At 59.1% G+C, this 230,686-nt stretch carries 192 protein-coding genes, 8 tRNA genes, 3 rRNA genes and 7 pseudogenes (2 of these 210 cut by a window edge); 89 read left to right on the top strand and 121 right to left on the bottom strand.

The genetic code is table 11. The annotated features are described in order from the left end of the window. The 7 genes from JOE39_RS23365 to JOE39_RS23335 form a co-directional block, all read left to right on the top strand. Window positions 1-552, top strand: the 3' end of a protein-coding gene (locus JOE39_RS23365; protein ID WP_024960598.1) for an ABC transporter substrate-binding protein. 723 nt of this gene lie to the left of the window's left edge; 552 of the gene's 1,275 nt are visible here — the last part of the coding sequence; its start codon lies beyond the left edge, outside the window; its stop codon occupies window positions 550-552. A 21-nt stretch (window positions 553-573) separates the two neighbouring features. Continuing rightward, on the top strand, window positions 574-1,536 hold the full coding sequence (locus JOE39_RS23360) for a sugar ABC transporter permease (RefSeq protein WP_010415690.1): 963 nt from the start codon (window positions 574-576) through the stop codon (window positions 1,534-1,536). Next, a complete protein-coding gene (locus JOE39_RS23355; RefSeq protein WP_010415692.1) occupies window positions 1,533-2,375 on the top strand; it encodes a carbohydrate ABC transporter permease in 843 nt (280 codons plus the stop codon). Before JOE39_RS23360 ends, JOE39_RS23355 begins: the two co-directional genes overlap by 4 nt. Window positions 2,376-2,402: 27 nt before the next feature. Beyond that, window positions 2,403-3,548: a sn-glycerol-3-phosphate ABC transporter ATP-binding protein UgpC gene (ugpC, locus tag JOE39_RS23350; RefSeq protein ID WP_024638566.1), complete on the top strand. Its 1,146-nt coding sequence runs from the start codon at window positions 2,403-2,405 to the stop codon at window positions 3,546-3,548. Then, on the top strand, window positions 3,545-5,059 hold the full coding sequence (locus JOE39_RS23345; RefSeq protein WP_032661030.1) for a glycoside hydrolase family 32 protein: 1,515 nt from the start codon (window positions 3,545-3,547) through the stop codon (window positions 5,057-5,059). Before ugpC ends, JOE39_RS23345 begins: the two co-directional genes overlap by 4 nt. Before the next feature lie 67 nt (window positions 5,060-5,126). Next, window positions 5,127-6,119 carry a LacI family DNA-binding transcriptional regulator gene (locus JOE39_RS23340; protein WP_032661028.1) on the top strand — a complete coding sequence of 331 codons (993 nt, stop codon included), beginning with the start codon at window positions 5,127-5,129 and terminating at the stop codon, window positions 6,117-6,119. Between the two features lie 264 nt (window positions 6,120-6,383). Further along, window positions 6,384-8,015 carry a methyl-accepting chemotaxis protein gene (locus JOE39_RS23335; RefSeq protein ID WP_024662201.1) on the top strand — a complete coding sequence of 544 codons (1,632 nt, stop codon included), beginning with the start codon at window positions 6,384-6,386 and terminating at the stop codon, window positions 8,013-8,015. Window positions 8,016-8,144: 129 nt separating this feature from the next. On the opposite strand, the gene trpC is transcribed toward JOE39_RS23335, so the two are convergent. After that, window positions 8,145-8,945 (bottom strand): indole-3-glycerol phosphate synthase TrpC, encoded by an 801-nt coding sequence (gene trpC, locus JOE39_RS23330; RefSeq protein WP_003317813.1) that lies wholly within the window; start codon window positions 8,943-8,945, stop codon window positions 8,145-8,147. Window positions 8,946-9,430: 485 nt separating this feature from the next. Here trpC and JOE39_RS23325 point away from each other — a divergent pair, with 485 nt between their 5' ends. The 4 genes from JOE39_RS23325 (at window position 9,431) to JOE39_RS23310 (ending at window position 13,275) form a co-directional block, all read left to right on the top strand. After that, window positions 9,431-9,871 (top strand): MEKHLA domain-containing protein, encoded by a 441-nt coding sequence (locus tag JOE39_RS23325; RefSeq protein ID WP_003347002.1) that lies wholly within the window; start codon window positions 9,431-9,433, stop codon window positions 9,869-9,871. A 510-nt stretch (window positions 9,872-10,381) separates the two neighbouring features. Further along, window positions 10,382-10,567, top strand: coding sequence for a Com family DNA-binding transcriptional regulator (locus JOE39_RS23320; RefSeq protein ID WP_003317600.1), 186 nt, complete (start codon window positions 10,382-10,384; stop codon window positions 10,565-10,567). Between the two features lie 11 nt (window positions 10,568-10,578). Beyond that, window positions 10,579-11,874 (top strand): glycoside hydrolase family 68 protein, encoded by a 1,296-nt coding sequence (locus JOE39_RS23315; RefSeq protein WP_032661026.1) that lies wholly within the window; start codon window positions 10,579-10,581, stop codon window positions 11,872-11,874. Window positions 11,875-12,093: 219 nt separating this feature from the next. Continuing rightward, window positions 12,094-13,275 carry a glycoside hydrolase family 10 protein gene (locus JOE39_RS23310; protein WP_161421645.1) on the top strand — a complete coding sequence of 394 codons (1,182 nt, stop codon included), beginning with the start codon at window positions 12,094-12,096 and terminating at the stop codon, window positions 13,273-13,275. A 212-nt stretch (window positions 13,276-13,487) separates the two neighbouring features. Here JOE39_RS23310 and JOE39_RS23305 read toward each other — a convergent pair whose 3' ends face one another. Then, on the bottom strand, window positions 13,488-13,940 hold the full coding sequence (locus tag JOE39_RS23305; protein WP_003348905.1) for a hypothetical protein: 453 nt from the start codon (window positions 13,938-13,940) through the stop codon (window positions 13,488-13,490). 729 nt (window positions 13,941-14,669) lie between these two features. Here JOE39_RS23305 and JOE39_RS23300 point away from each other — a divergent pair. After that, a pseudogene (locus JOE39_RS23300) lies at window positions 14,670-15,128 on the top strand (DNA topoisomerase III); the annotation flags it as partial. Window positions 15,129-15,351: 223 nt separating this feature from the next. Here JOE39_RS23300 and JOE39_RS23295 read toward each other — a convergent pair. From JOE39_RS23295 to JOE39_RS23260, 8 genes are all read right to left on the bottom strand, one after another. Beyond that, window positions 15,352-16,212: an EamA family transporter gene (locus tag JOE39_RS23295; RefSeq protein WP_210078220.1), complete on the bottom strand. Its 861-nt coding sequence runs from the start codon at window positions 16,210-16,212 to the stop codon at window positions 15,352-15,354. 289 nt (window positions 16,213-16,501) lie between these two features. Beyond that, complete coding sequence (locus JOE39_RS23290) at window positions 16,502-17,590, bottom strand: LysR family transcriptional regulator (RefSeq protein WP_161421643.1); 1,089 nt, start codon at window positions 17,588-17,590, stop codon at window positions 16,502-16,504. A 215-nt stretch (window positions 17,591-17,805) separates the two neighbouring features. Beyond that, window positions 17,806-19,047: a cation:proton antiporter gene (locus JOE39_RS23285; protein WP_010405930.1), complete on the bottom strand. Its 1,242-nt coding sequence runs from the start codon at window positions 19,045-19,047 to the stop codon at window positions 17,806-17,808. Between the two features lie 38 nt (window positions 19,048-19,085). After that, window positions 19,086-20,318: an ATP-grasp domain-containing protein gene (locus JOE39_RS23280; protein ID WP_024665703.1), complete on the bottom strand. Its 1,233-nt coding sequence runs from the start codon at window positions 20,316-20,318 to the stop codon at window positions 19,086-19,088. Beyond that, window positions 20,315-21,193 (bottom strand): iron-containing redox enzyme family protein, encoded by an 879-nt coding sequence (locus tag JOE39_RS23275; protein WP_122220603.1) that lies wholly within the window; start codon window positions 21,191-21,193, stop codon window positions 20,315-20,317. The genes JOE39_RS23280 and JOE39_RS23275 overlap by 4 nt, the downstream gene beginning before the upstream one ends. Next, window positions 21,193-21,576 carry a DUF3291 domain-containing protein gene (locus tag JOE39_RS23270; protein ID WP_229636564.1) on the bottom strand — a complete coding sequence of 128 codons (384 nt, stop codon included), beginning with the start codon at window positions 21,574-21,576 and terminating at the stop codon, window positions 21,193-21,195. Before JOE39_RS23270 ends, JOE39_RS23275 begins: the two co-directional genes overlap by 1 nt. A 47-nt stretch (window positions 21,577-21,623) precedes the next feature. Then, window positions 21,624-22,112, bottom strand: a complete 489-nt coding sequence (locus tag JOE39_RS23265) for a VOC family protein (RefSeq protein WP_003392788.1) — start codon at window positions 22,110-22,112, stop codon at window positions 21,624-21,626. A gap of 6 nt (window positions 22,113-22,118) precedes the next feature. After that, complete coding sequence (locus JOE39_RS23260; RefSeq protein WP_003392791.1) at window positions 22,119-22,868, bottom strand: hypothetical protein; 750 nt, start codon at window positions 22,866-22,868, stop codon at window positions 22,119-22,121. 462 nt (window positions 22,869-23,330) lie between these two features. Here JOE39_RS23260 and JOE39_RS23255 point away from each other — a divergent pair. The 6 genes and pseudogenes from JOE39_RS23255 to JOE39_RS26440 all read left to right on the top strand — a co-directional run. Further along, window positions 23,331-23,768, top strand: a pseudogene (locus JOE39_RS23255) (hypothetical protein); the annotation flags it as partial. 14 nt (window positions 23,769-23,782) lie between these two features. Then, window positions 23,783-24,274: pseudogene (locus JOE39_RS23250) on the top strand (TraM recognition domain-containing protein); the annotation flags it as partial. Then, window positions 24,270-24,362: pseudogene (locus JOE39_RS23245) on the top strand (TIGR03758 family integrating conjugative element protein); the annotation flags it as partial. The pseudogenes JOE39_RS23250 and JOE39_RS23245, both read left to right, overlap by 5 nt. Before the next feature lie 19 nt (window positions 24,363-24,381). Then, entirely contained in the window at window positions 24,382-24,750 is a 369-nt protein-coding gene (locus JOE39_RS23240) for a TIGR03745 family integrating conjugative element membrane protein (RefSeq protein ID WP_003392802.1), read from the top strand. A gap of 15 nt (window positions 24,751-24,765) precedes the next feature. Continuing rightward, window positions 24,766-26,166: pseudogene (locus JOE39_RS23235) on the top strand (conjugative transfer ATPase); the annotation flags it as partial. Further along, the gene (locus JOE39_RS26440) at window positions 26,155-26,919 is read left to right on the top strand and encodes a tyrosine-type recombinase/integrase (protein ID WP_264692893.1); all 765 of its coding nucleotides are present in this window, start codon (window positions 26,155-26,157) and stop codon (window positions 26,917-26,919) included. The pseudogene JOE39_RS23235 and the gene JOE39_RS26440, both read left to right, overlap by 12 nt. A gap of 327 nt (window positions 26,920-27,246) precedes the next feature. Here JOE39_RS26440 and JOE39_RS23230 read toward each other — a convergent pair. The 7 genes from JOE39_RS23230 to rluD all read right to left on the bottom strand — a co-directional run bounded on the left by JOE39_RS23230 (window position 27,247) and on the right by rluD (window position 32,399). Beyond that, window positions 27,247-27,323 (bottom strand) — tRNA-Pro (locus JOE39_RS23230). A 95-nt stretch (window positions 27,324-27,418) separates the two neighbouring features. Further along, window positions 27,419-27,494 (bottom strand) — tRNA-Lys (locus JOE39_RS23225). A gap of 5 nt (window positions 27,495-27,499) precedes the next feature. Next, window positions 27,500-27,576, bottom strand: a tRNA-Pro gene (locus tag JOE39_RS23220). A 29-nt stretch (window positions 27,577-27,605) separates the two neighbouring features. Continuing rightward, window positions 27,606-27,681: transfer RNA gene (locus tag JOE39_RS23215), tRNA-Asn, on the bottom strand. Window positions 27,682-27,975: 294 nt separating this feature from the next. Further along, complete coding sequence (clpB, locus tag JOE39_RS23210) at window positions 27,976-30,540, bottom strand: ATP-dependent chaperone ClpB (protein ID WP_024664665.1); 2,565 nt, start codon at window positions 30,538-30,540, stop codon at window positions 27,976-27,978. A 171-nt stretch (window positions 30,541-30,711) separates the two neighbouring features. After that, entirely contained in the window at window positions 30,712-31,440 is a 729-nt protein-coding gene (pgeF, locus tag JOE39_RS23205) for a peptidoglycan editing factor PgeF (RefSeq protein ID WP_032661019.1), read from the bottom strand. Further along, window positions 31,437-32,399 (bottom strand): 23S rRNA pseudouridine(1911/1915/1917) synthase RluD, encoded by a 963-nt coding sequence (rluD, locus tag JOE39_RS23200; protein WP_002551999.1) that lies wholly within the window; start codon window positions 32,397-32,399, stop codon window positions 31,437-31,439. Before rluD ends, pgeF begins: the two co-directional genes overlap by 4 nt. Before the next feature lie 149 nt (window positions 32,400-32,548). On the opposite strand from rluD, the gene JOE39_RS23195 reads away from it, so the two are divergent. The 4 genes from JOE39_RS23195 (at window position 32,549) to JOE39_RS23180 (ending at window position 36,852) form a co-directional block, all read left to right on the top strand. Then, the gene (locus JOE39_RS23195; RefSeq protein ID WP_003344571.1) at window positions 32,549-33,571 is read left to right on the top strand and encodes an outer membrane protein assembly factor BamD; all 1,023 of its coding nucleotides are present in this window, start codon (window positions 32,549-32,551) and stop codon (window positions 33,569-33,571) included. Window positions 33,572-33,690: 119 nt separating this feature from the next. Next, the gene (locus JOE39_RS23190; RefSeq protein ID WP_032607804.1) at window positions 33,691-33,930 is read left to right on the top strand and encodes a PP0621 family protein; all 240 of its coding nucleotides are present in this window, start codon (window positions 33,691-33,693) and stop codon (window positions 33,928-33,930) included. Further along, entirely contained in the window at window positions 33,920-35,512 is a 1,593-nt protein-coding gene (locus tag JOE39_RS23185) for an ATP-binding protein (protein WP_024664667.1), read from the top strand. The genes JOE39_RS23190 and JOE39_RS23185 overlap by 11 nt, the downstream gene beginning before the upstream one ends. Window positions 35,513-35,514: 2 nt before the next feature. Then, window positions 35,515-36,852, top strand: a complete 1,338-nt coding sequence (locus JOE39_RS23180) for a sigma-54 dependent transcriptional regulator (protein ID WP_003344575.1) — start codon at window positions 35,515-35,517, stop codon at window positions 36,850-36,852. Window positions 36,853-36,978: 126 nt separating this feature from the next. Here JOE39_RS23180 and thiO read toward each other — a convergent pair whose 3' ends face one another. Genes thiO through JOE39_RS23145 form a run of 7 tightly spaced genes read right to left on the bottom strand, consistent with a single transcriptional unit; the run spans window position 36,979 to window position 43,921 of the window. Next, complete coding sequence (gene thiO / locus JOE39_RS23175) at window positions 36,979-38,082, bottom strand: glycine oxidase ThiO (protein ID WP_024664668.1); 1,104 nt, start codon at window positions 38,080-38,082, stop codon at window positions 36,979-36,981. 25 nt (window positions 38,083-38,107) lie between these two features. Beyond that, complete coding sequence (locus tag JOE39_RS23170; protein ID WP_003392819.1) at window positions 38,108-38,515, bottom strand: type IV pilin protein; 408 nt, start codon at window positions 38,513-38,515, stop codon at window positions 38,108-38,110. A gap of 11 nt (window positions 38,516-38,526) precedes the next feature. Further along, entirely contained in the window at window positions 38,527-41,730 is a 3,204-nt protein-coding gene (locus JOE39_RS23165; RefSeq protein ID WP_210078224.1) for a PilC/PilY family type IV pilus protein, read from the bottom strand. Further along, window positions 41,717-42,217 carry a PilX N-terminal domain-containing pilus assembly protein gene (locus JOE39_RS23160; protein ID WP_003392823.1) on the bottom strand — a complete coding sequence of 167 codons (501 nt, stop codon included), beginning with the start codon at window positions 42,215-42,217 and terminating at the stop codon, window positions 41,717-41,719. The genes JOE39_RS23165 and JOE39_RS23160 overlap by 14 nt, the downstream gene beginning before the upstream one ends. Window positions 42,218-42,228: 11 nt before the next feature. After that, window positions 42,229-42,936, bottom strand: a complete 708-nt coding sequence (locus tag JOE39_RS23155) for a prepilin-type N-terminal cleavage/methylation domain-containing protein (protein WP_003392826.1) — start codon at window positions 42,934-42,936, stop codon at window positions 42,229-42,231. Then, entirely contained in the window at window positions 42,933-43,448 is a 516-nt protein-coding gene (gene pilV / locus JOE39_RS23150) for a type IV pilus modification protein PilV (protein ID WP_003427813.1), read from the bottom strand. Before pilV ends, JOE39_RS23155 begins: the two co-directional genes overlap by 4 nt. Then, complete coding sequence (locus JOE39_RS23145) at window positions 43,448-43,921, bottom strand: GspH/FimT family pseudopilin (protein WP_003427815.1); 474 nt, start codon at window positions 43,919-43,921, stop codon at window positions 43,448-43,450. Before JOE39_RS23145 ends, pilV begins: the two co-directional genes overlap by 1 nt. Before the next feature lie 131 nt (window positions 43,922-44,052). Between JOE39_RS23145 and JOE39_RS23140 the strand changes: the two genes are divergently transcribed. Next, window positions 44,053-44,553 (top strand): GspH/FimT family pseudopilin, encoded by a 501-nt coding sequence (locus JOE39_RS23140; RefSeq protein WP_003318784.1) that lies wholly within the window; start codon window positions 44,053-44,055, stop codon window positions 44,551-44,553. Window positions 44,554-44,559: 6 nt separating this feature from the next. On the opposite strand, the gene ispH is transcribed toward JOE39_RS23140, so the two are convergent. The 6 genes from ispH to murJ form a co-directional block, all read right to left on the bottom strand. Further along, window positions 44,560-45,507 (bottom strand): 4-hydroxy-3-methylbut-2-enyl diphosphate reductase, encoded by a 948-nt coding sequence (gene ispH, locus JOE39_RS23135; protein WP_024664670.1) that lies wholly within the window; start codon window positions 45,505-45,507, stop codon window positions 44,560-44,562. 58 nt (window positions 45,508-45,565) lie between these two features. Then, window positions 45,566-46,042: a peptidylprolyl isomerase gene (locus tag JOE39_RS23130; protein ID WP_003318786.1), complete on the bottom strand. Its 477-nt coding sequence runs from the start codon at window positions 46,040-46,042 to the stop codon at window positions 45,566-45,568. Continuing rightward, entirely contained in the window at window positions 46,035-46,541 is a 507-nt protein-coding gene (lspA, locus tag JOE39_RS23125; RefSeq protein ID WP_003371110.1) for a signal peptidase II, read from the bottom strand. Before lspA ends, JOE39_RS23130 begins: the two co-directional genes overlap by 8 nt. Next, window positions 46,534-49,365: an isoleucine--tRNA ligase gene (ileS, locus tag JOE39_RS23120; protein WP_024664671.1), complete on the bottom strand. Its 2,832-nt coding sequence runs from the start codon at window positions 49,363-49,365 to the stop codon at window positions 46,534-46,536. Before ileS ends, lspA begins: the two co-directional genes overlap by 8 nt. Before the next feature lie 20 nt (window positions 49,366-49,385). After that, the gene (ribF, locus tag JOE39_RS23115) at window positions 49,386-50,312 is read right to left on the bottom strand and encodes a bifunctional riboflavin kinase/FAD synthetase (RefSeq protein WP_003371105.1); all 927 of its coding nucleotides are present in this window, start codon (window positions 50,310-50,312) and stop codon (window positions 49,386-49,388) included. A 132-nt stretch (window positions 50,313-50,444) separates the two neighbouring features. After that, window positions 50,445-51,983 carry a murein biosynthesis integral membrane protein MurJ gene (gene murJ, locus JOE39_RS23110; RefSeq protein ID WP_032661007.1) on the bottom strand — a complete coding sequence of 513 codons (1,539 nt, stop codon included), beginning with the start codon at window positions 51,981-51,983 and terminating at the stop codon, window positions 50,445-50,447. Window positions 51,984-52,233: 250 nt separating this feature from the next. Between murJ and rpsT the strand changes: the two genes are divergently transcribed. Beyond that, window positions 52,234-52,512 (top strand): 30S ribosomal protein S20, encoded by a 279-nt coding sequence (gene rpsT / locus JOE39_RS23105; RefSeq protein ID WP_003344603.1) that lies wholly within the window; start codon window positions 52,234-52,236, stop codon window positions 52,510-52,512. Between the two features lie 171 nt (window positions 52,513-52,683). On the opposite strand, the gene JOE39_RS23100 is transcribed toward rpsT, so the two are convergent. The 5 genes from JOE39_RS23100 to rplU form a co-directional block, all read right to left on the bottom strand. Beyond that, the gene (locus JOE39_RS23100) at window positions 52,684-53,154 is read right to left on the bottom strand and encodes a CreA family protein (protein WP_003318791.1); all 471 of its coding nucleotides are present in this window, start codon (window positions 53,152-53,154) and stop codon (window positions 52,684-52,686) included. 27 nt (window positions 53,155-53,181) lie between these two features. Beyond that, window positions 53,182-54,300 (bottom strand): glutamate 5-kinase, encoded by a 1,119-nt coding sequence (gene proB / locus JOE39_RS23095; RefSeq protein WP_010436747.1) that lies wholly within the window; start codon window positions 54,298-54,300, stop codon window positions 53,182-53,184. Window positions 54,301-54,389: 89 nt separating this feature from the next. Further along, window positions 54,390-55,613, bottom strand: coding sequence for an Obg family GTPase CgtA (gene cgtA, locus JOE39_RS23090; RefSeq protein WP_002551973.1), 1,224 nt, complete (start codon window positions 55,611-55,613; stop codon window positions 54,390-54,392). A 216-nt stretch (window positions 55,614-55,829) separates the two neighbouring features. Beyond that, complete coding sequence (gene rpmA / locus JOE39_RS23085; protein ID WP_002551972.1) at window positions 55,830-56,105, bottom strand: 50S ribosomal protein L27; 276 nt, start codon at window positions 56,103-56,105, stop codon at window positions 55,830-55,832. A 32-nt stretch (window positions 56,106-56,137) separates the two neighbouring features. Continuing rightward, the gene (gene rplU / locus JOE39_RS23080) at window positions 56,138-56,449 is read right to left on the bottom strand and encodes a 50S ribosomal protein L21 (RefSeq protein WP_002551971.1); all 312 of its coding nucleotides are present in this window, start codon (window positions 56,447-56,449) and stop codon (window positions 56,138-56,140) included. 239 nt (window positions 56,450-56,688) lie between these two features. Between rplU and JOE39_RS23075 the strand changes: the two genes are divergently transcribed. After that, a complete protein-coding gene (locus JOE39_RS23075; protein WP_003344609.1) occupies window positions 56,689-57,657 on the top strand; it encodes a polyprenyl synthetase family protein in 969 nt (322 codons plus the stop codon). Between the two features lie 146 nt (window positions 57,658-57,803). Here the strand turns inward: JOE39_RS23075 and JOE39_RS23070 are convergent, their stop codons facing one another. The 3 genes from JOE39_RS23070 to selD are packed head-to-tail and all read right to left on the bottom strand — an operon-like array spanning window position 57,804 to window position 60,736. Next, window positions 57,804-58,568 carry a sulfite exporter TauE/SafE family protein gene (locus JOE39_RS23070; RefSeq protein ID WP_210078226.1) on the bottom strand — a complete coding sequence of 255 codons (765 nt, stop codon included), beginning with the start codon at window positions 58,566-58,568 and terminating at the stop codon, window positions 57,804-57,806. Between the two features lie 33 nt (window positions 58,569-58,601). Continuing rightward, window positions 58,602-59,702: a tRNA 2-selenouridine(34) synthase MnmH gene (gene mnmH, locus JOE39_RS23065; protein ID WP_003427835.1), complete on the bottom strand. Its 1,101-nt coding sequence runs from the start codon at window positions 59,700-59,702 to the stop codon at window positions 58,602-58,604. Further along, on the bottom strand, window positions 59,702-60,736 hold the full coding sequence (selD, locus tag JOE39_RS23060) for a selenide, water dikinase SelD (protein WP_003408410.1): 1,035 nt from the start codon (window positions 60,734-60,736) through the stop codon (window positions 59,702-59,704). Before selD ends, mnmH begins: the two co-directional genes overlap by 1 nt. A 235-nt stretch (window positions 60,737-60,971) precedes the next feature. Here selD and JOE39_RS23055 point away from each other — a divergent pair, with 235 nt between their 5' ends. From JOE39_RS23055 to phnE, 4 genes are read left to right on the top strand one after another with little or no spacing between them, the layout of a single operon-like run. Then, entirely contained in the window at window positions 60,972-61,823 is an 852-nt protein-coding gene (locus tag JOE39_RS23055) for a putative selenate ABC transporter substrate-binding protein (protein ID WP_004414986.1), read from the top strand. Then, window positions 61,820-62,617 (top strand): ATP-binding cassette domain-containing protein, encoded by a 798-nt coding sequence (locus tag JOE39_RS23050; RefSeq protein WP_210078228.1) that lies wholly within the window; start codon window positions 61,820-61,822, stop codon window positions 62,615-62,617. Before JOE39_RS23055 ends, JOE39_RS23050 begins: the two co-directional genes overlap by 4 nt. Beyond that, window positions 62,611-63,438: an ABC transporter permease gene (locus tag JOE39_RS23045; protein ID WP_210078230.1), complete on the top strand. Its 828-nt coding sequence runs from the start codon at window positions 62,611-62,613 to the stop codon at window positions 63,436-63,438. Before JOE39_RS23050 ends, JOE39_RS23045 begins: the two co-directional genes overlap by 7 nt. Beyond that, a complete protein-coding gene (phnE, locus tag JOE39_RS23040; RefSeq protein WP_003392866.1) occupies window positions 63,435-64,202 on the top strand; it encodes a phosphonate ABC transporter, permease protein PhnE in 768 nt (255 codons plus the stop codon). Before JOE39_RS23045 ends, phnE begins: the two co-directional genes overlap by 4 nt. Before the next feature lie 67 nt (window positions 64,203-64,269). Here phnE and ggt read toward each other — a convergent pair whose 3' ends face one another. The 3 genes from ggt to JOE39_RS23025 form a co-directional block, all read right to left on the bottom strand. Further along, window positions 64,270-65,997, bottom strand: a complete 1,728-nt coding sequence (gene ggt, locus JOE39_RS23035; RefSeq protein WP_210078231.1) for a gamma-glutamyltransferase — start codon at window positions 65,995-65,997, stop codon at window positions 64,270-64,272. Between the two features lie 205 nt (window positions 65,998-66,202). Further along, a complete protein-coding gene (gene mmsB, locus JOE39_RS23030) occupies window positions 66,203-67,090 on the bottom strand; it encodes a 3-hydroxyisobutyrate dehydrogenase (protein WP_210078233.1) in 888 nt (295 codons plus the stop codon). A 33-nt stretch (window positions 67,091-67,123) separates the two neighbouring features. After that, a complete protein-coding gene (locus JOE39_RS23025) occupies window positions 67,124-68,650 on the bottom strand; it encodes a CoA-acylating methylmalonate-semialdehyde dehydrogenase (protein ID WP_210078235.1) in 1,527 nt (508 codons plus the stop codon). Between the two features lie 157 nt (window positions 68,651-68,807). Between JOE39_RS23025 and JOE39_RS23020 the strand changes: the two genes are divergently transcribed. From JOE39_RS23020 to JOE39_RS23010, 3 genes are all read left to right on the top strand, one after another. Next, a complete protein-coding gene (locus JOE39_RS23020) occupies window positions 68,808-69,755 on the top strand; it encodes a LysR family transcriptional regulator (protein WP_024664679.1) in 948 nt (315 codons plus the stop codon). Window positions 69,756-69,994: 239 nt separating this feature from the next. Continuing rightward, window positions 69,995-71,134, top strand: coding sequence for a polymorphic toxin type 44 domain-containing protein (locus JOE39_RS23015; protein ID WP_210078237.1), 1,140 nt, complete (start codon window positions 69,995-69,997; stop codon window positions 71,132-71,134). After that, window positions 71,121-71,537, top strand: a complete 417-nt coding sequence (locus JOE39_RS23010) for a hypothetical protein (protein ID WP_044313485.1) — start codon at window positions 71,121-71,123, stop codon at window positions 71,535-71,537. The genes JOE39_RS23015 and JOE39_RS23010 overlap by 14 nt, the downstream gene beginning before the upstream one ends. Before the next feature lie 96 nt (window positions 71,538-71,633). On the opposite strand, the pseudogene JOE39_RS23005 reads toward JOE39_RS23010, so the two are convergent. The 11 genes and pseudogenes from JOE39_RS23005 to JOE39_RS22955 all read right to left on the bottom strand — a co-directional run bounded on the left by JOE39_RS23005 (window position 71,634) and on the right by JOE39_RS22955 (window position 90,362). Continuing rightward, window positions 71,634-72,038: pseudogene (locus JOE39_RS23005) on the bottom strand (NUDIX domain-containing protein). Between the two features lie 107 nt (window positions 72,039-72,145). After that, window positions 72,146-74,239: an exodeoxyribonuclease V subunit alpha gene (gene recD / locus JOE39_RS23000; RefSeq protein ID WP_017279575.1), complete on the bottom strand. Its 2,094-nt coding sequence runs from the start codon at window positions 74,237-74,239 to the stop codon at window positions 72,146-72,148. Next, window positions 74,236-77,928, bottom strand: coding sequence for an exodeoxyribonuclease V subunit beta (gene recB, locus JOE39_RS22995; RefSeq protein ID WP_210078239.1), 3,693 nt, complete (start codon window positions 77,926-77,928; stop codon window positions 74,236-74,238). Before recB ends, recD begins: the two co-directional genes overlap by 4 nt. Beyond that, window positions 77,925-81,398: an exodeoxyribonuclease V subunit gamma gene (gene recC, locus JOE39_RS22990; RefSeq protein ID WP_210078241.1), complete on the bottom strand. Its 3,474-nt coding sequence runs from the start codon at window positions 81,396-81,398 to the stop codon at window positions 77,925-77,927. The genes recB and recC overlap by 4 nt, the downstream gene beginning before the upstream one ends. Window positions 81,399-81,592: 194 nt before the next feature. After that, window positions 81,593-81,708: ribosomal RNA gene (gene rrf / locus JOE39_RS22985) — 5S ribosomal RNA — on the bottom strand. 158 nt (window positions 81,709-81,866) lie between these two features. Continuing rightward, a 23S ribosomal RNA gene (locus tag JOE39_RS22980) occupies window positions 81,867-84,759 on the bottom strand. A 242-nt stretch (window positions 84,760-85,001) separates the two neighbouring features. Continuing rightward, window positions 85,002-85,077 (bottom strand) — tRNA-Ala (locus JOE39_RS22975). Window positions 85,078-85,131: 54 nt separating this feature from the next. Next, a tRNA-Ile gene (locus tag JOE39_RS22970) sits at window positions 85,132-85,208 on the bottom strand. 83 nt (window positions 85,209-85,291) lie between these two features. Beyond that, window positions 85,292-86,830: ribosomal RNA gene (locus JOE39_RS22965) — 16S ribosomal RNA — on the bottom strand. The 16S, 23S and 5S rRNA genes sit together here with 2 tRNA genes alongside, the layout of an rRNA operon. A 592-nt stretch (window positions 86,831-87,422) precedes the next feature. Continuing rightward, complete coding sequence (locus JOE39_RS22960) at window positions 87,423-88,916, bottom strand: CoA-acylating methylmalonate-semialdehyde dehydrogenase (protein WP_003422228.1); 1,494 nt, start codon at window positions 88,914-88,916, stop codon at window positions 87,423-87,425. Window positions 88,917-89,015: 99 nt separating this feature from the next. Next, the gene (locus JOE39_RS22955) at window positions 89,016-90,362 is read right to left on the bottom strand and encodes an aspartate aminotransferase family protein (protein WP_003414655.1); all 1,347 of its coding nucleotides are present in this window, start codon (window positions 90,360-90,362) and stop codon (window positions 89,016-89,018) included. Window positions 90,363-90,473: 111 nt separating this feature from the next. On the opposite strand from JOE39_RS22955, the gene JOE39_RS22950 reads away from it, so the two are divergent. From JOE39_RS22950 to JOE39_RS22910, 9 genes are all read left to right on the top strand, one after another. Continuing rightward, window positions 90,474-91,394 (top strand): LysR family transcriptional regulator, encoded by a 921-nt coding sequence (locus JOE39_RS22950; protein ID WP_003318626.1) that lies wholly within the window; start codon window positions 90,474-90,476, stop codon window positions 91,392-91,394. 186 nt (window positions 91,395-91,580) lie between these two features. Then, complete coding sequence (locus JOE39_RS22945) at window positions 91,581-92,978, top strand: nucleobase:cation symporter-2 family protein (protein WP_198706129.1); 1,398 nt, start codon at window positions 91,581-91,583, stop codon at window positions 92,976-92,978. A gap of 94 nt (window positions 92,979-93,072) precedes the next feature. Continuing rightward, a complete protein-coding gene (locus tag JOE39_RS22940) occupies window positions 93,073-93,735 on the top strand; it encodes a TetR/AcrR family transcriptional regulator (protein WP_003318629.1) in 663 nt (220 codons plus the stop codon). 32 nt (window positions 93,736-93,767) lie between these two features. Continuing rightward, window positions 93,768-94,361 carry a YigZ family protein gene (locus JOE39_RS22935; protein WP_210078242.1) on the top strand — a complete coding sequence of 198 codons (594 nt, stop codon included), beginning with the start codon at window positions 93,768-93,770 and terminating at the stop codon, window positions 94,359-94,361. Between the two features lie 532 nt (window positions 94,362-94,893). After that, window positions 94,894-96,447 carry an ABC transporter ATP-binding protein gene (locus JOE39_RS22930; RefSeq protein ID WP_210078244.1) on the top strand — a complete coding sequence of 518 codons (1,554 nt, stop codon included), beginning with the start codon at window positions 94,894-94,896 and terminating at the stop codon, window positions 96,445-96,447. An 11-nt stretch (window positions 96,448-96,458) separates the two neighbouring features. After that, entirely contained in the window at window positions 96,459-97,559 is a 1,101-nt protein-coding gene (locus JOE39_RS22925; RefSeq protein WP_004414954.1) for an ABC transporter permease, read from the top strand. Next, the gene (locus JOE39_RS22920) at window positions 97,559-98,485 is read left to right on the top strand and encodes an ABC transporter permease (protein WP_003318634.1); all 927 of its coding nucleotides are present in this window, start codon (window positions 97,559-97,561) and stop codon (window positions 98,483-98,485) included. The genes JOE39_RS22925 and JOE39_RS22920 overlap by 1 nt, the downstream gene beginning before the upstream one ends. Window positions 98,486-98,726: 241 nt before the next feature. Then, a complete protein-coding gene (locus JOE39_RS22915; protein WP_003318635.1) occupies window positions 98,727-99,416 on the top strand; it encodes an SDR family oxidoreductase in 690 nt (229 codons plus the stop codon). A 123-nt stretch (window positions 99,417-99,539) separates the two neighbouring features. Then, complete coding sequence (locus JOE39_RS22910) at window positions 99,540-100,895, top strand: 8-oxoguanine deaminase (protein WP_198702036.1); 1,356 nt, start codon at window positions 99,540-99,542, stop codon at window positions 100,893-100,895. A 104-nt stretch (window positions 100,896-100,999) separates the two neighbouring features. On the opposite strand, the gene JOE39_RS22905 is transcribed toward JOE39_RS22910, so the two are convergent. Further along, window positions 101,000-102,103, bottom strand: coding sequence for a calcium:proton antiporter (locus JOE39_RS22905; protein ID WP_010416835.1), 1,104 nt, complete (start codon window positions 102,101-102,103; stop codon window positions 101,000-101,002). Between the two features lie 264 nt (window positions 102,104-102,367). Here JOE39_RS22905 and JOE39_RS22900 point away from each other — a divergent pair, with 264 nt between their 5' ends. The 7 genes from JOE39_RS22900 to JOE39_RS22870 all read left to right on the top strand — a co-directional run bounded on the left by JOE39_RS22900 (window position 102,368) and on the right by JOE39_RS22870 (window position 109,396). Then, window positions 102,368-103,288, top strand: coding sequence for a Fe(3+) dicitrate ABC transporter substrate-binding protein FecB (locus JOE39_RS22900; RefSeq protein ID WP_210078246.1), 921 nt, complete (start codon window positions 102,368-102,370; stop codon window positions 103,286-103,288). Next, window positions 103,289-104,278 carry an iron-dicitrate ABC transporter permease FecC gene (gene fecC / locus JOE39_RS22895; RefSeq protein ID WP_024684449.1) on the top strand — a complete coding sequence of 330 codons (990 nt, stop codon included), beginning with the start codon at window positions 103,289-103,291 and terminating at the stop codon, window positions 104,276-104,278. Further along, entirely contained in the window at window positions 104,275-105,243 is a 969-nt protein-coding gene (locus JOE39_RS22890) for an iron chelate uptake ABC transporter family permease subunit (RefSeq protein ID WP_210078249.1), read from the top strand. Before fecC ends, JOE39_RS22890 begins: the two co-directional genes overlap by 4 nt. 4 nt (window positions 105,244-105,247) lie before the next feature. Continuing rightward, window positions 105,248-106,039, top strand: coding sequence for a Fe(3+) dicitrate ABC transporter ATP-binding protein FecE (gene fecE / locus JOE39_RS22885; protein ID WP_210078250.1), 792 nt, complete (start codon window positions 105,248-105,250; stop codon window positions 106,037-106,039). Window positions 106,040-106,226: 187 nt separating this feature from the next. Then, a complete protein-coding gene (locus tag JOE39_RS22880) occupies window positions 106,227-107,321 on the top strand; it encodes a BMP family ABC transporter substrate-binding protein (protein WP_003347966.1) in 1,095 nt (364 codons plus the stop codon). A gap of 77 nt (window positions 107,322-107,398) precedes the next feature. Continuing rightward, complete coding sequence (locus tag JOE39_RS22875) at window positions 107,399-108,364, top strand: 2-oxoglutarate and iron-dependent oxygenase domain-containing protein (RefSeq protein WP_032663140.1); 966 nt, start codon at window positions 107,399-107,401, stop codon at window positions 108,362-108,364. 78 nt (window positions 108,365-108,442) lie between these two features. Then, on the top strand, window positions 108,443-109,396 hold the full coding sequence (locus tag JOE39_RS22870; protein WP_003318645.1) for an adenosine deaminase: 954 nt from the start codon (window positions 108,443-108,445) through the stop codon (window positions 109,394-109,396). Window positions 109,397-109,526: 130 nt separating this feature from the next. On the opposite strand, the gene JOE39_RS22865 is transcribed toward JOE39_RS22870, so the two are convergent. After that, window positions 109,527-110,219: a helix-turn-helix transcriptional regulator gene (locus tag JOE39_RS22865; RefSeq protein ID WP_003393423.1), complete on the bottom strand. Its 693-nt coding sequence runs from the start codon at window positions 110,217-110,219 to the stop codon at window positions 109,527-109,529. A 436-nt stretch (window positions 110,220-110,655) separates the two neighbouring features. Continuing rightward, entirely contained in the window at window positions 110,656-111,579 is a 924-nt protein-coding gene (locus tag JOE39_RS22860) for a LysR family transcriptional regulator (RefSeq protein ID WP_004414936.1), read from the bottom strand. A 116-nt stretch (window positions 111,580-111,695) separates the two neighbouring features. Between JOE39_RS22860 and JOE39_RS22855 the strand changes: the two genes are divergently transcribed. After that, a complete protein-coding gene (locus JOE39_RS22855; protein WP_024661356.1) occupies window positions 111,696-112,709 on the top strand; it encodes a zinc-binding alcohol dehydrogenase family protein in 1,014 nt (337 codons plus the stop codon). A gap of 75 nt (window positions 112,710-112,784) precedes the next feature. Here the strand turns inward: JOE39_RS22855 and JOE39_RS22850 are convergent, their stop codons facing one another. Both JOE39_RS22850 and JOE39_RS22845 read right to left on the bottom strand, forming a co-directional pair. After that, complete coding sequence (locus JOE39_RS22850) at window positions 112,785-113,981, bottom strand: multidrug effflux MFS transporter (protein ID WP_024649767.1); 1,197 nt, start codon at window positions 113,979-113,981, stop codon at window positions 112,785-112,787. Between the two features lie 137 nt (window positions 113,982-114,118). After that, a complete protein-coding gene (locus tag JOE39_RS22845) occupies window positions 114,119-114,316 on the bottom strand; it encodes a heavy-metal-associated domain-containing protein (RefSeq protein ID WP_003393427.1) in 198 nt (65 codons plus the stop codon). A gap of 164 nt (window positions 114,317-114,480) precedes the next feature. Here JOE39_RS22845 and JOE39_RS22840 point away from each other — a divergent pair, with 164 nt between their 5' ends. The 3 genes from JOE39_RS22840 to cueR all read left to right on the top strand — a co-directional run bounded on the left by JOE39_RS22840 (window position 114,481) and on the right by cueR (window position 117,524). Continuing rightward, window positions 114,481-114,861, top strand: a complete 381-nt coding sequence (locus tag JOE39_RS22840; RefSeq protein ID WP_003347985.1) for a hypothetical protein — start codon at window positions 114,481-114,483, stop codon at window positions 114,859-114,861. A 69-nt stretch (window positions 114,862-114,930) separates the two neighbouring features. Next, window positions 114,931-117,129 (top strand): heavy metal translocating P-type ATPase, encoded by a 2,199-nt coding sequence (locus tag JOE39_RS22835; RefSeq protein ID WP_122233679.1) that lies wholly within the window; start codon window positions 114,931-114,933, stop codon window positions 117,127-117,129. Continuing rightward, entirely contained in the window at window positions 117,126-117,524 is a 399-nt protein-coding gene (gene cueR / locus JOE39_RS22830; RefSeq protein WP_003393431.1) for a Cu(I)-responsive transcriptional regulator, read from the top strand. The genes JOE39_RS22835 and cueR overlap by 4 nt, the downstream gene beginning before the upstream one ends. Window positions 117,525-118,727: 1,203 nt before the next feature. Here the strand turns inward: cueR and JOE39_RS22825 are convergent. Continuing rightward, entirely contained in the window at window positions 118,728-119,624 is an 897-nt protein-coding gene (locus tag JOE39_RS22825) for a PA4780 family RIO1-like protein kinase (RefSeq protein ID WP_003318655.1), read from the bottom strand. A gap of 244 nt (window positions 119,625-119,868) precedes the next feature. After that, complete coding sequence (locus tag JOE39_RS22820) at window positions 119,869-120,672, bottom strand: helix-turn-helix transcriptional regulator (protein WP_024661432.1); 804 nt, start codon at window positions 120,670-120,672, stop codon at window positions 119,869-119,871. A gap of 85 nt (window positions 120,673-120,757) precedes the next feature. Between JOE39_RS22820 and JOE39_RS22815 the strand changes: the two genes are divergently transcribed. Beyond that, the gene (locus tag JOE39_RS22815; protein WP_003318658.1) at window positions 120,758-121,786 is read left to right on the top strand and encodes a bile acid:sodium symporter family protein; all 1,029 of its coding nucleotides are present in this window, start codon (window positions 120,758-120,760) and stop codon (window positions 121,784-121,786) included. 7 nt (window positions 121,787-121,793) lie between these two features. Here the strand turns inward: JOE39_RS22815 and JOE39_RS22810 are convergent, their stop codons facing one another. The 3 genes from JOE39_RS22810 to JOE39_RS22800 all read right to left on the bottom strand — a co-directional run bounded on the left by JOE39_RS22810 (window position 121,794) and on the right by JOE39_RS22800 (window position 124,963). Further along, window positions 121,794-123,191: a DUF726 domain-containing protein gene (locus JOE39_RS22810; protein WP_046266366.1), complete on the bottom strand. Its 1,398-nt coding sequence runs from the start codon at window positions 123,189-123,191 to the stop codon at window positions 121,794-121,796. Between the two features lie 32 nt (window positions 123,192-123,223). Next, complete coding sequence (locus JOE39_RS22805) at window positions 123,224-123,502, bottom strand: hypothetical protein (protein WP_003307124.1); 279 nt, start codon at window positions 123,500-123,502, stop codon at window positions 123,224-123,226. A 183-nt stretch (window positions 123,503-123,685) separates the two neighbouring features. Then, entirely contained in the window at window positions 123,686-124,963 is a 1,278-nt protein-coding gene (locus JOE39_RS22800) for an acetyl-CoA C-acetyltransferase (protein ID WP_046266365.1), read from the bottom strand. Between the two features lie 108 nt (window positions 124,964-125,071). On the opposite strand from JOE39_RS22800, the gene JOE39_RS22795 reads away from it, so the two are divergent. The 6 genes from JOE39_RS22795 to JOE39_RS22770 all read left to right on the top strand — a co-directional run bounded on the left by JOE39_RS22795 (window position 125,072) and on the right by JOE39_RS22770 (window position 129,731). After that, complete coding sequence (locus JOE39_RS22795) at window positions 125,072-126,427, top strand: 3-oxoacyl-ACP reductase (protein WP_003422269.1); 1,356 nt, start codon at window positions 125,072-125,074, stop codon at window positions 126,425-126,427. Window positions 126,428-126,457: 30 nt separating this feature from the next. Then, entirely contained in the window at window positions 126,458-127,315 is an 858-nt protein-coding gene (locus JOE39_RS22790; protein WP_210078664.1) for a MaoC/PaaZ C-terminal domain-containing protein, read from the top strand. Window positions 127,316-127,436: 121 nt separating this feature from the next. Beyond that, window positions 127,437-127,742, top strand: a complete 306-nt coding sequence (locus tag JOE39_RS22785; RefSeq protein WP_010407916.1) for a MazG-like family protein — start codon at window positions 127,437-127,439, stop codon at window positions 127,740-127,742. Then, window positions 127,739-128,488 (top strand): methyltransferase domain-containing protein, encoded by a 750-nt coding sequence (locus JOE39_RS22780; RefSeq protein ID WP_074907981.1) that lies wholly within the window; start codon window positions 127,739-127,741, stop codon window positions 128,486-128,488. The genes JOE39_RS22785 and JOE39_RS22780 overlap by 4 nt, the downstream gene beginning before the upstream one ends. A 19-nt stretch (window positions 128,489-128,507) precedes the next feature. Then, window positions 128,508-129,146 carry a DUF4136 domain-containing protein gene (locus JOE39_RS22775; RefSeq protein WP_003393446.1) on the top strand — a complete coding sequence of 213 codons (639 nt, stop codon included), beginning with the start codon at window positions 128,508-128,510 and terminating at the stop codon, window positions 129,144-129,146. 18 nt (window positions 129,147-129,164) lie between these two features. Continuing rightward, complete coding sequence (locus JOE39_RS22770; RefSeq protein WP_210078252.1) at window positions 129,165-129,731, top strand: DUF4136 domain-containing protein; 567 nt, start codon at window positions 129,165-129,167, stop codon at window positions 129,729-129,731. Between the two features lie 41 nt (window positions 129,732-129,772). Here JOE39_RS22770 and JOE39_RS22765 read toward each other — a convergent pair whose 3' ends face one another. The 3 genes from JOE39_RS22765 to JOE39_RS22755 are packed head-to-tail and all read right to left on the bottom strand — an operon-like array spanning window position 129,773 to window position 131,453. Beyond that, entirely contained in the window at window positions 129,773-130,363 is a 591-nt protein-coding gene (locus JOE39_RS22765; protein WP_003318666.1) for an LON peptidase substrate-binding domain-containing protein, read from the bottom strand. Between the two features lie 14 nt (window positions 130,364-130,377). Further along, entirely contained in the window at window positions 130,378-131,094 is a 717-nt protein-coding gene (locus JOE39_RS22760) for an LrgB family protein (RefSeq protein WP_003422277.1), read from the bottom strand. Next, window positions 131,091-131,453: a CidA/LrgA family protein gene (locus tag JOE39_RS22755; RefSeq protein ID WP_003318668.1), complete on the bottom strand. Its 363-nt coding sequence runs from the start codon at window positions 131,451-131,453 to the stop codon at window positions 131,091-131,093. The genes JOE39_RS22760 and JOE39_RS22755 overlap by 4 nt, the downstream gene beginning before the upstream one ends. Before the next feature lie 201 nt (window positions 131,454-131,654). Here JOE39_RS22755 and JOE39_RS22750 point away from each other — a divergent pair, with 201 nt between their 5' ends. From JOE39_RS22750 to JOE39_RS22740, 3 genes are all read left to right on the top strand, one after another. Then, window positions 131,655-132,119, top strand: coding sequence for a MaoC family dehydratase (locus JOE39_RS22750; RefSeq protein ID WP_024661441.1), 465 nt, complete (start codon window positions 131,655-131,657; stop codon window positions 132,117-132,119). 131 nt (window positions 132,120-132,250) lie between these two features. Then, window positions 132,251-133,978: a C13 family peptidase gene (locus tag JOE39_RS22745; protein WP_004394027.1), complete on the top strand. Its 1,728-nt coding sequence runs from the start codon at window positions 132,251-132,253 to the stop codon at window positions 133,976-133,978. A 25-nt stretch (window positions 133,979-134,003) separates the two neighbouring features. After that, window positions 134,004-134,645, top strand: coding sequence for an NAD(P)H-binding protein (locus JOE39_RS22740; protein ID WP_003393453.1), 642 nt, complete (start codon window positions 134,004-134,006; stop codon window positions 134,643-134,645). Between the two features lie 281 nt (window positions 134,646-134,926). Here the strand turns inward: JOE39_RS22740 and JOE39_RS22735 are convergent, their stop codons facing one another. Genes JOE39_RS22735 through mpl form a run of 3 tightly spaced genes read right to left on the bottom strand, consistent with a single transcriptional unit; the run spans window position 134,927 to window position 137,179 of the window. Then, entirely contained in the window at window positions 134,927-135,211 is a 285-nt protein-coding gene (locus JOE39_RS22735) for a YceK/YidQ family lipoprotein (RefSeq protein ID WP_003393455.1), read from the bottom strand. Beyond that, window positions 135,204-135,833, bottom strand: coding sequence for a flavin prenyltransferase UbiX (gene ubiX / locus JOE39_RS22730; protein WP_003393457.1), 630 nt, complete (start codon window positions 135,831-135,833; stop codon window positions 135,204-135,206). The genes JOE39_RS22735 and ubiX overlap by 8 nt, the downstream gene beginning before the upstream one ends. Further along, complete coding sequence (gene mpl, locus JOE39_RS22725) at window positions 135,830-137,179, bottom strand: UDP-N-acetylmuramate:L-alanyl-gamma-D-glutamyl-meso-diaminopimelate ligase (RefSeq protein WP_003318673.1); 1,350 nt, start codon at window positions 137,177-137,179, stop codon at window positions 135,830-135,832. The genes ubiX and mpl overlap by 4 nt, the downstream gene beginning before the upstream one ends. 225 nt (window positions 137,180-137,404) lie before the next feature. On the opposite strand from mpl, the gene JOE39_RS22720 reads away from it, so the two are divergent. The 7 genes from JOE39_RS22720 to JOE39_RS22690 all read left to right on the top strand — a co-directional run bounded on the left by JOE39_RS22720 (window position 137,405) and on the right by JOE39_RS22690 (window position 145,036). Beyond that, complete coding sequence (locus tag JOE39_RS22720; protein WP_003422285.1) at window positions 137,405-138,925, top strand: aldehyde dehydrogenase family protein; 1,521 nt, start codon at window positions 137,405-137,407, stop codon at window positions 138,923-138,925. Between the two features lie 430 nt (window positions 138,926-139,355). Then, a complete protein-coding gene (locus JOE39_RS22715; protein WP_004407936.1) occupies window positions 139,356-140,750 on the top strand; it encodes an ethanolamine ammonia-lyase subunit EutB in 1,395 nt (464 codons plus the stop codon). A gap of 11 nt (window positions 140,751-140,761) precedes the next feature. Next, a complete protein-coding gene (gene eutC, locus JOE39_RS22710; protein WP_198700292.1) occupies window positions 140,762-141,610 on the top strand; it encodes an ethanolamine ammonia-lyase subunit EutC in 849 nt (282 codons plus the stop codon). 242 nt (window positions 141,611-141,852) lie between these two features. Beyond that, the gene (locus tag JOE39_RS22705; RefSeq protein ID WP_003366404.1) at window positions 141,853-142,500 is read left to right on the top strand and encodes a DedA family protein; all 648 of its coding nucleotides are present in this window, start codon (window positions 141,853-141,855) and stop codon (window positions 142,498-142,500) included. A 3-nt stretch (window positions 142,501-142,503) separates the two neighbouring features. Continuing rightward, complete coding sequence (locus JOE39_RS22700; RefSeq protein ID WP_210078254.1) at window positions 142,504-143,313, top strand: M90 family metallopeptidase; 810 nt, start codon at window positions 142,504-142,506, stop codon at window positions 143,311-143,313. Window positions 143,314-143,423: 110 nt separating this feature from the next. Continuing rightward, entirely contained in the window at window positions 143,424-143,951 is a 528-nt protein-coding gene (ppa, locus tag JOE39_RS22695; RefSeq protein ID WP_003317259.1) for an inorganic diphosphatase, read from the top strand. Between the two features lie 353 nt (window positions 143,952-144,304). Further along, window positions 144,305-145,036, top strand: a complete 732-nt coding sequence (locus JOE39_RS22690; RefSeq protein ID WP_004409537.1) for an XRE family transcriptional regulator — start codon at window positions 144,305-144,307, stop codon at window positions 145,034-145,036. Window positions 145,037-145,385: 349 nt separating this feature from the next. Here the strand turns inward: JOE39_RS22690 and JOE39_RS26435 are convergent, their stop codons facing one another. Beyond that, the gene (locus tag JOE39_RS26435) at window positions 145,386-145,754 is read right to left on the bottom strand and encodes a hypothetical protein (RefSeq protein WP_024665267.1); all 369 of its coding nucleotides are present in this window, start codon (window positions 145,752-145,754) and stop codon (window positions 145,386-145,388) included. Window positions 145,755-145,885: 131 nt separating this feature from the next. On the opposite strand from JOE39_RS26435, the gene JOE39_RS22680 reads away from it, so the two are divergent. Further along, window positions 145,886-146,158 carry a helix-turn-helix transcriptional regulator gene (locus tag JOE39_RS22680; protein WP_003317245.1) on the top strand — a complete coding sequence of 91 codons (273 nt, stop codon included), beginning with the start codon at window positions 145,886-145,888 and terminating at the stop codon, window positions 146,156-146,158. 30 nt (window positions 146,159-146,188) lie between these two features. On the opposite strand, the gene JOE39_RS22675 is transcribed toward JOE39_RS22680, so the two are convergent. The 10 genes from JOE39_RS22675 to JOE39_RS22630 all read right to left on the bottom strand — a co-directional run bounded on the left by JOE39_RS22675 (window position 146,189) and on the right by JOE39_RS22630 (window position 154,279). Beyond that, complete coding sequence (locus JOE39_RS22675; protein WP_024665266.1) at window positions 146,189-147,232, bottom strand: WavE lipopolysaccharide synthesis family protein; 1,044 nt, start codon at window positions 147,230-147,232, stop codon at window positions 146,189-146,191. A gap of 54 nt (window positions 147,233-147,286) precedes the next feature. Beyond that, the gene (locus JOE39_RS22670) at window positions 147,287-147,892 is read right to left on the bottom strand and encodes a hypothetical protein (RefSeq protein WP_024665265.1); all 606 of its coding nucleotides are present in this window, start codon (window positions 147,890-147,892) and stop codon (window positions 147,287-147,289) included. Beyond that, window positions 147,889-149,664: a hypothetical protein gene (locus JOE39_RS22665; protein WP_024665264.1), complete on the bottom strand. Its 1,776-nt coding sequence runs from the start codon at window positions 149,662-149,664 to the stop codon at window positions 147,889-147,891. The genes JOE39_RS22670 and JOE39_RS22665 overlap by 4 nt, the downstream gene beginning before the upstream one ends. Before the next feature lie 2 nt (window positions 149,665-149,666). Continuing rightward, window positions 149,667-149,987: a hypothetical protein gene (locus tag JOE39_RS22660; RefSeq protein WP_024665263.1), complete on the bottom strand. Its 321-nt coding sequence runs from the start codon at window positions 149,985-149,987 to the stop codon at window positions 149,667-149,669. Next, window positions 149,984-150,715 (bottom strand): glycosyltransferase family 2 protein, encoded by a 732-nt coding sequence (locus JOE39_RS22655; protein WP_024665262.1) that lies wholly within the window; start codon window positions 150,713-150,715, stop codon window positions 149,984-149,986. Before JOE39_RS22655 ends, JOE39_RS22660 begins: the two co-directional genes overlap by 4 nt. Then, window positions 150,712-151,350, bottom strand: coding sequence for an HAD family phosphatase (locus JOE39_RS22650; protein WP_024665261.1), 639 nt, complete (start codon window positions 151,348-151,350; stop codon window positions 150,712-150,714). Before JOE39_RS22650 ends, JOE39_RS22655 begins: the two co-directional genes overlap by 4 nt. A gap of 7 nt (window positions 151,351-151,357) precedes the next feature. Beyond that, a complete protein-coding gene (locus JOE39_RS22645; protein ID WP_016567084.1) occupies window positions 151,358-151,972 on the bottom strand; it encodes a phosphodiesterase in 615 nt (204 codons plus the stop codon). 1 nt (window position 151,973) lies between these two features. After that, window positions 151,974-152,735, bottom strand: coding sequence for a glycosyltransferase family 2 protein (locus tag JOE39_RS22640; protein ID WP_024662686.1), 762 nt, complete (start codon window positions 152,733-152,735; stop codon window positions 151,974-151,976). Window positions 152,736-152,801: 66 nt separating this feature from the next. Next, entirely contained in the window at window positions 152,802-153,506 is a 705-nt protein-coding gene (locus tag JOE39_RS22635; RefSeq protein ID WP_003393498.1) for an ABC transporter ATP-binding protein, read from the bottom strand. Beyond that, window positions 153,503-154,279, bottom strand: coding sequence for an ABC transporter permease (locus JOE39_RS22630; RefSeq protein ID WP_024665260.1), 777 nt, complete (start codon window positions 154,277-154,279; stop codon window positions 153,503-153,505). The genes JOE39_RS22635 and JOE39_RS22630 overlap by 4 nt, the downstream gene beginning before the upstream one ends. A gap of 306 nt (window positions 154,280-154,585) precedes the next feature. Here JOE39_RS22630 and yghU point away from each other — a divergent pair, with 306 nt between their 5' ends. From yghU to JOE39_RS22595, 7 genes are all read left to right on the top strand, one after another. Next, a complete protein-coding gene (gene yghU, locus JOE39_RS22625; RefSeq protein WP_003317234.1) occupies window positions 154,586-155,428 on the top strand; it encodes a glutathione-dependent disulfide-bond oxidoreductase in 843 nt (280 codons plus the stop codon). Between the two features lie 202 nt (window positions 155,429-155,630). Further along, window positions 155,631-156,647, top strand: coding sequence for a PDDEXK nuclease domain-containing protein (locus JOE39_RS22620; RefSeq protein WP_004394003.1), 1,017 nt, complete (start codon window positions 155,631-155,633; stop codon window positions 156,645-156,647). A gap of 79 nt (window positions 156,648-156,726) precedes the next feature. Then, complete coding sequence (gene metC, locus JOE39_RS22615; protein WP_024648559.1) at window positions 156,727-157,893, top strand: cystathionine beta-lyase; 1,167 nt, start codon at window positions 156,727-156,729, stop codon at window positions 157,891-157,893. 102 nt (window positions 157,894-157,995) lie between these two features. After that, on the top strand, window positions 157,996-158,241 hold the full coding sequence (locus JOE39_RS22610; RefSeq protein WP_002551852.1) for an exodeoxyribonuclease VII small subunit: 246 nt from the start codon (window positions 157,996-157,998) through the stop codon (window positions 158,239-158,241). Then, window positions 158,238-159,125 (top strand): farnesyl diphosphate synthase, encoded by an 888-nt coding sequence (locus JOE39_RS22605; protein ID WP_024665259.1) that lies wholly within the window; start codon window positions 158,238-158,240, stop codon window positions 159,123-159,125. The genes JOE39_RS22610 and JOE39_RS22605 overlap by 4 nt, the downstream gene beginning before the upstream one ends. Before the next feature lie 162 nt (window positions 159,126-159,287). Beyond that, on the top strand, window positions 159,288-161,180 hold the full coding sequence (dxs, locus tag JOE39_RS22600) for a 1-deoxy-D-xylulose-5-phosphate synthase (RefSeq protein ID WP_003422330.1): 1,893 nt from the start codon (window positions 159,288-159,290) through the stop codon (window positions 161,178-161,180). A gap of 72 nt (window positions 161,181-161,252) precedes the next feature. After that, a complete protein-coding gene (locus JOE39_RS22595; protein ID WP_004393994.1) occupies window positions 161,253-162,467 on the top strand; it encodes an AGE family epimerase/isomerase in 1,215 nt (404 codons plus the stop codon). Between the two features lie 36 nt (window positions 162,468-162,503). Here JOE39_RS22595 and JOE39_RS22590 read toward each other — a convergent pair whose 3' ends face one another. The 6 genes from JOE39_RS22590 to JOE39_RS22565 all read right to left on the bottom strand — a co-directional run bounded on the left by JOE39_RS22590 (window position 162,504) and on the right by JOE39_RS22565 (window position 169,102). Then, entirely contained in the window at window positions 162,504-163,268 is a 765-nt protein-coding gene (locus JOE39_RS22590) for an SDR family oxidoreductase (protein WP_003317227.1), read from the bottom strand. A gap of 720 nt (window positions 163,269-163,988) precedes the next feature. Beyond that, a complete protein-coding gene (locus JOE39_RS22585) occupies window positions 163,989-164,705 on the bottom strand; it encodes an ABC transporter ATP-binding protein (RefSeq protein ID WP_003317226.1) in 717 nt (238 codons plus the stop codon). Beyond that, window positions 164,702-165,577: an ATP-binding cassette domain-containing protein gene (locus JOE39_RS22580; protein ID WP_003317225.1), complete on the bottom strand. Its 876-nt coding sequence runs from the start codon at window positions 165,575-165,577 to the stop codon at window positions 164,702-164,704. Before JOE39_RS22580 ends, JOE39_RS22585 begins: the two co-directional genes overlap by 4 nt. Continuing rightward, the gene (gene livM, locus JOE39_RS22575) at window positions 165,574-166,887 is read right to left on the bottom strand and encodes a high-affinity branched-chain amino acid ABC transporter permease LivM (protein ID WP_003422334.1); all 1,314 of its coding nucleotides are present in this window, start codon (window positions 166,885-166,887) and stop codon (window positions 165,574-165,576) included. The genes JOE39_RS22580 and livM overlap by 4 nt, the downstream gene beginning before the upstream one ends. Before the next feature lie 2 nt (window positions 166,888-166,889). Beyond that, window positions 166,890-167,804 carry a branched-chain amino acid ABC transporter permease gene (locus JOE39_RS22570; RefSeq protein WP_003317221.1) on the bottom strand — a complete coding sequence of 305 codons (915 nt, stop codon included), beginning with the start codon at window positions 167,802-167,804 and terminating at the stop codon, window positions 166,890-166,892. A 161-nt stretch (window positions 167,805-167,965) separates the two neighbouring features. Then, entirely contained in the window at window positions 167,966-169,102 is a 1,137-nt protein-coding gene (locus tag JOE39_RS22565; RefSeq protein WP_004393977.1) for a branched-chain amino acid ABC transporter substrate-binding protein, read from the bottom strand. A 499-nt stretch (window positions 169,103-169,601) separates the two neighbouring features. On the opposite strand from JOE39_RS22565, the gene JOE39_RS22560 reads away from it, so the two are divergent. The 3 genes from JOE39_RS22560 to nadE all read left to right on the top strand — a co-directional run bounded on the left by JOE39_RS22560 (window position 169,602) and on the right by nadE (window position 172,684). Beyond that, entirely contained in the window at window positions 169,602-170,507 is a 906-nt protein-coding gene (locus JOE39_RS22560; RefSeq protein WP_003393513.1) for a LysR substrate-binding domain-containing protein, read from the top strand. A gap of 99 nt (window positions 170,508-170,606) precedes the next feature. Then, window positions 170,607-171,830, top strand: coding sequence for a nicotinate phosphoribosyltransferase (gene pncB, locus JOE39_RS22555; protein WP_003393514.1), 1,224 nt, complete (start codon window positions 170,607-170,609; stop codon window positions 171,828-171,830). Window positions 171,831-171,856: 26 nt separating this feature from the next. Next, window positions 171,857-172,684: an ammonia-dependent NAD(+) synthetase gene (gene nadE / locus JOE39_RS22550; protein WP_010407724.1), complete on the top strand. Its 828-nt coding sequence runs from the start codon at window positions 171,857-171,859 to the stop codon at window positions 172,682-172,684. A 195-nt stretch (window positions 172,685-172,879) separates the two neighbouring features. On the opposite strand, the gene azu is transcribed toward nadE, so the two are convergent. The 12 genes from azu to rnr form a co-directional block, all read right to left on the bottom strand. After that, window positions 172,880-173,326 carry an azurin gene (azu, locus tag JOE39_RS22545; RefSeq protein WP_003319566.1) on the bottom strand — a complete coding sequence of 149 codons (447 nt, stop codon included), beginning with the start codon at window positions 173,324-173,326 and terminating at the stop codon, window positions 172,880-172,882. A 152-nt stretch (window positions 173,327-173,478) separates the two neighbouring features. After that, a complete protein-coding gene (locus JOE39_RS22540) occupies window positions 173,479-174,372 on the bottom strand; it encodes a transglutaminase family protein (RefSeq protein WP_003393517.1) in 894 nt (297 codons plus the stop codon). Next, a complete protein-coding gene (locus tag JOE39_RS22535) occupies window positions 174,372-176,867 on the bottom strand; it encodes a circularly permuted type 2 ATP-grasp protein (RefSeq protein WP_024663832.1) in 2,496 nt (831 codons plus the stop codon). The genes JOE39_RS22540 and JOE39_RS22535 overlap by 1 nt, the downstream gene beginning before the upstream one ends. A gap of 88 nt (window positions 176,868-176,955) precedes the next feature. After that, window positions 176,956-180,234, bottom strand: a complete 3,279-nt coding sequence (locus JOE39_RS22530) for a transglutaminase family protein (protein ID WP_024663833.1) — start codon at window positions 180,232-180,234, stop codon at window positions 176,956-176,958. Window positions 180,235-180,622: 388 nt separating this feature from the next. Further along, window positions 180,623-182,932 (bottom strand): YgiQ family radical SAM protein, encoded by a 2,310-nt coding sequence (locus JOE39_RS22525; RefSeq protein ID WP_003422338.1) that lies wholly within the window; start codon window positions 182,930-182,932, stop codon window positions 180,623-180,625. 107 nt (window positions 182,933-183,039) lie between these two features. Continuing rightward, window positions 183,040-184,434, bottom strand: coding sequence for a replicative DNA helicase (dnaB, locus tag JOE39_RS22520; protein ID WP_003317209.1), 1,395 nt, complete (start codon window positions 184,432-184,434; stop codon window positions 183,040-183,042). A gap of 123 nt (window positions 184,435-184,557) precedes the next feature. Continuing rightward, window positions 184,558-185,004, bottom strand: a complete 447-nt coding sequence (rplI, locus tag JOE39_RS22515; RefSeq protein WP_003317208.1) for a 50S ribosomal protein L9 — start codon at window positions 185,002-185,004, stop codon at window positions 184,558-184,560. Window positions 185,005-185,023: 19 nt separating this feature from the next. Beyond that, on the bottom strand, window positions 185,024-185,920 hold the full coding sequence (locus JOE39_RS22510; RefSeq protein WP_003422339.1) for a hypothetical protein: 897 nt from the start codon (window positions 185,918-185,920) through the stop codon (window positions 185,024-185,026). Window positions 185,921-185,959: 39 nt separating this feature from the next. Then, window positions 185,960-186,190, bottom strand: coding sequence for a 30S ribosomal protein S18 (gene rpsR, locus JOE39_RS22505; protein ID WP_002551829.1), 231 nt, complete (start codon window positions 186,188-186,190; stop codon window positions 185,960-185,962). Between the two features lie 28 nt (window positions 186,191-186,218). Further along, entirely contained in the window at window positions 186,219-186,644 is a 426-nt protein-coding gene (gene rpsF / locus JOE39_RS22500; RefSeq protein WP_002551828.1) for a 30S ribosomal protein S6, read from the bottom strand. 214 nt (window positions 186,645-186,858) lie between these two features. After that, window positions 186,859-187,620 carry a 23S rRNA (guanosine(2251)-2'-O)-methyltransferase RlmB gene (rlmB, locus tag JOE39_RS22495; protein WP_003317206.1) on the bottom strand — a complete coding sequence of 254 codons (762 nt, stop codon included), beginning with the start codon at window positions 187,618-187,620 and terminating at the stop codon, window positions 186,859-186,861. Further along, on the bottom strand, window positions 187,617-190,250 hold the full coding sequence (gene rnr, locus JOE39_RS22490) for a ribonuclease R (protein WP_003393525.1): 2,634 nt from the start codon (window positions 190,248-190,250) through the stop codon (window positions 187,617-187,619). The genes rlmB and rnr overlap by 4 nt, the downstream gene beginning before the upstream one ends. A gap of 225 nt (window positions 190,251-190,475) precedes the next feature. Between rnr and JOE39_RS22485 the strand changes: the two genes are divergently transcribed. Next, window positions 190,476-190,562, top strand: a tRNA-Leu gene (locus tag JOE39_RS22485). 160 nt (window positions 190,563-190,722) lie between these two features. Further along, window positions 190,723-190,809 (top strand) — tRNA-Leu (locus JOE39_RS22480). A 94-nt stretch (window positions 190,810-190,903) separates the two neighbouring features. Here the strand turns inward: JOE39_RS22480 and JOE39_RS26430 are convergent. From JOE39_RS26430 to JOE39_RS22410, 13 genes are all read right to left on the bottom strand, one after another. After that, a complete protein-coding gene (locus JOE39_RS26430; RefSeq protein ID WP_245227501.1) occupies window positions 190,904-193,897 on the bottom strand; it encodes a hypothetical protein in 2,994 nt (997 codons plus the stop codon). 312 nt (window positions 193,898-194,209) lie between these two features. Beyond that, the gene (locus JOE39_RS22465; RefSeq protein ID WP_210078256.1) at window positions 194,210-196,144 is read right to left on the bottom strand and encodes a methyl-accepting chemotaxis protein; all 1,935 of its coding nucleotides are present in this window, start codon (window positions 196,142-196,144) and stop codon (window positions 194,210-194,212) included. 170 nt (window positions 196,145-196,314) lie between these two features. Beyond that, window positions 196,315-197,607, bottom strand: coding sequence for an adenylosuccinate synthase (locus JOE39_RS22460; protein ID WP_003422343.1), 1,293 nt, complete (start codon window positions 197,605-197,607; stop codon window positions 196,315-196,317). Window positions 197,608-197,661: 54 nt separating this feature from the next. Next, window positions 197,662-198,849, bottom strand: coding sequence for an ATP phosphoribosyltransferase regulatory subunit (locus JOE39_RS22455; RefSeq protein WP_016567069.1), 1,188 nt, complete (start codon window positions 198,847-198,849; stop codon window positions 197,662-197,664). A 270-nt stretch (window positions 198,850-199,119) separates the two neighbouring features. Further along, a complete protein-coding gene (gene hflC, locus JOE39_RS22450; RefSeq protein ID WP_003393535.1) occupies window positions 199,120-199,989 on the bottom strand; it encodes a protease modulator HflC in 870 nt (289 codons plus the stop codon). Further along, window positions 199,989-201,194, bottom strand: coding sequence for an FtsH protease activity modulator HflK (gene hflK, locus JOE39_RS22445; RefSeq protein ID WP_003393536.1), 1,206 nt, complete (start codon window positions 201,192-201,194; stop codon window positions 199,989-199,991). The genes hflC and hflK overlap by 1 nt, the downstream gene beginning before the upstream one ends. A 96-nt stretch (window positions 201,195-201,290) precedes the next feature. Continuing rightward, window positions 201,291-202,592: a ribosome rescue GTPase HflX gene (gene hflX / locus JOE39_RS22440; protein WP_002551820.1), complete on the bottom strand. Its 1,302-nt coding sequence runs from the start codon at window positions 202,590-202,592 to the stop codon at window positions 201,291-201,293. Between the two features lie 12 nt (window positions 202,593-202,604). Then, window positions 202,605-202,865, bottom strand: coding sequence for an RNA chaperone Hfq (gene hfq / locus JOE39_RS22435; protein ID WP_002551819.1), 261 nt, complete (start codon window positions 202,863-202,865; stop codon window positions 202,605-202,607). A gap of 93 nt (window positions 202,866-202,958) precedes the next feature. Then, window positions 202,959-203,930, bottom strand: a complete 972-nt coding sequence (gene miaA, locus JOE39_RS22430; RefSeq protein ID WP_003393538.1) for a tRNA (adenosine(37)-N6)-dimethylallyltransferase MiaA — start codon at window positions 203,928-203,930, stop codon at window positions 202,959-202,961. After that, entirely contained in the window at window positions 203,931-205,877 is a 1,947-nt protein-coding gene (mutL, locus tag JOE39_RS22425; protein ID WP_245227500.1) for a DNA mismatch repair endonuclease MutL, read from the bottom strand. After that, window positions 205,877-207,304, bottom strand: a complete 1,428-nt coding sequence (locus JOE39_RS22420; RefSeq protein ID WP_198702760.1) for an N-acetylmuramoyl-L-alanine amidase — start codon at window positions 207,302-207,304, stop codon at window positions 205,877-205,879. The genes mutL and JOE39_RS22420 overlap by 1 nt, the downstream gene beginning before the upstream one ends. A 2-nt stretch (window positions 207,305-207,306) precedes the next feature. Further along, entirely contained in the window at window positions 207,307-207,777 is a 471-nt protein-coding gene (gene tsaE, locus JOE39_RS22415; protein WP_210078258.1) for a tRNA (adenosine(37)-N6)-threonylcarbamoyltransferase complex ATPase subunit type 1 TsaE, read from the bottom strand. Further along, on the bottom strand, window positions 207,765-209,255 hold the full coding sequence (locus tag JOE39_RS22410) for an NAD(P)H-hydrate dehydratase (RefSeq protein ID WP_122220663.1): 1,491 nt from the start codon (window positions 209,253-209,255) through the stop codon (window positions 207,765-207,767). Before JOE39_RS22410 ends, tsaE begins: the two co-directional genes overlap by 13 nt. Before the next feature lie 63 nt (window positions 209,256-209,318). Between JOE39_RS22410 and queG the strand changes: the two genes are divergently transcribed. Further along, window positions 209,319-210,407, top strand: coding sequence for a tRNA epoxyqueuosine(34) reductase QueG (gene queG, locus JOE39_RS22405; RefSeq protein ID WP_024649466.1), 1,089 nt, complete (start codon window positions 209,319-209,321; stop codon window positions 210,405-210,407). Window positions 210,408-210,605: 198 nt separating this feature from the next. Here queG and JOE39_RS22400 read toward each other — a convergent pair whose 3' ends face one another. Further along, complete coding sequence (locus tag JOE39_RS22400; RefSeq protein WP_003343002.1) at window positions 210,606-211,217, bottom strand: trimeric intracellular cation channel family protein; 612 nt, start codon at window positions 211,215-211,217, stop codon at window positions 210,606-210,608. A gap of 97 nt (window positions 211,218-211,314) precedes the next feature. After that, on the bottom strand, window positions 211,315-211,851 hold the full coding sequence (orn, locus tag JOE39_RS22395; protein WP_003342999.1) for an oligoribonuclease: 537 nt from the start codon (window positions 211,849-211,851) through the stop codon (window positions 211,315-211,317). A gap of 108 nt (window positions 211,852-211,959) precedes the next feature. On the opposite strand from orn, the gene rsgA reads away from it, so the two are divergent. Further along, on the top strand, window positions 211,960-212,991 hold the full coding sequence (gene rsgA / locus JOE39_RS22390; protein ID WP_003317188.1) for a small ribosomal subunit biogenesis GTPase RsgA: 1,032 nt from the start codon (window positions 211,960-211,962) through the stop codon (window positions 212,989-212,991). A 61-nt stretch (window positions 212,992-213,052) separates the two neighbouring features. Here rsgA and motB read toward each other — a convergent pair whose 3' ends face one another. Both motB and motA read right to left on the bottom strand, forming a co-directional pair. Further along, window positions 213,053-214,093, bottom strand: a complete 1,041-nt coding sequence (motB, locus tag JOE39_RS22385) for a flagellar motor protein MotB (protein ID WP_003393549.1) — start codon at window positions 214,091-214,093, stop codon at window positions 213,053-213,055. Between the two features lie 3 nt (window positions 214,094-214,096). After that, on the bottom strand, window positions 214,097-214,948 hold the full coding sequence (motA, locus tag JOE39_RS22380) for a flagellar motor stator protein MotA (RefSeq protein WP_003342993.1): 852 nt from the start codon (window positions 214,946-214,948) through the stop codon (window positions 214,097-214,099). Window positions 214,949-215,155: 207 nt separating this feature from the next. Here motA and JOE39_RS22375 point away from each other — a divergent pair, with 207 nt between their 5' ends. The 4 genes and pseudogenes from JOE39_RS22375 (at window position 215,156) to JOE39_RS22365 (ending at window position 220,608) form a co-directional block, all read left to right on the top strand. Further along, entirely contained in the window at window positions 215,156-216,691 is a 1,536-nt protein-coding gene (locus JOE39_RS22375) for an HDOD domain-containing protein (RefSeq protein WP_122233652.1), read from the top strand. A 45-nt stretch (window positions 216,692-216,736) separates the two neighbouring features. After that, window positions 216,737-217,549: pseudogene (locus JOE39_RS26425) on the top strand (rhodanese-like domain-containing protein); the annotation flags it as partial. A 156-nt stretch (window positions 217,550-217,705) separates the two neighbouring features. After that, the gene (gene asd / locus JOE39_RS26420) at window positions 217,706-218,569 is read left to right on the top strand and encodes an archaetidylserine decarboxylase (RefSeq protein WP_003317183.1); all 864 of its coding nucleotides are present in this window, start codon (window positions 217,706-217,708) and stop codon (window positions 218,567-218,569) included. A gap of 254 nt (window positions 218,570-218,823) precedes the next feature. Beyond that, window positions 218,824-220,608 (top strand): molecular chaperone, encoded by a 1,785-nt coding sequence (locus JOE39_RS22365; RefSeq protein WP_210078260.1) that lies wholly within the window; start codon window positions 218,824-218,826, stop codon window positions 220,606-220,608. Window positions 220,609-220,674: 66 nt separating this feature from the next. Here JOE39_RS22365 and serB read toward each other — a convergent pair whose 3' ends face one another. Beyond that, window positions 220,675-221,889, bottom strand: a complete 1,215-nt coding sequence (gene serB, locus JOE39_RS22360; protein WP_017278683.1) for a phosphoserine phosphatase SerB — start codon at window positions 221,887-221,889, stop codon at window positions 220,675-220,677. A 130-nt stretch (window positions 221,890-222,019) separates the two neighbouring features. On the opposite strand from serB, the gene JOE39_RS22355 reads away from it, so the two are divergent. Then, a complete protein-coding gene (locus JOE39_RS22355; protein ID WP_003317180.1) occupies window positions 222,020-223,564 on the top strand; it encodes a HAMP domain-containing protein in 1,545 nt (514 codons plus the stop codon). 175 nt (window positions 223,565-223,739) lie between these two features. On the opposite strand, the gene JOE39_RS22350 is transcribed toward JOE39_RS22355, so the two are convergent. The 6 genes from JOE39_RS22350 to JOE39_RS22325 form a co-directional block, all read right to left on the bottom strand. Continuing rightward, window positions 223,740-224,435 (bottom strand): PqiC family protein, encoded by a 696-nt coding sequence (locus JOE39_RS22350; protein ID WP_016567056.1) that lies wholly within the window; start codon window positions 224,433-224,435, stop codon window positions 223,740-223,742. A 183-nt stretch (window positions 224,436-224,618) separates the two neighbouring features. Beyond that, window positions 224,619-226,874 carry a DNA topoisomerase IV subunit A gene (parC, locus tag JOE39_RS22345; protein WP_003317178.1) on the bottom strand — a complete coding sequence of 752 codons (2,256 nt, stop codon included), beginning with the start codon at window positions 226,872-226,874 and terminating at the stop codon, window positions 224,619-224,621. Between the two features lie 10 nt (window positions 226,875-226,884). Then, complete coding sequence (locus JOE39_RS22340; protein WP_161421471.1) at window positions 226,885-227,364, bottom strand: TIGR02281 family clan AA aspartic protease; 480 nt, start codon at window positions 227,362-227,364, stop codon at window positions 226,885-226,887. A gap of 38 nt (window positions 227,365-227,402) precedes the next feature. Beyond that, window positions 227,403-228,380, bottom strand: coding sequence for an esterase-like activity of phytase family protein (locus JOE39_RS22335; protein ID WP_161421459.1), 978 nt, complete (start codon window positions 228,378-228,380; stop codon window positions 227,403-227,405). Then, a complete protein-coding gene (gene parE / locus JOE39_RS22330; protein WP_003342973.1) occupies window positions 228,377-230,281 on the bottom strand; it encodes a DNA topoisomerase IV subunit B in 1,905 nt (634 codons plus the stop codon). Before parE ends, JOE39_RS22335 begins: the two co-directional genes overlap by 4 nt. Before the next feature lie 76 nt (window positions 230,282-230,357). After that, window positions 230,358-230,686, bottom strand: partial view of a YqiA/YcfP family alpha/beta fold hydrolase gene (locus JOE39_RS22325; RefSeq protein WP_003366268.1) — the 3' portion only. 289 nt of this gene lie beyond the right edge of the window; the window shows 329 of its 618 coding nt (coding positions 290-618); its start codon lies off the right edge, out of view; it ends in the stop codon at window positions 230,358-230,360.

Below are 230,686 nucleotides of genomic sequence, written 5' to 3'. Positions count from 1 at the left end.
CCCGGCGTCCTCAATTACACCGAGGAAGAAGGCCGCGGCGTATTCCAGTCGGGAAATGCGCTGTTCATGCGCAACTGGCCTTACGTCTGGGCCTTGGTGCAAAGCAAGGACAGCGCGATAAAAGACAAGGTCGGCGTCGCGCCCCTGCCCAGTGGCGGCGCGAACGGCACCCACGCTTCAACGCTCGGCGGCTGGGGACTGGCGGTTTCGCGCTACAGCCGCAACCCCAAACTTGCGGCAGAACTGGTTGCCTACCTGACCAGCGCCCAACAGCAAAAACAGCGTGCTCTGGCAGGTGCCTACAACCCGGTCATCGAGTCCCTGTATGCCGACCCCGAGTTGCTCGCGGCGATGCCTTACTACCCCCAGTTGCACAGCATCCTCAGCAATGGGGTCATGCGCCCCGCCGCCATCACGGCTAACGGCTACCCACGCGTCTCCAACGCATTCTTCGATCGGGTGCATAGCGTGCTGGCGGGCGATATACCGGTCGATCAGGCACTGGTCGAACTGGAACGCGAACTGACCCGCATCAAACGCCGGAACTGGTAAGCCACACGTAAGGAAATCAACATGCCTGTCTCTTCTACCGACTACCCCGGAGACGACGAACTCGTCACCCGGGAAACGCCCGTACAACGTCGCAGGCTACGCGCCGCCTGGCTGTTTCTGACGCCGATGCTGGTGTGCCTGGTGCTGGTGGCGGCCTGGCCGTTGCTGCGCACATTCTGGTTCAGCCTGACCGACGCCGATCTGTCGGATACCGGCAGTGGCTCATTCGTGGGCCTGAGCAATTATCTGCTCTTCGACGGCGTCATCTGGTCTGGCGTTCTGGTCGATCCGCAATGGTGGAACGCGGTGCGCAACACCCTGCATTTCACCGTGGTGTCGGTCGGGCTGGAAATGGTTCTGGGACTGATGGTGGCGTTGCTGTTGAACGTCAAGTTCACCGGACGCGCGCTGGTCCGTGCGTTGATTCTGATCCCGTGGGCGATTCCGACCATCGTCTCGGCGAAGATCTGGTCGTGGATGCTCAATGACCAGTTCGGCATCATCAACCACATGATGCTGGGCCTGGGCCTGATCGACGCGCCGCTGGCCTGGACGGCAGATGCGGACCTGTCGATGTGGGCAGTGATCATTGTCGACGTCTGGAAGACCGTGCCCTTTGTCACCCTGCTGATGCTCGCGGCACTGCAGATGCTGCCAAGCGATTGCTACGAAGCCGCACGGGTCGACGGCATTCATCCCGTGCGGGTGTTCTGGCGTGTCACCTTGCCGTTGCTGATGCCCGCCTTGTTGGTCGCTGCAATCTTTCGCATCCTCGACTCGTTGCGGGTCTTCGACGTCATCTACGTCCTGACCTCTAACTCTTCGAGCACCATGAGCATGTCGGTCTATGCCCGCCAGCACCTGGTGGAGTTCCAGGACGTCGGCTACGGCAGCGCCGCCTCCACCCTGCTGTTTCTGGTCGTGGCCGTGATTGCCATGCTTTACCTGTACCTCGGACGTCGCCAGCTGGAGGTGCGCTCATGAACCTGCGCCCACTGAAGAAATTGCTGCTGCGTCTGGCCTTCTGGGGCCTGGTCGGGGTCGTGCTGCTGTACGCGATCTTCCCTTTCTATTACGCCGTCCTGACCTCGCTGAAACCGTCCAGTGCCTTGTTTGAAGTGAGCTACTGGATCACCGAAGCCGACTTTTCCAATTACGCAGCGGTCCTCAGCCAGGCTTCATTCCTGCAGGCCATCGCCAACTCACTGGTGGTTGCGCTGAGTGTGGTGGTGCTGGCGCTGTTCCTCGGCCTGACGGCGTCCTATGCCTTGGGCAGGGTCAAGTTCCGAGGGCGCGGCACGGTGCTGATGATGGTGCTCGGCGTCTCGATGTTTCCTCAGGTCGCGGTGCTGTCGGGACTTTTTGAAGTGATCCGCGCACTGGGTCTGTACAACACCTCATGGGCGCTGATCCTGAGCTACACGATTTTCACCCTGCCCTTCACCGTCTGGGTGCTGACCACGTTCATGGGGCAACTGCCACATGAACTGGAAGAAGCGGCAATCATGGATGGCGCATCGCCCTGGGTCACGCTGACCCGCGTGTTGTTGCCGTTGCTGTGGCCCGCACTGGTCACGACCGGCCTGCTGGCGTTCATTGCCGCGTGGAACGAGTTCCTGTTTGCCCTGACCTTCACCCTGACAGACGCGCAACGAACGGTCCCGGTCGCCATCGCCCTGATCTCGGGTGGCAGCTCCCACGAATTGCCCTGGGGTCTGTTGATGGCGGCGTCGGTGCTGGTGACCGTGCCACTGGTGATTCTGGTGCTGATCTTCCAGCGCCGCATCGTTTCCGGCCTCACTGCCGGCGCGTTGAAAGGTTGATGCACACAACTGACAAGGAACAGCATCGTGATGAAATTGAAGCTAGCCAACATCAACAAGCAATTGGGCGGTACGCGTATTCTGCGCGACGTCAGCCTGGAGATCGCTGCAGGTGAGTTCGTTGTGTTCGTCGGCCCTTCGGGCTGCGGAAAGTCGACACTGCTGCGCCTGATCGCCGGACTGGATTCGATCTGTGCTGGCGACCTGCTGATCGACGGACGACGGGTCAATGACCTGGAACCGCGCGAGCGTGGTGTCGGTATGGTCTTTCAGTCCTACGCCCTGTACCCGCACATGAGCGTCTACGACAACATCAGTTTTGGCCTCAAGCTGGCCAAGACGGAAAAAAGCAGTCTGCGCGAACGCGTGCTGAAAACCGCGCAGATCCTGCAACTGGACAAACTGCTGCAACGCAAACCCCGGGAACTGTCCGGCGGACAGCGTCAGCGTGTGGCCATGGGCAGAGCCATGGCGCGGGAACCGGACATCCTGTTGTTCGATGAACCGCTCTCCAACCTGGACGCCTCGTTGCGGGTTCAGATGCGCAACGAAATCGCCCGGCTCCACAAGCGGCTGGGCTCGACGATGATCTACGTCACCCACGATCAGGTCGAGGCGATGACCCTGGCGGACAAGATTGTTGTGCTCAACGGCGGTCAGGTCGAACAGGTCGGCTCACCACGCGAACTCTACGAGCGCCCTGCCAGCCTTTTCGTCGCCGGTTTTCTGGGCTCGCCGAGAATGAATTTTCTGCCCGTGAGCTTGCAGGCACCGGGTCGCAGCAGTCTGATCGATATCCCGGCACTGGGCATGAAATCCCTGCCCTTCGACAGCTCGAATCTGACCGAGGATGCGCAACTAACCCTGGGTGTTCGCCCGGAGCACATCACCCTCAATGCTGCGAACAATGGCGTTGGCGTCACGGTATCCGGTGTCGAATACCTGGGCAGCGAGGTCTATGTGCACCTGGCTACCGGGGCGAGCGAGCCCTTGATTTGTCGCTGCGATGCCAAGGCCGGCTGGCAGGTGGGCGACCAGGTCGCGCTGCAATTCGACGACAGCAACCTGCACCTGTTCGACGCCGATGGCCTGGCCCTGAAGCGCCACACAGACGCCAGTCAACACCTGACACCCGGCACCACACCGCACCTCGTACAAGCAGGCACCCTATGAGTTTTTCCGTGAATGCCATGAGCAACCCGATGTCCCCCGCCCTCGAACGCGCGCACCATGCGCTGGAAGAGGGCCTGTCGCAGCTCGTCCACGATTATCGCCCCGGTTACCACCTGGCCCCGCCGGCAGGCTGGATGAACGACCCTAACGGGGTGGTGTTCTTTCGCGGCGAATATCATGTGTTCTATCAGCACCACCCGTTCGACGCGAAATGGGGCCCGATGTACTGGGGCCATGCAAAGAGTGCCGATCTGGTCCATTGGCAACACCTGCCCATTGCCTTGGCACCCGGTGATGACTACGATCGGGACGGCTGTTTTTCCGGAAGTGCAGTGGTGTGTGGCGATACCCTGGCGCTGATCTACACCGGGCACACATGGCTGGGTGAAGTGGGCGACGAGCGTTTTATCCGTCAGGTGCAGTGCCTGGCCACCAGTACCGACGGCATCAGCTTCATCAAACACGGCGCCGTCATCGACACCCCGCCGCAAGACGAGATGATTCATTTCCGTGACCCGAAAGTCTGGCGACAGGATGGCCACTGGTACCTGATTGCCGGCGCACGTCTGGACGACAAACCGCTGCTGCCTATCTATCGATCTACGGACCTGCACGCTTGGGAATTCGTCAGCTATGTGTCCACAGGCGCCGAAGGCGACGGCTATATGTGGGAATGCCCGGACCTGTTTGGCCTCAATGGACGCGACGTACTGCTTTACTCCCCCCAGGGCATGCCGGCACAGCGCTACGAGCGATTGAACCGGTTCCACACCGGCTATCGAGTGGGCCAGGTCGACAGTCAATGGCAATTCACCGGCGGGCCTTTTATCGAGCTGGACAGCGGCCACGACTTCTATGCGGCGCAGACGCTGGTGGCTGCCGATGGCAGACGTCTGCTGTGGGCGTGGATCGATATGTGGGAGAGCCCGACCCCAACCGAGGCGCATCACTGGCGCGGCATGCTCGGCCTGCCGCGTGAACTTGAAGTGCGCGCAAATCGCCTTTGCGTACAACCCGCACGCGAAGTGACAGCGTTGCGCAACACGTCATTGCCAAGCACTCCCTGGTGGAGCGAAGCGGGTAGCCAGTGGCTGACCGACATACACGGCGACATGCTGGAAATCCACGTGCATCTGGACCTGCTCGACTGTACCGAAGGTCACCTGGGCGTGGCATTGCGCTGCAGTCAGGATGGCCAGGAGCAGACTCTGCTTTACTACGATGCGGCGCTGAAACGTTTGGTCCTGGACCGAGATCAGTCGGGCACCCACGTCAGCGGTCAGCGCAGCGTAGCGATAGACCCACAACAGAATCAGCTTGAACTGCGGATCTTCCTTGATCGCTCATCCATTGAGGTGTTCGAGCAAAACGGCAGTTTCAGCTTCAGCAGCCGCCTTTATCCACAGACCGACAGCCTGGGGGTGAAGCTTATTGCCAATGGAACCGGAGGCCGAGTCTGCATTGCCGACGCATGGCAACTCTCCTCGGGATACCTGTCGGTAAATCATTGAAGTCGCGAAAAAAATCAGGTCTCTGTAGCATGATAATCATCAGTCAACCCGACAGGCCCCGCCTCGCATGACCTCAGTTAAAGACGTTGCAAAACTGGCCGGTGTGTCTCTGATGACGGTATCTCGGGCGCTCAATGATCCGGGAAAACTGAGCCCCGAGACGTATCAGCGAGTGCGCAACGCGATCGATGAGCTTCAATTCGTACCCAGCCTGTCGGCTCGCAGGATTCGCGGCGACAACCTGCAGACACGAACCATCGGCGTATTCGCCCTGGACACCGCAACGACGCCGTTCGCGGTCGAGCTGCTGCTGTCCATCGAACAGACCGCGCAGCAGGCAGGCTGGAACGTCTTTATCCTCAACCTGCTAAGCAACCCGCCCACCGACCAGAACATCGACCTGATGCTCTCGCACCGCCCCGACGGGTTGATCTTCAGCGCCATGGGGCTACGCAAAGTGAGTATCCCCCAGCGCTTGAAGAGCAAACCGCTGGTGCTCGCCAACTGCGTAGCCAATGACAGCAGCCTGGTCAGTTATGTGCCGGACGACGAAACCGGTCAGTACCGTGCCTTGCACCACGCGTTCAGCAAGGGCTATCGACGCCCGCTGTTCATCAACCTGCCAAAACAGAGCCTGGCCTGGGAAATCCGCCAAGCGGGTATGCAGCGTGCCTGCGAGGCATTCGGTCTGGCTGGCGACGAACTCTTGCAATACAACCTGTCCGAGCATGACGCCTATTGGGAAACCGCCACCATCCTTGCCCGGCACATGCTGGATGGCCGTCCGCAGTTCGACATTCTGATCTGCGGCAATGACCGCATTGCCTTTTGTGCCTACCAGCTGCTGCTGGGCCAAGGCCTGAAAATCCCTGGCGATGTCGCCGTACTGGGTTATGACAACATGATCGGCATCGCCGAGCTGTTCATTCCTGCGCTGACCACGGTGCAACTGCCGTATTACGAGATCGGTCGCAACGCCGCCCGGCACTTGATCGACAGCCTTGACGTATCGGGCTCCCAGCCGGTGGACTGCCCACTGGTGGTCAGAGAATCGTTATGATTGAAGGGTGGGCGTCCGGCCACCCTAACAGTTTAGCTTTTTCCTTATTTTTCAAGCTTCTGCTGACGAATAGCTCAAATTAAGAAAGCTGTAGTCATCCCTCACTTATATAAATTCTCGCCCCAAAATAGCGCACTAAAAAATCAAGAATACAAAAAGGCGCACAACTAATAAATCAACTAACCTCCCCACCCTCAAGTAAAACCCTTAGTCGCCGATAGTTCTAAAATCGTAAAAATAAATTCTACAAGGAGGTCAGTGGCAATGAGAAACCTGAAAGTATCTGCACGCGCAGCACTCAGCTTTATGTTTATTGCGCTCCTATTGGTCGCCTTGGGGGGGATTTCAGTATGGAAAATGGGAGACATTCGCGAGACTGCCAGAGACCTTGAAGACGACGCATTGGCCAGCGTGGTGGTTGCCGACCGGATCAATGCCTCAATGTTGCGCCTGAGACTGGAAGTCCGCCGAATGCTGTCCCAGACGGATCCGCAAGACATGGCCACGACGACCAGTACGATAGCCACGCTTAGCGAGGAATTAAAGAAACAAATCAAGCTCTATGTTCCTTTTGTTTCGGGCGAAAATGCGAACCCAAAAGAAGTGCAACTGTTTACGGTCGTCTCTGAGAACACTGACAAAATGCTGGTTGCATTTGACGAAGTCACCTCACTTATTCGGCGACATACGCCGACTGAAGCGCTGGCCTATCTAAGCTCCAATGTGACCCCTGTGACCCGTGTTCTTGACGGCGCCGTGACCGGACTTGTTCAACTTAACATTGACGAGGCCGCGAATTCAGGAAAAGAATCCGAGGCGTCGTACCAAAGTGGTTTGACGTTTGTGATTTTTATTATTGCAGCCGCGACACTGGCAACGATTGTACTGGCCGTGCTGTTTACCAAAAGTATCGTCACACCGCTGCGCGATATGCTGCGGGTCAACGACACCATCGCCAAGGGTGATCTGCGCAGCGTGATTACTGTCACGGGCAAAGACGAATTTTCCGATCTGATGCGTTCTACCCAAGTGATGCAAAACAATCTGCGCGATACGATCAGGCTGATTGGCGATTCATCCACTCAACTGGCGTCCGCCGCCGAGGAAATGAATGCGGTCACCGAAGAGTCGAGCAGAGGTTTGCTGCGCCAGAATAACGAAATCGATCAGGCAGCTACCGCCGTCAACCAGATGACCGCTGCGGTTGATGAGGTCGCGCGTAATGCTGCCGCTGCCTCGGATGCAGCCAAAGCCTCTGATCAATCAACCCGCACCGGCGCAGCGCGAGTCACCAGCACGGTCGACGCCATCGAGAAACTGAGCAAGACCGTGCAGAGCACCAGTGTCGATGTAGAGCGTCTGGCCGTACAGTCCAAGGACATCAGCAAGGTATTGGAAGTCATTCGTACGATTGCGGAGCAAACCAATCTCCTGGCCCTGAACGCGGCCATCGAAGCGGCCCGGGCAGGTGAGCAGGGACGCGGTTTTGCAGTGGTGGCGGATGAAGTCAGAGCGCTGGCACATCGCACTCAGACCTCGACTCAGGAAATCGAGAAAATGATTGGCGACATCCTCACGGGCACTGCACAGGCCACCAAGGCCATGAGCGAAAGTTGCGATCAGGCCGATGGCACACTCACCATCGCTCATGAAGCCGGAGCAGCGCTGACCCTGATCGCGAAAGCGATCAATGAAATCAACGAAATGAACCTGATGATTGCGACTGCATCGGAGCAACAGGCGCAAGTCGCCCGCTCGGTCGACGGCAACCTGATGAGTATCCGCGATCTTTCCATTCAGAGTGCAACGGGGGCCAATCAGACAGCGGCGGCCAGTTCCGAGCTCTCAGTACTTGCTGCAGACATGAACAAGCTGGTGGCGAGGTTTTCGCTTTAAAGCGTTTCTACTGCTTCAGGTCGGAATGCTGTGGATACTGATTCCACAGCATTCAGGGCAAATCAATTGCCTACATGACTCGTCAGAGGAGCGCACAACCGCTCCTCTGAGCCTGGAGCTTAATACGTGTCAGTCAGCACTGCCGGTCAGCAGTGTTCTTGTCGCCGCAGTAACATCCTCTTTACGCATCAGGCTTTCGCCGACAAGGAAGGTAGTAATGCCGGATTTTTTGAGTCGTAGGCAATCGTTATGGTTGCCGATGCCACTTTCACCGACCAGCAGCTTGCCTGCGGGCACCATGGATGCCAGTCGCTCGCTTGTGCCGAGGTCTACTTCGAAGGTATGCAGGTTACGGTTATTGACACCGAGCAGCGGGGAGGACAGTTTGAGCGCACGCTCCATTTCATGTTCGTCATGCACTTCTACCAGGACGTCCATCCCCAGCGTCATGGCCGCACTTTCAAGTTCGGCAGCCAGGTCATCACTCAATGAGGCCATGATCAGCAATATGCAGTCCGCGCCCCAGGCACGTGCCTCATACACCTGATACGTATCAAACATGAAGTCTTTTCGTAACACAGGAAGGGCGCAAGCGTTTCGCGCATCGATGAGAAACTGCGGCGAGCCCTGGAAGCTTGGCGTGTCGGTCAGAACGGATAAACAGGCGGCGCCACCGGTTTCATAAGCCTTCGCCAGTTCAGGAGGGTTGAAGTCTTCGCGAATCAGACCTTTTGATGGACTGGCTTTTTTGATTTCTGCAATTAAGCCTATCAGACCCTGCTGCTCCTTTGCTTTCAGTGCTTTATAAAAACCGCGTGGGCTGGACTGTTCGAGGGCACGCTGTTCAAGGCGGCTGAATGGCAAGTCAGCTTTCGCCGCCTCTATTTCTTGAAGTTTGTAATGTTTTATTTTGTTTAGAATATCACTCATGACAGTCACTCATATTAGCGGGCAGTTTATTACGTTAATCCCTTTGGTGCTTGACGCAAGAACGCTCATCCTTGCCCTCTGGCAACATTCAAACCAGACTACCTTCACTGACCGACAAATAACAATTAAATTTAATTTATCAATCTTTAAATATAATGCACTCTAAATATATCATAATGGATTATGATGTAAACCCAGAGCATACGCTCCTCGGTAATGTACTCCTTCATTGAAGCCAGGCGACCAAGATGGCAAAACAACATCAACTTACCGTTGCAGCCTGGATATAGCGTACTGTCTCAAAAATAAAGTCTCTAATAAAAGCTTTCTTTGCGTGCTCGTTGATTACACCCCTGGCGGCCAAGAGCAGCGACGAGGCCGGCAGCATCGTGGCGATCTTGCGCGCGCTATGGTGGGCAACCAAAGGGCAAACGTTTCCAACTGACGATGCGAGGTGACAGGTGTCTCAAGAACAGTTCATACAGATGCTCGATGAAAGCTACCGACATTGGACCGGCCACGGACTGCCGTCCCCTCGGCAACTGGACTCGCAACAACGCCTCACCTGGCTGCATACACAAGCTCCCTATAGCCTGTTGGCCCACGATGGCGCCACGGACCCGCGCTTTACCTACGTGAACGAATGCGCGCTGCAATGCTTCAAGTACCCGCGCGACAGTTTCATCGGCATGCCCTCACGTTTCAGCGCCTCGGAGCTCGATCGTGCTCAGCGTCAGGTATTGCTGGAGCAAGTCACCGCCAATGGCATCGCTGAGGGCTACAGCGGCTGGCGAGTGGATGCGAATAATCAACCGTTCATGATCTACGCAGGTGTGGTGTGGACCTTATTGAATTCGCAGGGCCAGGCGTGCGGGCAAGCCGCGTTGTTCTGGCCGGATGAGCAGCGTATTGGCGTTGTGGATTAAGGTTTTTCGGAATGGTTGTCTGCTCATGCTCGAGCAGACAACCTGACCAACCACCTTGTCCAGAAGCATCACCCCACGCTCCATCCTGCCGATTCGATGACGCAGAAGTCCCCGCTTTCCAGTGCAGATTTATCCCCCGTCAAACGTCCGATCACCTCAAACTGGTCGTTTCATTCATGGCTGCGCCCGTGCTCTGGAATCAACTGACTTTGTACACGCCTGAAGCACCGCGCCTCCAATCAAAGCGCTGTCTCGCACCGTTTATCCGGGTCGATTGCGCAGCTGTGGTCGAACTCTTGTTGAACTCCGGCCAAACTCGACCTTCCCCAAAAGTGCTTCTTTCCAGACTTTCCGGATGCGGGTAAAAAGACACCACGATATGCGATTTGCGCCTCAGGGCAGCCATCGGATACGGGCTTTTTAACAGCGCCAACCGATACATTGCGATCCACCCCAAACCCCGCCTCGGCGGGGTTTTTCATTGGGCGAAATACAAGGAGACCCGTGCAAATGTTGAAAGACTACCGATGCGGACAGTGCAAGAAGCTGCTGGCTCGCATGGGTGACTACACCGAACTCCAAATCAAGTGCCCCCGCTGCGGGACGCTGAATCATGTGAAGGCCGCGAGCCTCGAGTTATCGCCTTTGAGCGAAAGAGGTACAGCAGCGTCGCTGCTGCCTCCCAAAGCTATTTAAAGGTATCAATTATGTCCAATAGCAGCTCTGCTGTAATCCAGCACAAAAATAGTCCTCTAGCAGGTAACATCAAATACGCTCCCACTGTCTGGTCCCGCGCCGATGCGCTGAAGGTCAATGAAAATGATCCGACCACCACGCAGCCACTGGTCAGTGCGGACTTTCCTGTCATGAGTGATACGGTATTCATCTGGGACACCATGCCGCTGCGCGAACTGGATGGCACGGTGGTTTCGGTCAACGGCTGGTCGGTCATCCTGACCCTGACGGCTGACCGTCACCCCAATGATCCGCAATACCTCGACGCCAATGGCCGTTATGACATCAAGCGTGACTGGGAAGATCGTCATGGCCGTGCACGCATGTGCTACTGGTACTCGCGTACCGGCAAGGACTGGATCTTTGGTGGTCGCGTAATGGCCGAGGGTGTATCGCCCACCACCCGAGAGTGGGCGGGCACCCCCATACTGTTGAATGACAAAGGCGATATTGATCTTTATTACACCTGCGTCACACCCGGCGCAGCGATCGCCAAAGTACGTGGCCGTATTGTGACGTCCGATCAGGGCGTGGAGTTGAAAGACTTTACCCAGGTCAAAAAGCTGTTCGAGGCCGACGGCACCTATTATCAAACCGAAGCGCAGAACTCGACCTGGAACTTTCGCGACCCCAGCCCGTTCATTGATCCCAATGACGGTAAGTTGTATATGGTGTTTGAAGGCAACGTCGCCGGTGAACGCGGTTCGCACACAGTAGGGAGTGTCGAACTGGGTCCTGTGCCACCAGGTCATGAAGACGTGGGAGGGGCCAGATTCCAGGTAGGTTGTATCGGCCTGGCGGTCGCAAAAGATCTCACGGGTGAAGAGTGGGAAATACTTCCGCCCTTGGTGACAGCCGTCGGCGTGAACGATCAGACCGAGCGCCCGCACTATGTCTTTCAGGACGGCAAGTATTACTTGTTCACCATCAGTCACAAGTTTACGTATGCCGATGGTATTACAGGACCAGACGGTGTCTACGGTTTTGTCGGCGAACATTTGTTCGGCCCGTACCGGCCAATGAACGCTTCCGGCCTGGTGCTCGGCAATCCGCCCGAGCAGCCTTTCCAGACGTATTCCCACTGCGTCATGCCGAACGGCCTGGTGACTTCATTCATCGACAGCGTGCCCACCGAAGGTGAGGATTATCGTATCGGCGGCACCGAGGCGCCGACGGTGAGAATCCTGTTGAAGGGGGATCGCTCGTTCGTGCAGGAAGAATATGACTACGGTTACATTCCTGCGATGAAAGACGTGCAACTGAGCTGACACGCCGTCCACGTACGATGCCTGAAGAACGCCTGTGCAAGCAGGCGTTCTTCAGGCGTTCAGCCCAGCAACTCGCTCATCGCGATGATCTGCTCGGCCATGGTTACCTACCAGCGTCTTGGAAGGTGTCGTACTCGTTAATGAACAGGCATTTCAAAATGCCCATGCATGGACAGCGTATTTCGTTTCCTCAGACCCCAGCACAAAGGAGAAGCCGCAATGGCGACCGCGAAGAAAAATCTCAAGGCGACTTGGGTCGCAACCGTTACGAATCTTGACTGGCCGTCAGTCTCATCTCTGGCCATCACTGATGAGGCTGCACGTGTCAATACACAGAAAGAAGAGTTGACCCGCATTCTTGATGACCTTGTGGCAATGAAAATGAATGCGGTTATATTCCAGATTGTTCCCTGCGCAGATGCATTCTACGCATCAGACCTGCTTCCATGGTCGAAATACCTGACGGGAACCCTCGGGAAAAATCCCGGCTTCGACCCACTGGCTTATGCTGTTGAGCAGGCACACGCTCGTCATATTGAGCTGCACGCATGGGTGAACCCGTACCGCGTATCAATGAACACCAGTGATGCCACAATAGAAGAGTTGAATAACTCATCCTCTGACTCGCCGGCCAGTGTGTTTAAACTGCATCCGGAATGGACAGGAACATCAGCGAAGCGCTTTGTGCTCAATCCCGGCATACCTGAAGTTCAGGCGTGGGTGAGTCGTATTGTTGAAGAAATTGTCACTCGATACGATGTTGATGCCATTCAGTTCGACGATTACTTTTATTATGAATCCGCAGATTCCCTGCTCAATGATGATGCGACCTACCAGACCTACAATACGACCTTTACCACAAAGGCCGACTGGCGACGGAATAACACGTATTCGCTGGTTGATGCATGCCATAAAAAAATAGCCGCCGTTAACAAGGATGTCTTGTTTGGTATCAGTCCGGCAGGTGTCTGGCGGAATAAATCTGACGACCCGCTGGGGTCTGATACGCAGGCAGGTGCGCCTAATTACGATTTCGCGTATGCCGACACGCGGAAATGGGTCATTGACGGCATCATTGATTATATTGCCCCGCAGGTCTACTGGCCGTTTGCCCGGGAGGTTGCCCGCTATGATGTCATCACACAGTGGTGGGCGGATACCGTCAGGGGTACCGGCACAGCGTTATATATTGGTATGGCTCTGTATAAAGTGGGAACGGCATCAGCAGCCGAGCCCGACTGGACGGTTGAGGGAGGCGTGCCTGAAATGACCCGTCAGCTTGACCTGAATGATTCTCTGGCTGAGGTGTCCGGGTGCATGTTTTTTCGACATATATTTCTGCGGGCCTCACAGACTCAGCAGGTGGTTGACTACCTGAAGCGTCGCTGGGCCGACGTCTAATTTTTTGTTGGGCTTCTGCGCAATGGGGAAGCCCTTGTAATAAGGCTTTTTTAAAATGGATTTCGCCCGCTCAATACAGGCAATATTGGCTCAACCGTTCGTTGAAATCGTCCTCAAGTTTCCATTCTTGAGAGATGCGCAACGGATGTCATGGTGAATTTTCCTGGCAGCTGGATATAGACGTAGCTCCACGACTAGACGCTCCATGAAGATTATTTATTTTTCCACGTGGTAGACACCGGATTTGTGACGGTATTTTTTTCCTGGGTATAAGTGCCGTTCTGCTGGGCAAGGGCCTCGCCGGTATCAACAATCGCGTTCTGGATGAATATATTTTGCTTGTCTCCACGAACGAACGTCAACTGATGAAAGGCCGTTTTATTCCCCCAGTCGCTAGAAGGCAGAGAAATGAAACGCACAGTGAAAGTTTCCTCATCTACATTGCCCTCTATGGAGTAAACGCCATAGTGGTTTTCACCCTGCGAAATCAGTTTGTAAGTGCCATTATCGTAGTAATAAATTTCGGCATCGGGGAACGGTTTTTTGTCGTACATTTTACGGTAATGCAGCACTTGCTTAATGGTGGGCTGGCCGAAGCTAACCGTCAGTTCTTTACCATCCACCGAGGTGGTCAGTCCTTCGGCGTGAGCACCGTTCATGAGCATTAGCAGACTTGTGGTTACCGTTGTGATTAATTTCACTTCACTTTTCCTCGTCTGATTCTATGGATGACGTTGCATCAACGTACTGAGACTGTTACCTACGTTGGCAATGTTACAATTTTCGGGTATGTACTGCATACCATTTATGAACTAGCCACCCTGCGGCTGCCAAATGCCCATCGCGTAGCATCAGGAAACCGCGTGGTCCATCAGAGCTACCACAGAGCTGCGCTTTAATATGACAACTGCAATACATCATAAAGCCCACCTATCCTCATTGCTCACTTCGCTGAGAATGAATGTATGCGACATATAGGCCCCGAAATGCTGGAACTGGCCGGATGGGTCGGCAGGTCAGGCTAATCAACTGCGTTAGAGCTTTGTAGACTTACTCAATCTGCCATTATCGGCCGATGTATAGCGCTGCCGAAGGACACCTTTTCTGTTGGACTCAAAGCGAGTGCTCTTGAGTCCTGATCTTCAACCCTGATACAGCTGGGCGAAAATGGTCGGGGTAACCTGAAGGGTAAACAGCGGCAGACTGTGCCGGTGATACTCAGCCAGGCAGAACAAGAAGAGTGCAATCAAATCACGCGCAGCGACCAGCACCGATTCGCAAGACTGGGCGCACTGCGTCAACCCTTGGCTGAAGACACCGTCGACCAGCAGCTGTGGCAGATGCTCATGGACAATCGCGCTTTGGCCAGCGATCCCATTCCCGCGCGCATCCATACCAGAGACACCACAAGCCGCATGAAGCGGGTGCTCGAACAATCGGGACTGAAGGTGGCAGTGCTTCGTGCATCGGTGGACACCGCCAGGCGCGAGGACTGGATCCTTGACCAGGTTGATCGAGGCGTCGACGTACTGATCACCAACCCGGAGCTCGTAAAAACAGGCCTGGATCTGCTCGACTTTCCAACCATTGCCTTCATGCAGACGGGTTACAACGTCTACACGGTGCAACAGGCGGCAAGGCGCTCATGGAGGATCGGACAGAAGCAGGACGTCCGGGTGATCTTTTTCGGCTACATCGGCAGCTCGCAGATTACCTGCCTGCAGCTGATGGCCAAGAAGATCGCCGTATCGCAGAGCACTTCAGGGGATGTTCCAGAGTCCGGACTTGATTCGTTGAACCAGGACGGTGATTCTGTGGAAATGGCCCTTGCAAGGCAACTCATAAACTCGTAAAACAAGGCCATCTTCGGGTGGCCTTATTTAAAAAAACGTTGATTAAGTAAACTTTGAAATCAGACGGCGCTCGTCATTCCATAATCGGAACTGGATTCAAATTTATTGAAGAAAATTACAGAACTGAGTTTACTGATTAGTTATTCACACAATATCTCCACGAGTCATCTGAAGCTAAACATGAGAAAACATGCTTAAAAATTTAATAACTATCGAGAGAAAATTAAGAATGGAGCATCACAGCACCGAGTATAACTAACAAAACGCCAGAAATTTGAATCATCCCCAAACGTTCCTTGAAGAAAAGAAATCCGAGAATTGCTGCGACCCCACCAGAAAGAGTACTGATTACCGTCACAATGGAAACAGACCCGAGAGCTGTTCCCCAAGAGAAAGCGGAAAATCCGCCGAGATTAAGTAGACTTGTGGCGATCAACAAAAAACAACTTCTAGGCCTCGGTATTCTTAGGCCATTCTTCACATTAATCATCATGAATAGAAGAATAGTAATACCGACAGCGTAGCTTAGCCATAGCATGGCAATGGGGCCTAAGTATTGGAGGGTAAACCTACCCTGAAGCCAAAAGCTTGTGCCATAAAGCATAGCTGCCAATATAGCAAAAAGAATAGATTTGCGAGTATGATTTCCAGGCTGAGCATCCGACTTAGGTTGTACACTCGATAAGATGACTCCAAAAACACATACAACTATAAACACCAACTGAAATACAGTTAAATACTCTCCACTTGCCCACGAAAGCAGTGTGGTGACAACACCGTACGACGTAACTACAGGAGCAACTATAGAAGCTTTACCAAGGGCAAACGCTTTAGATATAGCCAGCGCTCCAAGGACCGTAAACGAAGATGCAAGAAATCCAAAGAGCCATACATTCACAGAGACTGAAATAGCATTAATAATAACACTTGGAAAAAATAAGAGTAACGCGGTAGTTATGGTACAACCCACCATTTGCCCAAAAAAAACTGCCCGCTTAACCCCAACGGCCCTAGCGTTCAACCCTACCAAAAAATCTGTTCCTCCCCACATCAATGCTGCCAACAACCCCATCAACACATCCATAAGATTTCCTTATCCCAACACAGTAAAAACGTTGACAACGAGCTCTAAGCTCGGAAAGGGCACTATTGTACAAGATTTTGTTTTTGCTGTCATTTCACTTGTCAAGTCTTTACAGAGCACCAAAGGAGCATGAATTTCCAAACCGCGTTAAAAGCTGCGGGGATATAGGTTGGCACGGTTGTGAGAAGTGATGACGATATAAAGGTTAGAAAGGGCGCAACAAGCCCAAAAAGCGCCCCCGCTATTGCATTAAATATTAGTGCAGAGTGAAGTTATCGCATAGCTTATACTAATCAATTTCTAAATTAAGGCGCAGATGCTTTATTAAGTACTCTACTGCAGCCTTGACTTTCAAAGACCCGTACTTGTTTTGATTATAGAGAAACCAAACAAACTCTTTCTCTCCGCCATCTATCAACTGCCAATCAACTAAAACAGGCACTACCAACCCCTCTCTTACCGCAGCCCTTGCATAAAGCCTTGGTAATGCCACAATTCCAAGATGACCTATCGCTGCATTGAGCGCAGCCTCATAATCATTAGCGCTATAGCGGCTAGAAACCTCAAACGAGCATGTACGATCATCGCTTTTAAAATGCCATTCTTTTTCGTCAACCCGATTGTTTATTTTGATGAAACTATGAAGAGCAAGTTTATCAACAGACGTAGGCAACCCGTGACACTCTAAGTACTGTGACGAAGCATATAGGCTTCGACGAACATCAGTAAGCTTCCGCGCAATAAAATTAGAAGGCGGAACCGCTGAGAGCTTAAGTATGATATCCATCTCAGTGTCAGTGTTATTATCACTCTCAGAAAAACCACTGAAGAAAGATTGTACGTCGATAAGAGGATACTGAGTTAAGAAGCTTGGAATAACCTCGCTAAGAGCGGGTATGAGGAGTCTAGGGGCGGCGATTCTTATAATACCTTTGGGCTCATTATGCAACTGCTCCTTAAGCTCAAAAATCTGAGAAGAACTCTCGAGGATCTTTTTGCAGAAATCATAAACTCTTTCCCCGTCATTGTTTAACCTCAGATGTCTAGTACTACGCTCTAGCAATCTGAGCGATAAAGCCCTCTCTAGCTTAGAAACTTGTCTACTTACAGCGGAAGCGGTGATGCCTAGCACGTCTGAGGCTTCGATAAAACTCCCTACCTCGACAACAATCGCAAAAGCTGCCATATACGGTAAAATGTCGATTTGATCCCTACGCATAAAATATCCATTGCACACAAAACAGGGACGAGCAGCGGTAGCGAGCGAAGCACGCTGAAATTTGCTCATAAATGGGGAGGCAGTTAAATAAGCGCAATTATCACTAGTTATTATTGTTATCTTGCTGGCATTATGCCTGCTGGTGAAGCTCGTTTGCATCGAGCAACAACCTGTATGACGATACCAAAATTCTGTTACCGCAGACATTAAAAGTTTAGAAATGGTAGCTTTGAGCGTGAGCACCCAGGGAGCCCAGGTGCTGTTATTGAAGGGTTTTAGGCTCTCTTATGCGAGGAATTTAATCACAGGCTTTGCACAGATGCTGCCCTTCCCATGCATATCAAATCGACAGCATCAAGGTGACAGCTTGCAAGTTATGTAACAGCTTCAGCAGGAGCTGATTGGCTTTTCCCCGCACGTTTGTACCACCAATTCAACACAGGAATAGTCATACCCGTTGAAACTAGAGCGAGAATCAGAAGCACGCTGTAAGTTGCTTGATTAACGACACCAATTTCCAAGCCAATGTTTAGCACCACGAGTTCGACCAGCCCTTTAGTATTCATTAGAACACCCACTTCGACAGAAGTGGATTTGGGCAATCCAACAATACGCGCGCCCAAATAACACCCTCCAAGCTTACCAATAAGACTTCCAACGAAGAATAGAAGCAGCCAAACCACAAGACTACCACTAAGACTTAATGAGGCTTGTATTCCAGAGTATGCAAAAAATACCGGCGTCAATGCTAAGCTACTAAATCCCCCTACAATTTTTTTCCAATTACCTTCTAAGCCTGGAACTCGACTTAATGTATAACCAGCCACTATAGCACCGGTGACACGGTTGAAACCCAGTGAGTCAGAGATTTCGGAGCAAAGAAGGCAATAGCTGAAGGCAATAGTTATCTGCGCAAAGGCTGGAAATCGGTCGCCATCTAACCACTTAAATTTACGAATAATGGGGCTAACTACGTAAAGAGATGTAACAATGAACGTTAAAAAAAGAATTCCGTTAATTGTAATTTGTTTAGTCGAGGTGTAGCCCGAGGCATACATAGCAGAAATCACTGCAACCCCTGCCCAAGCTACCATGTCCGAACAGACAGCAGAAGCTAGAGCAATGGATCCAGACGACTTATTGATGAATGTATTCTCCCTGATAATTCTTACCAAAACCGGAAGCGCAGTAATAGATAGCGCTAATCCGCAGAATAGAATAAAAGAGAAAAAAGGTTTTTCTGGAGCCATCACGGGTTTCGCAACGTAGGCCAATACGCATCCGATCGAGAACGAAAATACTATGCCAGCTACAGCGATGACAATTGGCGCATGTTTCTTAGCAATATTCTCTAAAGATGCTGGAGCATGCCACGCGACTTCAAACATCAGAATTATGACGCCTAGTTCGGCTAGTTCTTTCAAGTGCTGGCCTGGCGATCCGACGAATAAATAGTTGAAGAGCTCAGGTGAAACCCCACCAAGAACAGATGCACCTAGGAGGAGGCCTGATGCGATTTCACCAATTACTCGGCTCTGGCCCACTCTTTCTGCAATCGACCCCACGATTAAAGCTGTGATAAGCACAACAAATAATGATAACATCCAATGTGTCATAAGCTAAGCCCTTATATTCCTAGTAATACCGTGATTTCTCAAACCTTGTATATAATTTTCATATGTTCGTGCACCATCTTAGAATGCTGCATCAACGTTTCAGCATCATCGTGTAGCAAAAAAACAAAACCCCAAGTAGATAGAAAATCGTGAGTAGGCTCAATAATTTCAGCTTCGCTCACGATAATATTCATATCCTGAAATGAGGATAGCTTTTCAATTTCAGCCACACCCTCGATCCGATCGATTAAACCAGACTCAAAGTTAATAAGACAGCAAACACAGAAGTGTTTCTTGTACTCTACCGGCACACGAGGCACTCCGGCTAGACCAAGGTAAATATCGATATTGACCTGATAAAGATTTCTCCCAGTACACAGCTCTATCATTCTCGGCAAATCGGCGCCTGGTAATCGGCCGTTTTGCTCGATCAGCTGAATATCATCACCATCGACTTTGAGCTCGATATCATTTATTCCGTAATCTGCCTCAAGAGCCTTATTTACTCGCGTCGCGTAATCGAAAATCCTGCTGGAAAGATCATCATCAATCCGCACTGACCTGATGTTCTTGTATATACTTGGATTATTGTTTATTTGTATTTTTTCATATTCCGCTATACACAAAAGCTCCTTGTCATTTCCTTTGCCAAAGTTAGCAATCGCGACGCAGTACTCTTTACCAACGATATATGGCTCTATCAGCGCCTCTTTTTCGCCCGAATTAAAACTTTCATTGGTTGACTCAATCAATGAAAGAGCACGGTATATATCTCCAACATTATGGCAGACTTTAACGTTCTTACTTCCAGTCCCCTGAGTGGGCTTTACGACCACAGGAAACTGCGTGAAACTCAAGTCTGATTTGCGCGCGGTGTCCAACGACAGTGCTTCTACACCGGTAGTAGGCACATTGTTCAACTTGAGCGCTCGCTTCATTTCGAGTTTGCTATACCGCGCTTTCTGCGTTCTGACTGGGTTACCAGTCAACCCTAAGTGCTCAGCTAAAGTGTCGCAAAACTTTAGTGCCGAGTCGGAACCTGGCACTATAGCTTTAACGTTTTGCAACGATAGCTTCTCGATTGAATCAATCAGATTTTCCGAGAATATAACTTCTTGAAAATCGCTACTACTGAATAACCGATGAAGTCGTCCTGGAAATTTAGTTCTAGTCACCAATGCTACAGATGTGTAACCCTTCTGAAGGATTTCTAGACCATAACGACGTCCTGAGCTAACTGGATCTATGACTACAATAGCCCCCTTAGTCATAAGCCTATACTCCGAAGCTTACTGTACATATAGGTGTAGTATCTAACAGCAACATTGTACCTAACCATCACGCCAATCGAGAGCTCTTTAATAATCTCTTCCCCACATGACGAGTAGTGGTTCAAAACTGTCTCGTACCAAGCCTCGCTGTGATAGGTGTCAATCATTATGTGAGCTTTGTGATAAGCGATTACATCTTTTGGCAATCCAAGGCGCTCCATCGCGAAAGTTGTTGCACCAAACCGGGTTGGTGCTGAGCCTTCTACCAATCCCATAGCGCCTATAAGTCTTACGTTGTACTCCCTACGCGAGGCCCACATAAGCAGAATGTTACCATTCATCAAGCACTCTGTAGGCGGGACATCTATTGAGACCCCTGCGTTAGAAAGGACGACCCTCATATAGTCAGAAGATTGTCGAAACATGGTCGAGTGAACTAGACTGAAATTTCCATTACCCATTTCGTCCCAATAATTATTGCCCGCGACCATTTTGCATTGAATCGGCATTCCTAGTTGGGTAACGGCCATTAGGTCATCGAATGATCCGTCAACCATTTCCTCCATACATATGTAGAAAGCCACCTGTTCAAGTGTCGACTCGTTTTTTAAGAAATCGACAAAAAAGGCAATGTCATCATTTATTTTTTTCTCACAACTTAGATACCATTGTAGAAACTCATCCTTGGTTCTAGGAGGACGGAAATCACCCAGTAGATTTTCCTCTTGAATATTCCAACTATCCTCATAGCTTTCGGCTCGCGCCCTCATTTCATGTAGGCTTTTGGATTGCCCTGCCATGCCTGCTGGATCGCCTAGATTTTTACGATAATAGTCGGCAAGCAGCTGCTGATTCTGTCTTTGAGTGTTTTTCATTAATATGCCACCGCGGGAGGTTCTGTAGAACGGAGGTCGAATGCCAAATCAGATGCACCGTGTTCATATAGTAATTCGAGCCTTTCATGTGCCTCTGATAAAGTTGGTATGTGCCCCTCAGGAACCCACCACAGAACAACCCTGGGATGCTTTATAGGCAAAAACCATTCTTTACCTCTCCGAATAAACTCTGCATGTGGAGTACGATACAAGAATGACTTGAGAGACTCTGTGTCTTGCCATAATGACAGAGTGTAGGCAAAACCCTCCCCCCACAACTCTTGTACCAGCTTCTTGTCTTCGTATTTTTCTCGCCAGATGAATCCTGGCTGAGACTCCGCTAGTGAATTAACATAGTTTACCGACTCAGTAAAACCAACCATTTTGGGGTCGTCAAAGGGGTACCGTGCATGTACCAAATCAAACTGTGCTAGGTTCTTTTTTCTGGCTTGGTCCATTTTTGTATCTCGATAATATTTCGTTCAGGATCTCGAACATATAGGAACTCGCAAACTCCAACTCCCTTTACGTTTTGCTTGACTACCTTGCCAAGCATCCACCCCCCGTTCCTAACTACTTTTGCACAGATATCAACGAGGTCTTCGACTTCAAAGGCGAGATGGGTTATACCGCGTGAATTTGCATACGCCACCTCTCTGTTAACTCCTTCCATGTATTGGAATATCTCTAACGTAATTCCAGAGTCCTCACAGCCCGGAAGTGATAGATGTATACCTTCGATTATCGCGTCTGGGACCCCAGTACCACCAGAGACAGCATCGCCTGAAAGCTTTCTCACAGGACCTACCTGGTGGCATCCGAATACATTGCGATAAAACTTAGATAGTCTTTTCCAATCAGCACTTACGATGTTTGTGTGACTGAATCTGACTTTTTTACCGCGATTAAAACCGAACATTCTGGTTCAGTCTCTGAAGACAAAAGTTTCATGCTCGACGTAGCGATCCACGTCTTTTGCACGCTCGTACGCCATATTCAAGATGATTCTTGTCACATCTTCAGTTAGTGGTTTTACACGATGCAATGTTGTATCTGTCTTCAGCAGATATACATCTCCGGTTTGATGGTAATGCGACTCAATATTGTTCTCTACTAAGAGGTTCTCAATTCGCGGATTTTTCTTATCCCAATCTGTGTGAGGCACACATTCGAGAAGTCCACCTGCTTCGATGCGTGGCGCTTCTACAATCCAGATTATCGTGAACGGGTAGTCCCCCCAATGCCACCCATGAGTATCACCCGCTTTGTGCTGCGAGTTGATAATATAGTTGTCCCAGATCCAGGGTGTAGGAATAATTTCTTCTTTTACAATATGGGCCACAAGACCCTTCAGATAATTTGAATCATAAGCTTTTGTAATATAGGCACCGTGCTCTGCAATCGTATCTCGTGTAACATTACTCAAGTATCGTGGCGTATTACCTGTGGACTCAATCAACATGTCTCGGCGTTTTGCATGATTGGCCAACAAATACTTTACTTCGGCCATAATATTATCTCGCACACCTGCATCCATCAGGTGGTTGATTTTCAAATATCCGTGACGAGCAAACTGATGCCGCTCCCAAAAAAAATCTCGCCCTTGATGCGGAATGGTATCCAAGACATCGACGTTCGATTGCTTGGATGAGTTAGTTTCGCAATTATTTTCCATTCTCATTTTCTTCCAATATTGGTTTTGAGGTGAGATTGGATCCTAAGCTGAACCGTTTTTTAAATAAATAGCACCACGGGTCGTATTATGCGACCGCGCAGGTAGTAATGCCTCTACTCCACATTTCACCTGGCGTATTTTTTCAACTCCTAGTTTTTATTAGAAAGGCGTCATTTCTCGACCTAAAGAGTCAAGGCAACCAATGTTTTTCAGTACACCGATTGGCACAACGCGGCAATACAACTTCAAAGCATCCTGCGTGGTTTACTTCTCATTGCCATATCTAAACCAAATAAAGCCTTATCCCGTTGTCCTACACAGGGTTCCTCTTAGCCACTCTGTAAGCCGCGAAAGCTGGTTTAAATCCGCTAATCTAAAACCCATTCCGACAGAAAAAGGGTTTCCTACTGCTTCCGATCACGCTTTTTGCGAACGTGCCTCACATCTTGAGTGAGGTCCTCCATGAAGCTGCCACTGCGCCCTTCTCTTTCCCGCGCTGCCATCCTGCAAGTACTGACCCTGATCGTGCTGATCGGCATGTTGGTCCACCAGCAGTGGCAGATTTTCCACCTCAAGGCCGGCTTTGAGTTTGCTGCGAACCTGGAAACCGTTAACGCAATCACCCGACGCATCAACGGCGTGGATGACAGGCTCGATGCCGCTAGCCAGTTGAAGTCCGTGACCATCGATGATTTCAGAGCCGGCCAGCAGGCACTCTCCAACCGAATCGATGCTGTTCAAGCTCTCGTCAAGCAGGTGCAGGAGACGTCTCAGGACGCAACTCAGCAGGCGGCCTCGATGCAAGAGGTTGTCGTCATGGGCGCTCGGATCGAGGAGCTGCAGGTGAAACTCCAGGACCTGCGTGCAACTAAAGCCGCATCTGCTCAAGTCACTGCTGCGGCCAAGCCGAAGGCTCGGTCGCTGGCCATATCTACAAGTTCGGTGTCGACGACGGACTACCGGGCGGCGTCCCTGGCACCAAAGTGCCTATCAACCTCCATGCCGATGAGTTCAACGAGCTGATGGGTGAGGAATTCATTCCGATGATCAACAAGGGTGGTGGTGCCGGCATGCAGGTGACTGCCTACACCCAGACAATGAGCGATATCGAAGCGAAGATCGGCAACAAGGCCAAGGCTGGCCAGGTGATCGGTAACTTCAACAACGTGTTCATGCTGCGCGTCCGCGAAACGTCCACCGCCGAGCTGCTGACAAACCAGTTGCCTAAGGTTCAGGTTTTCACATCCACCCCGGCCAGCTCGGCGAATGACAGTGCAACGGGCAATACCGCGTTCACATCATCCAGTCATGACCAGGTGCAGCAGGTCAGCGTGCCAATGATTGAGCCAGCCCATGTCGTCGGCCTGCCCAAGGGCCAATGCTTTGCGCTCATGGAAGGCGGCAACCCGAAACCTCGACAGATCGGCTGCTGCCGCTTCTGCCGCTCGTTGGGCCGTGCTGTTCATGATTATGACTTTCATGCTGTTGAGTTGATTTTTCCAAGGAGATAAAGATGACGCTGTATTCACTGTTCACTCAGGCACGTGCTTTTTTGAAACGCCGGCCTTTTTCGGTGCTGCTGACGGCTGCCACACCTGGCACTAGTTTCGCGGCTCTACCGGGTGCACAAGCACCCACACGCGGCACTGGGACCAGCTTCCTGCAGACCTTCCAAAACTATGCCTTCGACGGCTTCACGCTGCTGGGTCTATGCATGTGCGCGTTCGGCATCATTTTGGTGGGGCGACATGCGCTGGGCGTCTACCACGAGATCCACATGGGCAAGGCCAAATGGGCTGACCTGGGCAGTACCGCGGTAGTCGGTGTTTGCTTGATCGGCGTCACGATCTACCTGGTCACCACCGCTACCAACATTCTTTGAGTCCTAGAGGCTTCCATGCGCGAAGCCCCGAAGACCGGCCACCTGACTGGCGAAACACGTAAAGGCGGTGATGCCTTGCATGCCCTGTTCGACAAGTTGCCTGAGGACACTGTGTTGGCCATCACCCTGGTCATCACACCTCAAGACGTGCTGGAGGCTCATCTTGAAAAGCTGGCACGCAAGTCGGTGGGTGACAACCAGGCTTCACTACTGACCCGCGAAGCGGTAAACGATGCCAGGAAACTGATCGGTCGTGAGCACAAGCTGTACCGAGGCAGCATCGCCTTTTACCTCAAGGGAAATGACGAAGCACAGCTCACCGCGCGCAGCATGCAGTTGACCAACGCATTGCTGGGTGCCGGTATGGAACCCGTCGCATCTGACGACGAGGTGGCCCCGCTCAACAGCTACCTGCGTTGGCTTCCCGGGAATTTCGACGTCAATCAAAAGCGATCCATGGACTGGTACGTGCAGATGATGCTCGCCCAGCATGTTGCAAACCTGTGCCCGGTGTGGGGTCGCTCCAGTGGTACTGGGCATCCTGGTATCACGCTATTCAACCGTGGTGGGGCTCCACTGACATTTGATCCATTCAACAAGCTGGATCGTCAGATGAATGCCCACATGTTTCTGTTCGGCCCCACAGGTGCAGGTAAGTCCGCCACGTTGAATAACCTGCTCAACCAGCTCATTGCGGTTTACGCACCGCGCCTGTTCATCGTCGAGGCGGGTAACAGTTTCGGCCTCTTAGGGGATTTCGCGAAAAAACTTGGCTTGACAGTCAACAGGATCAAGCTGGCCCCGAACTCGGGCGTTAGCCTGGCTCCGTTCGCCGACGCTATTCGATTGGTAAACACCCCGAGCCAGGTCAAGACCTTGGACGCTGATGACCTAGAAAGCTCTGACGAGCATATCAATGCCAAGGCCGATGAAGACAATGATGAACGGGATGTTCTCGGCGAGATGGAAATCGTAGCCCGCTTGATGATCACCGGCGGTGAAGAAAAAGAGGAAGCCCGGCTTACCCGGGCGGACCGCAGCGTAATCCGACACTGCATCCTTGCAGCGGCCAGAGTTTGTTCCGACGCCGATCGCACCGTCCTGACTGAAGATGTCCGGAACGCGTTGCGCACGGCCGGCGAAGATACCTCCATCCCAGAGGGCAGACGCAACCGCATGCTTGAAATGGCCGAAGCCATGGACATGTTCTGCATGGGCGCCGACGGAGAGATGTTCAACCGTACCAGTACGCCTTGGCCTGAAGCAGATCTGACCATTGTCGACCTGGCCACCTACGCACGTGAGGGTTACAACGCCCAGCTGTCGATCGCTTACATCTCGCTGATCAACACCGTTAACAACATTGCGGAACGTGATCAGTACAAGGGCCGACCGCTGGTCAACGTGACAGACCAGTTGTTCAACGTAAACAGATTTTCAGGCCACTACCGCCGCAATGAGATGAACTCCAACCAAGTCGAGGCGATGTATAAAAAACTCACTGCGATGACCGGTATACGGATGACGCCTCACCGCTTCCGACACACGATCGCCAGTGAACTAATGACGCTACCGGAGCGCAACATCTATCTGACCAAGAAATTGCTGAACCACTCGAATATAGCTACCACGATGGATTACATCGAACCCGACTACGACATGATGCGGGAGGTGATGAATGAACGAGGAAAGCGGCCGGCCAAAATCAGCTACATGGCAAAACCGGATGCGACGCTGCGTGCTGATAGACACCGATCAATATCTGCTCCAGTTAAGGACTTGACTGCGTCGACTAAGACTCGCGAAACCACTGCAGAAGCCGAAAGCTCAGCTGGCCAGGCCTTGGCCAGGCCCCGCGCACTGCCTACACCGATCTCGACCATGTGCCCATCAACTGCTCCAGATACCAGGACAGCGAACCGCGACGAGACGCCCTCACCCACTAGTGACCGCGACACCGCAGTCAGCCAGCTACCGTTAGGCTGCTCCAGTCCAGAAGATCTGTTGAGAAGCTTGGGGGAACTCACCAGGTGGGTACAGAACAACATTGCCGGCGGAGGAACTGGTGCTGAACCAGTGATCGAGGAAAGACCTGTCCCAAGCCAGGATGCTCGGCATCTACGCCCTGAAATGCTGGAATTGGCCGGATGGATCGGCAGGTCAGGCTGATCACTTGCGTTGGATATTTGTAAAAATACTCAATCTGCCATTATCAGCAGATGCATCGCGATGCTGATTATTTAGTTATCGGGCCTAATGACTGCCTCATATGGGCCGATACACGCGCAGCACAGCATTTTTTGCCAAAAAAAACGCCCCGTACACAAGCTTTCGCTCGGTACGGGGCGCTCCAATTTGACATCACAGCTTGCTGGCGCTATGTTTCGCGACAGACGGCTGCTTGTTTGGGTATAAGACCCCTCATACGGTAAAGCCTGCCTCAAACTGAGACATGAACACCCATCAAGGTCCTAAAGATACAGCCACAACAGTGTTTGGTCGGGGTAAGGGGATTCGAACTCCTGACATCCTGCTCCCAAAGCAGGCGCGCTACCGGACTGCGCTATACCCCGGTAAATCAAGGCACCTCAACCAGCTGCCTGCGACCTGATACGAGTGGCATCAGATCTTTAAGATTCGGCTCCAAGGTGAACCTTGGAACCAAAAATGGTGGGTCGTGTGGGATTCGAACCTACGACCAATTGGTTAAAAGCCAACTGCTCTACCAACTGAGCTAACGACCCAAATATGGTCGGGGTAAGGGGATTCGAACTCCTGACATCCTGCTCCCAAAGCAGGCGCGCTACCGGACTGCGCTATACCCCGACTGAAACTGCATTGAACCTTGCGAAATCTGGCTCCACGACCTGGACTCGAACCAGGGACCCAGTGATTAACAGTCACTTGCTCTACCAACTGAGCTATCGCGGAACTATCGATTTCAGATTCAACTTTACAACCTGTCGCCTTGAAATCAGCTTGCTGTTAACTCGTTGATTTCAATCTCATCGACCTTTCCGCTTCGTTTGTATCGTTGCGTTCACGTCTCTGAGGCGCGCTATTCTACAATTTTAAAAACACCTGTCAACCCTATAAATTGCTTTTTAAGACAATGATTTGCGATTTTTTTTCAGATCGCCTCTCGGGCCTGATTCTACTGCTGACCGCGCCTCAAAAAAAGGCCCTCGGTTCGAGGGCCCTTCTATAGAGCGGTGACGAGCGCTGTCAGACAAACGTGATCTCGTCGTCGACCACCTTGCCGGTGATGGTCGTGCCAGGCATGAAGCTGCCCGAGAGGATCATCTGCGCCAGCGGGTTCTCGATCCAGCGCTGGATCGCCCGCTTCAGCGGCCGTGCGCCATAGACCGGGTCGTAACCAACGGCGATCAGCTTGTCCAGCGCCTCGGGGCTCAGGGTCATCGACAGCTCGCGCTCGGCCAGACGCTTGCGCAGGCGGCCCAGCTGGATGTCGGTAATACCGGCGATCTGGTCACGCGCGAGCGGTTCGAAGATCACCACTTCATCGATCCGGTTAACGAACTCCGGACGGAAGTGCGTACCGACTGCGTCCATCACCGCAGCACGCTGCGCCTCACGATCACCGACCAGTTCCTGGATCTGCGCCGAGCCCAGGTTGGAAGTCATGACGATCACGGTATTGCGGAAGTCCACCGTGCGCCCGTGGCTGTCAGTCAGGCGTCCGTCTTCAAGCACCTGCAAGAGGATGTTGAATACATCGGAATGCGCCTTCTCGACCTCGTCGAGCAGAATCAGCGAATACGGTTTGCGACGCACGGCTTCGGTCAGGTAGCCGCCCTCTTCGTAACCAACGTAGCCTGGCGGTGCACCGATCAGGCGAGCCACGGAATGTTTCTCCATGAACTCGGACATGTCGATACGCACCATCGCCTCTTCGGTGTCGAACAGGAACTCGGCCAGCGCCTTGCACAGCTCAGTCTTACCCACGCCGGTCGGGCCGAGGAACATGAACGATCCGCTCGGACGATTAGGGTCGGAAAGCCCGGCACGCGAACGACGCACGGCATTGGAGACCGCGACCACCGCTTCTTCTTGGCCGATCACCCGGTTGTGCAGCAGGGTTTCCATGCGCAACAGCTTCTCGCGCTCGCCTTCGAGCATCTTCGACACAGGGATACCGGTCCACTTCGACACGACCTCGGCAATTTCTTCCTCGGTTACCTTGCTGCGCAGCAACTGGTTTTCCGGCTTACCGTGCTGGTCGACCATTTGCAGGCTGCGCTCCAGGTCCGGAATGATCCCGTACTGCAACTCGGCCATGCGGTTCAGATCGCCCCGGCGGCGCGCGGCCTCCAGTTCCTGGCGAGACTGTTCGATTTTCTGCTGGATCTGTGCCGAGCCGGTGACCTCGGCTTTTTCCGAGGTCCAGATTTCTTCAAGATCCGCGTACTCAAGCTCAAGACGCTCGATTTCGCCCTGAAGTTTTTCCAGGCGCTTGATCGCTGCCTCGTCCTTTTCCTTCTTGAGGGCCTGAGCTTCTACTTTCAGCTGGATCAGGCGACGTTCAAGGCGGTCGAGCACTTCAGGCTTGGAGTCGATCTCCATGCGAATACGGCTGGCCGCTTCGTCGATCAGGTCGATGGCTTTGTCCGGCAACTGGCGGTCGGTGATATAGCGATGGCTCAGCTTGGCCGCCGCGATGATCGCGCCGTCAGTGATGGCGACCTTGTGGTGCACTTCGTAGCGCTCTTTAAGGCCACGCAGGATCGCGATGGTGTCTTCTTCACTTGGCTCGTCGACCAGGACTTTCTGGAATCGACGCTCAAGCGCCGCATCCTTCTCTATATATTGGCGGTACTCGTTGAGCGTGGTAGCCCCCACACAATGCAGCTCGCCGCGCGCCAGCGCAGGTTTGAGCATGTTGCCAGCGTCCATCGAGCCTTCGCCCTTGCCGGCACCAACCATGGTGTGCAACTCGTCGATGAACAGAATGATCTGGCCTTCCTGCTTGGACAGTTCGTTGAGCAGCGATTTGAGGCGCTCTTCGAACTCACCCCGGTACTTGGCACCGGCAATCAACGCGCCCATGTCCAGCGACAGCAAGCGCTTGCCGCGCAGGCCATCGGGTACTTCGCCATTGATGATGCGCTGCGCCAGGCCCTCGGCAATGGCGGTCTTACCCACGCCAGGTTCGCCGATCAGCACCGGGTTGTTCTTGGTGCGGCGCTGCAGGACCTGAATGGTGCGACGAATCTCGTCATCACGACCGATCACCGGGTCGAGCTTGCCCTCTTCGGCACGCTTGGTCAGGTCGACGGTGTACTTGTCCAGCGCCTGACGCGACTCTTCGACGTTCGGGTCATTCACGGCACCTTCGCCGCGCAGGTTGTTAATGGCATTTTCCAGGGCCTTCTTGCTGACGCCCTGCCCCAGCAACAATTTGCCGAGCTTGCTGTTCTCGTCCATTGCCGCGAGCAGCACCAGCTCGCTGGAAATGAACTGGTCGCCTTTCTGCTGCGCCAGACGGTCAGCCTGATTGAGCAGGCGCGCCAGATCCTGCGACATGTTGACGTCGCCGGTCGGGTTCTGGATTTTTGGCAGGCGGTCCAGCTCTGCGCTCAGTTCTTTGCGCAGGCTGTTGATGTCGAAGCCTACCTGCAACAGCAGAGGCTTGATGGAACCGCCCTGCTGCTCAAGCAGCGCCTGCATCAAGTGCGCAGGTTCGATGGCGGGATGGTCGAGGCCAACGGCCAGCGACTGGGAATCGGATAACGCTAACTGTAATTTACTGGTCAATCTGTCGATACGCATTTGTCACCTTCCTTTAATGCAGGCCGGAGCAATGAACACACCTATAAAGAAAACCTGCTGAATAGCCAGTTAGATGCGGACGATTCTGCGCGTTTCAAGCGGGCCGGGGTTGATACAGATCAGATGAGCGTTCAGGCAAGCCTAGCTGGCTTGTGCAAAACAGCCCGGCAATCAGGCGTGTTCGATCCAGATCAGCGAAGCAAAGCGGCCAGTGCGCGCGGCGCGGCGGTAGGAAAAGAAGCGCGGGTCGGTGAAGGTATCCAGCCCGCCGCCGTACACGGCAGAGATACCTTGGGCTGCCAGTCGTAATCGGGCGAGTGCGTAGATGTCGGCCATGAAACGATCAGGATTCGAACTGGCGACAAACGCAGCGGCTGTCTGCGGGTGGCTGGCGGTAAAGGCCTCGCGCACCTCGGGGCCAACTTCGAACGACGGCTGACCGATAGACGGTCCTAGCCAGACTATGATGTCTTCGGGAGCACTCTGCAGACTGTTGGCCGTCGCTTCCAGCACCCCGGCCGCCAGTCCACGCCAGCCGGCGTGCGCGGCAGCCACACGCGTACCGTCACGACGACAGAACAGCGCAGGCAGGCAATCGGCGGTCATGATGGTGCAGGCCACGCCAGGCGTGCTCGTCCAGCTGGCATCGGCTTCAACAACGCGGGATGGATCGGCAGGTACGACGTCTACGCCGTGCACCTGCTTCAACCAGGCGGGCCGAGCATTGAGACTGGAGGTCAGGCGCTGGCGATTGGTCGCCACGGCCTGCGGGCTGTCATCGACGTGATCGCCCAGATTGAAGCTGTCGAATGGGGCCAGGCTGACCCCACCCGAGCGAGTGGTAACGCAGGACTTGATCTGTGCTGGCGCAGGCCAGTCAGGTATCAGCCAGTCATTCACCCGATGAACGCCTCGCGATCCTGCTTGAGCAGGGACAGCAACCAGACGAAATCGTCCGGTAACGGCGATTCCCAGCTCATGCGCTTACCGGTGGTCGGATGATCCAGCTCCAGGAAGCGGGCATGCAACGCCTGCCGCGGGAAGGTCTTGAGCGAATCGACCATGGTCAGGCTGGCCGCTGGTGGAATACGGAAACGCCCGCCATAGGCCGGGTCGCCGACCAACGGATAGTTGATATGCGCCATATGTACGCGAATCTGGTGGGTACGCCCGGTTTCCAGCTTGACCCGTACATGGGTGTGCGAACGGAAGCGCTCCAGCACCCGGTAATGACTGACCGCCTGCTTACCGCCTTCCATTACCGCCATGCGCTGGCGCTGCTGGCCGTGACGGCCGATGGGCGCGTCGATCTTGCCGCCTGCGGTCACCACGCCGATCACGATGCACTCGTAGATGCGGCTGACACTGCGACTCTGCAACTGGGTAACCAGCTGTGTCTGCGCCTGAATGGTCTTGGCGACCACCATCAGACCGGTGGTGTCCTTGTCCAGACGGTGCACGATGCCGGCACGCGGAACATTGATGATGTCCGGCACATGGTGCAGCAAGGCGTTGAGCAGCGTGCCATCGGCATGACCGGCGGCCGGATGCACCACCAGCCCGGCAGGCTTGTTGATGACGAGGATCTGGTCGTCTTCATAGATGATGTCGAGCTCGATGTCCTGAGCGACCCATTCACCCTGGGCCTCCTGCTCGGCAATCAGCTCGAGAACAGCGCCACCGTGCACGATGTCGCGAGGGCGAAGAACGCCTCCGTCCACAGTCAGGCGGCCGTCCTTGATCCAGGCGGAAAGGCGCGAGCGCGAGTGCTCAGCGAATAATTGTGCGGCGACTTGATCGAGGCGTTGACCGCCCAATTCGGACGGCACCTCTGCGCGGAGTTCTATATTTTCGGACATGACCAGACTAGGTGGCGGCTAGCCTTTGGTTTCGGCAGCGCGCTTGTGGTTAAATACGGCGTCTTTTGTCCCGCCGGTATCGCGGGGCGCTCATCATAACAGGACGGCCCCGCCCAAGACAGCAGGCCGTTATAGGGACGCAAGCCGCCATGCAAGTGAAACACCTGCTGCTGATCGCCATCCTCGCATTGACTGCGGCCTGTTCGTCGAAGGAAGTCATCGACGAAAACCTCAGCGAAGTCGAGCTGTACCAGCAGGCGCAGGCCGACCTGGGAAATAACAGCTATAACAGTGCCACTGAGAAGCTCAAGGCGCTGGAATCTCGCTATCCGTTCGGTCGCTACGCCGATCAGGCTCAGCTCGAGTTGATCTACTCGAACTACAAAAATGGTGAACCCGAAGCAGCCAAATCCGCTGCCGAGCGTTTCATCCGCCTGCATCCTCAGCACCCGAACGTCGACTACGCGTATTACATGAAGGGCCTGACCTCCTTCGACCAGGACGTGGGCCTTCTGGCGCGCTTCCTGCCGCTGGACCAGACCAAGCGTGACCCGGGTGCTGCCCGTGACTCGTTCAACGAGTTCGCCCAGCTGACCAGCCGCTTTCCGAACAGTCGCTATGCGCCTGACGCCAAGCAGCGCATGATTTACCTGCGCAACCTGCTGGCGTCCTACGAAATCCACGTAGCCGACTACTACCTGACCCGTCAGGCCTACGTCGCCGCTGCTAACCGCGGCCGCTATGTAGTGGAAAACTTCCAGGAGACGCCTTCGGTCGGCGACGGTCTGGCAGTGATGGTCGAGTCTTATCAGCGTCTGCACCTTGACGACCTGGCTGCCACCAGCCTGGAAGTGCTGAAGACCAACTACCCGAACCACCCGCAACTGGCTGACGGCAAATTCACCCCGCGTGAAGCCGAGGCCGATAACCGCTCATGGCTGTCGAAAGCGACCCTTGGCCTGATCGACGGCAGCGCACCGCTGCCACCGGGCCAGACCCGCGCCGATCAGGACATGAAGAAGCAGTACCAGGACGCCAAGGACTCCATTCCGAAAGAGCTGCTACCGGAGAATCAGGCCGAGCTGGACGAACAGGCAGCAAAAGACGCCGAAGCGAAAGGCACCAAGAGCCGTTCGTGGTTCAGCTACATGACCCTGGGTCTGTTCGACTGATCCTGAGCGCATGAAAAAAGAGGCCTTCGGGCCTCTTTTTTTGTGCATCAATTTTGCCACTGTGCGCCCGCTCGCGGCTTGGCTACACTGCGCCATCGTCAATCACTAAGCTGGTAGTCATGATTCGCTTACTTATGTGGGTCGCGTTGATCGCGGCGGTGGTCTGGTTCGTCAAGCGTCTGATCAATCCCCCCAAGCCCAAATCCCGCGCCGAGCCGCCTGAACTGGCGTCGACACCCATGGTGCGATGCGCGCAATGTGGCGTGCATCTGCCACAGGATCGTGCACTGAGCCAGGCACAGCAATGGTATTGCAGCGAGGCACACAGGCTGCAAGGCCCTGCGGCACGTGACCGCTGATTCACCGTCCCTTGTCAGCCCGCAGGCACAGCGGATTCTGCGGCTGTACCACCTTTATCGACTGACCATCGGCGTCGTACTGGTGCTGTTGATTTCCAGCAGCCTGGAAACCGAGCTGCTGCAACTGGCCAACCCGAACCTGTTCCGCTCGGGCTGCTGGCTGTATCTGGTGTTCAACATTCTGGTCGTCGTGCTGCTGGAACGCCCCAGCCGTCAGGCACAGTTTTTCGGCCTGGCGATGACTGACGCGATCATGCTCTCCGCGCTGTTCTATGCAGCGGGCGGGCCTTCAAGCGGTATCGGCAACCTGTTGATTGCCTCGGTGGCGATCAGCAACGTGTTGCTGCGCGGCCGTATCGGCTTGTTGATCGCTGCGGTTTCGGCCATCGGCATCATCTACCTGACGTTCTATATCAGCTTCGGCACACCCTCGGTCTCCAACGACTACGTGCAGGCTGGCTCGCTGGGCGCCTTATGCTTCGCCGCCGCCCTGCTGGTGCAGGCGCTGACAGCGCGCATGCAGGTCAGCGAGGTACTGGCCGAACAGCGCGCAGCGGATGTCGACAGCCTCGAAGCACTCAACGCACTCATTTTGCAGCGCATGCGTACCGGCATTCTAGTGCTGGACGCCAATCACCAGGTGCTGCTGGCCAACCAGAGTGCCTTGCACCTGCTGAGCCAGGAGCAACTGGTCGGCCAGATGATCGACACCTGCTCGCCGCAGCTGGTTGAACGCCTGCGCCAGTGGCTCGTCAATCCGATCATGGTGCCGCGCAGTATCACCACCGCCCCCGTCGGGCTGGTACTGCAACCGAGCTTTGCCACACTCAACCGTGGCGATCAGCGTCAGACGCTGGTTTTTCTCGAAGACCTGTCGCAGATCGCCCATCAGGCGCAGCAGCTCAAGCTCGCCGCACTGGGACGCCTGACCGCCGGGATTGCCCATGAGATACGCAACCCGCTGGGCGCCGTCAGTCATGCGGCTCAACTGCTTAATGAATCGGAAGAGCTCAGTGCAGCGGATCGACGCCTGGGGCAGATCATTCATGAGCAGTCGGGGCGCATTGATCGGGTCATCGAAAATGTCCTGCAGCTGTCGCGCAGACGCGAGGCGCAACCCGAACTGCTCGATCTGAAAACCTGGCTGGAACACTTTGTCGCTGAATTTCGCAGCTCCACAGCGCCCAATCAGGCGATTCATGTCGACATCAGCCTCGGCACGCTGACAACCCGCATGGATTCTGGACAGTTGACGCAGATCATGACCAACCTGGTGCAGAACGGCCTGCGCTACAGCGGCAAGAATCATCCGTCAGCGCAGGTCTGGCTGAAACTGCACAATGAACCGAGAAGCGATTTGCCTACGCTGGAAGTGCTGGACGATGGGCCGGGGGTCAGCGAGCAACACCTGAGCAAGATCTTCGAACCGTTTTTCACCACAGAAAGCAAAGGCACCGGCCTTGGTCTATATCTGTCACGTGAACTGTGCGAAAGCAATCAGGCGCATCTGGAATATGCGCCCCGCCCCACGGGTGGCAGCTGCCTGCGCATTACCTTCGCCCACCCGTTCAAGACGAGCTGAGCATGAGCCAACGGCAAAAAATCCTGATAGTCGATGATGAGCCGGATATCCGCGAACTCCTGGAGATCACGCTGGGACGCATGAAACTCGACACCCGCAGTGCACGTAACGTTGCCGAAGCCCATGACTGGCTGGCCCGCGAACCGTTCGACATGTGCCTGACCGACATGCGTCTGCCTGATGGTAATGGCCTTGAGCTGGTGCAACACATACAGCACGGCTACCCCCACGTGCCGGTGGCGATGATCACTGCACACGGCAATGTGGATACCGCGATCAACGCGCTGAAGGCCGGGGCTTTCGATTTTGTGACCAAGCCGGTCGACCTCGGCAGGCTGCGCGAGCTGGTCAATAGCGCGCTGAGCCTGCCCGGCGCACCACCCACGCGAAGCATCGACAACCGACTGCTGGGCGACTCGCTGGCAATGCGTACCTTGCGTAATCAGATCGGCAAGCTGGCCCGCAGCCAGGCGCCGATCTACATCAGCGGCGAGTCGGGCAGCGGCAAGGAGCTTGTAGCGCGTCTGATCCACGAGCAGGGCCCGCGCATCGACAAACCTTTCATCCCGGTGAATTGCGGCGCCATCCCTTCCGAACTCATGGAAAGCGAATTCTTCGGTCATCGCAAAGGCAGTTTCAGCGGTGCCCACGAAGACAAGCCCGGTCTGTTTCAAGCGGCGCACACCGGCACGCTGTTTCTCGATGAGGTCGCCGACCTGCCGCTGGCCATGCAGGTCAAACTGCTGCGCGCCATCCAGGAAAAATCCATTCGCAGCGTCGGCGGCCAGCAAGAGCAGATCGTCGACGTGCGCATTCTGTGCGCCACCCACAAGAACCTGAATGCAGAGGTCGCGGCAGGTCGGTTCCGGCAGGATCTGTATTACCGATTGAACGTGATCGAAGTACGCGTGCCCTCGTTGCGCGAGCGGCGTGAGGATATCGACCAACTGGCAGCCAGCGTGCTCAAGCGCCTTGCCGGGAACGGCGCACAACCCGTCGCGCGCCTGAACGCGCAGGCGCTGGAAACGCTGAAGAGCTACCGCTTCCCCGGTAACGTGCGCGAACTGGAAAACATGCTGGAGCGCGCTTACACGCTGTGCGAGAACGACGAAATCCACGCCAGCGACCTGCGCCTGACAGAGTCAGCCAGCCCTCAGGAGAGCGACGGCCCGAGCCTGGCCGACATCGACAACCTTGAAGACTACCTGGAAAGCGTCGAACGCCAGCTCATTCTGCAGGCTCTGGAAGAAACCCGCTGGAACCGCACCGCCGCAGCAGAAAGGCTCAGCTTGTCGTTCAGGTCACTGCGCTATCGCCTGAAGAAGCTGGGCCTGGATTGAATGCGTTGCGCGGCAAAAACCGTGCGACGCAGAGCGTCACGAAAGGCATTCCACTAGAGCGTGCGGAACGATAGGTGCGCGCGAGAACATCGTCGCGCCCCACGCTCCGCGTGACCGACAGGATGACTAGCCTGCGAGGTGCCCCGCCGGCGCGTAGGGTGCCGGATCGATGATCGGCTCGCGCTCCAACAGCAGGTCAGTAATCAACTGGCAGGACGCCGGCGCCAACACCAGGCCATTGCGGTAATGCCCGCAGTTGAGCCACAGGCCGTCAAAACCTTCCAAAGGTCCGATAAAGGGGATGCCCTCGGGCGAGCCAGGGCGAAGGCCTGCCCATTGGGCGACCGGCTCGGCATGGGCCAATGGCGGAAGCAATTCGACGGCCGATGCCTTCAAACTTTCCAATGCGGCCTGCGTGGTGGTTTTATCGAAACCTTCGTGCTCAAGAGTACTGCCGATCAGGATATGCCCGTCACGACGCGGGATAGCGTAGCGCCCTTTCGCCAGCACCATGCTCGACAGAAAGTCCGATGCACACTTGTAGAGAATCATCTGGCCCTTTACCGGCTCGACCGGCAGCTCCAGCCCCAGGGTCTTGAGCAACTCGCCGCTCCACGCACCCGCCGCCAGAATCACCTGATCACCGGTGATATCCCCGGCAGGTGTCTGCACACCCGAAATCCTGCTGCCTTCACGGGTAAAGCCGCTGACTTCACACTGCTCGCGAATCTCGACATTGGGCATTGCCAGCAAGGCCGCCTTGAGCGATTTGACCAGGCGGGGATTGCGTACGTTGGCCACATCGGCCATGTAGATCGCCCGCGAATAGCCCTCACCCAGCACCGGCACGGCATCATTCACCGCCGAGATATCCACGCGGTTCAACGAGCGTTTTTCACGGACCGCCCACTCAAGCGCAGGCTGCTCGTCATCAAGATCGAGCCAGTATAGGCCGGTCCTGTGTACTTCAGGGTCGATACCGGTCTGAGCCAACAAACGCTCGGCGAGGTGCGGGTAGAAGTCCTGCGACCAGTGCGCCAGCGCGGTGACCGCCGGGCTGTAGCGCCACGGGTAAAGCGGCGAAACAATCCCGCCGCCCGCCCAGGAAGATTCCTGGCCAACGCCCGAACGATCCAGCAGCACGACGCTGACCTGCTCGGACGCCAGATTGAAGGCGGTCAACAGACCTATGACGCCACCGCCGACAATGACTATTTTTTGCTTGGACATCTTGGTCTCGTGACAAGGAAACGGTTTAGCGGCCCCAGCAGTCTTTGACAGTGACACCGCTGGTTGCGCCAGTGTTGGTACGCGCCCCGGTGCTAGTGATCACGAAACTGCCACACTTGTCGCCAGCCATCAGCGTGCCTCCGATAGGGTCAGCTGTCAGGGTGAAGTCGGTAGCGTTAAGGGTTGGCGTTATCTTGTAGTACGTATTGCCTAAGCTCACGGTGGCCCCCATGTAAGTGGGCTGAGGGGCCGTTCGTGAATAAAACCGCTCCAGCGCCTGGGTCTGCTCGGACAGCAGACTGGCAATCGCCGAACGCTGAGTACGTTTCACGTACTCGGTGTAACTGGGATACGCGATGGCGGCCAGAATACCGACAATCGCCACGACGATCATGAGTTCGATCAACGTAAAGCCCCTGGATGTCGCTCGCATGATTCGTTTCCCTATTGGATTTGTCGCCACATGATGCGTTGGTTGCCAATCCCGCCCTTTTCCGGCAGGCCATCAGGCGGGGCGCCGGTGGAGTTATTGACGATCTTCACCTCGTTGCCGTCTCTCGTACCCGCGACAATAGCCGAGACGACCGGGATGCCGGTGTACCCCAGTCCCGCGACAAGCAGGTCTGATCTGTTGATAGCGCTATCGCCGTTGGTATCGAGTACCTGATAGTTAAGCATGCTGCCAGTCGCGGCATTGAGCTCGAATACACGACCGGTGCCGGTGCTCTCACAAGGGTCGGCGGAGTTCACGGAGGCTGTCGAGAAGATGATCCGCCCATGGCTGGTCTGCGCGGGGTAAATGATCCGCTCGCCCAGGTAGGGCGTCACGGCCGAGAGCGGCATGTACCAGCCTTTCTTGACTGACCAGTCCACATCGTTGGTTGTCGACGTGAAATAGGTGGTTCCGTTACTGACGACGCTGCCATTGACCGCCTGCGCCTGCAGGTTCGCCTCGACGGTACTGCCCGCCCCGGAGTCGGCATCCCATATCGCGTAAAAATCCTGAAGAGCAGTTGTCTGCTTGTCTGCGACTTCGATGAACTTGCCCGTTCCGAAATAAACGATCTTGCCGTTAAGTGGATGATCGAGCACAAAAGGCTGAACCGTTATCGGTTGGTTGGCGCCGCGCGGTGCCGTGAACAAAGGCGCGCCGCCAAAAGCCACTTTCCAGCTGGCGGCGGTGGCGCCACTCATGTCGAACTTCCAGAGCCGACCTTTCAGGTCGCCAGCGTAGGCAGCCTGAACCACGTTTTGAGCGTTGACACGCAATTTGACCGAAGAAAGCCCGTTATCGGTTTCGTTGTTAAGCAACGGCGTCTGGATCTCGGCAATGAACGCCCCGGTATTGGCATTCAGCACATAGAGCGACGCCCTGCCGGTAAAACTGCCGTAACCGTTCCCGACCACCACAATCCCGGTACCATCCGCCATCCGCGCAACATCCGGTTTGGAATAGGCGTATCCAAGGTTGTTGAATTTGTTGTTGGCATTGGACGTGTCAGGTGCCTTGACCTCCCATAACGCGCTGACGGTGTTACTCGTACCCTCGAATAGCTTGATGGCGAAGAACGCTTTGCCGCCCGACCCGGTACCGCCATAAGCGACGGTGCGCCACGCTGAACCGGCTGACAACTGCGTATCGAACACCGCAATCTGCCCATCCACGGTGAACTTGTGTACGCCGGATCCGTAATTGGCCGATGCAATGGTAGCCAGCGAAGTCAGCGCAGTGGATGGCATGTATGCGTATCGTCTTGAACCATCACTGGTATTGATGACGTTGAAAAAGCCGTCATTGGCATTGGCCAGAATGCTGGGGGTCATGCTGTTTGCCTTTGTGGCCAGATACGTGGTGTAGGTGGTGTCACCCGTCAGGTCAGAGGCGGTCTTCTGTGAAGGGAGTGCAATACCAAGCGAAGAGTTGACGATATCGCCCAGCAGCCGGGGGCGTGCCCGAAACTTCGCATTGGCGGTGCCCTTGGCCCAGGCAATAAGCTCTGCCCCGGTGGCATTGGTTGGCAACGTCGCATTCAGCGCAGTCTGTTGAGCAGGGCTAAAGTTGGCATACTCCAAGGGAATCTTCGTCGGAGTGGAAAGCGTGCTCCACGACTCGAATACCGGCGGCGTCGAGCCAGTGACGATAGCCGTGTCAGTCGTCCAGACAGGCGCGCTCAAGGCACCTGTTATCTGATCCAGATTGAAGGCTTTGATAGTGCCGTGCCAATCGGTAGGATCGTAAAGCGTCTGGTAGAACTGAGTACCCGTCTGAAGCGTCGATGAGTTTGCCGCGCCGCCTGCGCCAGAGCCGACCTTGGCGTAGATGTCGCTCAATGCGAGATCCAGCGCCGAGCTGAGCCCCGAACTGTCGTTGGCCTGAAAGTATTTGCCGTGCCCGTGGGTATCGTTGGCAGCATCGTTCAACATCTGGTTCGATGCGGTAAAGCCGATGGTGTAGGTACTCATGTTCTGTTTCACGAAACCTGCGGTATCCCAGCTTTTGCCAGTCAGATCGCCACCCGTCGTCACGGCATCCCGGCGCAGGTCAATGTCATAGGCGAACTTGGCAAGATCGTCCAGATACAGCGTATCTCCCTCACCATCGCCAGACAGGTTGGCACCGTCATTGGCTGCGTTCAAATCCCAGTTGGGTAGCGAGCGAGTGGTGTCCAGAACATCGTCAGGGTCGTTGGTCGGGAACGTCCGGTCATAGGTCGGCAAGCCATCGGTTATAACGACACCGTAGTTTTTCTGGCAGCGGTACTGGATCGGGCTCACATAGGTCGATCCGCTTTGATAGAACGGCGTCATTCCCCGAAAGTAGCGGGTGATCTCATAGTAAGTTTCAGCCAGCGGAGTGTTGGCTGACGGCGTCAGGTTGCTGATAGCTGTTTTGAGGTCGGTGATGTTTTGAGTAGCCTTCTGTTGAGAGACACCCGTAGGTTGATAGGTACTGATCGCTACCGGCGACAGGTCCGAAACAACCCTGGCTATCTTGCCTCCGGGCCCTAAATCAAAATTGTTTGGATCATTGAACGTGGCAAGACCGATTCTGAGCGAGGTGTTGTTGGTCACCAGATTGGTCGCCACGGTTTTCGCGACGTTCATTCGGTAATCGTTGGGGATCACGCCATTGGTGTAGTCGCGTACACCAAAGAAATTAGGAGGGACCAGATCAATGAGGTAGGACAGGTAATCAGCGGTATATCGCGTCAGCCCGTTCCCGGCCGGATCGGGCAGGTTAAGGCAATACTGAGTGTTATTGCGAAAAACCGGACGCCCGCCAAATGGACACATCAGTGACAGGGTGAAAATACTGTAGGCATTAATATCGCCCACCGACAGAGTATCGTCATCCGAAAGCGTCGTTATGAACGGGCATACAACAGTGATTACGCCACTGAGACACTGAGTCGAGTAGTAGCTGATGTTAGGACGATTGACCGAGGCATCAAACCCCGAATCCCAGATGATGTTGTACATACTGCCCGAGTTGTCGACGAGCAACATAAGGTTGGGCGGCACCGCCGGAGAGCTCAACAAGGGCACTTGCGCTGGCGTGAAGGCATAAACGGGGCTTGCCAGATAAAACGCCAACAGCGCGCCATAGAGGTATTTCAAGCCACCACGAAGCGCCTTAGCAGTTGGCATAAATACTCTCCAGCACTGTTCGTGAGGTGCCTTGAATGGCGATGGCTGTTACCCGATACATCGTTACCGAGCCCGTGCAATTTGCAGGACGTTTTATGGGCGTAGGCGTTGTACCCAGATTCTGGATGCCGAACAACGCATTGGCAGTCCCGATCCAGGTCACTCCGGAAGTGCCCAATCCCGGCCTGACTACGGTCGTTGAATCCGACGGCGGGGCGCAGGCAGCCGGTGGCGTACAGGGAACCATTGAAAACCCGGACTCCATGATCTTAGACTCGCCCAGACGCAACTGTGCCTCGGCTGCCTGAAACGACACATTACGAACCACGACACTGCCCGCCATCTTTTCCTGCAGCGTAGCGTTCTGCATGGAAGAGATACCCAGCAGCGTCAGCAGCAGCAGAAATACCAGACTGACCAGCAACACCATGCCGCGCTGTCGCGCAGGGAAAGTCTGTATCGAATTGAATCGCACGATCTTGTTCATGCCAGGCCCGTTCAAAAGCGGTTACGCAGGTAAGCAACAACGTTGTACTGCTGAGGCTTGACGATGCCGTTCTGTCCATCCTGCAGCGTCAGGCTGATACGCACACTGCGTACAGCGTCGGCGTTGGCCTTGGTAACAGCCGTGGTATAGGACATCGGATTACCCGTCATGCCGAAAGAAACACTGAAGTCCGCGACGTTCTGCAACAGCGGCTGCGGAGTGCCGTCCGTGCCATATTTTATGGTCAAGTCTGTTCCGCTGAGCGTGTAGACCAACTGCCGCAACGGAAAGGCCGTCTCCCCCGTAGCCGGCGTTCGAGCATTGGCGTAGAGCTGTGTCGTAGTCTGACAGTTTGAAACAATGGTCCAGGTGGGCGAACTGCCTGTGGTACCCACGTCGGCGGTCACCAGCGTCAGCGTCCTGCTCGGATTATCCCAGAGAATTGGAGTATCCAGTGCGATCGGCCACGGGATAGCAGGAGATACAGGCGTGTAGTTACTGAAGCTCAGGCAGCCATACATGCCGGTCATCCTGATTTCCTGCATCAGCTTGCTCAGCAGGAAACGCGCATCCTCCTGCATCCGCGCTGCGGCATTCTGGCTTTGGTAGGTGCCTCTGGCCGCCGTGAATATCTGCACGATACCTAGGCTGACCACCAGCCCCAGGACCAGCGCCACCATGATTTCGACCAGGCCGAAGCCTCTGGAAAGCTTTCTCATGGGTTGACCCCGATCCGGGAGACCAGTTGAAAGCTCCGAGGTACCGGAGTTGCCGCAGGGCTCCCTGTTGCCTGATTGCTCGCACCCGCAGCGCGGTTATCGCTCCAGCCAATGATGATGGTCACTTCCGGAGCATTACTGACAGTGATGCTGCCCGTGCCGCTCTGGCCTGCAAAGTTGATGATGTTGCTTCTGAAATCAGACAGATCCTGCGCTCTGGCATCGTTCGGGTTGGCCGCAGGTGCCGCATCCAGATTCGCCAAGGCATAAGTCGCCAGTACATTGGTCGACCCATTGGCACTGGCATTACCATCAACATTGGCGCGGATACGATCCATCATGTCGTAGGCAATGAAGCTCGCCTGGCTGGTCATCGCTGAGCTGTCGGTGTACTTGAGCGCGTTGAGCTGAATAGCCGCAGCGCCCAGCAGGCCGATGGCCAGAATCAATACCGAGACCAGCACCTCGATCAAGGTCATGCCGGTCTGGCGATATCGGGTTTCACCAGCCATCAGCAGCCTCCACCCAGGGTGATCCGACCGGTCAGACAGACCTTTATGGTCTTGATAATAGTGCCTCGGGTGTAGCTCATGGTCACCGCCGCAGCCGGGGCAATGAGCGCGCCCAGGTTGTTGAAATCAATTGCCGTGGCATTGTTATCGGCCACCAGCGTGGCACCGCTGCTCATGGCGGCTACTTTTCGCAACGCCGTGGGTGTCGCCTGAGTATCGGAAACCAGATACACCTGCAATTCGTTGGTCCACGCCGTCCCGCTGGTCGGCGCTATACGCACCGCCACTCCCCTGTTTATCGCCTCGAGTCGCGCATAGTTGAGCGCCCGCTGCAAATCGCTGAGCTCGGTATCGGCCTTGTTGCTCTGGATGGAGCTGGTGAAATTCGGGATAGCGATAGCCGCCAGGATGCCCACCAGGGACACAGTGACTAACAATTCGATCAGGCTGAATCCCTTGGCTATATGACGCATTGAGTGTCTCCTAGACGTTACGACTATAAGGCAGCAACGCCGCTGGAAAATCCATAGCGGGACGTACGGTTGTTTTGCGACGACGAACGCCCGCAGTGTGTTGAAACGGCGGTTTCCAGGGAGGAAAGCATATGAAGCATGCAGGATTCACACTGATCGAATTATTGATCGTCGTTGCACTGGTGGCCATCCTGGCTAACGTAGCAACCCCTTCTTTCAAGGAACTCATCGATTCCAGCCGCGGCCTTGCAACCGCCCGGGAGCTGGCCAGCGGCATTCGCTCGGCGAGAGCGGCCGCAATCACACGCAATCAGATCGTTACGCTTCATGCCATCGAGAACGACTGGAGCAACGGCTGGCGGATCATACTCGACGCGGATGGCAAAGGTCCCGACGAAAACGATCCGGTGCTGATAGAACGCGCCAATAGCGGCACAGCGCGAGTGGTCGATAACCGCAAGCGTGTGGAGGAGATCAGTTTCAATGGTTTGGGCACGTTGCGGCGCAGGACCGCCAGGACGTTGCACGTATGTGCCGCAGATCAGCCGGTGAGCAACTATCGAGTGATAGTCGCACCGGCCGGGCGCGTGAGGGTCGAGGACACGAAAATCGATGCAGCGCTGTGTGGCTGAATAGCCTCAGAGCAGCGACTTGACGCGCAATTCCTTGGGCATCGAGAAGGTGATGTTCTCCTCGCGGCCGGCAAGCTCATCAGCACCGGTCGCGCCCCAGGCCTGCAATTGCTGGATCACGCCACGCACCAGCACTTCGGGGGCCGAAGCGCCCGCAGTGATGCCGATACGCTCTACCCCGTCGAACCAGCCTTGTTGCATGTCTTCGGCGCCGTCGATGAGGTACGCCGGAGTCGCCATGCGCTCGGCCAGCTCACGCAAGCGATTGGAGTTGGAGCTGTTCGGGCTGCCCACCACCAACACCACATCGCACTCATCGGCCAGTTGCTTGACTGCGTCCTGACGGTTTTGCGTGGCGTAGCAGATGTCGTCCTTGCGCGGCCCGCCAATGGCCGGGAAGCGCGTGCGCAAGGCATCGATCACCCGGCTGGTGTCATCCATGGACAAGGTGGTCTGGGTGACGAAGGCCAGGGCTTCAGGGTTGCGCACCTGCAGGCTGGCAACATCCTCTTCGTCCTCGACCAGATAGATCGCACCGCCGTTGGCGGCGTCGTACTGGCCCATGGTGCCTTCGACTTCCGGGTGACCGGCGTGGCCGATCAGGATGCACTCGCGTCCATCGCGGCTGTAACGGGCGACCTCGATATGCACCTTGGTCACCAGCGGACAGGTAGCATCGAACACTTTCAGACCACGGCCTGCCGCCTCGGTACGCACAGCCTGGGAAACACCGTGGGCGCTGAAGATAACGATGACGTCATCCGGCACCTGATCCAGCTCTTCAACGAAGATCGCACCGCGAGAGCGCAGGTCTTCGACGACAAATTTGTTGTGAACGACTTCATGGCGCACATAAATCGGCGGACCAAACACTTCCAGAGCGCGATTGACGATTTCGATCGCGCGGTCCACTCCGGCACAAAAGCCGCGGGGGTTGGCGAGTTTGATTTGCATGCGGTGCCTCATGATTGGTACGGGGTAGCCCGGCCTGGGCCGGGCTTGACGGCGAAGGTCAGGAAGCCAGAATCGCCTTCACTTCGAAGATTTCCACTTCAAAGCTCAGAGTCTTGCCTGCCAGCGGGTGATTGAAGTCGATGGTGACCTGCTCGTCATCGAACGCTTTCACCACGCCGGGCAACTCGGTATTGGCGGCGTCATTGAAGATCACCAGCAACCCTTCGGACAGTTCCATGCCCACGAACTGCGAGCGTGGCATGATCTGCACGTTTTGTGGGTTGGGCTGACCAAAGGCGTTTTCCGGCAGAATCTCGACGGTCTTTTTATCGCCCGCCTTGAAACCGAAAATCGCCATTTCAAAGCCGGGCAGCAGGTTGCCGTCACCGACCTTGAACGTGGCCGGAGCCTTTTCGAAGGTGCTGTCGACGGTATCGCCGTTTTCCAGACGCAGGGCGAAGTGCAGAGTGACCTGCGTATTCTGACCGATGCGCAGCTCGTCAGACGAGCCTTGAGTCGAAGATTGCTCAGTCATTGACGGTCTCTCCGGTTTTCTTGCTCTTGAACATGTCCAGCGCCAGCATGATTGCGCCGACGGTGATCGCACTGTCGGCAACGTTGAACGCCGGGAAGTACCAGCGGTTCTGCCAGTGAACCAGAATGAAGTCGATCACGTGGCCCAACACGATACGGTCGTAGAGGTTGCCCAATGCGCCGCCCAATACCAGCGCCAGTGCAACGGCCAGCCACGTGTCGTCACGCCCCAGACGCTTGAGCCAGACGACCAGCACAGCGCTGACCACCACTGCGATCAGGGCGAACAACCAGCGCTGCCAACCTGCACCGTCAGCCAGAAAACTGAAGGCGGCACCGGTGTTGTAGGCCAGGGTCCAGCTGAACAGGTCGGGAATCACGATGATCTGCTGGTACAGGGTCAACGCGTTCTCGAAGTAATACTTGCTGGCCTGGTCAATGACCAGAACCAGCACGCTCAACCACAGCCAGGCCAGGCGGCCGAACGAGGCGTTAGGCATAGTGACGGACCTCGCCTGCACCGCTGATGTTGTCTACGCAACGGCCGCAGATTTCCGGATGCTCGGGATTCACCCCTACATCCTCGCGGTGATGCCAGCAACGGGCGCACTTGGCGTGACTGGACTTGAGCACTTTCAGCTTCAGACCGGCAACTTCGGTGACCACGGCATCGGCTGGCGCGGATGCGAACGGTGCCACACTGGCTGTCGAGGTGATCAGCACGAAGCGCAGCTCGTTGCTCAGCTTCGACAGGTCAGCCACCAGCGACTCCTCGGCATACAGGGTCACTTCGGCCTGCAGGTTGCCGCCAATGGCCTTGGCAGCGCGCAGGTTTTCCATTTCCTTGTTGACCGAGGTCTTCACCGCCATGATCCGCTCCCAGTAGGCGCGATCCATGTCGAAGTCGGCCGGCATTTCGGTCAGGCCTTCGTACCAGGTGTTGAGCATCACCGATTCATTGCGCTCGCCGGGCAGGAACTGCCACAGCTCGTCGGCGGTGAACGCCAGGATCGGCGCGATCCAGCGCACCAGCGCTTCGGAGATGTGGAACAGTGCCGTCTGGCACGAACGACGCGCAGTGCTGTTGGCCGCCGTGGTGTACTGACGATCCTTGATGATGTCGAGGTAGAAACCACCCAGCTCCTGCACGCAGAAGTTATGGATCTTCGAGTACACGTTCCAGAAACGGTATTCGCCGTAATGCTCTTGCAGCTCGCGTTGCAGCAGCAGCGTACGATCCACGGCCCAACGGTCCAGCGCGAGCATTTCCTCGGCGGGCAGGATGTCGGTCGCCGGGTTGAAGCCTGTCAGGTTGGAGAGCAGGAAGCGTGCAGTGTTGCGGATACGACGGTAGGCGTCGGCGCTGCGCTGCAGGATCTGGTCGGACACCGCCATCTCGCCGGAATAATCGGTCGCCGATACCCACAGGCGCATGATGTCGGCACCCAGCGAATCGTTGACCTTCTGCGGCGCTACCACGTTGTTCAGCGATTTGGACATCTTGCGGCCGTTCTCGTCGACCACGAACCCGTGGGTCAGCAGCTCGCGATACGGTGCGTGATCGTCCAGCATGCAGCCGGTCAGCAGTGAGGAGTGGAACCAGCCGCGATGCTGGTCCGAGCCTTCAAGGTACAGGTCGGCACGCGGACCGCTTTCATGGCCCATCGGGTGCGAACCGCGCAGCACATGCCAGTGCGTGGTGCCCGAATCGAACCAGACGTCCAGGGTGTCGGAGATCTTGTCGTACTTGCCGGCTTCGTCACCGAGCAACTCGCTGGCGTCGAGTTTGAACCAGGCCTCGATGCCCTCTTTCTCGACACGCTGCGCCACTTCTTCCATCAGCTCGACGGTACGTGGGTGCAGGTCGCCGCTTTCCTTGTGCAGGAAGAACGGAATCGGCACGCCCCAGTTGCGCTGACGCGAGATGCACCAGTCAGGACGGTTGGCGATCATCGAGTGCAGGCGCGCCTGCCCCCATGCCGGAACGAATTCAGTGTCTTCGATGGCCTTGACCGCACGCTTGCGCAGGGTGTCGCCGCTCTCAGGCTGCTTGTCCATGCCCACGAACCACTGCGCGGTCGCGCGGTAGATCAAGGGCGACTTGTGGCGCCAGCAGTGCATGTAGCTGTGGCTGATGGTTTCGGTGTCCATCAGGCTGCCGACTTCGACCAGCTTGTCGATGATGTTCTGGTTGGCCTTGAAGACGAACTGGCCACCGAAGAACTCCAGCGACTCGACGTACACACCGTTGCTCTGCACCGGGCTGATGATGTCGTCGTTGGTCAGGCCATATTGTTTGCAGATATTGAAGTCGTCTACGCCATAGGCAGGCGAGCAGTGAACGATACCCGTGCCGGCACTCAGCTCGACGTAGTCAGCCAGGTAGACTGGCGACAGGCGGTCGTAGAACGGATGGCGGAAGTTGATCAGCTCAAGCGCCTGACCGGTGGTGGTCGCGATGACGGTACCTTCCAGCTTGTAACGGGCCAGGCAGCTTTCGACCAGTTCGGCAGCCAGCACCAGCAGTTTGTCGCCGACATGGACCAGTGCGTATTCGAATTCCGGATGGACATTCAGCGCCTGGTTGGCCGGGATCGTCCACGGTGTGGTAGTCCAGATCACGATGGACGCAGGCTTGCCCAGCGACGGCACGCCGAAAGCGGCGGCCAGTTTCGCTTCGTCAGCGATCGGGAACGCAACGTCGATGGTCGAGGACTTCTTGTCCTGATACTCGACTTCGGCTTCAGCCAGTGCCGAGCCGCAATCGAAACACCAGTTGACCGGTTTTAGGCCCTTGAAGACGAAACCGCCCTTGACCATCTCGGCCAGCGCGCGGATTTCTCCGGCTTCGTTGGCGAAGTTCATGGTCAGGTACGGATTGCTCCAGTCGCCCAGCACGCCCAGACGGATGAATTCGGACTTCTGGCCTTCGATCTGCTCGGACGCATAAGCGCGGCACAGCTCACGCGTACGGTCTGCGGAGAGGTTCTTGCCGTGGGTCACTTCGACCTTGTGCTCGATCGGCAGACCATGGCAATCCCAACCCGGCACATACGGGGCATCGAAGCCCGCCAGGGTCTTGGAACGCAGGATCATGTCCTTGAGAATCTTGTTGACCGCATGACCGATGTGAATATTGCCGTTGGCGTACGGAGGACCGTCGTGCAGGACGAACTTGGGACGATCCTTGCCAATCTCGCGCAGCTTCTGGTACAGGCCAATGCTGTCCCAGCGCTGCAGAGTTTGCGGCTCGCGCTGGGGCAGGCCGGCCTTCATAGGGAAGGCGGTGTCCGGAAGGTTTAGCGTGGCTTTATAGTCAGTCATTTCAGGCTCTTGTTTAGCGGTTAGCCATGCCAATGGGCACGGGCGGCGGCGACGTCCGCATTGATCGCCGTCTTGAGCGCCTCCAGTGAGGCGAAACGCTGCTCATCACGCAGCTTGTGGTGGAAAGCCACCGTCAAACGCCGGTCATAAAGATCGCCGGCAAAATCCAGAAGATGCACTTCAAGGTGGGCACTGCCATCACCCGTTACCGTCGGGCGCACGCCGATGTTGGCGACCCCCGGCCAGGCTTTGCCATCAATCTCCGTGCTGACCAGATAGACCCCGCTCAGCGGCACACGACGACGCTTGAGTTGCACGTTGGCGGTGGGCGTACCCAACTGACGTGCCAGCTTCTGGCCGTGCAACACCCGCCCGGCTATCTGGAACGGACGACCGAGCATGCGCTCGGCCAGGGCAAAGTCCGACGCAGCCAGAGCCTTGCGCACCTTGGTACTGCTGACCCGGATGCCATCTATTTCAACGGTCTGCGCCGCTTCTACGGTAAAACCATACGTTGTGCCGGCCTGTTGCAGGAAGTCGAAGTCACCGACCCGGTCGAAGCCGAAGCGAAAGTCGTCTCCCACTTCGAGGTGTTGAACACCCAGGCCGTCGATCAGCACGGTTTCGACGAAACTCGCCGCGCTGAGCTTGCACAGACGCTGATTGAAGGACAGGCAAAGTACCCGGTCAACGCCTTCGGCACTCAGCAGCTCGAGCTTGTCACGCAGACGGGCCAGACGGGCCGGCGCCGTTTCGGGCGCAAAGAACTCACGCGGCTGCGGTTCGAAGATCACCACACAGCTGGGCACACCCAATTCGACGGCACGCTCGCGCAGACGCGCCAGGATAGCCTGGTGGCCGCGATGAACGCCGTCGAAATTGCCAATCGTGGCGACGCAGCCCCGATGTTCGGGGCGCAGGTTGTGAAGGCCTCTAACCAGCTGCATAACGCACTTCTTGCTCATAAAGTGGCCGATTATAACCACACACGGCCGTGGACGACAGGCAACACACCAAGACCGGATGAAGGTTCTCGGCGTGTGGCGACAAAAACCGAAGGTCAACCCCTGCGACGCGCCCTACATAATGGCTTTGCGGGCGAAATCCCTGAGGCGGAAGCCTAATAAAAGAAGCATGGCGAAATAGGTCACGACGCCGGCGGCAACCAGCGCACCCAGACGCAGAAAACGCTCCAGCATGTGACCTTCGTCCCACGCCGGCATGACATGCATGAGCCCCAGCAGCACCGCCGACATCACCGCGACGGCAATCACCAGCTTGAACAGGAACTTCATCCAGCCAGGCTGCGGCTGAAACAGATCCTGCTTGCGCAACTGCCAGAACAGCAACCCGGCATTGATGCACGCCCCCACACTGATCGCCAGCGCCAGACCCGCATGCTGCAAGGGCACGATAAAGGCCAGGTTGAGCAATTGAGTCACTATGAGGGTGAAGATCGCGATTTTCACCGGGGTGCGGATATTTTGTTGAGCATAAAAGCCGGGGGCCAGCACCTTGATCAGGATGATCCCCAGCAACCCGACCGAATAGGCGACCAGCGCACGTTGGGTCATGGCTGCGTCGAGCGCGTCGAATTTACCATACTGAAACAACGAAACGGTCAACGGTTCGGCAAGCAGCCCCAGCGCCAGAGTGCAAGGCAGAACCAGCACGAAACACAGTCGCAGACCCCAGTCGAGAATTCGCGAATATTCCTGGCGATCCCGCTGCGCGTAAGTTTTGGACAGTATCGGCAGCAGAATCGTACCCAGCGCCACACCCAGCACGCCGGAAGGCAGCTCCATCAGGCGGTCGGCGTAGTACATCCATGACACCGAACCGGCGACGAGGAACGAGGCAAAGATCGTGTTGATGATCAGAGAAATCTGACTGACAGAAACGCCAAGGATGGCGGGCAGCATCTGCTTCATTACCCGCCAGACCCCGGTGTCGCGCAGATTCAGGCGCGGCAGCACCAGCATGCCGATCTTTTTCAGGTGCGGCAGTTGGTAAAGCAGCTGCAGCAGACCGCCCACCAGAACCGCCCAGCCCAGCGCCATCACTGGTGGATCGAAGTACGGCGTCAGGAACAGCGCGAAGAAAATCATGCTGACGTTGAGCAGCGTGGGCACGAACGCCGGCACTGAAAAACGGTTCCAGGTGTTGAGGATCGCACCGGCCATAGAGGACAGGGAGATCAGCAATATATAAGGAAAGGTCACCCGCAGCAGATCCGAGGTGAGGGCGAATTTCTCCGGGGTGTCGACAAAGCCGGGCGCGGTGGCCCAGATAACCCAGGGCGCAAAGATCACCCCGAGCAGCGTCACCAGCGCCAGCGCCAGGGTCAGCAATCCGGTGACATAGGAAATGAATGTGCGCGTCGCCTCCTCCCCCTGCTGGCTCTTGTATTCGGCCAGGATCGGCACGAATGCCTGGGAAAAGGCGCCCTCGGCGAAAATTCGGCGCAGCAGATTGGGCAGCTTGAAGGCGATGAAGAACGCATCCGTGGCCATTCCGGCACCGAAAGTGCGCGCGATGATGGTGTCGCGTACAAAGCCCAAAACCCGGGAAACCATGGTGATAGAGCTGACGGCGGCGAGTGACTTGAGTAGATTCATTGAAAGAGTTGTGCGCCTCGGCAAAGGATGGGCGATAAAGCCAGCCATTTATGCAATACTTCGCGCCGCAAAAACGCCCGAAGCAAAGGCCGCGAGTTTACAGGTCACAGGCCGGAAATAAATCCTCCAGTCAAATGTCGCAACCACTCAGCGGAACACCTTAACTGCCCTTGACAAGACTTCAACTCATCGGCATGATTCGCGGCCTATTTTGTTTGCTATTTCACAAAGTCTTTCGAGGAGCTCGACGGTGGCCAACACACCTTCCGCCAAAAAACGTGCAAAACAGGCTGAGAAGCGTCGCAGCCACAACGCCAGCCTGCGTTCCATGGTTCGTACCTACATCAAGAATGTAGTTAAAGCCATCGACGCAAAAGACGCAGAAAAAGCGCAAGCCGCTTATGTTCTGGCTGTTCCTGTTATCGACCGTATGGCCGATAAAGGCATCATCCACAAGAACAAGGCTGCTCGCCATAAAGGTCGCCTGAACGGTCACATCAAGGCTCTGAGCCTTGCTGCTGCAGCCTAAGCGACCCGCTTGTTAAAAAACCGACCTCAGGGTCGGTTTTTTATTGCCTGCTGGAAATTAGCGGGAAACATCAACGTGCAGCGCGGCGCAGAGCTGTGACGCAGAGCGTCACGAAGGGCATTCCCACGCTGGAGTGAGGAACGATAGGCCTGTAACTATCCTGCTACAGACTCAAGGCGCGGGCGCGGTTGTCCATGGCAGGATCGGAATGGCGGTCACGGCATTCTGCGGGCTGCCTTCGATGACCCGGTCGCTGTAGACCAGGTACACCAATGCATTGCGCTTCTTGTCGAAGAAACGCACCACCTGCATGGTCTTGAAAACCAGCGAGGTACGCTCCTTGAATACCTCGTCGCCATCCTTGAGGGTTTCCTTGAAACGGATCGGCCCGACTTGACGACAGGCGATGGACGCCTCGGCACGGTCCTCGGCCAATCCCAGACCACCCCTCACGCCGCCCGTCTTGGCGCGTGACAGGTAGCACGTCACACCGTCCACCTTGGGATCGTCAAACGCCTCGACCACAATTCGATCGTTAGGCCCGACCATCTTGAACACGGTCGACACCTGACCGATCTCTTCGGCCGAGACCAGCACCGGCATCAGCAACGCAGCGGCCAACAAACCTTTCATGAAGCGCATCAAATAGTCCTTTTTTGCAGTCTTGAGTCAGACGAGGATCAGGTTATCCCGATGAATCAGCTCAGGCTCGGCCATATAGCCCAGCTCACGCACGATGGATTCGGAAGAGTGACCAATGATTTTCTGGGCTTCGATGGCACTGTAGTTACTCAGCCCGCGAGCGATCTCGCGACCGTCCGGGGCGACGCATACCACCATCTCGCCACGCCGGAAGCTGCCCTGGACCAGCTTGACGCCTACCGGCAGCAGGCTTTTCTGATCCCTGGCCAGCGCCGCAACCGCGCCATCATCCAGCACCAGCGTACCGCGGGTCTGCAGATGCCCTGCCAGCCACTGCTTGCGCGCTGCGAGCATGCCACGCTCAGGGGACAGCAGCGTGCCCAACCGCTCACCACCCTTGAGCCGCGCCAGAACGCGCTCGATGCGCCCGCCCACGATAACGGTATGCGCACCGGAACGCGCCGCCAGACGCGCTGCACGCAACTTGGTCTGCATGCCGCCACGCCCCAGCGCACCGCCCGTACCACCGGCCACTGCATCCAGCGCCGGATCATCGGCACGCGCTTCGTAAATCAGCTGCGCCTCCGGGTTGTTGCGCGGATCGGCGTCGAACATGCCGTCACGGTCGGTCAGGATGACCAGCAGATCAGCCTCGACCAGATTGGCAACCAGCGCCGCCAGCGTGTCGTTATCGCCGAAACGAATTTCGTCGGTAACCACTGTGTCGTTTTCGTTGATGACTGGCACAACCCCAAGCTCGACCAGTGTGCGCAGGGTGCTGCGGGCATTCAGGTAGCGTTTGCGGTCCGACAGGTCGTCGTGGGTCAGAAGGATCTGCGCGGTATGCCGGCCATGCTCGGCAAAGCTCGATTCCCACGCCTGTACCAAGCCCATCTGACCAATCGCCGCAGCAGCCTGAAGCTCGTGCATGGCACTGGGTCGTGCCGTCCAGCCAAGACGGCTCATGCCGGCAGCCACCGCCCCGGAAGACACCAGTACCAGCTCGACACCTGCCTCGTGCAGCGCCACCATCTGCTCCACCCAAACACCCATGGCGTTGCGATCCAGGCCCTTGCCATCAGCCGTCAGCAAGGCACTGCCAATCTTCACAACCCAGCGCTGGGCGCCCGTCACTTTGCTGCGCATCTTCTTCCAACCCTAGCCAGAGATTTTCAAATTCGGGATACAAAAACGCCGCTAACAATCGTAGCGGCGTTCAAGTTTACTTCAAGCGATCAGTCACGGACGTAAATGATTTCCGGACCGTCTTCATCGTCCACATCTTCTTCATCCCAGTCATCGTCACCGATGTCATGCACGCTCTTCACGCCGCTGCGACGCAGGGCACGCTGATCGTCCAGCGCCTGCAACTGGGCACGGGCCTCATCTTCGATGCGCTGATCGAGCTCGGCCAGCTCTTCGGCGTAACCAGGCTCTTCGGCGATACGCTGGCTGCGCTCTTCGAGGTAACGCATGATGTCGCGAGTCAGCTGCTCGGTGCCTTCTTTGGCAATGGCAGAGATCACGTACACAGGGCCGGTCCACTCCAGACGATCGACGATCTCCTGCTTGCGCGCCTCCTGCTCCTCTTCGAGAATCTGATCGCACTTGTTCAGCACCAGCCAGCGATCACGCTCGGCCAGCGACGGGCTGAATTTCTCCAGTTCGTTGACGATCACTTCGGCCGCATCCGGAGCACTGCTTTCATCCAGCGGCGCCATATCGACGAGGTGCAGCAACAGACGGGTACGCGCCAAGTGCTTGAGGAAGCGAATCCCCAGGCCCGCGCCGTCGGATGCACCCTCGATCAGACCTGGAATGTCGGCAACCACAAAGCTTTTCCAGCGATCGACACTGACCACGCCCAGGTTTGGCACCAGCGTGGTGAACGGATAGTCGGCAACCTTTGGCTTGGCCGCAGACACCGAACGGATGAAGGTGCTCTTGCCGGCATTCGGCAGGCCCAGCAGACCGACGTCAGCCAGGACTTTCAGCTCGAGCTTGAGATCACGTTGATCACCGGGCTTGCCCGGCGTGGTCTGGCGCGGAGCGCGGTTGGTACTGGACTTGAATCGGGTGTTACCCAGACCGTGCCAGCCGCCCTGGGCAACCATCAAGCGCTGACCATCTTTGGTCAGGTCACCGATGATTTCCTGAGTGGTGGCGTCGATGATGGTGGTCCCGACCGGCACACGCAGTACCAGCTCTTCGCCCTTGCGACCGGTACAGTCGGCGCTGCCACCGTTGGAGCCGCGCTCGGCGTCGAAGTGACGGGTGTAACGGTAATCAACCAGCGTGTTCAGGTTGACGTCGGCGACCATGAAGATCGAGCCGCCATCACCACCATCACCACCGTTGGGACCACCGTTCTCAATGAATTTTTCGCGGCGGAAGCTCATGCAACCGTTGCCGCCGTCACCGGCTTTTACTCGAATGGATACTTCATCTACAAATTTCATAACGCACGCCTCCCGCCACAGGGACGAGCAGAACCACATAAATTACATAAGACTCTTGCAAAAATGAGCGTTGCGATACCGATCAGAAACCAGCGACCCCATGGGTCAACATCACAACAGCCCGCACAAACAGTTTTGCAAGAGACTCACCTGCCTCTCTACCTCTACAAACAAAAAAGCCCCGTCGCAAGACAGGGCTCTTAAGCTACTGCGTGATTACGCTGCGGAGACTTCAGTCTTCGGAACGATGCTCACGTAGCGGCGACCGAAGGCGCCCTTGACCTGAAACTTGATCACGCCTTCCACTTTCGCGAACAGGGTGTGATCTTTACCCATGCCAACGCCGTAGCCAGCGTGGAATTGGGTGCCGCGCTGACGCACGATGATGTTGCCAGGGATGATAGCCTGGCCGCCATACATCTTCACGCCAAGGCGTTTGGCTTCTGAGTCGCGCCCGTTACGGGTACTACCACCAGCTTTTTTGTGAGCCATGAGTCAATTCTCCAGTTGAGGATTAGGCTGAATTAAGCCTGAATACCTGTAATTTTGATCTCGGTGTACCACTGGCGGTGGCCCATACGCTTCATGTGGTGCTTACGACGACGGAACTTGATGATACGAACCTTATCGTGACGACCTTGCGAAACCACTTCAGCCACAACGGTAGCGCCAGCAACAACGGGAGCACCGATATTGACGTCGTCGCCATTGCCAACCAGCAGAACGCGGTCAAACGTGACGGATTCGCCAGTAGCGATTTCCAGTTTTTCAATTTTCAGGTATTCACCTGGGGCGACTTTGTACTGCTTGCCACCGGTAACAATTACTGCGTACATGGTATTTCTCCGAAAATCCTGCTCACCCAGCTCTTTATAAGAAGAGTATCGGCTGGCATGGCTGCATGGGGCTGGAACGGCCCGTTTGCATTGCGTAAGGCAGGTGCTGCCCAGGAAAGTTAGGGTGCGCGATTGTACGCAAGGCATTCGCGTGTTGCAAGAGGCGGCTCGTCATACCTTGACACGCTCTACCCCGCGACCTAGCATGCGGCGCAACCTATCCGGAGCACCTGTCGCTGATGCAACCCCAAGCCTTCTACCGCGCGGTGGCGGACGACTTTAGTGCCGTTGACCTTATCATCAAAAAGCAACTGACGTCGCGCGTACCGCTGGTCTCGAAAATCGGTGATTACATCACGTCGGCAGGTGGCAAGCGCCTGCGCCCGTTGCTGGTGCTGCTGTGCGGCAAGGCACTGGGTCGCGAAGGCGATGATGTTCGCCTGCTCGCCGCCACTATCGAATTCCTGCACACCGCCACGCTGCTGCATGACGACGTTGTCGACATGTCCGGCATGCGTCGCGGTCGTTCCACCGCCAACGCGCTCTGGGGCAATGCGCCCAGCGTATTGGTGGGCGACTTCCTTTATTCGCGCTCGTTCGAAATGATGGTCGAACTGGGCTCGATGGAGGTCATGAAGATTCTGTCCAAGGCAACCCGCATCATCGCCGAAGGCGAAGTGCTGCAGCTCTCGAAGATTCGTGACGCCAGCACCACCGAAGAAACCTACATGGAAGTGATTCGCGGCAAGACAGCCATGCTGTTCGAAGCCTCGACCCACAGCGCCGCGGCCCTGTGCAACGCCCCCCAGGAACAGAGCGAAGCACTGCGCACGTTCGGCGACCATCTGGGTGTGGCCTTCCAGTTGGTGGATGACCTGCTGGACTACCGGGGCGATGCCGAGACGCTGGGCAAGAACGTCGGTGACGACCTCGCCGAAGGCAAGCCGACCCTGCCGCTGATCTACACCATGCGCGAAGGCAGCCCGGAACAGGCCGCACTGGTTCGTCAGGCGATCCAGAAAGGTGGTCTGGAAGATCTGGAAAGCATCCGCAACGCAGTAGAAAGCGCCGGCGCCCTCGATTACACCGCACAGCTCGCCCGCGACTACGCGGCCCGCGCCATTGCCTGCCTGGACGCGCTGCCGCCCAGCGAGTACCGCGACGCACTGGTCGAACTGAGCGAGTTTGCAGTCGCCCGTACGCACTGATATTCGTAGCAGTCAAAAGCCCGTCCAGCGACGGGCTCGGCAAATGGCAGTCAGCGCGTAACCCTTCATCCTCTCCTGCATGAAATCCGGAAAACACTGAATCCTCAGTGAAATCCGCGTATGCCCGCGATACAGCGCATGACTCATCAGCCTTTTATCAGCAGGTGCAGCCCCAGCAAGCCCATGCCGATAAAGAACACACGCTTGAACAGCACTGCGCTGATTCGCTGGCGCAGCCATTGCCCCAACAGCATGCCCAACAGGGCCGGAATCAGCGCCAGCGTGGATGCGCCCAGCTCTGCGCCGCCCAGTGCGCCGTTCCACGACAGACCCGCCGCCAGCGCCAGCGTCGAGACGGTGAAGGACAACCCTAGCGCCTGGACCAGTTGGTCGCGCTCAAGCCCCAGCGCCTGCAGATAAGGCACCAAGGGAATCACGAACACCCCGGTGGCCGACGCGATCACCCCGGTGATCAAACCGCACAGCGGGCCCAGCCAGCGCTCGGCAGCGGCAGCAACCTTGAAGGTCGGCAGGAACAGCCCGCTCAGTGCGTAGAGAAACAAAGCGCCACCCAACGCGCGGGTCATTGAATGACCGCCACTCATGCCCAGCCAGAACGCCCCGGCCAGCGTGCCGATGAAAATCATGCTCAGCATCGGCCATAGCCGCTTCAGCAAAGGCCGCAGATTGCCACCCGCCGCCAGTTGCCAGACGTTGGTGAACGTCGACGGGATGATCAGCAACGCCGCAGCCTGCGCCGGCAGCATGGTCAGCCCCAGCAACCCCATTGCCACCGTGGGCAAGCCCAGGCCGATCACACCCTTGACCGTACCGGCCAGCAGAAAGGTGCCGATCACCAGCGCCGAAAGGCCCCAGCCCAGCGTTTGATAGAAGTCGAGAATCGAGTGCATGGCGTCCCTTGCCAGATGGATAGAGGTCGAGGCTTAACCTTTTACTGAGCGCTCGCGCAGGTAGGCCAGCACTTGCGCTTGATCACCTGCGAATTCGATACGCGCCGCCTTGTGTTCACGCTGGTAAGCGTACATGGGGTCGTAATATTCGCCGAGCAGCCCTTCGATCCAGCCTCGGTGCAGATCAACCGCACCGTTGCGCTGCTGTTCTTCCAGCGCCGCCTGCATAAGGCCCGAGAGGCGCTGGTGACGCTCGCCGCCGAGGCGTTTGTGAATGTTGTTCAGGCTTTGCAACAGACGCTCGGCGAACAGGCCGAAGCCCTGCTCTTCGCCCTTGACGGTGATGAACTCTGCGCAGAGGTTGATCACATAGTCCTCGAGAATGCGCTCGACGCGGTTCTCGAAGCTGTCTTCCAGCCAGACCATCGCGCAGCCCTGCATCGCCTGGTGCAGCTCCAGCGGCACGTTGCAACTGCCGACCAGACGGCTTTCATCTTCCACAACGAACTGTTCGATACCGGCTGCGCGCTTCTTGAGCAGGTCGATGGCCAAGCGGTTCTCGAAGTCGATCTGCGCCGGCTGCCCAGTGGCACGCTTGCCGAAGCTGGAGCCGCGATGATTGGCGATGCCTTCCAGGTCCACGCTGTTGGGCAGCTGCGTCAATACTTCGGTCTTGCCCGTGCCGGTCATTCCGCCGAGCACGACGATACTGCATTCGCTCACCGCCTCATGCAGGGTATCCAGCAGGAATGTGCGCATCGCCTTGTAGCCGCCAAGAACCCGCGGGTAGTCGACCCCGGCATCCTTCAGCCAGCGCTGTACCGTCTGCGAGCGCAGCCCGCCGCGAAAGCAGTACAGGTAGCCATCCGGATTGGCTTTGGCGAACTCGATCCACGCATTGACGCGTTCATCCTTGACCTGACCACAGACCAATTGATGCCCGAGCTGGATAGCGGCGTCCTGGCCGTGTTGCTTGTAGCAGGTGCCGACCTTTTGCCGCTCGATGTCATTCATCAGCGGCAGGTTGATCACGCCAGGAAAAGCCCCTTTGGAAAACTCCACCGGAGCGCGAGCGTCCATCATCGGCACGTCGTTGAGAAACAGTGCGCGGTAGTCGCTGCTGTTGTCGGCCATCAGAACACCTCGACGGCGTGGGTCTGTCGCTCGTGCAGAGTGCCGATAGGGTTGAGCAGCAGCCCCAGTTCGGCAGCCACGATCAGAAACTCGGCTTCACCTTCAGGGCTGACCGCGACCAACAGACCACCGCTGGTCTGCGGATCACACAACAGATCACGCTGGGCATCGCTCAGTGCGCCGATCCTGTCGCCGTAACTTTCAAAGTTGCGCAATGTGCCGCCCGGCACACAGCCCTCGGCAATGTAATGCTCGACGCCGGGCAGACGCGGTACAGCAGCGTAGTCCAGACGCGCGGTCAGACCTGCGCCGTCCGCCATTTCAACCAGATGCCCGAGCAGACCGAAGCCGGTGACATCGGTCATCGCCTGCACGCCGTCGAGCTTGCCGAAACGGCTGCCCGGCTTGTTCAGGGTGCACATCCAGTCACGCGCCAGACCGATGTCTTCATCGCGCAGCTTCGATTTTTTCTCGGCCGTGGTGAGGATGCCGATGCCCAGGGGCTTGGTCAGGTACAAGGTGCTCCCCGCCAAGGCAGTGTCGTTGCGTTTCATGTGCTTTTTCTGCACCACGCCGGTCACCGCCAGACCGAAGATCGGCTCCGGAGCATCGATGGAGTGCCCACCCGCCAGCGGGATACCGGCAGCGTCGCAGACGGCACGGCCACCGCGAATGACTTCACGCGCCACTTCGGGTGGCAGGATATTGACCGGCCAGCCGAGAATGGCGATGGCCATCAGCGGGTCGCCGCCCATCGCATAGATGTCGCTGATGGCATTGGTCGCGGCGATACGGCCGAAATCGAACGGGTCATCAACGATGGGCATGAAGAAGTCCGTGGTCGAGACCACGCCGCGTTCGTCATCCAGCGCATAGACTGCCGCGTCATCACGCGAGGCATTGCCAACCCAGAGTCTGGGGTCAAGGTTCTGAGCGCCGCTGCCAGCGAGGATCACGTCCAGCACCTTGGGGGAAATCTTGCAGCCACACCCTGCTCCGTGACTGTACTGGGTCAGGCGGATTGGCTCATTCATCGCGACACTCTCGGTTACCGGGAAACAGGCTGTGGAGTCTAGGGGCTGTTCCCTTATCAGCGCAAACCGCGTCGTGCGCAGGCCGTGCATTCGGGCAGTGAATCTGCCGAACTGGCCTTTCTCGCCATGCCTCTTATAATCCCCGCGCATCACCACCGAATCCTGTGAAGCGCCGCCTGCTCGTGCACGCGGGCTTCACGTTATCCTTTTTCCGCTATTGAACCGGAGAACCTCCATGCTCAAGCGTACCCTGGCGCTCGCCGCCGGCCTTGCCCTGTCCTTCTCCGCCCTGACCAGCCACGCTGCCGACACCCTGCGCGTCTCGGCCATTCCCGACGAAGCGCCCACCGAACTGCTGCGCAAGTTCAAGCCGCTGGGGGCTTATCTGGAGCAACGGCTGGGCATGAAAGTCGAGTTCGTTCCGGTCGCGGATTACCCGGCAGTGGTCGAAGCGCTGGCCACTGACCGGCTCGACATGGCCTGGCTGGGCGGTTTCACCTTCGTTCAGGTCAACCTCAAGACCGGTAATGCGGTGCCACTGGTACAGCGTGAGCAGGACGCCAAGTTCACCAGCAAATTCATCACCTCCGATCCGAACGTGAAAACCCTGGCAGACCTCAAGGGCAAGACCTTTGCCTTCGGCTCGGTGTCGTCGACATCCGGCAGCCTGATGCCGCGCTATTTCATGCTCAAGGAAAACATCAAGCCGGAAACGTTCTTCAGCCGCGTCGCCTATTCCGGCGCACATGACGCAACCGCCGCATGGGTTCAGGCGGGCAAGGTCGATGCAGGCGTGCTCAACGCCAGCGTCTGGGACAAGCTGGTCGCCAGCGGCAAGGTTGACACCAACAAGGTTCATGTCTTCGAGACCACGCCGGCTTATTTCGACTACAACTGGACCGTGCGCGGCAGCCTCGACCCGGCACTGGCAGCGAAGATCAAACAGGCCTTCCTCGACCTCGACCCGGCCAACCCGGAGCAGAAGGCAATCCTCGATCTTCAGGCCGCCAGCCGCTTCATCGAGACCAAGCCCGAGAACTACAAAGGCATCGAAGAAGCCGCACGCGCTGCCGACCTGCTGAAATGACCCTGCGTCTGTCCGCCATCGAGCTGCGCCACAGCGACGGCACACTGGCGTTGCGCGGCCTGGACCTGAGCATCGCTCGTGGCGAACGGGTAGCGATCATCGGGCCTTCCGGTGCGGGCAAGACCACGCTGCTCAATCTGCTGGCCAGCGCTCTGCCGCCCAGTGCCGGACAACTGCAGGTACTGGGGACTGATCCCTGGCAGCTCTCCAGCACACGACGCCAGCGCCTGCGCAGCCGCATTGCGCTGATTCATCAGGCACCGCCGTTGCCGGCGCGCCAGCGGGTGGTGACTGCGGTGTCGGCGGGCAGGCTTGGTCAGTGGGGGCTGGGCAAAAGCCTGCTGAACCTGCTGCATCCCCTCGACATCAGCGGCGCCCGCGAGGTACTGGCGCGTCTGGACCTGGCGGACAAACTTTTCGAACGTTGCCAGCAGTTGTCCGGTGGACAGCTGCAACGTGTCGGCATTGCCCGCGCCTTGTATCAGCAACCCGAACTGCTGCTGGCCGACGAGCCGGTTTCGGCGATGGACCCGCGCCTCGCCGATCACACCCTGGCGCTGCTGTGTCAGCACGCCATCGAGCACAACGTGACGCTGGTCGCCAGCCTGCATGCGGTGGAACTGGCGCTGGCACATTTCCCGCGGGTAATCGGGGTGCGCGACGGGCGAATTCACTTCGACCTCGCCGCCAGCGAGGTCGGCCGGGAGCATCTCGACACGCTGTATGCCAACGAACAACTCAGCCCTAAGCCGGTTTCGGATGCAGCTGAAACACGCTGGACGCCACGATGCTGAGTCGGGATCAGCGCGACCCGGCGGCAACGCCACGCCTGTTGCTGACATTGCTGGCGGTCGCCCTGCTTTGGCCGGGCATTCGTCTGGCCGAACTGAATCCGTGGGTACTGCTGCAAGCCGATAATGCGCGGACGATGGGCAGCTTTCTCGCCGGGTTCTGGCCGGTGGCGCACTCTGCGGAATTCCTCGGGCTGCTGCTGGATGCGACGCTGCAAACCCTGGCGATCGCCACAGCCGGCATTGCCCTTGCCTTGCTGCTGGCCGTTCCGGCAAGCCTGCTCGCCAGCCATGCATTGTCGCTGTCGGCCGCCTCACGCGGCGGCCGCCCCGGCTGGCTCGGCCAATGCCTGCGCTGGCCGGCACGCGGGGTGTTGATCTTCCTGCGCAGCGTACCGGAAATCGTCTGGGCGCTGCTGTTCGTGCGCGCGGTCGGCCTGGGCCCGACGGCGGGCGTGCTGGCCATCGCCATCACCTATGCAGGCATGCTCGGCAAGGTGTACGCGGAGATTTTCGAATCGGTGGACCAACGCCCGGCCCACGCGCTGCTCCAGGCCGGCACCTGTCGCCTGGCTGCACTGGCTTACGGCATCCTGCCCAACGCGGCAGCCGAACTGACCTCCTACACCGTGTACCGCTGGGAGTGCGCCGTGCGCGCTTCGGTGGTCATGGGTTTCGTCGGCGCAGGCGGACTGGGTCAGCAGATCGACCTGTCGATGCGCATGTTCGCCGGTGACGAAGTGGCGAGCATGCTGCTGACCTTCCTGCTGCTGGTGCTGCTCGCCGACCAGCTCAGCCGTTTGCTGCGCAGGCAGTTCACATGAAGCGCGCAGGTAATCTGCTGCTGGTGCTGGCGCTGATCGCAGCAGTTATCGCATCGTTTGTGTACCTCGGCCTCGACCTGCTCACCTTGGGCAGTCACGACAACCTGACACAGATGGGCCGTTACGCGTTGCGCTTCATGAGCCCGGACCTGAGCGGCCCTCATCTGCAGGCAATCGGCCAGGGCGCCCTGGAAACCCTGGCCATGTCGGCACTCGGCACCTTGCTGGCCGCCATTGCAGGTTTGCTCCTGGCACTGCCCGCTGCCGGACGCTTCGGTTGGTTCCTGCGCAGCCTGAGTCGCCTGCTGCTCAATGCGCTGCGCGCCATTCCGGAACTGGTGTGGGCCGTATTGATGGTGCTGGCTGCCGGGCTCGGCCCCAATGCCGGCACGCTGGCACTGGCACTGCACACCACGGGCGTTCTGGGCCGCCTGTTTGCCGAGGCACTGGAAAACACCGCACCGCAACCCGCTGCAGCGATTCGTCTGCAGGGCGGCAGCGCCTGGCAGGCGTTCAGCTACGGCACCCTGCCCAACCTCTGGCCACAGCTGCTGGCGTATACGCTGTATCGCTGGGAGAACAACATTCGCATGGCCAGCGTGCTGGGCTTTGTCGGCGCGGGCGGTCTAGGGCAAATGCTGTATGTCAGCCTCAGCCTGTTTCAGGAAGCGCAGGCCAGTACCGTGATTCTGGCGATGCTGATACTGGTGTTCGCCGTCGACGCTTTGAGCAGCTGGAGCAGGCAGCGCTGGGTGCGTAACTGAGCAGACCTCAGAACGCACAACGCCACGACCCTGAAGCTCAGGGCCGTGGCGTGATTAGCAGCGTGACTCAGTAGCCGAGCGACAAGCCGGTGTTGCGACGCGGGTCGTTAGCGCCGTAGAAGCGGTTGTTACCGACTGGTTTGCCACCCAGCGAAGGCGCGCCCACCAGAATCGCCGCCACATGATTGAGCGGCTGCGGACCTGCGAACTTTTGACCCCAACTCTCGAGAATCTTCAGCGTGTCAGGGCTGACCGCGAAGGTATCGATGTTGGTTTCTTCAGGCTGCCATTGCTGGTGGAAACGCGGCGCGTCGACCGCTTCCTGAATGTTCATGCCGTAGTCGATGACGTTGAGCATGGTCAGCAGCGTGGCGGTAATGATGCGGCTGCCGCCCGGCGTGCCGACGACCATCACTGCCTTGCCGTCCTTGGTGACAATGGTCGGGCTCATCGACGACAACGGTGTCTTGCCCGGCTCGATCGCGTTGGCTTCGCCCTGCACCAGCCCGTACATGTTGGGCACGCCGACCTTGACGGTGAAGTCATCCATTTCGTCGTTGAGGATCACGCCGGTCTTGCTGGCCATGACGCCCGCGCCGAACCAGTTGTTCAAGGTGTAGGTCACCGAAACCGCATTGCCCCATTTATCGACAATCGAATAGTGGGTGGTGTTGCTGCCTTCATGGGGCGCGACGCCGGGTTTGATCTTGCTCGAGTCACCGGCCTTTTGCGGCTCGATGGCAGCGCGCAGCTTGGCGGCATACTTGACGTCCAGCAGGTGCTCGACCGGATTCTTGACGAAGTCCGGGTCGCCCAGGTAGCTGTTGCGGTCCGCGTAGGCGTGACGCATGGCCTCGATCTGATAATGCATGCCCTGCGCCGAGCGGAAGCCCAGCTCTTTCATCGGGTAGCCTTCGAGGATGTTCAGAATCTGGCAGATGACCACACCGCCAGAGCTCGGAGGCGGTGCCGAGACCACGTGGTAGCCACGGTAATCACATTCGATCGGCGCCAGCTCGCGGGTCTTGTAATGGTCGAGGTCCGCCTGGGTGATGATGCCCTTGCCAGCCTGACTGGAGTCGACCAGCGCCTTGGCAACCCAGCCCTTGTAGAAACCGTCGCTGCCCTTCTCGGACACTTCCTTGAGGGTCTTGGCCAGGTCTTTCTGCACCAGCTTCTGACCGACCTGCATCGGCTCGCCCTTGTTGAGGAAGATCGAGCCGGAATCGGCCATATCCGCCTTGAACACATCCGTGGCGCTCGACAGCATGTCGACATCGCCCTGACCCAGCACAAAACCTTCCTCGGCGAGCTTGATCGCCGGGGCGATGACCTCTTCACGCTTGCGGGTGCCGTACTTGCTCAGGGCCATTTCCATACCGGACACAGTGCCCGGCACGCCGACGGCCAGATGGCCCTTGGCACTCAGATCAGGGATGACCTTGCCGTCCTTGTCCAGGTACATATCGGCGGTGGCCGCCAATGGTGCCTTTTCACGGAAGTCGAGGAAGGTCTTGCGCCCGTCGGCCAGTTGAATGGTCATGAACCCACCACCGCCGAGGTTGCCCGCAGCGGGATAGACCACCGCCAGTGCGTAGCCAACCGCCACGGCCGCATCGACCGCATTGCCGCCAGCCTTGAGTACATCGACACCCACGTGAGTAGCCAGGTGCTGAGCCGTCACGACCATGCCGTTTTCGGCAGCGACCGGGGCTTGTGACGCGGCGAATGTGGGGGAATACGCGACAATCAGTGCCGTCGCGATCAACGATCTGGCGAGGGGTTCGAACTTCATGGTCGATCTCTTCTTTTTCTGGGTCAGGGACGTTTGATGAGTGAAGCGCCAGCCTCCAGGCGAGGATGCGGCACTTCTCATCGAAGCGTACCGAGCATCCCTGCGCTGATCTGACGGGGTCCAAAGTAGCCGGTTCTGCCGCGTTTTCCTAATGTAAAAACCGGATACACATCAACGCCCCACTGATTCCCGACACGGGTGACGCCTAGGCTTTCGGGCGATACCCCTCGATGATCGCCGAGAAATCCTTGCCGCCATCGCCACGCAGGCTCATGGCCTGGTAAAGCTGTTGCGCCACTGCGCCGAGGACAACCGGTTGATGCGCAGCGCGCGCGGCCTCGGTTGCCAGCCCCAGGTCCTTGAGCATCAGCTCAGCGCCAAAGCCGCCGCTGTAACCGCGTGACGCGGGAGCGGTTTCGACGATGCCGGGCCACGGGTTGTAGGCCTCCGAACTCCAGCAACGACCGGTCGAAGTATTGATAATGCCGGCCAGCACTTCGGTGTCGATACCCAGTGCATTGCCCAGCGCCATGGACTCGGCCACGCCGATCATGGAAATCGCCAGCAGCATGTTGTTGCAGATCTTGGCGATCTGGCCGGTGCCCACGTCACCACAATGCACGATGTTGCGGCCCATCTGTTCCAGCACCGGTTTGAGCACAGCGAAATGCCCGGCAGAACCTCCGACCATGAAGGTCAGGGTTCCGGCCTGCGCACCACCGGTGCCGCCCGACACCGGCGCATCGCCCAACACCACGCCTTGCTGCGCAGCGACAGCGGCGATGTCGCGGATGGTCTGCGGGTCGATGGTGCTGCAATCAACTGCCGGGACACCGGACGCGATGCCTTTCAGCACGCCGTCATCGTTCAGGTACACGCTGCGCACATGCGCCGCTGCGGGCAGCATGGTGATGACCAGTTCAGTGCCCTGGGCCGCCTGTGCGGGCGAGTCGCTGACCTGTGCGCCCAGCTCGGCGAATTCAGCCAGTACGCTCTTGTTCAGGTCGAACACCTGCAAGGCGTGACCGGCCTTGATCAGGTTGCGGGCCATGGGCGCGCCCATATTGCCCAGACCGATAAATGCGATTTTCATGGTTGTTCTCCCGGGCGAATTGACCGCCAGCGCTCAGCGCAGATTGATCGTGGTGTTCACGCCATCGTTGACGCTGTCGTCATCGAACCAGCGACTGGTGACGGTCTTGGTCTGAGTGTAAAACTGCACCACCTGTTTGCCGTACGGGCCCAGATCGCCCAGCTTGGAACCCCGCGAGCCAGTAAAACTGAAAAACGGCACCGGCACGGGAATCGGAATATTGATCCCGACCTGCCCGACATCAATCTCGCTTTGAAACTTGCGTGCCGCCGCACCGCTCTGGGTGAACAGCCCGGTGCCGTTGCCGAACGGGTTGGCGTTGACCAGCGCGATAGCCTCATCGAGGGTATCGACCTCCAGCACCACCAGCACCGGCCCGAAAATCTCCTGGGTGTAAATCTGCATGTCGGTGGTGACGCCCGAGAACAAGGTCGGCCCTACGAAGTTGCCGCCCTCGTACCCCGGCACTGAAACCTCACGACCATCCAGTTCCAGCGTCGCGCCTTCACGCACGCCGCTCTCGATCAGATCCAGAATGCGTTGTTTGGCCCGTCGTGAAATCACCGGCCCGATGTCGGTGCCCGGTTCCTGGCCGGCATTGACCTTGAGTTTCTGCGCCCGCACCTTGAGGTCGGGCAGCCACTGTCTAGACGCGCCGACCAGCACCACCACAGAGGTCGCCATGCACCGCTGACCCGCCGCACCGAAACCTGCGCCCACCAGCGCGTTCAGGGTTTGCTCACGGTTGGCGTCGGGTAGCACCACGGCATGATTCTTCGCCCCCATCATTGCCTGCACCCGCTTGCCATGCCGACCGGCCAGATCGTAGACATGCGTGCCGACCGCCGTCGAACCGACGAAGGAAACAGCCTTGATGTCCTTGTGCGTGCAAATCGCGTCCACCACCTCCTTGCCACCATGCACCACGTTGAGCACACCGGGCGGCACCCCCGCCTCGATCGCCAGCTCGACCAGCAACAGGGTCGACAGCGGATCCTGCTCAGAAGGCTTGAGCACGAATGTATTGCCGCAGGCGATCGCCATCGGAAACATCCACAGCGGAATCATCGCCGGGAAGTTGAACGGCGTGATCCCGGCGCACACGCCGATCGGCTGGCGCAGGGTATAGGTGTCAACGCCACTGGCGACGTTCTCGGCAAACTCACCCATTTGCAGCGTGCCGATCGAACAGGCGTGCTCGACCACTTCCAGACCCCGAAAGATATCGCCCTCGGCATCGGCCAGCGTCTTGCCCTGCTCGGCACTGAGTACCGCCGCGATACGCTTGGAGTGCTCGCGAATCAGCGCCTGCAGCTTGAGCATGATGCGCATACGCACACCGATGGGGGTTTCACGCCAGGTTCGATAGGCCGCGTGAGCGGCTGCGACGGCGGCGTCCACTTCACTGGCCGTGGCGAATGGCACCTGGGCGAGGATTTCCTGAGTGGCCGGGTTGACGATGTCTACCCATTCGCTGCTTTGCGAGTCGGTCCACTCGCCGTTGATCAGCAGTTTCACGCGAGCAATCGAGGTCGTCGTGTGGTTCAGTGAGGCATTCATTTCAGCGATTCTCCCTTCAGCAAACCACGCATCCACAGCCTGTGCAGAAGGATGATCGTGGCCTCCCGGCAGTCTTGTTTTGAATTGGTCAGGGGGCGTGCTTTGGAGTATAGATGTGCAAACTTCTAACAAGAACGCAGATAAAAGCAGGGTCAACATGCAAAAAAACATCACCTCCCTGGGGCTGTTGAACTGGGATGACCTGAAGTTTTTCCTCGAGGTGGCACGCACCCGAAAAGTCAGCAGCGCGGCCCGCCGCCTGGGCGTCGACTACACCACCGTATCGCGGCGCATAAACTCGCTGGAAACCTCGCTGGGCACGCTGCTGTTTGAGAAGTCGCGCAACAACGGCTTCATCATGACCGCAGAAGGTCAGCGCCTGCTGGGTTATGCCGAGTCCATCGAAAGCACACTGCACATGGCCTGCGAACAGGTTTCCGGGTCCAGCGTCGCGTTATCCGGGCACGTGCGCATGGGCTGCACCGAAGGCTTCGGCAGCTTCTTCATCACCCCGCAACTGAGCCACTTTCTCGACAGCTACCCGAGCATTTCGCTGGACATCCTGCCGCTGCCGCACTTCATCAGCCTTTCGAAACGCGAGGCGGATATCGTCATCGCCCTGGAGCGGCCCGAACACGGCCCCTACGTGTGTTGCAAGCTCTGCGATTACAGCCTGGGTCTGTACGCGACCCAGGCGTACCTCGACAACCACTCGCCCATCAAACACAAGGCGGACCTGAGCGAGCACGTCTTCATCAGCTATGTCGACGACCTGGCGTTCAGCTCCGAGCTGCTGTACATGAGCAACCTGCTGCCCAACGCCCAGGCACAGCTGCGCAGCACCAGCGTCATCGCCCAATACACCGCCGCCCTGCAAGGCCGCGCACTGGCCATCCTGCCATGCTTCCTCGCCGCCCAAGACCCACGACTGCTGCCGGTGCTGAGGGAGGAAGTGAACATTACTCGTCAATTCTGGATGTATTGCCGGGAGGACCTGCGCAAGTTGAAGCGGATCACGTTGCTGTGGGATTACATTCGGGAGGTGACGGAGTTGAATAAGGGGTTTTTGTTGGGGGAAAACCGCGCTATTCGCTTCCTTCAGTGACAGATTTTCAAGGGATCAGGTGGCCGTATCGTAGCGGGGCAGACCGGAGTTGGCCGACGGCTTGTGACACGGATGCTGGTTCGCAACCATTGAGGTAACCCCGACTCTTCGATCAGGTTCTCAAGGTCCTTCGCAAAACTAAGATTTCCCCTACATACCGCTTTTTGCGCTTCCGGTAGCCTCCCACGCGTCAACTAAACGCTGGTTGTCTACGGATCAAAACGCAGGGACGGGATGCAATGATTTCTTCAGCCCGATTGGGCGACAAGCACGCCTGCCCATTACCGGGGCACGGTACAACGCCTATCGCTTCTGCATCCGGTGACGTCAACATCAACGGCATGGGCGCGGCACGTGTGGGGGATACCTGTGGGTGTGGCGCGGTCATCACTACAGGCTTTCCTTCAATTCTGGTGAATGGCCGTCCTATGGCCCACCTAGGAAGCCCCACCAGTCACGGCGGGACAATCATCACGGGCTCAGGCAATGTGGGTGGCGGCTTCGTCATGGGCGACGCTGGTGGCGCGACCCTTATTAACTTCATGGCGCTGGGGGCCTTCCGGCCAGACGGTTCCGTGGATAATGAGAAGATGGCGACCTTGCTGGCTGACCCGAAGCTCACGGAGAAAGCCTTGGCGGCGAATGCTTTGGTAGGCCCTGAGGCAGCCGGCAAGAAGTCAGATGCGCAGCCTGAGTCAAAAGCGGAACCTGTTGTTTGCAAACACCCTGACAGGATGGAAGAGCTAGCGACTTATATTGCTGGAGAGATGAACGCCAACATCAACAGCCCAGAAGTGCTACAGATACAAGAACTGAACAGCTTTGATCCTGATGAGGAAACACGTAAATACGCTGCACTGCCATTTTACCTGCGACTCGGCCAAGGGCCGGCTTTTTACACTATGGCACTGGTGAAAAAGACCAAAGCGTTTGCCATTTGGACTGAGCGTGTCGGCCAAGACAGGCCATGGGACCACAAGCCAATATTGGCGAAACTCTTCGGTGGGATATGGCAAAAGCAAGGAGAGTACGAATATTTCTATGATATCTGGTCAAACGTTCATTACGGTTACGTTGGCGTGGCAGGTAGGTTTTCTGAAAGTGTGTTACTGGACGGTGCGGGTATTGAGCAGATTGGGTCAGACACTTGGCGTCTCATAAAAGACCCTAAGAGATTTGATGGCCCGCGAAGGACTGAGGGCGTTGAGGGTATGCGTGCATGGGATGACACCCCCGATAGGGTTTCGATCATGATAGGGATGAATCTGTACAAGGAGTATCCAAACGGCGGCCTTACCGGAAAGATCGTTATGGACAAAGTGTTGGCCGTACCTATAAGCCACTGGGCGACAGGGGTCCAACCGCATGTCTGCAAGTGAGAAAAATTTCTACCTAGCGCGATGGATTATAGGCTTTGCTTGCCTCCTGATCGCTGGATGGTATTTAGCACTGCCAAGGGTCGTCATTTATTACTCAGCCGATGGCTCAAAAGGATTTCATTACGTACTCAATACGCAGCATTCAATCTTACGACGGGACTTGCTGCCCGGCGAGACAACCGGTGACACCGGTCATATTTTGCCCGACGAGGATTTCTTTATGATGTTCGATTGGTGGGCTGATAAGGCCCCGCCACGGTGCATCGACATCACGCCTAAATGGGGAAGTACGATAGACATCTATCTTGATGATATCGGCAGGATCGACACGGCGAAAACGGCGCCTGAGGTCATTGCTCGTCTGAAACAGTGTCCGGGGCGACCAGACCCCTTCGAGCCCTGAGGCGTGCGACCCGCGCCACGTCAAACTCGGCACAGCCAATGAGTAAACACAGAAGACACTCCCGGCACCTAAAGAAGAGCTGCCCCATACCCAGACTCAAGTAACGGTCTCCCTGAGAAAGCTCAAGGCATCCTTGAAAATATGGTGCCATCTGTCAAACGGCTCACTCATCAGCGGATGCCAGAAGAATCTGAAATCGTGTCCTCCATCATCCTCTGCAAAATGCACCCAGCTATCGGGAAGGTCTTGAGCCACCTCACATTCATGAAATGCCCAGATATGTCCCGTTATGGTGGAGTGCTACTCACCCAGGTTTCGCTTTGCTGTCGCTTGAATCCCGGCCTCCTCCATTAACTCCCGCACAGCAGCCGCGCCACTTGACTCGCCTGGTTCCACACTGCCCTTGACCAATTGCAGGCCAGCCAACGGATGCTCAAATGCCAGAATCTCCAGCACTCCCCGGTCACGCAGAACCACAACACACGCTTTATCCGCCGCCATGCAGTTACACCCTGGCCTTTTCAATTGACCCTTGAACCCGGTTAAAGAGCATAGGGGTTATGACGCTCGACTTCGTACCTGGAAATCGCCAGACAGCCCGGACATGATCAAAGCCCCAACATCAGCCCACTCAGACGTTTGACCTTGCGGCGCAGGGCTTCTTCGAAGATGCCCTGGCGCGGTTCGATCAGGCTGAACCAGTGCTTGGCGCGGGTGATGCCGGTGTAGATGAGCTCCTTGGTCAGTACCGGGTTGAGCGCTTCGGGCAGGATCAGGGCGGTGTGGGCGAATTCCGAGCCCTGGGATTTGTGTACGGTCATGGCGTACACGGTTTCGACCTCGTTGAGGCGGCTGGGCAGGACGAAGCGTACGCCTTCGCTGCCGTCGTTGCGGGGGAAGGCGACGCGCAGTACCTGTTTGCCCTCGCCGTCGCGCTCGGGCAGGCGCAAGGTGATGCCGATGTCGCCGTTCATCAGGCCGAGGCCATAGTCGTTGTGGGTCATCAGCACCGGGCGACCTTCATACCATTGCTGTTCGCTTTCGATCAGCTTCGCGCTGAACAGCGCGTGAGTGATGCGCTGGTTCAAACCCTCGACGCCCCAAGGGCCTTTGCGTACGGCACACAGCAGTTGAAAGGCGTCGAAGGCGCTGAGTACCGAGCGCGCCCAACGCGTCCAGCACTCATCGTCCAGTGCCGAATTATCGGCGGGCCGCTCGGCGGCGAGTACGTTCAGGTAATCCCGGTAACCCTGCGGGCCTTGCTCGCCCCTGCCAAGACCGTCGAGCACCAGGCGTTCGAACTTGAGGTCCTGCTCGCCTTTGAGTGCCAGGGCGAACAGGTCGTCGTGACTGCCCGCCGACAGCAGCGCGCGGGCCTGTTGGTCCTGTTGCTGGTTGACCAGCCGGGCCAGTTGGCCGATGCCGCTGCCTTGGCCGAAACGACGCGAGTGGCGCAGCATCACCACTTGCTGGGCCAACGGATGCTGCTGCGCATCGCCCTGGCGCAAACCGCCCTTGCCGAGGTCTTCGCCGCTGACGGCTTCCAGCCAGGCCTGGGTGTCGGGGCTGTAGAAACCTTCTTCGGCGTCGCGGCACAAATCCCCGAGGACCGCCCCCGCTTCAACGGAGGCCAACTGGTCCTTGTCACCCAGCAGAACCATGCGTGCATGCGGCGGCAGTGCGTCGAGCAGATTGGCCATCATTTCTAGGTCGATCATGGACGCTTCATCAACCACCAGCACGTCGAGCGGCAGCAAATTGCCCGCGTGGTGGCGGAAGTGGCGGGTACCGGGCCGACTGCCCAGCAGACGGTGGACGGTGGTCACTTCGCTGGGGATTTTCTGTCGTACGTCGTCACTGACATCCAGGCTCTGCACCTGTTGACTGATGGACTCGGTCAGACGTGCCGCCGCCTTGCCGGTGGGCGCCGCGAGCCGGATGCGCAGCGGTTGGCCACTCTGTACCGCCGGGGCCTGCAACAAGGCCAGCAGGCGTACCACCGTGGTGGTTTTGCCGGTGCCGGGGCCGCCGGTGATGATGCTGAAGCCCTTGCGGGTCGCCAGCGCGCAGGCAAGTTTCTGCCAGTCGATGACGGCTTGTGGCGAGGGATCGGCCGGACCGAACAGCGCGTCGAGCTGCTGCGGCAGCCCCCCCGGCGGCGTTTCACGCTGGGCCAGGCGCTGACGCAAGGCTGCTGCGATACGCCGTTCGTAAGTCCAGTAGCGACGCAGGTATAGACGCCGCTCGGCCAGCACCAGTGGTTTTTGTCGCGCTTCGGCACTTGAATCGCCCACCTCGGCAACCAGCATGCTGTCTGCCAGCGCCTGGCACCAGGCGGCGCCATCCAGTGCTGCCAGCAGTTGTGAGGGCAGCAGCATCGGCGCGCTCTGCTGATCGCCTTCGGGTGGCAGTGACAGGGCGAAGTCCGGTTCTTTGAGGGTCTCGTACAGATCAAGGCAAACGTGACCGTGGCCGAGCTGATGGCTGGTAAGCGCCGCAGCCACCAGCACCAACGGATCGGCCTGCGGATCGAGATCACTGAGGAACGCGACGAACGCCTTGTCCAGAGCACGCAACCAGCCGCGCTCGACCCAACGTTCGAGCAGGATCAGCAGATCGCTGACACGCGTCAGCGGGCTCAACTCCGCGAGGCTGATATCGTCCAGCGCGGTAGGCAACAGATCATCGAACGAGCGGCTCATGCCAATGCTCCCGGCAGGTCATGCGCTATCGGTTTGCCCTGAAACACCAGGTCCAGACTCTCGATCAGCTCACGTGGCGGACGGGTGAAATACGCTCCCTGAGAGGCCGAACGACTGCCGCGCAGAAAAAGGTACAGAGCGCCGCCCATGTGCTGGTCGTAATCGTAGTCGGCCATCCGCGTCTTGAGCTGACGGTGCAGAGCCAGCAGGTAGAGGACGTATTGCAGGTCATAGCGGTTGTCGAGAATGGCGGTTTCCATCGCCAGCTGGGTGTACGCACTGTCGTCACTGCCCAGCCAGTTGGACTTGTAGTCCGCCACGTAATACCGGCCCTCATGTTCGAACGTCAGGTCGATAAAGCCCTTGAACATGCCGTTGAGCGAGACCGTCTCGGTCGCAGCACGCGGCGCGTTGTCGTGGGTGAAGCGGCGCACGAGGGCGTCCATCTGCGCGACGTTGACGTTATTGCTGGCGAACCAGAATTCCATTTCCACACGGTACTGATTGGGCTGATCCAGTTCGCCCAGGGCCACCGGTGCGGCATCAGGCGACAAGCGCAGCGGCATGTTCAGCATGTGTTGCAGCCAATCGCTCAGGGTATTGATCCAGCCTGCCCAACCGCGTCGATTGCAGCGCCGGGCGACGGCGTCCTGCAGTTTCTCCGGCGCGTGCGCGGTCATCGCAAACCCTTCGTTGCCAGCCCACTCGAGCAGCCCGTGCAGAAAGGTGCCGGGATTGGGGCCACGCGGAAAACGATGGATATCGCCGCCGCTGGTCAGGATGTCGCGCGGGGCTTCGGGGTCCAGACGCTCGTCGTCGAACAGTTTCTGTGCCTGCGGGCTGTCAGGCGATTCATCGGCACCGGCCGTTACCGTGTCGCCGATACGCAGGGCACTGTAGGACGCAATCCACCAGTTCTCGGCAGCGCGGCGTTTGGGCACCAGCAGCTTGACCAGCGCCGCTTCGTTGCGCGGCGCACTGAAGCGCTCGTCGGTGGGCTCCGGAACAGGCTGCAAGGCAATCGCCTCACACCCCTGGGCCAGATCACGCAGCCAGACGTTCAACTCCGCCGACTCGGCCAGCACTGCGCCACCGCCCAGCAGGTAACCCAGTGCGGAGCGGTGCAGCATGGAGGTGTTGGCATTGCCACGCTTGAGGTCGGCGACGCCCAGCCAGCAGGCATGTTCCGATCGGGTGAGTGCGACGTAGAGCAAACGCAGGTCTTCGGCCAGACGCTCATCATCGGCTTGCTGAATCAGCGCCTCGGTAGGCTGCAGGCTGATCTGGGACTTGCCGTCGGCGTCATGAAACTGAAGAGGCAAGCGGCTGCCGTCCACCGGTTTCGACGAGCAAATGAACGGCAGGAACACCAGCGGGTACTGCAGGCCCTTGGACTTGTGGATGGTGACCACCTTGACCAGTTGCTCGTCGCTTTCCAGACGCAGGATCTGCTCTTCCCCGGCCTGACCGGAGAGTGCCAGGTGGTCGCCCAGATGACGGATCAGCGCCTGCTCGCCATCCAGTTCGGCGGCGGCCTGCTGCAGCAGTTCCGACAGGTGCAGCAGGTTGGTGAGTACTCGCTCGCCGTCGTTGCGGGTCATCAAGGTTTGTGGCAGAGCAAAGTCATGCAGCAGACGGCGCAGCATCGGCAGCACGCCCTGGCTGCGCCATATGGCGCGATAGCCACGAAACTGCATGACGCGCCGCTCCCATGCCAGCTCGTCCTGATTCAGGCGTTCCAGCTCGGCCAGCGGCAGGTCCAGCGTGATACACGCCAGCGCGGCACGCAGCGTGCGTTCGGAGTCCGGCTCGGCACAGGCCTTGAGCCAGGACAGCATGTCGTGGGCTTCCTGAGCGGCGAACACCGAATCCTTGTCGGACAGGTACACGCTGCGCACACCACGCGCGGTCAGTTGTTGACGCACCGCCTGCGCTTCCTTGCCGTCGCGGACCAGAATCGCAATGTCGGCCGGACGCAGCCCGCGCAGTGTGTTGTCGGGCGTGACGAAACCGGCACTGCCCTGCTGACCGGCATTGAGCAGACGCACGATCTCGCTCGCGCAACTGGCTGCCAACTGCTGACGATAAACCACGCCGGACACCGGCTGGTCACTTTGCAGGTGCCAGACCGTCAGCGCCGTCAGGGGTGTACCGTCGACGTGCAGCGTCTCTTTACGGCCTTGGGCCAGCGCATCGGAGAACGGCACCTGATTGCCGTGCTCATCACGAAACAGGAACGCACCGCGACCTTGCTCACGTTGCTCTGCGCGCGTGAAAACGTGGTTGACCGACTCGACCATCGCATGGCTGGAGCGGTAGTTGGTGTCCAGTGTATGCCAACGGCCATCGGTCGCCTGGCGGGCACGCAGGTAGGTGTAGATATCGGCGCCGCGAAACGCATAGATCGCCTGTTTCGGGTCGCCAATCAAGAACAGCCCGGTCTGCTCATCGTTGGCCTCGAGACGATAGATGCTGTCGAAGATCCGGTACTGGACCGGATCGGTGTCCTGGAATTCGTCGATCAACGCCACCGGAAACTGCTCGCGAATCAGGGTGGCCAGACGCTCGCCGCCGGCGCCATGCAGGGCGGCGTCGAGCCTGAGCAGCATGTCATCAAAGCCCATCTCGGCGCGGCGACGCTTCTCTTCTTCAAAGCGCGCGCTGACCCACTGCGCCGCATGCTGCAACACGGCAGCATCGGGTTTTGGCAAGCCGTCGAGCGCCGCCTTCAGCTGCGCCATGGCCTCGAAGGCCGGGTGCACAGGTGGCTCGCTCTTCCAGGCTTCGGCAATGCCTTCGGGGGTCAGACGAGTGAAACCGGTGCCCAGATCCAGCGCTTCCTGTGTGTCGTCAGCGGCCCAGGCGGCAAGCTTTTCAAACCAGGGTTTGAAGTAGCGTTCCTGCATCTTGCGGCCGTCGACTGCCTTGCGGGCGACCGCGTCCTGACACAGCGCATACAACTCGTCGGACCAAACGGCCCACGGCGCTTTCAGCGCGGCAAGCGCTGCCCGGCGCTCTTGCAATGACGCCGCGATCAGTTCGGCCGGTTCCTGGATGAGTGGACTGCGCTCGCGGCCGAACAGACCTCGCACACGCGGCAACAACGCCGCCGGACCGCTGAGGTTTTCCCGCACCCAGAGCAGTGCGTCGCCGCTCATGGGGTAGCAGAAGCGGCGCCAGTAATCGCGCAGGACTTCGCCGAGCAAATCGCTATGGTCGGTTTCCAGCGTCTGGGTGAACAGGCTGCCGCTGTCGAAGGCGTGCTCGCGCAACATGCGCTGGCACCAACTGTGGATGGTCGAGACCGCGGCCTCGTCCATCCACTGTGCGGCGATGTCCAGACGGCTGGCGCAGGCTGGCCATAGCGACGCTTCGAACTGTTCACGCAGGTCGGCAATCAGGCCATCGGGGGCGGCGATCTCGTCACGGAAGAAGCGCGCAGCCTCCGCCAGCCGGGTACGAATTCTGTCGCGCAACTCTTTGGTCGCGGCGTCGGTGAAGGTCACCACAAGGATCTGCGGCGGCAGCAGTTCGCGACCAAAGCCGGACTGTTCGGTGCCGTGGCCAAGCACCAGACGCAAGTACAGGGCGGAGATGGTAAAGGTCTTGCCAGTGCCGGCGCTGGCCTCGATCAGCTGACTGCCGCGCAGTGGAAAGCGCAGCGCGAGAGGAAGGGATTGCTCGCTCATGCGCCGCCCTCCCCGCCGGACAACGACTGCCAGGGCGCATCGTAAATCGGTTTGTAGAGCGTCTCGCACCAGCCTGCGAATTCTTCACTGCCCATCAGTGCGTCAAAGTCGGGAAACTGCCGAGCCAGTGCCGTGCTTTCGCGGCGCTCGCCATCGGTAGTCTGTCCGTCACCTTCGTAGGCTTTGCGGGCAGCCGCTTCGGCTTTGTCGGCAGGCTGGCCCAACCAGGCGAAGGCGGTTTTGACCGCCACCGGAAGGGGTTCTTGCATGCCGTGCAGCCAGGCCGTCAGCAAATGATTGAGCGTGGTGACGGCACTCGCCTTGTCCAGCGGCTCCAGCATCAGGGTTTCATCACTGGCGACCAGTGCCGTGCTCAACGGCAGATCGCAGGCGCACGCCACCAGATGATTGACCCAAGGCCGAATCAGCCGGTGCCATTTGCGGGTCTTTTTCGAGCCGATGCTGTTGGGAATGGCGGTGACCAGCAACAGCTCGCCACGGGCATTACGGTGCAATCCGCCCAGCCAGCCGTCGATGCTGACACCCGCATGACTGAAGCTGATCGGTAGAGCGCTGCTCAGGGTCTCGGGCCAGAGGGTCAACAGATCGTGGTAGCGCCTGAGTACGTCCGGCAGCGGTTCGATCAGCTCGCTCTGCATCAAGGTGCCGAAACCTGCGAGCGGCAGCAGGCCACTGGCTTGCAGTTTCAGCGATTGAGTCTGCAGAGCAGCATCCATGTTGTCCGGCGAGGACATGCCAGCGCCAAGCAGGCTTTCACTCAGGCCATAGCGCTCAAGGGCATCGAGCACGAACGGTTCTTCGTCGGCGAGCGGCGCTTCAGCGACTTCGAAATAAATCTTCAGGCGCTGGCTGAAAAAATGCTTTACCGGATTTCTCAGGAAATCCTGTAGCTGCGCAATGGACAGCGGTTCTTCCTGTTCATGAGCGGGCAGTTCTTGAGGCACGGGCACCTGAAGGTCGGTTTCATGCAGCAGTCGCCATTCGCGGGCGAAGCTGAAATAACCTGTGCCTGCGTGGAAATAATTGGCGCTGAAGGGTTGCAAGGGGTGATTCACAGTCAGGGCCTTCAGCAAGCGCTCATCATCCTGTTTAACGTCCGGGTCGGTCTCGCCGGCCAGCTTCCAGCCGCTGGCGAGGTGATCGCGCAACTGTCCGATGAGTACCGAAGCAGGACGCTCACTGTTGTCACGAATGCTGTGGCCAACCCAACTGACATACAGCTGGTCCCTGGCCGAGAGCAAGGCTTCCAGCAACAGGTAACGATCGTCTTCACGCCGGGAACGGTCGCCGGGGCGGTAATCGCTGCCCATCAGGTCGAAATCCAGCGGCGGTTGCGCGCGCGGGTAATCGCCGTCGTTCATGCCCAACAGGCAGACCACTTTGAACGGAATGGCGCGCATCGGCATCAGCGTGCAGAAGTTGACCGAGCCCGCGAGAAAACGCTGGGACAGGCGCCCTTGATCGAGCCCGGCCAGCCAGGCCTCACGCACAACGGTCAGCGGCAGCTCATCGGTCAGCCTTACCGTTGCACAGGTTTCCAGCCAGTTCTCGCGCAGTGTTTCCAACTGGGCCAGCAGGTAATCATCATGCTCGCTGTCGGCGAGGAAGAACAACTGCAGCAGCGATTGCAGGCGAGCCCCCCACGCTTCCGGAGTGGTGGGTGTCGACAACTCTGTGTGGGCGACCTGAAGGGCGTCAATCAGCGCGACCAGCGGACCGATCAACGCTGCATCAAGCCCGCCGATCTCATCGTAAGGTTCGATGCCGTCGTAAGCCGCACCGGCGCCCACGGCGTAACCCAGCAACATACGACGCAGGCCGAAATGCCAGCTGTTCTGCTCAAGGGCATCCGGCAGCCCCAGACCAGCACGCTGCTGGGCATTAAGGCCCCAACGAATGCCTGCGCCTTCTATCCAGCGATGCAGCGTTGGCAGGTCACGCTCCTGAATCCTGAAGCGTGCTCGCAAGGCTGGAACGTCCAGCAGATCAAGAATCTCGCTGACCGGGAAACGGCTGTCCGGGAGTTTGAGCAGGTGCTCGACAGCGATCAGCAACGGCTCGCGGCCGCGCTGGCCCTGGTCAGCCAGCGTAAAGGGGATGAAGCGACGATCTTCGCGCTCGATCTGCCCGAATACCGCACGTATGTGTGGAGCATAGCTGTCGATATCCGGGACCATGACAATCACGTCACGCGGACGCAGGCCAGGGTCTTTGCTGAATCTCGCCAGTAGCTGGTCATGCAGCACTTCCACTTCGCGCTGCGCGCTGTGGGCCGCATGGAAGCGGATCGAGCGGTCCTCGAGAGGATCGACTGCCGGCCAGAGCTCACGGGTTTCATCCAGCGGACGCAGCTCGAGAATATCGTCCTGCAACTGGTTCAGCAGTGTGGTGGGCTGCGCTTCACTGAACAGATCAATGCGCTCGTCCTTGAACGAGGAACGGTAGCTGCGTGGGTCATCATGGCTGTCCAGCAGGTTGATGTAATCACGTCCCTGCTTGCCCCAGGCCGCGAGCAATGGGTGAGCGTGCTGATGCAGCGCTTGCGGGTCGAGGACCATCGGCATTCCGCTCTTGCGCGCCTGGCGTTTGTACTGGTGACGCAGCAGGTCCTTGTCGGCGACGATATCGGTCCAGTGGTGACGGCACGGATTGTGGACACAGAGCAGAACCTGACTGAATCTGGCCAGCCCTGCCAACGCCTCGAGCGCTTGTGCCGGCAGTGACGAAATGCCGAAAACGATGACCCGTGCCGGTAAGCCCGGTGGCGCTTCTGTCATATTGCCGATGCGCTCGATGAAGCGCTGATGCACGCCCGCGCGGCTCTGCGACATCCCTTCAGCCCCGACGTCGTCCAGCAACGCGCGCCACAGTTCGGCTTGCCAGCAGTTGGCAGCTGACAATGGTCTGGACTGACCTCGTACATCGCGCAATTGATGACGGCCAGCGGCCCAGTCTTCCAGCCAGTCAGCGCGGTAAACCTGATATTGGTCGAACAGATCGGACAGGCGCTCGGACAGTTGATAGCGCTTACGCAGATCCGTGTCGTCGGTCAGGAAGCGCTGCAGGGGCTCGAAGTGTGGCTGATTGATCAGCGACGGCAGCAAGCGCATCAAGCGCCAGGTCAAAGGGGTCTTGTCGAGCAAGGACGTCTGGGGGATCTCATCCGCCCCCAGCACCATGCGATACAGCGTCCACATGAAACTGCCGGGCAACTGGACGTCGATGGCGGCAGCGATACCACAGCCACCGTTATCTTCATCCTGAGCATCTTCGGCCAAGGCCAGCTTCAGCCATTGCGCAATGCCGTTGCTCTGCACCAGAGCAATCTCGTTTTCCAGGGGCGCCAATGGATATCGCCGCATCCAGGACACAACCAGACTGCGCAGTTCATCAGGGCGGTTGCCTTGAACCACCATGAAGCCTGCACTCAGAGAGGTTGTAACGGACATGCTTGCTTCCTTGACGGGTGCGTGGAACCTGATGCCGAACCATAAGGGCAAGCGCGCCGGATTGCCATAAGCACGTGGGTCTGGATGACTGCCGGAGAGGTGGAGTTATGAGTTCAGGAGGATGCAGAGGTTTCTGGAACCCCAGACAAACAAAAACCCTCAACGCATAAGCGATGAGGGTTTCTGGAATTTAATCTTGACGATGACCTACTCTCACATGGGGAAACCCCACACTACCATCGGCGATACATCGTTTCACTACTGAGTTCGGGATGGGATCAGGTGGTTCCAATGTTCTATGGTCGTCAAGAAATTCGGGTACCGAATCGTGCCCTGCGGCGCGCTTCAGCAAATCGGGTATGTGATAGCAAGCTGGTTCAGGTGTCGTTCGTGACGCAAACTTTCGGTTCGTGTCATCTTCACAGTCACCGCAATCTGGTCGTTCGACGCAAATTGCTTGGGTGTTATATGGTCAAGCCTCACGGGCAATTAGTATTGGTTAGCTCAACGCCTCACAGCGCTTACACACCCAACCTATCAACGTCGTAGTCTTCGACGGCCCTTTAGGGAACTCAAGGTTCCAGTGAGATCTCATCTTGAGGCAAGTTTCCCGCTTAGATGCTTTCAGCGGTTATCTTTTCCGAACATAGCTACCCGGCAATGCCACTGGCGTGACAACCGGAACACCAGAGGTTCGTCCACTCCGGTCCTCTCGTACTAGGAGCAGCCCCTCTCAAATCTCAAACGTCCACGGCAGATAGGGACCGAACTGTCTCACGACGTTCTAAACCCAGCTCGCGTACCACTTTAAATGGCGAACAGCCATACCCTTGGGACCGGCTTCAGCCCCAGGATGTGATGAGCCGACATCGAGGTGCCAAACACCGCCGTCGATATGAACTCTTGGGCGGTATCAGCCTGTTATCCCCGGAGTACCTTTTATCCGTTGAGCGATGGCCCTTCCATACAGAACCACCGGATCACTAAGACCTACTTTCGTACCTGCTCGACGTGTCTGTCTCGCAGTCAAGCGCGCTTTTGCCTTTATACTCTACGACCGATTTCCGACCGGTCTGAGCGCACCTTCGTACTCCTCCGTTACTCTTTAGGAGGAGACCGCCCCAGTCAAACTACCCACCATACACTGTCCTCGATCCGGATAACGGACCTGAGTTAGAACCTCAAAGTTGCCAGGGTGGTATTTCAAGGTTGGCTCCACGCAGACTGGCGTCCACGCTTCAAAGCCTCCCACCTATCCTACACAAGCAAATTCAAAGTCCAGTGCAAAGCTATAGTAAAGGTTCACGGGGTCTTTCCGTCTAGCCGCGGATACACTGCATCTTCACAGCGATTTCAATTTCACTGAGTCTCGGGTGGAGACAGCGCCGCCATCGTTACGCCATTCGTGCAGGTCGGAACTTACCCGACAAGGAATTTCGCTACCTTAGGACCGTTATAGTTACGGCCGCCGTTTACCGGGGCTTCGATCAAGAGCTTCGCTTGCGCTAACCCCATCAATTAACCTTCCGGCACCGGGCAGGCGTCACACCCTATACGTCCACTTTCGTGTTTGCAGAGTGCTGTGTTTTTAATAAACAGTCGCAGCGGCCTGGTATCTTCGACCGGCAGGGGCTTACGCAGTAAATGCTTCACCTCCACCGGCGCACCTTCTCCCGAAGTTACGGTGCCATTTTGCCTAGTTCCTTCACCCGAGTTCTCTCAAGCGCCTTGGTATTCTCTACCCAACCACCTGTGTCGGTTTGGGGTACGGTTCCTGGTTACCTGAAGCTTAGAAGCTTTTCTTGGAAGCATGGCATCAACCACTTCGTGTTCTAAAAGAACACTCGTCATCAGCTCTCGGCCTTAAGATCCCGGATTTACCTAAGATCTCAGCCTACCACCTTAAACCTGGACAACCAACGCCAGGCTGGCCTAGCCTTCTCCGTCCCTCCATCGCAATAACCAGAAGTACAGGAATATTAACCTGTTTTCCATCGACTACGCTTTTCAGCCTCGCCTTAGGGACCGACTAACCCTGCGTCGATTAACGTTGCGCAGGAAACCTTGGTCTTTCGGCGTGGGTGTTTTTCACACCCATTGTCGTTACTCATGTCAGCATTCGCACTTCTGATACCTCCAGCAAGCTTCTCAACTCACCTTCACAGGCTTACAGAACGCTCCTCTACCGCATCATCAAAAGATGATACCCGTAGCTTCGGTGCATGGTTTGAGCCCCGTTACATCTTCCGCGCAGGCCGACTCGACTAGTGAGCTATTACGCTTTCTTTAAAGGGTGGCTGCTTCTAAGCCAACCTCCTAGCTGTCTAAGCCTTCCCACATCGTTTCCCACTTAACCATGACTTTGGGACCTTAGCTGACGGTCTGGGTTGTTTCCCTTTTCACGACGGACGTTAGCACCCGCCGTGTGTCTCCCATGCTCGGCACTTGTAGGTATTCGGAGTTTGCATCGGTTTGGTAAGTCGGGATGACCCCCTAGCCGAAACAGTGCTCTACCCCCTACAGTGATACATGAGGCGCTACCTAAATAGCTTTCGAGGAGAACCAGCTATCTCCGAGCTTGATTAGCCTTTCACTCCGATCCACAGGTCATCCGCTAACTTTTCAACGGTAGTCGGTTCGGTCCTCCAGTTAGTGTTACCCAACCTTCAACCTGCCCATGGATAGATCGCCCGGTTTCGGGTCTATTCCCAGCGACTAGACGCCCTATTAAGACTCGCTTTCGCTACGCCTCCCCTATTCGGTTAAGCTCGCCACTGAAAATAAGTCGCTGACCCATTATACAAAAGGTACGCAGTCACCCAACAAGTGGGCTCCCACTGCTTGTACGCATACGGTTTCAGGATCTATTTCACTCCGCTCTCCGCGGTTCTTTTCGCCTTTCCCTCACGGTACTGGTTCACTATCGGTCAGTCAGTAGTATTTAGCCTTGGAGGATGGTCCCCCCATATTCAGACAAGGTTTCTCGTGCCCCGTCCTACTCGATTTCATTGCAAAGGGATTTTCGCGTACGGGGCTATCACCCACTATGGCCGTCCTTTCCAGAACGTTCCGCTAATCTCAATACAACTTAAGGGCTGGTCCCCGTTCGCTCGCCACTACTAAGGGAATCTCGGTTGATTTCTTTTCCTCAGGGTACTTAGATGTTTCAGTTCCCCTGGTTCGCCTCTTGCACCTATGTATTCAGTACAAGATAACCATCTTATGATGGCTGGGTTCCCCCATTCAGACATCTCCGGATCACAGTCTGTTTGCCGACTCCCCGAAGCTTTTCGCAGGCTACCACGTCTTTCATCGCCTCTGACTGCCAAGGCATCCACCGTATGCGCTTCTTCACTTGACCATATAACCCCAAGCAATCTGGTTATACTGTGAAGACGACATTCGCCGAAAGTTTGCATTTCACAAACTTTACCTTAGCCCGGACACACACCAGTGAAAGAGGTGCCCGGTCTATATTTCTTTCTATCACATACCCAAATTTTTAAAGAACGATCTAATCAAAGACTAGAAATCAACATTCAGGCACCCCTTGTCTTGCGGGGTGGAATGCTCATTTCTAAGCTTTCAAACAGAAGCAGTAAGTGGTGGAGCCAAGCGGGATCGAACCGCTGACCTCCTGCGTGCAAGGCAGGCGCTCTCCCAGCTGAGCTATGGCCCCGTATTTCTACATACCGTGGAGGCGTCTCTCTGACCAGCTATCTCACCAGTAAACTGGTGGGTCTGGGCAGATTCGAACTGCCGACCTCACCCTTATCAGGGGTGCGCTCTAACCAACTGAGCTACAGACCCGAACTCGGGCGCTGCTTCTAATCGTCTTCTTCAATGAATCAAGCAATTCGTGTGGGTGCTTATGGTGCAGCTGAGTCGTCGATTAAGGAGGTGATCCAGCCGCAGGTTCCCCTACGGCTACCTTGTTACGACTTCACCCCAGTCATGAATCACACCGTGGTAACCGTCCCCCCGAAGGTTAGACTAGCTACTTCTGGTGCAACCCACTCCCATGGTGTGACGGGCGGTGTGTACAAGGCCCGGGAACGTATTCACCGCGACATTCTGATTCGCGATTACTAGCGATTCCGACTTCACGCAGTCGAGTTGCAGACTGCGATCCGGACTACGATCGGTTTTGTGAGATTAGCTCCACCTCGCGGCTTGGCAACCCTCTGTACCGACCATTGTAGCACGTGTGTAGCCCAGGCCGTAAGGGCCATGATGACTTGACGTCATCCCCACCTTCCTCCGGTTTGTCACCGGCAGTCTCCTTAGAGTGCCCACCTTAACGTGCTGGTAACTAAGGACAAGGGTTGCGCTCGTTACGGGACTTAACCCAACATCTCACGACACGAGCTGACGACAGCCATGCAGCACCTGTCTCAATGTTCCCGAAGGCACCAATCCATCTCTGGAAAGTTCATTGGATGTCAAGGCCTGGTAAGGTTCTTCGCGTTGCTTCGAATTAAACCACATGCTCCACCGCTTGTGCGGGCCCCCGTCAATTCATTTGAGTTTTAACCTTGCGGCCGTACTCCCCAGGCGGTCAACTTAATGCGTTAGCTGCGCCACTAAGAGCTCAAGGCTCCCAACGGCTAGTTGACATCGTTTACGGCGTGGACTACCAGGGTATCTAATCCTGTTTGCTCCCCACGCTTTCGCACCTCAGTGTCAGTATCAGTCCAGGTGGTCGCCTTCGCCACTGGTGTTCCTTCCTATATCTACGCATTTCACCGCTACACAGGAAATTCCACCACCCTCTACCATACTCTAGCTTGCCAGTTTTGGATGCAGTTCCCAGGTTGAGCCCGGGGATTTCACATTCAACTTAACAAACCACCTACGCGCGCTTTACGCCCAGTAATTCCGATTAACGCTTGCACCCTCTGTATTACCGCGGCTGCTGGCACAGAGTTAGCCGGTGCTTATTCTGTCGGTAACGTCAAAACAATCACGTATTAGGTAACTGCCCTTCCTCCCAACTTAAAGTGCTTTACAATCCGAAGACCTTCTTCACACACGCGGCATGGCTGGATCAGGCTTTCGCCCATTGTCCAATATTCCCCACTGCTGCCTCCCGTAGGAGTCTGGACCGTGTCTCAGTTCCAGTGTGACTGATCATCCTCTCAGACCAGTTACGGATCGTCGCCTTGGTGAGCCATTACCTCACCAACTAGCTAATCCGACCTAGGCTCATCTGATAGCGCAAGGCCCGAAGGTCCCCTGCTTTCTCCCGTAGGACGTATGCGGTATTAGCGTCCGTTTCCGAGCGTTATCCCCCACTACCAGGCAGATTCCTAGGCATTACTCACCCGTCCGCCGCTCGCCACCAGGTACAAGTACCCGTGCTGCCGCTCGACTTGCATGTGTTAGGCCTGCCGCCAGCGTTCAATCTGAGCCATGATCAAACTCTTCAGTTCAAACATCTAACTGGGTTTTGAGAAAACCCTAAACTTGGCTCAGCAATCGTTGGTTACATCTTTGATTTCTCGCGGAGTAACTTGGGTTGCTGATAATCTGTTGACTTCAGTCTGACACCACAAGCACCCACACGAATTGCTTGATTCAGTTGTTAAAGAGCGGTTGGTTAAGACCCTTCGTCTCAACCGAGGCGCGCATTCTACAGCGTCCTCTGTATCTGTCAAGCGGTTATTTTAAGAAGTTTTCAAAGTTTCCTTTGCAACTTCAACCACTTGCGCTGCGATCAACTCTTGAGTTGCTCATCAGCGGGAGGCGAATTCTACAGCGTTACAACCGCGTGTCAAACTCTTTTTTCTCACCGCTGTCGATCAATCCAGACCCGACCTGCTTCCTCGCTGACTCCTCACTCCAAAACCTTGCAAACTATTGATCTACAAGGCTTTTTCGTTTCCGTCTGCGCCGGAAGTGGGGCGAATTATAGACACCTCAGCGAGGGCGTCAACCGTTAATTTAAAAAATCTTCGCCCTGCTTTGCGACGCCCCTGTAAACACGGGAGATCCTCTTTAAAGACGATCTCCCTTCCGTAGAATTTACAGGCTCGGAAAGGCAAATTGCGACGCTTCGTGGCTAGCACGTTGCGGCCAGCGCTGAGTAATGGCCTTGCGACGGGTATAGAAGCGCACACCATCGGGACCGTACGCATGCAGGTCGCCGAACAGGGAACGCTTCCAGCCACCAAAGCTGTGATAAGCCACCGGTACTGGCAGCGGAACGTTGACCCCGACCATCCCCACTTCAATCTCGTCGCAGAACAGACGCGCCGCTTCGCCATCGCGGGTAAAGATGCAGGTGCCGTTGCCGTATTCGTGATCGTTGATCAGTTGCATGGCCTGCTCAAGGCTGTCCACACGCACGATGCACAGCACCGGCCCGAAAATCTCTTCTTTATAGATACGCATCTCTGGCGTCACGCGATCGAACAGGCAGCCACCCATGAAGAAGCCCTGTTCGTGCCCGGCAACCTGAAGATTGCGCCCATCGACCACCAAGGTTGCGCCCGCTTGCACACCGTCTTCTATATAGCCGCCGACCTTGTCGCGATGCTGCCCGGTGACCAGTGGCCCCATGTCCAGGCCACAGGTCGTGCCCGCACCGATCTTCAGGCTCTGGATTTGCGGAACCAGCTTGGCCACCAATGCATCAGCGATCTGATCGCCAACGCACACCGCGACCGAGATCGCCATGCAACGCTCGCCGCAGGATCCGTAAGCTGCGCCCATCAAGGCACTCACGGCATTGTCCAGATCGGCATCCGGCATCAATACCGCATGATTCTTGGCGCCACCGAGGGCCTGAACGCGCTTGCCCCGCGCTGCGCCTTCCTTATAGATGTACTCGGCAATAGGCGTAGAACCGACGAAGCTGAGCGCCTTGACCTCCGGCGCTTCGATCAGCGCATCGACCGCGACCTTGTCACCGTGAACCACATTGAGCACACCCTTCGGCAGCCCCGCCTCATGCAGCAGTTCGGCAATCAACAGCGTTGAACTGGGATCGCGCTCCGAAGGCTTGAGGATGAAGCAGTTACCGCACGCAATGGCCAGCGGGTACATCCACAGCGGCACCATCGCCGGGAAGTTGAACGGGGTAATACCGGCAACGATACCCAGCGGCTGAAAGTCAGACCACGCATCGATGTTCGGCCCGACGTTGCGGCTGTATTCACCCTTGAGCACTTCAGGCGCGGCGCAGGCGTACTCCACGTTTTCAATGCCGCGCTTCAGCTCGCCCGCCGCATCTTCCAGGGTCTTGCCGTGTTCTTCACTGATCAATTGGGCAATGCGTGCCTCGTTCTGCTCGAGCAGCTGTTTGAAACGGAACATCACCTGAGCACGCTTGGCCGGCGGCGTATTGCGCCACGCTGGAAAGGCAGCCTTGGCCGAGTCGATTGCCTTCTGGACTGTTTCGCGATCGGCCAGCGCTACGGTGTGGATAACCTGCCCGGTCGACGGGTTGAACACATTGGCGCTACGACCTTCAGCAGAAACGAACTCGCCGTGGATCAGGTGTTGAATGCTGCTCATGGAAAACTCCGGATAAAGGCAGCGGGCGTGAGTCAGCTCACACCCGATGCGATAAAGGCACACATATAAGAAGAGAGCGCTGCCAGCGCGGTCAGTCGATCAGTCGATCAGATTCAGTGTTTCGCCGACGGCATCGAACAATCGATCAAGATCCTGCGCCTGGCTGTTGAAGGTCGGTCCGAATTGCAGGGTGTCACCGCCAAAGCGCACATAGAAACCTGCTTTCCACAGCTTCATACCCGCCTCGAAGGGCCGCACGATGGCATCGCCGTCACGCGGTGCGAGCTGGATGGCACCCGCCAGACCGTAATTGCGGATATCGACCACGTTTTTCGCGCCCTTGATACCGTGCAGCGCACGTTCAAAATGCGGCGCGACTGCGGCGGCCTGCTGCACCAGATTCTCCCGTTGCAGCAGTTCAAGCGCCGCCAGCCCGGCCGCACACGCCACAGGGTGAGCGGAATAGGTGTAGCCGTGAGGGAATTCGACGGCGTACTCCGGCGTCGGCTGGTTCATGAACGTTTGATAGATTTCGCTGCTGGCGATTACCGCGCCCATGGGGATGGCGCCATTGGTGATCTGCTTGGCGATGCACATCAGGTCAGGCGTGACACCGAAACTGTCGGCGCCAAACATCGAGCCCGTACGACCGAAGCCGGTGATGACTTCATCGAAGATCAGCAGGATATTGTGCTGATCACAAATCTCACGCAGGCGCTTGAGATAGCCTTGCGGTGGAACGATCACGCCGGCCGAGCCCGACATGGGTTCGACGATCACTGCAGCGATGTTCGACGCATCATGCAACTCGATCAGCTTGAGCATCTCGTCAGCCAGCGCGATACCGCCCGCCTCGGGCATGCCCTTCGAGTACGCATTGCTGGCCAGCAGGGTATGCGGCAAGTGGTCGACATCCATCAACTGGCCGAACATCTTGCGGTTGCCATTCACTCCGCCCAGGCTGGTACCCGCCACATTCACGCCGTGATAGCCGCGTGCCCGACCGATCATCTTGGTCTTGGTCGCCTGGCCTTTCAGCCGCCAGTAGGCACGCACCATCTTAACCGCCGTATCCGCGCACTCGGAACCCGAGTTGGTATAGAAGACGTGGTTGAGATTGCCCGGCGTCAGGTCGGTAATCTGTTCTGCCAGCTGGAACGACAGGGGGTGCCCGAACTGAAAGCCCGGCGAGTAATCCAGCACACCCAGTTGCCGGGACACGGCCTCCTGAATTTCCTTGCGCGTGTGCCCGGCGCCACATGTCCACAGACCGGAAAGCGCATCGTAGATCTTGCGTCCCTTGTCGTCTGTCAGATAGCTGCCATGCGCGGCCACGACCATGCGCGGGTCGCGCTGGAAATTTCGATTCGCGGTGTAAGGCATCCAGTGAGCATCGAGCTTCAACTGACGGGTGACAGGCACATCGGACACTTCGAACATATTCATGGGAGCAAGCCTCGCAGGCGCTGAACGATCAGTCATTGCAGCTAAGGTGCCACGCGGATAAAGTTCATAAAACCCGACTTTTACGATCTTTGGTTTGGTAATTACTAAACAATGAATATCCGTCGTTCCGATCCGATGTCGCAGGTCAGTGATTTTGATATCCGCTTGCTGCGCCTATTCAAAAGCGTTGTCGAAGCGGGTGGCTTTTCTGCGGCTGAAAGCGTGCTCGGCATTGGCCGATCCGCGATCAGCCAGCAGATGAGTGATCTGGAACAACGCCTCGGCCTGCGCCTGTGCCAGCGAGGCCGCGCCGGTTTTTCACTGACCGACGAGGGGCGCGAGGTCTATCAGTCGTCTTTGCAACTGCTCAGCGCGTTGGAAAGCTTCAGGACAGAGGTCAATGGCCTGCACCAGAACCTGCGCGGCGAACTGAACATCGGCCTGACCGACAATCTGGTCACCCTCCCCCACATGCGCATCACCCATGCCCTGGCCCGGCTGAAAGAGCGCGGGCCGGGCGTGCACATCAACATCCGCATGATTGCCCCCGCCGAAGTCGAGCGCGGTGTACTCGACGGCGGCCTGCATGTCGGTGTCGTGCCGCAGGCCAGTGCTTTGCCGGGGCTTGAGTATCATTCTTTATACAGCGAGCGCTCGCTGCTCTACTGCGCGGTCGGGCATCCCCTGTTTTACGCCGACAATGCCGCGCTGGATGACGCACGCCTCGCACAACAGGAAGCCATCGCTCCGACCTTTCGCCTGCCCAACGATGTTCAGGACCACTATCAGGCACTGACCTGCACGGCCAGCGCGTCTGACCGGGAAGGTATCGCCTTCCTGATTCTGACCGGTCGCTACATAGGCTACCTGCCCGATCATTACGCCAATGCCTGGGTGCAGGAAGGCAGGCTGCGCGCATTGAAACCGGATTCGAAGTTCTACGACCTCAACCTGGTGACCGTCACCCGCAAAGGCCGGCGCCCTCATTTGGTGCTGGAGAGCTTTTTGGAAACACTTGCCGCTACCCGATGACACATTTCTGCCCGGTAACTGGCCGCTTCGACGACGCTGCAGCGCGGGTTGAAAGCGCTATCAAGCTGATATTTATTGAAATAACCGGACTCAAATAAAAATAACCTGAGCAACTGGACAGTTTTTTGCAGTAGTCCCGAACAATGACACGCCAGCACATGGCATTTCCCCGTCCGAGACCTCGCCATGCAGCCTGAAACACTCGACAACGATGATCTGATCTACGGCCTGAACGATCGCCCCAAACCCTGGACGGCCCTATTGGCTGCGTTCCAGCACGTTCTCGCCAGCTTCGTGGGGATCATCACTCCGCCCCTGATCATCGGCTCGACCCTCGGCCTGACCCAATACATGCCGTACCTGATCAGCATGGCCTTGATGGTCTCGGGCACCGGTACGTTCATCCAGGCGCGCCGCCCGTTCGGTATCGGCGCGGGCATGATCTGCCTGCAAGGCACCAGCTTCGCGTTCCTGGGCGCAGTGTTGTCCGCAGGCTTTCTGGTCAAGCAGCGCGGCGGCAGCCCGGAGGACATCATGGCGATGATCTTCGGCGTGTGCTTTTTCGGTGCGCTGGTGCAGATCGCACTGAGTCGCTGCATTAGCCAGTTGCGAAGGGTCATCACGCCGCTGGTGACCGGCATTGTCATCACGCTGATTGGTGTGAGCCTGATCAAGGTGGGCGTGACAGACCTGGGCGGCGGCTTCAACGCGCCGGACTTCGGCGCCCCGGTGAACCTGGCGCTGGGCGCGTTCGTGCTGGCCGTGATCATTGTGCTCAATCGCTCGACTACGCCCTGGGTACGTTTGTCAGCCATCATCATCGGCCTGGCGGTCGGCAGCCTGGCCGCGTGGTTCAGCGGCAAACTGGTGCCGCAATCCTTGCACGACCTGCCGTTGATCAGCGTACCGATGCCCTTCCGCTTCGGCTTCAATTTCGACTGGAGCGCTTTCCTGCCTGTCGCGCTGATTTATCTGATCAGCAGCATCGAAACGGTCGGCGACCTGACCGCCAATTGCATGCTCGCGCGCCAGCCCATCAGCGGCCCGAGCTACCTGGCACGCCTCAAGGGCGGCGTACTGGGCGATGGCGTCAGCTGCATGATCGCCGCGACCTTCAGCGCATTTCCCAATACCACCTTTGCGCAAAACAACGGTGTGATCCAGTTGACCGGCGTTGCCAGTCGCTATGTCGGGCTGTACATCGGCGCGGTGCTGTTCGTGCTCGGGCTTTTTCCACACATTGGTGCCATCGTTCAGCAGATCCCTAAGCCGGTGCTCGGCGGCGCAACGCTGGTCATGTTCGGCAGCGTCGCGGCGGCCGGTGTGCGCATTCTGGCCCAGTCGCCGCTCGACCGACGCAGCATGCTGATCATTGCGACGTCATTGGGTGTCGGTCTGGGCATTGCGTCGCAGCCTGCGCTGCTGCATCAATTGCCGAAACTGGTGCAGAACCTGTTCGATTCGGCCATCACCAGCGGCGGTATCACGGCCATTGTCATGTGCCTGCTGATTCCGGAAAGCAAAGTCGCCGCCGCTACGACCGACGACGTGCCGGAACCCGAACCTGTGGAGCAACCACGATAACTTTGCATGCCGCGCCCGCACCGACGGCTGCGAGATGCTCGCCGGTGCGCTATCTGTTCATCCGTCGCGCCCTACGACCTGTCCGGAATTGCCCATGACCCTTGAAGTCCCCGCACACAGCGCTCACGTCACCAAGCCTGCAAGCCGTATTCGTCAGAAGAACGAAGAAGCGATCATTCAGGCGGCCGAAGATGAATTTGCCCGCCACGGTTTCAAGGGCACCAGCATGAACACCATCGCGATCAAGGCCGGGCTGCCAAAAGCCAATCTGCATTACTACTTCACCAACAAACTCGGCCTGTATGTCGCGGTGCTCAGCAACATCATCGATTTGTGGGACAGCACCTTCAACCACCTCAGCGTCGAAGACGACCCGGCAGAGGCGCTGGCCCGCTATATTCGCGCCAAGATGGAGTTCTCGCGCCGCCAGCCACAGGCCTCGCGGATCTTCGCCATGGAAATCATCAGCGGTGGCGAATGCATGAGCGAGTACTTCAGCCAGGATTACCGCCTGTGGTTCCAAGGCCGGGCCGCGGTCTTTCAAGCCTGGATCGACGCCGGCAAGATGGACCCCGTTGACCCGGTGCACCTGATCTTCCTGCTATGGGGCAGCACCCAGCACTATGCCGACTTCGCCTCGCAGATCTGTCGCGTCACCGGTCGCTCCCGACTGACGCGCCAGGACATGGATCAGGCCAGCAACAATCTCATTCGAATCATCCTCAAAGGTTGTGGGCTCACGCCGCCAGCCTTGTAGAATCGTCGCCTTGACGTCAGCTGGACACACGCATGCCTTTTACCCTGGTCGGCCCTTGCGAGTTTCGTGAAGAAATCCGCAAGAGCCGCTTCATCACCCTCGCCACCCCCATCGCCAGCCCGGCCGACGCACAGGCGTTCATCGAGCAGCACAGTGACTTGAACGCCACTCATAATTGCTGGGCATGGAAGCTCGGCGGGCAGTATCGCAGCAGCGATGACGGCGAACCGGGCGGCACTGCAGGCAGGCCGATTCTGGCCGCCATCGAAGCGCAGGCGTTCGATCAGGTCGTGGTGCTGGTGATCCGCTGGTACGGCGGCATTCAACTGGGGACAGGCGGCCTGGCGCGCGCCTATGGCGGCGGTGCCAACAAATGTCTGCAGCAGGCCGAGCGTCTGCCGCTGATCCAGCGCGCGTCGTTCTATCTTGAATGCAGCTTCAGTGAGCTGGCGCTGGTCAAGCTGCGTCTCGGCGAATTGAACGGTCTGGTGGAAAGCGAAAATTTCATGGCCAACGGTGTGCAGATGTCCATCGCCATCGGCCCCGAGCACACCGACACCCTGCAGCGCCAACTGGCCGATCTGAGTCGCGGCAGAATCCTTCTGCACGCAGCGCCGGAGCAATAGGCTCAGCCTCTGCGCCACATGTCACAATTGCCCACATCTACTGTGCATCCGGCTGTGGATAAGCTGAGCACACTCCACCGCGAGCCTTGCCGGGCTTGCGTTTCAGGCGAATGATCGTTTTTTGAGCAATTGCCGTGCGTGGATCCATAAAGAGTGCAAAAACAGCCTGTTAGCGCTTCTTAGTGCCTTTGGATGTTAACCGCCGCCGCATTATTCTCACTCAACGCGCTTGCGCACAGTATCTGTGGAAGAACCTGTGGATAACAGGTGCAAGGGTCGCGCATTGGTTCAGCGCACCGCCCTCCACGTCCGCTGTACATTTTTTGCTCAAGTCAAAGGGCCACATTGGCACGCGCCAGGCAAGCACGCCCCGAACTGGTGCTGAAACGAGCGCGCTCGATGGGCGAGGGCCGGTGACAGGGCCGAAAACTCCGTGCCTGGCCTTGATTCCGCGTGCCGGATGCGAATCCTGACTCCTTGGCCAGGATTTTGCTTTATCCACACGCGACCCACTTCTGCCTCAGAGCCTTTCATGTCAAACCACGCGATACCTGCGCGCCTGCAACTGCGCCACATCACCAAACGGTATCCCGGCTGCCTGGCCAACGACGCTGTCGACCTGACGATTCAGCCCGGAGAGATTCACGCCCTGCTGGGTGAAAACGGTGCGGGCAAAAGCACGCTCATGAAGATCATCTACGGCGTGACGCAGCCCGACGCCGGGACGATCATCTGGCAAGGCCGGGCGCAGACCATGCGCAATCCGGCACAGGCCAGAAGCCTGGGCATCGGCATGGTGTTCCAGCATTTTTCGCTGTTCGAAACCCTCAGCGTCGCGCAAAACATCGCGCTGGCCATGGGCGCAGCGGCAGGCACGCCCAAACAACTGGAGCCGCGCATCCGCGAGGTCTCTCAACGCTACGGCATGGCGGTTGAACCCCAGCGGCTGGTCCACAGCCTGTCGATTGGCGAGCGGCAGAAAGTCGAGATCATTCGCTGCCTGATGCAGGACATTCGCCTGTTGATCCTCGACGAACCCACGTCGGTATTGACTCCCCAGGAAGCCGAGGAGCTGTTCGTGACCCTGCGCCATCTGGCTCGAGAAGGCTGCAGCATTCTGTTTATCAGTCACAAGCTGGGCGAGGTGCGCGCGCTGTGTCACAGCGCAACCGTGCTGCGCAACGGCAAGGTCTCCGGGCACTGCATTCCCGCTGAATGTTCCGATCTGGAACTGGCGCGTTTGATGGTCGGTGATGCCGAAGGGCTGACCGCGCAGTATGAGAAAGCCAGCGGCGGCAAAGCCTTTTTGCGCATCGACAAACTGTCCTGGCACAACCCGGACCCGTTCGGCTGCTCACTCAAAGACCTCAGTCTGGAAGTACGCAGCGGCGAAATCGTCGGTATCGCAGGCGTAGCCGGGAATGGTCAGGATGAGTTGCTGGCGCTGCTCAGCGGCGAACAGACCTTGCCGTACGCCCAGGCGGCGACCCTGCGTTTCGAGGATGCCCCGGTCGGCAACCTGCGCCCCGATGCGCGGCGCAAGCGTGGCTTGGCATTCGTCCCGGCCGAGCGCCTGGGACATGGCGCAGTGCCGGAACTCAGTCTTGCCGACAACGCGCTGCTTACCGCCTTCCAGCAAGGGCTGGTGAGCAATGGCCTGATCCAGCGCAGCAAGGTGCGCGCACTGGCTGACGAAATCATTCGGCGCTTTGCAGTCAAGACGCCGGATGCACTGGCCCCGGCGCGCAGTCTGTCGGGCGGCAACCTGCAGAAATTCATTCTCGGTCGGGAAGTTCTGCAAAAGCCGAAACTGTTGATTGCCGCGCATCCGACCTGGGGCGTGGATGTCGGCGCTGCGGCGGCGATCCATCGGGCGCTGATTGCCTTGCGCGACGCCGGGGCCGCGATTCTGGTGATCTCCGAAGACCTGGACGAATTGTTCCAGATCAGCGACCGACTCGCCGCCCTGAGCGGCGGTCAGCTTTCCGACCTTATCCCTACTGAACAGACCAGCACCGTGCAAATCGGCGGCTGGATGGCGGGACAGTTCGATCATTCTCAAACCCAAGCCCACGTGCCTGGTTAACGGAGCAAAACATGCTGCTTTCTCTGGAACCGCGCGGCCAGCAATCGCGCGCGATGTTGTGGTGCTCCCCTTTACTGGCTGCGGTGCTGACCCTGGTCTGCGGTTCGCTGCTGTTCATCGGCCTGGGCCTGAACCCTGTGGTGACACTGCACACCTTGCTGATCGCGCCGGTCAGCGACTGGTACGGCCTGTCGGAATTGATGGTCAAGACCCTGCCGATTCTGCTCTGCGCGCTGGGTCTGGCGGTCGCCTATCAGGCGCGCATCTGGAACATCGGTGCGGAAGGCCAGTTGCTGCTCGGCGCATTGGCGGGCAGTGCCGTGGCGGTAAATATCATCGAGATGGAGAGTCGTTGGGCGCTGGTCATGGTGTTGCTGGCCGGCACCCTCGCCGGCGCTGCCTGGGCGGGCGTGACCGCCTGGCTGCGCACGCATTTCAACGCCAATGAAATCCTCACCAGCATCATGCTCAATTACATCGCCCTCAACTTGCTGCTGTACTTCGTCCACGGGCCGCTCAAGGACCCTGCCGGCATGAACTTCCCGGAGTCAGCGACCTTTGGCGACGCCAGCCGTCTGCCACTGCTGATGGAGGATGGCCGCGCGCACATTGGGGTGTACTTCGCCCTGTTCGCGCTGGTCGCGGTGTGGGTGTTGCTGCAACGCAGTTTCGTCGGTTTTCAGATCAAGGTGCTGGGCCTGGACAAGCGTGCTGCCGGATTTGTCGGCTTCCGTGAAAAACGCCTGGTCTGGCTGGCCCTGTTGATCAGCGGCGCGCTGGCCGGGCTGGCAGGCGTATCGGAAGTGACCGGCCCCATTGGCCAATTGGTGCCGCAGGTCTCGCCAGGTTATGGCTATGCCGCGATCACCGTGGCCTTTCTCGGCCGCCTCAACCCCATCGGTATTCTGTTCTCCAGCCTGTTGATCGCCCTGCTCTATCTGGGCGGGGAAAGCGCGCAAATGACCTTGAACCTGCCGTTGGCAATCACGCAGTTGTTTCAGGGGATGATGCTGTTTTTCCTGCTGGCCTGTGATGTGCTGATTCTCTACCGCCCACGTCTGAAACTGCACTGGGCCAAGCGCCAGATGACACCCGTCACAGGAGCCGCATGATGGATATCGACCTGCTGAGCAACATTTTCTACGCCATGGTCCGTTGCGGAACACCCCTGCTGCTGGTGGCGCTGGGCGAGCTGATCTGTGAAAAAAGCGGCGTCATCAACCTCGGTCAGGAAGGCATGATGCTGTTTGGCGCAGTGATCGGCTTCATCGTCGCCCTGAACACCGGCAACCTCTGGATGGGTGTGCTGCTGGCGATGCTTGCAGGCATGCTGCTCTCGGCACTGTTTGCCTTGGTGGCACTGGTGTTCAACGCCAATCAGGTCGCGACCGGGCTGGCGTTGACCATCTTCGGCGTCGGCCTTTCCAGCTTCGTCGGGGCCGCCTGGGTCGGCAAACCGTTGAGCGGTTTCGAGCCGGTCGCCATCCCGCTGCTCAGCGACATTCCGCTGATCGGCCGCATGCTGTTTGCTCAGGACCTGCTGGTCTACCTGTCCTTCGCCTTGTTCGCGCTGGTCGCCTGGGCACTGCTGAAAAGCCGCGTCGGGCTGATCATCCAGGCCGTCGGCGAAAACCCCGATGCCGCCAGCGCCATGGGCTTGCCGGTGTTGCGCGTGCGCACCCTCGCGGTGCTGTTCGGCGGCGCGATGGCCGGGCTGGCCGGGGCTTATCTGTCACTGGCCTACACGCCGATGTGGGCAGAAAACATGAGCGCCGGGCGTGGCTGGATTGCCCTGGCACTGGTGGTTTTCGCCAGCTGGCGCGTGTGGCGCCTGCTGCTGGGCGCCTACCTGTTCGGTCTGGCCAGCATTCTGCACCTGGTCGCGCAGGGCATCGGCCTGGCCATCCCATCCAACCTGCTGGCGATGCTGCCGTATGTGGCCACCATCATCGTCCTCGTCCTGCTCTCCCGCGACGCCCTGCGCACCCGGCTGTATGCGCCGGTATCGCTGGGCCAGCCCTGGCGTGCGGGGCATTGATGAAGCTAGCGGCGCAGAGGGTTGACGCAGAGCGTCACGAACGGCATTCCCACGCTGGAGTGCGGAACGATAATCCCGACTATCGTGCCAATGCTCCGCGTCAGGCATCTACCTTGAACGTTTTCGGCTCGCGAAGATTCCAACAGGTCATGGGCAGGAGTACGCTGCAAGGTCGAAACTTTCGAGAGGCCTTGCTGGCACTGCCATGGAGTCTGTCTCTCAATCTGCCAAGGAATCATTCATGACCACTACCAAGAAAACCGCTCTGATCATCGGTGCTTCGCGTGGCCTGGGGCTAGGGCTGGTGCAGCGCTTGACCGAACAGGGCTGGCAAGTCACCGCCACCGTACGTGATCCGCAAAATGCCGAAAACCTGAAAGCAGTCGAGGGCGTGCGCATCGAAGCGGTGGATCTGGACGAAACCGCCTCGCTTGAAGTGCTGGTCCAGAAGCTGCGCGGTGAGGTGTTCGACGTGCTGTTCGTCAATGCCGGCATCAGCGGCGCGGCACACCAGAGCGCTGCGAAGTCGACCGCTGCCGAGCTCGGGCAATTGTTCCTGACCAACGCTGTGGCACCGATTCGTCTGGCCGAGCGCTTCGTCGATCAAATTCGTCCCGGCACGGGCGTTCTGGCGTTCATGAGTTCGTGGCTGGGTAGCGTCACTTGCCCGGATGGCGCCAACCTTGCGCTGTACAAGGCCAGCAAAGCCGCGCTCAATTCGATGACCAATACCTTCGTTACAGAGCTGGGCGAGAACCGTCCTACCGTGCTGTCGATGCATCCGGGTTGGGTGAAGACCGACATGGGCGGCGAAAATGCTGCTATCGACGTCATGACCAGCACCACCGGGCTGGTCGAACAGCTCAATGCCTACGCCGGCAAAGGCGGCCATCACTTCATCGACTACCAAGGCAAGACGATTGCCTGGTAACCGGCCGCTCGACTAGAATCGCCGTCCTTCGCCGGGGCGCACCTGACCCCGGCGACCCTGGATCAGCAGACAGGGCAACACTGAGCTGGCTAACCTGAACCTGTCTTTCAGAGGAGCCGGCCCATGCCCGCGATCCGTATCTGGTTGAAAAATCCCCTTGCCGTGTTTACTGCCAATGACCTGGACGCCCGTGGCGGTCTGGTGATCGAAGGCGGCGTCATCACTGAAGTGCTGGCCGCCGGGCAGCTCCCGTCAAAGCACTGCAATCAAACGTTCGATGCCCGTGAGCATGTGCTGCTGCCGGGGTTGATCAACACGCACCATCACTTCTATCAAACCCTCACGCGGGCCTGGGCACCAGTGGTCAATCAGCCGTTGTTCCCCTGGCTGAAGACCCTGTACCCGGTATGGGCGCGCCTGACACCGGACAAGCTCGCGGTCGCCAGTAAGGTGGCGCTGGCCGAGTTGTTGCTGTCCGGGTGTACGACCGCTGCCGACCATCATTATCTGTTTCCCGACGGGCTGGAACACGCTATCGATGTTCAGGTGCAGAGCGTTCGGGAGCTGGGCATGCGCGCGATGCTGACACGCGGTTCGATGAGCCTGGGCGAAGCGGATGGAGGCTTGCCGCCCCAGCAAACCGTGCAGCAGGGCGAAGTGATTCTGGCCGACAGCCAGCGCTTGATCGAGACCTACCATCAGCGTGGCGACGGCGCACAGATTCAGATCGCCCTGGCGCCCTGCTCACCGTTTTCGGTCACGCCGCAGATCATGGCCGAGAGTGCGGCCATGGCCGAAAAACTCGACGTGCGCCTGCACACCCATCTGGCCGAAACCCTCGACGAAGAAGACTTCTGCCTGCAACGCTTCGGCCTGCGCACCGTGGATTATCTGGACAGTGTCGGCTGGCTGGGACCGCGTACCTGGCTGGCCCATGGTATCCACTTCAACCCCGACGAAATCGCCCGTCTCGGCGCAGCAGGTACGGGTGTCTGCCACTGCCCGAGCTCGAACATGCGCCTGGCCTCCGGCATTTGCCCGACCCTGGACCTGCTCGCTGCTGGCGCGCCGTTGGGGCTTGGGGTCGATGGCTCGGCGTCCAACGACGCATCGAACATGATCCTGGAAACCCGCCAGGCGCTTTATCTGCAACGCCTGCGCTACGGCGCCGAAAAAATCACCCCACAACTCGTGCTGGGCTGGGCCACCAAGGGGTCGGCGCAATTGCTCGGACGCACTGACCTCGGTGAACTGGCGGTGGGTAAACAGGCTGATCTGGCGTTGTTCAAGCTGGACGAACTGCGCTTTTCCGGCAGCCATGATCCGCTGTCAGCCCTGCTGCTGTGTGGCGCGGACCGTGCCGACCGGGTGATGATTGCAGGGCAATGGCGAGTGATCGACGGCCAGGTCGAAGGGCTGGACATCAAGCAACTGATTGCCGATCACAGCCAGGCCGCGCGGGAATTGATTCACGGCTGAACGTGCGCAACGATACTCTCGACTATCGTGCGACGCTCTGCGTCGGCATGCCGTTCAGGACGCTCTGCGTCCTCTTGCGACGCAGAGCGTGGGAGCGATAGGCCCTAAAGCCCCAGACACGACAGCATGATGAACGTCGCGAACAGTACGAAGTGGGTCATGCCTTCGATGGCGTTGGTTTCGCCGTCGTTGAGGTTGATGGCGGACACCAGCAGGGTGATGAGGATCATCACGGTCTGCACCGGAGTCATGGCCATCTGGAAGGGCTGGCCGCTGTAAAGTGCCATGGCTTCCATGACCGGAACGGTCAGGATCACGGTCGACAGCGACGCACCCAGAGCGATGTTGACCACCGACTGCATGCGGTTGGCCAACGCGGCACGCAGGGCCGTGAGGATCTCGGGCGCGGCAGAGATGGCGGCTACCAGGATGGCGGTCATCACCGGCGGTGCACCAGTACCTTCCAGGCCCAGGTCAACCGTCTTCGACATCACTTCAGCCAGCGCACCGATCACCACCACGCCGACAACCAGTGTGGCAATTGAGCGGGTCAGATTGACCGGCTCTGCATGCTCTTCAGCCGGATTGGAGCCCTGGCTCTGACGCTTCTTCTTTTCCGGGTAGCTGTAGCTGAAAAAATAACTGTGCGGCCCGACCTGCATGCGCAGGAACAGGGTGTAAAGCAGGATCATCGCGCCGATGGTGAACGCCGAATAGATCTTCCAGTCACCCTCGGGAATGAACTCGGGTACGACCATCGACACGCCCATCGCGGTGAGGATCATCACGCTGTAGGTGCGCGCCGAATCGTCGTTGTACGACTGCTCGCCGTGCTTGATACCGCCCATCAGCGCCGCAAGACCGAGGATGCCGTTGATGTCGAGCATCACCGCCGAATAAATCGTATCGCGCACCAGCGTCGGCGACGGCTCGTTGCTCATCATGATCGCCAGGATCACCACTTCGACCGTTACCGCCGACAGCGTGAGGATCATCGTGCCGTAAGGATCGCCGACCTTTTCCGCCAGCATCTCGGCGTGATGCGCAACGCGCATCGAGGCGCAGATAATGAACGCAACCAGCGCCAGCCCCGACACCAGCGCAACCACCTGACCATTGCCTACCAGCACATGCTCCAGTGGATAAGCGACGAACATGGCAATGATTGCCAGCAACAGAAACTTTTCTTGCTTGAGCAATGCGCCCATTTTTATTCCCCAAACCTTGCGACATCGCCGCGGATGTACATGAAGGTGGCCAACAGTGAAGGCTGTCAGAGTAGCGTGTGTGACAAAAGGTTTCATAAAATAGCCCGAATGAGAACGGCACTCACGCGTAAATGACTTTTGATCCCGTCGCCGCGATGTGAAATAGTGCCCGCCGTTTTCATCAATAGCGCCCGCCGTTTTCTTCGCGGCCTTCAGGGCGCGCCTGCTTTTCATGATTCCGCTTTGTTAGAAAGGACCTTTGCCATGCGTGCTTTTCGACTTCCGCATCTGCTGGCTTGCGGCCTGCTGACCCTGATCGCGAGCCTCGCCCAGGCCGCGCCTATCGACATCGATGACGGCCAACACAAAGTCCACCTGCCTGATACTCCCAAGCGTGTGGTGGTGCTGGAGTTTTCGTTTCTCGACGGGCTGGCATCGGTGGGCGTGACACCCGTCGGCGCGGCGGACGATGGCGATGCCAACCGCGTGCTGCCCAAGGTGCGCAAGGCCGTCGGTGAATGGCAGTCGGTGGGCCTGCGTTCGCAACCCAATATAGAGGTGATCGCGCGGCTCAAGCCGGACCTGATCATTGCCGACCTCGGTCGCCATCAGGCGCTGTACAACGACCTGACCAGCTTGGCGCCGACCCTGATGCTGCCGTCACGCGGTGAGGATTATCAGGGTAGCCTGAAGTCTGCCGAACTGATCGGCGTCGCGCTGGGCAAGGGGCCGCAGATGCAAGCGCGCATCGAGGAAAACCGACAGCACCTGAAGACTATCGCCGAGCAGATTCCGGCCAACACCAACGTGCTGTTCGGCGTCGCCCGCGAAGACAGCTTCTCGGTACACGGCCCGCACTCTTACGCAGGCAGCGTGCTGCAGGCGATCGGTCTGAAAGTCCCGGAAGTACGCAAAAACGCCGCGCCCACCGAATTCGTCAGCCTGGAGCAACTGCTGGCCCTGGACCCGGGCTGGTTGCTGGTCGGCCATTATCGCCGTCCGAGCATCGTCGACAGCTGGAGCAAGCAGCCGCTGTGGCAGGTGCTGGGCGCGGTGCGTAACAAGCAGGTGGCCGAAGTGGATGGCGACAGCTGGGCGCGCAATCGCGGGATCATGGCCTCCGAGCAGATCGCCGACGATGCGCTTGCCGTGCTCAAGGGCGGCAAGGCCGTGCTGAACCCGTAAATGCGCCGCTGGCTGATGGCGGGCGTAATCATCGCGGCCTGCCTGGGATTGTTCTGGGTGTCGCTGTTCGCCCTGTCGTCGTTCAGCATTCGCCAGGTGGATGCCTGGAACGGACTGATCACGCAGGGCCGCGAGGGCGGCAATATCGCTTACATCGTCGCGCAACTGCGCGTGCCACGTGCCTTGTGCGCAGCATTGGTCGGTGCCTGCCTGGGCGTGGCCGGCGCGTTGATGCAGGGCATCACCCGCAACCGTCTGGCGTCTCCTTCATTGTTTGGCGTTACCGCAGGCGCCGCATTGGGGCTGGCGCTGTTTTCCACCGGTCTGGTCGCCCTGCCCTTCCCCGGTGGCGCACTGCTGATGACTTGCCTTGGCGGTGCGCTGGCGTGGATCACCGTGTTCAGTCTTGGCGGTGCCTGGTCACCCGCCACGGCTCAGGGCCGACTGGTGTTGGCAGGCGTTGCCGTCGCAGCACTGTGCGCCGCATTGACCCGCCTCACCGTGATTCTCGTCGAGGCGCAGGCGCAAAGTGTCCTCAACTGGCTGGCTGGGTCGCTGGCCAATGTCGGTGCCGCACAATTGCAACTGCTCTGGCCGTGCACGCTGATCGGCGTGGTGCTGGCGGTGGTCTGTGCGCCACGCCTTAACCTGATCAACCTCGGCGAAGACGCCGCGCGTTCGCTGGGCGTGCGTATCGGCGCGTTGCGCCTGCTGGTATTCGTGGTCAGCCTGCTGCTGGTCGGTGCCAGTGTCTGTGCAGTCGGGCCGATCGGCTTTGTCGGCCTGATCGCGCCGAACATCGCTCGCCAGTGGCTGGGCAATGACTACCGCTGGCTGATCCCGATCAGCGCCGGCCTGGGCGCGGCCATCGTGCTGGCCTCGGACCTGATCAGCCGTGCCGTGGCCTTCCCGGTGGAAACACCGGCCGGGGTGGTGACGGCACTGATCGGCGCGCCGTTCTTTCTGTTTCTGGCGAGGCGTGCGCTATGAACCACCCGCGCTCAAGGCTATTGCTGCTGATGACTCTGCTGGCACTCGCCCTGCTGCTGAGCCTCAGCGCTGGCACCGTATGGCTGACACCCGACGCCGTGCTCGATCACCTGATCGCCCACGACAGCAAGGACTTCGAGGTCTGGAATCACCGCCTGCCACGCGGCCTGATCGCGATCATGACCGGCTGCGCGTTCGGCCTGGCTGGCGCCATCGTGCAAGGCGTGATTCGCAACCCGCTGGCCTCGCCGGAAATCCTCGGCGTCACTCAAGGCGCCGGGCTGGCGCTGACCATCGCGATTATCGGCCTGCCGCAGTTACCGGTGTCGGCGCTGCCGTTTGTGGCGTGTCTGGGCGGCGCGGCGGGAGCGCTGCTGCTGGCGTTGTACAACACCGGCGTGCAGTTTTCCGGCGTGCGTTTCGCGTTGTCCGGGGTCGCGATTGCAGTGACGTTGTCGAGCATCACCGAGTTCCTGATCCTGTCCAACCCGCTGGATATCAACACCGCCCTGCTGGCGCTGACCGGCAGCCTGTGGAGCCGCAACTGGCACCACGTCTTGCTGGCCACGCCGCTTCTGCTGCTGATCCCGCTCAGCGTGCTGCTGGCCAAACCGCTGAACCTGATCGGCCTGGGTGACGAGGCGGCACAGAGCCTGGGCACCGGCCTCACGCGTACGCGCTGGCTGGCGATGGGCAGTGCCGTGCTGTTGACCAGCCTCGGGGTTGGCATTATTGGCCCGGTGAGCTTCGTCGGTCTGGTCGCACCTCACATGGCTCGCCGTCTGGTCGGCGGTCATCATCATTACCTGCTGCCCGCTTCCATGGTCCTCGGCGCGTTATTACTGGTGCTGGCCGATACGCTAGGCCGCACGCTGATCGCACCCAGCGAAATTCCGGCCGGGATTCTCACGGCAGTGATCGGCGCTCCGTACTTCCTCTGGCTGCTGGCCCGATTCAAAGGTTGATCCCATGACTATTCTGAAGGCGCAGCAACTCGACATCGGCTACGGCGCGACGCGCATCGTGCAAGACCTGTCGTTCAGCCCGCCGCCTGCGCAGGTCACTGCGCTGATCGGCCCCAATGGTTGCGGCAAATCCACCCTGCTCAAGGCCTTCGCACGGATTCTCACCCCGCAATCGGGCAGTCTCAGCCTGGATGGCACCGCCTACGGTCAGCTGTCGGCCAACGAACTGGCGCGCAAGGTCGCTTTTCTGCCGCAAGTGCTGCCAATTCCGGAAGGCGTCAGCGTACGCCAGTTGGTGGCGTACGGTCGCAGTCCGCACAACAGCCTGTGGGGACGTCTGAGTGGCGTCGATCAGCACAGTGTCGATCAGGCCTTGCAGCGCATGGAACTGGACACGCTGGCCGAGCGCCCGCTGTCCGATCTGTCCGGCGGGCAACGACAACGCGCCTGGCTGGCGATGATCCTTGCGCAGGACGCGGCCATCGTCCTGCTCGACGAGCCGACCACCTATCTGGACATCAGCCACCAGGTCGAACTGCTGGACCTGATGCGCGAACTGAGTGCCGAAGGCAAGACGGTGATTACCGTGCTGCACGACATCAATCAGGCCTGCCGCTACGCCGACCATCTGGCGGTCATGCAGGGCGGACGCATGGTGACCTGCGGCGCGCCGAGCGATGTGCTGACGGCCGAGCTGGTCTGCCAGGTGTTCGATGTGCAAGTGCAGATCATGCGCGAACCTGTGGCAGGCACGCCGATGTGCATCGTCGAGCGCAGTACGCGCTGCACCAGTTAGCGGCGCAGCTCACAGCGTCTGCACCTTCCCGCCGCACTCTGGCTATACACAAAACTGCTTTTGATTCTGGCCGAAGGCCGTAGGAGCGCTGCGCAGGGAGCAAGCCCGCATCGTAAGTTGTCCTGTTGGTCAGTTAATTGCATTGCTCGGGTAGGCATTCCAACAAGACCGCAAGGAGCTAGACCCGATGCACCTGACCAACCCACGTCGTCCCCTGAAAAAACTGCTGTGCGCCGTCGCCGCCGTTGTCGGCCTCGGCTCCAGCCTGCTCGCCTCGGCAGCCGATCCGCTGAAAGTCGGCTTCGTCTACATCGGCCCTATCGGCGACCACGGCTGGACCTATCAGCATGAACAGGGCCGTCAGGCGATGGTCAAGGCGCTGGGTGACAAGGTCACCAGCAGCTACGTGGAAAACGTGCCGGAAGGTGCAGACGCCGAGCGGGTTATCCGTAACATGGCCAAGGGCGGTTACGACCTGATCTTCAGTACCTCGTTCGGCTACATGAACCCCACCCTGAAAGTCGCCAAGCAGTTCCCCAAGGTGAAGTTCGAGCACGCGACCGGCTACAAGCAGGACAAGAACATGGGCACTTATCTGGCCCGTACCTATGAAGGTCGCTACGTGAGCGGCTACATCGCGGCGAAGATGACCAAGACCAAGAAGATCGGTTATGTCGCCTCGTTCCCGATTCCTGAAGTGCTGCGCGACATCGACGCCATCCAGCTGGCGCTGAACAAATACAACCCGGGTACCGAGATCAAGGTGGTGTGGGTCAACTCCTGGTTCGATCCGGGCAAGGAAGCCGATGCGGCCAACGCGTTGATCGATCAGGGCGTGGACGTGGTATTCCAGCACACTGATAGTCCTGCGCCGATCCAGACCGCCGAGCGTCGTGGCGTGTATGCCGTCGGCTATGCCTCGGACATGGCTCACTTCGGACCAAAAGCAGTGTTGACCTCCATCGTCAACAACTGGGGCCCGCACTATATCCAGGCGGCCGAAGGCGCCATCGCGGGCACCTGGAAACCACAGGATTACTGGGGCGGCCTGAAGGAAGGAACGGTCGAATTGCCGATCAGCGACGTGGTGCCTGCTGATGTGAAGGCCGAGGCGCAGAAGATCATCGCCAGCATCGAAAGCGGCGAATTCCACCCGTTCACCGGCCCGATCAAGGACCAGAACGGCACTGTGAAAATTGCTGACGGCGTGGTCGCGACCAACGCCGAGCTGGCGTCGATGAACTACTACGTCGAAGGCATCAAGGCCGAGCTGCCGAAGTAATCAGCACGTCAGCTGCCTGACCATCGTGCCTGCCGCGCCAGGCACGATCATCGACACTTCCCTTTCAGGACCGGTTAATGGACCAGCTTCCCGTCATCGACATCGCCCCGCTCTACGGCACGGACACTCAGGCCTGGCAGGATGTCGCCCGGCAAATCGACAGTGCCTGTCGGGCGTGGGGTTTCTTTTACATCAAGGGCCACCCGATCAGCGCGCAACGCATCGAACAGGTGCAATCGGCGGCGAAGGACTTTTTCGCCAGGCCGGCTGCTGAAAAGCTCCTGATCGATATCACCCAAAGCACGCACCATCGCGGCTACGGCGCCATCGCCACCGAACAACTGGACCCCAGCCTGCCGAGCGACCTCAAGGAAACCTTCGACATGGGCCTGCACCTGGATGCCCGTCATCCCGATGTGCTGGCGGGTAAACCGCTGCGTGGGCCAAACCGGCATCCGGACATTCCCGGCTGGGAAGCCCTGATGGAACAACACTATCTGGACATGCAGGCGCTGGCGCAAACCCTGCTGCGCGCCATGACCCTGGCGCTGGGCATCGAGCGCGATTTCTTCGATCAGCGCTTCAAGGACCCGGTCAGCGTGCTGCGCATGATTCATTACCCGCCGCGTGATACGGCGACCTCGGCCGAGCAACAAGGCGCAGGCGCGCATACCGATTACGGCTGCATCACCTTGCTGTATCAGGACACGGCAGGCGGCTTGCAGGTGCGTGATGTGCGTGGCGAATGGATCGACGCGCCACCGCTTGACGGTACCTTCGTGGTCAATCTGGGCGACATGATGGCGCGCTGGAGCAACGATCGTTATCTGTCCACGCCGCACCGGGTCATCAGCCCGCTCGGGGTTGATCGCTACTCCATGCCGTTCTTCGCCGAACCGCACCCCGACACGCGCATCGAATGCCTGCCCGGCTGCCAAAGCGACGATCATCCGGCCCGCTATCCGGTGACCACCTGCGCCGAATTTCTGCTGTCGCGCTTCGCGGATACCTACGCTTATCGCCGCGAACAGGAGGCAAGTTGAACGTTCGGTCAGGTTTTACCCTGCGCAGCGACGTGCATCTGTAGAATGCCCGGGATCTGCACCTGATGAGAAAAGAATATGTACGACTGGTTGAACGCCCTGCCCAAGGCAGAACTGCACTTGCACCTCGAAGGCTCGCTGGAACCCGAGTTGCTGTTCGCCCTGGCCGAGCGCAACAGGATTGCCCTGCCGTGGGATGACGTCGAAACCCTGCGCAAGGCGTATGCCTTCAACAACCTGCAGGAATTCCTCGATCTGTATTACCGGGGCGCAGACGTATTGCGCACCGAGCAGGACTTCTACGACCTGACCTGGGCCTACCTGCTGCGCTGCAAGGCACAAAACGTTATCCACACCGAACCGTTCTTCGATCCGCAAACCCACACCGACCGTGGCATCCCGTTCGAAGTGGTACTGGCCGGGATTACCGGTGCGCTGAAAGACGGCAAGTCGAAGCTGGGCGTCGACAGCGGCCTGATCCTGAGCTTCCTGCGTCACCTGTCCCAGGAAGAAGCTGAAAAAACCCTCGATCAGGCGCTGCCGTTCCGTGATGCGTTCGTTGCCGTGGGCCTCGACAGCTCGGAGATGGGCCACCCGCCGAGCAAGTTTCAGCGTGTGTTCGATCGCGCGCGCAACGAGGGCTTCCTGACTGTGGCCCACGCCGGGGAAGAAGGTCCGCCCGAATACATCTGGGAAGCACTGGACCTGCTGAAGATCGAGCGCATCGATCACGGTGTGCGCGCCATCGAAGACGAGCGGCTGATGCAGCGCATCATCGACGAACAGATCCCGCTGACCGTCTGCCCGCTGTCCAACACCAAGCTCTGCGTGTTCGATGACATGGCCCAGCACAACATCCTCGACATGCTCGAGCGCGGCGTGAAGGTCACCGTCAACTCGGACGACCCGGCCTACTTCGGTGGCTACGTGACCGAGAACTTCCACGCGCTGTACACCCACCTGGGCATGACCGAAGATCAGGCCAGACGCCTGGCGCAAAACAGCCTGGATGCACGACTGGTCAAGCCCTAAAGAGGGATTGAGCGGCTACCCCCATCGTTCCTCACGCTCCGCGCCGCAGAGGACGCAGAGCGTCCGGTACTGCATGCCAACGCGGAGCATTGGCACGATAGGGGAGGAGCGCGCCACACCTGTCGCTCCGTCAGGCCGCCGCTGCGATCTTGCTGATTTCCCGCTGCCCACTGGATGAGACCTGCAAGGTGCTGGACTCTTCAGTGGTGCGCAGCCAGCCCATCTGAATGAACAGCTGCAACAACCCCGCCCCCAGCGCGCCGCCCAGATGCGGGTTGCGATCGTTCCATTTCGGACAGACACAGACCGTTTCACGCTTGCGTTGCGCCAGCGCGGGTATATAGATGCCGCGTTCGGCAAATCTGGCCACCCCCTTACTGGTGACCTCCACGCGCTTCTCCTGCTGCTCTATCCAGCCGGCTTCCAGCAGGCGCTGATAAAGCTCGGCAGCCATTTCGCCACCCAGATGATCGGAGCAGATTCTTGCGCGGCGTAGCGGTAAGGGCGGCGTGGGCTGGGCAAAGCGACGATTGATCTGTTCAGCACTGGCCAGCGAAGCACAGGCCAAGGCCTCGACCGCCGCCCCCACTTCCGGCGCAGCGAGGCGAAAGAAGCGCTTGCGGCCGCGGACCTCCTGTTTCAACAGACCGCCACTGGTCAGCCGCGCCAGATGGGCGCCAGCAGAAGAAGTCGAGAGTCCCGCCAGGATTGCCAATTCATCGGCAGGGCGAGCAGTACCATCCATCAGTGCCCAGATCATTGCGCTGCGCTTGGGGTCGGCCAGCAAGGTTGCGATCTGGCTGATGCAAGGTCCGTATTCCATGTGTTCACTCCCTGTTGAAACATTCATCTATGGTGATGACTGGGTGAAAGCAATCACGCCTCGATAGAGTTGAACGTGGCTCTTATATGTCATGACAAGTATAAACTCTATGCCCTGCGCCCCCGGTGGGTGAAAAACGCCTCTTACAAACGGTGGGCACACCACGACGCAAAAAAACGCCTGACTGTAGAGCGCGCCTTGAACACCAAGTTGTTACCACGGCTACGCCGCAACCCCTCTATACAAGGGGTTTGCAGCGACACTTCAAAAGAGGATTAAAAAGACAAGCGTAATGGCTATGACAAAAATGCCAAATCCACTCAACAACAGTCAGTTTCAACTTTATTCCGGCAGCGAAACTTCGCGTTATTGAACGGCCTTCGAAAATTATATTTTCCGACACTTCCGAAGGCCATTTCCTACTGGGGCGCGGCGATTAAAACACGCTCGCGGACGACAGACTTACAGCATGTTGCTTACACCGTGATCTGAGCATTTCCAGTAACAGAATGACAGGCTTGCTGAGTTGCGCCCGATGCGCGCACAACAGGTTCAATGGCGCACGCTCCCCGATCAGGTCAGGCATCAACACTTTCAGGTGCCCGGCCCGCACATCTGCGGCCACGTCCAGCCAGGATTTGTACGCCACACCTTCGCCCGCAACCGCCCAACGGCGCACGACGTCGGCATCGTCGCTGAACCGGTTGCCGCTGACTGTCAGACTGATTTCTCGCTTGCCGTCGTTCAGCGTCCAGCGGTCATGAACACGATCACCGAGCATGAACAGCAGGCAGTTATGCTGCGCCAGTTGCTCGACCTGATGCGGCTCGCCATGACGCTGCAGGTAACTCGGCGCCGCACACAATACCCGGCGGTTGTCAGGCAACACCGGCAGGGCGACCAGGCTGGAATCTTCCGGCTCGCCGTAGCGCAGCGCCACGTCGACAGGCTGGCGGAACAGATCGGCAATACGATCACCCAGCAGCAGACGCACAGTCAGTTGCGGGTGCTGCTGTTGAAATTCGTCGAGCCACGGCAACAGCACGTTGCGCCCCAGATCCGAAGGTGCCGAAAGTTGCAGCACGCCCTCGCAACGGTCCTGGCTGCTGGCCAGCAAGCGCCGCCCCTCCTCGAGGCTGCCCAGTGCAGCACGCGCGTATTCCAGAAACCCCTCGCCTTCGGCAGTCAGGCGCAGGCTGCGCGTCGAACGGGCCAGCAAGCGCGTCCCCAGTTGCCGTTCGATACGCTTGAGCGCCGCGCTGGCAACCGCCGCAGACATGTCCATGACCCGCGCTGCGGCAGAAAGGCTGCCCAGATCCGCCGCACGTACGAACAACTGCAAGTCATCAAAACGCAGCATCAAGGCCTCGCATTATCAAAATAAAATTGAAAGAGCCTGCCGTTTTAGCGGGTTTTATCTTTACTGGAAATAGCCAATGATCTCTTCATCACTTTTTTCTTCGGAGAGGCCCTGACATGAAAGCCATTGCGTACTACCAGTCCCTGCCCATCAGCGACGTAAAATCATTGCAGGATATCGAACTGCCCGAGCCGACTGCTGGCGATCGCGATCTGTTGGTCGAGGTCAAGGCCATCTCTGTAAACCCGGTGGACACCAAGATCCGCCAGAACGTCCAGCCTGAAGACGGTGCAGGCAAGGTGCTCGGCTGGGACGTGGCGGGTGTGGTGAAGGCCGTCGGCAGCCAGGTCACGCTATTCAAGCCGGGCGACAAGGTGTTCTACGCAGGTTCCCTCACCCGGCCGGGTGCCAACAGCGAGCTGCACGTGGTGGATGAACGCATCGTTGGCCACATGCCCAAGAGCCTGAGCTTCGCCCATGCGGCGGCGCTGCCGCTGACAGCCATCACCGCCTGGGAGCTGCTGTTCGAGCGACTGCAGATCCCGCAGCAAAAAGGTGAAGGCGCACACAGCCTGCTGATCGTCGGCGCCGCCGGGGGCGTGGGTTCGATACTGACCCAGCTGGCGCGCAAACTGACATCGCTGAAAGTCATCGGCACCGCCTCGCGGCCCGAAACCGAAAGCTGGGTCAATGAACTGGGTGCGCACCACGTGCTGAATCACAGCAAGCCGCTGAGCGAAGAGCTCAAACGCGTCGGCCTCAAACACGTGACTCATGTGGCGAGCCTGACCCAGACCGAACAGCATCTGGATCAGCTCGTCGAGGCGCTCAAGCCACAAGGCAAGCTGGCGCTGATCGACGATCCCAAGTCGCTGGACGTGTCGAAACTCAAGCGCAAGAGCCTGTCGCTGCATTGGGAGTTCATGTACACGCGGTCGATGTTCGAAACCGAGGACATGATCGAGCAGCACAATCTGCTCAACCGGGTTGCCGAGCTGATCGACGCCGGAACATTGAAAACCACCTTCGGTGAGCACTTCGGCACCATCAATGCCGAAAACCTGCGCCGCGCTCATGCCTTGCTGGAAAGCGGCAAGGCCAAGGGCAAGATCGTACTGGAAGGCTTCTGAGCCGTAGAGGTCTGCGCCGTATGAAGTCGATGATGTCAGTCACGCCCGGCGCGACTGACATCATCGCTTTGGCGATCAGGCGGTCTGAAGCGATGCGTCGCGCCGGGCCTGTGCACGTCGCGTCAGCACCGAGAGGCCCACGGTCAGCACGCCGCACAGGCTGATGACCAACGCCATCGGTGTAGCCGTGCCGTCGTGCAGCAAGCCCACCAGACTGGCGGCGACGGCGGCGACGCTGAACTGCAGACAACCCAGCAACGCCGAGGCACTGCCCGCGCGTGCCCACTGGCCATTCATGGCGCAGGCCGACGCATTGGGGATGATGCAGCCCAGGCTTGCCACACAGATGAACAGCGGCACCAGCAGCGGCCAAAGCGCCTCGGTGCGCAGCAAGCTGATCGCCAGCAACACCAGCCCCGCAGCGAGATAGACCCAGACCATGCGCGACAGCAAAAACGCCGGACCGGTCTTGCGCAGAATACGCGCGTTGATCTGCGCCGCCAGAATGAAGCCCGCCGCATTCATCCCGAACAACCAGCCGTAGTGCTCGGCCGGCACGCCATACAATTTGATGAACACGAACGGCGAGCCTGCGACGTAGGCGAACATCCCGGCCATGGCGATGCCACCGGTCAGCGCATGACCGATGAACACACTGTCCTTGAACAGATTGAGGTACTGCCCCAGCGCGCCGCTCAATGGCTGGCGCGGTGTGGTGGCCGGCATGCTTTCCGGCAACCCCAGTGCAACCGCCACCAGGCAGGCGCCGCTGAACAGGGAGAGGCTGACGAAGATCGATTGCCAGCCAAAGGTGCTGACCAGCACACCGCCCAGCATCGGAGCCAGAATCGGTGCCAGCCCCATGACCAGCATCAGTTGCGAGAAGACCTTGGCCGACTCGACGGCGTTGCACTTGTCGCTGACGATGGCGCGTGACAAGACCATCCCGGCACAGCCACCCAGCGCCTGCACGAAGCGCGCAGCAATCAGCCATTCAAGACTCGGCGCAAAGGCACAGGCGACCGAGGCGAGCATGAACAGGGTCACACCGACCAGCAGCGGAATGCGCCGACCGAATCGGTCAGCCACAGGACCATAAGCCAATTGCCCCAGGGAAAGCCCCAAAAAATAGGCGGCCAGAGTCAGTTGTACGTGTTTTTCATCGGTCCCGAAATACGAGGCCATGGCTGGAAAGCCAGGAAGATAGAAGTCGATGGCCAGAGGGCCGAAGGCGCTCAATGAGCCAAGGATAAGGATCGTTCGTAGATTCATCGGGTGTCCATTCACAGATGCAGAGCAACGGGCTAGTTTACCCGGCTTACCTTGCAGAGAACGACGAACGGGGGAATTAATTCAAAAATTTTCAATGTTTACAGACCGGGAGACCGCGTCGATCTCCCGGGTCTGGGTCATGCCGGCTGCGCCTGATAACCCTCTTCGCTGATCAGACTGACAATACGCTCGGGCGACAGGCTGCTTTGCACCTTGACCTGCTTGCTGGCCAGTTCGACCTGAACTTCGGCGCTCGGATCTTCATGTTTGATTGCCTCGGTCACCGCACGAACACAATGGCCGCAGGTCATGCCTTGAACGTTGAATAACTGCATGATGTCACCCCTTCAGTAATGAACAGCGAGCATCTTCAACCTTGTCATGATGGCAAGGTCAAGTTTCTGCCATTGCTGCCGGGCTGGTATTCGGCGTAATCGTGAGCCAAGCTGGGTTATCGACACCTCTATCGTCAGCCACATTTACATCAGGAGTATCAGCGATGCGCTGGTCAGCAGTCAGCCTCTTCAGCATTCTCGGTTTCCTGGCTATCACACCTGCCACTCAGGCGGCTCAGGACTACGGCATCCTGATCATTTCCCGAGAGCGCCTGGAAGTCGCGACTTCCTGCGAGATCGGCATCTACGTGCAGGACCGTCTGGCCGGCAGGCTGTTTCAGGAAGACTCGGTGTCCTTCAACCTGCCTGCCGGTGAAGTCTCCGTGCGGCTGAGCACCCTGCGCGGCAACGTCGTGGGCTGTGAGCCCGGCATGGAAGCGCCGCGCAGCACCAAGATCCAGCTGCGCGCGGGGGACATCCTCAAGTACCGCATCGCAGCCGACCTGAACGGGATGTACCTCAAGAAAGCCGACCTGAACTATTGATTCGCGCTTGACCTTGCCCGTATGGCAAGGTTGATCCTTGCAGGTAGCCAGCCTCAGGGAGTGATTCACATGCCAGACACCACCACCTTCGACCTGCCGATCAGCGGCATGACCTGCGCCAGTTGCGCAGGTCGGGTCGAGCGTGCCCTGGCCAAAGTGCCGGGAGTCAACAGCGTGACGGTCAACCTGGCCAATGAACGCGCCCATGTAGACACCGCAGCGCACACCGATCCGCAAACCCTGATCGACGCCGTCAGCCGTGCCGGTTATGGCGCCACGCTGAGCCAGGATCGTCACGCAGAAGCCGACCAGAAAGCCCGTCACCTGCACCACGAACGATGGGCCTTGCTGCTGGCCATCCTGCTGGCGCTGCCGTTGATCCTGCCGATGTTGCTGTCACCGCTGGGCGTGCACTGGATGCTGCCTGCATGGTTGCAATTTGCGCTGGCGACGCCGGTGCAGTTCATACTTGGCGCACGCTTTTACGTGGCCGCCTGGAAAGCCGTGCGCGCAGGTGCCGGCAATATGGACCTGCTGGTTGCCATCGGTACCAGCGCCGGCTACGGCCTGAGCGTCTATCAATGGCTGCATGCTGCGCCCGGAACGACGCCGCACTTGTACTTCGAAGCATCGGCGGTGGTGATCGCGCTGGTGCTATTGGGCAAATACCTGGAAAGCCGCGCCAAGCGCCAGACCGCCAGTGCCATCCGCGCCCTTGAAGCACTGCGCCCGGAGCGCGCCCTGCGGGTGGTCGACGGCCTTGAACAGGACGTGGCGATCAGCGCGCTGCAGCTCGATGATCGGGTGCTGGTCAAACCCGGCGAACGTTTTCCGGTGGACGGCGAAGTGGTCGAAGGCCGCAGCCATGCCGACGAAGCGCTGATCACCGGTGAAAGCCTGCCGGTGGTCAAGCAACCGGGCGACAAGGTCACCGGTGGGGCAATTAATGGCGAAGGCCAGTTGCTGATCAGGACCACGGCGCTGGGCGCGGAAACGGTGCTGGCGCGCATCATTCGTCTGGTCGAAGACGCACAGGCAGGCAAGGCTCCAATCCAGAAACTGGTGGATAAAGTCAGCCAGGTGTTCGTGCCCACCGTGTTGGTGATTGCCTTATTCACACTGGCCGGCTGGCTGCTGGTCGGTGCCTCGCTTGAAGTTGCGCTGATCAATGCCGTCGCCGTACTGGTGATCGCCTGCCCTTGCTCCCTGGGCCTGGCGACACCGACAGCGATAATGGCCGGGACCGGCGTGGCAGCGCGTTACGGCATTCTGATCAAGGACGCCGAGGCACTGGAACGGGCTCACGAGGTCGATGCAGTGGTGTTCGACAAGACCGGCACGCTGACTTCGGGCACGCCGCGTATCACCAACATGAGCGCGGTGCTGGGCAATGAAGAACACCTTCTGCAACTGGCGGGCGCGCTGCAACGCGGCAGTGAACACCCCTTGGCCAGAGCGGTGCTGGATGTCTGTCATGAATGGCAACTCACGCCTGATGCCGCGCAAAACAGCCGCGTCCTGAGCGGCCGGGGCATCGCTGGTACCGTTGAGGGCCTTGAGCTGGCGTTGGGCAATCGACGTTTGCTGGAGGAAAGCGGCCTGCCAATGGGCGATCTGGCCGAGTCCGCGCGCATCTGGGAAGCCGAGGGGCGCACGCTGTCCTGGCTCATCGAGCAGGCTCCGGAGCCAAAGGTGATCGGTATGTTTGCTTTTGGTGACACGCTCAAGCCCGGAACCGATCAGGCGATCAGAGCGCTGAATGCGCGGGGCATCAGCAGCCATCTGTTGACCGGCGATAACCGTGGCAGTGCTCAGGTGGTTGCCAGGGCACTGGGGATACACGACGTGCATGCCGAAGTACTGCCTGCCGACAAGGCGGCCACTGTCACTCAACTGAAAAGCCACCATGTGGTGGCGATGGTCGGTGACGGCATCAACGATGCCCCGGCGCTGGCGGCAGCGGATGTCGGTATCGCGATGGGCGGCGGGACCGATGTCGCCATGCATGCAGCGGGCATCACCCTGATGCGCGGCGATCCGCGACTGGTTCCGGCAGCCTTGGACATCAGCCGAAGGACCTACGCGAAAATCCGCCAAAACCTGTTCTGGGCGTTCGTCTACAACTTGATCGGCATTCCGCTCGCGGCGCTGGGCTATCTCAATCCGGTATTGGCGGGCGCGGCCATGGCGCTGTCGAGTGTCAGCGTGGTGAGCAATGCGCTGCTGCTGAAAACCTGGAAACCCCGCGACCTGGAGGACGCACCATGAATATCGGTCAGGCGGCGAAAACCAGTGGCTTGAGCGCGAAGATGATCCGCTATTACGAGTCCATCGGCCTGTTGCAGGCGGCCCATCGCAGCGACAGCGGCTATCGCCTGTACAGCGCGGACGATCTGCACACACTGGCGTTCATCAAGCGCTCAAGGGATCTGGGGTTTTCTCTGGAAGAGGTCGGCAAACTGCTGACCCTCTGGCAGGACCGCCAGCGGGCCAGCGCCGACGTCAAGGCATTGGCCCGTCAGCATATCGCCGAGCTGAACCGCAAAATCGACGAACTGGCGAGCCTGCGCGACACGCTTCAGGAACTGGTGGAACACTGCCAAGGCGACGACCGCCCCGACTGCCCGATCCTCAAGGACCTGGCATCAGGCGGGTGTTGCTAGCCACTTCCACAAGGGTCTCACCGCATCCACTCGATGGAGCGCCTGCACGCGCTCCGTGGGAGAGAGCTTGCTCGCGAAAGGGCCCGTACAGGCTCCGAAAACAGTGCGTCTGATCCATCGCATTCGCGAGCAAGCTCGCTCCCACAAGGGCCTTACTGCATTCAATCGGCGGAGCGCCTGCCACACGCACTCCCTGTGGGAGCGAGCTTGCTCGCGAAAGGGCCCGTACAGGCTCCGAAAACAGCGCGCCTGATCCATCGCCTTCGCGAGCGAGCTCGCTCCCACAGTGGTCTTACTGCATTCAATCGGCGGAGCGCCTGCCACACGCACTCCCTGTGGGAGCGAGCTTGCTCGCGAAAGGGCCCGTAAATGCTCAGAAAACAGCGCGCCTGATCAATCGCCTTCGCGAGCAAGCTCGCTCCCACAAGGGGCTTACTGCATGCAATCGGCGGAGCGCCTGCCACACGCACTCACTGTGGGAGCGAGCTTGCTCGCGAAAGGGCCCGTACAGGCTCCGAAAACAGCGCGTCTGATCCATCGCATTCGCGAGCAAGCTCGCTCCCACAAGGGGCTTACTGCATTCAATCGGCGGAGCGCCTGCCACACGCACTCCCTGTGGGAGCGAGCTTGCTCGCGAAAGGGCCCGTACAGGCTCCGAAAACAGTGCGTCTGATCCATCGCCTTCGCGAGCAAGCTCGCTCCCACAAGGGGCTTACTGCATGCAATCGGCGGAGCGCCTGCCACACGCACTCACTGTGGGAGCGAGCTTGCTCGCGAAAGGGCCCGTACAGGCTCCGAAAACAGCGCGTCTGATCCATCGCATTCGCGAGCAAGCTCGCTCCCACAAGGGTCTTACTGCATTCAATCGGCGGAGCGCCTGCCACACGCACTCCCTGTGGGAGCGAGCTTGCTCGCGAAAGGGCCCGTAAATGCTCAGAAAACAGCGCGCCTGATCCATCGCCTTCGCGAGCGAGCTCGCTCCCACAAGGGTCTTACTGCATTCAATCGGCGGAGCGCCTGCCACACGCACTCCCTGTGGGAGCGAGCTTGCTCGCGAAAGGGCCCGTAAATGCTCAGAAAACAGCGCGCCTGACCAATCGCCTTCGCGAGCAAGTTGGCTCCCACAAGGGTCTTACTGCATCACTCGGCGGAGCGCCTGCCACACGCACTCCCTGTGGGAGCGAGCTTGCTCGCGAAAGGGCCTTACTGCATCCACGGCGGTGGTGGTTCTTCGGTGGATTTGCTCGGTGGCGCATCGTCTGCCGCACGCGCTGCCTGGCGGCGGGCTTCGTCGAGGCGGGCGGCTTCGATTTCGCGCAGTACGCCGCCCACATCGGCTTCGTCCTCCGGCTCATCGAATTCGCCGGTCAGCACCGTGGCAGGCGACAAGGTGCCTGCCTCGTAGTACGACCACATTTCCTTGGCGTACTTGGTTTTTCTGAGCTCCGGCGCGAAGCGGCCGAAGTACAGCGCCATGTTGCCGACGTCGCGCTCCAGCATGCTGAACGCGTGGTTGTTGCCCGCGGCATCGACCGCTTGCGGCAAGTCGATGATGACCGGACCGGACGGCGCCAGCAGCACGTTGAACTCGGACAGGTCACCGTGCACCAGACCGGCACACAGCATCAGCACGATCTGCTCGATCAGGAATGCGTGATACTCGCGCGCCTGATCCGGCTCCAGCACAACGTCGTTCAGACGCGGCGCTGCATCGCCATACTCGTCAGCCACCAGTTCCATGAGCAGCACGCCTTCCAGGAAGTCGTACGGCTTGGGCACCCGGACACCTGCGCCAGCCAGACGAAACAGCGCAGCCACTTCGGCATTCTGCCATGCGTCTTCGGTTTCCTTGCGCCCGAACTTCGAGCCCTTGGCCATGGCTCGGGCCTGACGGCTGTTGCGTACCTTGCGACCTTCCTGATACTCGGCCGCCTGACGGAAACTGCGTTTGTTAGCCTCCTTGTAAACCTTGGCACACCGCAGCTCATTGCCGCAACGCACCACATAAACAGCTGCCTCTTTACCACTCATGAGCGGGCGCAGCACCTCGTCGACCAGACCGTCTTCGATCAGGGGTTCAATGCGTTTAGGAGTTTTCATCAGCTTTTATTGTGGGTCCTTTGTTGCCAGATACGCGATTGTTGCCGTTATACGGCAATCCTCCGCCAGCGAGTAGGGGTAACCCCCTGTGGATTGAAAGGTTTTTTAAGAAAAAACCACGCAATCCCCCGGTTTAAAGCACCTTTCGTGCCGTACAGCATGTGAAAGATATTCCGGGACAAAACATGTAAGAACAGAAAAAACAGCGTTGGCTGCACTCGTTAGTGCACAAGGCATCCAGGCCTTACTTGAACAAGTCACCGGGGGTATGGCCGAACAAACCCTTGAACGCGGCGATGAACGCTGACGTCGAGTCATAACCGCAGGCCAGCGCGGTATGCGTCACACTGGCGCCCTCTTCCAGTGCAGACAGCGAAGACAGCAGCCGTGCCCGCTGCCGCCAGCCGCGAAAGCTCAATCCGGTTTCGCGCTGAAACATTCGCATCAGGGTTTTCTCGGAGGTCCCGAGACGGGCAGCCCAGTCATGCAGGGTGATCAACCGCCCCGGCTCCTCGATCAACTCGTTGCACAGCCCCAGCAAACGCGGATGACGTGGCAACGGCAGTGAGAAGCCGACTTCGGGCAATTGCGCCAGCTGATCCAGCAGGACCTGCACCAGTCGCGCCTCATGACTGTCCTGCTCAGGATAATCCACGGGCAACAGGCAGAAGCTCTTGATCAGCTCGCGGGCCAGCGGCGTGACTTCCAGTACCCGGCAGCGCTGCGGTGCCCACCCCGAATCAGCCGTGCGAATGTACAGGCTGCGCATTTCGGCGCGCATGGAGGTCACCACCTCATGCTCAAGCCCGGCAGGCACCCAGACGCCCCACTGCGGCGGCGCAAAGAAACTGCCCTCGGCGGTATGCACCCCCAGAACCCCGCTGATCGCGTAGGAAAACTGCACCCAGTCGTGGCGATGGGGCGGCGTCCACGAACCGGCGCTGAGGCTTTCGGCACGGGCATACAGCGGGCGCGGCAGGCCGGACAACGCCGGTATCTGCCGTTCGCCCGCGGGCTGCCGCTGATTGATCTGTCCGTTACTCGGCATCTTATGGCCTTATGTCGCAAGACGGCTATGGAGCAACAGAGTAGCCTGCACGCATCTCTGTTTACAAAAATTCTCCGGACCCCGCATGCAATCACTCAAACACTTCAAACGCGTCGCCACCGACTGGTTCCTCTGGGGCATGGTCCTGGCGACGGTGCTGGCCTACTTCTTTCCGCGTTTCGGCGCTACCGGCGGCAACATGCACGCTGAATACGTCATCAAGGTTGGCGTGTTCGTGGTGTTCTTTCTGCATGGCGTGAACCTGTCCAGCGAGCAGATCAAGAAAGGCCTGACCAACTGGCGTCTGCACGTGATGATCCAGGTCTTCACGTTCGTGGTGTTCCCGCTGATCTGGCTGGCGTGCAACAAGCTGCTGGGCTCGCAGGTGCCGGCGCTGCTGATGCTGGGCTTCCTTTACCTGTGCGCCCTGCCCTCGACCATTTCCTCCTCGGTGGCGCTGACCGGCAGCGCAGGCGGCAATGTCCCGGCAGCGATTCTCAACGCCAGCATGTCCAGCGTCATCGGGATTTTTATCACCCCGTGGCTGGTCAGCCTGGTGGTCGGCACCGGCGCTGGCGGGATCGATCTGGGCGATACGCTGCTCGACCTGTGCGCCATGCTCCTGCTGCCACTGGTGCTTGGCCAGTTAATGCGGCCGTTGCTGGGCAAGTTCTTCGCCCGTCACAAGAAATACACCAACCTGATCGACAAGCTGGTGATTCTGCTGCTGGTGTATGCGGCGTTCTGCAACTCGATGATCTCCGGCATGTGGCAAAGCCAGGGCAACAGCGTGATCCTGACGGCGTTCGTCGGCACCGCGCTGCTGCTGGCGGTGATCCTGTTGATGACGACCCGCACGGCGCGGGTGCTCAAGTTCGATCATGCCGACAAGGTCGCGGCGGTGTTCTGCGCTACCAAGAAGTCCCTCGCTGCGGGCGCGCCGATGGCCGCACTGATTTTCGGCAGCAATCCGGGGCTTGGCCTGATTCTGTTGCCGATCATGATCTACCACCCGATGCAGTTGATCGTGTGCTCGATCATCGCCGAGAGCTACGCCAGTCGCCATCGCCAGCAGCTTTCGGCCGCCGCGCTGGAAGAAGCTCAAGCCGCGTGAATACGGCTTACATCAGCGCGTCATCATCCAGCGTGACGCGCGCGTAGAAGACGATTGCCACCGTTGGGATCAGTGCGGAATAACCCGGCCGCAGCGCAGTGCCGAAGTGCGTCAGCAAGCGTTGCACCGGGGCCTGGCGAATTGCACCCAGCAAGCCCTTGACCGCGCCGGGCGCCTCGTCGGGCTGGGCGGTCTTGAAAAATGCCGCCACGGTCAGGCGCTCGGCCAGGGCATCGACATGCGCGGCATAGATATCCCAGCTCATCGCGCGGACACTGGCACGCGGCATCTGCACCAGCGGGTGCGCGCTGTTGAACGCATGGCGAAAGAACGTTCTGAGCAGCAGCTCTTCCACTTCAACCACCGTCGCGCACTGGTGCAGCGCGTCGCCCAGACCGTATTGCCGCGCCAGCATGCCCAGCACTCGCGTATAAGGCACGCCCCGACGCCGGGCGGCGTTGATCAGAAAATGCCCGGCGACCAATTGGAATTCGCGCACGAAGGCGTAGGTGCGGTCCGCTTCAGTGGCCTTGAGGCGCGTCCAGCGACTGCTGCGCAGGTGCTTGATGGCCGCCTCCAGCACGTAGTCCGGCGAACGGGCCAGAACGCTGTGCAGCCAGACGTCCTGCAGGACCGGGTCGCGGGTCATTGTCGGTAGCACCGTAATGCCGGTTTCCAGCCCTTCACAGCCACTGAAGCGAGTGGCAATCAATACTTCCTGCAAGCGCTGCCAGTAATGGTGATGGCGATAACCCTGCATGCGCACATTCTCGAAGTGCTCGACCGGCGTGCGCCCCAGGCTCTTCTCGCCCAGATTCAGCAAGAGCACATGATCTTCCGTGGAATACGCATTGATCAGCCGTCCGCTGATTCTCTGCTTGAGCAGTTCGGCCTCGGCGGCATCGATACGCACTGCAGCGGCCATCAGCAATACATCGCCCACCACCAACCCGTGCTCGGGTGTCTGCTGCAGGTCCTTGAGTGCGCTGACCAGCAGCCGGCCGCCCAGTGAATGGCCGATCAAGTTGACTTGCTTGACGTCGGGATGATGCTCGAACAGGTAGCGATCCAGCTGCGCCAACAGCACCTTGCCCATGTCGCGGGCACGGTTGCGGATACGCGCAAAGTGAACGACCCGGTCCCCCGCCAGCGCCGCCGCGCCCGCGAGCGGGTGCAAACGGACAGCAGCCATCAGCAAGCCACGGGAACGGTTGTCCATTTGGGTGAAATGGCTGGATGGCCAGAACGCCAGAATGTTCACACTCTGGCGCAAAGCGCCGGGGATGCTGTTGGCCAACAGGCGTCGGTCATCCAGATCATGCCCTGACGAATAGCCGTGAATGAAGACGTTGGCGACCTCGCCCGAGGTCTTGGGCAGGGTCAGAAACTTGAAGTGATTTTCCACGTTGTCCTGTCACACATGGGCGGATTGCATGCTCAATTTCTGGCGATGAAGCGCTTGGCGATCAGTACGATCAGTCGCAGGCAGAACATGATACCGGTCACCGCGATGACCCATTTGGCCACCAGCAGGAAATAAACCTCTATTTCATCGGAGACCAACCCCACCAGCAAGCCCATCCCGCCGATCAGCAGACCGATCAGCATCAGCCCGATATACGGCCTCAGCCAGCGAGTCTGCGCGCCTTTGTCGAACAGATAGAGCACGGTGCCGATCAGAATCAGCAGTACCGATACCCCAATGATGAACCCCATGCCTTACCTCGACGTTACAGGCCAATAATGCTGATCGATCATTCCGCGCACGGGTGTGACGCGGAGCGTCACGACATGCATTCCACTGGAGCGTGAGAAACGATAGTCGACAGGTAGACCGTGATCGTGCCCATGCTCTGCGTAGTTCAGTTGTGGATTATGCCCATGACCCCAGCCATTTGCCTAACGCTCCAGAATCGCCGTCACGCCCTGGCCGCCTGCGGCACAGATCGAAATCAATCCGCGTCCGCTGCCTGCCGCGTCCAGCAGCTTGGCCAGGTTGGCGACGATGCGGCCTCCGGTCGCAGCGAACGGGTGGCCGGCAGCCAGTGAGCTGCCCTTGACGTTCAGTTTGCTGCGATCAATCGACCCCAGCGGCGCGTCCAGGCCCAGACGGGTCTTGCAGTAGTCGGCATCTTCCCAGGCCTTGAGGGTGCACAGCACCTGCGCGGCGAAGGCTTCGTGGATTTCGTAGTAATCGAAGTCCTGAAGGGTCAGGCCATTGCGGGCCAGCAGGCGCGGAACGGCGTAGACCGGCGCCATCAGCAGCCCTTCTGCACCGTTGACGAAATCCACCGCTGCGGCCTCGCCATCGCGCCAGTAGGCCAGCACCGGCAGGCCCCGCTCGCGAGCCCATTCCTCGCTGGCCAGCAACACCACCGACGCGCCATCGGTCAGCGGTGTCGAATTGCCCGCCGACAAGGTGCCCTTGGCGCTGCGCTCGAACGCGGGCTTGAGGCTGGCCAGCTTTTCAATCGTCAGGTCCGGACGCAGGTTGTTGTCACGGATCAGCCCCAGATACGGCGTCATCAAATCATCCTGCCAGCCCTCGGCGTAGGCTGCCGCCATTTTCAGGTGACTCTCGAGCGCCAGCTGATCCTGCGGCCCACGCTCTATGCCCCAGGTCTGCGCCATCAGCTCGCAATGCTGGCCCATCGACAAGCGCGTGCGTGGCTCGCCGTTACGGGGCAGCTCCGGCTTGAGGTGGTGTGGACGCAACTGAATCAGGGCCTTGAGCTTGTCACCGGGCGTCTTGCTGCGGTTTACCTGCAGCAGGATCTTGCGCAGCCCCTCGTTGACGCCGATCGGCGCATCGGACGTGGTGTCCACGCCGCCGGCAATGCCGCACTCGATCTGCCCCAGAGCGATCTTGTTGGCCACCAGCAACGCCGCTTCAAGCCCCGTACCGCACGCTTGCTGAATGTCGTAAGCCGGGGTCTGTGCCGAAAGCCGCGAGCCGAGCACGCATTCGCGGGTCAGGTTGAAGTCTCTGGAGTGCTTGAGCACCGCGCCCGTCACCACCTCGCCCATGCGCAGCCCGTGCAGATTGAAGCGCTCGATCAACCCTTCCAGAGCAGCCGTGAGCATGTCCTGATTGCTGGCCGTGGCATAAGGGCCATTGGAGCGTGCGAACGGAATGCGGTTACCGCCGACGATGGCGACCCGACGAGGATGCGTCATGGAAAACTCCCTTTCTTCAAGCGAATGAATGAGCCGTGTCGATCGCAAGAACAAACGTCATGCCACCGTGGTCCATTCCTTTGAACCCCGACTTCAGGAGAGTGTTCCATGCCGTCAGATCGCTATATTGATTTCGCCAACTCCGACATGGGTCGGCGCCTGGTGAAGGCCGTCGGTCTGCCCGCCCCCACTCACCTGGAGCGCTGGCAGGCCGGACGTCTGCGCCCCGTCGAAGGGACCTTGCTGATCAGCGCAGGACCGCTGGGGGATCAGGTTCGCCAGTTCGCCAGCCGTCTGACCGACTCGCTGTACAGCTTCGGCAGCGACATGCCCGGCGCCACCACGTGGGTGTCCAACCAGGGACCGCGCCTGAAAGCAGTGGTTTTCGACGCCAGCCAGATCCTGCGCACCGATCAGCTCAGGCAGTTGCGGGACTTCTTTCAGCCGCTGCTACGCAACCTCGATCACTGCGCGCATGTGGTCATCCTCGGCAAATCCCCCGAGACACTCGCTGATCCGCTGGCCGCCAGCACTCAACAGGCCATCGAAGGCTTCAGCCGCTCACTGGCCAAGGAAGTGCGCAATGGCGCAACGGTCAAGTTGCTGCAGGTGGATGACGACGCGCAGGATCAACTGGAGGGTGCCCTGCGCTTCTTCCTCACGCCCAAGGCAGCGTTCATCTCTGGCCAGTTCGTTCACCTGAGTGCCTGCCCGAGCAAGGTGCAGGACTGGACCCGCCCGCTGGCCGGACGCAAGGCAGTAGTGACGGGCGCTGCACGCGGCATAGGCGCGTCTATAGCCGAAACCCTGACCCGTGATGGTGCGCAGGTCATTCTGCTGGATGTACCGCAGACCAAAAACGAGCTGGAAGCACTCGCCTCGCGGCTTGGCGGTCAGGCTCTGGCACTGGATATCTGCGCGGCCGATGCCCCGGCACAATTGCTCGAACACCTGCCGGACGGCGTCGACATACTGGTGCACAACGCCGGCATCACGCGCGACAAGACACTGGTCAACATGCCGGAAGATTTCTGGGACTCGGTACTGGCGGTCAACCTCAATGCGCCGCAAGTGCTGACTCAGGTGCTGCTCGATGCGGGAGCCTTGAAGGATAACGCCCGGATCGTGCTCATGGCCTCGATCAGCGGTATCGCCGGTAATCGCGGGCAAACCAACTACACCACCAGTAAGGCCGGGCTGATCGGTTTTGCACGGGCCATGGCCCCCGGGCTCAAGTCACGCGGCATCAGCATCAACGCCGTCGCGCCGGGCTTCATCGAAACCAAAATGACCGCGCACATGCCGTTCACTCTGCGTGAAGCCGGGCGGCGCATGAGTTCGCTGGGTCAGGGCGGTTCGCCCCAGGACGTTGCCGAAGCAGTGGCGTGGTTCAGCCAGCCGGGCAGCGGCGCGGTGAGCGGTCAGGTTCTACGTGTATGTGGTCAAAACGTGATCGGGGCCTGAGGTCCCGCATCGAATTCAAGGAGATGGATGATGACGGCTCACTGGCGCTACCTCAATTCCCTGCAGCCCCTGTCCAACCTGTTCATCCAGGCAGCGCTCAAGCGCAAGGTCACCGGGATGCAGCTACCCGATCTGGGCTTGCGCAGCTGGATCGCGGTCGATACCGACAAGCTTGAAGCGTACCGCAAGGTCTGCGGATTCGAGGAGAGCAGCCTGCTGCCTCCGACCTATCCGCACGTGCTGGCGTTTCCGTTGCAAATGCAATTGATGACCTCCGAGGAATTTCCGTTTCCGCTGCTGGGGTTGATTCACCTCGCCAATCGCACCCGTACGCATCGTCCACTGGGCGGGGTGAGCCAGTTGTACATCAGTGTTCTGGCCACTGATCTGCGCCCGCACGCCAAGGGTGCAACGTTCACGCTGGTCACTCAGGCCGAAGACGGCATGGGGCTGTTGTGGGAAGAAGAAAGCACCATGCTGTGCACCGCCGTGCATCTGGAAGACAGCCCGGTGAGCTATCCCGAAGCCGCGCCACTACCACTCAGCGAGCTGCAAGGCTGGCGGGCAACGACGCAGATAGGCCGCGAGTACGCCAAGGTGTCGGGCGACTACAACCCGATTCACCTCAGCGCCCCCAGCGCCAGGCTGTTCGGTTTTCCACGCGCCATCGCCCACGGCATGTGGCTCAAGGCCCGTACGCTCGCGGCGCTGGGCGAGCATTTGCCGGCCTCGAATGTCGAGATCAGCGTGCAGTTCCAGAAGCCTGTACGCCTGCCTGCAGACGTGACGCTGTCGGCCAGTGCCGCTGGCTCGCAAGGCCAGTTCCGTGTCGAAGGCCAGGAGGGCATCGTGCATATGGTCGGTAGCTGGCAGCCTCTCAGCGAGTGACGTACGGGCTGATGAACACCTCTGACGGGAGCCCTGCTCCCATCGACGGCTGAACAAACCTCAACGCCCACTTGCCTGGCGACCCGTTCCCCCTGAAGCTATGCGTCTTCAGGAGAGCACGATGAACCTCGACGAGTTGACCCAACGCCTGCACCGCATCCGCGACCAGAATGACTGGAAGCCATTTCACAGCCCGAAAAACCTGGCCATGGCTGCCAGTGTGGAGATGGCCGAGCTGGTGGAAATATTCCAGTGGCTGCGCGAAGACCAGTCCCGCGAGCTGCCTGCCGACCAGTTGGAGCACGCCGGCCAGGAAGTCGGCGACATCGTCCTCTACCTGTTGCTGCTGTGCAGCGAACTGGGCCTGGACATGGACACAGTGGTGCGTAACAAGCTGGCTGACAGCGAGCGGAGATTTGCCAAGTGAGTGATCGGCATTTCGACCAGCTGGCGACCCGCTTTGCGGAAAAGATCTATGGCGGTGCCAAGGGAGCCATTCGTCTGGCGGTGCTGCAGGCCGACCTGACCGAGACCCTGCCGGCGCGACCGCTTCGTGTACTGGATATCGGCGCCGGGCTGGGCCACATGTCACTGTGGCTGGCCGAACAGGGTCATCAGGTGACCCTGGCCGAACCCGCCGAGCCGATGCTCGAAGGCGCACGTCAGCGCTTCGCCGATGCCGGACAGACGGCAACCTTCATTCAGGCTCCGTGGCAGGCACTGCCCGATTTACTGAGCGACACTTATGATCTGGTGCTGTGCCACGCGGTGCTGGAGTGGCTGGCCGAGCCGCACAGCATTCTCCCGGTGCTGCGCCAGTTGACCAAGGACGATGGCTGGTTGTCGCTGGCGTTTTACAACCGCGATGCCTTGATCTATCGCAACCTGCTGAAGGGTCACTTCCGCAAGATGCGCAAAAATGACATGGCCGGGGAAAAACAGAGCCTGACGCCTCAGCAACCGCTCGACCCTCGGGAGCTGGCGACGCAACTTGAAGGACTGTGGCAAGTCGAAACCCGTAGCGGGGTGCGGGTATTTCACGATTACATGCCGGTTGAATTCCAGGCTCGGCCCGAGCTGACGGATCTGCTGGAAATGGAACTGGCGCACCGGCGTCATCCAGCCTTTGCCGGGCTGGGTCGATACCTTCACTGGATGTGCCGTCCGGTCTGACATCACTGCGGAGCCCACCATGAAACACCGTTCTGCCTTGTTTGCCGTGCTGCTTGGAACCGCTCTGCTCGGGATCAGCGCCTGCCAGAGCGACAACCCGTATGTCGCCAGCTCTCTGCCCATGCCTCCCGCTCCTGCGCAGGCGGCAAAGACGCTGGACATGAGCGCCTATCCTGCGCCGCCGCGTGACTATGGACGTTATCGCTCCTGGGGCTGGCTCAACGGCCAGCTGCCGCCCGGAACGGCGTGGGTGGATTCGGCGCAGGTGGTCGAAGCCGTGAGCAACGGCCTGGACCAGCGTGGCTTGCGACCGGCTCGCGGCAATCAGCCGGCAGACCTGTACGTCACGACCACGACCCGGCAGGAAACCCGACTGCGTCAGGTGCGTGAAGATTACGACCCCTACTATGGGGGCGGCATGGGCTATGGGCGCTACGATGGATACCGGCCCGGTTATGGCGGCTACGCCAGTGTGCCGGTGGTGCGCACCTATCAGGAAAAGGTCATGGTGGTGCAGATCAACCTGATCGACGCGCGCAGCGGCCAGCCGGTATGGAGCGCCAGCGCCGATGCGCGCGCCAGCAATAATCTGGCCGACCGTAGCAGTGCGTTGCGTCAGGCCGTGCAACAGGCTCTGGCGGCCTACCCGCCTTCGTAACCTTTTCGGAGAACTGCCATGTTTCGCCGTATCGTTCTGCTGACCTGTGCCTTGTTGCTGACGGCCTGTCAGAGCAACTCGGTCAATCGCGACTTCGATGCCCAGCGGGATTTCGGCGGCTATCGCAGCTGGAGCTGGAAAGAGCCCGCCGTTCAGTATCAGCCCGACAATGATCCAAGGCTCAAGAGCGACCTGACCGAGCAACGCCTTCGCCAGTCAATCGGCGAGCAGCTGGACCAGCGCGGTCTGCGCATGGCAACAGGCGGTGCCAGGCCGGATTTGAAAGTGCAGGCCTGGCTGATTGTCGAAAACCGTCAGCAGACGGTCAGCACCAACTATGGCGGCGGCTGGAGCCCCTGGGGTGGTTATGGCTACTGGAACGGGCCGATGAACACCGAAACCCGCAGCGTCGATTACAAGGTCGGCACCGTGCAGATCGATATGTTCGACGGCAAGGACGGCAAACTGGTCTGGCGTGGCAGCACCGAGCGCATCCTCAACGACAACGCCGGCAGCCCGTCCGAACGCGATCAGGCCATGCGCACCACCGTGGCGAAAATCCTGGAGCAGTATCCACCGCGCTAAGCCCGCCTGACGTGTTGCGCAATGAAAAGGTCGAGCGAGGCTCAGGCCTGCAGATCGCCCTGCATTTCATCGAGCAATTCCTGAATCGCGTCGAGGCGCTCTTCGGGATCGTCGATTTCCAGCAGCTCCACTTTGTCTTTTTCGGTGAACGGCAGCAGATAGGCAAGCTGGTTGGACAACGCGTATTGCCCACCGGCAGACACGCCCATGTTCAAGGAAGCCACCATCGGGTGCTCGGCCAGCGCTTCGAGCAGGGCCACGAGGTCGGCGTCTTCCTCCTGCAGCGGGCGCTCCACGGGCTCTTCCAGCCACTCGACCTCGGCCACCAGCAGTTGATCGCGCTGAACCTCAGCAGCGACAACCCGGAAGCGACGTCCGCCGACGACACGAATGCCCAGCAAGCCGTTTTCCTGCTGCTGAAAATCCGTGACCAGCGCTTCGCAGCCGATCATCGAGTAGCCGCCCGGCACTGAGCCGACTTCACTTCCCTCGGTGATACACACCACACCGAACCCTTCCCCCTGCTTCATGCAGCGGCCGATCATGTCCAGGTAGCGGGCTTCAAACAGTTGCAGATCAAGCACGCACCCCGGAAACAGCACAGCATTCAGCGGAAACAATGGCAGCGTCATAGAAAAGCCTCCTTTTAAATGGCCAGCGACATTGCCAGCGGCAGGAACAATGCCGTTGCAACGCCCATCAGACTCATTGCCAACGCAGCAAAAGCCCCCGATTCTTCCCCCTCCTGCAATGCCACGGATGTGCCTACCGCATGCGCGGTAAGCCCCAGCGCCATGCCTCGGGCAGCAGGATTATCCACCCCGATCAGTGACAACAGACCAGGGCCGAAAATTGCACCGAATACGCCAGTAATCAACACAAAAACCGCCGCCAGTGCGGCAACCCCGCCGATCTGCTCGGCGACCAGCATGGCGATGGGCGATGTCACTGACTTCGGTGCCATGGTCATCAGAATCATGTGGTCGGCACCGAACAGCACCCCGAACCCCACGCACAAGCCGGTGGCAAACACCCCGCCGACTACCAGCGTAGTCAAGACCGGCCAGAACAACTGGCGGATGCGCCGCATATTCAAGTAGAGCGGGACCGCCAGCGCGACGGTTGCAGGCCCCAGCAGCGTGACCAGAATCTCGGTGCTTTTGCGGTACTCGGTGTATTCCAGGTCGCAAAACAGCACGACCCCGATCACCACCACCATCGAGACCAGCACAGGCTGCAGAAACAGCCAGCGGGTTCTTTCGTAGGCCGCCATCGCCAGTTGATAGGCGCCCAGGGTTATCGCGATGCCGAAAAGCGGGTGGTGAATCACCGACAACCATGCACCGTGCCAGTCAAGATTCATGGCAACTCCCGGCGCTGAGCTTGACGCCTGATCAGTGTCTGCATCAGCCAGCCGACAAAGACCATGGAAATCATCAGCGACAGGGTCAGCGTGCCGAAGATCGCCCAGAAGTCCTCGGCGATGGCCGACGCGTACACCATCACCCCGACCGCAGGCGGCACCAGCAGCAACGGCAGATAGCGCAGCAGACTGCTGGCCGCCATGCTGATCGGCTCGCTGACTTCACCGCGCCACATCAGATAGGCCATCAACAGCACAAGGCCGATGATCGGCCCCGGCAAAATCGACAGAAACAGGTGGTTGAGTGCGGTCCCCAGCAATTGGAACAGCACCAGCCATGTCAAACCCCTTAACAGCATGAAGACTCCAGCAGATAAACGAACCCGGCGAACGATCGGCGTCATTATAAACACGCTGCGCCAGAGGTCATGAGTGGGTATTCGCATTGCCGCAGTTGCTTGACCGGCCAGCCGCGCTCTGCTGATCTGATCATTCGCCCGCAGGCATGAGCCGATGCGGGCAGGCAGCTCAATAGCCCCTCATCAGACAAGGAGAGCAGCATGCCTTTTGTACCCGTCGCAGAACTCAAGCAACACATCGGCAAGGACGCAGGCTATTCAGACTGGCTGACCATCGACCAGCAGCGTATCAACCTGTTCGCCGACGCCACAGGGGACTTCCAATTCATCCATGTCGACCCGGTCAAAGCGGCGCAGACGCCGTTCGGCGCGACCATTGCACACGGCTTTCTGTCGTTGTCGCTGATCCCCCAACTCATGGAGGGCATCATGGTACTGCCCGAAGGCTTGAAGATGGCGGTCAATTACGGGATAGACAGCGTGCGCTTCGTTCAACCGGTGACGGTCAACTCACGGGTGCGCCTCAAGGTCCAGCTGACCGACGTGAGCGAGAAAAAAACCGGACAGTGGTTGCTCAAGGCAACGGCCACGCTGGAGATAGAAGGTCAGGAAAAACCCGCATTTGTGGCCGAACCTTTAACGTTGTGTTTCGTGCAAAGCGTTTAAAACATGAAACAGTCGTAACAGACTGTTTCATCCCGTTGACTCGCTGCGGCATACTCCCCTGCGGTCGTGACCCATAACATCTGCTCAAGCGGAGCCGGGCTCGCCCCTGAATCATTCTTCCGGGATCTCACATGCGCGCGCTCGCTCCATTGGCTTTGACACTCTTGATCGCAGGCTGCGGTGATGGCGAATCAATTTTGCCACCCGACGGTCGCCTGCCCGACGGCGGACGCTATCGGGGCGATCTGGTCAACGGCGTCCTGCAGGGCCAGGGGCGCATCGATTACCCCAACGGCAGTTGGTACGCAGGTCAGTTCGAAAACGGCCTGCGGCAAGGCCAGGGCGAATGGCACTCCAGCAACGGAGACGTCTACAAGGGCGGTTTCGAGCAAGGTCTGTTCAATGGCCAGGGCCGACTGACCACCCGCGCTGGCGCGAGCTATGTCGGCAGCTTCAAGCTTGGCATGCGTGACGGCGAAGGCACCCAGAAAGACAAGGGTGTGCTTTACCGTGGCCAGTTCAAGGCCGGCGTGTACGACGGCCCCGGTCGCCTGGAACTGGAAGACGGCAGCCAGCATCAGGGCATGTTCGCCAATGGCAAGGCCAATGGTGAGGGTTCGCGCAGTGATGCCAGCGGCAACCAGTACAGCGGCAATTTCATCGACGGTCAATTGCAGGGCACCGGCAGCTTTACCAGCACCGACGGCGATCAGTACGTCGGCAATTTCCGCAACAGCCAGCTGGACGGCAAGGGTCGCTACGAAAACAGCGACGGCGACGTCTGGAGCGGCGAGTTCAAGGAAGGCGCGCTGACCGGCAAAGGCGAGTTGATCGGCTCTGACGGCAGCCGCTATCAGGGTGATTTCGACAACTGGCGCTTCATGGGTCAGGGCCAGTTGCTACTGGCCGATGGCAGCCGCTACATCGGCCAGTTCGCCGATGACACCTACCATGGCGACGGCGTGCTGATTTCCGCCGATGGCAAGGAGCAGCGCGGCATCTGGGCCAACGGCGAGCGAATCCGTGATGCCAAAGGCAAGTTGCTGCCGGACCCACTTGAAGCCGGGCTGCTGGTCCAGGGTTCGCTGCTGGACAAGGCACTGGCGGCAGTGCCAGCGTCGACACCGGCAACCGAGCTGTACACGCTGGTCGTGGGTGGCGACGGCAAGCAGAGCGTGTTCATGCGCGAGGCGGACTACGTGAGCAATCTGCTCAAGTCGCGTTTTGGTGCCGTCGGACAAGTCAGCCTGGTCAATCATCGCGATCACATGGATGACCGGCCGATGGCGACGCGTGAGACCATCACCCGCGCGGTGCAGACACTCGCCCAGCGCACCGGGCCTGAAGACCTGGTGTTCATCTACCTGACCAGCCATGGCACTCAGGATCATGAACTGGTGCTCGACCAGCCGCGCCTGTCGCTGGCAGACCTGCCCGCCGACGCGTTGGCAGCGGCCCTCGCGCCACTGAAGAACCGTGACAAGGTCGTGGTGATTTCAGCCTGTTATTCCGGCGGATTCATTCCTGACCTGAAAGATGAGCGCACACTGATCATGACCGCCTCACGCGCCGACCGCGTCTCGTTCGGCTGTTCGGAAGAAGCGGACTTCACTTATTTTGGCGATGCACTATTTGCCAGGGCATTGGTCGAAACCGATGACCTGCAACACGCTTTCAACGAAGCGAAGGCCTATGTTGCGCAACGTGAGACCGAAGACAACTTCGAAGCCTCCGAACCGCAGATATGGGCACCCAAAGGAGTCCTGGCGCGCTGGCAGCAGTTGCGCAAGAGCCAGGCCGAACGCGCGTTGAGCACGGCGTTGAACCGCACGGAAGCGAAGACTTCGAGTAGCCGCTAGGCTTAGCCGTATCAAGGAGAACGATATGTACCTGACGCCGCAACACATCCTGCTCGCAGGAGCCACGGGCCTGACAGGCGAGCATTTGCTGGACAGGCTGCTCAGCGAGCCGACCGTCACCCGCGTGCTGGCACCGACCCGCAAGCCGCTGGCCGAACACTCGCACCTGGAAAACCCGGTCGGCGAGCTGGCGACCTTGCTGCCAACGCTGTCTGGCCGGGTGGACATCGCATTTTGCTGCCTCGGCACCACGATCAAACAAGCGGGTTCGCAGGACGCCTTCAAGGCGGTTGATCTGGACATGGTCACAGCGTTCGCCAGCCGGGCCCGCGAACTCGGTGCTCGCCACTTGCTGGTGATCAGCGCAGTCGGCGCAGACCCGGCGTCCAGCACCTTCTACAACCGTGTCAAAGGCGAAATGGAACTGGCGCTTCGTGCGCAAGGCTGGCCGCAACTGACCATCGCCCGCCCTTCCCTGCTGGTGGGCAGCCGTCCTGAAACCCGCTGGGTCGAGCAACTGGCGGCGCCCATCGCCAAACTGATCCCCGGCAAATACGGCGCCATCGAAGCCTGCCACCTGGCCCGCGCCCTGTGGCGGCTGGCGCTGGAAGAGCAAAACGGCGAACGTATCGTCGAATCGGATGAGCTGCGCAAGCTGGGCAAGTAGGTGATGCTCGCCGGAGCACAGCCAAGATCATCGTCGCCGTGCTCCGCGCTCATCTTTAAACACAAGTGCGATTTTGGTTCTGGCCGGAGGCCGTAGGAGAACCGGGCGACGCTTCGCTTGTTCGCGAATGCGATGTTTCAGACGGTATATTTTCGGCGATCATACCGCCCCTTTCGCGAACGAGCGAAGCGTCGCCCGACTCGCTCCTACGGCCTGCGGCCAGAATCAAAAGCAGATTTGTATATAACGATCAGCTCCGCGTGGGAATGATCTGCGTCACACTAAAGCCCGCCCGTAGCCTGAACCCCTAGTCCCGCTGCCGTCAGCAATGACAGTGGCAGCAGCAGGGTGTCGAGCAGCGCACTGCCCGGCAGGTCAAGGCCCGGGTAGCTGGGAGCTTCTGCGCCGAATCGGTCGGCGGCACAGCAGCCGCCCTGCAGCGCATACATATTCAACCGCGTACCGGCATACACCACCGGCGCGCCCGGTTTGGCCGCATTGAGCGTGCGTGCCGTCGCGCAGCCGGTCAGCGCCAGCGCAAGCGCGACCAGCAGCAGCTTATTCATCGCTGCCAATATGGTGCTCGCCCCAGCGCGGCAGCATGTCCTGAGGAATATTCAGCAGGTTGAGGATCCGCGCGACGACAAAGTCCACCAGGTCGTCGATGGTCTGCGGCTGGTGATAAAAGCCGGGAGACGCCGGCAAAATCACTGCACCCATGTTCGACAGTTTGAGCATGTGTTCCAGATGAATGCTGGAATACGGCGCTTCGCGCGGCACCAGAATCAACTGGCGCCGCTCCTTCAGCGTCACGTCAGCGGCGCGCTCGATCAGATTGTTGCAGGCCCCGGTGGCGATCGCCGACAGCGAACCGGTGGAACACGGCACCACCACCATCGCGCTGGGCGCCCCCGAGCCGGAGGCCACTGGCGACATCCAGTCATCGCGCCCATAGACGCGAATCTGCCCGGCAGACGCACCGGTGTACTCCGTCAGAAACGCCTGCATCATCATCGCCTTGGGCGGCAGGCGCACATCGGTCTCGGTGGCCATCACCAATTGCGCCGCCTTGGAGATCAGGAAATGTACTTCCCGGTCCTCACGCACCAGACAATCCAGCAGGCGCAGGCCATATGGCGCGCCAGAAGCGCCAGTCATGGCAACCGTAACGCGCTCCGGGCCGCTCATTTAAGCGCCTCCGCCAGCTTGCCATGCAGGCCGCCAAAGCCGCCGTTGCTCATGATCACGATGTGCGTACCGGGCTGCGCCTGGCTTTTGACCTGGGCGATGATTGCCTCAAGGGAATCACAGACCAACGCAGGCACAGTGCCTCCCGCGACTGTTGCCGCCAGGTCCCAGCCCAGATTGGGCGGGGCGTACCAGACCACCTGATCCGCCTGACTCACGCTTTCCCGCAAGCCATCGCGATGCGCGCCAAGCTTCATCGAGTTGGAGCGCGGCTCGACGACCGCAATGATCGATGCATCACCGACCTTTTTGCGCAGGCCGTCCAGCGTGGTGGCGATAGCCGTGGGGTGGTGAGCGAAGTCATCATAAATAGTGATGCCGCGCACGTCGGCGACCTTTTCCATACGCCGTTTGACGCTCTTGAACGCACTGAGCGCCTGCACGCCCAGCAACGGCACGACGCCCACATGGCGAGCGGCCGCCAGCGTCGCCAAGGCGTTGGCCACGTTGTGCTGACCGGTCATGTCCCACTCGACAGTGCCTTGAAGCTCGCCTTCGAACAGCACTTCAAAACGCGAGCCGTCTTCGCTCAACAGTCGTGCCTGCCACTGACCGTTCTGGCCCGTGGTCTGTACCGGCGTCCAGCAGCCCATCTCGATGACCCGCGACAACGCCGGCTCGGTAGTCGGGTGGATTACCAGGCCTTCGCTCGGGATAGTTCGCACCAGATGGTGAAACTGACGTTCGATGGCCGGCAGATCGGGGAAGATGTCGGCATGATCAAACTCAAGATTGTTGAGAATCGCAGTCCGCGGACGGTAGTGGACGAACTTGGAGCGTTTGTCGAAGAACGCGCTGTCGTACTCATCCGCCTCGACCACAAAGAACGGGGTCTCGCCCAGACGCGCCGACACGGCGAAGTTCTGCGGGATGCCTCCGATCAGGAAGCCGGGGCTCATGCCCGCGTGTTCCAGCACCCAGGCCAGCATGCTGCTGGTGGTGGTCTTGCCATGCGTGCCGGCCACGGCCAGTACCCAGCGGCCTTGCAGCACATGGTCCGCCAGCCACTGCGGGCCAGACACATACGGCAAACCTGTGTTGAGCACATATTCAACCGCCGGGTTGCCACGCGACAGCGCGTTGCCGACCACCACCAGGTCCGGCGCGGGGATCAGTTGCACGGGATCATAGCCTTGGGTCAGCTCGATGCCCTGCGCCTGGAGCTGGGTGCTCATCGGTGGGTAGACATTGGCGTCGGAGCCAGTGACCCGGTGCCCCAACTCTTTGGCGAGCACCGCCAGAGACCCCATGAACGTGCCGCAGATACCAAGGATATGAATATGCATGACCAACCTCTCAGAACATCTGCGCAGGTTAACGTAGGGGCGGTGAAATGGCACCCTGAGTTTGTCCGTCGTCTTGCGCGCACGCCCCATTTCAATGCCCGGCAGATAAGCCTAAAGTCCTAGCCACGGCCGAATGCAAATGGCCTATTCTTGAACGCTCATTGCCAACTACCCGAAAGCAGAATCGACTCAGACTCCCTCACAACAAGAACCAGGAGACATACCATGCGTTACGCTCATCCCGGTACCGAAGGCGCCATCGTCAACTTCAAGGAACGCTACGGTAACTACATAGGCGGCGAGTTCGTCGCGCCGGTCAAAGGCCAGTATTTCACCAACACCTCGCCGGTCACCGGCAAGGCCATCGCAGAGTTTCCGCGCTCCACTGCCGAAGACATCGACAAGGCACTCGACGCTGCGCACGCCGCCGCTGCAGCCTGGGGCTCGACCTCGGTGCAGGCCCGCTCGCTGGTTCTGCTGAAGATTGCCGATCGCATCGAAGCAAATCTGGAAGTCCTGGCCATCACCGAAACCTGGGACAACGGCAAGGCAATCCGCGAAACCCTCAACGCCGATATCCCGCTGGCCGCCGACCATTTCCGCTACTTCGCTGGCGTGCTGCGTGCGCAGGAAGGCAGCGCCGCCGAAATCGACGGCAATACCGTGGCGTATCACATTCATGAGCCGCTGGGCGTAGTCGGGCAGATCATCCCGTGGAACTTCCCGATCCTGATGGCGGCCTGGAAACTCGCCCCTGCGCTGGCTGCCGGTAATTGCATCGTGCTCAAACCTGCCGAGCAGACGCCGCTGGGCATCAGCGTGCTGATCGAACTGATCGGCGACCTGCTGCCTCCCGGCGTGCTGAACATCGTGCAGGGTTATGGCCGCGAAGCGGGTGAAGCGCTGGCCAGCAGCAAACGCATCGCCAAAATTGCCTTCACCGGCTCGACACCGGTCGGCTCGCATATCATGAAACTGGCGGCGGACAACATCATTCCGTCCACCGTGGAACTGGGCGGCAAGTCGCCGAACATCTTCTTCGAAGACATCATGAGCGCCGAGCCGGAGTTCATCGACAAGGCCGCTGAAGGCCTGGTGCTGGCGTTCTTCAATCAGGGCGAAGTCTGCACCTGCCCGTCCCGCGCGCTGGTGCAGGAGTCGATCTATCCGCAGTTCATGGAAGCGGTGCTGCGCAAGGTCGAGAAGATCAAGCGCGGCGACCCGCTGGACACCGACACCATGGTCGGCGCCCAGGCATCCGAGCAACAATTCGACAAGATTCTTTCGTACCTGGACATCGCCAAGGGCGAAGGCGCCGAACTGTTGACCGGCGGCAAAGTGGAGAAGCTCGAGGGCAGCCTGTCCACCGGCTACTACATCCAGCCGACGCTGCTCAAAGGCAACAACAAAATGCGCGTTTTCCAGGAAGAGATCTTCGGCCCGGTGGTCAGCGTCACGACCTTCAAGGACGAAGCCGAAGCCGTGGCCATCGCCAACGATACCGAATTTGGTCTGGGCGCAGGCCTGTGGACCCGCGACATCAACCGCGCCTACCGCGTGGGCCGGGCGATCAAGGCCGGACGCGTGTGGACCAACTGCTACCACCTGTACCCGGCACACGCCGCGTTCGGTGGCTACAAGAAATCCGGCGTCGGTCGCGAAACCCACAAAATCGCGCTTGAGCATTATCAGCAGACCAAAAACCTGCTGGTGAGCTACGACACCAACCCGCTGGGTTTCTTCTAGGTATTTAGGTCCCCTGGTCAGGTTGGAACACGCCCCCTCTGGGAGCGGAGCGGACGACGCTTCGCTTGTCCGCGAAGACGGTAGTTCAGACGATACCTTCCCGGAGAATGTACTGGCCCTTTCGCGAACAAGTTCGCTCCCACGGCCTTCGGCCAGAATCAAAAGCGGACTTGTGTATAGCACCGGGCCCTATTGCGCGGTAACAAGAAACACATCGCGCACCAACCCTGTGCATCACGCCCCGGCTTAACGCTGCGGCGTGATGCATCCTGCCCTGGACTAATCCGCTTACGCCTGCAAACTCGCACTCCCGGTCAGGATGGAGTATTAATTGCTTGCATCGCTTCCCACAGTCGTTTGAACCGGGACGTACCCGGCTCAGCGAAAGACTACGTCCGACGCAAGCAGCGCGACGTCATGGAGAATCTGTATGGCGAGCTTTTCCCACTCTGTCGGAGCGCAGACGTACCGCTTCGACAGCCTCAAAGAAGTCATGGCCAAGGCCAGTCCTGCGCGCTCCGGTGATTATCTGGCCGAAGTCGCGGCGCAGAATGACGGCGAGCGAGTCGCTGCGCAGATGGCGCTGGCGAACATTCCGCTCAAGCACTTTCTTGAAGAGGCCCTGATCCCTTACGAACAGGACGAAGTCACCCGGCTGATCATCGACACCCACGACAAACTGGCGTTTGCCCCGGTCAGTCATCTGACAGTCGGCGGCTTTCGCGACTGGCTGCTCAGCGACAAGGCCGACGAAACCAGTCTCCGCGCGCTGGCCCCCGGCCTGACCCCGGAAATGGCCGCTGCCGTTTCAAAGATCATGCGCGTGCAGGATCTGGTGCTGGTGGCACAGAAAATCCGTGTAGTGACGCGCTTCCGTAACACCATGGGCCTGCGCGGCCGGCTGTCGACACGCCTGCAACCCAATCACCCCACCGACGACCCGTCCGGCATTGCCGCCAGCGTGCTTGACGGTCTGCTGTACGGCAATGGCGATGCCATGATCGGCATCAACCCGGCCACCGACAGCACTTCGTCCATCGTCGCCCTGCTGGAAATGCTCGACGCCATTGTCCAGCGCTATGAAATCCCGACCCAGTCCTGCGTGCTGACCCACGTCACCACCTCCATTGAGGTGATCAACCGTGGCGTGCCGGTCGACCTGGTGTTTCAGTCGATCACCGGCACTGAGGCCGCCAACGCCAGCTTCGGCATCAGCCTCAAGCTGTTGCAGGAAGGCTATGAGGCGGGTCTGAGCCTTAACCGCGGCACCCTCGGGCAAAACCTGATGTATTTCGAGACCGGGCAAGGCAGCGCGCTGTCGGCCAACGCGCATCATGGCGTCGACCAGCAGACCTGCGAGACCCGCGCCTACGCCGTCGCCCGGCATTTCAATCCGTTTCTGGTCAACACCGTGGTCGGTTTCATCGGCCCCGAGTACCTGTACAACGGCAAACAGATCATCCGTGCCGGTCTGGAGGATCACTTCTGCGGCAAGCTGCTGGGCGTGCCGATGGGCTGTGACATCTGCTACACCAACCACGCAGAGGCCGATCAGGACGACATGGACACCCTGCTGACCCTGCTGGGCGTCGCGGGGATCAACTTCATCATGGGCATCCCCGGCTCCGACGACATCATGCTCAACTACCAGACCACCTCGTTCCACGACGCGCTGTACGCCAGGCAAAGCCTGGGCCTGCGGCCTGCGCCGGAATACGAAGCCTGGCTGGAAAAAATGGGCATCTTCACCCAGGCCGACGGCCGTGTGCGCTTCGGCGACAGCCTGCCGCCTGCCTTCCGTCAGGCGCTGGCGCATCTAGCATGAGTGACGAGCCGATGAACGAACTACAAGACAGCGCCGCCCCCGCCAATCCATGGCTGGAGCTGCGCCGCCTGACCCCTGCGCGCATTGCGCTGGGGCGTACCGGCACCAGCCTGCCGACCTCTGCGCAACTGGATTTTCAAGCCGCCCATGCGCAGGCACGCGACGCGGTGCATCTGGCCTTCGACCATGCCGCGATCAGCGCACAACTGACGGAAAAAGGCCGTGAAACCCTGTTGCTGCACAGCGCCGCCGCCGACCGGGACAGCTACCTGCAGCGCCCGGACCTGGGCCGTCGCCTTAATGACGAATCAGCGCAGACGTTGCGCGACTACGCCGCGGCTCATCCGGGCGGTCTCGATCTGGCGGTAGTGGTCGCTGACGGCCTGTCCGCCCTGGCGGTGCATCGACATGCGGTGCCTTTCCTCATTCGCCTGGAAGAACAGGCCAGCGCCGAGGGCTGGTCGCTGTCGCCAGTGATCATGGTCGAACAGGGCCGCGTCGCCGTGGCCGATGAGGTCGGCGAACTGCTCGGTGCGAAGATGGTGGTCATTCTGATCGGCGAACGCCCCGGTCTCAGCTCCCCGGACAGCCTGGGCCTGTACTTCACTTACGCGCCAAAGGTCGGGCTGAACGATGCGCACCGCAACTGTATTTCCAATGTGCGCCTGGAAGGCTTGAGCTACGGCATGGCCGCTCATCGGCTGCTGTACCTGATGCGCGAGGCCTGCAGGCGGCAGATTTCCGGGGTCAACCTGAAAGACGAGGCGGAACTGCAGACACTGGAATCAGACGGCACTGATGATCACTCAGGCAAACCCATCGGCAACTTCCTGCTGGACGGCCCTGACGCGCCACACTAGGCTCCACACTGGCTTATGCCGTTCGAAGCCGCCGGGCAGATTCGCGTCATCATCCCGGCTTGCGGCATAAGCCCGGATGAACACTGCGGACTGCTCTTCCCTCCTCAAAGCTATACCGCTCACACCCCATTCAACCCCGCCGCTTATTCCGAAGCCCCTTCTGCGCATTCTGCTTCTATAATGCCGCGCAGTCGTTTCTTCCGCATGCGACCCCGGACAGGGTTCTCGCCTCAGGTGCCTTAATGGAATTCAACCCGCTCGACCTTATTCTGCATCTCGACGTTTACCTTGACCTGTTGGTGACCAACTACGGCACATGGGTCTACGCGATCCTGTTTCTGGTGATTTTCTGCGAGACCGGACTGGTGATCATGCCCTTCCTGCCGGGTGACTCGCTGCTGTTCATCGCCGGCGCCGTGGCTGCCGGTGGCGGCATGGACCCGGTCCTGCTGGCCGGGTTGTTGATGCTCGCAGCGATTCTGGGCGACAGCACCAATTACGTGATTGGCCGCACGGTCGGCGAAAAACTGTTCAGCAACTCGTCATCGCGAATCTTCCGCCGCGATTACCTGCTGCGTACCCAGGATTTCTACGCACGCCACGGCGGCAAGACCGTCACGCTCGCGCGCTTCCTGCCGATCATCCGTACCTTTGCGCCCTTCGTCGCGGGCGTCGGCAGGATGTCCTATCCGCGCTTCGTGGGCTTCAGCGTGCTGGGCTCGGTGCTGTGGGTCGGCAGCCTGGTGACACTGGGCTTCTTCTTCGGCAACGTGCCATTCATCAAGCACAACCTGACCTTTCTGGTACTGGCAATCATCCTGCTGTCACTGGTGCCTATGGTCATCGGCGTGGTGCGCAGCCGCACCGCGCGTCCGGTCGACGCGCGCTGAATCATGTGGTCATTCAGCAACTGGCGCAGGCAGCGCACGCTGGCCCGACACCCGGTTGCTGAAGAACTATGGCAGAACGTCTGCGCACGTCTGCCGATCCTCGATGGCCTGAGTAACGGGCTGCGCGCGCAACTGCGTGACGCCTGCGTGTTGTTTCTGCATGACAAGCACCTCAGTGCGCTGCCGGGCGTTGATCTGGATGACGAACAGCGGCTGTTTCTCGCCGCCCAGGCACAGCTGCCGCTGCTGAACCTCGGCGAACTGAACTGGTATCAGGGCTTTCATGAAATCGTGTTGTACCCCGACGACTTCGTCAGCCCGCAGCGCCATCGCGATGCCAGCGGCGTCGAACACGAGTGGGATGGCGAGCACAGCGGCGAAGCCTGGCTGCAGGGCCCGGTGATTCTGGCCTGGCCCGGCGTATTGAGCAGCGGCGACTGGGATGGCTACAACCTGGTGATTCATGAACTGGCGCACAAGCTCGACATGCTCAACGGCGACGCCAATGGCCTGCCGCCGCTGCACAGCGACATGCAGGTGACCAAATGGGCTCGCGTCATGCAAAACGCGTTCGATGATCTCAACCGGCAACTGGACCATAACCCCGACGCCGAACCCGCCATTGATCCCTATGCCGCCGAAGACCCGGCCGAGTTCTTCGCCGTGACCAGCGAATACTTCTTCAGCGCGCCCGACCTGCTGCACGGCAGTTACCCGGCCGTCTACGAACAACTGAAAGCGTTCTACCGTCAGGACACCCTGGCGCGGCTCGACCTGCTGCATCAACAGGACCCGGCTTACCGGGACAGCTGACGGCCACCAAGGCCATGCGTGGCAACCAAAACAGAATATGCCTATAATCCGGACCACTTTATGGCGGTTCGCGCCACAATCTGTCTGTTCAACCAGGGGGGCAATGCCCAATGAGCTACAGCAAGATTCCGGCTGGTAAAGACCTGCCGAACGACATCTACGTCGCCATCGAAATCCCGGCCAACCACGCGCCGATCAAATACGAAATCGACAAAGATTCCGATTGCCTGTTCGTTGACCGTTTTATGGCCACCCCGATGTTCTACCCGGCCAACTACGGTTTCATCCCCAACACCCTGGCTGACGACGGCGACCCGCTGGACGTGCTGGTGGTAACCCCATACCCCGTTACCCCAGGTTCGGTTATCCGCGCACGCCCGGTCGGCATCCTGCACATGACTGACGACGGCGGCGGCGATGCCAAAGTTATCGCAGTGCCACACGACAAGCTGTCCCAGCTGTACGTCGACGTGAAAGAGTACACCGACCTGCCGCCGCTGCTGCTTGAGCAGATCAAGCACTTCTTCGAGAACTACAAGGATCTCGAAAAAGGCAAATGGGTGAAGATCGAAGGTTGGGGCAATGCTGACGCTGCCCGTGCCGAGATCACCAAATCGGTTGCAGCTTACAAAGGCTGATCATCGATTGGCGTTTCAGGGCACGCCACACCCGTGCCCTGAAACACGCGTCCCCCCTCCTCGCTGCACCTCCCCGCACACCTCGCTCGCCGAAACACAATCCATCTTTTTTGCAGCACGCACGTTTAAAAATGCGCCCGGCTTTTAGACATTCTATGAACAGTTCGTTAAAGCCCGTATAGCGGGGGTAAACGCGCAATACCTCGTTTAGCGCCAAAAGCGCTATTACGGAATCCACCTACACGACATTCATTCCATCCGTAGTCCGGATAGCCACGCCCACCCTGGGATAACGTCGACGTCAACACCTCGTTCATTTAAACGCCCACGCGACGCCCGTAGACTTCGCCACTATGAATACATCAGGTGATCGACTCCGCATCCTCCTTCGGGAGTGCCATCTCACAGCGACTGATTTTGCCGCCAACCGCAAAATCACGCCGCAACACGTCAATAACTGGTTCAAGCGCGGCGTGCCCATGGCGCGGATTGACGAGGTGGCTGAACTGTTGACCGTCAACGCCCGCTGGCTGCGCACCGGCGAAGGCCCCAAACACCCTAACGAATGCGCCAATGAAAACACTGGCGGCGATACCCGCGTCATCATTCATCAGGCCAGAAACGTGTCGCGCGGCGACGTGGAAATCCAGATTTTCATGGAAGCCGAATCCACCCACGGCGTCGGCAAGACCGTCCTCGCCGAAGCCCCCGGACAGAAAATCCGCCTGCCCCTGCAAGTCCTGCAGAACATGGGCATCGACCCGAAAAACTGCATGTGCGTCGCCATGGTCGGCAACAGCATGGCCGACAAGATCCAGGACGGCTCGATCCTCGGCGTCGACCGCGAACTGACCCAGGTCATCGACGGCGAAATCTACGCCCTCGAACACGGCGGCATCCTGCGCGTCCGCTACCTCTACCGCCTGCCCAACGGCGGCCTGCGCCTGCGCAGCCACAACGACGCCGAATACCCGGACGAACTGTTCAGCGCCGAAGACATCGACCGGGAGAAAATACGGATTCTGGGCTGGATATTCTGGTGGTCGACCCTGAACAGCCGACGCAATGCCATGCTGCTGTTATGAGGCGTTTACGGCTGAAAGGCATTCGGGCTGGGCATAGGAGGCGAAGTTCAGTATCCTGTTCGCCATCCAGAGCACCTGACGCACTCATGCGATGCGGTGCTTGAACGGGGCATGTGATCCGTTTGCTCTGTTGCCTATTCGCGCTTCTTCAAGAGGCGCACCTGTTGAAGGCGATTGCGGTCTATCAAAAATAGATCAGAACCGCCTACGAGAAGCCGGCCACAAGCCGGCTTTTTAATGTCTGCTGCTTTCTTACTGCGGCTGGACAGTGGATATCATCTGCTTGAGAAACCTCCAGCCATATCAGCCGCTAGCAGCACCTTGCTGGTTGTCCAATGACTCACAGAAACTACCCACCGCCCTCCCCCAACCGCCTCCGCCGCGCCACCAGTGCCCTGCGCAGGGAAACATCCGCGTACTCCATAAACAGCGTTGCTAATCGATTCAGCGCTGCCTCTTCCTCTTCACCGCCCACGATTGAATCGAAGCCGAGCGCACGCTTGTTCTGTTCGGGCAGTTCTTCCCAGCTGGTCATGAGATAGGCATACATTGCGCTGACGATTTGGGGGCCAGTCGAGGGCTTGGGCTTTGGGGATGCATCGGCTAGAACACCTATCCGCGAACGCAGGCGCTGAAGAGCGCGACATTTTTTGCAGATGGGTAGGTATCTTGATGCTTGATGCCGTTGCGATGATCCGCAGGCTTTGTGACGACTCATGAAGCATCTACTCCTTTGCTGTGGCAGCGACTCATCCTTGTAAAGCGCACTCGGCATAATGAATGCTATAGCGTGTAGCGCTATAACGTGCATTCAAGCGAAATCCCTTCCTTTTGTAAAGGGGGTGCGCAATGGATCTGAGCAACGCAATCGGAGCAGCACTGAAAGAAGCGCGCGAAGCGAAGGGTCTCACGCAGGAGGATTTTGTCGGGGTCAGTGGCAGGACGTATCTGTCCGAGATCGAACGCGGGTTGAAGAGCCCGACGCTTGAGAAGCTGGACCAGCTCGCGACCAGGATCGGAATTCATCCGCTTGAGCTGCTGGTCTCGTGCTATGCCAAGCAGGCGTCGATGAGTCAGCAAGCTTTGCTGGATATGCTGGATGAACGCTTGCGTAACGCGTGACGTATTTCGATACCTACACACGCCCAGCCCTCAAACCCGATAAGACTCCGCATGCGCGACCTTCCTCAGCGTGCGCCAGTACGAGCGAATGCGCTTGGCGAGGGTCGGTGAGGTGCTGAACAGTACGATGGTCGCAAAGGACACCCACCAGCCGGGGCGCAGGCAGGTCAGCAGGTATTGATTGAGCCAGATGCGCGCGATCCTCAGCCTGTAGCCTTGCGGGTCGAGCCTCTGCAATTGCTCTATCGCAGAGGCCTTGTAGAGCGTCGTCAGTACGCGGCGGCTGGTCAGAAAGCGCTCCGGAAAGTCGACGCCAGCCTCGCAGTGGTTGAGGACTCTGAAGTTGCGCCTCAAGATGTTGTCCCATAACTTCAGGTTGCTCAGCCCTACCTCGCAGGGTCGCGCGAGCCGGGCCTCAATGCCCTTCCTGCGCATGACACCCAGCATGAGTGCCTGCTCGCTCACCATGCGCGCGGACGTGTAGCCAATGAAGTTGCCAAACGGATTGCGAGACGGCCTGTCGTTGAAAAGCGCGTCCCTTTCGAACAGCGGTTGCCCCCACATGGCGAGCATTGCGCCGCGCGTGCCGAATTGAACCAGATCCGATATGTGGAACAACATCGGCAACCGTTCAGGGTCGCGAATATACAGCGTCGTGGTGGTAATAGGCGTATCGAACAGCTGTGTCTCGCCCGGCTCGGTATCATCAGACTGGCCTATGACAGCCAGTGCCGCGCTGGTCAGGTTGTGGTCGGCGCGCATTTTCATGACATAGGGTCTTGAAGCGCTCTGAATACCGCATAACGTCGATAGCAGCATGCGATTGATGTTGATCTGATTTCCGGCGTCATCGACGAAGGCACCCGGATCATCCGACATGACGATCTGGTCCGCCTTCACATCGGACGTATCTTCATGACGCCAGGTCGAAACGATGATTTCGGCCTGTGGCAGGTGCGTACGGATCGATGCGATGCAGGCGAAGATATTTCGTTTGGAACTCAGGTCGCGATACAGAGGGCCCTGAATAACCACGCTGATTTTTCTGGAATCAACGGCCACAAGATGAGGCATGTGTTTAACCTTGTAATGAGAAGCGCCTGCTACCGACGGCTAACGGCAGATCGGTCAATGGGATCTTGGAACACGCCGAAAGACGCGCAGAGCAACACGCCTCATTCGGCGCAAGACGCCGGCCAGCCTTGGAATACTCATCAGCACTCTCTCAAGACGGGTGACCATAAGCAGCCTGCCAATCTGAACGGAACGGACTGAGGCTGTTGTGCTTGCCGGTAAATTGTTGAACGAGGCATTGAGGGTTCGCGAATAAATGCCCAGGTGCATGGCGGGCACCATGATCACGAGATTTCGCTTTCGCAGCCTGGCGCTCAGATAGTTGTAACGAGCAATTTTCTGGATGAAGTCCCTGCAGGTAGCCGAGTCATGCTGACCAAAATCAATCAGCACCCAGTCGCTTTCGACTTTATCCATGTGCTGGGCAATTCTGTTCGCCACAATGCCGCTTACACCATTGTCGTGAAGAAAATCATCCAGGCAGAACAAAGCGTGTTCGGTCGATGAATCGCTGACGGGTAGTTCGGAGAGGTTGTAGCGGTCATCAATCACAAGGACGGGAACGGTCTTCCTATGCTCGTGCTGGATGCGCGCCAGCTGACAGATCAGTTGATGGCTGGCGGTACTGGAGCTCAACTGAGAAACGACGAATACCTTCACTTCGCCCCCTTGCTGTAGGACATGAAGGGAGTCGAGTTGTAGATGGCTTTCACAGCAGCCCACAGGCTTTCAAAATAGAAACTTTTCCCGTTATTTCGATAAGCACGAACGGCCGAAATCAAAATGCCAGGGAGTGACAGAAGGTTGTGGTGAAAGTAATCATCCTGCTGACGAGCAAACCAGGTCTGCGTGCCGCGTTGACGCAACATATTGCGCACTTCGCAGCTCTGCGTGATCAGTGTCTGTTTGGCCAGCGCAGGGTCTGTGAGGAAGCGATTGACCAGAAACTCCTGACGCGTACTCGGTAGCTGGTCGAGCAAGACGAGCCTCTCGAAGTCGCCGATAAACTCTCTGACCGTCTCACTGTCGTTTTTGAAGGTGGACTGTTGAACTACGTTATCGATCAGTTCGATCCAGGCTCGAACAGAGACGTGATCAAGACCGGTCGGAATGACGACCGCCGACGGGTTGGCCAGGTATTTGTCAGCAAATTGCCGCAATCTGGCCAGCGCGGTCTCGGCAGACAGGTTCAAAAGAGGTTTCTTTTCCAGCAGTGACACATAACAAGGCCCCGATACGCCGAGACATCCGTCAACGGATTCGACCAGAGCATTGCCACCCAGCAGCGCCCGGGAGGTCACTGACTGAGTGATGCCGAAAGGGTTGATCCGGTTCGGAATACCCGCGCGAGACGCTCGCAATGCATGCTCGATGTCTTCGTATTCCACCCAGTGCAGGGACTCGTCCAGCGGCCAGGCATTCCATACGTCCTTGCGACAAATGTAGAGACTGCCTGTCGGGTAACTTGCATCGTTGTTGTAGCGCATCGGGCTGGCGAAACAGAACCCGGTCCGGTCGACGTCCGGGAATATTGAAGGCGCAATGGACTGAGCATTACCGCTGGTGCGGTGCAGCCCCAGCAGCCCCTGCGCGACCTCGTCCATAGCCATGCCGTAATCCGAGTAACGCCGCGGATGCATGCTGATTCGGTTATCGAAGAACATGCTTTGCAAGGTCATCAACGGATAGCGCGGGCCAAAGCGGCGGACAACTTCCCCGAAGTGTTTTGGCAAAAAGACGCGGTCATGCAGGATCACCAGATTGCTGTGTCTGGCCTCCAGCGCGAGACGGTTTTTCTTCTTGCAGATCTGCACGGGCGGGGCCGTGATGTCCTCCCCCACGATGCGGACCTTGTCGAAATAGGCGAAGTTACTTCCCGGTGTGCCGCACAGCAGTATCTCCTTGTGCGGGATGTCAATTTCCAGAATGCGCTTCACGACGGCATTGAGAACGGTGGCGTCGCCTGGACCGACAGGAATGCCAAAGGTCCAGCTATCGAGATCGTCGTTCGACTCTGCAGTGAGCCTGGATACTTTTGTGTAAGTGACGGAGTTGGCCGAACGCGCAATGACCTTGAGCGAGCCTGCGAAGTAATCACGATCCAGATAACACTCGATAGGCGAGTCTTCGATGACCGTGATTTTTTCGCCAACATTCAGAAAGTGCGCACCATCCCAAAGCAACAGCGGAGCCAGCGGTGAATCACTCTGGACACCATAAAAACAGTAGCTACCTGACCCATACAGACACAACGGACGCTGTGCGGCATGCAGTTTCCTGATCACCCGTTCAGGCTTGCGAAACGGATGCGCGCGGAACGAGATCAAGCTGGAACACTCATGGGGCAGCAGTAGCCCAACCGGGAGGCTGCGCAGACTGCCAGCCGCTATGTAACCGAGGCTAGGGTGATGCTGCAGATGGGTCGTTTTCATGGTCAGACGACGTACTTGTCAGCAAGCGCACCCGGCACCTTCACGACAACGGTGGTCGCATCGGTGAGCGCTTCAAACGCCGTGATGTCGCCCGGCTCCAGAACGATGATGTCACCGGCATGCCAGACCTGATCGCGCATGTTGATTGACCCGGCGATGAGCACGGTTATCTCGGTGGCGACCTTGTGGTAATGAGCCGCTTCCTTTTCACCTGCCTTGTAGGTCTTGACCCCGACCTCACAGGACTCGGTGCTGAAAACTGCAGGTTCGAATCCGCCCACGAACCAGCCTTTGACCATGTCTTCCAGTCTGGCCGTTTTCATCGCATTTCTCCTGCTTCGAAAGCGTGGAGCTGACTGTCGGTTTTCAGTGGCCGGTACTGATTCGGTTCGATCCGGTAGGCGCCGATCCTCTTCTGCAACAGCACCAGCTCATTAAGGGCGGGGGCTATGTAGAAGTTGTCGTTGACCCTGGCGTCCTTGCGAATCATTTCTTTGGCCGCCGATACGAACAGCGAGCCGGACTTGAACCAGTACACACCTGCAATGGCGTTTGAGCTGATCGGATTTTTTTCGGCAGCTTCGATGACCCGGCAGTCGCTATCCAGGCGCGCGAATGAATAACGAGGGTGCAGAGAATTGAAGATGACCACTCCGGCATCCTCATGACTTTCCCGAAACGCGCGCACTACATCCTGCAGCTCGATATCCAGAAAATCGCTGACACTGAGAATCAGCAGTTCATCATCGTTGTCGATTTCTTCACTCGCCAGAAGCGCCGTGCACGCCGCGCCCCGGGTGATGTTGTGAACCGGCAGAACACCGGCCGACGGGTGCATCTGCGGGACCATGTTGCGAAGGTGCAGCCGGGCGATATCGTGGTTCGAGAATGTGCAGATCATCCTGCGCGGCTGAAGTACTGCGCAGTTATCTATCAGTTTATGAATAAGTGGCTTGCCGTTGTATTCGCACAGGTAGTGCGGGTACTCGCCCTCATCGTGCGGCGCCTCTGACTGCCTGCCGGTCAGAAGGATGATGTTCAACGCGCTCACAGGACTGCCGCCTTTTCGAAGTTGATCTGCTCGACTTTGCCAAGAATGTTATTAAGGTTTACATCGCAGGTTTCAGCCACGATCAGCACATGTGCGCCGGAGTCTCTTGCGGCCTTGATGCCATTCTCGTTGTCCTCGACGATCAGGCATTCTTCAGGCCGAAGACCCAATTGGCTGATGGCCTTGGTATAGATGTCCGGCGCTGGCTTGGCATGCCTGACGTCTTCGTTGGAGAGCCGCAGATCGAGGTATCGGTCGAGATCTGCCCTGTTCATCATGACCTCCACGGTGTTGCGAATGGAGTTGGACGCCACTGCCAGCTTGTAACCCAGCGTTTTCAGTGATGACAACGCGTATTGATGCACAAAGGTCGGTTTGCACTGGGCGTAAACGATCTCCATGGTGTACTGCTGTTTCATCTCGTTGATGAAGGCGTGCAACGCAACCGGCAGGTCGCGTTCGACACTCAGCATGTCGAGTTTGCGCGAGGTGGGCAGACCGTCGTAGGCGGTGAGGTGTTCGTGGCGACTGATGTTGTAACCGAACAGGCTGAGCGCTTTGTTCAGTGCGTCGTAATGCCATTCCTTGGCGTCGATAAGGACACCGTCCATATCGAAAATCACTGCCTTGATCATGATTGCCTCACGTGAAGAAAGTGGCTGCGTCTGCGGGAAGATCAGTGCACAGCATCAAACGGTCCTGCGACCTGAACTCAAGCAATTGCTGCCACAGGGCGTCATGACCACGCCCGTGCAATTCGGGTGACACCACACAAATCCGCTTGCCCAGGGAAAGAAGATCGCCAATGACCTGGTTGGAGAACCACTCACCCTCAAAACCGTCAAGCCAGACGCCTGCAGCCTGTTCAAGCCAGGCAGGCGAAGGCTCAACGTCGCTGAGACGGGTGTAAGTGATGAGGTTGGCGTTGAGGTAACTGCGCATGTCCGGAACCGCCATATCGAAGGCGAACCAGTTGGTATGGCCGTACCGCGCGAAGGTTTCAGCGAGAGCCTGCGCCAGGCCATCCGCCTTGACGTTGATGGCCAGCGGCAGGTTGCGGCCCGCCATGATGTCGAGCAGGCCGTCCAGCGTCAGCTCGCCGCCCGCGGGCATGTCGTGGGAAATAACCAGCTGGCCAGCCACATCACGGACATCGGTTTCGGTGCCGAAGCCAAGGTCGAATGATCGATGAAAAGCTTCGGGCAGATTGCGCTCTGGCCTTTGCAGCCAATAGCCGCGATGGCTGATGATCTGCATGTCAGGCCTCTTTTCCCGAGGCTGCCTGCCTGCTCAGCGGCAACGACAGGAACTGGTTGAGGTCTGCCGGGATGCCCAGGCCATACATGCCATGACCTTCTGCACCAATGCTGTAATGAATGACCCTGGCGCCCTGCCCGATAAGCTCGTTGTAAACCGGTGCGACATAGAACTCGCCATTGACGCGAAGATCTTTCGCGACCATCGCCTCGATGGCCGATATCAGTTGACCTGCACGGCGAAAGTTATAGATGCCGACAGTGGCCTCGTCAGAGATAACCTCTTTTTCCACCACACGGTCGATCAGGCCTGCTGCACCGAAGCCCACGAACGACCATTTCGGATCGCTGGCTTTCATGGTCATGATCAAGCCCTCTGCATCGCTCTCGTTAATTACCTGCAGATAGGCGTTTATATCCACATCGACGTACTGGTCGCTGTTGGCAATCATCACTTGCTGGCTGTCATCGAGCAGGTGCCTCGCTGCATACACCGAGCACGCAGCGCCCCCGGTCAGGCCGCCGAGTTCGACGATCTCGCAGCCGGGCGCCCAGGTACGCAGTTTTTCCCTCAGCCCGTAACGGGCGACCTGTTCCGCCTGACAGATAAAGATGAATCTGTGCGGGCACTCCGGCGTCAGGTTGTCGATCACGACCTTGATCATCGGTACACCATGTACAGGAATCAACGGTTTGGGATCGGTGTAGCCCGCAACCGCAAAGCGACTCCCGGCCCCGGCCATCGGAACGATAATTTGCAACATGGAAATACCTTTATGAATGGGGTGATGGCCAAGTTGATTGGAAGCATGGCATCGCGAAACAATGAATCAGTAGTAACCGTGCTCGGTCATCCGGCCACGCTCGAGCGTCAAGTAACGCTGGCAAAACTCTTTACCTTCTTCTACTGCGTGGGTAACAAGAATCAAGGCCATCCCGTCATCCTGCATCATGCGAATTCGTTCGTGGCATTTGCGCTTGAACTCTTCGTCCCCTACCGCAAGAACTTCGTCAGCCAGTAATGTCTGAGGCTCTACATGAACGGCGACTGAAAAACCCAGCCTCATGTACATGCCTGACGAATAGTTCTTTACCGGCGTATCGATGAAGTTTCCCAACCCGGAAAAATCGACAATCTCGTTGAAACGCGAACGCACTTCCTTGTTACTCAATCCAAACAGGCTGGCATTGAGGTAGATATTTTCCTCGCCGGTCAGTTCAGGGTGAAAACCCACCCCTATTTCGATTAGCGGTGCCACCCGACCCACGCTGGTCAGACGCCCACTGGTGGGCACAAGAATGCGTGAGACCAATTGCAACAAGGTACTTTTACCTGAACCGTTATGCCCCACCAGTGCAAGCGACTCACCTTTGTGCAAGGTGAACGATACATCGCTGACTGCCGTGAATGTTTCGGCACGCTCACGATATTGAGCGTCAAACAGCCCCAGAAACTTCTTCTTCAAACCACCCCTGTTGTGGCGCAGAACAAACTGTTTGGTGAGGTTTTCTGCCTTGATGACGACGCGATTCATAGATACTCCACCACGTCGTCCACCTTCCTGAACATCAACAGGCCCACAAGCAGCGACGCAGCGCCCATGAGCACGCACAGCAGCAGATCACGGGTCTCCGGAACGACTCCGGCATGCAGAATGCTGGTGAAACTGTTGAAATAAAGAGCTACAGGGTTATAGGCCGCAATGCGGGCGATACCGTCGGGCAGCGATGAGGTCACCCATACGATTGGTGTGAGCCAGAACAGCAAGGGTAGAAACACGTCGATGAAGTGCTTGGCATCCCGTACGGTGACCTGAATGACGCTGAGCGCCAGACCAAAGCCCATGATCAATGCCATGAATGCGATCAGCACAATCGGATAAAACAACAGCGCACGCGAAAAGACGCCACCGAGCATGGCAAATAGCGATGCATAGACGAGCATGCAGCCGGCCCAGAAAACAACGATTGCCAGCGCACCGGACACGGGTAGTAACAGACGGGGAAAACGCAACTTTCGAATGAGGTTGCCGTTATTGATCAGCCACTCTCCGCTTTGCGAAACAATTTGTGCCAGAAGCATCCAGTGCACAACACCTGTCACCAGGTGCAGCGCGAAGCGATCCTGACTGCTGGGCAGAATATAGGTGAACACCGTGTAATACGTGAGTGTTACAACCAGCGGATTGCCCAATGACCAGACGAAGCCCAACGTTGCGCCCATGTAACGGATTTTTATTTCCTTGGAAACAAGATTGATGATCAGGTCACGCCACTTCATAACGCCCGGACTGCAAAAAGACGGCATACGGTATCCAGCTATTAATAGGTAAATCAGAGAGAGCGACTTTGACAACCAAGATCATAAATGGCTAACCTTATGGCCTCATGCTGCGAACACATGTTCTCTTCTTTTACCCGGCCACAGCTATAGGATGCCGCCTTAGTTGCTGTAGGAATATTCCACAAACTCCCAGCGGTAGCGAAATGAGCCCCTCGCCACACTCGTTCACGATCGCAAGGCACTTCCCTGCACGCGCGTTGATCTATAACGTCAATGGTCCTTTGCAACACGACCGGTCCAGCGATCACCCTTGAACAAGCGAGGCTCCTCATGACCCAAACGTCCTACACCCCGCCGAAGGTCTGGCAGCAGGAAACAAAAGCGGGCGGCACGTTCGCCAGCATCAACCGGCCCGTCGCCGGCCCCACGCACGACAAGGTGCTGCCGGTCGGCAAGCACCCGCTGCAGCTTTATTCGCTGGCCACCCCCAACGGCGTGAAGGTCACGATCATGCTCGAAGAGCTGCTGGCGCTCGGGCACAGCGGCGCGGAATACGATGCCTGGCTGATCCGCATCTCCGAGGGCGATCAGTTCTCCAGCGGCTTTGTCGAGATCAACCCCAATTCCAAGATCCCGGCATTGCTGGATCGAAGCCATGAAACACCTGTTCGTGTATTCGAGTCCGGCTCTATCCTGCTGTACCTGGCAGAGAAGTTTTCCAGCTTCCTGCCCGCCGACCCGGCAGGCCGTACCGAAACGCTGAACTGGCTGTTCTGGCAGATGGGCGCTGCGCCGTATCTGGGTGGTGGTTTCGGGCATTTCTACGCCTATGCGCCCGAAAAACTCGAATACCCCATCAACCGCTTCGCGATGGAAGCCAAGCGCCAACTCGATGTGCTGAACCGTCGCCTGGGCGAGCACCGCTACCTGGCTGGCGACACCTACACGATTGCCGATATCGCGGTCTGGCCATGGTATGGCGCGCTGGTGCAGAACAAGGTGTATTCGGCTGCCGAATTCCTCTCGGTACACGAATACCCGAATCTGATTCGCTGGACAGAAGAAATCGCCGCACGCCCTGCCGTTATCAAAGGCCAGAAGGTCAATCGCACCTGGGGCGAAGAAGCCGATCAGGTTCCGGAGCGGCATCAGGCGTCCGATCTGGATAAATAAGGCACACGTCAAGTCCTTCGCGGACAGAAACCTGATGCTACAAACCCACAGGAAACTCTGGAACAGAACGTCCTGATCTGCACGTAAAGTAGCCGACCTTAGCCACCGCCCAAGGACGCGCCTTTATGAGCCGAACAACTGTTCTTCCAGACTTTCGCTTGCAATCGCCCATCAGGTTGCCACGCAGTGGAGTACTTTCAGTATGAGTACTCCCAACACACCGCATACGCCTGTACATGATCGCTTTGATGAAGTGCTCGCCATGATCCGGAGCGCTCGACAGCAGGCCGCACAAGCGGTGAACACCCAATTGATCGAGCTTTACTGGCAAGTCGGCGCTTACATCAGTCGCAAGCTTGAAAACGCTGAATGGGGTGACGCGGTGGTCACCCAGCTTGCCGAGCATCTGGCCACCACCCAGCCAGGACTGCGTGGTTTCACGCGCAGCAACCTTTTTCGCATGCGTCAATTCTATGAGATTTACCGTGCAGAAGAGAAAGTCGCGCCACTGGCGCGACAATTATCCTGGTCACATAACCTGATCATTTTCAGCCAGAGCAAGCGTCCTGAAGAACGCGAGTTCTACCTGAAAATGGCAACTCAGGAAAGGTGGTCAAAACGCGAACTTGAGCGCCAATTCAAGAACGCTCTATTCGAGCGCACTGTCACCCAGCCAGCCAAAGCCTCGGCGATGCTCAAGGAAACCCGGCCGGCCGCACTGGATATATTCCGTGATGCCTACATGGTGGAGTTTCTGGAGCTGCCACCGGGGCACGCCGAGGCGGACCTGCATGGCGGCTTGTTGAAACGCCTGAGGGACTTTCTGATCGAGCTAGGCCGCGATTTCTGTTTTGTCGGCTCCGAGTACGCGTTGCAGGTCGGCGGCCAGGACTTTGCTCTGGATCTGCTGTTTTTCCATCGAGGCCTCAACTGCCTCGTTGCCATTGAGCTCAAGGTCGGCCGCTTTGAGCCCGAATACCTCGGCAAGCTGGACTTCTACCTGGAAGCGCTGGACCGCAACGAACGCAAACCCCATGAAAACCCGGCCATTGGCGTTTTACTCTGCGCCAGCAAAAACGACGAAGTCGTCGAGTACGCTCTGAACCGCTCGCTTTCACCCGCGTTGATTGCCGAGTACCAGACCCGCCTGCCGGACAGACAGTTACTGCAAGCGAAACTGCATGAGTTCTACGCGAGCGCTATGTTGAACGATCAGTGATACCTGCCAGGCGCACGATGCATTACGCTTGCGGGTACCAGCGCCGCAGCCTGCAAGCCTTTTCCACCCGGAGCCTCCAATGCCGCAAGACAAAGACCCTCGTGCCCACACCGCCCTGTCGCAAAGCGGACGCAGTGCCAGCAGCGGGCCCGGGATTGCGGTCAACCCACCCGTCGTGCGCCTCAGTACAGTGCTGTTCGACAGTCTGGAAAGCTTGCGGCAGGCGGAAATTCGCACCGCGGGGCCTGAGCGCTCGCTGACTTACGGTGCCAACGGCAACCCGACTGCGTTTGCCTTGCAAGACCTGATCTCCGAGCTCGAAGGCGCACACGGCACCTGCCTGTACCCGACCGGGCTGGCCGCAGTGGCGCAGATGTTTCAATCGTTTCTGCGTCCCGGCGATCATGTCCTGATCACCGAATCGGTCTATGGCCCTGTTCGGCGGCTGGCGAAAACCATGCTGACGGCCTTCGACATCCAGTTCGATTTCTACGCGGCCGACGGCAGTAACGTGGAATCGCTGATCAAGGCCAACACCCGGATGATCTATGCCGAGGTGCCCGGCTCGCTGACATTCGACATGTGTGACCTGCCTGCCCTGTCACAGCTGTGCAAAGCAAGGAATCTGCTGCTGGCTGTGGATAACTCATGGGGCTCGGGGGTGTTGTTCAAGCCGCTGGAGCTGGGCGCGGACATTTCGCTGATGGCCCTGACCAAGTACGTGGCCGGCCACTCCGACGTCATGATGGGCAGCGTCAGCACCACCGAAGCGCACTGGCATGCCCTGAAAACCATGAACACCGCCGTGGGCAATACCGTCAGCCCCGATGATGCCTATCTGGTGCTGCGTGGTGCCCGCAGTCTGGCGGCGCGCATGGCCATGCATGAGCGTCACGCGCTGCAAATCGCACAATGGCTGCAGGCCCAGCCCCAGGTTGCCCGCGTGCTCTATCTCGCGTTGCCGGACGATCCAGGCCACGCGATCTGGAAGCGCGATTTTCACGGCTGCAACGGTTTGCTCAGTTTCGAATTCAATACCACCGACCGGCAGGTGCTGGATCGCTTTACCGGCGCGTTGAAACTGTTCGGCGTCGGCTACTCCTGGGGTGGGTTTGAAAGCCTCATCACGGAAGTCGAACAACACGGTCCTGACCGCGGCGCTGGCCCGATGCTGCGGCTGCAGGTAGGCCTGGAAAGCCCGGAAGACCTGATCGCAGACCTGCGCAACGGATTCGCGGCAGGTTGAACCCGACAGGCGCTTGAAGAGCGCGGCTCCGTCGTCGCAATTTGCCCAGACGCCCTCGCTCTGCTAGTGTCGCGCGGTTTAACCTCTACCGGAAATGCCCCCATGGCCCGCAAGAAAGCTGCACTGGATTTCGAACAGTCACTCGCTGATCTGCAAGCGCTGGTAGAGCGGCTGGAGAATGGCGAGTTGTCGCTGGAAGACTCCCTGACCGCCTTCGAGCAAGGTGTACGCCTGACCCGCGACTGCCAGAGCGCCCTCACCCAGGCCGAGCAGAAGGTTCAGGTGCTGCTGGAACGCGATGGCGAGCTAAGCGAAGAGCCGTTCGACGATGCGGAACTCCCCGAATGATCGCGAGCTATCAAGCGCAAAGCCAGACTCGCGTCAACGCAGCACTCGACGGGCTGTTCAAGGCTCCGGGCCCTGAGCTCGAACGCCTCTACGAAGCCATGCGCTACAGCGTGATGAACGGCGGCAAGCGCGTGCGCCCGCTGCTCGCGTATGCCGCCTGCGAAGCACTGGGCGGTGTAGCCGAGGATGCCAACGGCGCCGCCTGTGCCGTTGAACTGATTCACGCCTACTCGCTGGTACATGACGATTTGCCGGCAATGGACGACGACGACCTGCGTCGCGGCCAGCCGACCACGCACAAGGCCTTCGATGAAGCCTGCGCAATCCTCGCCGGTGACGGCCTGCAAAGCCTGGCCTTCACGGCCCTGCTCGCCCCCCACCTGACGTCACGCGATGCCGAGACGCGTCTGCAGATGGTTACCGCCCTCGCGAATGCGGCCGGACCGGCAGGCATGGTGGGTGGTCAGGCTATCGATCTGGGTTCAGTGGGGCTGAAGCTCGATCAGGCCGCGCTGGAATACATGCATCGCCACAAGACCGGTGCATTGATCGAAGCCAGCGTCCGGCTGGGCGCACTGGCCAGCGGTCACGCCGATCAGCCGCGACTCGATGCTCTGCAGGTCTACGCGCGTGCAATCGGCCTGGCTTTTCAGGTTCAGGACGACATTCTCGATGTCGAAAGCGATACCGCGACCCTCGGCAAGCGCCAGGGTGCCGACATCGCCCGCGACAAGCCGACCTACCCGGCGCTGCTGGGCCTGGAAGCGGCCAAACACTACGCACTGGAACTGCGTGATCAGGCGCTGCAGGCGCTGAGCCCGTTCGATGCCGCCGCGGAGCCGTTGCGCCAGCTGGCGCGCTACATCGTCGAACGTCGCCACTGACAACTGTCACCCGAACCGGAAAATCCGCTGAATCAACCACGCTTTATCGTGGTCTCAGTCATTACACATGTCAGTCGGCAGATCATCCGCCGACTCACTTCATGGGCAGCGTACGATGCATAAGGTAAACTGCCGCCTCTTTTACTTATAACGATTCGCCTGATGCCCACGACGTTCAAAGAGATCCCCCGCGAGCGCCCGGTCACGCCGTTGCTCGACCGAGCCGATACCCCGCACGGCCTGCGCCGTCTGGGCGAAGCCGAGCTGGAAACCCTGGCCGATGAGCTGCGCCTGGAATTGCTGTATTCCGTTGGCCAGACCGGAGGGCATTTTGGTGCCGGTCTAGGGGTCATCGAGCTGACCATCGCGCTGCATTACGTTTTCGACACCCCGGACGACCGTCTGGTGTGGGACGTGGGTCATCAAGCCTATCCGCACAAGATCCTCACCGGCCGTCGCGCGCGCATGTCCACCCTGCGCCAGAAGGACGGGGTTGCGGCCTTTCCGCGTCGCAGCGAAAGCGAGTACGACACCTTTGGTGTCGGGCACTCCAGCACCTCGATCAGCGCCGCGCTGGGCATGGCGATTGCCTCGCGCCTGCAGGGCAGCGAGCGCAAATCGATTGCCGTGATCGGCGACGGGGCGCTGACTGCCGGTATGGCCTTCGAAGCGCTGAACCACGCGCCGGAAGTGGCCGCCGACATGCTGGTGATCCTCAACGACAACGACATGTCGATCTCGCGCAATGTCGGCGGGCTGTCGAATTACCTGGCCAAGATTCTTTCCAGCCGCACCTACAGCAGCATGCGTGAAGGCAGCAAAAAGGTCCTTTCGCGCCTTCCCGGTGCCTGGGAAATAGCGCGGCGCACCGAGGAGTACGCCAAAGGCATGCTGGTCCCGGGCACGCTCTTCGAAGAGCTGGGCTGGAACTATATCGGTCCTATCGACGGCCACGACCTGCCGACCCTGATCGCCACCCTGCGCAACATGCGTGACCTGAAGGGCCCGCAGTTTCTGCATGTGGTGACCAAAAAGGGCAAGGGTTTTGAGCCGGCCGAAGTCGATCCGATCGGCTATCACGCCATCACCAAGCTCGAGCCGCTGAATGCGCCTGCCGCGCAGAAAAAGATCAGCGCACCGAAATACTCCGGCGTGTTCGGCCAGTGGATCTGTGACATGGCCGACGCTGACGCACGGCTGGTCGGCATCACGCCTGCGATGAAGGAAGGTTCGGACCTGGTCGCGTTCAGCGAACGCTTCCCCGAGCGTTACTTCGACGTGGCCATCGCCGAACAACACGCAGTGACCCTGGCTGCCGGTATGGCCTGCGAAGGCAGCAAGCCGGTGGTGGCGATCTATTCGACCTTCCTGCAGCGTGGCTACGATCAGCTGATTCACGACGTCGCAGTACAGAACCTCGACGTACTGTTCGCCATCGACCGCGCCGGGCTGGTAGGCGAAGACGGCCCGACTCACGCAGGCAGCTTCGACCTCTCCTACCTGCGCTGCATCCCTGGCATGCTGGTGATGACGCCTAGCGATGAAAACGAACTGCGCAAGCTGCTCAGCACCGGTTACCTGCATACCGGCCCTGCGGCAGTACGCTACCCACGCGGCACCGGCCCTAATGCGGTGATCGAGGCCAATCTTGAACCGGTCGAGATCGGCAAGGGCGTTGTGCGGCGTCAGGGCCAGGGCGTTGCGATACTGGCGTTCGGCGTGCAACTGGCCGAGGCGTTGGTGGTGGCCGAGAAGCTCGACGCAACAGTGATCGACATGCGCTTCGTCAAACCACTGGACGAAGCCTTGGTGAGCGAAGCTGCCGCCAATCACGAGTTGCTGGTCACACTGGAAGAAAACGCCGTCATGGGCGGTGCCGGTGCTGCGGTCAGCGAGTTCCTGGCACGCGCCAATATCCTCAAGTCGGTATTGCACCTGGGGCTGCCGGATGTCTACGTCGAGCACGCCAAGCCTGCGCAGATGCTCACCGAGTGCGGCCTGGATGCCCAAGGGATCGAAGCCGCGATCAACGAGCGACTGGCGCTGATTGGCTGACTGCCAGAGGTTCCTCACGCGCCTGGCGTGAGGAACGATCATCACCCGTCTTGGTGCAGCAATCCTGATAACATGCTGCGCACCTCGACACTGCCGCGATGCCAGCCGATGCCTCATGTGACCCGTTCCGCCTCCACGCCTGAATTGACCTCGTTGTTCGCCGCCTTGCAGCAGCACTTCATGCAGGTCGTCGTTCCGCTGTGGCAGGGTCCTGGCTGGAACGCGCAACTGGCATTGCCCTACGAAGCACTCGACGCCGGCGATCAACCGTTGCCGCCGCAACGCTATCGCGCCATGGCCTGTGCGCGTCAGCTGTTTCTGTTTTCCAGCCTCATCGATCACGCACAAGTGCCAGATGCACGGGCGCGGGCCGGTGAATTGTTCCGTTCTCTGCAACAGCACTTCCACGATGCCGAGCATGGCGGCTGGTTCTACAGCATCGATCCACAGGGCAAGCCGCTGGATCGCCGCAAGGACCTCTACACTCACGCCTTCATTATTTTTGCCTGCGCGCATTACTGGGCGAAAGTGCAGGACCCGCTGGCAGAGTCGGTGCTCAACGCAGCGCTTAACGTTGTGGCAGAACGCTTTGCCGACGACGACGGACTGTACGAGGCGCAGCTCGATGAAGACTGGTCGGTGTTGGGCACCGGCCCGCTGCAAAACCCCTTGATGCATCTGGCAGAGGCCTTTCTGGCCACCCTGTCGGTGCGTGCCGACCCTGCCACGCAAGCGGCACTGGACGCGCTGGTTATCCACATGCAGCGCCGTTTCGTCGATACGGCAACCGGCGTGATGCTGGAGAAGCCTCTGGGCGCTGTGGATAACTGGTACGAGCCAGGTCATCAATTCGAATGGTTCTTCCTGCTGCAATCGTCGCCGGAACTGCACGGACGCGAGCTGCATGAATCCATGACCCGCGCGTTCGCCTACGCACAGGCGCAGGGCGTCGATCCACACAGCGGGGCGGTGACGGCGATGCTGGCGCTCGATGGTACGGTGCGCGATGCCACCCAGCGTATCTGGGCCCAGGCGGAATACCTGCGGGCCATGGCCCTGCGCCCGGACTGCGAGCTGGCCTTGACTCAGCAGTTGTCGGCCTTCGAGCAGCGCTTTCTGCATGCCAGGGGCTGGAACGAGTGCGTCGAGCCCGATGGCAGGGTCAGCCGCAGCGACATGCCGTCGACCACGCCCTACCACTTGGCCACCTGCTACATCGGCCTGGCGGATTTCGTCGAAAACCGCTTCGTCAGCGCATTCCCGCCGCCAACGCCGGCAGACAGCTGATCGGGCCCCAGCTGCGCGGCCCGATCAGCACGTCAATCAACCGCGGTTGCGATCAATCGCAAAGCCGGCCCAGGTCTGGCTGACTGGCATCAGTTCCAGGCTGTTGATGTTGACGTGGGCGGGCGTGTTCATGATCCAGAAGATGGTGTCGGCGATGTCCTGAGGCTGAATCGGCTCGGCACCTGCGTAGGTGGCGTCGTACTTGGCCTGATCACCGCCGAAACGTACCAGCGAAAACTCGCTCTCGCACAGCCCCGGCTCAAGGTTGGTGACGCGCACGCCGGTGCCGATCAGGTCGTTGCGCAGGTTCAGCGAGAACTGCCCGACAAAGGCCTTGGTGCCACCGTAGACGTTGCCGCCCGGATACGGATAGTTACCGGCGACCGAACCCAGGTTGACGATGCTCGCGCCGCGACCATGCGCGATCAGGCGTGGCAGCAGCAGACGCGTGGTGTACACCAGACCTTTGACGTTGGTGTCGATCATGGTGTCCCAGTCATCCAGATCGCACTTGGGCGCAGGATCGATTCCCAGGGCCAGACCGGCATTGTTGATCAGCCCGCGAATGCTGCCGAACTCTTCAGGCAAACCTGCAATGCCGCTCTCCATCGCCTTGCGGTCACGCACATCCAGCACCAGCGTATGCACCTTGGTCTGCTTCGACAGCTCGGCGCTCAAGGCATCCAGGCGGTCCTTGCGTCGACCGGTCAGCACCAGCGACCAGCCTGCCTCGGCGAAACGGCGGGCACACGCCTCGCCAAAACCGGAAGTGGCGCCCGTGATGAATACAGTGGAAGTCATTTCATTCTCCTGACATGGCGCAAAAACAGCGCTGCCTGTTAATAAGTTTCTGGCAAGGGCAGCAGAATGCCCGTCAGCGGGACATCGATGCAACAACCGAGTGTATTTGTACAAAAAACAACCAACCCGAAGCAAGCCTTGCGCCACGGGCCTCACAGACACTTTTGCCCACCTTATCCACAGTCAGACCCACAATCTCTGGGGGCAAGTCAGTGACGCTGCACGTCACGTGTTTCGGGGCCTGCAGCGTATCAGGCGAAGTTTTTTCCTTGACTTTGCCCGACACCGTCAAGAGGTCGCCAAGCGTCAGAAAACGGTGATGGCCTGTAGCCCAGACCCTATAACGTCCGGGGCCGTCTTTCCAAGGCTTGTTAACAGACTTATCCACAGGCTGTTAACCTGAAAAAGCTGTATGAACGACCAGCCTCTATGCTGTTGACAAACGCCCCGTAAAGTCGGCCGAAAACCTCTGTACGAAATTTAACCACTCTTCTACAGGCCTTATGCATAAAGGGCTTCAGGCAAATACTCCCAAGTTATTAACAGCCGGTTCCACAGTAAACCTGAACAAGTCAAAACGGTGACAAAACAATCATTTGCAGCGGTTTTATGTCGCACTTATGAGACGCGCCAAAATTGTTTTCCACAATTGCATACGACCGCGCCCCGGATGTTTGAGCATCCGGGGCGCGCGAAGAAAACGGCAGGGTTTTGACGAATTCAGTGCCCGCCCAGATAAGCGTTCCTTACCTCTTCATTTACCAGCAATTCCTTCCCGGTGCCGGACAGTCGAATCTCGCCATTGACCATGACATAGGCCCGGTCAGACAGCTTGAGCGCATGGTTGGCGTTCTGCTCGACCAGGAATATCGTCATGCCCGTGGCTGCCAGTTCACGCAGGGTCGAAAAGATCTGTTTGACGATGATCGGTGCCAGGCCCAGGCTTGGCTCATCGAGCAACAGCAGCTTCGGACGACTCATCAGCGCGCGGGCGATGGCGAGCATTTGCTGCTCGCCTCCGGACATGGTCATGGCGCGCTGATTGCGACGTTCCTTGAGCCTGGGGAACAGCTCGAACATGCGCTGCATGTCTTCGGCCGAATGCTTGTCGCCAATCGGAATGGTGCCCATCATCAGGTTTTCCTCGACCGACATGTCGGGAAAGACCCGCCGCCCTTCCGGCGACTGCGCAATGCCGTTGGAGGCGATGTAATGCGAGGACTTCTGGGTGATGTCGGTGCCCTGATAGATGATCTGCCCACTGGCCGCGCGCGGCTGACCGAAGATCGACATCAGCAGCGTGGACTTGCCCGCGCCGTTGGAGCCGATCAGGCTCACCGTTTCGCCCTCATTGATGTGCAGCGAGACTTTCTTCAGGGCCTGAATCGGCCCGTAAAACACATCGATCTCTTTCAGTTCGAGGATCGGCTTGCTCATACCAGCTCCTCTTCATCAGCGCCCAGATACGCGGCGATCACCTTGGGATCGTTACGGATCTGTTCCGGCCCGCCCATCGCAATCACGTTGCCATGGTCGAGCACCACAATATCGTCGGAAATCCCCATGACCATGCCCATGTCGTGCTCGATCAGCACGATGGTCATGTCGTGCTCGTCACGCAGCAGACGAATCATGCCGCTGAGTGCCTCGGTTTCCTGCGGGTTGAGGCCGGCAGCAGGCTCATCCAGGCAGATCACCTGCGGCCGCGTGCACATGGCTCGCGCAATCTCCAGACGGCGTTGCTGCCCGTAGGACAACTCGCCAGCCAGACGGTTGGCGCAGTCCACCAGATCGACCACCTCCAGCCAGTAGAACGCGGTATTCAGCGCGTCCTCTTCGGCCTTGCGGTAGCCCCTGGTATTCAGAATCCCGCTGATCAGGCTGCGGTTCACCCACATGTGCTGGGCGACCAGCAGGTTTTCGACCACCGACATTTCCTTGAACAGGCGAATGTTCTGGAACGTGCGCGCCAGCCCTGCCCTGTTGACCAGATGGGTGCCGCCGAACATTTTGTAGTACACCCGGCTGAGGAAGCTTTTCGGCGACACGAAGTCAGTCGCCTGGAACGGCTCGCCCAACAGCCTGATCACGTTGGTGGTCTTGCCACGGGTATGCAGCTCGATGCGTCCGCCAGTGGCCTTGTAGAAACCGGTCAGGCAGTTGAAGACCGTGGTCTTGCCTGCACCGTTGGGGCCGATCAGGGCGAAAATCGAATTGCGACGGACCTTGAGGCTGACGTCGCTGAGGGCCTTGATGCCGCCAAAGTGCATCATCAGGTGCTCGACGGAGAGAATCACTTCAGTGCTCATCGCGCAGCCCCCTCTGTCACCAGCGCGCCTTTGCGCGGTTTCACCCCGGTGCGGCTGATGCGAATCAGGCCGCGTGGTCGCCAGATCATCATCAGCACCATCAGAATCCCGAACAGCAGCACGCGGTACTCGGAGAAGCTGCGCAGCAGTTCAGGCGCAACGGTCAGCACGAACGCGGCGATCACCACACCGACGGTCGAGCCCATGCCGCCCAGCACCACAATCGCCAGAATCAGCGCCGACTCGAAAAAGGTGAATGAGGTCGGGTTCACGAAACCCTGGTAGCTGGCAAAAAACACCCCTGCAAGGCCTGCTGTCGATGCGCCAATCGTGAACGCCGACAGCTTGACCAGCACGTGATTGAGGCCCATCGAACGACAGGCGATCTCGTCCTCGCGCAAGGCTTCCCAGGCACGCCCGATCGGCATGCGCGTCAGGCGATGCTTGATGAACAACACCGCCAGCACGACCAGGAACAGCACGGCGTAGATGAAGATGAATTTCAGGTCCGGGTTGTAATCGAAGCCGAAATATTCATGGATCGGCACCCCGCCATCCTTGGCGCGTCGGCCGAACTCCAGCCCGAGGAAGGTGGGCGCGGGCACCGGCACACCGTTCGGGCCGCCAGTGAACGACAGCCAGTTATTCAGCACCAGGCGAATGATCTCGCCGAACCCGAGGGTCACGATGGCCAGGTAGTCACCATGCATGCGCAACACCGGGAAGCCGAGAATGCATCCGGCCAGCGCCGCCGCAATCGCCGCCAGCGGTAACGCCGACCAGAAGCCCAGGCCCAGATACTGATAGCCCAGCGCCAGACCATAAGCACCGATGGCGTAAAACGCCACGTAGCCAAGGTCGAGCAGCCCCGCCAGACCGACCACAATGTTCAGACCCAGGCCGAGCAGCACGTAGATCAGACCGAGGATGACCACGGTCAGAATGTACTTGTTGGCGAAGATCGGGAACACGATGGCAATCACGATCAGCAGCGGAATGATCCAGTACAAGCGTGATCGATGATCCGGTTTGAGCACATGCACGCCGGAGTCGGAGCTTTCGAAGCTCTGGGAAACACGCAGGCCTCTGGGTGTTTGCAGAAACAGACTGATCAGAAAGCGACCGATCATGACCACGCCCACCAGCCAGGCCACGCGGGTCGGCTGCAGGTTGAAGCTGTAGCCATCGAGCACGATCCCGACGATGGGGCCAAACACGATCAGCGCCAGCAACCCGGCGACCACGGCGTCTATCAGACTCTTCTTGATTTCAACAGGTTTGGAAACTGGAACAGCAACAGGAGCGGACATACTTATACCTTCGCCACGAGTGGGCGACCCAGCAGGCCTTGGGGACGGAAGATCAGAATCAGCACCAGCAGGCCGAAACTGAACACGTCTTTGTAATCGGAGTTGATCAGACCGGAGAACTGCGACTCGGCAACCCCCAGGATCAAACCGCCCAGCATGGCACCCGGTAACGAACCGATCCCGCCCAGCACGGCCGCAGTAAACGCCTTGATGCCGATGATGAAGCCGGCATAGAAGTCGAACGTGCCGTAATTCATGGTGATCAGCACACCGGCCAGCGCAGCCATGGCAGCGCCGATGATGAACACATAGGAAATGACCCGGTCGGTGTTGATGCCGAGGATCGAGGCCATCTTGCGGTCTTGCTGCGTGGCCCGGCACATGCGGCCCAGCTTGGTGTACTTGATGATGTAGGTCAGCACGCCCATGCCGACGAAGGCGGCAATGAGGATGAAGATCTTGGTGTAGGTGATCTGCACGAAGCCGCTGCCGACTTCAAAGCGCCACGCACCTTCGAGCAGCGTCGGCACGCCTTGCTGGCGCGCGCCCTGGCTGATCTGTGCGTAGTTCTGCAGGATCAGGGAAATGCCGATGGCGCTGATCAGCGGCGCCAGACGGGTCGAGTTGCGCAGTGGCTTGTACGCCACACGCTCGATGACGAAGCCGTAAACGCCAGTGACCACAATGGTGAAGATCAGCGTACCGAGAATCAGGAATGGAAAGGATTCCACGCCGAAGAAAGACAGAACAGCGAGGCCGATGGCGGCCAGGTAGGCGGAAATCATGTACACGTCGCCATGGGCGAAGTTGATCATGCCGATGATACCGTAGACCATCGTATAACCGATGGCGATGAGGCCGTAGACAGACCCGAGAGTGAGTCCGTTGACCATTTGTTGCAGGAAGATTCCATCCATCACGCACACTCACACAAAAAGGCAGCTCAGCACCCCGCCAGTCACACCCTCGTGAGGCATGACCGACAGGTCCGAAAACGCTAAAAGAGATGCAGGCTCGCTCTTGGGCGAGCCCATCATCGGGTCAGCGCCTGACGCGCAGGGCCGACGCGAGGTCTATCTCACTTCTGTTTTTCGAGTTGCTTGTATTTGCCGGCGGCGTCCCACTGGTAAACCACGTAGTCGGAGACTTTCAGGTCACCCTTGGCATCCCAGGCTTTTTCACCCATGACAGTCTTGACCGGGTTGGCCTTGAGCCAGACGGCGGCTGCGTCACCCTTGTTGGACTTGGCGCCATTGAACCCGGCCGCCAGGGCCTGTACCGAAGCGTAAGCGTACAGGGTGTAACCTTCAGGCTCGTAACCGGCCTTGCGGAACTGTTCCACGACAGCCTTGCTGTCTGGCAATGCGCGCGGGTCAGCGCCGAAGGTCATGTACACGCCATCGACGTACTGTGCGCCACCCGCAGTGGTGACCAGTTCGTCGGTCACGACGCCATCATCGGACATGAACTTGACGTCCTTGAGGCCCTGCTCGCGCATCTGCCGAACCAGCGGACCGGCTTCCGGGTGCAGACCGCCGAAGTACACGACGTCAGCGCCCACCGAACGAATCTTCGTCACCAGCGCACTGAAATCTTTCTCGCCACGGGTCAGACCCTCTTCGAGGATCGGCTTGACGCCACGCGCGGTCAGTTGCTTGGCCGTTGCGTCAGCGAGGCCCTTGCCGTAAGTGTCCTTGTCATTGATAACGGCGACTTTCTTGCCTTTGAGCACGTCGACGATGTAGTCACCGGCAACGATACCCTGCTGATCGTCACGACCGCACATGCGGAACATTTCTTTCATGCCTCGCTCGGTCACGGTCGGGTTGGTCGAGCCTGGCGTGATGGCAATCACCCCTGCATCGCTGTAGATATCCGAAGCCGGAATGGTCGACGATGAACAGAAGTGTCCGACCACGCCAATCACCTTGTCCTGATCCACCAGGCGGTTGGCAACCGCCACGGCCTGCTTGGGCTCACAGGCGTCATCGCCCGCGACCAGTACGATTTTCTCCCCGTTGACACCACCTGCCGCATTAATCGCATCGGCTGCTGCCTGCGCGCCCTTCATGTACTGCTGACCAAACGACGCATTCGCGCCGGTCATCGGGCCCGCGACGCCGATTTTCACGTCCGCCTGTGCAAACGAAGACACGCCCAATGCAGTAGCCACTGCAATTGCCAGAAAACCTTTCCTGTAAAACGTATGCGACATAAGTGGTGCTCCTGAGGATATTTTTTTAGTTGGCACTTTCATGATCGAACAGATACAGAGTTGCTCAGAGCAAGGCGCGTGCCATCGCTTTTTAGTTGAAGGAGATGTCGCGTTTTTCGTGTCGATCCATCATGCAACGCCGCGCAACAGAGCACTCTGGTTGCTTCGAGCGCGCAAGGTGCAACCCCGGAAGAAAAAAGAGCAACCCGTGCGCACCCGAGTAGCAACCAGCACATGCCATGATGGGCAACCCACCTGTAACAGCCCACGTCACCGAATTGCACACGCCCGGTGCGCGAACGCTACGAGACGCACCATTTGAGGCTAGCGGATTAAACGCGGTCTGCCGCAGCCATCGTCAGATTCTGAAACGCGCGTCACGCGACGCCAGTAATAACGTCCCTGTATACGCCCGACAAACGACCTTTAAGCGAGATATCATTCCGATAATTCATATTGCTTACGCCAGCCCCTTCGCGCCGCAAACAGAGAAGTCATCATGCTGAACAAACGTCATCTGCCCTCGATAGCCGCATTGCAATGCTTTGAGGCAGTGACCCGGCACCTGAGCTTCACGCGCGCAGCAGAAGAACTCAACCTGACCCAGAGCGCTGTCAGCAAGCAGGTCGCGCAACTCGAAGAGCTGGTTCAGCACCTGCTGTTTCAGCGCGTGCGCCGCCGTCTGCAACTGACGCCAGCCGGGGCGCTGTATCTGGCCGAAGTGCGCAAGATCCTGACCCAGATCGAGATGTCCACCCACTTCCTGCGCTCCTACGGCGGGGAAACCGAGGTGCTGCGGGTCTCCACCCCGTCGACATTCGGCGCCCGCTGGCTGGTGCCGCGCCTCAAGGGCTGGCGCTTGCGTCACCCGCACATTCACCTGGACCTGATCAACGAGCAGGAATCCGATGACCTGATCAAGGGCCGCTGCGACGTGTCGTTCTATTTCGGCCAGGCCGCCATGCCCGGTGCAGAAAGCGTGAAGTTGTTCGGCGAGGAACTGGTGCCGGTGTGCGCCCCCGAAAGCCTGCCCGACGAGCCGCTCGGCGACCCGACCCAACTGAGCGAGCTGGTCCTGCTGCAGAATGCCTTCCGCCCCGAAGCCTGGCATGAATGGTTCGAAAGCCAGGGCTATCACACCGACCACAGCTATCACGGGCCACGCTTTGAAACCTTCTATATGTGCATCCGCGCGGCCCAGGTCGGCTGCGGCGTTGCGCTGCTGCCACGCTTTCTGGTCGAGGAGGAACTGGCCGAGGGCAAACTGGTGATTGCCTGGGATTACGCATTGCCCAGCACTAACAGCGCCTACTACCTGTCCTATCCGGAACACACCGCCGACGTGCCCAAAATCCGGGTTTTTCTACAGTGGATGCTGGAACAGTTGGATCAACCCCCCGCTTAAGGGCGACAATGCACACCCATCCGGCCGTGAGCCTTCCATGGTGACAGACAGGAAGTCACGCGCCCCACTTTATCCGGCTGCTCTGGAGAGCCTGATTCAATGAGCGAGAGCGCCTTTTCCAATCGCATCGTGCAAAGCCTGCTCGATACCGATTTCTACAAGCTGACCATGATGCAGGCCGTCCTGCACAACTACCCGAACGTGGACGTCGAGTGGGAGTTTCGTTGCCGCAACGGGGAGGACCTTCGCCCCTATCTGGATGAAATCAAGCACCAGATCGAGCTGCTGTGCGAGCTGTCGCTGAGCCCCGAACACCTGGCTTTTCTGGAGCGCATCACCTTCATCAAACCGGATTTCCTGCGCTTTCTCGGGCTGTTCCGCTTCAATACCCGCTACGTGAAAACCACCATCGAGAATGACGAACTGTGCATTCGCCTGCACGGACCGTGGCTGCACGTCATCCTGTTTGAAGTGCCGCTGCTGGCCATCGTCAGCGAAGTGCGCAACCGGCATCGTTACCCGGACACCCTGCTCAGTCAGGCGCGGAATCGTCTGTATGACAAGTTCGAGTGGCTGACCACGCATGCCACGACGGACGAACTGGCCGAGCTGAAAGTGGCAGACTTCGGCACGCGCCGGCGGTTCTCCTACCGCGTGCAGGAAGAAATGCTTGGCGTCCTGAAAAACGACTTCCCCGGGCAGTTCGTCGGCACCAGCAATGTGCATCTGGCGCGCCAGCTCGATCTGAAGCCGCTTGGCACGATGGCCCATGAATGGATCATGGCGCATCAGCAGCTGGGACCGCGCCTGATCGACAGTCAGATTGCCGCGCTCGATTGCTGGGTCCGCGAATATCGCGGCCTGCTGGGGATCGCGCTGACCGACTGCATCACCACCGATGCGTTCCTGAACGACTTCGATCTGTACTTCGCCAAGCTGTTCGACGGTTTGCGCCATGATTCGGGCGATCCGGTGAAGTGGGCCGAAAAATGCATCTCGCATTACCAGAAGCTCGGTATCGATCCGATGAGCAAGACCCTGGTGTTTTCCGATGGGCTGAACCTGCCCAAGGCGCTCGATATCTTTCGCGCACTGCGCGGGCGCATCAATGTCAGCTTCGGGATCGGCACCAACCTGACGGCCGACATACCGGGCATTGCGCCGATGAACATGGTATTGAAAATGACGGCGTGCGCCGGTCAGGCCGTGGCGAAAATCTCTGACGAGCCCGGCAAGACGCAGTGCAAGGACCCGAACTTTGTCGCCTACCTGCGGCATGTGTTCAAGGTGCCGAATTTGCCTAGCCCGGAAAAACCCGCTTGAATTGTCCTATCTACGAGGAGTGAATCATGCACGCCGTACAGCGCCAGATTGCTGAACAGCTCAAGGTCCAGCCACCTTTCGCGGACCAGAACGCGCTGCAGGCCGAGGTCGCCCGCCGCGTCAACTTCATCAAGGAGTGCTTGCAGAACGCACGGCTCAAGACCCTGGTGCTCGGCATCAGCGGCGGGGTCGACTCGCTGACGGCGGGTTTGCTCGCCCAGCGTGCGGTCAAGGAGCTACGTGAAAGCACGGGGGACAACGCCTACCGCTTCATCGCAGTGCGCCTGCCTTACGTGGTGCAGGCCGATGAGCACGAAGCCCAGGCCTCTGTCGACTTCATCGAGCCGGACGAGCGCCATACCATCAACATCGGCAGCAGCGTCAAGGCACTGGCCGCCGAGGTCAAGGCGTTCGACGGACTCCCGGCGACCTCGGTGGATTTCGTGCTCGGCAACACCAAAGCACGCATGCGCATGGTCGCGCAGTACACCGTCGCCGGGGCGTACCAGGGGCTGGTGATCGGCACCGATCACGCGGCCGAAGCGGTGATGGGTTTCTTCACCAAGTTCGGCGACGGCGCCTGCGACCTGGCACCGTTGAGCGGCCTGGTGAAAAACCAGGTACGCGCCATCGCCCGCCATTTCGGCGCACCTGAATCACTGGTCGAGAAAGTGCCGACTGCGGACCTGGAAGACCTGTCACCTGGCAAACCGGACGAAGCCTCGCACGGCGTGACCTACGCCGAGATCGACGCCTTCCTGCACGGCGAGCCGGTACGTGAAGAAGCGTTCCGGATCATTTGCGAAACCTACGCCAAGACCCAGCACAAACGCGAATTGCCTTACGCACCATGAGTGATCTGCGCGGCACGGATTTGTGACGCTCATTGCTGGCTATCGTGCCGACGCTCTGCGTCGGCATGCAGTTCTGGACGCTACGCGTCCGATCCTGAATCTGCGCAGCGGCTCAGATCTGTGACGCAGAGCGTCACAAACGGCATTCCACGGAGCGTGAGGAACGATACTCTCAGACGCTCCGGGGACCTGTCGTTACTTCAGGGTCACAGCGCCTTTCATCATGCTGATATGGCCCGGGAAGGTGCAGAAAAACTGGTATTTTTCCGCCGGATCAAGCTTCGACACGTCAAACGTCACCGAATCCTTTTCGCCAGCACCGATGACTTTGGTGTGGGCAATGACGCGGGTATCGTCCGGTTTCACGTAATCCTTGTCGATGCCAACCGACATGCCGTCAGTGGTGATCGCCTGAGCGTCGGCTTCTTTGCCCAGTACCCAGTTATGTCCCATGACATTCTTCGGCAGGCTGCCGGAGTGAGTCAGGTTGACGGTGAATTCCTTGCAGCCCTTGTCGATCTCAATAGCTTTGGTGTCGTACATCATTTGATCGGTCGAATCGACTGTGACCGAGCACTCGGCAGCCAGCAATTGACCACTGGCCAATGACAACAGCGAAATCGCTACAAGCTTGCGAATCATTTGAATCTCCAGGGCAGGACTTGATTAACGTAAAACTGATGTAGGAAGAGAGTGCCCGATCAGGGCCGGGGTTCCAAGAACGTGCGTCAAATGGTCCCGCGGACCCTCGCGAGAGAGCGCCCTTTTGAAGAACGATTCACGGGACCCGGTAATTAGCCGCTGACCGGCATCACCGTGACCCGCACATCCGGATCATGCGTGCCGCCGCCCAGAATCACGCCACGCAACGGCGAGACATCGGAGAAATCGCGCCCCCAGGCCAGGCTGATGTGTTCCAGCGCAGGCTGCACATTATTGGTGGGGTCGAAGTCGACCCAGCCAGAGGCCGGGCAGAATACCGAGACCCAGGCGTGCGAGGCATCGGCACCGATCAGCCGGGGCTGGCCCGGTGGCGGCTGGGTGAGCAGATAGCCGCTCACATAGCGCGCTGCCAGGCCCCGGGAGCGCAGACACGCCAGCATCAAATGGGCGAAGTCCTGGCACACGCCCCGCCGCCGCTCCAGCACTTCCACCAGCGGCGTGGCGACCTGAGTGGCCTCTTCATCGAAGGTGAATTCCTCGAAAATCTTTTCCATCAAGGCCTGTACGCACAGCAACAACGGGCGGCCAGGCGGGAAACAGACCTGCGAGAATTCGACGAACGAGCGCTTCAGGTGAACGTAGGGGGATTCGAAGCGATAGCGGCAGGCCTCCAGAATGTCCTCGGTCATCGGCTTGGCGCTGTACGTCAGCGCACTGCGGGTCACCTCCCATTCCGGCGACAGATTGAAGTCCAGAAACGGCTTCTCCATGACCTCGATACGCAACCGCGCATTGACCTGCAACTCATCGTGCGGACGCTCGAAGGCCAGACGAGTCAGCGGGTTGCCGAACACATCCAGCTCATCGCGACGCGTAGTGGGTTCAGGAAGAATCTCCAGCGCCTGCTCGGTGCAACGCTGCCAGGGACTGCTGCGCGGCCACAGGTGCGCCAGTTGCTGGGCCAGCGAAACCGGGCTGTCGTACTTGTAATGCGTGTCATGGAAAATCTGGTAGAAAGCGCTCATCAGACAGACACCGTGCGTTGGCTGACATCATCGACGTGGGCAAAATGGCGCAACGCCAGGCGATCGGACGCCAGGCCACTGCTGTCGCCAATGCTTTGCAGCAAGTCCGCCAGCCCGTCGAGCACGGCATCGATACTGCTCTGGCCAAATAAAGGGTTCTCCAGACTGCCCAGGTCGAACGCGGCAAGACGCTGCGCCAACACCGACAGGCTGCTATCGCGTGGCGCATCGAACTCGTCGTTCAAGCGGCGCAACGAGCGCTGCACCAGCTTGAGCTGGAACAGCACCGCATGCGGGTTCTGATCGTCGAGCAGCAACAGGTCGAGCACCGGAATCAGGTGCGGCACGGCCATGTAGCGCGAGCGATAGGTGATGCTGCTGTTGCCCAACTCCAGCAACCACTCCAGCCCGGCCCGTTCGAAAACCACCAGCCCGCGCAAAAACGCCGACAGACTGGTGCTGAGAAACTTCAGGCGCTCGATCCGTCGCCCGATCATGAGGAAATTCCAGCCTTCGTCACGGGTCATGTCGTCCAGTGCAAAACCGGACAGCGCCGCCAGCGACATCACCAGACGGTTGAGAAAATCCAGCAGCTCGCCGAAATCCGGCTCTTCGCTTTCCAGGCTCAAGGCTTCGCGCTGCAACTCGACCAGCGCCTGCCAGTTTTCCTTGGATAACTTGCCACGCACTTGCGAAGCGGCCCATTGCAGCCGCTGCAAATTGGCCCGAAGGCTGAACGGCCACTCGTCCCCCAGCAGCGCGACAAGCAGGCGATCCTTCAGCTCTTCGCCCTCCTGCGCCTCGGGCAGCATGCCCAGGGTCTCGGCCAGCGCGACGGCGGCTTGCAGCGCGAGAGGGTCATCATCGTCGACGTAGCGCGTCAGCATGATGCGCAGCAGGCGCGCACTGTCGTCGCAGCGCTCGCAGTAACGTCCGAACCAGAACAGGTTTTCCACCACCCGTGACGGCAGATAAGGGTCGCGACGGATCAAGTCGTAGACACCCAGCTTACGCTGGCCCTTCCACGGCTCGCCGAGGTGCGAGCGCTCGCCCAGCACCCAGGTGTCCTTGCTCGCCCCACCACGCTGCATCGAAACCACGTCGGCATCGGCTTCGGCGGCCACACGGGTCAGGCCGCCCGGCAGCACGCGATAGCCGTCGAGGCTTGCCACTGCATACACCCGCATGCCGATGGCGCGCGGCTGCAAACCGGAGCCATCAGCCTGCAGCACCGGAGCATGGGACAACTGCGCCAGCTCCTGAGCGACGTAGGCATAGGGCCGCGACTGCATGCGCTGGGCAAGTGCAAGGCGTTGCGCCTCATTCAAGTCACGGCCGAACACCGGCGCGAAGTGCTGTGAGGGGAACGCCGGCTTGATCAACAGATCCGGCAGCTTTTCCAGCGCCTGGGCCAGCACCGGCGGCTCTCCGCACCACCAGGTCGCTACCGAGGGCAGAATCAGATCCTCGCCGAACAGGTATTGACTGATTTTCGGCAAAAAGCCCAACAGCCCTGGGGACTCCAGCACACCACTGCCCAACGCGTTGGCGACCAGCACATTGCCCTGACGCACAGCCTCAAGCAGCCCCGGCACACCCAGCGCAGAGTCGGTACGCAATTCCAGAGGGTCGCAGAAGTCATCGTCCAGCCGGCGCATGATGGCGTGAACCCGACGCAAGCCGCTGAGAGTTTTCAGGTAGACCGTGGCATCGCGCACCGTCAGATCGCCACCCTCGACCAGCGGATAGCCCAGTTGCCGCGCCAGGTACAAGTGTTCGAAGTAGCTTTCGTTGAAACGGCCCGGCGTCAGCAGGACGATCAGCGGCGCCTCGTTGCTGGTTGGCGCCTGACGGGCCAGCGTCTGCTGCAGCGCGTCGAAGAAACCCGACAGGTGCCGGACTTGCAGGTCGCGATAGGTTTCCGGCAGGGCACGCGCGACGCTTTGGCGGTTTTCCAGCGCATAACCGGCACCCGAGGGCGCCTGGGTACGGTCGGCTGTGACCCACCAGCGCCCGTCCGGGGTGCGCGCCAGGTCAACGGCATACATGTGCAGGAACGTGTCTTCAGGGGGCTTGACGCCCTGACACGGCCAGAGAAAGTTGTTGTGGCCAAACACCAGCTCGGCGGGCAGCAGGCCATTGGCGATCAGCGTCTGCGGGCCATAAAGGTCCGCGAGCACCGCGTTGAGCAACCGCGCACGCTGGGCAATCCCTGCCGCGACGTGCTGCCATTCATCCGCTGCAATGATGTGCGGCAACAGGTCCAGCTCCCACGGGCGATCAGCGCCTTTGGGGTCGGCATACACGTTGTAGGTGACACCGTTTTCCTGAATCTGCCGGGTCAGCAGGGCCTGACGCTGGATCAGTTGCGCCGCGCTGCTGCGCCGCATGTGCTCGTACAGACGACGCCAGTGCGGGCGAACGGCTCCGTCAGCGTCGAGCATTTCGTGGTAAGTACCCTCGGACAGCGGGTAGTGGTCAAGCAGGTCGGGCATGGAAGGCTCGGCAGGCAACGTAAGGACTTCAGATTAGTGCAGTCAGATGTCACGTCCGTGTGCATCTGACGCACAGAGCCACTGTTTTTTATTGCAGACGCATATCCAGCGTCATCGGCAGCTCGTCGTTAATGTTGAGCGACGGAACGTCCAGTTTGCCGGGGGTATGGCCGATGCGGAAGAAACGTGACAGGCGACGGCTTTCCGCTTCGTTGGCGTTGACCGGCAAAGTTTCGTAATTACGGCCGCCCGGATGGGCGACATGATACTCGCAGCCACCCAGCGAGCGGTGCATCCAGGTGTCGAGCAGATCGAAAACCAGCGGCGCGTGCACGCCGATGGTCGGTTGCAGGCAGTTGGCCGGCTGCCAGGCGCGATAACGCACACCGGCAACGAACTCACCGGCCCGCCCGGTCGGCTGCAAAGGCACTGCCACGCCGTTACAGGTCAGCACGTAGCGCTGCGGCGGCAACCCGCGGACATGCACTTGCAGACGCTCAAGCGAGGAATCGACGTAGCGCACCGCGCCACCGGCCGAGCCCTCTTCACCCAGGACATGCCAAGGCTCAAGCGCCTGACGCAGTTCCAGTTCGATACCGTTGACGGCGTAATCGCCCACTTTCGGAAAGCGGAATTCCAGGTGCGCAGAGAACCAGTCGGCCTGCACCGGGTAGCCTGCCGCGTTGAGGTCGGCGACCACATCGGCAAAATCCTGCTCGATGAAGTGCGGCAGCATGAAGCGGTCATGCAGTTGCGTGCCCCAGCGCGCCAGCTTGGCGGGTGCATAGGGTTCACGCCAGAAGCGCGCCACCAGCGCGCGCAGCAACAACTGCTGCGCCAGGCTCATGCGTGCATGCGGCGGCATCTCGAACGCACGCAGCTCCAGCAGCCCCAGCCGTCCGGTTGCACCATCGGGCGAGTAAAGCTTGTCGATGCAGAACTCGGCCCGGTGGGTATTGCCGGTGACGTCGATCAGCAGGTTACGCAGCAGACGGTCCACCACCCACGGCGCAACCTCCTCGCCTGGCGCCGGCATCTGCGCAAAAGCGATTTCCATCTCGTAGAGCGAGTCGTTGCGCGCCTCGTCGATGCGCGGGGCCTGGGACGTCGGGCCGATGAACAGGCCGGAAAACAGGTACGACAGCGAAGGATGGTTGTGCCAGTAGCTGATCAGGCTGCGCAGCAGGTCCGGACGCCGCAGAAATGGCGAGTCCGCCGGCGTCGCGCCGCCCAGGACGAAATGGTTGCCCCCGCCGGTGCCGGTGTGACGGCCGTCGATCATGAACTTCTCGGTGGTCAGACGCGTAAGGCGCGCCTGTTCATAGAGAAACTCGGTACGCTCGACCAGTTCGTCCCAGCTCGCCGAAGGCTGCACGTTGACCTCAATCACACCAGGGTCCGGGGTGATCCGGAAATTGCACAGCCGCGGATCGCTTGGCGGCTCGTAGCCTTCCAGCAGGACCGGACACTGCAGTTCTTCTGCAGCCGCTTCGATCACGGCCACCAGCTCAAGGTATTCCTCAAGCTTTTGCAGCGGCGGCATGAACAGGTACAGCCGCCCTTCCCGCGCTTCGGCACACAACGCCGTGCGGGTCAGCCAGTCGGCCGACTCATCGATCTTCGGCGCGCGCTCGGCGTCCGTGTCTGTGGACTTGAGCACCGAAGTCAACGAGTCGCTGTCGGCCAGTTCGGGGAAGTCCTGGTTATGGTCGGTCGGGTGAATGAACGGGTATTCTGCCGCCTTGACCCAAGGCTGCGACGCCAGCGGCAATCGATAGCCCAGCGCAGAATCCCCTGGCACCAGACGGCAATGCTCGTCACGCAGGTACCAGCGGCCACTCTGCCAGCTGTCACCGTCCGCGTTGCGAGCCAGCGGCAGGACCTGACCGATCATCTTGTCCAGCCCTTGGGCGAAGACCTTGCGCAGACGGGCACGCTCCAGCTCGTCGCCAAGTCGCGAATCTTCGGCCGTGACGTTGACCGGCAACGCGCCTTCGCGCCATAAGTAGTAGAAATTGTCTTCGTAAGCCGGGAAAACGAAGCGCGCCGGCAGCTTCAGGCGCTCGGCAACACTGGCCAGAAAACGCCCCGCCAGTTCGCCGGTAGCGCCGTAGTCACGAGTCTCATCGGCGATCAGCGTGTTATTGCGCCACACCGGCTGGCCGTCCTTGCGCCAGAAGCAGTTCAGCGACCAGCGCGGCAACTGCTCACCCGGATACCATTTGCCTTGCCCGAAATGCACGATGCCCAGCGGCGCGTAATGCCCGCGCATGCGCTGGAACAGCTCGGCGGACAGCTCACGCTTGCGCGGCCCCAGCGCAGCGGTGTTCCATTCAGCGCCATCACGGTCGTCGATGGACACGAAGGTCGGCTCGCCGCCCATGGTCAACCGCACATCGTCGCGCAGCAGATCGGCGTCGATCTGTCGGCCCAGGGCCTGTATGTCCTGCCATTGAGCTTCGGTGTAAGGCTTGGTGACGCGCGGCGCCTCCCAGATGCGCTCGACCGACATTTCGTGGCTGAAATCGGTTTCGCATGGCTCGACCAGTCCACTGATCGGCGCTGCAGAGGAAGGCTCGGGGCTGCACGCCAGAGGAATGTGTCCTTCGCCAGCGAACAGACCGGAAGTGGCATCCAGCCCGACCCAGCCCGCGCCCGGCAGATAGACCTCGCACCAGGCGTGCAGGTCGGTGAAGTCGACATCCGTACCCGACGGCCCGTCGAGCGCCTCGACATCGGCCTTGAGCTGGATGAGGTAGCCCGACACGAACCGCGCCGCCATGCCCAGATGACGCAACAGCTGCACCAGCAGCCACGCGGAGTCACGGCACGAGCCCGATGCGTTTTGCAGGGTGAATTCCGGGGTCTGAACGCCCGGTTCCATGCGGATCAGGTAAGCGACGTCCTGGCTCAGGCGCTGGTTGAGGCCGACCAGAAAGTCGATGGCCGGAATCGGCTCGCGACTGATGCTGTCCAGGTACGCCTGAAACCTCGGGGTCAGCGGCAGTTTTTCGAGGTACGGCGCCAGCTCGCGCTGCTCTTCGCTGGCGTAGGTGAACGGGATGTTCTCGGCGTAGGGCTCGAGGAAGAAGTCGAACGGATTGAACACCGCCATCTCGGCGACCAGATCGACTTCGACGCGGAATTCATCGGTCTTTTCCGGGAAGACCAGGCGCGCCAGGTAATTGCCTTGAGGGTCCTGCTGCCAGTTGATGAAATGGTTTTCAGGCAGGACTTTCAGCGAATACGACAGCACGCGTGTGCGGCTATGGGCGGCCGGGCGCAGGCGAACGATCTGAGGACCCAGTTCGACCGCGCGGTCGTAGCGATAGTGCGTGACATGGTGCAAGGCAATATGAATCGACACGGCGTGCCTCCTGCGAGCCTGAACGGTAATTGAGCCGCGCAAGACTTATGCCATCCGGTCAAAGTCGTGCGCCAACAAGAGTGGCATTCCCCGCCTGAACAGGCGCAGCACCAAAATCGTGCCGGCCGAAGCCAACGGTGCAAGGGTCGCACAGTAATAAGGCAGACAGTGTGGCAGAGGGATCGAATGGGGGGTGAAGAATTGTGAGCGGTGTGGGTGGGTGGCGTTGATGGATAGAGCGGCGCAAGTGGTGTGACGCGGAGCGTCACGAACGGCATTCCCACGCTGGAGCGTGAGGAACGATGATCTCAACTATCGTGCCCATGCTCCGCGTGGGCATGCCGTTCTGGACGCTCTGCGTCCGCCCCTCTAAAAGCAGACGGCGCTGTTAGCGTGGCACCACTGGCTTGCGCTTGGGCGGTTTGGTGCCTTTGCCTTTGGCTGCATCCATGCGCTCCTTGGCGGCCTGCTTGTTGCGCGCCATTGCGGCAGCCTTGGCCTCTTCGCGCTTGTCCCACGGCTTGCTGCCATCGCTTCCACGTGGCGGCAGGCCGGTGTGCTGGGTCTGAATCAGCGTGGTCTTGGCAGTTTTCGCAACCTTGTGGCTGCCCGCCGGCGTCGAGTTCTTGCGGCGCGCACTCTGGTAGCTGTCAGTAACCGGCTGATGCAACGGGATCAGTTGATCCTTGCCCGGCCCGATCAGATCGGCACGACCCATGCGCTCCAGTGCCTCGCGCAGCATCGGCCAGCCTTTCGGGTCGTGATAGCGCAGGAAAGCCTTGTGCAGACGACGCTGCGCTTCGCTCTTCACGATGGTGACCGCATCGCTCTTGTAGGTGACCTTGCGCAGCGGATTCTTGCCCGAGTGGTACATGGCCGTGGCCGTGGCCATCGGCGACGGGTAGAACGCCTGCACCTGGTCCGCGCGGAAACCATTGCCCTTGAGCCACAGCGCCAGGTTCATCATGTCTTCATCAGTGGTGCCCGGGTGGGCGGCGATGAAGTAAGGAATCAGGTACTGCTCCTTGCCGGCTTCCTTGGTGTACTTCTCGAACATGCGCTTGAACTTGTCATAGCTGCCAATGCCCGGCTTCATCATCTGATTGAGCGGACCTTCCTCGGTGTGTTCCGGGGCGATCTTCAGGTAACCACCTACGTGGTGAGTAACCAGTTCCTTGACGTACTCCGGCGACTCGACCGCGAGGTCGTAGCGCAGGCCAGAGGCGATCAGGATCTTTTTCACGCCCGGCAAGGCGCGCGCGCTGCGATACAGCTGGATCAGCGACGAGTGATCGGTATTCAGGTTCGGGCAGATACCCGGGAATACGCAGGACGGCTTGCGGCAGGCCGACTCGATCTCCGGGCTTTTGCAGGCGATGCGATACATGTTCGCGGTCGGCCCGCCCAAGTCGGAAATGACCCCGGTAAAGCCTGGCACCTTGTCGCGGATCTCTTCGATTTCGCGAATGATCGACTCTTCGGAGCGGTTCTGAATGATCCGCCCTTCGTGCTCGGTGATCGAGCAGAAGGTACAGCCACCGAAGCAGCCACGCATGATGTTCACCGAGAAGCGAATCATGTCGTAGGCGGGGATCTTTTCCTTGCCGTACGCAGGATGCGGGACGCGCGCGTAAGGCATGCCAAACACGTAGTCCATTTCTTCAGTGGTCATCGGAATGGGCGGTGGGTTGAACCAGACGTCCACCTCGCCATGCTTCTGCACCAGCGCGCGAGCGTTGCCCGGATTGGTTTCAAGGTGCAACACGCGGTTGGCGTGGGCATACAGCACAGCGTCGTTACGGACCTTTTCTACCGATGGCAGACGGATGACCGTCTTGTCACGGGTCATGCGCGGGCTGGCAAGAATCTGCACCACCTTGGCTTCGTTGGGGTCCTCGACGTTGCCTTTTTCCTGCTCGATGGCGCAGGCCTCGGTGTCCTGGGTGTTGACGTACGGGTTGATGATCTTGTCGACCTTGCCCGGACGGTCGATACGCGTGGAATCGACCTCATACCAGCCCTGCGGCGTGTCACGACGAATGAACGCCGTACCGCGCACGTCGGTGATGTCTTCGATCTTGTGGCCGTAGGACAGACGCTGGGCAACTTCGACAATCGCACGCTCGGCGTTGCCGTACAGCAGGATGTCGGCGCAGGCGTCGATCAGGATCGAGTTGCGAACCTTGTCCTGCCAGTAGTCATAGTGCGCAATGCGGCGCAACGAAGCTTCGATACCACCCAGCACGATTGGTACATGCTTGTAGGCTTCCTTGCAGCGCTGGCTGTAGACCAGACTTGCGCGGTCCGGACGCTTGCCGGCCATGCCGCCCGGGGTATAGGCGTCATCGGAGCGAATCTTCTTGTCCGCGGTATAGCGGTTGATCATCGAGTCCATGTTGCCGGCAGCGACACCGAAAAAAAGATTCGGCTCGCCGAGCTTCATGAAGTCGTCTTTGGACTGCCAGTTGGGCTGCGCAATGATCCCGACCCGAAAGCCCTGGGACTCGAGCAGACGACCGATGATCGCCATGCCGAAAGACGGGTGATCCACGTACGCATCGCCGGTAACGATGATGATGTCGCAGGAATCCCAGCCAAGCAGATCCATTTCTTCCCGGCTCATGGGCAGGAAAGGTGCTGGTCCGAAACATTCGGCCCAGTACTTGGGATAGTCAAATAACGGCTTGGCTGATTGCATGTTCAGGACCTACGTTTGCACGTTGGAAAAATCGCGGGCGCGGAATATAGCACATTTTTTGATCAAATCCGACCACGGTGGTCGGATTTGATCGGCTCGACCCGAAGTCAATCGTCGTCAAAGTTGTAACTGCCCGGCGCCAGGTTCTCGAAGCGCGTGTATTTACCGATGAACGCCAGACGCGTGGTGCCGATGGGGCCGTTACGCTGCTTGCCGATGATGATCTCGGCAATCCCCTTGTGCTCGGTTTCCGGGTGATACACCTCGTCCCGGTAAACGAACATGATGACGTCGGCGTCCTGCTCGATCGCTCCGGATTCACGGAGGTCAGAGTTGATCGGGCGCTTGTTGGGACGCTGCTCAAGGGAGCGGTTGAGCTGCGACAGGGCAATCACCGGGCAGTTGAATTCCTTGGCCAGTGCTTTCAACGAGCGCGAGATCTCGGAAATCTCGTTAGTACGGTTGTCACCGCTGGAACCGGGGATCTGCATCAGTTGCAGGTAGTCGATCATGATCATGGCGATGTCGCCATGCTCACGCACGATCCGCCGTGTCCGCGCACGCATTTCAGACGGGCTGATACCGGCCGTGTCATCGATGAACAGCTTGCGGTCATTGAGCAGATTGACCGCCGATGTCAGGCGCGGCCAGTCATCGTCGTCAAGCTGGCCGGCCCGCACCTTGGTCTGGTCGATGCGCCCCAGCGAGGACAACATACGCATGATCAACGATTCGCCTGGCATCTCCAGCGAGTAGACCAGCACCACCTTGTCACTGCGCAGCACCGCGTTCTCGACCAGGTTCATGGCGAAGGTGGTCTTACCCATCGACGGACGTCCGGCAACGATGATCAGGTCGGAGGGTTGCAGTCCGCTGGTCTTTTCATCGAGATCGGTATACCCGGTCGACAGGCCGGTAATGGCGTTGTCGCTGTTGAACAGCGTGTCGATACGGTCGATGGCCTTGGTCAGCAGGTCGTTGACGCTGACCGGACCGCCGGTCTTGGGACGCGCTTCGGCGATCTGGAAGATCTGCCGTTCAGCCTCGTCAAGAATCTCTTCAGCGGTCCGGCCTTCGGGGTTGAACGCACTGTCGGCGATTTCGGTACTGATGCCGATCAATTGCCGCAGCGTGGCCCGGGCCCGGACGATCTGCGCGTAGGCCTTGATGTTGGCGACAGAAGGCGTGTTTTTTGCGAGCTCACTGAGGTAGCCCAGCCCGCCCACTTGCGAGGTCTGCCCTTCCTTGTCCAGCTGTTCAGCCAGGGTGACCACGTCAATCGGGCTGTTCTGATCGGCCAACCGGGCGATGGCGCGGAATATCAGGCGGTGGTCATGTCGATAGAAATCACCATCGGAAACTTGATCGAGCACCCGCTCCCAGGCGTTGTTGTCCAGCATCAGTCCACCGAGTACAGCCTGTTCGGCCTCGATGGAATGTGGCGGCACCTTCAGGGCAGCGGTTTGCAGATCGTATTGTTCGGGGGCGGAAATATCGTTCATGGCCACTTCAATTCGAGGTTTGCAGAATGGGGATGGCACAAAGACAAAGGGCACGACCTGTAAACAGGATCGTGCCCGATGTTAATCCTCTGACGACAATGTCACCAGACGATTACGTGTTGCTTAAGCAGCCACTACGACAACGCGTACGGTCGCTTCTACGTCGCTGTGCAGGTGCACGGCTACGTCGAATTCACCAACGTTGCGGATAGTGCCGTTCGGCAGACGAACTTCGCTTTTTGCAACTTCAACGCCAGAGGCGGTCAGTGCATCAGCGATGTCATGGGTGCCGATCGAACCGAACAGCTTGCCTTCGTCACCAGCGGTGGCAGTGATAGTCACTTCCAGCTCAGCCAGTTGGGCAGCGCGAGTTTCGGCAGATGCTTTCTTGTCTGCAGCCAGTTTTTCCAGCTCGGCACGACGCTCTTCAAACGCAGCCACGTTGGCAGCGGTTGCAGCGGTTGCTTTGCCGTAAGGCAGCAGGTAGTTACGACCGTAGCCGGCCTTAACGTTTACTTTGTCGCCCAGGTTGCCCAGGTTGGCGACTTTTTCCAGAAGGATCAGTTGCATGTGGAAATCCTCTTAACTTTTAACCTTCACCGTTCGCAGGACCATTGCCGGAATCTTTCGAGCTCCGGCGACCGCGAAAATCAATCAGGCTGTCGACAATGGCAATTACCACGAGCAACGGATAAATCAGCTGCATGAACACCAGCAGCGTGATGTACATCCCCACCAGCCAGAACCTGGACAGACGCTTTTCAGCGACCAGTCCGTGAATCAGGGCCAGGCCCGCAAAGACCAGCGGTACGCTGCACAGTGGTGTAAGCATCGCTATCTGCGGACCGAAATTCGGCCCCACCAGCATGCACACCACCAGCACCAACGCCGGCACCAGCGGGAGTTTCACGGCGCGAAACTCACGCCCGAAACCACCAGGGTTGTACATCATCGCTTGCCAGTACCGCCCAAGAATCAGGCACAGCACACTGACGATTTGCAGCACAGCCGCTATCAGGCCATTCAGGACGGGTGCAATCAGTGCCCCCAGACGCGCTCGCTCTTCTACGTTCAACTGCTCGTAGAGCCCGGCCAGCATTGTCGGCAGATGTTTCTGCAACTCCTGCGACATTGCTTCCAGAGGTTCGCGAAAAACCGTGCCCAGAATTACTGCATACACCACACCCAACGCCACGCTGACCAGCAGCACACGGACCCAGGACTCGCTGGCACGCAAAACCATTGCCAAACTCAGTGAACCCGCCAGCACCATGGCTGTGCGAGGTTCACCGAAATACCACCAGACCAAAGCCGGCAGCAGAGCCCAGGACAGGACACCAACGGCATCACTGAACCCGCGTCGCAGGAGCACAAGGCACCCTGCGGCAGCACTCAACCAGAACAACAGCGGCAATGCCGCACATCCAGCCACTACGAGAGTGGCCTGCATACGGCCGCGCATGATGAATTCAGCCAGGGCACGCATGCTTTCTATCCTTTGTTACGTTTTGTCGACTACCTGGTCTCAGCGGCCGTGGCTGTCGGTGTAGGCCAGCAGGGCCAGGAAGCGGGCACGCTTGATAGCGGTGGCCAGCTGACGCTGATAACGTGCTTTGGTACCAGTGATACGGCTTGGAACGATTTTGCCGGTCTCGGATACGTAGGCTTTCAGAGTGTTGAGATCTTTGTAATCGATCTCTTTGACGTCTTCAGCGGTGAAGCGGCAGAATTTACGACGACGGAAGAAACGTGCCATGTAATTGGCTCCTCAAAAGGTCCGTGGATTACTCGTCAGCGTTATCGCTAACGTCGCTGTTGTCGCCGTCATCGCCATCGGCGCTGTCGGAGTGCTCAGGACGGTCACGACGCTCACGGCGCTCACTGCGGTTCTCTTCAGCCTTGAGCATCTCGGACTGGCCGGTTACGGCTTCGTCGCGACGGATGACCAGGTTACGGATCACAGCATCGTTGTAACGGAAGTTGTCTTCCAGCTCGGCCAGAGCCTTGCCAGTGCACTCAACGTTCAGCATCACGTAGTGAGCCTTGTGAACATTGTTGATTGCGTAAGCCAGTTGACGACGGCCCCAATCTTCCAGACGGTGGATTTTGCCGCCGTCTTCTTCGATCAGCTTGGTGTAACGCTCTACCATGCCGCCGACTTGCTCGCTTTGATCCGGGTGGACCAAAAAGATAATTTCGTAATGACGCATGAATGCTCCTTACGGGTTGTAGCCTGCCGCTCAAATAGCGGTCAGACAAGGAGTGAATGACACTGTTGGTCTTGCTCAGGGACAGGCACATGCGCGCCTGCCGTGACAGCAAGGGGCGCAATTGTAGAGAAGGGTCGAGGGAGGCGCAAGGCAATTGGTGAATTAATGAGCAGATCGCATGGCGCGACCTGCTCGCTCTGGCCAGGCGCCGAAATCAGGCCTTTTTGCCGGCAGCCTTGACACTGCGCTGGCGCAGCGCTTCAAACAGACACACGCCGGTCGCGACCGACACATTGAGACTGCTGACACTGCCCGCCATCGGCAGGCGCACCAGATAATCACAATGCTCACGGGTCAGGCGGCGCATGCCCTTGCCTTCCGCGCCCATGATAATGATGGTCGGCCCGGTCAGGTCCTGCTGATACAGCTCGACCTCGGCCTCGCCCGCAGTACCCACTACCCACAATCCGCGCTGCTGCAGTTTTTCCAGCGTACGCGCCAGGTTGGTCACTGCCACAAGCGGGATAACCTCGGCAGCACCGCAGGCGACCTTTCGCACGGCTGGCGTCAGGGTTGCGGACTTGTCCTTGGGCACGATGACCGCCAGCGCACCTGCCGCATCGGCGGTACGCAGGCAAGCGCCGAGGTTGTGTGGATCGGTCACGCCGTCCAGCACCAACAGCAGCGGCGAGCCTTCACTGCGGTCCAGCAGCTCGTCGAGCATCGCCTCGCCCCAGACCTGACTCGGGCTGACATCGGCAACAACGCCCTGATGCACGCCTTCGACCCAGGCATCCATTTCGCGGCGCTCGGCCTGACCGATAGTCACGCGATTCTCGGCTGCCAGCGCCACCAGCGTCTGGACGCGAGGGTCATTACGACCCTCGGCCAGCCAGATATGCTTGACGCGTTTCGGATGATGACGAAGTAACGCTTCTACGGCGTGAACGCCGTAGATTTTTTCCAGCTGACTCATGACTTGGCCTTGGGTTTACGAGCGCCACTGCTTTTCGCAGCTGGCGCGGAGCCCGTTTTTGACGAGCCTTTACGGTGTTTGCTGGCCGGCTTGCCCGATGAAGGCGCAGAGCCCGACCTGTCAGACTTTCCCGACGATGCCTTGCTACCACCCTTCGCGTCTGCCAGAAGCGCTTTTTTCAGCTCGCGGCTTTTACGCACTTCTGCGTTTTTCGCGGCAGCATCGCTCGGGCGATACGCTTCGGGACTGCTGTCCTTGGTCGAAGCGCTACGGCGTCCGGACTTGGCAGGCGCCTTGTCCTTTTCAGCCGTGGCTGTGGCAGCAGGTGCCGCGGTGTCATTACCACGACGCTTGCGAGCCGTCGGCTTCGCAGCCGCTGCCGCTTCGGATATCTCGAAATCGATCTTGCGTTCGTCCAGATCGACGCGCATGACCCGCACTTCAACGGTGTCGCCCAAGCGGAAGTTACGCCCGGTACGCTCGCCGGCAAGGCGGTGATGCAGCGGATCGAAATGGTAGTAATCGCCCGGCAGAGCCGTGACGTGGACCAGACCTTCGACATAGATGTCGGTCAGCTCGACGAACAGACCAAAGCCGGTTACAGCGGTGATCACGCCCGGGAACGACTCGCCGACGCGATCCTTCATGTATTCGCACTTGAGCCAGTTGACCACGTCGCGCGTGGCCTCGTCGGCACGGCGCTCGCTCATCGAACATTGTTCGCCCAACTGGTCGAGCAGCGCGTCGTCGTACGGGTAGATGCGCGCTTTCGGAATCGTGGCCGCGCCGGCACGACGAACATGCGGCGTATCCTGCTTGGAGCGAATGACACTGCGAATCGCGCGATGGGTCAGCAGGTCCGGATAACGACGGATAGGCGACGTGAAGTGCGTGTACGCTTCGTAATTCAGACCGAAGTGACCGTTGTTGTCCGAGCTGTAGACCGCCTGGCTCAACGAACGCAGCATCACGGTCTGGATCAGGTGGTAGTCAGGACGATCGCGAACGGTTTCAAGCAGCGCCTGATAATCCTTCGGTGTCGGGCCTTCCTTGCCTTTGTGCAACGTCAGACCCAGCTCGCCGAGGAACGCACGTAGTTTTTCCAGGCGCTCTGGTGGCGGACCATCGTGAACGCGGTACAACGCAGGAATTTCGTGCTTCTTCAGGAACTGCGCGGTGGCCACGTTGGCAGCCAGCATGCATTCCTCGATCAGCTTGTGGGCATCATTACGGGTGGTCGGACGGATTTCGGCAATCTTGCGCTCGGAACCGAAGATGATCCGGGTTTCCTGAGTTTCAAAATCGATCGCACCACGCACATGACGCGCGCCCAGCAATACCTTGTACATGGCATAAAGCTGTTTGAGGTGCGGCACCACATCGCCGTATTCGCCGCGCAGGCTTTTCGCCTCGGCGGTTTTCGGCTGCTCCAGAATCGTGCTGACCTTGTTGTAGGTCAGGCGAGCGTGGGAGTGGATGATGCCTTCGTAGAACACGTAGTCAGTCATCTCGCCGGTCTTGGAGATGGTCATCTCGCAGACCATGGCCAGACGATCGACATGCGGGTTCAGCGAGCACAGGCCGTTGGACAATTGCTCAGGCAGCATGGGCACGACGCGCTCGGGGAAATACACCGAGTTGCCGCGCACCTGGGATTCAGCATCCAGCGCCGAGCCGATCTTCACGTAGCTCGATACGTCGGCAATCGCCACGTAGAGCTTCCAGCCACCGGAGAACAAACGCAGTTTGCCCGGCTTGGCTTCGCAGTAGACCGCATCGTCGAAGTCACGAGCATCTTCGCCGTCAATGGTCACGAACGGCAGATGGCGCAGATCGACGCGGTGTTCCTTGTCCTTCTCTTCGACTTCCGGCTTGAGCTTGGCAGCTTCCTTGAGGACAGCTTCGGGCCACACGTGCGGAATGTCGTAGGTACGCAGCGCTACATCGATCTCCATGCCGGGCGCCATGTAGTTGCCCACCACTTCGATCACGTCACCTTGCGGCTGGAAGCGCGGCGTCGGCCAATGGGTGATTTTCACCTCGACGAACTGGCCGATCTTGGCGCCGTTGTTACGACCCGGCGTCACCAGCACTTCCTGCTGGATTTTCGGGTTGTCGGGCACCACGAAGCCGATGCCGCTTTCTTCGAAATAGCGACCCACGATGCTTTCGTGAGCACGCGAGATCACTTCGACGATCACACCTTCGCGGCGGCCGCGACGGTCAAGACCGGAAACACGGGCCAGTGCCCGGTCACCATCGAACACCAGGCGCATTTGCGCCGGGCTCATGAACAGGTCGTCGGAGCCGTCGTCCGGCACCAGAAAGCCGAAGCCATCACGATGCCCGGAGATGCGACCCAGGATCAGGTCAAGCTTGTCTACCGGTGCATAAGTGCCGCGACGCGTGTAGATCAACTGGGCGTCACGTTCCATCGCCCGCAGGCGGCGGCGCAGAGCCTCGAATTGATCTTCGGTGGTCAGGCCGAACTCTTCGACCAGTTGCTCGCGACTGGCCGGCGAACCGCGCTCGGCAAGGTGCTGCAAGATCAGCTCGCGACTGGGAATAGGGTTTTCGTATTTTTCCGCTTCACGAGCGGCCTCGGGATCGAGGGACTGCCAATCGGCCATTAGATAGTTTTCACCTTGTATATATAGGGGTTAGTTTGGCATAGACCTCATGAAACGGGAAATTTCACGCTCAATCCTCTGGACAAAAAGCCTCTTGGACTCCGCTGAAACACCCGAAACACGCCGTCCGCGATTTTTTTCGAGCTTTTTGCACTGCCGGGCTTTACAGCCTAAAAGACGCTCCGTATAGTGCGCGCCATCGACAGGTTGATGCCTGTCGATACTGCCCAGATGGTGAAATTGGTAGACACGCCAGCTTCAGGTGCTGGTGACCGCAAGGTCGTGGAAGTTCGAGTCTTCTTCTGGGCACCAATTCAGGCGACAGACTACAACAGTCTCAAGCCTCACAAAAACCCGCGAAAGCGGGTTTTTGGATTTTCAGGGTTTGATTATTAAATCAAAACAGGGGTTTACAGAGTAAAACGATCGCCGTATAGTGCGCCCCATCAACGGCGTACACGCTGCTGATGCTGCCCAGATGGTGAAATTGGTAGACACGCCAGCTTCAGGTGCTGGTGACCGCAAGGTCGTGGAAGTTCGAGTCTTCTTCTGGGCACCAATTCAAAAAAACCGAGCCAATGGCTCGGTTTTTTGCTTTTTGGCTTGCTCATCCTGGCGACTGAGCAAGCCAAGTCCATAACGGACACACTCCGTTATGGCTTCAAAGCGAAGCCATAGGCCACCTCTCCGCCGATTTTTATGTCTGAAAGATCTTTATCTGTGTCGTTATCAGGGTAATAGCACTTTCTGGTGAACAAACCACCGTCACTTGCCCAGACCCTGCGCGCCCACTGCTGCCCCGCGGGCGCTGCCGGAAAATCGATATCCAGCTTCCCACCACCTTCAGCACGCAACCTGCGCCAGGTTGCCAGATCCGGGATGACAAGACCTTTGTTTCTGCTGTCGGCGATTTCTTTACACTTCGTGTAGGTATCGACATTCAGGTACTCCAGTTTGGATACACCCTGAACAGGGACCGTCGCAGATGAACCAGCGCCCGAAGCGCCCCCTGAGGAACCAGTGCCCGAAGCGCCTCCTGTGGAACCAGTGCCCGAAGCGCCCCCTGTCGAACCAGCGCCAGAAGCGCCCCCTGTGGAACCAGTGCCCGAAGCGCCTCCTGTGGAACCAGCACCCGAAGTGCCTCCTGTCGAACCAGTGCCCGAAGCGCCTCCTGTCGAACCAGCGCCCGAAGCGCCCCCTGTGGAACCAGTGCCCGAAGCGCCTCCTGTGGAACCAGTGCCCGAAGCGCCCCCTGTGGAACCAGTGCCCGAAGCGCCTCCTGTCGAACCAGCGCCCGAAGTGCCCCCTGTGGAACCAGTGCCCGAAGCGCCTCCTGTGGAACCGGTGCCCGAAGCGCCCCCTGTGGAACCACCGCCCGAGGGGTTAACTTGCGATTTTATGGCCACCGTCAGCACAGGAAACTCTTCAGCATAGAGATCTTCGATGTCTTGATCGACACTGACTTTTGCAAACACTTCGAACTCGCTGCCATCCGCCAGCTTATCGAACTCGGCACGAGCGACCGTTATCGCCAGATCCTGCTGCGCCTCGGTGCCAGTCAACGGTTTGGCTGTCCAGACGTTGATCTCCAGGAAACTGCCATCTTTGGCAACACCTTGCAGACTCAACCACACTAGTTGACCCGCCGCCATGAACAGCCACGCCTTGAGCACGATAACGATGTCGGTGTTGACCGCGGCCAGATCCAGAACCCCTCCGGGCGCTTGCGCGATCACCGGCGCAGAAAAGTTGTCCAGACCAAGCCTCTCAATTTTGAAAAGGTTTTCTTGAGACTCTATCGGCCTGGCCAATCCGTTGCGCGTGACATTATAGTAGACCCAGACAACGCTTCCCATATTCGCGCCAATTGCCGAGGCCGGAATAATGAACTCCAACGCCTGGCTTAAGCTGCTCACCGTCTGCGTTGCAATATCCGGCGTTCCAGCGCCGCCAGTTCCGCTAAAGAAGAGTCGAACCGTATCGCCAACAGCAAAAGCCGCGCTAGGCCGAATGACGACTTTTGTACCATTTAGCGCGACCATAGGATTAAGCACCGCATCCACAACCGCCGGAACCTCTGGAGTAGGCAGCGAAAGGTCAGCCAATTGGGGGCCTACCGAAAACGACGCTTCTTGAGACCTGAACTTCCGCGGCTTGCCATCCAGCCCCTGACGCTCGATGACGTAATAAGCAGTGGCCTTCTTGTTGAGCGCTGTATTGACGGTCGCAGCAGAAATGTTGAATACCAAGTCATTATTGACATTGGCAGCCACAACGGCCTGGGTGCCCAACACAGTGGGGGCGCCACCCTCGGCCAACTGCCAATACGCCGTAACCTTGTCGCCCTCCTCAGTCTCTGCAAAAGGCACAGTAAGCGTCGTACCGGTGCGCACTAAAGACACATCCATACTGCCATCCTTAACCCCCCCAACAACGGCGCCCTTCAACACTCTGGAGTCAGCAGCGTCCTGTTCCTGCTGGGTACCGACAAAGAATTTGTATGCAGGAGAGTTAAAGCGGAGGTTCTGACCACCCGGCAGGGTACGCTCAATCTGGTAATAAACTGTGACGAACTTACCTCGATATGAATTGATGGTTCTGTCGAGATACACCTCAATGTTCAAATCCTGATCGACGTTTCCCGGAGTAACGGTAAGCGTCTCTGTCAACCTATTCTGTAGTGAAGAATCATGCCAGAACATTGTAATCTTGTCGTTGACCAGCGTTCCGGAGAAAGGAATACGCACATTGACGTATCCAAAAACTTTATCCGGGTCAAGGGGCCCGACAATGTTCTGATGGTCATCGTCCTGAAGAAAGGGCGCCAAGCCAACAAGGCGTGACCCCACATAGAGACTGCGCTTGATCGAGTTGTACCAGATGCCCTCTCTGTAGACCTGGTAGTAAATATCCACGCCGCCATTGAACACCTTGATTTTCTCTTCTCTCCAAATAAACGTCATGGGCCGAAAATTTGGATTACTGCTTAAGTTGCCGGAACTGACAGGGCGTAAATCGCTCTGGGTAACAGCCTGCTGTTTTTCGTCGAGACCCTCCATGATTACCCTGACTTGATCCCCATCGCGCATATCCTTGTAGTCCACACTGATGGTTACATACTTGACGGCTCCTTTGGAGCTAATTTTATTGAGATCGATCGTATCATCGACAACTTCAATCACGTTGAGAGCCGGTAGGTAAAGGCCACGAATCTCGAAGGTGAGAATTCCCGATGTACGAGGCTTGCCAACAACTGGCGTGACAACATACTTAAGTGTTGCTGTTCGACCTGCGAGTCTCTTTAAATACTCTGACGGTACTATAAAAGTACGGTTATCACCCCCCACCGCATCCTTTACTTTGAAACCTTGACGCCAACTGACCAGCGAACCGGGGGGGCCATCGAACTGGAGTTCAACATACTCACCCACCGCGAAATTTAGCCAGATAGCACTTACACTAGAAATTGCAGACAATTTGACGCTGAGCCCCCGCCCTGCCAGGTAGGACTTATCCGATTCCGTTGGGGGCACTGACATTTTGTCGGGAAAGCCTAAGTTCATATATACCACGTTTTTAGCGGCATCCACCTTGCTAAACCCGCCGAGAATTACAGGGACTTGCGCCCCATTCCATATAGAAGCCATATTCAATCCATCCTTAGAAAGAAATACAAACATTAAGTGTGCCAGTGGTTCGAGCACAGAGCAGAAAGCTTATTCAACCTCATAAGCGTCTACTCACTGTAGACGACTTGCTGTCATCGGCATAACCATCAGAAGTAACAGGTAGACATTAAAGAAAAATAAAAATTGTCTGCAGGGACTCGGACACTGAAACTGGCGCCATTAAAATCAATGCACCAATACGCCGGCTATTCAGCACGTTAAAAATTTCGTTCTACGCGTTTCGCAGGCCCTGGCATAATCCAAGGCCTTTTTACGAACGCGTTCACCCTCTCAAGCCCGAAACTGCCCCAGGCTCGCCTTCAACTGTGCAGCCAGCCCATCGAGCACCTTACCGCTGGCGGTCGTTTCCACCACCGCCTTGGCAGCACGCTCGGCCTGAGCATGGATCACCTCTACCCGACCACGCACCGCCTGGGCGCCTTCAGCCTGATGAACGGCCGCCTTGGTCGCCAGACCAATGGCCGCATGCACCTGCTCCACGGAAGCTTGCACCGTCTGCTGCCGCTTGGCGCTGTCGCGCAGCACCTCAAGACCTTCCTTGGCCTGGCGCCCGGCGATGCCGATGGCTGCGACCGCCTCTTTCGCGCCGCGCTGCAAGGCCACGATGTGCTCCTGAATATCGCCCGTCGAGCTTTGGGTCTTGCTGGCCAGCGCACGCACTTCGTCAGCCACCACGGCAAAGCCTCTGCCCGTCTCACCTGCGCGAGCCGCTTCGATGGCTGCGTTCAACGCCAGCAGGTTGGTTTGCTCGGCAATACCATGAATGACCTCCAACACCACCTCGATCTGCTGGCTTTGCTGCGCCAGACGCTCGATCACTTGCGCCCCCGTCTCAACCTGCCCGGCCAGCGCTTCGATCAACCCGCCAACCTGACTGGAGGTACGGGTGTTTTCATCGGTTGCCTGTTTGATATCGATCACCTGACGCAGGGCTGCCTGCATCGCATGGCTTTCCGACTGCGCCTCGTCGGCCATCTGCTCCAGCGCTTTGAGGCTGGCCGCCACTTCGTCCCGCTGCAATTCGGCCGCCGCATCAGCACCGGCGTTACGCTCGCTCATGACACCGATTTCCTGCCCGGTGCGCTGCGCCACTTCGCCCGCCTCGCGGACGATAGGTTGCAGCTTGTCGATGAAGCGGTTGACCGCCGCCGACATATCACCAATCTCGTCATTGCTGTCCAGCTTGACGCGCTTGGTCAGATCGCCCTCGCCCGCCGCCAGGTCATTGAGTGCAGCGATCAACAGATGCAACTTGCTGACAACCCGACGTCCGAGCACCACCGCCAGTAACAGCAAGACACACAGGCCGACCAGCGCCAGACCCATGCCGATTCTCCAGCGCAGTGTTTCGGCAGCTTCCTGAACCGCAACACGCGTGTTGGCGGTCATCGCCACCCCTGCTGCCTGAGCCGACTGCAGACGCGTGCGCAAGGCCGTCGAGCTGTCTTTCGAGGCACTGGCAAGGCTGTCAGACACCAATTGTTCACCACTGGTGATCAGGGTCGCGAAACGCTTGTCCAGGGCGGCAAGGTTCTCTTCGACCGTTGCCGTTGACACACCCATGCGCACCTTGCCGATCTCGACACCGTTAGGGCTGATGGACGCTTCAACGTAATACACGGAAGGATCGTTTTTCGCCGCATTGAGGACCTTGTCCATCGCCCGCTCGCCCTCACCCTTGGCCAGCAGGGCCTTGACCAGCGGATTGTCGCGATTCATGTAACGCGTAAGGTGCTCACCTGCGGCGTCGTCATAAACGACGAACAGTACGTTGGGATTGCGCTGGGCACGGCGTGCGAATTCGGAAAGCGTCGGAGTGTCGTTGTCCCACATGGCGCGCGGAGCGACGGCAGCCAGCAGTTCGGCCATGTCGGTCGCGGACTCGCGAAGGTCTTTCTCCAGCGTGGCACGCAGTTGAGCCTGCTCGTCCTTCAGGCGGGTAGAAAGCCCGACACTCAGGCGCTGACGAGTGCTGGATGACAACGCATCGAGACTCGATGTCACTTCGCTACTCGCCGACTCCAGCTCTGCGGAAAGATGTTGCGAATCTACCCCGAGACGGTTGGCGAGATCAGCCTCAAGCGCGGTGACCGTGCTCCGGGTAAGCGCAACCGCCACGATGACCTGCACCAAAAGGGCAATGCCCAGCGCAATAAAGACCGGGCGCAGCAGACGACTTTGCAAGAGAGACAAGACTGCAGACACAGGAGAATCCTTCCACCCACAGCGCCACTAAAATGATGGCACTTTTCTGTCATCTTTGTAGCAAGCGCCGTGCCGTGACACAAGTCTCACTTTTTTCCGCATTGAATCCACCCGACGCGGAACGCAAAAAGGGCCGCAAATGCGGCCCTCTTTGTGTGCTCGGCAATGGATCAGCCGAACGGGTGACGCAGTACGATGGTTTCGTTGCGGTCAGGACCGGTCGAAATGATATCGATAGGCGCACCAACCAGCTCTTCGACGCGCTTGATGTAGGCGCGTGCAGCGGCCGGCAGCTCTTCAAGGGTCTTGGCACCCAGTGTGGACTCGCTCCAGCCCGGCATTTCTTCGTAGACCGGACGCAGGCCGAGGTAGCTGTCCGCGTCGGTAGGCGCGTCGATGACCGCGCCTTCTTCGTTCTCGTAGCCGATGCAGATGTTGATGGTTTCCAGACCGTCGAGCACGTCCAGCTTGGTCAGGCACAGACCCGAAATGCTGTTGATTTCGATAGCGCGACGCAGGATGACCGCATCGAACCAGCCGCAACGGCGGGCGCGACCGGTGGTAGCACCGAACTCGTGACCGCGCTTGGCCAGGAAGGCACCGACATCGTCAAACAGTTCGGTCGGGAACGGACCCGAACCCACGCGCGTGGTGTAGGCCTTGGTGATGCCCAGGATGTAATCCAGGTACATCGGACCAAAACCGGAACCGGTGGCAATGCCGCCCGCAGTGGTGTTGGAGCTGGTGACGTACGGGTAGGTACCGTGGTCGATGTCCAGCAGCGAACCCTGGGCACCTTCGAACATGATGTCTTTGCCGTCGCGACGCATTTCATGCAGCGCAGCGGTGACGTCAAGCATCAGCGGCTTGAGCATGTCAGCGTATTCCATGCACTCGTCGAGTGTCTTCTGGAAGTCGATGGCAGGCTCTTTGTAGTAATTGACCAGCACGAAGTTGTGGTAGTCGAGCAGTTCGCCCAGCTTGGCGGCGAAACGCTCGCGATGGAACAGGTCGCCGATGCGCAGACCGCGACGTGCAACCTTGTCTTCGTAAGCGGGGCCGATGCCGCGACCGGTGGTGCCGATCTTGAACTCGCCACGGGCCTTTTCACGCGCCTGGTCGAGTGCCACGTGATACGACAGGATCAGCGGGCAGGACGGGCTGATGCGCAGGCGCTCGCGCACCGGAATGCCTTTCTCTTCCAGCTTGATGATTTCGCGCAGGAGCGCGTCGGGAGCAACCACCACACCGTTACCGATCAGGCACTGCACGCCTTCGCGCAGCACACCGGACGGAATCAGGTGCAATACGGTTTTCTCACCGTCGATCACCAGTGTGTGGCCAGCGTTGTGGCCACCCTGATAGCGAACTACGGCGGTAGCATGTTCGGTCAGCAGATCAACGATCTTGCCTTTGCCCTCATCACCCCATTGAGTGCCCAGGACTACGACATTCTTACCCATAACACTTGTCCTCATTCACGCAAACTTGGTGCCGGCGGCGGCCGGCAGGAATACTCAAGAAGCCAGCGGCATTACCTGCCAGTGCTCGCCATGCTGAATCAATTGCCGGTCACAGTCGGCTTCACGCGCGGCGCTCGCCTGCTGCCCAGGCAAGGCCTGAACCACACGCTGACCTTCACTGCGCAACTGGCAAACCATCTGCCAGAGTGCCGCATCCGTACTGTCCGGCACCCAGATGCCACCAGACGGTAGTACGATTTCTGCCTGCCCCAGGGTAACCAGGGTTTTCAGGTCGGTGGAAAAGCCGGTCGCCGGGCGGGCACGACCGAAGTCGGCGCCGATGTCATCGTAACGACCGCCCTGAGCGATCGACTGGCCCACGCCCGGTACGAATACCGCGAACACCACACCGGTGTGGTAGTGGTAGCCGCGCAGTTCGCCGAGATCAAAGTACAGCGGCAACTGCGGGAAACGCGCAGTCAGACGCTCGGCGATCGACAGCAGGTCATCCAGCGCGGCCAGCACCGGCGCAGGTGCGCCGGCCAGACGATCACGTGCGGCGTCCAGCACCTCACGACCACCGCACAGATCGACCAGTGCGCGCAGCATCGTTGCCAGCTCTGGCGGCAGATCGGCGGTCAGGGCAATCACCTCATCGATGGCCTTGCGCTGCAGTGCATCGAACAACTGCTGCTCGACTTCACCCGACAGGCCGGCGGCACGCGCCAGACCGCGATAGATACCGACATGCCCGAGGTCCATATGCACATCCGGCACATCGGCCAGTTGCAGCATGGCCAGCATCAGGCTGATGACTTCGACGTCGCTGCTCGGGCTCGCATCGCCGTACAACTCGGCACCCAGTTGTATCGGGCTGCGCGAGGACGACAGCGCGCGCGGCTGGGCATGCAGAACGCTGCCCGCGTAGCACAGACGGCTCGGGCCTTCACGTTTCAGGGTGTGCGCATCGATGCGTGCAACCTGCGGCGTGATGTCGGCGCGAAAGCCCATCTGCCGGCCCGATTGCGGGTCGATAACCTTGAAGGTGCGCAGATCCAGATCCGAACCCGCGCCAGTCAGCAGGGACTCGAGATACTCGATATGCGGGGTGACGACAAACTCATAGCCCCAGCTCTGAAACAGATCCAACACCTGACGGCGCGCTACTTCAATGCGCGCCGCTTCCGGTGGCAGTACTTCTTCGATGCCATCTGGTAGCAGCCAGCGGTCGACCGTTGCCATTACGCCATTCCCCTGTGATCCAGGCGGCCAGCCTACGGGCCGACCTTGAGTGAAGCAGAAAGTGGTGCGCCGTATGACGGGCACGACAAATGCCCGAGACAGGCCTTGCAGACCACTTTCCTCGAAAAATCTTGCCGCGTTCCGATTCAGATACGGCCAATCAATCGTGCAGACGCAAAAAAGCCGGGAATTTCCCGGCTGCCGCATGATACACACGTTTCACCGTACGTTCACCCCACCGGGCGGTTTTGCCGCCCGGCGGATGATTAATTACGGCTTGGCTTTTTCCATGTAGCGAAAGAATTCACTGTTCGGATCAAGCACCATCACGTCGCTCTTGTTCGCAAAGCTTTCGCGGTAGGCACGCAGGCTGCGATAGAACGCGTAGAACTCCTGGTCCTGACCATACGCCTTGGAGTAGATCGCGGCAGCCTGGGCATCACCATCACCACGCGCTTCTTCCGACTCGCGATAGGCTTCGGCCAGCAGCACACGACGCTGACGATCGGCGTCGGCACGGATGCCTTCAGCCAGCTCGTTACCCTTGGCACGGTGCTCGCGCGCTTCACGCTCACGCTCGGTGCTCATACGTTCGAAAACGCTGCGATTCACTTCCTTCGGCAGATCGATGGCCTTGACCCGGACATCGACGACTTCGATACCCAGCTCCTTCTCGGCCATGCGGTTCAGCGAACCGGTGATATCGGCCATCAGCGCGTCTCGCTCACCCGACACGACTTCGTGCAGGGTGCGCTTGCCGAACTGGTCACGCAGGCCGGATTCCAGACGACGCGAAAGACGCTCGTCGGCAATCTGCTTGAGGCCGGAAGTCGCGGTGTAGAAACGCTCCGCATCCTTCACACGCCACTTGGCGTAGGCATCGACCATGACCGCTTTCTTTTCCAGTGTCAGGAAGCGCTGGGTCGGTGCATCGAGGGTCAGCAAACGACCGTCGAACTTGCGCACCTGGTTCACGTAAGGAACCTTCACATGCAGACCCGGCTGAACGTCAGCCTGGACCACACGACCGAATTGCAGCAGGACCGCACGCTCTGTCTGGGACACGATGTAGAAGCTGTTCCAGGCAATGACGGCCAGTATCACGCCAACAATGAGGGCGATCAGCGATTTGTTACTCATCAGCGAGTCTCCCTGGTACGTACTTCACCACGCTGCTGAGCCTCATTCGCCCGGGCAGCGGCGGCAGCAGCGGCAGCATCATTGGCCGACTGCGATGGCGTACCTGAATTGGAGCCATTGCCGTTACTGCTGCGGCTGCTCTCGATCATCTTGTCGAGCGGCAGATAAAGCAGATTGTTCTGCCCCTTGTCGCCGGTCACGAGCACCTTGCTGGTATTGCTGAAGACTTCCTGCATGGTGTCCAGATACAGACGCTGACGGGTGACTTCAGGAGCCTTGCGGTACTCGGCAACCAGTTTGGTAAAGCGATCCGCCTCACCCTTGGCACGCGAAACCACTTCATCGCGGTAACCGTTGGCATCTTCGAGAATACGCTGAGCCTGACCACGGGCTTCCGGGATCACACCATTGGCGTAGCTTTCAGCCTGGTTGCGTGCACGCTGCTCGTCTTCACGGGCGCGGATCACGTCATCAAAGGCTTCCTGCACTTCACGCGGCGCGGCGGCGCTCTGTACGTTCACCTGGGTCACGGTGATGCCGGTGCGGTAGGTATCCAGGAAGCGTTGCAGACGCTCCTTGATTTCGCTGGCCATCAGTTCGCGGCCTTCAGTCAGCACCTGATCCATCGCCGTGGAACCCACGACATGGCGCAACGCACTTTCAGTCGCGTGCTGCAGGCTGATTTCAGGCTGATCGACGTTCAGCACGAACGCCTGAAGATCGCTGATCTTGTATTGCACGGTCAGCGGCACTTCGACGATGTTCTCGTCTTCGGTGAGCATCTGGCCCTGCTTGCTGTAGGCACGCTCGCGAGTCACGTTCTCCATGTACTTGCGATCGAACGGCGGGAAGTAGATGTTAAGACCCGGGCCCACGGTCTCGTGGTACTGACCGAAACGCAGCACGACAGCCTGCTCTTGCTCGTCAACCACATAGATAGCGCTGTAAAGCCAGAAAGCGACTAGCACGACAAGCCCGATGCCGAGCAGGCCGAAGCCGCCGCCCTTGCCTGAACCGCCACCACTGCCACTGCCGCCGCCATCGCTGCCGCGTTTGTTACCGCCGCCGAACAACCCCTTCAGGCTTTCCTGCAGCTTACGGAAGGCCTCGTCGAGATCAGGTGGTCCCTTGCGGTCGCCGCCACGGCGTTTGCCACCCCAGGGATCTTGATTATTCGAGTTGCCACCCGGCTCATTCCAAGCCATAGCGCTCTCCATCTGATAAAGCAAAGACGCGCCCGCGGCGCGCCGACCAATGCTACAGAATGCTCGGGAAAGCCGTACAACGGCTTTCTCGTGCTTTTATTGCAAAGTGTGTTGCTCGATGAACTCCAGCGGCTGCAATCCTTCGCGACTCACCAGTCGATTGAGTTCAACGCGCGGCAGTCGTACGGCCAGCACACTGGCACCTTCCTCATCATGCGTTTCGCTCTGCACCGCACCCAGCTCAAAGAACTGGGCACGCAGCCGGGCAAGACTCTGAGGCAGAAGCAGCGTGCCGACGAACAGGTCGTCGCCGAGCAATTCGGCGATAGCCTGTTTGAGCAGATCAAGCCCTCGACCATCACGGGCAGAAACCCAGACACGCTGCGGCTTGCCATCGGCATCGCGCTGTATCTGAGGCTCTACGCCTTCAAGCAGATCGAGTTTGTTATAGACCTCGAGGATCGGCAAGCCCTCGGCGCCGATCTCGCCAAGCACCGCCATGACCTGCTCGATCTGCGACATGCGATCCGGCTCGTGGGAGTCGATCACATGCAGCAGTAAATCGGAGTTGCTCGATTCTTCAAGCGTCGCGCGGAAGGCCTCAACCAGCTTGTGCGGCAGATGGCGAATGAAGCCCACGGTATCGGCCAGCACGATAGGCCCCAGGTCATCGAGTTGCAGACGACGCAGGGTCGGATCGAGTGTGGCGAACAACTGGTCTGCCGCAAACACATCCGAATCGGTTACCGAATTGAACAGGGTCGATTTGCCGGCGTTGGTATACCCCACCAGTGAAACCGATGGAATATCTGCGCGACGACGCCCGCGACGGGCCTGATCACGCTGGCTGCGAACCTTCTCCAGCCGTCCCTTGATCTGCCGCAGGCGAACCCGCAATAGACGTCGGTCGGTTTCAAGCTGGGTTTCACCCGGACCGCGCAGGCCGATACCACCTTTCTGTCGCTCAAGGTGGGTCCAGCCACGGACCAGACGGGTACTCATGTGCTCAAGCTGGGCCAGTTCGACCTGAAGCTTGCCTTCGTGAGTACGCGCCCGTTGCGCAAAGATATCGAGAATCAGACCGGTGCGATCAAGCACACGACACTCGAAAACGCGTTCGAGGTTGCGTTCCTGACTGGGCGTGAGGGTGTGATTGAAGATGACCAGATCGGCCTGTTCGGCCTTGACCTGATCGCGAAGCTCTTCGACCTTGCCAGAGCCGATCAGATACTTGGCCGAAGGCCGATGACGCGGCACGTTGATAAACGCAACGGTATCGGCACCGGCCGAGATGGCCAATTCCTGAAACTCCTGCGGATCTTCGCGCGCCTCAGGGTCCTGACCATCCAGATGAACGAGAATTGCACGTTCACCACCACTGTGGCGCTCAAAGAACAAGGCAGACTCCTATCAGGCGTTACCTGGCTCGGCGTCCGCGCCGTCAGCGTCTGTAGCGCTTGGCAGGCGGATCGGGCGAACCGGTACGACGGTGGAAATAGCGTGTTTGTAGACCATCTGGCTGACCGTGTTCTTCAGCAAAATGACGAACTGGTCGAAAGACTCGATCGTACCCTGCAGCTTGATACCGTTGACCAGATAGATCGATACCCCGACCTTCTCTTTACGCAAGGTATTCAGGTAAGGGTCTTGTAGCGAATGCCCTTTTGACATGTGCCGCACTCCTTTAAGGATCAATAAAATAAAAAATCGAATTCGATTAGCTTGACCGACCACCCCCCAAGGATAGACGGCTATTGCAGGGACTCAGCTCAATATGGAGACCGATCCCAGGTATTTCAAGGCGCGCGACAGATTGTCGCTGGCCAGGCTGTCCAGCCAGTGCAAGTCCTCCCAGCTGCGTAGCCAGGTGAACTGCCTTTTGGCCAGCTGGCGCGTTGCAATGATGCCGCGCTCCTGCATTTCATCCCGCGTCAGCTTCCCATCCAGGTGATCCCAGACCTGGCGATAACCGACGGCTCTTATCGATGGCAACCCCGAATGCAGGTCACCTCTTGAGCGCAATGCCAGTACTTCGTCCAGAAACCCCTGATCCAGCATTTGCTCGAAACGTAGCGCGATGCGTTGGTGCAGCACCTTGCGATCAGCCGGAGCGATGGCAAGGTTCGCGACAGTATAGGGCAATTGCTGGCGCCCTGATGCGGCTGCTTCGGTACTTTGCGCAGTTTGTTGCTCGCGATGTGCCGTCATGCTCATTCCGCTGACGCGATACACCTCGAGCGCCCTGATCAGCCGTTGCGGATCGTTGGGGTGAATACGGGCCGCCGAAACGGGATCGACCACCGCCAATTGATCGTGCAATGCCTGCCAGCCGAAGGCCTGTGCATCTGCCTCAAGCTGCGCCCTGACCTGTGCATCGGCCGCCGGCATGTCCGCCAGCCCGTCCAATAGAGCCTTGAAATACAACATAGTGCCGCCGACCAGCAAAGGAATATTTCCGCGTGCGGTAATTTCCGCCATGGCCGCCAGAGCGTCACTGCGAAAATCGGCTGCGGAGTAGCTTTGCGCCGGGTCGAGAATATCGATCAGACGGTGAGGATGTTCAGCCAGCTGCGTCTTCGACGGCTTGGCGGTGCCGATGTCCATGCCGCGATAGACCAGCGCAGAATCGACGCTGATCAACTCGCAGGGCAGCACTTTAGTCAGTTCTATCGCAAGGTCGGTCTTGCCGGCAGCGGTAGGCCCCATGAGAAAGATGGCCGGAGGTAAAGCGTTCATTCATTGACCGCGCAGGAATAATTTATCCAGGTCATTGAGACCCATCTGGGTCCAGGTAGGACGACCGTGGTTGCATTGCCCGCTGCGCTCGGTGTTTTCCATGTCGCGCAGCAGGCCGTTCATTTCCGGGATGGCCAGACGCCGGTTGGCGCGAATCGCGCCGTGGCAGGCCATGGTGCCGAGCAGCTCGTTCATGTGCGCCTGCACCCGGTCGCTGGTGCCGTATTCCATGAGGTCGGCCAGTACATCGCTGACCAGCCGGTTGGCTTCGGCCTGTTTGAGCAATGCAGGGATCTGGCGGATCGCCAGGGTTTCCGGGCCGAGCCGTTGAAGTTCGAAGCCCAGGCGCTGGAAAGTCGCAAGGTGCTCTTCGGCGCAATCCGCTTCACGCTGGCTGACCGCGATGGACTCGGGCACCAGCAATGGCTGGCCGCTCAGGCCTTCGTTGGCCATGGCTATTTTAAGGCGCTCGTACATGATCCGCTCGTGGGCGGCATGCATGTCCACCAGCACCAGGCCGTGAGCGTTTTCAGCAAGAATGTAGATACCCTTGAGCTGCGCCAGCGCATAACCCAGCGGCGGAATGTCACCGGGCGATTCAGGCAGCGACGCGGGCGCGGCACTGGGCAGCGGCGCGAAGAATTCACGGTAAGCGCTTTGCGCTTCGGCCACCGGCACGCCAGCGGTGGGCCGAGGCGTGTATTGATACTGATAACCGCTGCCAGCGCCGCCACCGGCAGCAGGCCGGGAAAACGGCTCGCCCTGGGGCTGCTCCAGCACATTGTTGGCCAGACGCATTTCACCCTGCGGCCCGAATTCACCCGCTTCAGGTCCGCTCGGGCGGGTCTCGGCGACAACCGGCACACTGCCACCCAGCTGATTTTCAGGGCGCACATCGCCCAGCGCACGGTAAAGGGTGCCATACAGGAAGTCATGCACCATGCGCCCGTCGCGGAAGCGCACTTCATGCTTGGTCGGGTGAACGTTGACGTCCACAGCGGCCGGATCGACCTCGAAGAACAGCACAAAGGTCGGATGACGGCCATTGAACAGCACGTCGCGATACGCCTGACGCACCGCGTGGGCGACCAGCTTGTCGCGCACTGCCCGGCCATTCACGAAGAAATATTGCAGGTCGGCCTGGCTGCGCGAGAAAGTCGGCAACCCGACCCAGCCCCACAGATGCAGGCCATTGCGCTCGATCTCGATGGGCAGCGCCTGCTCCAGAAACCCCGGCCCGCAGATTGCCGAGACACGTCGCGCTCTGGCGGTGTCATCATGCGCTTCATGCAGGCTCAGCACGGTCTTGCCGTTATGACGCAGGTGGAAGGCCACGTCGAAACGCGCCAGCGCCATGCGCTTGATGACTTCCTGCAAATGATCGAATTCGGTTTTTTCGGCTTTCAGAAACTTGCGTCGGGCCGGCGTGTTGAAGAACAGGTCGCGCACTTCAACGGAGGTGCCTACCGGATGCGCGGCCGGTTGCACGCGTGGCGCCATGTCACGACCTTCGGTTTCGACCTGCCACGCCTGATCGGCGTCGCGGGTGCGCGAGGTCAGGGTCAGACGCGCCACGGAGCTGATCGAAGCAAGCGCTTCGCCGCGAAACCCCAGGCTCATGACCCGCTCGAGGTCTTCCAGGTCGCGAATCTTGCTGGTCGCGTGGCGTGCCAGCGCCAATGGCAGATCGTCCGAAGAGATACCGCTGCCATCGTCACGCACTTTCAACAGTTTGATACCGGCCTGCTCGACGTCGACATCGATGCGCCGCGCGCCGGAGTCGAGGCTGTTTTCCAGCAGCTCCTTGATCACCGAAGCCGGACGCTCGACAACTTCGCCCGCCGCAATCTGGTTGGCCAGACGCGGACTGAGCAGTTCGATGCGTGCTGCGTTCAGGGCAGTCTTAGCGTTATCGGCTTCGGCGCCGTCGAGCAGGAGATCGGTCATTACTGAGTCGCCACCTCGGAACTTGGAATACGCAGATCCTGGCCGATCTTCAATTCATCGGACTTCAGATTGTTGGCGCTGCGCAAAGTGGCGATGTTCATGTCGTAGCGCGCGGCGAGCATGGCCAGGGTTTCGCCGGAACGAACGACGTGATTGCGCGGCCCTTGGGCCAGCTTGCCGTTATCACGCAGCCAGGCGATATAGGTGCCCTGCGGCGGGTTCTGCTGGAAGAACTGTTTGACGCCCGACGTGATCGAACGCGCCAGCGCCTGCTGATGCGACGCAGAACCGAGCTTGTTGGCCTCATTGGCGTTGGAGATGAAGCCGGTTTCCACCAGAATCGACGGAATATCCGGCGACTTGAGCACCATGAAGCCCGCCTGCTCGACACGTGACTTGTGCAGCGAGGTCACGCGGCCAATATTGCTCAATACCTTCTGGCCAACGTTCAGGCTCGAAGACAGCGACGCGGTCATGGACAGGTCCAGCAACACGCCCGCGAGCATGCGGTCCTTGTCGTCGAGGCTGACCGCGCCGGCACCACCAATCAGGTCGGAACGGTTTTCACTGTCCGCCAGCCAGCGTGCGGTTTCAGAAGTGGCCCCCCGATCGGACAGGGCGAACACTGATGCGCCGAACGCAGCGGAGGACGGCGCGGCGTCGGCGTGGATCGACACAAACAGATCGGCGCCCTTGGAGCGGGCGATCTCGGTACGTTTACGCAGCGGAATAAAGTAGTCGCCGGTGCGCGTCAGTTCGGCGCGGTAGCCTTTCTCGGCATTCACCTGGCGCTGCAACTCCTTGGCAATCGACAGCACCACGTTTTTCTCTTTCTGACCGGCACCGCCCGAGGCACCAGGGTCTTCCCCGCCGTGCCCGGCATCGATCACCACGACGATGTCGCGCTTGCCGTTCGGCACCGGGGTCAGCTTGATTTCAGGCTTGGCCGGGCTGACCGGAACCGCGGGCGCGGTGTTGGCTGCGGTGTCGGGAATCACAGGTGTCGGATTGGCATCGGCGGCGTTGTCGTACAGGTCGACCACCAGACGGTTGCCGTATTGCTGATTCGGCGCCAGCGTGAAGCTCTTCGGGGTCACACCCTTTTTCAGGTCGATGACCACGCGCAGGTCGGTAGGCGTGCGCTGCGCAGAACGCATGCTGCTGATCGGCGTATTGGCCGTCGGTACGTTCAAGGGGCCGCCAAGCGTCGCACCATTGATATCGATCACCAGACGGTCAGGCGAAGTCAGGGTAAACAGGCTGTGCTGGACCGGCCCAGTCAGGTCGAAGACCAGACGAGTGTTATCCGGCGCACGCCATAAGCGGACACTTCGTACTTGCGTAGCGGCAACCGCCTCGACAGCCAGGGCCATCAACAGCAGACCAACTACAGTAACCAGCGCGCGCATGCGCATACCTAACCCCATATCTATTTGAATTCCAAAGCCAAAGTGGCACACCAACGTTCGCCAAGCGAGCCCAGCGGGCTCAATATCACGGACCGACCTTCTCCGTGCGGCCCAATGGTAATGGTCAGGTCAGGCTTTGGCAAAAAGCCTGCACCACGCTGGGGCCATTCAATCAGACAAAGTGCGTCGCCGTCGAAGTAATCACGCACGCCCATGTACTCGAGCTCTTCCGGATCGACCAGCCGGTAAAGGTCAAAGTGAAACACCTTTATCGCGCCGATTTCGTAAGGTTCGACCAGCGTGAAAGTAGGACTCTTGACGGCCCCGACATGCCCGAAGCCGCGAATCAATCCCCGCGAAAGCGTGGTTTTTCCAGCGCCCAGATCGCCATCCAGAAAGATGACGCCAAGGCCTTCAGTGACCTTGGCCAGACGTGCACCAAAATCCATCATTGCCTCTTCGCCCACCACATGCAGCGTTAAATCAGACACGGTTGCAGCTCCTCCAATAACTGACGAATGGCAGGAATAATATCGCTGGCGGCCAGCCCTCGACCGCACTCACCGACTTTCTGACCGGCGCTTGCGTGCAGCCACACGGCCAGACAGGCCGCGTCGAAAGGCTTGAGATGCTGCGCCATCAGCGCGCCGGTCAATCCGGCCAGTACGTCACCCAGCCCCGCGGTGGCCATGGCCGGATGACCGCGGTCGCACAGCGCCAGTTGCCCGCTGGCATCGGCAATCAGGCTGCCGGAGCCTTTGAGCACACAAACCGTATCGAATTTACGCGCCAGCGCCCGCACTGCAGCAGCCCGGTCAGCCTGAACGTCCTTGATGCCCACGCCCAGCAACCGCGCCGCCTCGCCCGGATGCGGGGTGATGACACTGCCTTTGGGCAGGCTGACCAGCCCGGCGGCCAGCATGTTCAGCGCATCGGCGTCCCACACCTGCGGACGATCCGCGTTGGCAGCCGCCGACAGCAGGCTGCGCCCCCAGGCCGCCTGGCCCAGTCCGGGACCGACCACCAACACGCTGGCTGGCTCGATCAAGCCCATCAGCTGGTTGGCCGAATGAATCGCCGCGCTCATGATCTCCGGCATGCGCGTCAGGGCGGCCGGAACATGCTCGGGCCTTGTCGCCAGCGTCAGCATGCCTGCACCGCTGCGCAGGGCGCTTTCGGCGCTGAGCAACGCTGCGCCACCAAAACCGTGATCGCCACCGATGACCAGCACCCGGCCAAACATACCTTTATGGGCGGTTCGCGGGCGTGCTGCCAGTTGCGGCAGGTTGTGTTTATCGAGGCGCTTCGCACTGAACGGCGCCTGCGCCACCAACGCCGGGTCTGTACGCAGGTCGTCGAAAATCAGCTCACCTACCAGATCCGCCGCATCGCCCGTCAACAACCCCACTTTGAGGCCGATGAACGTAACGGTCACATCGGCACGCACCGCGACACCCAGCGTCTGGCCGGTATCTGCGCTCAAGCCAGACGGAATATCCACGGCCACGACGGGCAGACCACTGTCGTTGATAGCGTTGATGGCCGAGACATAGGGCTCGCGCACCTTGCCTTCGAGCCCGGTGCCAAGCAAGGCATCCAGCACGACACCGACCAGCGGCTGCCCGGCCCATGCCTGAATATCAATACCGAAAGCCGCAGCATGCGCCGACGCGGCATCCCCCGTCAGTGCGGCCGGGTCGCCGACAGCCAGCACCCTGACCTGCCAGCCGGCCTTGTGCGCCATGGCAGCCACCAGATACCCGTCACCGGCGTTGTTGCCACGCCCGGCCAATACGGTCAGCTCGTTGGCCTCCGGCCAGCGCCGAAGCAAGGTGTGCCACAACGCTTGCGCAGCGCGCAGCATCAATTCCAGGCCGGGTGTACCGGCCGCAATCAGCCGTGCGTCGAGGTCGCGAACCTGCGCAGCGCTGTACAGCGCGTCGGGTAAATGAGGTTTAGTGTCGAACATGCGTCTATGGGCTCCGATGTCTGGCAGAATTATACGCACCTTGGCCCCGGTTTCTCTCTGCGCATGTCCGCTATTACTGCTGTACTTCCTACTTCCGATGATCTTGCCGCCCTTGCCGTCTCAATCAAGGCGTGGGGGCGTGAGCTGGGTTTTCAGGAAGTCGGGATCAGCGGCCTGGACCTGGCAGAGCACGAGCAGCATCTGCAACGCTGGCTCGATGCAGGCTATCACGGGGAAATGGACTATATGGCAGCCCATGGCAGCAAACGTTCCCACCCCGATGAGCTGGTGCCGGGAACGCTGCGCGTGGTGTCGCTGCGCATGGATTATCTGCCGGGCGACACCGAGATGGCGCAGCGCCTGACCGAGCCGGAAAAAGCCTATGTCTCACGCTACGCGCTGGGCCGTGATTATCACAAACTCATCCGCAAGCGCCTGCAGCAACTGGCCGAGCGTATTCAGCAGGCCATCGGACCGTTTGGCTTTAGGGCCTTCGTGGACAGCGCGCCTGTGCTGGAAAAGGCCATCGCCGAACAGGCCGGGCTGGGCTGGATCGGCAAGAACACGCTGGTGCTCAACCGCAAGGCGGGTAGCTTCTTCTTTCTCGGCGAGCTGTTTGTCGATATCCCGTTGCCGGTCGACGCACCTCATGCGACCGAACATTGCGGTCGCTGTACAGCCTGCCTGGACATCTGCCCGACCGCCGCGTTTATCGGCCCTTACGTGCTGGACGCGCGGCGCTGCATTTCCTATCTGACCATCGAGCTGAAGACGGCGATCCCCGAAGAGTTGCGGCCATTGATCGGCAACCGGGTGTTCGGCTGTGACGATTGCCAGATCGTCTGCCCGTGGAACCGCTTCGCCCGGCCAACCGAGCAGAGCGACTTTCAGCCGCGCCATAATCTGGACAACGCGGGGCTGGCCGAGCTGTTTCTGTGGGATGAAGAGAAATTCCTCGGCAGCACCGAAGGTTCGCCACTGCGCCGGGCGGGTTATGAGCGCTGGCTACGCAATCTGGCCGTGGGGCTGGGCAATGCGCCCTCTACCATCCCGGTGATCGAGGCCCTGCAAGCACGGCGCGACTATCCTTCGGAACTGGTCAGGGAACATGTGGAATGGGCGCTGCAGCGGCACGGCGTGGCGCCACGTTAAAGGTACCCCTGGATATTCCTGTGGGAGCGAGCTTGCTCGCGAAGAGGCAGGGACCATCGCCGGAGATTTATGCCTCTGTCAGTCAGCCTTCGCGAGCAAGCGAAGCGTAGCCCGGCTCGCTCCTACATGGTTATGACTGAACAACATTGCCTCCCACAAGACTGGCTTGGGCATGCCGCTCGCGGCCTTCTCCCCTCTTCAAGGCTCGTCTTTATAGACAAACTTGGGCATTTCCCAGCGGAAACGAATTGCCAGCAGGCGCAGCAGCAGGCCGCCGAACAGGGTGATCAGCACCGCTTGCTCGTTCGGCAACTGCAGGTACTGGCACAGCAGAAAACACCATGCGGCCAGAAAAGACACGCTGGCGTACAGCTCGCGGCGAAAGATCAGCGGGATGTCGTTGCAGAAGATGTCACGCAGGATGCCACCGAAAACCCCGGTGATCACGCCGCAGACTGACGCGATCAGCAGACCGTGCCCGGCCTCCAGCGCGGTCATGCAGCCGATCAGGGTAAAGGCCACCAGCCCCAGTGCGTCGAGCACCAGAAACAGTGAGCGCAGGTGACGCATCAATGGCGCGATGAAGATCGTCACCAGCGCCGCCACACTGGTCAGAACCAGATACTCCGGGTGCTTGACCCAGGTCAGCGGGTAATGACCGATCAGCACGTCGCGCACCGACCCGCCACCCAGCGCCGTGACGCAGGCAATCAGCACCACGCCGAACCAGTCCATCCCGCGACGCCCTGCAGACAGGGCTCCCGTCATGGCTTCAGCAGTGATAGCGATCAGATAAAGCATCAGCAACATTGGCGGCGACTCTGCGACAAAGGCGCGCAGTCTAACCAGCCGACCAACGCACTGAAAGAGTGCAGCGAAGATTATTCACTGCACGCGCGAGTCTCGATCAGGCCTTGATGAAGTGCTCACGATAAAAGCGCAGCTCGGCAATCGACTCGCGGATGTCGTCGAGCGCCAGGTGGGTGCTGCCTTTTTTGAATTTCAGCTCGGGAGACCAGCGCGCAGCCAGTTCCTTGAGGGTCGAGACATCCAGGTTGCGGTAGTGGAAGTAGTTTTCCAGCGTCGGCATGTGGCGATACAGGAAGCGGCGATCCTGGCAGATGCTGTTGCCACAGATCGGCGAACTGCGCTCTGGCACCCACAGCTTGATGAACTCAAGGGTCTGCGCCTCGGCTTCAGCCATGCTGACGGTACTTTCCCGCACGCGCTGGGTCAGGCCCGAACCGCCGTGCTGGCGAGTGTTCCACTCGTCCATTTTCGCCAGCGTCTCGTCGCTCTGATGCACGGCGATCACCGGACCTTCGGCCAGGGTGTTCAGCTCGCTATCGGTGATGATCGTGGCCATTTCGATAATGACATCGGTATCAGGGTCCAGACCGGTCATTTCCAGATCGATCCAGATCAGGTTCTGCTTGTTCTGCATGTGTCGACTCCTCAGCGTAGGCGCGCAGTTTAGCTCACCCTGCCGTGCTAGACTCCTGCCGATCCATCGTACTGCCTAATTCATCGGTTACATCACATCGGAACACCCATGGCCAAACGCCAACTCAATCGTCGTCAGAACTGGCGCATCGAAAAAATTCAGGGCGAGCGTGCTGCCCGCGCGGCAAAACGCGAGTCCGCTACGCTTGAAACACTTGAGGGTGGCGACCTCGGCCCCGAGCAGACGGGCCTGGTGATCGCTCACTTCGGCGTGCAAGTCGAAGTCGAGGCCCAGGAAGGCGAAGCGACCGGTCAGGTCTTTCGCTGCCACCTGCGCGCCAACCTGCCTGCGCTGGTAACCGGTGATCGCGTGGTATGGCGCGCCGGCAATCAGGGCATTGGCGTCATCGTCGCGCAACTGCCTCGCACCACCGAACTGCGCCGCCCGGATTCACGCGGCCAGCTCAAGCCTGTGGCTGCCAACGTCGACCTGATCGTGATCGTCTTCGCGCCGATGCCCGAACCGCATGCCAACCTGATCGACCGCTATCTGGTGGCCGCCGAGCATGCCGGGATTCGTCCGTTGCTGCTGCTCAACAAGGCCGACCTGATCGACGAACAGAATGCGCCCGCGCTCAATGCGCTGCTGGCGGTCTACCGCACGCTGGGTTACCCGGTGCTGGAAGTGTCCGCACACCACGGTGATGGCATGCAGAGCCTGCAAAGCCAGCTTGACGGGCACATCAGCGTGTTCGTCGGCCAGTCCGGCGTCGGCAAGTCCTCGCTGGTCAACAGCCTGTTGCCGGAAACGGACACTCGGGTCGGTCCGCTGTCCGAAGTTTCCGGTCAGGGCACACACACCACGACCACCGCCCGCCTGTTCCACTTCCCGCGCGGCGGCGATCTGATCGACTCACCGGGCATCCGGGAGTTCGGCCTGGGGCACGTCAGTCGTGCCGACGTAGAGGCAGGTTTCATCGAGTTCAACGACCTGATCGGTACCTGCCGCTTTCGTGACTGCAAGCATGACCGCGAACCGGGCTGCGCCCTGCTCAAGGGTCTTGAGGACGGCCGCGTGCAACAGCAGCGCATGAACAGCTACCGCTCGATCATTGCCAGCCTGCCGCAAGACAGTTACTGAAGACCGAACGCCGCACGCAAAAACGCCGCGATGATCGCGGCGTTTTTGTATCGGTTACCGCTCAGTTCTGGGCCGGCTCGACCCGCAACTTGCCATCGTCAAAGATGTTCAGCTTCTGGCGGATCTCGTGCGGCTGGGCGTAGGCCTGCGGATCGGGCGGCGCCGCTGTCGAAGCCCCCGGAGCAGCAGGTACCGCCGGAGCCGCGGGTGTCGCAGGCGCTGGCGCGGCAGGTGTGACTGGCGCACCACCGGAGTTCTGATCGCCCTCGATGCGGTGTTGGGCCTTTTTGGTCAGCACCACGATATCGATGCGGCGATTGATCGGGTTGGTCGGGTTCTGGTGGTCATAAAGAGCAGACGACGCGTACCCCACTACCCTGGCCACTTGCGAGTCCGGATACGTGCCGGCTACCAGCGCACGGCGTGCAGCGTTCGCACGGTTGGCCGAAAGCTCCCAGTTGCCGAACCCGCCACTGCCCACAAAAGGCGTTGCATCGGTGTGGCCGCTGATACTGACCTTGTTTGGCACGCTTTTAATGGTGTCAGCCAGGGCCAGCAGAATGTCTTCGAAATAAGGCTTGAGGCGCGCGCTGCCCGAGTCGAACATCGGCCGGTTTTCGGCATCCATGATCTGGATACGCAAACCGTCCTGAGTGATCTCGAACAGAATCTGGTCCTTGAACTTCTGCAGTTGCGGATTTTCCTGGACCTTGTTCTGCAGTTCCTGGAGCAGCATCTCCAGACGCTCTTGCTCCACCGCTTCAGCCTTGGTCTCGGCATTTTCCGCTTCGATCGGCACCGTATCCGGCGACGGCGTGGTCTGAACCTCAGGGTTCAGCGTCTGGTTCGGCGACATCTCCGGCGAACCGCCCAGATCGATCACATACGGCGAACCGCTGTCCGAGAAGCCGACCGGGTCTTTGAAATAACCGGCGACCGCGAGCAACTGCTCGGGGGTGGCAGACGACATCAGCCACAGCACCAGAAAGAACGCCATCATCGCGGTCGCGAAGTCGGCAAACGCGATTTTCCAGGCACCGCCGTGATGTCCGCCACCGAAGCGCTTTACGCGCTTGATGATAATCGGCTGATTATTTTCCATGACTTAGCGACCGCGAACCGCTTGTTCCAGCTCGCTGAAGCTGGGGCGATGCAGCGGATAGAGAACCTTGCGGCCGAACTCGACAGCCAGCGAAGGCGGCATGCCGGAGGCCGAGGCAACCAGAGACGCCTTGATGGCCTCGTAGACGTTCATTTCTTCCTTGGCATCATGCGCAAGGCTGGTGGCCAGAGGACCGAAGAAACCGTAAGCCGCGAGAATACCGAAGAACGTACCGACCAGCGCCGCACCTACGTGCATACCGATCGCAGCCTTGTCGCCCGAACCCAGCGACGCCATGGTCACCACGATACCCAGTACCGCAGCCACGATACCGAAGCCGGGCATACCGTCAGCGATACCGGTAATGGCGTGGGATGGATGCTCGAGGTCTTCTTTCATGCTCAGCAGTTCCATGTCGAACAGACCTTCCAGCTCATGGGGAGCCATGTTGCCGGACGACATGATGCGCAGGTAGTCGCAGATGTACGCAGTCATGCGCTCATCCTTGAGCACACCCGGGTATTTGGCGAAGATCGGGCTGGAGGCAGCGTCTTCGATATCCCCTTCGATCGCCATCATGCCTTCACGGCGGCTCTTGTTGAGGATTTCGTACACCAGCCCCAGCACTTCGAGGTAATAGGCATGTGTGAAGCGCGAACCGAACATCTTCAGCGACTTCTTGAACACGTGCATGAACATGTAGCCAGGGTTGGCCTGGAGGAACGCGCCCAGTGCAGCACCGCCGATAATCAAGACCTCGTACGGTTGGAACAGCGCCATGACCTTGCCATGGGACAGCACATATCCGCCGATGACACTTGCGAGAACGACAATGATGCCGATGATTTTAGCCATAGGAAAAAATACTTTACTGAGTCGGGTTCAGGGACAGTCCGGAAGTTGTTGAATCTCTTCTTCTCCTTATCGGCCTAACTGGGCCAGACTATAGCCGGTTCTTTTGAAAAACCCATTTATGCGCCTCCATAAAAGGAGGAAAATGGCCTCAGCACCCCGTACACTGGCGGTTTCCCAGCTCAGATAATCAGCCGCACAGGCCCTCGAATGCCGACAGTACACGCAGCACATCACCTCGTTCCGAAGACGCTGGATGCCTGGGTCAAACTGCTTGACGGCATCGCGTTGCCGGTCCCTGCCGTCAATCATGGACACGTCCGCGCCGCACTGAACGACAGTCGTCGGTCGCTGCGTGAAATTGCCGAAATGATGCAGGAAAGTCCTGCGCTGGTGCTCAGCGTGATGCGCGAAGCCAACCATCACACCCACGGTTTGACCGAGCAGGCCGAGAGCCTCGAAATTGCGATCAACCGCCTGGGGCTGGCGCGTACCGAAGTCCTTCTGGGCCGTTTGCCGGCCAAGCCGCCCGAAGAAATTCCTGCGGCCTATCGCCAGCTGATTCTGGTCAGCCAGCACGCCACGCAACAGGCCAACGGTCTGTTTGCCAGCCGCCTTGCGCGACTCTGGCAGGACATCCACATGGGCAGCCTGCTGTTTCTGTCGCCGCTCTGGCCAATGGCGCTGGCCTATCCGAAGCTGCTCGAAGAACTGGAGCTGCGGGTTATCCACAAGGGCCATTCCAGCGTTGCAGTGGAAAAAGAGCTGTTCGGCGTCAACCTGCTGGAATTGTGCCTGGCACTCGCCGAGTTCTGGCGCCTGCCGATCTGGGTTACGCGCGGCTATAAGCTGTTGATCAACGAGCGACGCGATCTGGCCAAGGCGCTGCGTATCGCCCGCGAAGACAATAGCCCGCTGCAGCAGCAACAACTGATGGACGACGACCCCAACCTGCGCCGCTGGCTGAACCAGCCCGCCAATACCGTGTTGCTGGGCAACGGCCTGGCGCTGGCCGCACAACAGGCCTGGAACAGCCCGCATTGCCTGCGCTGGGAACGGCTTACCAGCCTGTACCTGCAACAATCGATGAGCGAAGTACAGCAACAGGCGCACCAGAATGCCGCCAGCAGCGCCCGCATCCACGCGGAAAAAGACCTCTGGCACCCGGCTGAATCGCTGATCTGGCCGTGGGACGCACGCCGCGTAAGGCGCGACAATGAACCTGCACCGCCGCCATCGGCCGACGCCCTGCAACTGTGGCGCAAGCAATGCGCCGAGCTGCTGCAGGATCCCAGCCCGTTCATCAATGCCATGCACCTGACCACCTCGGCGCGCGATGCGTTTATCTCGTGTGGCATGGAGCGGGTCATGCTGCTGATGCTGGACAAGACGTCGACGGTGCTGCGCGTCAATCAGACTGCCGGGCTGCCGAAGGACGCCGCAACCTTGCAGCTGTTTATCAAGGAAAGCACCGTGCTGCAACGCCTGCTGACCCAGCCGACGCAGTTACGCATGACACCCGCCAACAGTGCGCAATTTGCCGCGCTGCTGCCCCCGCAGCTGAAAACCCTGTTCAGCGGCCAGCACTGGCTGATCCGCTCGCTGAGCAACAACGGCAAAGTCATGCTGCTGGTGGTCGCCGACCAAGGCGGCGGGGCCTTGTCGGAAATTTCCGTTCAGGCATTCGGAAAAACCGCGCAATGTATTGAACGGGCACTGGGCATCTTTAGTCATCGCAAAGCCTGAGGCCTGGCGTACAATTCGCCCCTTTCCTTTCATCGGAGGCTGCAAATGTCCGCATTCACTGGCTTGTCGCTGGTCATCGAACCCAACGATCTGCTTGAGCGTCTAGACGCCCCGGAACTGATCCTCGTGGATCTGACCAGCAGCGCTCGCTACGAAGCCGGGCACATTCGCGGTGCCCGCTTCGTCGATCCGAAACGTACACAACTGGGCAAGCCTCCTGCCCCCGGCCTGCTGCCCGACACTGCCAGCCTTGAGCAACTGTTCGGCGAGCTGGGCCACAATCCCGACGCCGTGTATGTCGTCTACGATGACGAAGGCGGCGGCTGGGCCGGGCGTTTCATCTGGCTGCTGGATGTCATCGGCCACAGCCGTTATCACTATCTGGACGGTGGACTGCTGGCCTGGGAAGCGCAATTGCTGCCGCTGAGCACCGACGTTCCGCCTGCTGCCGAGGCCCCGGTAACGCTGACGCTGCACGACGAACCTACCGCCACGCGTGAGTACCTGCAAAGCCGTCTGGGCGCCGCCGACCTGGCGATCTGGGATGCCCGCGCGCCGACCGAGTATTCGGGCGAAAAAGTGGTCGCGGCCAAAGGCGGGCATATACCCGGCGCCGTCAATTTCGAGTGGACGGCGGGCATGGACAAGGCGCGCAACCTGCGTATTCGCCAGGACATGCCGGAGATCCTTCGCGACTTGGGCATCACGCCTGACAAGGAAATCATCACGCACTGTCAGACCCATCACCGCTCGGGCTTCACCTATCTGGTGGCCAAGGCGCTGGGCTATCCAAGGGTCAAGGCCTATGCCGGCTCGTGGGGCGAATGGGGCAATCACCCGGAGACACCGGTAGAACTGCCGGATGTGGCCGCCGCGCCCGTCGAGGCAGTCGAGCTTGCGCAACCCGTCGCGCCTGCGCAGCCAGCACCAGCCGAACGCGTCGAACCGGTCCGCGCCACCGAACCGGGACGGACCTCACAGAAATATTCAGGACACTCATCCTCAGGACCTTCAATGAAAGACCGCTTGTTCATCATCAGCCAGTACCTGCTGCCGCACCACCTGCTGTCACGACTGGCAGGCTGCGTTGCCGAGTGCCGCGTACGCTGGTTCAAAAACGCTTTCACCGCGTGGTTTGCGCGCCGTTATCAGGTAGACATGTCGCAGGCACTGGTCGAAGACCTGACGTCCTACGAGCACTTCAACGCGTTCTTCACCCGCGCATTGAAAGCCGACGCCCGCCCGCTCGATACCACTCCGGGCGCGATTCTTTCGCCAGCCGACGGTGCCGTCAGCCAGTTGGGCTCCATCGACCACGGCCGGATCTTCCAGGCCAAGGGCCACAGTTTCAGCGTGCTCGAACTGCTCGGCGGTGATCCCAAGCTGTCAGCGCCGTTCATGGGCGGCGAGTTCGCGACCGTTTACCTGTCGCCGAAGGACTATCACCGCGTACACATGCCACTGGCTGGCACGCTGCGTGAGATGGTCTACGTACCGGGCCGCATCTTCTCGGTCAACCAGACCACGGCCGAAAACGTACCCGAGCTGTTCGCCCGTAACGAGCGAGTGGTCTGCCTGTTCGACACCGAGCGCGGGCCAATGGCAGTGGTACTGGTGGGCGCGATGATTGTGGCGTCTGTCGAAACGGTATGGGCCGGGCTGGTCACGCCGCCCAAGCGTGAACTTAAGACGTTCAGCTACGACGAAGCGGCGCGTGCACCGATCCACCTGGAAAAAGGTGCCGAAATGGGTCGGTTCAAGCTGGGCTCTACCGCCATCGTGCTGTTCGGTCCAGGTCAGGTGAAATGGGCCGAACAACTGACCGCTGGCTCCAAGGTTCAAATGGGCCAGGCACTGGCTGTTCCGGCCCAGGCATGATGGCGGCCTGAGCCTCGATGCATGAGTGTCCGATGATGGACAGTGGCGCTCATGCAACGTGCCGCCGGACGGTAATGGCTTAGAGCCATAACTGCTGCGAAGCGATGTCGATACTGGTAAAGTCGTCCGATTGATACTGTAGGATACTTCGCACTTTCATGGGCGTATGCTCGGCACATCGCGGGTGCGCGATAACCTCGGCCCCCTATGAAGCCATCGTCCGCGCCAGTGAGTTGTTGGAGCTTGCCTGTCACATGAGTAATTTTAGCCTCCCTCTGCTATTGCGTGCCCCCACGCCAACGCAGTCGAGCCTGACATTCAGTGAAGCCAACCCCCGCGACCTCAAACGCTGGATCTCCAGATTGCCCAAGGCAAACCTCGGAGAAATGGCGCGCCAGCTCTATCAAGGGCTGACCGAGCTGAACCAGTTGATCACCCCGAGCGAAAACCGCCTGCAACTGCTCGAGCTACTGCGGCCCGAGGTGTACTTCGTCTGCAAGCACCTCGAACGTCACTTCCTCAATCAGGCCATTGTGCTGGACGAGCGACCACGCAAGGTTGCCAACCTCTGCCAGGCACTGCAAAACCATCTGGCGACCGGTTACAAGCAAATCATTCAGCAGGTCGCCTCGCGCTACACGCGAGACCAGGCCGGGCTGTTCAGCATGGCGCTGCAACGCGCACTGCACGGGCTAAACGGGCCGCTGATTCGCGCCAACCAGCTTTACTGTCCCGTTCAGGACGGCCTGTGGCTCGAACTGCACCAGATCTACCAGATTGCCCGTCAGTACCAGCTACACAACACGCCGGTCGAAGAACCCCTGGCCCATCACAGCAAGGTGCTGAGCGTGGAACAGACCTACGTGATCGCGCTGCTGATGGGCTGCTCGCGCTGCAATCAGATGCGCCAACTGAACATCGGCAAACTGGCCGATGCGCTGGAGGCCTGGAGCCCGCTGGTAAAGCTGCAGTCGCCTGCCACGCAAAGCAGCCTCTTCGCCCTGGACCCGACGGTCGACAAACCGCCGCTGTATCGCACACTGTTCAGCGACGAACAATCGCCTCGGCTGCTGGGTATCAATACCTTCGCGCTGGCGGAAGCGATCAATCAGTACCTGGCCCTGCCGGATGACCAACGCACGCCCTCGCCGCTGCTGATTCCAACTGGCATCAACACCGACCTGCTGCAACATCTGGCGTTCGCCTGGGGCGATGTGGCCGAACGCACCTTTCAACGCACGCCTGGTAAGGGCACGCTGAGACTGTGCATTGGCATGAGCGCGCTGCATTTCTATGTCGCGGGCCAGAAGTCGTTCAGCGAGCTGTTGCAGTTGAACAGCGCCACCAGTGCAGCGAGCTTTTCGTTGAAGATGGCCAATGATGACGTGGACGATCCGTGGGCCTCGGCGTTTGATACGCAGCGCGGCAATAGCTCATCCGTTCTGCTGCCCTACGAAGAGATCGAATACCCGAAAAATGACGGCGACAGCGAATCGCTTTCCAACAACCAGCACGCGTTTCCGACCTTCGACCTGAATATTGTCAACCACAGCCCGGGCGGTTACTGCCTGGCGTGGCAGAAGGACGTGCCTCAGCAATTGCAGGCTGGCGAGCTGGTGGGTATTCAGGATGACGCAGGCCAGGGCTGGAGCATTGCCATGGTGCGCTGGATCCGTCAGGTACGCAGCGGCGGCACACAGATGGGGATCGAACTGATCGCCCCGTTTGCCCTGCCGTGCGGTATGCAGCTGATTCGCGAACAGCAGAACAGCCAGTATCTGCGAACCCTGATGCTGCCCGAAGTACGTGCCATGGGAAAACCGCCCACCGTGCTTGCTCCGCGCCTGCCGTTTCAGGAGGGCAACAAGGTGATGATCAACGTCAACGGTGAGGAGCGCCGCGCATCACTGAGCAATCGGCAGGTCAGCAGCGCCAGTTACAATCAGTTCGAGTATCAGATGTACGACGCCCCGAAAGCCGCCGAGATCGAAAAGGCCAGGCCGGATCAGGAATTCGATTCCTTGTGGGGCACGCTGTAGCGATCACTGCGGCAGCCGTCGCGATTGCCCCATCGCCATCAGGGGCAGACCACGACAGCCCCAGCGTCAGTGCTGTCCTTCGCGGTCGCGGAAACCCAACAAGTACAGCACGCCATCGAGTCCCAGCGTCGAAATGGCCTGTTTGGCCGATTGTTTGACCAAAGGCTTGGCACGGAACGCTACACCCAGTCCGGCAATCGCCAGCATCGGCAAGTCATTGGCACCGTCGCCGACCGCGATGGTCTGCTCCAGGCTCAACCCTTCCTTGTGGGCCAGTTCGCGCAACAGATCGGCCTTGCGCTGCGCATTGACGATCGGCTCGACGGCTACGCCGGTGACCTTGCCGTCAACCACTTCCAGTTCATTGGCAAAGACGTAATCGATGCCCAGCTTCGCTTGCAGTTGCTTGGCAAAATAGGTGAAGCCACCCGACAGAATCGCCGTCTTGTAACCCAGTCGCTTGAGCTCGGAGAACAGCGTTTCAGCGCCTTCGGTCAGGCGCAGAGAGGCGCCGATTTCATCCAGCACGCTCACATCGAGCCCCTTGAGCAGGGCCAGACGCTCTTTGAAGCTTTCGCTGAAATCCAGTTCGCCGCGCATGGCACGCTCGGTAATCTCGGAAACCTGCTCGCCGACGCCCGCAGCCTTGGCCAGTTCATCGATGACTTCGGCCTCGATGAGGGTCGAATCCATGTCGAACACCGCCAAGCGTCGGTTACGACGGAACAGCGAATCCTGCTGGAACGCGATATCGACGTTGAGATCCTGGGCAACCGCGAGGAATTCGGCCTGCATGGCTTTCGGGTCGGCAGGCTCGCCGCGCACGGTGAACTCGATGCAGCCCTTGCCCTTGTCGGCCGGAGTGTCGAGCGGCATGCGACCGGACAACCGATCGATCTGATCGATATTCAGCCCATACTTGGCAGTGATGGCGCTGACGCACTGCAGTTGCTCGGCCGTGACCTTGCGGGTCAGCAACGTAACGATGTGACGCGCCTTGCCCTGGCCGTCGACCCAGTGTTGATAGTCGGTTTCGGACACCGCCGTGAAACGGACTTGCTGATCCAGTTCGTAGGCGGTGAACAGGATGTCCTTGAGCACCGAGGATCCCTGCACGGTATCCGGAATTTCAACCAGGATGCCGAACGACAGGGTGTCGTGGATCACCGCCTGACCAATATCGAGAATGTTCACGCCACCCTGAGCGAGGACGCCGGTGATGGCTGCAGTGAGACCGGGACGGTCGACACCAGTGATGTTAATCAGGACGATTTCGCGCAAGGCGCACCCCCGCAGTGGAAAAAAACCGCATTCTAACCACATTCAGTGACCACCGGGCACAGGCAGCGCTTTGCCGCCACTGGGTCGCTCGTTATACTGCGCGACAACTTCACCGAAAGAGCCGTGCTCTGTGAACCGGCCCACGCCCGTTAAAACCGATAATTTCTTCCTGCTCATCTTTCGTGCCCTGCGTCATCGCCGTGTACCGATCGCTTTGCGCATTGCCAGCCATAACGTGATCCTGGTCGCTTTGGCGCTGGTGATCTACGCCGGTGTCATGGGCCTGCAGTTCAAGCAGGCCATGCATGAACAGGCTGATGCGCTGGGGCAGGCCCTGACCACCCAGACCGCCACCTCGGCTACCGAGCTGTTGGTGTCCAACGACATCCTCAGTCTCAACGTGCTGTTGGGTAATCTGGTCAAGAATCCGCTGGTAGCGCATGCCGCTATCTACAGTGTGGATAACCGCATCCTCGCGGAGGCCGGCCAGCGCCCGAAAAACGGGCTACTGGGGGAAGCTCAGGGTCTGTATGAAATCAAGATCACGTTCCAGGACGTGATGGCGGGCCATCTGCGCATCAGCCTCGACATGTCGCAGTTCCAGCAGCCGCTGACCATCAGTCTGCAGAGCATGGGCATTCTGGCCGGCATCCTGCTGGCCCTTGCGCTGGCCCTGAGCCTGCGCCTTGGTCGCCATATCTCCACGCCACTGATGCAGATGCGTATCTGGCTACGGAATATTGACCCGTACACACCAGCCACAGATCGCCAGGATGAAATCGGCGATCTGGCGCGGCAGTTGCGTACCTCGTTCGCGCCGCCTGTGCCGGAGCCAGAACCGCTGCCCGAGCCCGAATATGAAGGCGAGGAAGACGACAGCGAAGATCCTTATCTGGAGCCGGAAGAGAAGCCCGCGCCAAAGGTTTCGGCACGCAGCAGCGAAGCAAAACCGCGCTTGCCGGCACCACCTGTGCAGCGCCGCATCGTTGCCGAAGAAGATGAAGACGACGATGATGAGGATCCGTTCGCCGATCTGCGCGACCAATCGGACAACTCGCCAGCCGTTCGCCCGGTGGCTGCCTCGGCAGCGCCGGTCGAACCGCACAACAGCGCAGTGCTGGCCGTGCAGCTCGGTGCGCAGGATCAATTGCGCCGCCTGCCCCGCGCACGCCTGACCGAATTGCTGCAACGCTACCGTGACTGCCTCGATCAGGCCGCTTCGCTGTATGAAAGCGAGCTGCACACGCTGAATGACGGCAGCACGCTGATGCTGTTCCATAGCCACGAAAGCGGTGATGACTACCTGACCAACGCGATCTGCTGCGGCGAGCTGTTGCGCGCACTCAGTCATGCCTTGCAGATCGAGGTGGCCGACAGCGGCATCACCTTGCAACTGCAACTGGGCCTGACGCTGGGCGAAGGCTTGAGTGGTCTGAGCCAGATCGATCTGTTGCTGACCGAAACCGCGCAGGATGCACTGGCACTGTCTCAGCACAGTCGCAACCTGCTGCTGGTCGAGCGCCGCATCAACGACGACCCGCTGATCCGCCAACGCGCCCGCATCCGCCCGATTGCCAGTCCGGAAGGTGCCTGCTGCGTAGAACGCCTGATGGAGCCCTACCCGTCGATGCTCGAACGCCAGTTGGCGCGCATGCACGAATCCAACAAGGCCTGATCGCCTCCTCCGCTCACTCCTCCCTCGTGCCCATGCTCCAGCGTGGGCATGCCGTTCTGGACGCTCTGCGTCCTATCCTGACGGTGCGGCGCGTCAGGAACGCCTAGGTGTGGGAACCAGAGATGAGCGCCCAACAAAAAGCCCGCATCGCTGCGGGCTTTTTGTTGGGCCGATCCTAGAAGCGGAACACTTCAAGATCGGTGCGTATAGGGGACGCCAGTGGAATTCTTGGCTTGTCAGGCTCTTTGGCCTTGGCGACAGGTGTTTTTTTCGGCTCTTCGAGCGCCTGCCAGGAAATCGGCTTGATGGCCGTGCTGACCTGATCAGCCAGGCGCTGCAGCAGCATACCCTGGGCCTTGACCTGATCGGCAGAGCTGCCGGCATGGACTTGTTCCAGGTGGACCAGTCGGCTGTCACGCACATGGCCTTTGCGGTCCACAAGTCGCCATTGTGCGTCCAGTACTGCGGGCTGTTTGGCACCGGAGTCCAGGCGAGTGATGGACAGCACGACCTGAACATCGGGCGTGAAGCTGGCCGTTGCGGGCGCCATGACGACGCGCTGGCTGTCCAGCTTCCAGGCCAGCTGACGCAATAGCAGCTGGTCGATATCCGAAGACAGGTTACCTGCCCAGCGCCCGTCGGACGAGGCGGTCAGGGTACCGTCAGGCTGGCGTTGCAGCAGGGTTTCGCGTTGCAGATAGTCGGCCACCGAAACAGGACCCAGCAGTACTGCCAGACCACTACTCTGTTTCGGCTGACCAGGCTCACCACTATCGAGCTGATAAAGCGCGGTCGGCTGGTGCACACTGCAACCAGCCAGACCCAGAACGCCAGTCATCAGCAGGATCAAGGGAAGGCGTAGAAAATTCATCATCCCATCCAGGTGGCCGTCCAGAGACAAGCCACAGTATAAGTACTTTCAAGACCCATGCAGGCACTGAGCCACGCATGCACCCCAAGACCCCATATCATCCGTGAATATGCACCATGACTCCAGCGATTATGCATCGTACTTCATGGCAAAACGAAGAACCTTGGTGCCAGATCAATGTTTTCAGCTATTTTCCACCAATAATGCATCGACCCTCTGGAAGCCCCTTGGCAGTTTATTGCCTCGTCGGCCACGTTCCCCCTTGTAATGTTCGAGGTCTTCAGGTTTCAGCGACAGCGTTCTTTTGCCCGCCTGAAGTACCAGCGTAGCGCCTTGTCCGATCACCGCAAGATCAGTCACATACTCTTCACGGCTGGCTACCCGCTCACCCGGAATACCGATGATCTTGTTGCCCTTGCCTTTGCCCAACTGCGGCAAATCGCTGATCTTGAACACCAGCAGGCGGCCTTCGGTGGTCACCGCAGCCAGCCAGTTCTGCTCACGATCAGGCACGGGGCGAGGCAGGATGACTTTCGCCCCGGCCGGCAGGCTCAGCAGCGCCTTGCCCGCCTTGTTCTTGGCTTGCAAGTCTTCGCCTTTGACGACAAAACCATAACCGGCATCCGACGCGATCACGTACAACGCATCATCTTCCGGCAGCAAAACGCACTCGAAGGTCGCACCCGGTGGCGGTTGCAGCTTGCCCGTCAGCGGCTCGCCCTGGCCTCGCGCTGATGGCAGGGTGTGGGCCGCAACCGAGTAGCTGCGCCCGGTCGAGTCGATGAACACGGCGAACTGATTGGAGCGGCCGATGGACGAGGTCTTGAAACCGTCCCCGGCTTTATAGGAAAGCCCGGTAGCATCGATGTCGTGGCCCTTGGCACAGCGTACCCAGCCTTTTTCCGACAGGACGACAGTCACCGGCTCAGTGGGCATCAATTCGTTTTCAGACAGCGCCTTGGCTTCGGCACGGGCAACGATGGGCGAACGACGGTCGTCGCCATAGGTTTCCGCGTCGGCAATCAGCTCGGCACGCACCAGCTTGCGCAGCTTGGACTCGCTGCCCAGCAACGCCTGAAGCTTGGCCTGCTCCTTGCGCAAGGCGTCCTGCTCGCTGCGCAGTTTCATCTCTTCCAGACGCGCCAACTGACGCAGACGGGTATCGAGGATGTAATCGGCCTGAATTTCCGACAGATCGAAACGCGCAATCAGCTCCGCCTTCGGATGCTCGGCGGTACGGATGATGTGAATCACTTCATCGAGGTTCAGGTAAGCCGTGAGCAAACCGTCCAACAGGTGCAGACGATGCTCGACCTTGTCCAGGCGGAATTGCAGGCGGCGACGCACCGTACCGATACGGAACGTCAGCCATTCGCCCAGCAGTGTCTTGAGGTTCTTGAGCTGCGGCTTGCCATCCAGGCCGATGATGTTGATGTTCACCCGGTAGCTGGATTCCAGCTCGGTGGTCGCGAACAGATGCTGCATCAGCTCGTCCAGCTCAACCCGGTTGGAGCGCGGGATGATCACGATACGGCATGGGTTCTCGTGGTCCGACTCGTCGCGCAGGTCGGCAACCATCGGCAGCTTCTTGGCCTGCATCTGCGCGGCGATCTGTTCCAGCACCTTGGCACCGGATACCTGGTGCGGCAGTGAGGTGACGATAATGTCGCCATCTTCGATGCGATAAACCGCACGCATGCGCACCGAGCCACGTCCGGTCTCGTAGATTTTCAGCAGGTCGGCACGTGGCGTGATGATTTCCGCTTCGGTCGGATAATCCGGCCCCAGAATGTGCTCGCACAGCTCGGCAACCGTGGCCTTGGGATCGTCCAGCAGGCGAACGCAGGCACTGGCGACTTCGCGCAGGTTATGCGGCGGCACATCAGTCGCCATACCGACGGCGATACCGGTGGTGCCATTGAGCAGGATGTTCGGCAAACGTGCCGGCAACACCGCAGGTTCGTCCAGGGTGCCGTCAAAGTTCGGCACCCAGTCAGCAGTGCCCTGACCCAGCTCGCTGAGCAGGACTTCCGAGTAACGCGACAGACGCGCCTCGGTGTAGCGCATGGCCGCAAACGACTTGGGATCATCCGGCGCACCCCAGTTGCCCTGCCCGTCCACCAGCGTGTAGCGGTAGCTGAACGGCTGAGCCATCAGCACCATCGCTTCGTAACAGGCCGAGTCGCCGTGCGGGTGGAACTTGCCGAGCACGTCGCCGACGGTACGCGCCGACTTCTTGTGCTTGGCGTCGGCACCAAGGCCCAGCTCGCTCATCGCGTAGATGATGCGTCGCTGAACAGGCTTCAGGCCGTCACCGATATGCGGCAAGGCACGGTCCATGATCACGTACATGGAGTAGTTGAGGTAGGCCTGTTCGGTGAAGTCCGCCAATGATCGGCGTTCTACACCATCCAGGCTGAGGTCAAGGGAGTCGCTCATGCGGGCCTCATTATTTCGTTGACTGGCGCAGCAGCAAATTGCCGCCACGCTGTGTGAATTCGAGTTGTTTCATCGCGCTCATACCCAGCAGCACCTGTTCACCGTCCAGACCGGGCGCCACCAGGGCACGCACATTGGTCAGGACGATATCGCCCAGTTGCAAGCGGTCAAGCGTGGTCCGAAAACCCTGACTGCTGCCGTTGGCCGTGCTGACCGTGACGGGAAAGCCACGCTTGAGCCCCAGGCGGTCAGCCATATCACCGGGTACGGCCACATCGGTCGCCCCGGTGTCGATCATGAACTCCACTGTCCGGCCGTTGATCTGGCCGGTCGTGACGAAGTGCCCCTGACGATTGCCTGCCAGCTGCACCTCTATATAGCCGTCACCGTGTTGCGAGGTGACCACGGCGTTGGGGTTCTGCTGCCGGTCTTCCCAATCGCCGAAAAAGCGCGTCGCGAGAAACAGACCGGCCGCCCAGGCCACGATCATCAGCACCTTGCCAGCGCGCTTGCCAGGCTGCACCTCGCTCACTGCCCGGCACCCCAGCCCGCCTCAGGTGCAGCGAAACGCCAGACGATCGGGCGTTTCTCACCGTCGGCACGCACACCGAAATTATTGTCGATGCCGATCCACGCGCCCTTCTCGTCCACCACCAGTGCCTCAGTCAGCCCGTAGGGTTGATCGTAACGACGCGACGGCACCATGGCTTCCTTGGCAAACGACCAGCAACGCTCGACCTGCCCGGTTTCGAGATCACGCCGACAGATGCGATACACCGCACGTTCCAGCGTGAACAGCTTGCCGTTGTACAACGACACATCAGAAAAATCCGTCGACACCTTTTTGCTGCCCTGCTCCGGCGGCAACGCGTCCAGACCGGACTCGGACAGCAGCACGCAGCTTTGCCCGCAGGTCCACTGCTCCTTGTCGCGTTGCACCACCAGCAAGCCGCGCTTCTCGCGTTCGGCCGCCAGCCACAGACGGTCGCCCGCAGGATTCACGGCAATCCCTTCGAAAATCGCGTTGAAACGCTGCAACATGCCCTGAGCCTGCGCCTGATCCACCAGCGCTTGCGGCAAATCCAGCCAGAACGGTTTGCCGCTGACAGGAACCTTGAGCACTGCGCCGTAAGCCTCGCTGACCAGATAGCGATTGCCGGCTGCATCACAGCTGACACCCTCGAAATCCAGACTGCCGCCACGTATCAGCGCGGAAAGGCCCGCCATGAAACGCAACTTCAACGGCAGATAGCTTTGTGGCGCAGGTGCGTCAATGTGATGTGACTGAGCCTTCCAGGTGTCTTGCGACACATCCAGGCTGTACAGCACATCGTCGTCACGGTCGGACACGGTCCACAACTGGCCGTTGCACATTGCCAGACCTGACAGATTGCCACCGGCCATGTCATCCACCGGGTGCTCGGATTGCAGCTTCAGGGCCTCGAGTGGCGCAGCGACAACCGGCACGGCAATCAGGATCAGGGCGGCGAGCCAGGCTCGTATCAAGTCAGGACCTCGGCAAGGTTGCCCTTCGACTCGAGCCAGGACTTGCGATCACCTGCACGTTTCTTCGCCAGCAGCATGTCCATCATTTCCGAGGTAGCCGCGAAATCATCCAGCGTGAGCTGCACCAGGCGTCGGGTGTTCGGGTCCATGGTGGTTTCGCGCAACTGCGGCGGGTTCATCTCACCCAGGCCCTTGAATCGGGTGACCTGCGGCTTGCCACGTTTCTTTTCAGCGACCAGACGGTCAAGGATCCCGTCACGCTCGGCTTCGTCCAGCGCGTAGTAGATTTCCTTGCCCAGGTCGATCCGGTACAGCGGCGGCATGGCGACGTACACATGCCCGGCGTCGACCAGCGGGCGGAAGTGCTGCACAAACAACGCACACAGCAGCGTCGCAATGTGCAGACCGTCCGAGTCGGCGTCGGCCAGGATGCAGATTTTGCCGTAACGCAACTGGCTGATATCGGCTGCGCCCGGGTCAACCCCGATGGCCACGGCAATGTTGTGGACTTCCTGACTGGCGAGCACTTCGCCGCCGTCCACTTCCCAGGTGTTGAGGATTTTGCCGCGCAACGGCAGGATCGCCTGGAATTCCTTGTCGCGAGCCTGCTTGGCGGAGCCACCAGCAGAATCACCCTCGACCAGAAACAGTTCGGAGCGCGCCGGGTCCTGTCCGGCACAGTCGGCCAGTTTGCCCGGCAACGCCGGCCCTTGGGTGATGCGCTTGCGCTCGACCTTTTTGCTCGCCTTGAGGCGCCGACCGGCGTTGTTGATCGCCAGATCGGCCAGCTGCAGGCCCAGCTCGGAGTGCGTGTTGAGCCACAGGCTGAACGCATCCTTGACCACACCCGAGACGAAGGCCGCCGCTTCACGGGACGACAGACGTTCTTTGGTCTGCCCGGAGAACTGCGGCTCCTGCATTTTCATCGACAGGACGAAGGCAATACGCTCCCAGACGTCTTCCGGGGCCAGCTTCACACCACGCGGCAACAGGTTTCGGAACTCGCAGAACTCGCGCATGGCATCCAGCAAGCCCTGACGCAAACCGTTCACGTGGGTGCCGCCCTGCGCGGTCGGGATCAGGTTGACGTAGCTTTCCTGAACGCTGTCGCCCCCTTCGGGCAGCCAGAGCAACGCCCAGTCGACCGCTTCCTTGTTACCGGTGAAGCTGCCGCAGAACGGCTCGTCCGGCAGGCGCAGGAATTCGGTGACCGAGTCCTGCAGGTAGGAACGCAGGCCGTCTTCGTAATGCCACTCGACTTTCTCGCCGCTGGATTTGTCTTCGAAGCTGACCAGCAGACCCGGGCACAGAACCGCCTTGGCCTTGAGCACATGCTTGAGACGGCTGACAGAAAACTTCGGTGTATCGAAATACTTCGGATCGGGGGCGAAATAGACGCTGGTCCCGGTGTTGCGCTTGCCAACGGTGCCGACGACCGCCAGTTCGGTGGCCTTGTAGCCGTCAGCGAAGGTCATTTCATATTCGTTGCCATCACGCTTGACCCGCACCCGAACCTGAGTGGACAGCGCGTTGACCACGGAAATGCCCACGCCGTGCAGGCCGCCGGAGAACTGATAGTTCTTGTTGGAAAACTTGCCGCCTGCGTGAAGCTTGGTGAGGATCAGCTCGACGCCGGACACGCCTTCTTCCGGGTGGATGTCCACCGGCATGCCGCGGCCGTCGTCGGAGACTTCGAGCGAATTGTCGGCATGAAGGATGACCTGTACCGAACGCGCGTGCCCGGCCAGGGCTTCGTCGACGCTGTTGTCGATGACTTCCTGAGCCAGGTGGTTGGGCCGCGAGGTGTCGGTGTACATGCCCGGACGTTTGCGAACCGGATCGAGGCCCGAGAGGACTTCGATGGCGTCTGCGTTATAAGAGCTAGCGCTGGGAGTGGCCATGGGTTCTCGTTATCAATCTTTCATGGAATTTCGGGGGTTCAATGTTCTTGCATTCATGTGACCGGGCATCGATCACCTACAGCGCCGACAGATCAATCTTCTGCAACAGATCGGGGGCAAATCCGGCAAACGTCAGCAGTGCCGGCATGCGCTCGGCAAACCCCTGAAAACTGTGGTCGCCGCCCGCCTGAATGCGCAAGGCACAGGCCCGGTAAAACTTCTCGGCGCGACGATAATCGAGCGTCTCGTCACCGGTCTGCAGCCACACCTGAAACTGCTGCGGGTCCTGCGGCGCGGGTACTTCGAGCTCGGCCAGCGCCCGGATATGGTCTTCGGTCAACTGCCACTGCTCGCCGGTGTACAGGTTCTGTTGCACGCCGAGAAACCCGTCGAACAGCTGATGCG

The sequence above is a fragment of the Pseudomonas sp. PvP100 genome (genome assembly GCF_017833055.1).
In the GTDB taxonomy this organism is placed as follows: domain Bacteria; phylum Pseudomonadota; class Gammaproteobacteria; order Pseudomonadales; family Pseudomonadaceae; genus Aquipseudomonas; species Aquipseudomonas syringae.
Note: the sequence above shows the minus strand (reverse complement) of the source record. Positions and strands in the feature narration are given on the sequence as shown.

Bases quoted from the DNA above. Each gene is read 5' to 3' on its own strand.
- mpl (WP_003318673.1), bottom strand. From the start codon at position 137,179: ATGCATATTCATATCCTTGGTATCTGCGGCACGTTCATGGGGTCTCTG.
- JOE39_RS23055 (WP_004414986.1), top strand. From the start codon at position 60,972: ATGCTCAAGCGTACCCTGGCGCTCGCCGCCGGCCTTGCCCTGTCCTTC.
- JOE39_RS22720 (WP_003422285.1), top strand. From the start codon at position 137,405: ATGCGTTACGCTCATCCCGGTACCGAAGGCGCCATCGTCAACTTCAAG.
- JOE39_RS23265 (WP_003392788.1), bottom strand. From the start codon at position 22,112: ATGTTCGGTTTTAATCGCGGTAAAAAAGTCAGATTCAGTCACACAAAC.
- JOE39_RS23345 (WP_032661030.1), top strand. From the start codon at position 3,545: ATGAGTTTTTCCGTGAATGCCATGAGCAACCCGATGTCCCCCGCCCTC.
- JOE39_RS22595 (WP_004393994.1), top strand. From the start codon at position 161,253: ATGCTGCGCACCTCGACACTGCCGCGATGCCAGCCGATGCCTCATGTG.
- JOE39_RS22855 (WP_024661356.1), top strand. From the start codon at position 111,696: ATGAAAGCCATTGCGTACTACCAGTCCCTGCCCATCAGCGACGTAAAA.
- asd (WP_003317183.1), top strand. From the start codon at position 217,706: ATGAAAGACCGCTTGTTCATCATCAGCCAGTACCTGCTGCCGCACCAC.
- JOE39_RS22365 (WP_210078260.1), top strand. From the start codon at position 218,824: ATGAGTAATTTTAGCCTCCCTCTGCTATTGCGTGCCCCCACGCCAACG.
- JOE39_RS22610 (WP_002551852.1), top strand. From the start codon at position 157,996: ATGGCCCGCAAGAAAGCTGCACTGGATTTCGAACAGTCACTCGCTGAT.
- JOE39_RS22700 (WP_210078254.1), top strand. From the start codon at position 142,504: ATGTGGTCATTCAGCAACTGGCGCAGGCAGCGCACGCTGGCCCGACAC.
- JOE39_RS22535 (WP_024663832.1), bottom strand. From the start codon at position 176,867: ATGCCCGACCTGCTTGACCACTACCCGCTGTCCGAGGGTACTTACCAC.
- rluD (WP_002551999.1), bottom strand. From the start codon at position 32,399: ATGTCCGAAAATATAGAACTCCGCGCAGAGGTGCCGTCCGAATTGGGC.
- JOE39_RS22735 (WP_003393455.1), bottom strand. From the start codon at position 135,211: ATGAATAAGCTGCTGCTGGTCGCGCTTGCGCTGGCGCTGACCGGCTGC.
- JOE39_RS23240 (WP_003392802.1), top strand. From the start codon at position 24,382: ATGACGCTGTATTCACTGTTCACTCAGGCACGTGCTTTTTTGAAACGC.
- miaA (WP_003393538.1), bottom strand. From the start codon at position 203,930: ATGAACGCTTTACCTCCGGCCATCTTTCTCATGGGGCCTACCGCTGCC.
- JOE39_RS22580 (WP_003317225.1), bottom strand. From the start codon at position 165,577: ATGAGCACTGAAGTGATTCTCTCCGTCGAGCACCTGATGATGCACTTT.
- JOE39_RS22705 (WP_003366404.1), top strand. From the start codon at position 141,853: ATGGAATTCAACCCGCTCGACCTTATTCTGCATCTCGACGTTTACCTT.
- JOE39_RS23025 (WP_210078235.1), bottom strand. From the start codon at position 68,650: ATGAATGCCTCACTGAACCACACGACGACCTCGATTGCTCGCGTGAAA.
- JOE39_RS23165 (WP_210078224.1), bottom strand. From the start codon at position 41,730: ATGCCAACTGCTAAGGCGCTTCGTGGTGGCTTGAAATACCTCTATGGC.
- JOE39_RS22560 (WP_003393513.1), top strand. From the start codon at position 169,602: ATGCTGAACAAACGTCATCTGCCCTCGATAGCCGCATTGCAATGCTTT.
- JOE39_RS22880 (WP_003347966.1), top strand. From the start codon at position 106,227: ATGCACCTGACCAACCCACGTCGTCCCCTGAAAAAACTGCTGTGCGCC.
- JOE39_RS22845 (WP_003393427.1), bottom strand. From the start codon at position 114,316: ATGCAGTTATTCAACGTTCAAGGCATGACCTGCGGCCATTGTGTTCGT.
- livM (WP_003422334.1), bottom strand. From the start codon at position 166,887: ATGTCCGCTCCTGTTGCTGTTCCAGTTTCCAAACCTGTTGAAATCAAG.
- dnaB (WP_003317209.1), bottom strand. From the start codon at position 184,434: ATGAACGATATTTCCGCCCCCGAACAATACGATCTGCAAACCGCTGCC.
- JOE39_RS22770 (WP_210078252.1), top strand. From the start codon at position 129,165: ATGTTTCGCCGTATCGTTCTGCTGACCTGTGCCTTGTTGCTGACGGCC.
- rsgA (WP_003317188.1), top strand. From the start codon at position 211,960: ATGGCCAAACGCCAACTCAATCGTCGTCAGAACTGGCGCATCGAAAAA.
- JOE39_RS22925 (WP_004414954.1), top strand. From the start codon at position 96,459: ATGCTGCTTTCTCTGGAACCGCGCGGCCAGCAATCGCGCGCGATGTTG.
- JOE39_RS22570 (WP_003317221.1), bottom strand. From the start codon at position 167,804: ATGGATGGAATCTTCCTGCAACAAATGGTCAACGGACTCACTCTCGGG.
- JOE39_RS22375 (WP_122233652.1), top strand. From the start codon at position 215,156: ATGCCGACAGTACACGCAGCACATCACCTCGTTCCGAAGACGCTGGAT.
- yghU (WP_003317234.1), top strand. From the start codon at position 154,586: ATGACCCAAACGTCCTACACCCCGCCGAAGGTCTGGCAGCAGGAAACA.
- JOE39_RS23275 (WP_122220603.1), bottom strand. From the start codon at position 21,193: ATGAAAAACACTCAAAGACAGAATCAGCAGCTGCTTGCCGACTATTAT.
- ileS (WP_024664671.1), bottom strand. From the start codon at position 49,365: ATGACTGACTATAAAGCCACGCTAAACCTTCCGGACACCGCCTTCCCT.
- JOE39_RS22690 (WP_004409537.1), top strand. From the start codon at position 144,305: ATGAATACATCAGGTGATCGACTCCGCATCCTCCTTCGGGAGTGCCAT.
- proB (WP_010436747.1), bottom strand. From the start codon at position 54,300: ATGCGCAGCAAAGTGACGGGCGCCCAGCGCTGGGTTGTGAAGATTGGC.
- JOE39_RS23305 (WP_003348905.1), bottom strand. From the start codon at position 13,940: ATGCTCATGAACGGTGCTCACGCCGAAGGACTGACCACCTCGGTGGAT.
- JOE39_RS22835 (WP_122233679.1), top strand. From the start codon at position 114,931: ATGCCAGACACCACCACCTTCGACCTGCCGATCAGCGGCATGACCTGC.
- JOE39_RS22890 (WP_210078249.1), top strand. From the start codon at position 104,275: ATGAACCACCCGCGCTCAAGGCTATTGCTGCTGATGACTCTGCTGGCA.
- JOE39_RS22650 (WP_024665261.1), bottom strand. From the start codon at position 151,350: ATGATCAAGGCAGTGATTTTCGATATGGACGGTGTCCTTATCGACGCC.
- nadE (WP_010407724.1), top strand. From the start codon at position 171,857: ATGCACGCCGTACAGCGCCAGATTGCTGAACAGCTCAAGGTCCAGCCA.
- eutC (WP_198700292.1), top strand. From the start codon at position 140,762: ATGAACGAACTACAAGACAGCGCCGCCCCCGCCAATCCATGGCTGGAG.
- JOE39_RS23020 (WP_024664679.1), top strand. From the start codon at position 68,808: ATGCAAAAAAACATCACCTCCCTGGGGCTGTTGAACTGGGATGACCTG.
- JOE39_RS23290 (WP_161421643.1), bottom strand. From the start codon at position 17,590: ATGCAAACGAGCTTCACCAGCAGGCATAATGCCAGCAAGATAACAATA.
- cueR (WP_003393431.1), top strand. From the start codon at position 117,126: ATGAATATCGGTCAGGCGGCGAAAACCAGTGGCTTGAGCGCGAAGATG.
- JOE39_RS22540 (WP_003393517.1), bottom strand. From the start codon at position 174,372: ATGAGCGCTTTCTACCAGATTTTCCATGACACGCATTACAAGTACGAC.
- JOE39_RS22940 (WP_003318629.1), top strand. From the start codon at position 93,073: ATGACCCTTGAAGTCCCCGCACACAGCGCTCACGTCACCAAGCCTGCA.
- JOE39_RS22915 (WP_003318635.1), top strand. From the start codon at position 98,727: ATGACCACTACCAAGAAAACCGCTCTGATCATCGGTGCTTCGCGTGGC.
- JOE39_RS22350 (WP_016567056.1), bottom strand. From the start codon at position 224,435: ATGAATTTTCTACGCCTTCCCTTGATCCTGCTGATGACTGGCGTTCTG.
- JOE39_RS22745 (WP_004394027.1), top strand. From the start codon at position 132,251: ATGCGCGCGCTCGCTCCATTGGCTTTGACACTCTTGATCGCAGGCTGC.
- queG (WP_024649466.1), top strand. From the start codon at position 209,319: ATGTCCGCTATTACTGCTGTACTTCCTACTTCCGATGATCTTGCCGCC.
- JOE39_RS23180 (WP_003344575.1), top strand. From the start codon at position 35,515: ATGAGCCAACGGCAAAAAATCCTGATAGTCGATGATGAGCCGGATATC.
- JOE39_RS22665 (WP_024665264.1), bottom strand. From the start codon at position 149,664: ATGAAAACGACCCATCTGCAGCATCACCCTAGCCTCGGTTACATAGCG.
- JOE39_RS23195 (WP_003344571.1), top strand. From the start codon at position 32,549: ATGCAAGTGAAACACCTGCTGCTGATCGCCATCCTCGCATTGACTGCG.
- JOE39_RS22910 (WP_198702036.1), top strand. From the start codon at position 99,540: ATGCCCGCGATCCGTATCTGGTTGAAAAATCCCCTTGCCGTGTTTACT.
- recD (WP_017279575.1), bottom strand. From the start codon at position 74,239: ATGAGCCGCTCGTTCGATGATCTGTTGCCTACCGCGCTGGACGATATC.
- JOE39_RS22605 (WP_024665259.1), top strand. From the start codon at position 158,238: ATGATCGCGAGCTATCAAGCGCAAAGCCAGACTCGCGTCAACGCAGCA.
- JOE39_RS22660 (WP_024665263.1), bottom strand. From the start codon at position 149,987: ATGAAAACGGCCAGACTGGAAGACATGGTCAAAGGCTGGTTCGTGGGC.
- JOE39_RS22775 (WP_003393446.1), top strand. From the start codon at position 128,508: ATGAAACACCGTTCTGCCTTGTTTGCCGTGCTGCTTGGAACCGCTCTG.
- JOE39_RS23355 (WP_010415692.1), top strand. From the start codon at position 1,533: ATGAACCTGCGCCCACTGAAGAAATTGCTGCTGCGTCTGGCCTTCTGG.
- JOE39_RS23140 (WP_003318784.1), top strand. From the start codon at position 44,053: ATGAAGCATGCAGGATTCACACTGATCGAATTATTGATCGTCGTTGCA.
- JOE39_RS22820 (WP_024661432.1), bottom strand. From the start codon at position 120,672: ATGCCGAGTAACGGACAGATCAATCAGCGGCAGCCCGCGGGCGAACGG.
- hflK (WP_003393536.1), bottom strand. From the start codon at position 201,194: ATGGCTTGGAATGAGCCGGGTGGCAACTCGAATAATCAAGATCCCTGG.
- JOE39_RS22805 (WP_003307124.1), bottom strand. From the start codon at position 123,502: ATGGGGTTCATCATTGGGGTATCGGTACTGCTGATTCTGATCGGCACC.
- JOE39_RS22750 (WP_024661441.1), top strand. From the start codon at position 131,655: ATGCCTTTTGTACCCGTCGCAGAACTCAAGCAACACATCGGCAAGGAC.
- JOE39_RS22760 (WP_003422277.1), bottom strand. From the start codon at position 131,094: ATGAATCTTGACTGGCACGGTGCATGGTTGTCGGTGATTCACCACCCG.
- JOE39_RS22715 (WP_004407936.1), top strand. From the start codon at position 139,356: ATGGCGAGCTTTTCCCACTCTGTCGGAGCGCAGACGTACCGCTTCGAC.
- JOE39_RS22645 (WP_016567084.1), bottom strand. From the start codon at position 151,972: ATGCAGATCATCAGCCATCGCGGCTATTGGCTGCAAAGGCCAGAGCGC.
- pilV (WP_003427813.1), bottom strand. From the start codon at position 43,448: ATGGCTGGTGAAACCCGATATCGCCAGACCGGCATGACCTTGATCGAG.
- azu (WP_003319566.1), bottom strand. From the start codon at position 173,326: ATGATTCGCAAGCTTGTAGCGATTTCGCTGTTGTCATTGGCCAGTGGT.
- motB (WP_003393549.1), bottom strand. From the start codon at position 214,093: ATGGAAAATAATCAGCCGATTATCATCAAGCGCGTAAAGCGCTTCGGT.
- JOE39_RS22800 (WP_046266365.1), bottom strand. From the start codon at position 124,963: ATGACGCATCCTCGTCGGGTCGCCATCGTCGGCGGTAACCGCATTCCG.
- JOE39_RS22930 (WP_210078244.1), top strand. From the start codon at position 94,894: ATGTCAAACCACGCGATACCTGCGCGCCTGCAACTGCGCCACATCACC.
- JOE39_RS23315 (WP_032661026.1), top strand. From the start codon at position 10,579: ATGTCCAATAGCAGCTCTGCTGTAATCCAGCACAAAAATAGTCCTCTA.
- JOE39_RS22825 (WP_003318655.1), bottom strand. From the start codon at position 119,624: ATGAAAACTCCTAAACGCATTGAACCCCTGATCGAAGACGGTCTGGTC.
- JOE39_RS23320 (WP_003317600.1), top strand. From the start codon at position 10,382: ATGTTGAAAGACTACCGATGCGGACAGTGCAAGAAGCTGCTGGCTCGC.
- parE (WP_003342973.1), bottom strand. From the start codon at position 230,281: ATGGCCACTCCCAGCGCTAGCTCTTATAACGCAGACGCCATCGAAGTC.
- JOE39_RS22680 (WP_003317245.1), top strand. From the start codon at position 145,886: ATGGATCTGAGCAACGCAATCGGAGCAGCACTGAAAGAAGCGCGCGAA.
- JOE39_RS23285 (WP_010405930.1), bottom strand. From the start codon at position 19,047: ATGACACATTGGATGTTATCATTATTTGTTGTGCTTATCACAGCTTTA.
- JOE39_RS22455 (WP_016567069.1), bottom strand. From the start codon at position 198,849: ATGGCAACGGTCGACCGCTGGCTGCTACCAGATGGCATCGAAGAAGTA.
- JOE39_RS22340 (WP_161421471.1), bottom strand. From the start codon at position 227,364: ATGATCGTGGCCTGGGCGGCCGGTCTGTTTCTCGCGACGCGCTTTTTC.
- motA (WP_003342993.1), bottom strand. From the start codon at position 214,948: ATGGCTAAAATCATCGGCATCATTGTCGTTCTCGCAAGTGTCATCGGC.
- JOE39_RS23050 (WP_210078228.1), top strand. From the start codon at position 61,820: ATGACCCTGCGTCTGTCCGCCATCGAGCTGCGCCACAGCGACGGCACA.
- JOE39_RS22945 (WP_198706129.1), top strand. From the start codon at position 91,581: ATGCAGCCTGAAACACTCGACAACGATGATCTGATCTACGGCCTGAAC.
- mmsB (WP_210078233.1), bottom strand. From the start codon at position 67,090: ATGAAAATCGCATTTATCGGTCTGGGCAATATGGGCGCGCCCATGGCC.
- JOE39_RS23015 (WP_210078237.1), top strand. From the start codon at position 69,995: ATGATTTCTTCAGCCCGATTGGGCGACAAGCACGCCTGCCCATTACCG.
- JOE39_RS23160 (WP_003392823.1), bottom strand. From the start codon at position 42,217: ATGAACAAGATCGTGCGATTCAATTCGATACAGACTTTCCCTGCGCGA.
- JOE39_RS23170 (WP_003392819.1), bottom strand. From the start codon at position 38,515: ATGCGAGCGACATCCAGGGGCTTTACGTTGATCGAACTCATGATCGTC.
- JOE39_RS23260 (WP_003392791.1), bottom strand. From the start codon at position 22,868: ATGGAAAATAATTGCGAAACTAACTCATCCAAGCAATCGAACGTCGAT.
- lspA (WP_003371110.1), bottom strand. From the start codon at position 46,541: ATGCCTAACGCCTCGTTCGGCCGCCTGGCCTGGCTGTGGTTGAGCGTG.
- mnmH (WP_003427835.1), bottom strand. From the start codon at position 59,702: ATGGCCGACAACAGCAGCGACTACCGCGCACTGTTTCTCAACGACGTG.
- orn (WP_003342999.1), bottom strand. From the start codon at position 211,851: ATGCAGAACAAGCAGAACCTGATCTGGATCGATCTGGAAATGACCGGT.
- JOE39_RS23190 (WP_032607804.1), top strand. From the start codon at position 33,691: ATGATTCGCTTACTTATGTGGGTCGCGTTGATCGCGGCGGTGGTCTGG.
- rlmB (WP_003317206.1), bottom strand. From the start codon at position 187,620: ATGAGTCAGCTGGAAAAAATCTACGGCGTTCACGCCGTAGAAGCGTTA.
- JOE39_RS22420 (WP_198702760.1), bottom strand. From the start codon at position 207,304: ATGGGGTTAGGTATGCGCATGCGCGCGCTGGTTACTGTAGTTGGTCTG.
- JOE39_RS22630 (WP_024665260.1), bottom strand. From the start codon at position 154,279: ATGCCGTCTTTTTGCAGTCCGGGCGTTATGAAGTGGCGTGACCTGATC.
- cgtA (WP_002551973.1), bottom strand. From the start codon at position 55,613: ATGAAATTTGTAGATGAAGTATCCATTCGAGTAAAAGCCGGTGACGGC.
- rplI (WP_003317208.1), bottom strand. From the start codon at position 185,004: ATGCAACTGATCCTTCTGGAAAAAGTCGCCAACCTGGGCAACCTGGGC.
- ppa (WP_003317259.1), top strand. From the start codon at position 143,424: ATGAGCTACAGCAAGATTCCGGCTGGTAAAGACCTGCCGAACGACATC.
- JOE39_RS22565 (WP_004393977.1), bottom strand. From the start codon at position 169,102: ATGTCGCATACGTTTTACAGGAAAGGTTTTCTGGCAATTGCAGTGGCT.
- recB (WP_210078239.1), bottom strand. From the start codon at position 77,928: ATGAGCGAGCAATCCCTTCCTCTCGCGCTGCGCTTTCCACTGCGCGGC.
- JOE39_RS22460 (WP_003422343.1), bottom strand. From the start codon at position 197,607: ATGGGTAAGAATGTCGTAGTCCTGGGCACTCAATGGGGTGATGAGGGC.
- JOE39_RS23340 (WP_032661028.1), top strand. From the start codon at position 5,127: ATGACCTCAGTTAAAGACGTTGCAAAACTGGCCGGTGTGTCTCTGATG.
- dxs (WP_003422330.1), top strand. From the start codon at position 159,288: ATGCCCACGACGTTCAAAGAGATCCCCCGCGAGCGCCCGGTCACGCCG.
- JOE39_RS22590 (WP_003317227.1), bottom strand. From the start codon at position 163,268: ATGACTTCCACTGTATTCATCACGGGCGCCACTTCCGGTTTTGGCGAG.
- JOE39_RS22850 (WP_024649767.1), bottom strand. From the start codon at position 113,981: ATGAATCTACGAACGATCCTTATCCTTGGCTCATTGAGCGCCTTCGGC.
- ubiX (WP_003393457.1), bottom strand. From the start codon at position 135,833: ATGAGCGGCCCGGAGCGCGTTACGGTTGCCATGACTGGCGCTTCTGGC.
- JOE39_RS23045 (WP_210078230.1), top strand. From the start codon at position 62,611: ATGCTGAGTCGGGATCAGCGCGACCCGGCGGCAACGCCACGCCTGTTG.
- clpB (WP_024664665.1), bottom strand. From the start codon at position 30,540: ATGCGTATCGACAGATTGACCAGTAAATTACAGTTAGCGTTATCCGAT.
- ispH (WP_024664670.1), bottom strand. From the start codon at position 45,507: ATGCAAATCAAACTCGCCAACCCCCGCGGCTTTTGTGCCGGAGTGGAC.
- JOE39_RS22875 (WP_032663140.1), top strand. From the start codon at position 107,399: ATGGACCAGCTTCCCGTCATCGACATCGCCCCGCTCTACGGCACGGAC.
- pncB (WP_003393514.1), top strand. From the start codon at position 170,607: ATGAGCGAGAGCGCCTTTTCCAATCGCATCGTGCAAAGCCTGCTCGAT.
- JOE39_RS22840 (WP_003347985.1), top strand. From the start codon at position 114,481: ATGCGCTGGTCAGCAGTCAGCCTCTTCAGCATTCTCGGTTTCCTGGCT.
- JOE39_RS23325 (WP_003347002.1), top strand. From the start codon at position 9,431: ATGCTCGATGAAAGCTACCGACATTGGACCGGCCACGGACTGCCGTCC.
- hfq (WP_002551819.1), bottom strand. From the start codon at position 202,865: ATGTCAAAAGGGCATTCGCTACAAGACCCTTACCTGAATACCTTGCGT.
- hflC (WP_003393535.1), bottom strand. From the start codon at position 199,989: ATGAGTAACAAATCGCTGATCGCCCTCATTGTTGGCGTGATACTGGCC.
- thiO (WP_024664668.1), bottom strand. From the start codon at position 38,082: ATGTCCAAGCAAAAAATAGTCATTGTCGGCGGTGGCGTCATAGGTCTG.
- JOE39_RS22860 (WP_004414936.1), bottom strand. From the start codon at position 111,579: ATGCTGCGTTTTGATGACTTGCAGTTGTTCGTACGTGCGGCGGATCTG.
- JOE39_RS22785 (WP_010407916.1), top strand. From the start codon at position 127,437: ATGAACCTCGACGAGTTGACCCAACGCCTGCACCGCATCCGCGACCAG.
- JOE39_RS23270 (WP_229636564.1), bottom strand. From the start codon at position 21,576: ATGGTTGGTTTTACTGAGTCGGTAAACTATGTTAATTCACTAGCGGAG.
- ggt (WP_210078231.1), bottom strand. From the start codon at position 65,997: ATGAAGTTCGAACCCCTCGCCAGATCGTTGATCGCGACGGCACTGATT.
- parC (WP_003317178.1), bottom strand. From the start codon at position 226,874: ATGAGCGACTCCCTTGACCTCAGCCTGGATGGTGTAGAACGCCGATCA.
- JOE39_RS23010 (WP_044313485.1), top strand. From the start codon at position 71,121: ATGTCTGCAAGTGAGAAAAATTTCTACCTAGCGCGATGGATTATAGGC.
- JOE39_RS22815 (WP_003318658.1), top strand. From the start codon at position 120,758: ATGCAATCACTCAAACACTTCAAACGCGTCGCCACCGACTGGTTCCTC.
- JOE39_RS22640 (WP_024662686.1), bottom strand. From the start codon at position 152,735: ATGTTGCAAATTATCGTTCCGATGGCCGGGGCCGGGAGTCGCTTTGCG.
- JOE39_RS22950 (WP_003318626.1), top strand. From the start codon at position 90,474: ATGAATATCCGTCGTTCCGATCCGATGTCGCAGGTCAGTGATTTTGAT.
- rnr (WP_003393525.1), bottom strand. From the start codon at position 190,250: ATGGCCGATTGGCAGTCCCTCGATCCCGAGGCCGCTCGTGAAGCGGAA.
- JOE39_RS23155 (WP_003392826.1), bottom strand. From the start codon at position 42,936: ATGAGAAAGCTTTCCAGAGGCTTCGGCCTGGTCGAAATCATGGTGGCG.
- fecE (WP_210078250.1), top strand. From the start codon at position 105,248: ATGACTATTCTGAAGGCGCAGCAACTCGACATCGGCTACGGCGCGACG.
- JOE39_RS22900 (WP_210078246.1), top strand. From the start codon at position 102,368: ATGCGTGCTTTTCGACTTCCGCATCTGCTGGCTTGCGGCCTGCTGACC.
- JOE39_RS22510 (WP_003422339.1), bottom strand. From the start codon at position 185,920: ATGCGTGCCCTGGCTGAATTCATCATGCGCGGCCGTATGCAGGCCACT.
- selD (WP_003408410.1), bottom strand. From the start codon at position 60,736: ATGAATGAGCCAATCCGCCTGACCCAGTACAGTCACGGAGCAGGGTGT.
- metC (WP_024648559.1), top strand. From the start codon at position 156,727: ATGCCGCAAGACAAAGACCCTCGTGCCCACACCGCCCTGTCGCAAAGC.
- JOE39_RS22755 (WP_003318668.1), bottom strand. From the start codon at position 131,453: ATGCTGTTAAGGGGTTTGACATGGCTGGTGCTGTTCCAATTGCTGGGG.
- JOE39_RS22795 (WP_003422269.1), top strand. From the start codon at position 125,072: ATGCCGTCAGATCGCTATATTGATTTCGCCAACTCCGACATGGGTCGG.
- JOE39_RS22675 (WP_024665266.1), bottom strand. From the start codon at position 147,232: ATGCCTCATCTTGTGGCCGTTGATTCCAGAAAAATCAGCGTGGTTATT.
- JOE39_RS23280 (WP_024665703.1), bottom strand. From the start codon at position 20,318: ATGACTAAGGGGGCTATTGTAGTCATAGATCCAGTTAGCTCAGGACGT.
- phnE (WP_003392866.1), top strand. From the start codon at position 63,435: ATGAAGCGCGCAGGTAATCTGCTGCTGGTGCTGGCGCTGATCGCAGCA.
- JOE39_RS22870 (WP_003318645.1), top strand. From the start codon at position 108,443: ATGTACGACTGGTTGAACGCCCTGCCCAAGGCAGAACTGCACTTGCAC.
- murJ (WP_032661007.1), bottom strand. From the start codon at position 51,983: ATGAATCTACTCAAGTCACTCGCCGCCGTCAGCTCTATCACCATGGTT.
- JOE39_RS22920 (WP_003318634.1), top strand. From the start codon at position 97,559: ATGGATATCGACCTGCTGAGCAACATTTTCTACGCCATGGTCCGTTGC.
- JOE39_RS22400 (WP_003343002.1), bottom strand. From the start codon at position 211,217: ATGTTGCTGATGCTTTATCTGATCGCTATCACTGCTGAAGCCATGACG.
- ribF (WP_003371105.1), bottom strand. From the start codon at position 50,312: ATGCAGCTGGTTAGAGGCCTTCACAACCTGCGCCCCGAACATCGGGGC.
- rpsR (WP_002551829.1), bottom strand. From the start codon at position 186,190: ATGGCACGTTTCTTCCGTCGTCGTAAATTCTGCCGCTTCACCGCTGAA.
- JOE39_RS22935 (WP_210078242.1), top strand. From the start codon at position 93,768: ATGCCTTTTACCCTGGTCGGCCCTTGCGAGTTTCGTGAAGAAATCCGC.
- JOE39_RS22410 (WP_122220663.1), bottom strand. From the start codon at position 209,255: ATGTTCGACACTAAACCTCATTTACCCGACGCGCTGTACAGCGCTGCG.
- trpC (WP_003317813.1), bottom strand. From the start codon at position 8,945: ATGAGTGATATTCTAAACAAAATAAAACATTACAAACTTCAAGAAATA.
- JOE39_RS23130 (WP_003318786.1), bottom strand. From the start codon at position 46,042: ATGACTGAGCAATCTTCGACTCAAGGCTCGTCTGACGAGCTGCGCATC.
- JOE39_RS23335 (WP_024662201.1), top strand. From the start codon at position 6,384: ATGAGAAACCTGAAAGTATCTGCACGCGCAGCACTCAGCTTTATGTTT.
- recC (WP_210078241.1), bottom strand. From the start codon at position 81,398: ATGTCCGTTACAACCTCTCTGAGTGCAGGCTTCATGGTGGTTCAAGGC.
- mutL (WP_245227500.1), bottom strand. From the start codon at position 205,877: ATGACCGATCTCCTGCTCGACGGCGCCGAAGCCGATAACGCTAAGACT.
- JOE39_RS22585 (WP_003317226.1), bottom strand. From the start codon at position 164,705: ATGAGCAAGCCGATCCTCGAACTGAAAGAGATCGATGTGTTTTACGGG.
- JOE39_RS22525 (WP_003422338.1), bottom strand. From the start codon at position 182,932: ATGCAATCAGCCAAGCCGTTATTTGACTATCCCAAGTACTGGGCCGAA.
- JOE39_RS23075 (WP_003344609.1), top strand. From the start codon at position 56,689: ATGCAACCCCAAGCCTTCTACCGCGCGGTGGCGGACGACTTTAGTGCC.
- JOE39_RS22865 (WP_003393423.1), bottom strand. From the start codon at position 110,219: ATGGAATACGGACCTTGCATCAGCCAGATCGCAACCTTGCTGGCCGAC.
- rplU (WP_002551971.1), bottom strand. From the start codon at position 56,449: ATGTACGCAGTAATTGTTACCGGTGGCAAGCAGTACAAAGTCGCCCCA.
- JOE39_RS23310 (WP_161421645.1), top strand. From the start codon at position 12,094: ATGGCGACCGCGAAGAAAAATCTCAAGGCGACTTGGGTCGCAACCGTT.
- rpmA (WP_002551972.1), bottom strand. From the start codon at position 56,105: ATGGCTCACAAAAAAGCTGGTGGTAGTACCCGTAACGGGCGCGACTCA.
- JOE39_RS23360 (WP_010415690.1), top strand. From the start codon at position 574: ATGCCTGTCTCTTCTACCGACTACCCCGGAGACGACGAACTCGTCACC.
- JOE39_RS22955 (WP_003414655.1), bottom strand. From the start codon at position 90,362: ATGAATATGTTCGAAGTGTCCGATGTGCCTGTCACCCGTCAGTTGAAG.
- JOE39_RS22790 (WP_210078664.1), top strand. From the start codon at position 126,458: ATGACGGCTCACTGGCGCTACCTCAATTCCCTGCAGCCCCTGTCCAAC.
- JOE39_RS22635 (WP_003393498.1), bottom strand. From the start codon at position 153,506: ATGAATCGCGTCGTCATCAAGGCAGAAAACCTCACCAAACAGTTTGTT.
- rpsF (WP_002551828.1), bottom strand. From the start codon at position 186,644: ATGCGTCATTACGAAATTATCTTTTTGGTCCACCCGGATCAAAGCGAG.
- JOE39_RS23295 (WP_210078220.1), bottom strand. From the start codon at position 16,212: ATGGATGTGTTGATGGGGTTGTTGGCAGCATTGATGTGGGGAGGAACA.
- JOE39_RS23145 (WP_003427815.1), bottom strand. From the start codon at position 43,921: ATGCGTCATATAGCCAAGGGATTCAGCCTGATCGAATTGTTAGTCACT.
- JOE39_RS26430 (WP_245227501.1), bottom strand. From the start codon at position 193,897: ATGGCTTCTATATGGAATGGGGCGCAAGTCCCTGTAATTCTCGGCGGG.
- JOE39_RS23100 (WP_003318791.1), bottom strand. From the start codon at position 53,154: ATGCGCTTCATGAAAGGTTTGTTGGCCGCTGCGTTGCTGATGCCGGTG.
- JOE39_RS26435 (WP_024665267.1), bottom strand. From the start codon at position 145,754: ATGAGTCGTCACAAAGCCTGCGGATCATCGCAACGGCATCAAGCATCA.
- JOE39_RS23070 (WP_210078226.1), bottom strand. From the start codon at position 58,568: ATGCACTCGATTCTCGACTTCTATCAAACGCTGGGCTGGGGCCTTTCG.
- fecC (WP_024684449.1), top strand. From the start codon at position 103,289: ATGCGCCGCTGGCTGATGGCGGGCGTAATCATCGCGGCCTGCCTGGGA.
- JOE39_RS22740 (WP_003393453.1), top strand. From the start codon at position 134,004: ATGTACCTGACGCCGCAACACATCCTGCTCGCAGGAGCCACGGGCCTG.
- JOE39_RS22960 (WP_003422228.1), bottom strand. From the start codon at position 88,916: ATGAGCAGCATTCAACACCTGATCCACGGCGAGTTCGTTTCTGCTGAA.
- JOE39_RS22765 (WP_003318666.1), bottom strand. From the start codon at position 130,363: ATGACGCTGCCATTGTTTCCGCTGAATGCTGTGCTGTTTCCGGGGTGC.
- JOE39_RS22620 (WP_004394003.1), top strand. From the start codon at position 155,631: ATGAGTACTCCCAACACACCGCATACGCCTGTACATGATCGCTTTGAT.
- JOE39_RS22905 (WP_010416835.1), bottom strand. From the start codon at position 102,103: ATGGGCGCATTGCTCAAGCAAGAAAAGTTTCTGTTGCTGGCAATCATT.